The sequence below is a fragment of the Pseudomonas sp. PDNC002 genome, from assembly GCF_016919445.1.
Classification (GTDB): Bacteria; Pseudomonadota; Gammaproteobacteria; order Pseudomonadales; family Pseudomonadaceae; genus Pseudomonas.
In genome coordinates this window covers 120,778-341,945 of record NZ_CP070356.1, presented here as the reverse complement: position 1 = coordinate 341,945, position 221,168 = coordinate 120,778, and the positions used below count along the sequence as shown (strand labels likewise).

The following is a 221,168-nucleotide window of genomic DNA, read 5'->3' as shown; positions in this document are numbered from 1 at the left end:
CTTCGACTGAGCGTGCCGGGGCGCATGCCCTTGTAGGAGCGAGCTTGCTCGCGAACAAACTCCGCTGCGGGGCCGTTCGCGAGCAAGGACTGGGCGTCCCCCTCGGTCCTGCACAACAACACAGCACCGTAGGGCGAATAACCTGGAGCAGGTTATCCGCCGTTCTGTTGCGGCGGATAACGCTGGCGCGTTATGCGCCCTACGAACTACACAAGAACACAGCTGTACAGAGTCATTCACAAAGGTTCGCGTAGAAGGATCGCTGGATGTCGCTTCGCCAAGAATGTCTGTGGGAATACCTGACACCCGATCGCCCGGAAGCTCCGGAGCTACGCGGGGATCGCAAGGTCGACGTGTGTGTCATCGGCGCCGGCTTCACCGGCCTGTCCGCTGCGCTGCATCTGCTGGAACGGGACCAGACGGTCTGCGTGCTGGAAGCCCACACCACCGGGCACGGTGGCTCCGGGCGCAATGTCGGGCTGGTCAACGCCGGCCTGTGGATTCCCCCGGACGAGATCGAAGCAGGCATGGGCGCGGAAGTCGGCCAGCGAGTCAACCGCATGCTCGGCAACGCGCCCTCGCTGGTGTTCTCTTTGATCGACAAGTACGGCATCGATTGCCAGGCGCGCCGCGAAGGCACCCTGCACATGGCGCACAACGCCCGTGGCCTGGCGGACCTGCGCAGCCGCTGCGAGCAATGGGGTCGCCGCGGCGCTCCGGTAGAACTGCTGACCGGCGCCGACTGCGAGCAGGCCTGTGGCACCGACAAGATCGCCGGCGCGCTGCTGGATCGCCGCGCCGGCACGCTCAACCCGATGGCCTACGTCAGCGGCCTCGCCCGTGCGGTGATGGGCCTGGGCGGCGAGCTGTATCACCATTCCCCGGTGGTCGGCCTGGTGCGCGTCGGCAACGCGTGGAATGTGATCACTGCTGGCGGCGTAGTGACCGCCGAACAGGTGGTGATCGCCTCCAGCGCCTACACCGAAGGCGAGTGGACGCAGCTGCGTCGCACCTTCTTCCCCGGCTACTACTACCAGGTCGCCTCGCGTCCGCTGGAGGGCGCCGAAGCCGCGCGTATCCTGCCGGGCGGGCAGGGCTCCTGGGACACCCGCCAGGTGCTCAGCAGCATTCGCCGCGACGCCGATGGGCGCCTGTTGCTCGGCAGCCTCGGCAAGGGTACTGGCAAGCCGGCGTGGTTCCTGAAGAGTTGGGCGGACCGCATCCAGCAGCACTACTTCCCCAGGCTGGGCAAGGTGGACTGGGAGTTCACCTGGACCGGCTGCATCGACTTCACTCCCGACCACCTCATGCGCCTGTTCGAACCGGCGCCGGGGCTGGTCGCCATGAGCGGCTACAACGGCCGTGGCGTCACCACCGGCACCGTCGTGGGCAAGGCCTTTGCCGACTTCCTGCTGGATGGTGACGCCAGTGCGCTACCGATGCCGCTGCGGCCCATGGAGGAGATTTCCGCCGCCGGCCTGCGCAGTTGCCTGTACGAGGCCGGATTCTCCCTTTACCACGCCGGGCAATGCCTGCGGGTGGTGATCTGAGGCGGGTTCGCTGCGGGAGGGCGCCTCCCGTGGGATAACCCGCCTGCAGCCGCTGCACTTTGGTCTAGCCTCTTATGGTGCGTTACCCCGACGGGTCTGCACCGCGGATGTGCACTTCGGTGACAGCGATGGTTACGGTTGGGGTTGCGCCTGTGGTGGCTGGGAGAGCCAGTCCACGGGAAGGATGGTTGCACCCTTTTTGCTGTCTGGTTGCACCTTCTGCTTTCAATGGGTTGCACGTGTCTAGCGCTTGATGCCTGCCAGCCCTGGCTGTTTTTGCTGTAGGTCTTGGTTAATAACAAAAACGAATGGCACGCGGCTTGCTGGCGATAGATCGCTTAATCGCTTAATCGCTTAAACGAGAAATCGCCAACACGTCATATACGCGCCATTACAAAAACCCTCAGGAGCAAAACTCCATGTCGCAGAAGATTTTCAGAAAAGGTTTTCTGGCTCTGGCGGTCACCACCGCGCTGGGCATGTCTTCCGTAGTACAGGCCGATGTCGTTATCGGGGTCGCAGGACCGCACACCGGGGCCAACGCCTCGTTCGGTGAACAATATTGGCGCGGGGCGAGCCAGGCCGCCGAGGACATCAACGCCGCCGGCGGTATCAATGGCGAGAAGATCAAGCTGGTGAAGGCGGACGACGCCTGCGAACCGAAACAGGCCGTGGCCGTGGCCAACCGCCTGGTCGACCAGGACAAGGCGGTCGCCGTGGTCGGCCACTTCTGCTCCTCCTCCACCATCCCCGCCTCGGAGGTCTACGACGAGGCCGGCATCATCGCCATCACCCCCGGCTCCACCAACCCGCAGGTTACCGAGCGCGGCCTGTCCGGCATGTTCCGCATGTGCGGCCGTGACGACCAGCAGGGTATCGTCGCCGGCGACTACATCGTCGACGTGCTGAAGGCGAAGAAAGTCGCGGTGATCCACGACAAGGACACCTATGGCCAAGGCCTGGCGGACGCGACCCGCGCGCAACTGAACAAGCGCGGCGTGAAGGAAGTGCTGTACGAAGGCCTGACCCGTGGCGAGAAGGACTTCAACGCCCTGGTCACCAAGATCCGTGCGTCCGGCGCAGAAGTCGTCTATTTCGGCGGCCTGCACCCGGAAGCCGGCCCGCTGGTACGCCAGATGCGCGAGCAGGGCCTGACCGCCAAGTTCATGTCCGATGACGGCATCGTCACCGACGAGCTGGTCACCACCGCTGGCGGCCCGCAGTACGTCAAGGGCGTGCTGATGACCTTCGGCGCCGACCCGCGCCTGATCCCGGACGGCAAGGCCGTGGTGGAGAAATTCCGCGCCAATGGCTTCGAGCCGGAAGGCTACACCCTCTATGCCTACTCCTCGGTTCAGGCCCTGGCCGCTGCCTTCAACGGCGCGGGCAAGACCGACCCGGCCAAGGCCAGCGAGTGGCTGAAATCGCACCCGGTCGCCACGGTCATGGGGCAGAAGGAATGGGACAAGAAGGGCGACCTGAAAGTCTCCGACTACGTCGTCTACGAGTGGGACGACAAGGGCAAGTACCACCAGCTCGACGCGTTCAAGAAGTAACCGCCTGACCCGGCCGGCGCCGCTACCCGCGGCGCCGGCTTCCCCGCAGGTCGGCGGTACGCGCGCAGCTGGTCACGAGCCGGTGATTGCGCGAGCCGTCAGCCTTTCCTGCCCTGCTTGCGCGAGTACCCAATCGTGGACGGTATCTTCCTTCAGCAAATGATCAACGGGCTGACCCTCGGGTCGGTCTACGGTCTGATCGCCATCGGCTACACGATGGTCTACGGCATCATCGGCATGATCAACTTCGCCCACGGCGAGGTGTACATGATCTCCGCCTATCTCTCGGCGGTGGGCCTGGCCCTGCTGGCCTTCTTCGGCCTGCAGTCGTTCCCGCTGCTGATCCTCGGCACCCTGGTCTTCACCATCTTCGTCACGGGTGTGTACGGCTGGGTGATCGAACGCATCGCCTACAAACCGCTGCGCAACTCCACGCGCCTGGCGCCGCTGATCTCCGCGATCGGCATGTCGCTGATCCTGCAGAACTACGTGCAGCTGGCCCAGGGCCCGCGCCAGCAAGGCGTGCCGACCCTGCTCGACGGCGCCTTCAAGTTCCACATTGGCGAAGGTTTCGTGCAGCTGACCTACACCAAGGTGTTCATCCTCATCGCCGCCTTCGTCGGCATGGGCGTGCTGACCTACGTGATCCAGTACACCAAGCTCGGGCGCATGTGCCGCGCCACGCAGCAGGACCGCAAGATGGCCTCGATCCTGGGGATCAACACCGACCGGGTGATCTCCTACGTGTTCGTCATCGGCGCCGCCATGGCCGCGCTGGCCGGCGTGCTGATCACCATGAACTACGGCACCTTCGACTTCTACGCCGGCTTCATCATCGGCATCAAGGCGTTCACCGCCGCGGTGCTCGGCGGCATCGGCTCGCTGCCCGGCGCCATGCTCGGCGGGCTGATCCTGGGCGTGGCCGAGGCGCAGTTCTCGGGCATGGTGAACACCGACTTCAAGGACGTGTTCGCCTTCGGCCTGCTGGTGACCATCCTGATCTTCCGGCCGCAAGGACTTCTGGGCCGTCCCCTGGTTTCGAAGGTGTAAGCACGATGTCCGCGACCCAGACTTCAGCCGCGCCCAACACGGCGCGCATCGATATCAAGAAGAGCCTCGTCGACACCGTGCTCGCCGGCCTGATCGCCCTGATCGTGTTCGGCCCCATCGTCGGCATCGTGCTCGATGGCTACAGCTTCAAGGTCGAACCGGTCCGCCTGGCCTGGATGATCGGCGCGGTGATGCTCGGCCGCCTGCTGCTCAGCCTGTTCCTGCAGACCCCGGCGGGCCTGCGCATCATGGATCGCTTCGAAAGCTCCGACTCGGGCATCAGCGTGCTGCCGCCGGGCTACAAGACGCGCCTGCGCTGGATCGTCCCGCTGGTGATCCTCGCCGCGGTGATCTTCCCGTTCTTCGCCAGCAAGTACCTGCTCACGGTGATCATCCTCGGGCTGATCTATGTGCTGCTCGGCCTGGGGCTGAACATCGTGGTCGGTCTCGCCGGCCTGCTCGACCTCGGCTACGTGGCCTTCTACGCCATCGGCGCCTACGGCCTCGCGCTGGGCTACCAGTACCTCGGCCTGGGCTTCTGGACGGTACTGCCGTTGGCCGCCATCGTCGCCGCGCTGGCGGGGGCGCTACTGGGCTTCCCGGTCTTGCGAATGCACGGTGATTACCTGGCCATCGTGACCCTGGGCTTCGGCGAGATCATCCGCCTGATCCTCAACAACTGGCTGTCCTTCACCGGCGGCCCGAACGGCATGCCGGTGCCGTCGCCGACCTTCTTCGGCCTCGAGTTCGGCCGCCGGGCGAAGGAGGGCGGCACGCCGATCCACGAATTCCTCGGCATCGATTACAACCAGAACTTCAAGTTCCTGTTCATCTACATCGTGCTGTTCCTCGTCGTGCTGCTGGTGCTCTACATCAAGCACCGGCTGACCCGCATGCCGGTCGGCCGCGCCTGGGAAGCGCTGCGCGAGGACGAAATCGCCTGCCGCGCCATGGGCCTGAACCACGTGCTGGTGAAGCTCTCGGCGTTCATGCTCGGCGCCTCCACCGCAGGCCTGGCCGGCGTGTTCTTCGCCAGCTACCAGGGCTTCGTCAACCCGTCGTCGTTCACCTTCTTCGAGTCGGCGCTGATCCTCGCCATCGTGGTGTTGGGCGGCATGGGGTCGACGGTGGGCGTGGTGATCGCCGCCTTCGTCCTCACCGTGGCGCCGGAACTGCTGCGCAGCTTCGCCGACTACCGCGTGCTGCTGTTCGGCATCCTCATGGTGCTGATGATGATCTGGCGGCCGCGCGGGCTGATCCGCATCAGCCGTAGCGGCTTTGCCGTACGCAAGGGGGTGGCGCCATGAGCGGTGACAAGATCCTCAGCGTCGAGCACCTGATGATGCACTTCGGCGGTATCAAGGCGCTCAACGACGTCAACCTCGATGTGGAACGCGGCTCCATCACCGCGCTGATCGGCCCCAACGGCGCCGGCAAGACCACGGTGTTCAACTGCCTCACCGGCTTCTACAAGGCCACCGGTGGCAACATCCTGCTCAACACCCAGGGCGGCACGACCGACGTCATCAAGGTGCTCGGCCAGCCGTTCCAGGGCGGCGACTTCGTCAACCCGGCGCAGTTCGGCAACCGCCTCTACTACAAGATGTTCGGCGGCACTCACCTGGTGAACCGTGCCGGCTTGGCGCGCACCTTCCAGAACATCCGGCTGTTCCGCGAGATGTCGGTGGTGGAGAACCTGCTGGTGGCGCAGCACATGTTCGTCAACCGCAACCTCATCGCCGGCGTGCTCAACACCCCCGGCTACCGCCGTGCGGAGAGCGAGGCGCTGGATCACGCCTTCTACTGGCTGGAAGTGGTGGACCTGGTGGACTGCGCCAACCGCCTGGCCGGCGAGATGTCCTACGGACAGCAGCGCCGCCTGGAGATCGCCCGCGCCATGTGCACCCGGCCCGAGCTGATCTGCCTGGACGAACCCGCGGCCGGCCTCAACCCCGCCGAGACCCAGGCGCTGGCGCGCATCGTCCGCTACCTGCGCGACCACCACGGCATCACCGTGCTGCTGATCGAGCACGACATGGGCATGGTGATGAACATCTCCGACCACATCATCGTGCTCGATCACGGCGTGGTCATCGCGCGCGGCGGCCCGGAGGAGATTCGCCACAACGACAAGGTCATTGCCGCCTATCTCGGCGCAGACGAAGAGGAGCTGGCATGACGGCGCCGATGTTGGAATTCCGTGAAGTCGATGTGTTCTACGGGCCGATCCAGGCACTGAAGAAAGTCTCGCTGACCGTCAACGAGGGGGAGACCGTGGCGCTGATTGGCGCCAACGGCGCGGGCAAATCCACGCTGCTGATGTCGATCTTCGGCCAGCCGCGCGCGGCGGGCGGCGCGATCCTCTACAAGGGGCAGGACATCAGCCACAGGTCCGCGCACTACGTGGCCTCCAACGGCATCGCGCAGTCGCCGGAAGGGCGCCGGGTGTTCCCCGACATGACCGTGGAGGAGAACCTGCTGATGGGCACCATCCCCATCGGCATGGACCACGCCCAGGAAGACATGCAGCGCATGTTCGACCTCTTCCCGCGCCTGAAGGAGCGGCGCAACCAGCGCGCCATGACCATGTCCGGGGGCGAGCAGCAGATGCTCGCCATCGCCCGCGCGCTGATGAGCCGGCCCAAGCTGCTACTGCTCGACGAGCCTTCGCTGGGGCTGGCGCCCATCGTGGTCAAGCAGATCTTCCAGACCCTGCGCGAGCTGGCGCAGAGCGGGATGACGCTGTTCCTCGTGGAGCAGAACGCCAACCACGCGCTGAAGCTGTCGGACCGTGGCTACGTGATGGTCAACGGCGAAATCCGCCTGAGCGGCACCGGTGCGGAACTGCTGGGTAACCAGGAGGTTCGCAACGCGTATCTGGGTGGGCACTGACGCGGTTGCGTTTCCTCTGCGCTGGCTGCCCTCACCCTAACCCTCTCCCATAGGGAGAGGGGACCGTTCGGTGGAGGATGGATGCCATGGTGTCAGCCGGCACGTACGGCCCCCTCTCCCATAGGGAGAGGGGATCGTTCGGCGGAGGATGGACGCCATGGTGTCAGCCGGCACGTACGGCCCCCTCTCCCATAGGGAGAGGGGATCGTTCGGCGGAGGATGGACGCCATGGTGTCAGCCGGCATGTACGGCTCCCTCCCCCATAGGGAGAGGGGATCGTTCGGCGGAGGATGGATGCCATGGTGTCAGCCGGCAAGTACGGCTCCCTCTCCCTATGGGAGAGGGTTGGGGTGAGGGGGGCATCGGCACGGAGTTGCCACAGGAAGACGGTTGCTCCTATGAGTTATCCACCGCTCCCAGCTGAGGAGAATCCATGCAAGACCTCCGCTTCCTCACCAACGCCGACGTCGCCCAGCGCCTGGGTTATCCCCAACTGATCGAAGCTCTGCGCATCGGCCTTGCCGGTGAGTACCAGGCCCCGGTGCGCGCCTGCCATGAGCTGCCCAGGAACGCCTCCCTGCTGACCATGCCGGTGTGGCGCCCCGGCCAGGACATCGGCGTGAAGCTGGTCACCGTGTTCCCCAATAACGGTGCGAAGAACCTGCCGGCGGTGGCCGCCTTGTTCTGCCTGTTCGACGGCGAAACCGGGCGCCCGCTGGCGATGCTCGAAGCCTCGGAGATGACCGCCCGGCGTACCGCCTGCACCTCCGCGCTGGCCGCCGATTACCTGGTGCGCCGCGATGCGCGGCGGCTGCTGATCGTCGGCAGCGGCACCCTGGCGCCGCACATGGTCCGCGCGCACTGCTCGGTGCGCGAGTACGAGGACATCGCCCTCTGGGGTCGCCACGAAGACAAGGTGCTGGCCCTGGTGAAGCAATTGCAGGACGAAGGCTATCCCGTCCACGCCTGTGTCGATCTGCGCGGTGGCGTCGCGGCGGCGGACTGTATCAGCTGCGTCACCACGTCCCGCGAGCCCATCGTACTCGGCGAATGGTTGCGCTCGGGCTGCCACCTCGATCTGGTCGGCGCGTTCCTGCCGAGCATGCGTGAGACTGACAGCGAAGCCGTGCGCCGCGCGCGCATCGTCGTCGATACCCGCGAAGGCGCGCTGGAAGAGGCGGGCGACCTGCTGATCCCGATGGGCGAGGGTGTGATCGATGAAAGCGCAATCGCTACCCAACTGAGCGACTTGCTGCAGGGACGCGGTGCGCGCCGGGGCGACAGCGAGATCACTCTGTTCAAGTCCGTCGGTTATGCACTGGAAGACCTGATCGCGGCGCGGCTGCTGGTCCCGTGAAGTTGTCCCGAAATTCTGTGGGCGGGGCTGTGGATAACGTCTGGGAAAACGCTGCCATGCCGCGTGGCCGCAGGCGCCGCCAGGGCCGCTCGAATTCTGTTCGATTACCCCGCAACCCCTGTATGGATGGACAGGTACGGCTTCGCGGAAAAGTTCCGGGAAGCTGACAATTGTCCCCGTCAGCCGTTGAAAGATCTGTGGATAACCTTGGGAAGAACTTCTCCAGCGCAGCGGTGGCGCGGACTGCAGGGAAGCGCTCGAAATTCGTCCAGCGGGAAAGCGTACTTCCGCTTGCCCACAGAAACCGTGGAGCAGCCTGTGGACAAGGTGGGCGCAACTCGCGGCAGGCCCGCAGCCATGGGCCTTTCACGCGGCTGTGCGGGTTTTATCCAGCACGGCTGTAACGCAACGCGGCAGATTCGGGCTGTTATGCTCGACGACCGATAAGAACGCGCACCGCACGATTCCCCGGCATGCATCGGCGACGGCAGTGCCCAGCAAGAGGATCTCTGTGATGACCACTCCCACCCTGTTCATTACCGGCGCCACCTCCGGCTTCGGCGAAGCCTGCGCGCGACGTTTCGCCCGTGACGGCTGGTCGCTGGTGATCACCGGCCGCCGCGAGGAGCGCTTGAACGCGCTGGCCCAGGAGCTTTCCGCCGAGACCGACGTGCTGCCGCTGGTGCTCGACGTGCGCGACCGCGCCGCGATGACGGCGGCGGTGGACAGCCTGCCGGAGAAATTCGCCAAGTTGCGCGGCCTGATCAACAACGCCGGCCTCGCCCTGGGCGCCGACCCGGCGCAGCAATGTGAGCTGGATGACTGGGACACCATGGTGGACACCAACATCAAGGGCCTGATGTACGCCACCCGCCTGCTGCTGCCACGCCTGATCGCCCATGGTCCGGGCGCGAGCATCCTCAACCTGGGTTCGGTGGCCGGCCACTGGCCCTATCCGGGCGGCCACGTGTATGGCGCGACCAAGGCCTTCGTCGAGCAGTTCTCGCTGAACCTGCGCTGCGACCTGCAGGGCACCGGCGTGCGTGTCACCAACCTCGAGCCGGGCATGTGCGAGAGCGAGTTCTCCCTGGTGCGCTTCGGTGGCGACCAGGCGAAGTACGACAAGACCTACGCCGGCGCCGAGCCGATCCAGTCCGTGGACATTGCCGAGACCATCCACTGGATCCTCAACCAGCCGCCGCACATCAACATCAACACCCTGGAAATCATGCCGGTGAGCCAGGCATGGGCGGGGTTCTCGGTGCATCGCAAGGGGTGATTTGCGGTTGGGCAACTGAAGTTTCCGGGGGAGAGGTTGTTGGGCGATTCCCCTCACCCCAGCCCTCTCCCAAAGGGAGAGGAAGCCGTCCGTGCCGGCTGATGGTTCGGTTTCATCCTGCACCTTACCGTCCCTCTCCCAAAGGGAGAGGGAGCCGTCCGTACCAGCTGATGGTTCGGTTTCGTCCTGCACCTTACTGTCCTTCTCCCTCTGGTAGAGGGAGCCATCCGTACCGGCTGACGCCATGGTTTCATCCTGCTCCGGACAGTCCCCTCTCCCGCTTGAGGAGCGGGGCGCGCAGCCAGGGGCAGGGTGAGGGGCTCTTGATCTTGTAGGAGCGGACCTTGTCCGCGATAGGTTCCCAGCGCGCTGGAAGACATCGCGGACAAGGTCCGCTCCTACGGCCCCACCGAGGCGCGGATAGTTTTGTAGGAGCGGATCAGCTGGCGAGCAGCCATGCACCCGCGCCTGCCGAAACCAGCCCGGCGACACGCACCAGCGGTGCCGCCGCTTGCGGCAACAGACGAACGATCCCATAACCCGCCGCATGCAGCGCCGCAGTCGCGCCGACGAAGCCGGCGGCATACAGCCACGGGCTGCTCAGTTCCGGCAGTTCCAGGCCGTGCGCCACGCCGTGGGCGAGGGCGAACAGCGCGGTTGCGCCCATCGCCAGGAACAGCGGCGGACGCACCGCCAGCGCGACGCACAGTCCCAACGCGAGCACGGAGGCGGCGATGCCGGTCTCCATGAACGGTATCTGCATTCCTTCGAAACCGAGCAATCCGCCGATCAGCATGGTGCCAACGAAAGTGCAGGGCAGCGCCAGTCGCGCAGCGCCTCGTTGCTGTGCTGCCCAGAGGCCGACGGCGAACATCGCCAGCAGATGGTCGAGGCCGGTGATGGGGTGGGTGATACCGGCGATCAGGCCATTGTCGCCGTGGCCCGGATGGGCGAAGGCCACCGCCGGGGTGAGGAACAGCGCCAGGCTGTAGAGGGCTTTGCGCAGTTGCATGGGTAACTCCCTGGTTCTTGTCGTAGGGCGGCCGTTCTTCTGCGGCCGCGAGAAATGAATCAGGCTGCGGTCAGCAGGCCCTGGCGTTCGATGAAGGTGATGATCTCGGCCAGGCCCTGGCCGGTCTTCTGGTTGCTGAACACGAACGGCTTGTCGCCGCGCATGCGAGAGGCGTCCTGGTCCATCACTTCCAGCGAGGCGCCCACCAGCGGGGCGAGGTCGATCTTGTTGATCACCAGCAGATCGGACTTGCAGATGCCCGGCCCGCCCTTGCGCGGGATCTTGTCGCCCGCGGACACGTCGATCACGTACAGCGTCAGGTCCGACAGCTCGGGGCTGAAGGTGGCCGAGAGGTTGTCGCCGCCGGACTCCACCAGGATCAGGTCGAGGCCGGGGAAGCGGCGGTTGAGCTGGTCCACGGCTTCCAGGTTGATCGAGGCGTCCTCGCGGATCGCCGTGTGCGGGCAGCCGCCGGTTTCCACGCCGATGATCCGCTCCGGCTCCAGCGCCTCGTTGCGCACCAGGAACTGCGCGTCTTCCTGGGTGTAGATGTCGTTGGTGACCACGGCGATGTTGTAGCGCTGGCGCAGGGCGCGGCACAGCGCCAGGGTCAGGGCGGTCTTGCCGGAGCCCACCGGGCCGCCGATGCCGACGCGAAGAGGTTGAGAGTTCATGGCAGTTCTCCTAGGAGCGGAACAGACGGCTGTATTGGGTTTCGTGATTCATGCAGGCCAGTGTGAGCCCGAAGGGCGCGCCGCCGTGGGGATCGTTTTCGAGCGCGGTACGGCAGGCTTGGTCGAGGTCGGGGAGCAGGTGCGAGGTGAGCTTCTGCGCGGCCAACTGGCCCAGCGGCAGCGTTTTCATCAGCACCGCCAACTGGTTCTCCAGCCAGCTCCACAACCAGGCGCCCAGGGCCTGTTCCGGGGATAAGCCCCAGGAGCGTGCGGCCAGCGCCCAGGCCGCGGCGAAGGAGGGTTCGGGTTGCTCGGCGAGCCACTGGCGCGCGGGTTCGTCCAGCTCGGGCAGGGCGTCGAGCAACTGGCCAAGGGAGAAACCCATCTGCCGGTTTTCCAGGCCCAGCTCGCGGGTCTCGCGGCTGGCGCGATGGCGCTCGGCGGCGTCGCGCAGGGTCTCCCAGTCTTCGGCCTGCGCGGCGTGCAGCAGTTCGGCCAGCAGCGGGCCTTCGAAGCGGGCGAGGTTCAGGTGCAACTGATCGGCGAGCCAGGTCCGCGCGCCTTCGGCGTCCTTCACCACGCCGTGGTCGATGGCGCTTTCCAGCCCCTGCGAGTAGCTGTAGCCGCCAATGGGCAACTGAGGACTGGCCAGGCGCAGCAGCGGCCAGAGGCTCGCAGAGTCAGTCATGAACGACGACCTGTCCGCGAACACCGCTCTGCCCCCTCTCCCTGAGGGAGAGGGCTGGGGTGAGGGGGAGGAGCCAGCACGGCGGCTTCACACGCGCACTCCGAACTGATGCAACTTCGGCGCATAGTTGAACTGCTCTTCTCCATGGTGCGAGTGGTGATGCCCGCCGCCGTAAGCGCCATGTTCCGGCTGGAAGGGCGCTTCGATGGCCTCCACCGTGGCACCGAGCTGGTCGAGCATCGCCTTGAGCACGTAGTCATCGAGCAGGCGCAGCCAGCCCTCGCCGACCTGCAGAGCGACATGGCGATTGCCCAGGTGATAGGCCGCGCGGTTCAGCTCACGGGCGTTGGCACAGGTGACGTGCAGCAGCTTCTCCGGCGCTGCGCAGACTCGGACCACCCGGCCATCGTTGGCCAGCAGGCACTCGCCGTCGGCCAGCGGTGACTGGCCGCGCTCGAGGAGCAGGCCGACGTCCTCACCGGTGGTGCTGAAGCAACGCAGGCGGCTCTTGCTGCGCGCCTCGTAATTCAGACGCAGCTCGGCGTCCCAGTGTTCGCGGGGTTCGATTCGTTGATGGATGACCAGCATGGCAGCGTCCGGCAGTAGCAATGGCGGTGCTACAGCAAGGGGCTTGCCAGTACGGGCCGGCGTCAGCGTTGACGCGGCCTGGCGGGACTGTCCGGGCGATCAGGAATGGTGCGCGCGCACGACGATGGTGCGCACGAAAAAGGTGCGCACCGTACCGGGGCGTTGCGGCTTTTGTAGGAGCGAGCCTGCTCGCGATCCGAGTCCGCTGCGGGGTTGGTTCGCGAGCAAGAACTAGGCGTCCCCCTCGCTCCTACAGGTAATAGTCGGACGTGTGCGCAGGCGTCAGGGGCGCGAGCCGATCCCGGTCCAGTGCTTGGCGCCGATCATGATGAAGCGCAGCTGCTGGGTGATCTTAGCCTGGGGCGAGAGGTGCGTCGGCAGGCTGTCGGCCGGCGGGTCGATCAGCTCGGGCAGGGTGGCGAATACCGTCTTCACCACCAGGTCGGCAATCACGTCGATGTCCTGGCCGGTGAGGTGCGGCAGCTTGTTGAGCAGCGCCAGGTCGGCCGCGAGATCATCGGTGATGCGCTGGCGCAGGGAGCCCACGGCCTGGCGGATCGGGTGCGAGCCGCCGTACTGCTCGCGAGCGAGGAAGAGGAACTGGGTGCGGTTGGCGGTGACGGCGTCGAGGAAGATGCGCACCGACGCTTCGATCACGCCTCCCAGTTCGAACTCGTTGCGGCGTACCACGCGCAGGGTCTCGCGGAAGGTCTCGTCGACATCGGCGACCAGCGCGAGTCCGAGCTGATCCATGTCGGCGAAATGCCGGTAGAAGCCCGCTGGGACAATGCCCGCCGTCTTCGCCACTTCGCGCAGGCTCAGGCTGCCGAAACCACGGCCGCTGTCCATCAGACTGCGCGCGGCATCCATCAGGGCCAGGCGGGTCTGTAGTTTCTGTTCGGCGCGGGGAGTGGACATACGGCTATCCATGACGAAGGCGCAGGCACTCTAGCAAAAGCCGGTCGGCGCCGGGGAGTTCCGAGCAAAACAGTGAACGACTGTTGACTGAAAAGTCCTGTGCATGAGATTTTAAGTGAACACATGTTTACTGTTCGGTGCCGCCCATGTCACTTCTTCCCCTGTCCGGCTTGCGCCTGATCGAGCCCGTGCTCGTGCCCCTTCGTGCGCTGGTGCGCCGCCAGTGGCTGCGCGAGTCGGACGTCGATGCCGTGCTGCGCGCCTGCAATCGCGCCTGGTCGCTGCGGCGTGTGTTTGCGCGGGTCGAGGCGCGGCAGTGGGTGGCCGATGACATGCTCGAACTGCGCCTGCGGCCTAACGCCCACTGGCGCGGTGCGCGCCCCGGCCAGCACGTTCAGCTGTATGTGGAGCGCGACGGTGTGCGCTGCAGCCGCAGCTACAGCCTCACGCGTATCGCCGAGGATGGTTGCCTGGAGTTCGCCGTGAAGTTGCAGCCGGGCGGACGGGTTTCCTCGTTCCTGCTGCACCAGTTGTGCGTGGGTGATGTGCTGGAGCTGGGGCGCCCGGATGGCGAGTTGAACTGGCCGGCGGACGGACAGGGCGTACTGTTGCTCGCGGCCGGTAGCGGGTTGACTCCGTTGTTGGGCCTGCTGCGCGAGGCGCTGGCGCGCGGATACACCGGGCCGGTAACGCTGCTGCATTACGTCCGCGAGTGCGGGCAGAAGGCTTTCGTGGCCGGGCTGGAGGCGCTGGCGCGGCAGTATCCCAATCTTGAGCTGCGCTGGGCTCTGAGCGGCGATGTACCGACCGAGGGCGAGTTGCGTGGTCGTTTCCACCCGGACCATGTGGCGGGTCTCGATGACCGCCACGTGCTGGTCTGCGGCCCCGGCGGCTTCGTCGACAGCGTGCGCCAGGCGCTCGGCGCAAGCAGTCGCAGCCTGCAGCTGGAAAGCTTCAGCCCGCCAAGCTGGGACGAAAACGAGCCGGCAAGAACCGTGAGCCTGCAGTTTGCCCGCAGCGCCCTAACGGTGTCCGGCGACAGCCGCCGCAGTCTGCTGGAGCAGGCCGAAGCCAGCGGTCTGCGCCCGGTGCACGGCTGCCGGCAGGGTGTCTGCACCCGTTGCACCTGCACCCTGGTCAGCGGTTGCGTGCGCGACCTGCGCAGCGGCGAGCTGTTCAGCGAGCCGGGCCAGCCCATCCGCATCTGCGTCAGCGCGCCCCAGGGCGATCTGACCGTCGATCTCTGAAACTTCAGGAGCCCATGGCCATGCGCGAAGACCGCGATCTCACCGCCGCCGAGCTGGCAGCCTTCGGTGCCGAACTGGACGCCCTGCGCCAGCGCACCCTGCATGACCTGGGTGAGAAAGACGCCCGCTACATCCGCCGCATCCGCGCGGCGGTGCGCTTCTGCTGCTGGAGCGGCCGCGCGCTGCTGATGCTCGGCTGGTTCCCGCCGACCTGGCTGCTGGGCACTCTGCTGCTTGGGCTGGGCAAGATCCTGGAGAACATGGAGCTGGGCCATAACGTCATGCATGGCCAGTACGACTGGATGAACGACCCGGAGTTTTCCGGGCAGGACTACGAGTGGGACATCGTTGGCCCCGCGGACTTCTGGCGGCACACGCACAACCACATGCACCACACCTACACCAATGTGCTGGGCATGGATGACGACGTGGGATATGGCGTGGTGCGGCTGTTCCCGGAGCAGAAGTGGAAGCCGTTCTACCGATGGCAGCCGCTGTGGGTAACGATCCAGGCGCTGCTGTTCCAGTACGCCGTGGCAGTGCAGCACCTGCGCCTGGACAAGTACGTGAAGGGGCGGATGAGCAAGGAAGAACTGCGCCCGCTGCTGCGCCAGTTCAACGCCAAGGTCGGGCGCCAGTGGGTCAAGGATTACTTGGTGTTCCCGCTGCTCGGCCTGTTCACCGGCGCCTTCGGCGCAGTGCTGCTGGGCAACGTCATCGCCAACTTGATGCGCAACCTGTGGACCTTCACCGTGATCTTCTGCGGCCACTTCACCGAGAAGGCCGCGGTGTTTCCGCCGGAGGTACTACAGGGCGAGACGCGCGGCCACTGGTACCTGCGCCAGCTGCGCGGGTCGAGCAACCTGGAAGGCGGGTCGATCTTCCACATCATGACCGGCAACCTCAGCCACCAGATCGAGCACCACCTCTATCCGGACCTGCCGGCGCGGCGCTATGCACAGCTATCGCGCGAGGTGAAGGAGATTGCGGCGCGCTACGGCCAGACCTACAACAGCGGCCGCCTGTCGGCGCAGTTCGCCACGGTGCTCAAGCGCATCTGGATTCACCGCCTGCCGACGCTGCCAGCCACTGCCTGAACCGGATCAGGCGCGGCGCGATAGCGGCGAGGCGATCTCTTCACGCAGGGCGCGCAGTTCGGCGGCGTCCTGGTTGAGGTGGTGGATGGCCTTGAGCAGTTTTTGCCGGAGCAGGTCGTCCTGGACCTGTTCGACGGCCCGCATGACTTCCAGGGCCGTGGCTTCATTGTTGCTGGCGACGGCATCGAGGGTCTTTCGCAGGCTGCGGGTTGTGTGGTGCACAGTGAGTTCTCCTGAAAACTGCGTGCACCCTACGACCTGCGTATTTCCAATAAATTTCAATAAGTTGCTTTCCGATCGGCGGTCATGATGTCGCACCGGTGGCGCATCGATTCAGAAAAGCATGCACAGCGCCAGCAGTGGCGCCAGGTTGAACAGCAGGACGCCGATCTTGTAGATCGCCATACCGCCGTAATGAATGGCGTCGAACTTCTCCACCGGCAGGGCGAACCAGCGGGTGTGCAAGCGATAGACGAAGTCGTGGGCGCCGGTAAAGGCGGCGAACCAGATCAGCAGGATGAGGTAGTTGATCAGGGTGCAGTAGAGCAGGAAGGGTTTCAGTTCCGCGGTGGGCATAGCGCTGCCTCTTGCATTGGCCTAATACAGTTTTGAGCCGGGCAGAGCCACTCGGTTCGATCTCTTCGTGCGATTTGCTGTTAGAAACATGGAAAGATCATACCCTTCGCACTACCATGCGAAACTTTTCATTCATTCCGTTGGAGTACTGCGCAGTGATCACGGCCATCCCGGCAATTCGGCGAAATTGGGCATTGGCCTTCGTCATTCTAATTGCTGTAGCAGGCGCTATTGCCCATAGCTGGTTCGGCCAATCATGGGTTTCCACCAGCGGGCATGCTGTTGGAAGTGATGATGCATATATCTCATATCGATATGCGAGTAATTTTTTCAATGGTGGTGGGCTTGTCTTTAATTCGGGTGAATATGTAGAGGGGTATTCGAATTTCCTCTATATATTGATGGTGTTGCCGTCTTTCCTGATATCCAGGGATATTGTTTATGTCTACAGTGTTGCGCTGAATACGCTGTTTTTTATTGCCACAATCCTGATTTTCTTCACATTCGTTAAAGCTCGATTAGGTCGCGATCTTGCCTATGCGGGGGCTTTTCTGCTCTCTGCCAATCCGTGGATGTGGGCGAACGTGGCGACTGGCCTGGAGACATCTCTCATACTCCTCGTTACAACAGCGCTCTGGGTGTGCGCAGAGCTCTATTACGAGCGCCATGAGCGACGGCTGCTAGTCGCGATACTATTGTTGTGTGCTGTTTCGATGCTGAGCCGCGTAGACGGATTTTTACTGCCGTTGGCATTGTCGCTATGGTCTTTCATTCGAGGCGAAAGACGCTTGGGTTTCAGGATTGTGTTGCTCGTCCTGAGCGTGGCGGTTTTTTATACCGCTTGTAGGTATTTTTACTATCACGACGTGATTGCCAATACTTTTTACAATAAGGTCTCCGGTAATTTATTTGTTCGCATAAAAGCTGGAGTGTCCTTTGTTGTCGATTACTCAATAAGATCGGGGCTCTGGGTTGCCATATTGGGTGTGCCTCTCGTCTTCGTTCTAACGGCTATCCGAACTGGTCGGCGAGGCGGAGTGGGATTCGCGGAGTTCTTTCTGGTCTTATGGCTGGGCTATCTGGTCTGGATTGGTGGCGATATATATTACGAGAGGTTCCTGGTGGCGATCATGCCTATGGGGCTTTTCGTGGTGCTCAAGCTGATGAGCAGGATCCAGTTTCGCGGAGTGTTGATGATTGGGGTGCTGATACTCGCTATTTCCCAATCTGTTTTTGCCCTCAAGGATGGCCGCTTTGATTACAGAGCCGAGCGCTACGACTGCTGGTTGGCTGTTGGAAAATTGCTTGGCGAGCGTTACCCCGGCGCAACGCTGGCTGTCGATGCCGCAGGCAAGATTCCATATGTCTCCGGGCTTTTCACCATCGACATGCTCGGTTTGAATGATCGGCATATCGGCAAGATGAAGGTTGAAAGCGCAAGCTTTCATCCCGGGCACTCGAAGTTCGATGCTGCTTATGTCATGGGGCGGAAGCCTGATCTGATTGCGGCGTGGATGACTCCCTCGCTGGACCTTGGTTGGGATATCACGCGTAATCGATATGAAGGTTCCTACCATCTCAAGTTTCTGGTGAACTCGTCGCGACAAGATCTGGGGGCTGGGAACATCGTCGACGTGAGCGGCAGGAGCGATGCGGAGCTCAAGGACCTGGTCGCCCGGGAATTTAACTACGCGGTATTGGTTCGGAACTGACTGACGTAAAAAGGTATCTCTAGATACGGGTAGCTCAGGGCGTGATCGTTTTTCGAAATGTCGCCTGCTTCTAACTCTCTGGCCGCGCCTTTGAGCCATTCCCTGTCAGTGCTAGTGTTCTGCTCCCAATTTCTATTCTGCCTGCCGGACTCGCCATGTTCAGCCCGCTCGTCACGTTCCCTGCGCTCTATACCGCCACGCTGCTGATGCTCGCCGGCTCCGGCCTGTTCACCACCTACATGGGCCTGCGCCTGACCCAGGAAGGCGTCAGCGACCTCTGGGTCGGCGGCCTGATGGCGGCCTATTACTTCGGCCTGGTCTGCGGTGGCAAGTTTGGCCACAAGCTGATTGCCGGCTTCGGCCACATTCGTTCGTACGTGGCCTGCGCGGGCATGGCGACGGTGATCGTGCTGATCCATGCGCTGGTCTCCCAGCTGGAGGTGTGGATCTTCCTGCGCTTCGTGATGGGCGCGGTGATGATGAACCAGTACATGGTGATCGAGAGCTGGCTCAACGAGCAGGCCGAAGGGCACCAGCGCGGCAAGGTATTCGCCGGCTACATGGTGGCGGTGGACGCCGGCCTGGTGGTCGGCCAGGGCCTGCTGGCGCTGAGCCCGGCGCTGGATTACAAGCCGCTGTTGCTGGTCGCCATCTGCTTCTCCTCGTGCCTGATCCCGCTGGCGCTGACCCGCCGCGTCCACCCGGCCAAGCTGGTGGCGGCGCCGCTGGAGATCGGTTTCTTCTGGAAGCGCGTGCCGCAGTCGCTGGGCACCATCTTCGTCGCCGGCCTGATGGTCGGTGCCTTCTACGGCCTGGCGCCGGTGTACGCGGCGCGCAACGGCCTGGACACGTCACAGGCGAGCTTCTTCGTCGGCATGTGCATCGTCGCTGGCTTCTGTGCGCAATGGCCGCTGGGCTGGCTCTCCGACCGGGTCAACCGCAGCTGGCTGATCCGCGCCAACGCCTTGCTGCTGTGCCTGGCGGCGGTACCGATGTGGGGGCTGATCGAGCTGCCGTACACGCTGTTGCTGGTGAACGGCTTCGTCACCGGCATGCTGCTGTTCACGCTCTATCCGCTGGCTGTGGCCCTGGGCAACGACCATGTCGAGCAATCGCGCCGCGTGGCGCTCTCGGCGATGCTGCTGACCACCTATGGCGTTGGCGCCTGTATCGGCCCGCTGTTCGCCGGCGCGATGATGCGGCACTTCGGCCCGGGCATGTTCTACATGCTGGTGTCGGCCTATGCGCTGATCCTGATCTTCTGGGTCCAGCCCAAGCGCGTCACCGGTGCGCACCGTGTCGACGAGGCGCCGCTGCACCACGTGGCGATGCCCGATACCGTCAGCCCGATGGCCGCCGCGCTGGACCCGCGCGTCGAGGAAGTGCCGGAGGAGTTGGTGGTGGATGCGCCCGCCAGTATCGGTCGCTCCGATGGCGAGCCGGATGCTGGAGAGGCGAAGAGCTGATCGATCCGCTTTTCCAGATCGCAAACATGAGAAAGCCCGGCAGATGCCGGGCTTTTCTTTCGCCTGTTCGGCGTATTTCGCTGAATCAGGAAATACGCTTCAGGTGGGCATCGAACACGGTGTCACCACCAGACTCGGCGACCATGTTGCTGTGCAGCTTGTCGATGGTGTGCTCGGAGCCGTTCTCGGCTACGCGGACGTCATCCATCTGCTTGTGCAGGCGGTCGATGGTGCGCTCGGAACCGTTGTCAGCCACGCGGACGTCGTCCATTTGCTTGTGCAGGCGGTCGATGGTGCGCTCGGAGCCGTTGTCGGCGACGCGGGCGTCGTCCATCTGCTTGTGCAGGCGGTCGATGGTGCGTTCGGAACCGCTGTCGGCAACGCGGGCGCCATCCATTTGCTTGTGCAGGCGGTCGATGGTGCGCTCGGAGCCGTTGGCGGCTACGCGTGCATCTGCGCTCTTCTGCTGGAGTTGGTTCTCGTGGCCGGTGGAACGGGGACCGTTATTCAGGATGGCCGGGGCGGCAAATGCAGCGCTGGCGGTCATCAGGGAAGTCAGTGCAAGGCTGAGGGCGATCTTGGTTTTCATTTTGAGTGGCTCCGAAAGGGGGGCGGTTTGTTTTGGCTACGGGGTTATTTTCCCTTCGGATAAATCGATTTAAAAACGATGCTGCGTGATAGAGAGCATCAGTGATGTCGATTATTTAGCCGGCTAATTTCAACTATCGCCATCAATGATGGAACGACGAAAACAGCTCTAGGGCGGTGTTTTCAGGCGTGTTTCTGGAGGTTTCAGGCAAGACCTCGTTACAAAGACGGGCTGGCCTGTGGTCGATGACGCGGTCAGGGCGTGCGGGGAAGATAAGAAAGCCCGGCATGGCCGGGCTTTTCTCGCACCTTGCGGTGTACTGCTTTGCGGGTCACGCCTTCAGGTGGGCATCGAAGACGGTGTCACCACCGGACTCGGCGACCATGTTGCTGTGCAGGCGGTCGATGGTGCGCTCGGAGCCGTTTTCGGCAACGCTCATCTCTTCGTGCAGACGGTCGATGGACTTGCTCGAGCCGTTTTCAGCGACGCCCAGTTGTTTGTGCAGGCGGTCAACGGTCTGGCTGGAGCCGTTCTCGGCGACGTTCATTTCCTGATGCAGGCGGTCGACCGATTTGCTGGAGCCGTTCTCGGCAACGCTCATTTCTTCGTGCAGACGGTCGATGGATTTGCTCGAGCCGTTTTCAGCGACGCCCAGTTGCTTGTGCAGGCGGTCAATGGTCTGGCTGGAGCCATTTTCAGCGACGTTCAGTTTCTGAATCAGGCGATCCACCGAATTGCTCGAACCGTTTTCGGCGATACGGGCCTTGGCGGCGTCCAGTTGTTTCTGCTGTTGATCCAGGGTGCGTTCGGCGCCGTCCTGAACCAGCAGTTGGGTCTGGCTGGCGTTGATGACAGGAGACTCTTGCTGGGAGCCGGCGAAAGCGGCATTGGCAGCAAGTACGGAGAGGGCAAAGCCAAGTACGAGGGTGCGTTTCATGATGCGGCTCCAGAAAGAGTGGGGAGTTCGTTGGACACGGACTCAGTATCTGTTCTGGATTATCGATTGGAAAACGATGCTGAAAGATAGTCTGTATCGATGCCGATGATTGTTATTTAACTCTTTTAAAATCAATAAGTTGTTTTGTTGAAATGACTTATATCAATTGCCTCGATGGGCGATATCGGCATGATTGCTAATATCTGATTAATTGATGTGTTTTCCAAGAGGAAGCACGCTGAGGGCTCTGCAATGGGCTTCTTGACCAGGAGGGCTGGGGAAGTGGAACGCCCGGCGAGACACCGGGCGTTGGAGGACTACTGCAGGTCCTGGAGGATATCGGCCATGTCGTCGGCGTGTTCTTCCTCCTGGGCGAGGATCTCCTCGAACAGCCGGCGCGTCGTGGGATCGTCTTCGCCCAGGTAGACGATGATCTCGCGGTAGCTGTCGATGGCGATGCGCTCGGCGATCAGGTTCTCGGTCACCATCTCGCGCAGGTTTGCGCCGGCCACGTATTCGGCGTGGGAGCGCTCAGTGAGATTGGCGGGGTTGAAGTCCGGTTCGCCGCCCAGCTGCATGATGCGCTCGGCCAGCAGGTCGGAGTGCTCCAGCTCTTGCGTGGCGTGCTCGAGAAACTCAGCGGCGGCGACGCTGGCCTTGAGGCCGGTGGCCATGAAGTAGTGGCGCTTGTAGCGCAGGTAGCAGACCAGCTCGGTGGCCAGCGATTCGTTGAGCAGACGCAGCACGGTCTTGCGGTCGGCATGGTAGCCCTCGGTCACTGCGCCTTCTTCGATGTTGCGGCGTGCCCGCTGGCGCAGGGTCTGGACGTCACTCAGTTGTACTTGGCTCATCAGGTTTCTCCTTGTGGCGGACCGGCGCTGCGGTGGCGCTCGGCTCGGTACGGGTCACAAGGGTGTGAGTGGCGGCTCGCCCGGAAAGTTTAAGTTTTCTCGGCCAGAGGCCGGCGCGAAGGTTTGCCGTGCAAATCGCGGGAGACATCGTCCCGCTATGCTGGTCCAAGACCACAGGTCAATGGAGAATGCCCACCCGGCATGCTCAGGCGGCCGATGAATACCGGCAGCGGCGTGGGGACGTCGCTGCTTCCACCGACGCGGCAAGCAGGGAGTTCAGGTATGACGCGCGGGAAAAGAATCTGCCTCTGGAGCTTCACGGGTTTCATCGCGGTGATTGCCGCGCTGGTGGTGTTCATCGCCACCTTCGACTGGAACCGGGTGAAGCCCACGATCAACGAGAAGGTCTCTACCGAGCTGGGGCGACCCTTCGCTATCAATGGCGACCTGCAGGTGTTCTGGCGCACCGAGCCTGCGGAGGGTGGCTGGCGTGCTTATGTGCCCTGGCCGCACTTCAGCGCCCAGGACATTACGCTGGGCAATCCGGATTGGGCGGCCGGCAAGACGCGCTCGGCCAACTTCGCCAGTCTGGAGAAGGTCGAGTTCCGCCTCGCGCCCCTGCCGTTGCTGTGGCAGACCGTGCGCATCCCGCAGATCGTTCTCACGCGACCCAGCGCCGACCTGTTGCGCCTGGCCAACGGTCGCGCCACTTGGACCTTCGACCTGCCGAAGAAGGAAGAGGACCCCAATGCGGTGCCCGAGCAAACCTCGTGGAAGCTGGACATCGGCGAGATCGGTTTCGACAAGGGCAACGTGACGCTGGACGACCAGACGTTGAAGACCCGCCTGGAGTTGCAGGTCGACCCGCTCGGCAAGCCGGTGCCCTTCGGCCAGTTGGCCGGCAAGGCGCTGGCTGGCGGCGACAAGGCCGGGACCCAGGACTACGTGTTCGGCTGGAAGGTCAAGGGCCAGTACAAGGGCTTGCCCCTGAACGGATCGGGCAAGGTCGGCGGCATGCTCGCCCTGCAGGACGCGGCCAAGCCCTTCCCGGTGCAGGCCGATGTCTCCGCGGGTAGCACCCGCGCCAGTGTCGTGGGCACCCTGACCGATCCGCTCAACCTCGGCGCGCTCGACCTGCGCCTGAAGCTGGCCGGCACCAGCATGGCCAACCTGTTCCCGCTCACCGGCGTGACCCTGCCGGACACGCCGGCCTACGAGACCGACGGTCGCCTGAAGGCCGAGCTGCACGATTCGGCCGGCGCGCAGTTCCACTACGAGAACTTCAACGGCAAGGTCGGCGACAGCGATCTGCATGGCGACCTGGTGTTCGTCAATCGCCAGCCGCGCCCCAAGCTGTCCGGCAAGCTGCGCTCGGAGCAACTGCGCATGGCCGACCTCGGCCCGCTGATCGGCGCCGATTCCAATAAAGAGAAACAGGCGCGTGGCCAGAGCACGCGCCAACCGGCCGACAAGGTTCTACCGGTGGAGGAGTTCCGCACCGAGCGCTGGCGCGCAATGGACGCCGACGTGGAATTCACCGGCAAGCGCATCGTGCACAGCGACAAGCTGCCGATCAGCGACCTGTACACCCACCTGGTGCTCAATGACGGCCTGCTGACCCTGGAGCCGCTGCGCTTCGGCGTGGCCGGCGGCACGCTGGAGTCGCATATCCGCCTGGACGGCGGCAAGACGCCGCTGCAGAGCCGCGTCGACATGAAGGCACGCAACTTCAAGCTCAAGGAGCTGGCGCCCACCTTCGCGCCGATGCAGTCCAGCTTCGGTGAGCTGAATGGCGACGCCGCGTTGACCGGCACGGGCAACTCGGTGGCGACCATCCTCGCGGGCGCCAATGGTGAGATGAAGCTGCTGATCAACGATGGCCGGATCAGTCGCAGCCTGATGGAAATCGCAGGGTTGAACGTGGGCAACTACGTGGTGAACAAGCTGTTCGGCGATGACGACGTGAAGATCAACTGCGCCGCCGCCGACGTCGGCATCACCAACGGCCTGGCCAAGCCGCGGGTATTCGTCTTCGACACGGAGAACGCCATCATCACCATCGAGGGAACGACCAACTTCGCCACCGAGCAACTGGACCTGGACATCGTTCCACAGAGCAAGGGCGTGCGGATCTTCTCGCTGCGCTCGCCGCTCTACGTGCAGGGCACCTACAAGAACCCGAAAGCCGGGGTGCATGTGGTGCCGCTGGCCGCGCGCGGTGCCGGCATGGTCGCGCTCGGCGTGGCGGTCGCCCCGGCGGCCGCGTTGCTGGCGCTGATCGCGCCGAGCAAGCAGGACGACAACCAGTGCGCGGCGTTGCTGGAGCAGATGAAGCAGCCGCCGAAAGCGCCCACGAAGGGTAAATGAGCTCCCTGTAGGAGCAACTGTCTTCTTCTGAAATATCTGCGCCAGGGCATCCCCTCACCCCAACCCTGGCTACGCGCCCCTCTCCCTCATGAGCGGGGCGCGTAGCCAGGGTTAGGGTGAGGGTCGATCCGGGCGCAGGAGTATCGGGTGGGAGCGGGCCACGCCCACGATTGCGCGCATGACACATTCCTACAGGTGACGCCAGTGCGTAGGGCGGAAAACCCGGTGCGGGTTATCCATCCTCCCGGCGGTTCAGTAGATCGGCACGTACAGGTCGGTTTCCGAGGCCGGATCTTCCGGCCCGAGGAAGCGCTCGGTGTAGCGCTCCAGGTCGATGCCTTTCTTCGGTTCCAGGCCGTGGCGGGTCAGCAGGCTGGAGTAGATGGCCTGGAAACTGTCGGCGATGGCGGTGACCGGGCCGATGTGGGTGAACACGGCGTACTTCTGCGCCGGCACCTCGACGTTCAGCATGCCTTCGGGAACGGTCGCGCCGGCGTCCACCGGAAGGCCGGCGATGTAGTGGAACTCGCCGCCCGGCAATTGCGTGCAGACGCCATAGGCGGACTTGTCCTGCGTGCTCTGCGTGATTTCCTTCTCGCGGGGCAGGAAGCGTTGCCACAGCTGACCAATGCTGTCGTCGGCGGCATTGCCACGGTAGTCCATGCCAATGACCTGGAACGCGGGTAGTTCGATGATGCGGTATTTCATGATCGGCTCCTCGATGGCTGCAGCCATGATAGACGGCCAGCGCACGGCGGGAATATTCCAGGCACCCGGCTCGGGCGAAGGACCAGGGAATGTGTTCTCCAGCTCGATGAAAAAAAAGCCCCCGCCGGGGAGCGAGGGCTTTTTCATCGAGGGCCATGGGCCGTCACGGCTGGTAGTCGCGCTCGTGGCGATCCAGCTCGGAGCAGGTCATGAAGCCTGAACCATCCACCTTGCCGCTGCCGTCGAAGCTGACGTAGAACGGCTGCTGCTGACCGTCCTTGCTGAGGATGTAGCTATTGCAGCTGCCAGGTTTCATCAGGCGTTTCTGGGTCGCGGAGGGCGTGCCGCCGACGCGCAGGACTTCTTCCTGGCTCATCCCCTTCTCGACGTTACGCACCAGCGGTTCGTCGCGGTAGGTGATGTAGTTGACCGGGTTCTGCACTTTGGTGGACGCACATCCTGCCACCGAGGCCAGGACGAACAGTGCCAGCAGTGATCGCTTGTACATGGCGTTCTCCTTGGTTGAGCCATTCACTCGCTCAGCTTTGAGCCCGGAGCGTGGCGCAGCGTTCAAGAAATCTGCGCACGGCGCGCCTACTCGGAATCCTTCAGCGCTTGGTCGAGGCGCTGCTGGTTCTGCACGTTGGCCTGGTCGACCTGTTCCTTGAGCTGCTGCATCTGCTGCTGGGCCTGTTGCGCCTGCTTGGCTTGCAGGCTGGCCGTGGCGGCGGTTTCGCCCAGGCCGCAGGCAGACAGGGCCAAGGGCAGGGACAGGATGCTCAACAGGCGGTACGGGCGCATGGCTGACTCCGGCGCGGGTAGGTGAACCGTCACACTAGCGCATGGCGGCTCGCGCGTCAGTGAGCAGGTGCTCAGCCGTAGCGCTTCATCGCCTCGATGGCCAGGCCGCTGCCGATGCCGCCGAAGCGGTCGCCGTCGACGTGACGGGCATTGGGCAGCATCGCCGCCACGCTCTCGCGCAGCGCCGGCACGCCGGACGAACCGCCAGTGAAGAACACGGTGTCGACCCGCGCCGGGTCCACGTCGGCCGAATTGAGCAAGTCGGTGATGCTGCCGCGCACGCGCTCCAGCAGCGGGCCAATGGCGCCTTCGAACAGGTCACGGGTTAGCTCGGCGACCAGGCCCGCTTCGATGCGCGTCAGGTCGATGTCGCGGCGGTCGGTGTCGGACAGCTCGATCTTGCTCGCTTCCACCTGCATCGCCAGCCAGTGGCCGGCGCGCTGCTCGATGAGCTTGAACAGGCGGTCGATGCCCGTGGCGTCGACGATGTCGTAGCGCATGTTCTGCAGGGCCAGCTGGGATTTCTGCGCGTACACCGCGTTGATGGTGTGCCAGGTGGCGAGGTTGAGGTGATAGCTGGTCGGCATGAAGGCGTCGCTCTTCATCTTGCTGCCGTAACCGAACAGCGGCATCACGCCCTGGATGCTGAGTTGCTTGTCGAAATCGGTACCGCCGATGTGCACGCCGCCGGTGGCGAGGATGTCGCCCTGGCGGTCGGCCACTTCGCGGCGTTCCGGTGCCAGGCGGACCAGCGAGAAGTCCGAGGTGCCGCCGCCGATGTCGACGATCAGCACCAGCTCTTCGCGCTGGATGCTGCGCTCGTAGTCGAATGCCGCGGCCAGCGGTTCGTACTGGAAGGAGACATCCTTGAAACCGAGCTTCTGCGCCACCGCCACCAGGGTGTCCTGGGCTTCCTGGTCGGCCTTGGGATCGTCATCGACGAAGAACACCGGACGGCCCAGCACCACGGAGTCGAACTCGCGCCCGGCGACCGCTTCGGCGCGCTTCTTCAGCTCACCGATGAACAGCCCCAGCAGGTCCTTGAACGGCATGGCGCTGCCCAGCACGGTGGTCTCGCTTTTCAGTAGCGAGGAACCCAGCAGGCTTTTCAGCGAGCGCATCAGGCGGCCTTCGTAGCCTTCCAGGTATTCGTGCAGGGCCAGGCGGCCGTATACCGGACGGCGTTCCTCGACGTTGAAGAAGATCACCGAGGGCAGGGTGATCTTGTCGTCTTCCAGGGCGATCAGCGGTTCGGTGCCCGGACGCCACCAGCCGACGGTGGAGTTGGAGGTGCCGAAGTCGATGCCCAGGGCGCGGGCCGCAGTGGTCTGGAACATGGTGCGCAGTGTCCGGAGAAAAAACGGCCGCGCAGTGTACGCGAGCGCTGTAGGAAATGCAGGGTCGGGCGAGGTTTCCTGACGAGCCGCGTTGCCGCGCAACCCGGAGGACGGGTCGCTTGTTGCGCAGCGCTTCGTTGCGCATCGCTCATCTGGAATGACCAAGCCACAGGATTCGCGCCTCGCCCCTGTGCAACAGGCGCCGCCGCGGCCTTCTGGAAGCCTCGACCGGCTCTGGTTATCCGTCGGAAGGCTGTGGTGGCAAAGAGGGCTTGGGGAGTAGCTTGTAGTTTTGCTACATTGTGTTCCTGTAGTTTTCCTACAAGAGTTTTTCACTATCGGATTTCCGTTCTCCCACCCCGTATAAGCCGTTGGATCCCACCATGCACAGAGCCTCCTTCCACGAATTGCGCAAGGAATTCCGCGCCCTCCTGACCTCTTCCTCCTGTTACCACACCGCGTCGGTGTTCGATCCGATGTCGGCACGAATCGCCGGGGATCTGGGGTTCGAGGTGGGCATCCTGGGTGGTTCTGTAGCTTCACTACAAGTTCTGGCAGCACCGGACTTCGCCTTGATCACCCTCAGCGAATTCGTCGAGCAGGCCACTCGCATCGGCCGCGTCGCTCGTCTGCCGGTGATCGCCGACGCCGACCACGGCTACGGCAATGCGCTGAACACCATGCGCACCATCGTCGAGCTGGAGCGTGCCGGCGTGGCTGCGCTGACCATCGAGGACACCCTGCTGCCGGCGCAGTTCGGCCGCAAGTCCACTGACCTGATCCCAGTGGAGGAAGGCGTCGGCAAGATCCGCGCGGCGCTGGAAGCGCGCATCGATCCGGAAATGGCGATCATCGCCCGCACCAATGCCGAGGTGCTGGAAGTGGATGACGTGATCCGCCGCACCCTGGCCTACCAGGCCGCTGGCGCCGACGGCATCTGCATGGTCGGCATCCGCGACTTCGATCACCTGGAAGCCATTTCCCGCCACCTCAGCGTGCCGCTGATGCTGGTGTCCTACGGCAACCCCGCGCTGCGTGACGACGAGCGCCTGGCGCACCTGGGCGTGCGCATCGTGGTCGACGGCCACGCCGCCTATTTCGCCGCGATCAAGGCCACCTACGATTGCCTGCGCGAGCAGCGTGGGGTGGATGCCTCGGACCTGACCGCCTCCGAGCTGGCGAAAAAATACACGTTGCCCGAGGAATATCAGATCTGGGCGCGGGAATACATGGAAGTGAAAGAGTAGGACCGCGCTGCCCGCCCCGAGAGCCTCAGCTCTGGGGCAAGTGGGTGGTGAGGTACTCGATCTGCGCGTTGAACGGATAGAGCAGCGTGCCCTTGTCGGTTTCCGTCTTGCGCAGGTAGCTCCAGCGCATCAGCAGGCCGTCGCGGTCGCTGTTGGCCGGCAGCGCCTGGAGTTGCTGTTGCACCGACTCCTGGAGTTCGCCGATGCGCTTGGTGTCTTTCTCCGTCGCGACGCCCAGCAGCTTGCCATTGGCCTTTCGCGCTTCCAGCAGCGCCAGCTCGCGCAGCTCGGCCAGCAGTTTGGGCTGAGGGTCCGAGCCCGCGATGAGGAAGGTATTGAACAGGTCGCCCACTTCCCGCGTCTGCTTCACCGCCTGCTTCAGGTCGACGCCCTTCTTGCCGTAGGCGTCGCGCACCTTGACCAGCGTCTGCTGGTAAAGCTGCCAGATGTCCTTCAGGGACGCCGCCTTGTCCTGGGTGGCCAGCTTCTGCTCCAGCACGACGCCCAGGCTGTTCAGGCGCTCCAGGAAACGCTCGTCGCCGGTGGCGCTGTACAGCAGCAGGTAGCGTTCGATGTCCTGCACCAGCGGGTCGTTGTACTGCGCCGGCGTGGCCGGTTGGGCGGCCTGGGCGGAGCAAAGCAGCACGTTGCTCAGCAGCAGGCTCGCGAGAAGAGGGCGGAAGGATCGCATGGACTGTTCCTCGGGGAGAAAATGTCCGCCATTCTCGATTTTGACGTCCTTCGTGCATGTCAGATGATTCCGAGATTTCTCGGCTTACGACTGATTCATTCGCGAGCTTCCTCTTGCAATTGCCCGCCTGGGCCTGCATATCTGTACAAGGACTGATCAATCAGCGGAGGTTGCCATGGCCAGTGGCTGGGCAAACGACGGAGCGGTTCAGGAACAGATCGACAGCACGATCGAGGATGCCATCGCGCGGGCGCGCAGCCAGATGCCCAAGGGCGAAAGCCTGACGCACTGCGAAGAGTGCGACGCCCCGATTCCCGAGGCACGGCGCAAGGCCATTCCCGGTGTGCACCTGTGCGTGAAGTGCCAGACCGAGCACGACCGGGAGCAGGCCAGCTACGCCGGCTACAACCGTCGCGGCAGCAAGGACAGCCAGTTGCGCTGAGGCGTGGCTCGCCGCTATGGAAACGGCGCCTTCGGGCGCCGTTGTTCGTTGCGCGCCATCACTCAGGTAGCGGGTTGCAGCGGCACCAGGACACTGAAGGTGATGATGCCGTCGGCCTGGTCCACTTCGATCCTGCCGCCGTGGGCGGCAACGATCGCCTGGGATATGTACAGCCCGATACCCAGCCCGCTCTTGTTGCGGCCATGGCCGGCGACGTCCTGCTTGAACGGCAGGAAGAGACTGGCCAGGCGCGCCTCGTCCAGCACTTCGGCTTCGTTGAGGACGCTCAGCCGCGCCAGGTCGCCCTGGCGGCTGAGCTCCACCAGCACCGGACGGCCGGGGCGGCCGTGGTGGCGGGCATTGCTCAGCAGGTTGGCCACTACCTGCAGGTAGCGGTCCGGGTCGACCTGGGCCTGTACGTCGTCCTCGATGGCCGTCTCGATGGCCAGGCCGGGGTAGGCCACGTCGGTCTCCTGGACGATGTCGCGTACCAGCCGCGAGAGATCGGCGTGCGCTGGCGCCACGGTCATTCCACCGCCGCTCTGCAGCCGGCTCATCTCCAGGATCTGGCTGATCAGCCTTTCCATGCGGCTGCTGGAATACGTGATGTGCTGGCGCAGTTCGGCGTTGCGCACATCGCTGGAAGACAGCATCGCCGCCGCCATCGAAATCGATTGCAGCGGGTTGCGCAGGTCGTGGCCGAGCACGGCGATGAGCCGTTGGCGCATGCGGTCGATTTCGCCGGCGCGGTTCAGGCACAGCTCCACCAGTTCCATGCGCAGCTTTTCGGCGATGCTCAGGTCGATGCCGGTCCAGGGCATGGAGCGGCCACGCACCACCTCCTCCCAGGCCTCGAACGAGCCGCGCGGCGTCAGGCGTGGGCCGGACGGACCGGTGCTGATGATCTTCTCTGGCTTGCCGCCCCAGCGGATACGGTGCACCTGCTCCAGGCGTAGCCAGACGATCCAGCCTGACTCCTGGCGATGGAAACGGATGGCCATGACCCCGCAGTAGCGCGGGTCGTGGTCGCCCGGCAGCTCCAGGCGCTGATCGCTGTGGAACAGGTCGATGTCGTCGTCCTGCTGCAACTGGGCGACCATGGCGATGGCCATTTCCTCGAAGTCACCGCCAATGCTGCTGGCGCGGCCACCGAGCATCACCACCGCGCCGTCGCACGGCAGCAGGTCGGCGACATTACCTCCGGGGCGGGTCAGCGCGCTGAGCAGATCGTCGGAATCGCGGGTGCGGCGCAGCAGCGCCTGCTGGCGCTCCGAGGCCTGCCGCAGCAGCTCGCTGATGCGGCTCTGCTCCAGGCGTTCGACCATGGCGCTGCACACCTGGGAGAACACCTGGAAGGACATGCGGATCGGGTAGGGCACCACCTTCGGGCTCATGTGGTGGCAGGAGAACAATCCCCACAGACGCCCTGCCACGACGATGGAAATGCTCATCGAGGCGCGCACCCCCATGTTGGTCAGGTACTCGCAGTGAATCGGCGAGACGCTGCGCAAGGTGCTGAAGCTCAGGTCGAACGGCCGCCGGCTGCGCGGATTCAGCGTGGGCCGCACGGCGACTGGCTGGTACGCCACATCGCCGATCAGGCGCACGGGATTCTGCAGGTACAGGCGGCGCGCCTGGGCGGGAATGTCCGAGGCCGGGTAACGCTGGCCGAGGTAGCTTTCCAGGTCTTCGCGGCGGGCTTCGGCGACCACCTCGCCGGAGTCATCCTCGTTGAAGCGATAGGCCATGACCCGGTCGTAGCCGGTCATGCGGCGGACTTCGTCGGTGACGCTGACCAGCAGGCTCTCGACGTCGTTGCGCAGTTGCAGCTGGCTGACCAGGCGCTGGGCATTCAGGGCGAATGTGGTGAAGGAGGCGGTTCCGCTGGCCCGACGTTCGAACTCCAGGTAGCGCACACCCTCGTGACTATGTCCGATCACGTCGAAGAAGCGCCGGCCGATGCGTGCCTCCACGCTGTTGACCCAGGGGCCGGTTTCGCGAAGGCCCTCGGCGAGCATGGTCAGCACGTTGCCGCCGACGTCTTCTTCGGCCAACGGCAGGCCCAGCTGCGGGGTAATCCCGAGCATGCTGCCGAGATTGTCGCTGAAGCCCAGCACCTGGCCCTGTTCATCCAGGGCGATCAGCGCGCCGTGGGGTTGGATCGCTCCGGGCTCATGGATAGGTTCGTCCTCGCAGTTGGCGAGGGTGACGGGCTGGTCGCTCATGGGCGCTCGGTCCGCCGTGCTTCGGGAGCGTCGAGCACCCAGTCGCGGAATGACGTGAAGGCTTGCACCGCGGCGCGTTGAGCCTGGGCGATGTCCTCCGGGCTGGTGACGTGCTCGGCGAGCAGGCGCTGGAAGGTGCCCCAGCGTTCTCCGGTGTCGTCGCCGTAGCCCTGCAGCCAGCGCAGTGGCAAGGGCTCCAGCGGTTGCCTGAGTCGCTTGTAGAGCACGCGGCCGCCGAGGGTCGCGCCTTCGGCGACGTAGGCGATGCCGAAGGCTTCGGCGCGCGAAGTGGCGACCGGCGCGGCCGCGCAGTCCGGCAGTGCACGCAGGCGCTCGGTGTCGTAGCCGCCGTCCAGCAGGTCGCTTTCCAGCCACTGCGACTTTGCCCCGCGCAGCCCGGCGTCCGCAGCATCCGGCCAGGCCTGCCAAAGCCCTTGTTCGAGCGGACGCATCCAGCCCAGCACGCGGGCGGCATGTTCGAGGTAGTCGGCGCGCGATAGCGAAGCGGTGAGCGGCGAGCGGCTGTCGAGATCGGCGTGCAGGGCATGGGTGGCGGCACGCAGCGCGGCGAGGGCGGGCGAAATGCCGGCGCGTTCGTTCGTCTGGGAATTCATCGCCGTCATTGGTACGTCACCTTCGCCGTTGAGGAGGAGAGAATAGCAGTAGTGTTGTACGACTGTTCCGGCGGAAAAAGGTTGATCGAATTGTCAGGTATTTCCATTGAAATGTGACGGGCATAGAAAAGGCCGCTCCACTGCCGTGGAGCGGCCTTCGTTCGGCTCCGTCAGAAGTTGACCTTGAGTCCCAGCGTCACCGCCTGGTCGCGGTAGCCGTTGTCGCCGTATTGCTTGCCGACCTCACCCCAGACGTTGACCCGGCTGTTCACCTTGCTGGTGGCACCGAGTTTCACCTCGAAGATGTCGCTGGCACCGTCCATCTCGAACTTGCTGCTGCCCATCTTCGCGCCGAAGTCCTTGGAGTTGTGGATCCAGTTGGTCTCCACGTAGGGCTCCACGCCGTAGGTGTTGGCGAAGCCGCCAGCCTGGTTGCTGCGCACGGCGGCACGGGCGCCGAGACGAGTCATGACGTTGCCGTCGCCCTTGCCGGTGACCTTGGTGCCGTTGGCCTCGCGATGGCTGTCGGCCTTGACGCCCATGTACACCACCTGCGCCTGGGGCTGCACGTAGTAGCTGGCGCTTTCGGTCTTCGCCACTTCGAAGGTCTTGCCGGCCTCGATGGAGGCGGTGATGCCCTTGAGGTCATAGTTTTCCTTGGCCAGCTGGTCGCCTTTCACGTCGGCGTCGAACTCGTTCCAGAGTACCCAGCTATCGACATAGGCGCCGTTCTCGTCCTGCTTGTTCTCGTACCAGGTGCCATAGACACCGACGCTGTAGCCATCGATCTCACCACGCGAGCGGTAGCCGGTGATGCGCGACTTGGTGGTCGAGTTGCCGTTGGCATAGCCGGCCATCACGCCGAGTACCCAGTCGCCGTTATCGGTTTCCTTGCGGTACAGGTCGCTGCCGATCTGCAGCACGTAGCGGTTGGCCTCGGTCTTCAGCTGGCCGGTGCTGTCTTCCCAACGGGTCGAGCCATCGACGTTGCGCATCCACAGCATAGAGGTGACTTCCTTGCCGGTATCCGGATCGAGGTAGGTCAGGTTGCCGGTGCGGTCGTGCAGGCGGTGCAGGAACATCGTGTTGGCCGCCGCGATGTTGGCGGTGTAGCTGCCGCCCTCGGGCTGGCGCACGCGGTCCTTGTCGCTCGGCGCGGGTTTCTCCGGGGTCGGGGCGATGGGACCGGGGTCTTCAGGACCCGGATCGACGGGGCCCGGATCCTCGGGGCCTGGATCGACCGGACCTGGATCTTCAGGACCCGGATCGATGGGGTCCGGATCTTCCGGTTCGGTCGGCTTGTACGAGGTCAGGTACCAGTCGCTGTTCGAGCCAGTGGAGCCGACAAAGCTGCCGCCACGACGCAGCACGTACTCGTAGCCGCCCTCGGTCACGCGGTCGGATTTGAACTCGCCCGCCGAGGTGCCGCCCACGGTAATCATCTGGATGCCTTCCAGCGTTTCGTCACCCGGGCCGGTGGTGTTGTTGACCGTCACGCGGGTTTCACCCGAGGTGTTGCCGGTGATGGCCAGCTTGTCGGTTTCCGAGGTGTCGTCACCCAGGTAGGTATTCATCAGCAGATGACCGCCGCCGGTGAAGTCGCCATCCACGGTCAGCGTCTTGTAGGTATAGGCGCCGTGTTCGTCGTGGCGGTCGTAGACCAGTTGCGCGCCATCGGTAAGGCTCAGGTTGGTCAGGTTGGAGTTGCCGGTCATGAACCAGCGGCTGGTTGAGCCGTCCATGGCCAGGTCGATCACGCCGTCGGTGGCGGTGCTGGTGGTGCCGTTGAGGTAGGAGCCGGCGGCCATCTTCAGGTCCAGCTTGCCGAGGTTCTCGGCGTACAGGGCGGCTCCCTTGCGGTTGGCGAGATCGTCCGCCGCGCTGCTGTCGATCACGTAGATCGCGGCGTTCTCCGAGACGATGCTGGAGTCGGCACCGTTGGCCGCCATGGCGCGGGTGCCGTCGATCACGGTGACTTTGGTGTCGCCATACAGGTGCACCTTGCCGCCGCGCATGCCGTTGAAGTCTTCCAGCGTTTGCGCATAGATGCCGTAGGCGTTGTTCTTGCCAGTGGTGATGTCGGTGCTGCCCAGGTGAATCTCGCCGCCGCGGTTGGCGAACACGGCGTGGGCTGCCGAGCCGGAGGTGCTGATGGTGCTGCCGTCGTCGATGCGGACTTCGGCATCGCCTTTGTACAGCAATGCTTCGCTGTCGCGGTTACCGGCGTAGACCGCATAGCCGTTGCCGTCACTGCCGTTGCTGCCACTGCCGCTGGTGCTGATCACCGCACCCTTTCCCAGGAGAATGCGGTTGGTGCCGCCATTCTTGGAGGTATTGGCCCGTACGCCCATGCCGGACGTGGTGATGCTGGCGTTGTCACCGATAGTGACCGTGGAGTTGAACGCGTTCTCGGTGACGTTGATGCCGTCTGCCGATGAGCCCTTGGTGACGATGGTCAGCTTGTCGATGGAGATGTTGTTGGTGCCGATGTTGGCCTGGATGGCATCGGCCTTGTAGCCACTGAGCAGGCCCGAGGTGGTGCCGGTCATCAGCGTCGCTTCCTTGAGGTTCCAGGTCGAGCCGTTGCCGTACATGGCGAAGCCAGCCATGGGGCCCATGCTGCCGCGTGCGTTGCCGGTATCGACATGGACGCTTTCCACGGCGCTGCCGAGGCCCCACCAGAGGGTTTCGTCACAGGTGTACGTCTTGCCATCACCGCTGGTTGTGCAGGTGGCGCTGGCCGTGCCGATCTGCCCCGCCAGGGCAATGGCGAGGGCGACATGGGTCGCCAGCAGAGTTTTCGTGAAGCGCATTGCAGTCCTCCTTGCGCCCGCACACTCGGTGAGCGGATGCGTGTTCCGGCGCAAGGAGCCGTTCACTGGCTGAAGAGCGGAAGCTTGGGCTTCCAAGAGCGGATCCTTCCTGCACCGGGTGATGGCGCCTGATCGCATCAGGCAAGGGGAGGGCAGCACTCCGGACTTCAGAGCCCTGCCCGACCCGCAGCAGCGCGGGTTCAGTGGACTCATTGTTCAGCGCGTGTTCAGCCGGCCGAATAAGACGAATCTCAATCGGCGGGAGTCGGGGTGTGGGATCGGGAAACGCTTGACCTATGGCAAGGGATCAGACCGGACCGGGCATTGCGCGCCGGTCCGGAAAGCGTATGGGCCTTACTTGGTCAGCTTGATCACGTCACCGGAAACGGTGGTGGTATAGCCGTTCAGGACCCAGGCCCAGAACCACTTTTCCTGCACCTGGGTGTTGATCAGCGCATCGCCGCCCTTGGCCTTGATAGCCGCGTTCTGCGCGCGGACGAAGCGGTTATTCTGCTGGATCGGGATGACGCCCAGAAGCATCAGGCCGGTGGCCTTGCCCTCGCTGTGGCCGATCACGGTGTACTGATCGGGGGTGTAGCTCTGGGTTTTCATCGGGGTGCCGGTGCAGCCGGCGATGGCGGCGGTGGCGAGCAGGGCGGCGGCGATACGGGTGATCTTCACGTGACTCTCCTGAGAATTGACCCCGGACTTCTTTTCCGGGGCGCGCAGGGTAGCCATCGTATCGCCGTCAGGAAAGATGCCCGCCTGCTGACGAATTGAAGGATCCCGGAAGATTTGTCGCCGACTTTTCTTCAGGGATCCTTTTTCGCGCCCTCTTTCGTATCAGGCTTCCAGTTCGAGCTGTCAGAACAGGAAATACCGCTGTGCCATCGGCAGCACGTCAGCCGGCTCGCACCACAGCAACTGACCATCCGCACGCACCTGGTAGTTCTGCGCATCCACTTCGATGTGCGGCAGGTAGGCGTTGTGGATCAGGTCGGTCTTCTGCACGTTGCGGCAACCCTTCACCACGCCGATGGCCTTGCGCAGGCCCAGCTCGTGGTGCACGCCGAGGTCGAATGCCGCCTGGCTGATGAAGGTCAGGCAGGTGGCGTGGCGGCTGCCACCGTAGCTGGCGAACATCGGCCGGTAATGCACCGGCTGCGGCGTCGGGATCGAGGCGTTGGCGTCGCCCATCAGGCTCGCGGCGATGGCACCGCCCTTGAGGATCAGGCTCGGCTTCACGCCGAAGAAGGCCGGGCGCCAGAGCACCAGGTCGGCCAGCTTGCCCACTTCGATGGAGCCCACTTCATGGGCCACGCCGTGGGTGATCGCCGGGTTGATGGTGTACTTGGCGATGTAGCGCTTGGCGCGGAAGTTGTCGTTGCGCGCACTGTCGCCCTCCAGCGCGCCGCGCTGCTTCTTCATCTTGTCGGCGGTCTGCCAGGTGCGTGTGATCACTTCGCCGACGCGGCCCATGGCCTGGCTGTCGGAGCTGATCATGCTGAAGGCGCCAAGGTCGTGGAGGATGTCTTCGGCGGCAATGGTCTCGCGGCGAATACGCGACTCGGCGAAGGCCACGTCCTCGGCGATGCTCGGGTCCAGGTGATGGCAGACCATGAGCATGTCCAGGTGCTCGTCGATGGTGTTGCGGGTGAAGGGCCGGGTCGGGTTGGTCGAACTGGGCAGCACGTTGGCGAAGCCGCAGGCCTTGATGATGTCCGGCGCGTGGCCGCCGCCGGCACCTTCGGTGTGATAGGTGTGGATGGTGCGGCCCTTGAAGGCGGCCAGGGTGGTTTCGACGAAGCCGGATTCGTTGAGGGTGTCGGTGTGGATCGCCACCTGCACGTCGAGGCGGTCGGCCACGGAGAGGCAGTTGTCGATGGCCGCCGGGGTGGTGCCCCAGTCCTCGTGCAGCTTCAGGCCGATGGCGCCGGCGTGCACTTGCTCTTCCAGCGGCAGCGGCAGGCTGGCGTTGCCCTTGCCGGTGAAGCCGATGTTCATCGGGAAGGCGTCGGCGGCCTGGAGCATGCGCGCCATGTGCCATGGGCCGGAGGTGCAGGTGGTGGCGTTGGTGCCGGTGGCCGGCCCGGTGCCGCCGCCGATCATGGTGGTCACTCCGCTCATCAGCGCCTCTTCGATCTGCTGCGGGCAGATGAAGTGGATGTGCGTGTCGATGCCACCGGCGGTGAGGATCATGCCCTCGCCGGCGATCACTTCGGTACTGGCGCCCAGGGCGATGCTGACGCCGGGCTGGATGTCCGGGTTGCCGGCCTTGCCGATGGCGGCGATGCGGCCGTGCTTGAGGCCGACGTCGGCCTTGACGATGCCCCAGTGGTCGATGATCAGCGCGTTGGTGATCACCGTGTCGACCACCTCGGCAGCGCAGCCCTGGCCCTGGCCCATGCCGTCGCGAATGACCTTGCCGCCGCCGAACTTCACTTCCTCGCCGTAGACGGTGAAGTCCTGCTCCACCTCGACCCACAGGTTGGTGTCAGCCAGGCGCACGCGGTCGCCGACGGTGGGGCCGAACATGTCGGCGTAGGCTTGTCTGCTGATTTTCATCGGGGCTCCCTGGTCAGTCCCTGCGTTGACTCGGCCCTCACCCCAACCCTCTCCCGGAGGGAGAGGGGGTTGATCGGCGCGCTACTTTTCTCCCTCTCCCCCTGGGAGAGGGTTGGGGTGAGGGGCTTTCAGAGCGCCCCCATCACCCGCCCGGCAAATCCGTACACCTTTCTCTCGCCCGCGAGCTCCACCAACTCCACCTCACGACTCTGCCCCGGCTCGAAGCGCACCGCCGTACCGGCCGGGATGTTCAGGCGCATGCCGCGAGCCGCGTCGCGGTCGAACAGCAGCGCGTCGTTGGTCTCGAAGAAGTGGTAATGCGAGCCGACCTGGATCGGCCGGTCGCCGCTGTTGGCCACCGTCAGGCCCAGCGTGCGGCGGCCGGCGTTGAGTTCGATCTCGCCGGGCTGGATGTCGTATTCGCCTGGGATCATGGAGCGCTCCGTGAGTCGAGGATCAGTTGCATGAAGGTCAGGTCCAGCCAGCGGCCGAACTTCTGGCCGACCTGGGGCATCTGCCCGGTGGTGACGAAGCCCAGGCGCTCGTGCAGGCGGATAGACGCCGCGTTGCCGCTCTCGATGGCCGCGACCATCACGTGCAGGCCCTGGGCACGGGCGCGCTCGATCAGCGCCTGCATCAGGATCGGACCGAGACCTTTGCCGCGCTGGTCGGCGCGCACGTAGACCGAGTGCTCCACGGTTTCGCGGAAGCCCTCGAAGGCGCGCCACGGGCCGTAGCTGGCATAACCCACCACCTCGCCATCGTCCTCGGCCACCAGCACCGGGAAGCCTTGCTGCGCGCGCAATTCCAGCCAGGCGCGGCGGTTCTCCAGGTCGATGGCGATCTCGTTCCAGATGGCGGTGGTGTTGAGCACTGCGTCGTTGTAAATGTCGCGCAGACTGCCGAGGTCGGCTTGGCTGGCGTCGCGGATGAGCATGTCGGTTCCTCTGTACGGTGGGCGAATGAAGCGCAACGCTTCATCCGCCATTGTCGCCGCAGCGCCGATTGGGCGCGCGCGATCAAGCGATGGGCTGGTGAACAGTGACCAACTTGGTCCCGTCCGGGAAGGTGGCTTCCACCTGGATCTCCGGGATCATTTCCGGCACGCCTTCCATCACCTGTTCGCGGGTGAGCAGCGTGGTGCCGTAGTGCATCAGGTCGGCGACCGTCTGGCCATCCCGCGCGCCTTCAAGCAGCGCGGCGGAGATCAGCGCGACGGCCTCCGGGTAGTTGAGTTTCACCCCGCGGGCGAGGCGGCGCTCGGCGACCAGGCCGGCGGTGAAGATCAGCAGTTTGTCCTTCTCGCGAGGGGTCAGGTCCATCTCAGGTGCTCCAGATTCGGGGGGGAACGGCCTCGCGGCCGAGCAGCGCGGGCCGCAGCCGGCGCCAGAGTTCGATGAGCCAGGCGCGGGCGTGCAGCGCTTCGTGGGCGAGGCAGCGGGCGACGACCAGGCCGGGCAGTTGGGTGAGGTTGCCGCGTCCCTGGCAGGGAATGGCACGGCAGGCTTCGATGAGCGCAGCATCGATCTGCCCGCTGGCGATCAGCGTGGCCATCACCGGGTAGCCGGCCAGGCCGATGGGCGAGTCGAGCAGGCGGTCGCCGCCGCTCACGCGCTGGCGTTCGTGCCACAGGCGTTGTCCGTCACGACGGATGTCCAGGGCGGCGGCGAAGTGGCCGTTGTCGAAGCGTTCGCGGCTGGCTGGTCGGCCGAGGGCGACGATGTCCCAGTAGAACAGGCGGGCGTCGGCTTCGAGGTCGATGCAGGTGGTCAGCTCGGCCTGGGCGCCGGAGTAGACGATGGTTTCCTGCGGCAGCCATTCCAGCATGGCGCCTGCCGCCACGCGGATGCCGAGGTGCTGCTTCGCCGGGCATGCGGCGCGGTACCACTTGGCCGCGCCGGGGCTGGTGAGTTGCGCCCAGCTGTCCTGATTGGCGTGGATATCGAGGTTCAGCGTGTCGCCGCCAGCGATGCCGCCAGGCGGGTGCACCACGATGTGCTGGCAGACCTCCGGCCCTTCCGCGTACAGGTGCTTCTGCACCCGCAACGGGCCGAGATGCCTTCGCGTGACCGGCCGCGTGCTGTCGCCGATGCGGGCGTAGGCAAGCTCCAGCTCGGCATGCCAGGCGGGGTGGAAGAGAGTGGCCGGTGCGTTCATGGGTAGCTTCGAAACGAAGGATGCACACGACAGAGCAAGCACCGTGCCGGGATGCGCCAGGATAGTGCGTGGTCACTGCTTGGCTTTATGCGGCTCAGGTATGGCGCGGGATTGACGGTGACGGAGGCGATTGTCCGAACGGTCAGGTATCGGCGCGGTTGCGGTGCGTCTGCAGTCAGGGCGCACTCAAACGGTGCGTAGGAGCGGACTCCGTCCGCGATTGATTCGTCCCCGCGCGGGGCTGGGCCGATCGCGGATGAATCCGCTCCTACGAGATCAAGAACCCCTCACCCCAACCCTGGCTGCGCACCTCGCTCCTTAAGAGGGAGAGGGGACCGTTCGGTGCAGGATGAAACCATGGCATCAGCCGGCACGGACTGCCCCCTCTCCCCCTGGGAGAGGGCTGGGGTGAGGGACATGCACGGGTATGGATTTCCCGGAAGAAGACAGTTGCTCCTACAAGAGCCTTGTCTCAGCCCAGCGGCTTGCGCATGTACACCCGGCGGAAACCGTTCTCGACCTTGCGCGCGTATTCCTGGTAGCCATTCTTCGCGTACAGCTCGATGTTCTCGGTCATGCGCTCATTGGTGTACAGGTACAGCGAATCGAACCCCAGCTGGGCGGCGGTTTCCTCGGCGTGGATCAGCAGCATGCGGCCGATACCCTGGCCCGCGCACTCGGGCAGCACGGCGATGTTGTCGAGCAGGAAGCCTTCGTCGGTCTCGCGCATCACCAGCAGGCCGACGGGCACGCCGTCCTGCTCGGCGATCAGTACGCGGTCCTCGGCGATGATGGCGTGATAGTCGTCCAGCATCGGCCCCGGCTTGCGGCCGAGCTTGGGAATCCACTGGGCGTAGGCGGCTGCCACGCAGACTGCGGCGAATCCGGCGTCGTCATTGACGGCGGGGCGCAGGACGAGGGGCATGACGAACTCCAGAAAAAAACGAATACGGGGCCTGGCAGCTTGCCACTCGCCGCCGTCATGCGCCAGTGACAGGTCGTCTCGGGGGGAGCCGGGGTTCGCGAGGCCGAATTCGTTCCCTACGGATAACGGCATTCCCCACATCCCTGTGCGTCACAAGCTCGCTCCTACGAAGAGCAGGCACAGTGCTCTCTTGTAGGAGCGAGGGGGACGCCTCGTTCTTGCTCGCGAACCGGTATGAAACGCCGCCTCAGATGGTCACCAATCCCCGCACGCCCTCGGCTTCCATGTCCGCCCCGCGCCCCTGCTGGACGATTTCCCCGCGCGACATCACCAGGTACTGGTCGGCCAGTTCGGCGGCGAAGTCGTAGAACTGCTCCACCAGCAGGATGGCCATGTCGCCGCGCTGGGCGAGCTTGCGGATCACCGCGCCGATCTCCTTGATCACTGAGGGCTGGATGCCTTCGGTGGGTTCATCGAGGATCAGCAGGCGCGGCTTGCTGGCCAGCGCGCGGCCGATGGCCAGCTGTTGCTGCTGGCCGCCGGAGAGATCGCCACCGCGACGCTGCTTCATTTCCCGGAGTACCGGGAACAGCTCGTAGATGTGCTCGGGCACCGCCTTGGCCTCGCTGGCGCCGAAGCGCGACAAGCCCATCAGCAGGTTCTCCTCCACGGTCAGGCGCGGAAAGATTTCCCGGCCCTGCGGCACATAGGCGATGCCGGCATGCACGCGCTGGTGGGGCTTGAATCCAGTGATCGGCTTGCCTTCCCAACTGACCTTGCCTTCCTTGGCCGGCACCAGGCCCATCAGGCAGCGCAACAGCGTGGTCTTGCCCACACCGTTGCGGCCGAGCAGGCAGGTTACTTCGCCGATCTTCGCGTCGAACGACAGGCCACGGAGGATGTGGCTGCCGCCGTAGTACTGGTGGAGCTTGTCGACTTGCAGCATGTGCGTATTCCTTGGAGTCGAGCTGCGGCGGATAACGCTGCGCGTTATGCGCCATACGGTTGGCTTAGGCGTAGGGCGAATGAAGCGGAACGCTTCATCCGCCGTCGGTCTAACGCCCCAGGTAAACTTCGATCACCTGCTCGTTCGCCTGCACCTCTTCCAGCGAACCCTCGGCTAGCACATGCCCCTGGTGCAGCACGCTGACGTGGTCGGCGATGCTACCGACGAAGCCCATGTCGTGCTCCACCACCATCAGCGAGTGCTTGCCGGCGAGGGACTTGAACAGCTCGGCGGTGAACTCGGTCTCGGCGTCGGTCATGCCCGCCACCGGTTCGTCCAGCAGCAACAGCTGCGGCTCCTGCACCAGCAGCATGCCGATCTCCAGGAACTGCTTCTGCCCGTGGGAGAGCAGCCCGGCGGGGCGGTTGCGCGACTCGCGCAGGCGGATGGTGGTCAGTACTTCCTCGATGCGGTCCTTCTGCTCGCCGGAAAGCTTCGCCTTGAGGCTGGCCCACACCGATTTGTCGGTCTTCTGCGCCAGTTCCAGGTTCTCGAACACCGAAAGCGCTTCGAACACCGTGGGCTTCTGGAACTTACGGCCGATGCCGGCCTGGGCGATCTCCACCTCGCTCATGCGGGTGAGGTCGAGGGTTTCGCCGAAGAAGGCTTTGCCGTTGTCCGGGCGGGTCTTGCCGGTGATCACGTCCATCAGCGTGGTCTTGCCTGCGCCGTTGGGGCCGATGATGCAGCGCAGTTCGCCGACGCTGATGTACAGCGTCAGATCGCGCAGCGCCTTGAAGCCATCGAAGCTGACGTTGATGTCTTCCAGGGTGAGGATGGTGCCGTGGCGCACGTCCAGCTGGCCGCTGGCGCTCGAACCGAGGCCGATGGCGTCGCGGCTGGCGCCCGGATCGCGGTTGGGGTCGTAGGCCGGTTCCAGCATCAGGTGGGGGACTGCTCTCATTGTTCTTTCTCCCGCTTGATCAGGCCGAGGATGCCGCGCGGCAGATACAGGGTGACGAGGATGAACAGGGCGCCGAGGAAGAACAGCCAGTACTCGGGGAAGGCCACGGTGAACCAGCTCTTCGCGCCGTTCACCACGCCGGCGCCGAGCAGCGGGCCGATCAGCGTGCCGCGCCCGCCGAGAGCGACCCAGACGGCGGCCTCGATGGAGTTGGTCGGCGACATCTCGCTGGGGTTGATGATGCCCACCAGCGGTACGAACAACGCGCCGGCCAGGCCGCAGAGCACGGCGGAGAGTGTCCAGACGAACAGCTTGTAGCCGCGCGGGTCGTAGCCGCAGAACATCAGGCGGTTCTCCGCGTCGCGCAGGGCGGTGAGCACCCGGCCGAACTTGCTGCGCGCCAGGGCGAAGCCGATGGCCAGGCTCGCCGCCAGCAGCACGACGATGGCAATGAACAGCGCCACCCGCGTACCCGGCGCGGTGATCGGAAAGCCGAGGATGCTGCGGAAGTTGGTGAAGCCGTTGTTGCCGCCAAAGCCGGTTTCGTTGCGGAAGAACAGCAACATGCCGGCGAAGGTCAGCGCCTGGGTCATGATCGAGAAGTACACGCCCTTGATCCGCGAACGGAAGGCGAAGAAGCCGAACACCAGGGCCAGCAGTCCGGGTGCCAGCACTACCAGGCACAGCGCCCAGAGGAAGTGCTGGGTGCCGGCCCAGTACCAGGGCAGCTCCGTCCAGGAGAGGAAGGTCATGAACGCGGGCAACTGGTCGCCGGCCGCCTCACGCATCAGGTACATGCCCATGGCGTAGCCGCCCAGGGCGAAGAACAGCCCGTGACCGAGCGACAGCAGGCCGGCGTAGCCCCAGACGAGGTCCAGCGCCAGGGCGACGATGGCGTAGCAGAGGATCTTGCCGGTGAGCGTCAGCCCATAGGCGGAGAGGTGAAGCGCGTGGCTTTCCGGCAACAGGTGCAGCAGCGGCAGGATCAGCAGCGCGACGAGCGCAGCGCCGACGATGCCGGCGGTGAGTTTCGGGCCGGCCTTTTGCGCGGCCGTGACAGTCAGTGGCTGGTTCAATCGATGACCCTCCCTTTCAGAGCGAAGAGCCCCTGCGGACGTTTCTGGATGAACAGGATGATCAGCGCGAGGATCAGGATCTTGCCCAGCACCGCGCCGATCTGCGGTTCGAGGATCTTGTTCGCCACGCCCAGGCCGAAGGCGGCGAGGACGCTGCCGGCGAGCTGGCCGACGCCGCCGAGCACCACCACCAGGAAGGAATCGATGATGTAGCTCTGACCCAGGTCCGGGCCGACGTTGCCGACCTGCGACAGCGCCACGCCACCGAGGCCGGCGATGCCCGAGCCGAGGCCGAAGGCGAGCATGTCCACGCGGCCGGTGGGCACGCCGCAGCAGGCGGCCATGTTGCGGTTCTGGGTGACGGCGCGCACGTTCAGGCCCAGCCGTGTGCGGTTGAGCAGCAGCCAGGTGAGCGCCAGCACGAACAGCGCGAAGCCGATGATGACGATGCGGTTCCACGGCAGCACGAGGTTGGGCAGCACCTGGATGCCGCCGGACAGCCACGCCGGGTTGGCCACCTCGACGTTCTGCGCGCCGAACAGCACGCGCACCAGTTGGATCTGCACCAGGCTGATGCCCCAGGTGGCGAGCAGCGTCTCCAGCGGGCGGCCGTAGAGGTGGCGGATCACCGTGCGCTCCAGGGCCATGCCGATGCATGCGGTGACCAGGAAGGCCACCGGCAAGGCCAACAATGGGTACAGCTCCAGCACGCCGGGTGCGTAACGCTGGCAGAGCAACTGCACCACGTAGGTGGAGTAGGCACCGAGCATCAGCATCTCGCCGTGGGCCATGTTGATCACGCCGAGCAGGCCGTAGGTGATTGCCAGGCCCAGCGCAGCGAGCAGCAGGATCGAGCCCAGCGACAGGCCGCTGAAGGCCTGGCCGAACAGGTCGCCCATCAGTAGCCGGCGCTTCACCTGGCCGAGGCTGGTGGCGGCGGCGGTGCGCACCGATTCGTCAGGCTCCACGGCCGGGTCGAGGAGGTTTTCCAGACGGGTGCGTGCCTGCGGATCGCCGGATTCGCCGAGCAGGCGCACGGCGGACAAACGCACCGCCGGCGCCGGGTCGGCCAGCTGCAGGTTGGCCAGGGCCAGTTGCAGCGCGGCCTTCACGTCCGCGTCGGATTCTTCGTTGAGACGGTATTCGAGCAGCGTGCGCTGGGCCGGGCGCGCGCCTTTCTGCAGTTGGCGGGCGGCCTCAAGGCGCACCTCGGCGCTGTCGGCGACCAGTTGGTGACTGGCCATGGCGGTGTTCACCAGGCCGCGCAGGCGGTTGTTCAGGCGCAGCTTGTCGGGTTCGCCGACCGGCGCGGCGCCACCTTCGGCGGCGTGGTACTGCTGATCGTCGCCAAGGATGAAGGCGCGGTTCTGCGCGTCCAGCGCGAGGCGACCGGACTGGATGGCTTCCAGCAGAGGCAGGCGATCGGCGTCGGGCGCGGCGGCCCATTGTTCGAGCAGTTTTGCGCGGCTGTCGTTGTCGGCGCTGGCAAAGTCCTGCGCGGGGCCGGCGAAGGCGGGCAACGCATAGAACACGGTCAGCGCCAGGGCGCAGACGTGGAGCAGGCGGTGGAGAAAGGCAGTGGGCATCGTCATATCCCGGCACGCAGGAGTCTGGGATTCCCTCACCCCGGCCCTCTCCCGGAGGGAGAGGGGGAAGAGCGGATCGGAGCGCGGCATTCCCGCCTGCGCCGAACGGTCCCCTCTCCCTCTGGGAGAGGGCTAGGGTGAGGGTGCTTTCAAGGGATCAGTTGCTACGCACCGCGTAATCCGGCTTCTTGTCGTTGCCCGGAATGAACGGGCTCCACGGCTGGGCGCGGATCGGCTCGGGGGTCTTCCAGACCACGTTGAACTGCCCGTTGTCCTCGATCTCGCCGATCATCACCGGCTTGTGCAGGTGGTGGTTGGTCTTGTCCATGGTCAGGGTGAAGCCCGATGGCGCCTTGAAGGTCTGCCCGCCCATGGCCTCGCGGACCTTGTCGACGTCGGTGCTGCCGGCCTTCTGCACGGCCTGCGCCCACATGTGGATGCCGACGTAGGTGGCTTCCATTGGGTCGTTGGTCACGGCGGTGCTGTAGTTGGGCAGGTTCTTGGCCTTGGCGTAGGCCTTCCAGTCAGCGACGAACTTGCTGTTCTCCGGGTTCTTCACCGACTCGAAGTAGTTCCACGCGGCGAGGTTGCCCACCAGCGGCTTGGTGTCGATGCCGCGCAGTTCCTCCTCGCCCACGGAGAAGGCCACCACCGGCACTTCGGTGGCTTCCAGGCCCTGGTTGGCCAGCTCCTTGTAGAACGGCACGTTGGAGTCGCCGTTGACGGTGGAGATCACCGCGGTCTTGCCGCCGGCGGAGAACTTCTTGATGTCCGCGACGATGGTCTGGTAGTCGCTGTGGCCGAACGGCGTGTAGACCTCCTGGATGTCCTTGTCGGCCACGCCCTTGCTGTGCAGGAAGGCGCGCAGGATCTTGTTGGTGGTGCGCGGGTAGACGTAGTCGGTGCCCAGCAGGAAGAAGCGCTTGGCGGCGCCGCCATCTTCGCTCATCAGGTATTCCACCGCCGGGATGGCCTGCTGGTTCGGCGCGGCGCCGGTGTAGAAGACGTTGGGCGACATTTCCTCACCCTCGTACTGCACCGGGTAGAACAGCAGGCCATTGAGTTCCTCGAACACCGGCAGCACGGACTTGCGCGACACGCTGGTCCAGCAGCCGAAGACCACCGCGACCTTGTCCTGGGTCAGCAGCTGGCGCGCCTTCTCGGCGAACAGCGGCCAGTTGGAGGCCGGGTCGACCACCACCGCTTCGAGCTTCTTGCCGTTGACGCCGCCCTTGGCGTTGATCTCGTCGATGGTCATCAGCGCCATGTCCTTGAGCGAGGTCTCGGAGATCGCCATGGTGCCGGACAGCGAATGCAGTATGCCGACCTTGATGGTCTCGGCGGCCTGGGTGCTGAACGGGAACAGACCGGTGAGCAGCAGGGCACTCACGGCCAGCGTACTTTTCAACAGCGGACGGCGTTTCATCGCGGCAGCCTCCTTGGCTATCCAGGGGCGGGGAGGTTGCCGCTGCGGGCAGCCTCCCCGAAAAAGGGATGCGACCCGGTGGCGGGTCGAGGCTGCTATCGCAGCATCCGTGCCAAACAGGCAAAAGCCTCGGCGCAGATGGGCTGAACGCGATTTTCTGTCGTATCGGTGAGGTTTTTCAGTGCGCAGCTTTGGTGCGCCGAACGCGCTTTGGCGCGTGGCGCTCCCCAATGGTGCGCATCACTGCGGGAGGAAGTAGCCGCGCACGCCGGTCATGATGATCTGCGCGGCGAGGGCGCAGACGAACAGGCCCATCAGGCGGCTGACGATCATCAGGCCCTGTTCGCCGAGAATCTTCTCGATCTTGTCCGAAAGGTAGAGCGTCACGCCTACCGTCACGCAGGCCAGGACGATGGCCGCGAGGGCGAGCAGCTTGTGCTCCCAGTCCTGGTTCACGCCCATCACCAGCAGCGCACCGATGGTGCCGGGGCCGACGGTAATGGGGATGGTCAACGGGACGATGGTGACATCCTGCTGCACGTTGTCCGCCTGCACCGCCGAGCGCCCTTGCGCCATACCCAGGGCGGAGATGAACAGCACGGAGCCGGCGCCGATGCGGAAGGCGTCGGCGGTGATACCGAACAGGGTGAAGATGTAGCGCCCGAACAGGTACAGCAGCACGCTGGCGATCAGCGCCGCCATGGCCACGCGCCAGGCCATGCGCTTGCGGTCGCGGGGGGCGAAACCGCGATTCAGGCTGATGAAGCACGACAGCACGAAGAAGGGGCTGTAGAGCACCAGCATCTTCAGGTACACGCTGAACATCACTTGCATGGGAACGACTCGTCCGGATTGAGAGGGCGTGGCAGGGCAAAGCATAGCGGGTGGGACGGTGGGCGGCATTGCGGCGGGGCAATTCCCCGCTCGGCCAAGCGGGACGCCATCGTTGTTGCTCGCGAACGGATTTCCCGGCAGCGACGGAGCTGCTCTGGTTCGCGAGCAAGCTCGCTCCTGCAAGGCTTTCTGGCAGCCCGGCGCAGTTCGCGGGAGGTCCGTGCCGGCTGACGCCGAAGAGTCATCCTGCACCAAACGGTCCCCTCTCCCGCCTGAGGAGCGGGGCTCTTGATCTTGTAGGAGCGGACCTTGTCCGCGATAGGTTCCCGGCGCGCTGGAAGACATCGCGGACAAAGTCCGCTCCTACGCCAAGGAATATGACGTGCGGAAGGGCGAGGTCAGGACGGCAGCGCGTCGCTCTGCTGCTGGCGCAGGCGGCGATCCCGTTCGCCGACCCAGTAGGCCACCAGCTCGCGCAGTTGTGACAGCTCCACCGGCTTGGCCATGTGGCCGTCCATGCCGACCAGCCGCGCGCGCTCCTTGTGTTCGCTGAGGATGTGCGCGGTGAGCGCCACCACCGGCGTGTGCGGGCGGTGTTCGCTGGCTTCCCAGGCGCGCAGGCGCTCGGTGGCGGAGAAGCCGTCGAGCACCGGCATCTCGCAGTCCATCAGCACCAGGTCGTACTGCGTGGACTTCATCGCGGCCAGGGCTTCCTCGCCGTTGCTGGCGGTATCCGGTTGCAGGTTGAGCTTGCTCAGCATGCCGCGGATGACCTTGGTGGAGATGCTGTTGTCCTCGGCGACGAGGATGCGGAAGTCGCTCGGCGGCACGTTCGACGACGGCTCGCTGGACGGCGGGAGGTAATTGCTGACGCCACTCGGGCCGCGTCGGGACAGTTCCTCGGCCAGCGTCGCCTTCAGCGTATAGCCGGCCACCGGCTTGGCCAGGATGCGCTTGATCCCGGCGTTGCGGGCGATGATCTTGCTCGGCGCGTTGCTGATGCCGGTGAGCATGATCAGCAGGATGTCGTGGTTGAGGTTCGGGTCTTCCTGGATCTTGGTCGCCAGTTGCATGCCGGTCATGCCGGGCATGTCCTGGTCCAGCAGCACCACGTCGAAGTACTCGCGCAGGTGCGCCTTGGTGCGCAACTGAGCCAGCGCTTCCTTGCCCGAGGACACGGCGCTGACGTTCATGCCCCAGGCGCTGCACTGCTGCACCACGACCTTGCGACAGGTCTGGTTGTCGTCCACTACCAGCAGGCGTGCACCCTGCAGCGGGCCGTCGAGGTCGGCGCCGCCCTGGTCGATCTGCTGCGGGTCCAGCGGCAGGCTGAGCCACAGCAGGTTGCCGGAGTCGCCGCCATTGTCGCCGCTCTCTATACCGAATTCGCCGGACATCAGGCCGATCAACTGGCGCGCGATGATCAGGCCGAGGCGGCTGCTCATGCGCGTGGCGGAGAGGAAGTCGCGGCTGTGCAGTTCGGCGGTGAGCAACGCCTGGCGGTCGGCGGCGTCCAGCGGGCGGCCGCTGTCCTGCACGGCGATGCGCAGGCGCGGGCGGTCGGCCGGTCCGTCGAGGGCGACGACGAGGAGGATTTCACCCTCGACGGTCTGCTTGAAGGCATTGTCCAGCAGGCTCAGCACTGCCTGGCGCAGGCGTGTCGGATCGCCGCTGACGATGCGCGGTACCTGTGGCTGGGTGAAGGCGATCAGCTCGACCTTCTGCTGCTCGGCCTTGGCGCGGAAGATCGCCAGGCAGTCCTCGATCAGCGCGCCGAGGTCGAACTGCACCTCGTCCAGCTCGATCTGCCCGGACTCCAGCTTGGAGATGTCGAGAATCTCGTTGATCAGCGCGAGCAGCTCGTTGCCCGCGCTGTGGATTGTCTGCACGTAGTCGCGCTGCTTGGCCGACAGCGGCGTGCCGAGCAGCAGCTCGGTCATGCCCAGCACGCCGTTCATGGGCGTGCGGATCTCGTGGCTGATCTTCGCCAGGAAGTCGCCCTTGGCCTTGAGCTCGGCAACGCTGGCGGCGCGTTGGCGGCTGGCGGCGAACTGGTCGTTCTGGATTTTGCGCTGGCGCTCGGCCAGGGCCAGGCTGAGCAGGAAACCAACCACCGCGGAGAGGCCCAGCAGGCCGCTGCCCAGCCACTCCGCGCGGGTCGCCACGTAGCCCAGCAGCGACGGCAGGCACAGGCACCAGACCAGCACGAAGACGCCCATGCCGACGGCGAACAGGCGTGCCGGCTGGTAGGCGTGGATCCAGTAGTAGACGGCGACGCCGAGCATGCCCAGGGTCACCAGGGTGATCAGCCCATAGACCAGGCTGCTGGTGGGCACGCCGAGGATAAGGTTCAGCGCGACGCCCAGGACCACCAGCGCGGCAGTGCCGCCCAGCAGCAGGCGCTTGAGTGGCAGGCGCGGGGTGAGGTCTCGGAAGAAGCTGGCCGTGTAGCCCAGGGCGCATACCAGAGTCAGCACCAGGCAGGCGAGGGCGGTGAGCGGCTGTAACGATTGGTGGTTGCCATACCAGGGGCTGAGCAGGCCGAACAGCGTCAGGCACGCCAGCAGCAGCGTGGCGTGCACGCCGGCCAGCCAGAGGCCGCTGGCGACGCGGGTGTAGGCGAAGCGCACGAGGTTGTAGAGGAGCAGCATCGTCAGGCAGCCGATCAGCGCGCCGAAATGCAGCGGGCGCTGATCGCTGCTCGGCTGGCCGGCGGCTTCGATGCTGATGTTCGGTCGCAGCGGCTGGGTCGAGGCGAGCCGCAGGTAGATGTCCAGCGGCTCGGCGCTGGTGAGCAACGGGATGATCAGGTCGCTGCTGAGCATCGGCCGCTGGACCGGCGAGCGGTTACCGGCGCTCTTCTGTTCCAGCACTTTCTGCCCATCGACGATGAACAGCTCGAAACTGTCCAGGCTCGGGGCGAACAGGCGCAGTTGCTGGGGGGTGTCGTTGGCAGGTAGGCGGTAATGCAGCCAGGTCGCGCCGGGGCCGGCGGGGGCGTGCAGGTCGTTGATGTCGAGGGGGCTGAAGAGGGTGCGGTAACGCGGGGAAATCACATCCTGCAATTGCAGGCGGGCGTCGCTGTCGTGGAGTTGGGACCAGCCGGAGTCCTGGCTTGCCGCATAGGTCGGAGCCCAGACCAGAGCGGCCAGCAGCAAGCTGACGAGGAGTCCTGTGGCATTCCAGAGCCGACGCACGGCGAAGTCCCTTCGGTAGTGAGTGGCCGGATTATAGCCAACTGCGCGAAAGCCCGTAATCCATCCGGGCACGCGGGGACTCTAAGGCTGGCGGCGCCCGACGAGGAACGCCTCCAGCCGTCGGATCAGCCCTCGCCGCGCTCGCGGGCGATGGCGCGATAGCCGATGTCGGTGCGATAGAAACTGCCGTTCCAGCGGATCTTCTCGGCCAGGCGATAGGCCTGTTCCTGGGCCGAAGAGACGGTCGGGCCAATGGCGGTGGCGCACAGCACGCGGCCGCCGGCGGTGACGATCTGGCCGTCCTTCAGCGCGGTACCGGCGTGGAACACCTTGCCATCGAGCTTGGCGGCTTCGTCCAGACCTTCGATCACGTCACCCTTGGCATAGTCGCCCGGGTAGCCGCCCGCGGCGATCACCACGCCCACGGTGGGACGCGGGTCCCAGGTGGCTTCGACCTTGTCCAGCGCCTTGGCCAGGGCGGCCTCGACCAGCAGCACCAGGGACGACTCCAGGCGGACCATGATCGGCTGGGTTTCCGGGTCGCCGAAGCGGCAGTTGAACTCGATGACCTTCGGCTTGCCGCTCTTGTCGATCATCAGGCCGGCATACAGGAAACCGGTGTAGACGTTGCCTTCCTCGGCCATGCCGCGCACGGTCGGGTAGATCACTTCGTCCATCACGCGCTGGTGCACGTCGGCGGTCACCACCGGAGCGGGGGAGTAGGCACCCATGCCGCCGGTGTTAGGGCCGCTGTCGCCGTCGCCGACGCGCTTATGGTCCTGGCTGGTGGCCATCGGCAGCACGTTCTGGCCGTCGACCATGACGATGAAGCTGGCTTCCTCGCCGTCGAGGAACTCTTCGATCACCACGCGCGAGCCGGCGTCACCGAAGGCGTTGCCGGCGAGCATGTCGCGCACGGCTTCCTCGGCTTCGGCCAGGGTCATGGCGACGATCACGCCCTTGCCCGCGGCCAGGCCGTCGGCCTTGATCACGATGGGGGCGCCTTTCTCTTTCAGGTAGGCCAGCGCCGGCTCGACTTCGGTGAAGTTCTGGTAGTCGGCGGTGGGGATCTGGTGGCGCGCGAGGAAGTCCTTGGTGAAGGCCTTGGAGCCTTCCAGCTGCGCGGCGCCCGCGGTAGGGCCGAAGATGTCCAGGCCGCGCGAGCGGAACAGGTCGACCACGCCTTTGACCAGCGGCGCCTCGGGGCCAACGATGGTCAGCTGCACGTTCTTCGCGGCGAAGTCGGCCAGCTCTTCCAGGGCCAGCACGTCGATGGCGACGTTCTCGCACTTGGCTTCGGTGGCGGTGCCGGCGTTGCCCGGCGCGACGAAGACCTTCTGTACGCGCGAATCCTGCGCGACCTTCCAGGCCAGCGCGTGCTCGCGACCGCCGCTGCCGATGATGAGTACGTTCATTGGAGTTCTCCTGAACAGTTCCGGACCTGCCGGATTCCCGGGTTTCGCTTCGCTCGCGGAGCGCCGCCCGACCCAGGCTACGAATTCTTTATGACCGGCCCGCTCTTCACAAACCGATCTCAAGGGGCGCGATGAAGCGGGTAGATGCAAGGCGCCCGAGCGTTCACCAAGCGGAGTTGCCTTCTGGCAATGAGCATTGGGGAACGTTCGGGCAACGCAGCAGATGCCTGCTTCAGTGCGTCCCATCCACCTTAATGGCGGAAGTGGCGCATGCCGGTGAATACCATGGCAATGCCGGCTTCGTCGGCAGCGGCGATCACTTCGTTATCACGCATCGAACCGCCCGGCTGAATTACCGCAGTGATACCGGCCTTGGCAGCGTTGTCGATGCCGTCGCGGAACGGGAAGAAGGCGTCGGAAGCCATGACCGCCCCTTTCACTTCCAGACCGGCATGTTCGGCCTTGATGGCGGCGATGCGGGCGGAGTTCACGCGGCTCATCTGGCCAGCGCCAACGCCGACGGTCTGGCGGGCCTTGGCGTAGACGATGGCGTTGGATTTGACGAACTTGGCGACTTTCCAGGCGAAGATCAGGTCATGGATTTCCTGCTCGCTCGGGGCGCGCTGGGTGACGATCTTCAGGTCATCGGCGGTGATCATGCCGATGTCGCGGCTCTGTACCAGCAGGCCGCCGTTGACGCGCTTGAAGTCCCAGCCCGGCGCACGCTCGGCCGGCCATTCGCCGCATTCCAGCAGGCGCACGTTGGCCTTGGCAGCAACCACGGCACGGGCGGCTTCGGAGATTTTCGGCGCGATGATCACTTCGACGAACTGGCGCTCGACGATGGCCTGGGCGGTGTCGCCGTCCAGTTCGCGGTTGAAGGCGATGATGCCGCCGAAGGCCGACTCGGTGTCGGTGGCGTAGGCCAGGTCATAGGCCTTGCGGATGCCGCCTTCGTTCTCCGGAACCACGGCCACGCCGCACGGGTTGGCGTGCTTGACGATGACACAGGCCGGCTTGACGAAGCTCTTCACGCACTCCAGCGCGGCGTCGGTGTCGGCCACGTTGTTGAATGACAGTTCCTTGCCTTGCAGCTGGATGGCGGTGGAGACGCTGGCCTCGCCCTTCTTCGCCTCGACGTAGAACGCCGCGCTCTGGTGCGGGTTCTCGCCGTAGCGCATTTCCTGCGCCTTGATGAACTGGCTGTTGAAGGTACGCGGGAAGGCGCCACGGTCAGCGGTGGACAGGGTGTCGCGCGCCTGGTCGATGGTGCCCAGGTAGTTGGCGATCATGCCGTCGTAGGCCGAGGTGTGCTCGAAGGCCTTCAGGGCCAGGTCGAAACGCTGGGCGTAGGTCAGGCCGCCGGCTTTCAGGGCTTCGACGACGCCGGCGTAGTCGCCGGCGTTGACCACGATGGCGACGTCCTTGTGGTTCTTCGCCGCGGAACGGACCATGGTCGGGCCGCCGATGTCGATGTTCTCGATGGCGGTCGGCAGGTCGCAGTCGGCCTTGGCCACGGTCGCTTCGAACGGGTAGAGGTTGACCGCCACCAGGTCGATCGGCTTGATGCCGTGCTCTTCCATCACCGCGCCGTCGATGTCGCGACGGCCGAGGATGCCGCCGTGCACTTTCGGGTGCAGGGTCTTCACGCGGCCGTCCATCATTTCCGGGAAGCCGGTGTAGTCGGCCACTTCCACGGCGGCGATGCCGTTGTCCGTGAGCAGCTTGTAGGTGCCGCCGGTGGAGAGGATTTCCACGCCAAGGGCAACCAGCTCACGGGCGAAGTCGACGACGCCGGTCTTGTCGGAAACGCTGATCAGCGCACGGCGGATGGGCAGGCGGGTGGTTTGGTCGGTCATAACGGCTTCCACAAAGGCTTCGGGCTTTTCGCGTGTCAGGCGTGGGCCCGGCTGACCTTGCGGTCGCGGGCCTGCGACTGCCACCTGTCAGAGAAGGTCGTACTGCTTGAGTTTCTTGCGCAGGGTTCCGCGGTTCAGCCCCAGCAGTTCGGAGGCTTTGGTCTGGTTACCCTTCACGTGGTTCATGACGGTTTCCAGCAGCGGCGCTTCGACTTCGCAAAGCACCATGTTGTACACGTCCGTGACCGGCTGCCCTTCGAGATGGGCGAAATAGTTGTGCAGTGCCTTTTCCACGCTGTCGCGGAGGGTCTGGCCCTCCTGCGTCGGAGTGGTCAGGTGCTGTTTAAGGTTGGCGTTGTCGCTCACGGGTGTCATTCCACTCACTAATGTCTCGGTCATCGTTGTCATGCGGCCACCCCTTCTCCGTTATTGTGGCGCTCGGCGAAGAACTGCCTGACGCTGGCGCTCTGTGCATCCGTGTCCTGCAAACGATTGAACTGGGAACGGAACTCCGCCGCTCCCGGTAGGGTTGCGAGGTACCAGCCCACATGCTTGCGGGCAATTCGCACACCCATTTCCTCCCCATAAAACGCATGCAATGCAGCGAGGTGTTCGAGCAGGATGCTCTGCACCTCGTGCAGACTCGGCGCCGGCAACACCTCGCCGGTGCTCAGGTAATGATCGATCTCGCGGAAGATCCAGGGATTGCCCTGGGCGGCGCGTCCGATCAGCAGGGCGTCCACGCCCGTCTGCTCGAACACCTGCCGTGCCTTGCGCGGTGAATCGATATCACCATTGGCGAAAACCGGTATCGAAACCGCCTGCTTGATCGCCGCGATGGTTTCGTACTCCGCCTCGCCGGTGTAGAGGTCGGCACGGGTCCTGCCGTGCACCGCCAGCGCCTGGATGCCCGACTGCTCGGCGATCCGCGCCACCGTCACACCGTTCTTGTTCGACCGGTCCCAACCGGTGCGAATCTTCAGGGTGACGGGAACCTCTACCGCCGCGACCACCGCTTCGAGGATGTCGGCCACCAGCCGTTCATCCTTCATCAGCGCGGAACCCGCGGCCTTGTTGCACACCTTCTTTGCCGGGCAGCCCATGTTGATGTCGATGATCTGGGCGCCGAGCTCCACATTGCGCTGGGCAGCTTCCGCGAGCATCTGCGGGTCGCCGCCGGCGATCTGCACCGAACGTGGCTGATCTTCGTTGTCGTGCTGCAGGCGCAGGCGCGACTTGCGGCTGTTCCACAGGCGGACGTCGCTGGTGACCATCTCGGACACCACCATGCCGGCGCCGAGGCGGCGGCACAGCTGGCGGAACGGACGATCGGTGACGCCGGCCATCGGGGCCAGGATCAGTCTGTTGGGCAGTGTGTAGGAGCCGATGCGTACCACCGACTGGTTTTCCATGGTCAATGGGGCGGGAACACCGAGGCGCCGCGCGCTGTACAACTCGCGGATGCGTTTCGGGGCCTGCCACCGGTGCTAGCAAAAAAGGGAGGGCATGATACCCGCTCTCGATGACCGGATAAAGGCGATTTTGGATAAATTCTGAGCAGCTGAAGGCTTATTGCCCAGCGTAGGAAGACGAGCGGAACTGGCGCTCTCAGGCGCTTTGAGCTACCCGCCGGGTCATTCCGGCGAGTGGAAGCTCAGGCTGTAGTTCACCGCCTTGGGACCCGGATCGAGGATGTCCAGGGAGATGTGGATCGGCGTCTGCGGCGGCATCTCGCTCTGCCCGGCAAGTTCGCCGGAGAGGTATTCGCTGGGCTTGAAACGGCGGCTGGCGAGCAGTTGGCCGTTCAGGTCGGCGAAGCGCATTTCCAGCAGCGGGAAGGGCTGGGAGAAGTTGGCGCGGTTGTAGATGATCGCATCCACCACCAGAGCGCCGCTGAAGTCCGGGTGGCTGCGCACCACCAGGTTGCTGCTGCGGATCTGCTCCACATCGACCTTGGAGGGCAGGGTGCAACCCAGCTCCGGGCAGGCCTGGGCGAACCACGGGCGATATTCGTCCTGGCGGGCCAGTTCGTCGAAGTGATAGGCGATGTATTGCCCGGCGAGGCCTGCGAGGGCGAGCAGGACCAGCAGCAGCCAGAACAGGCGGCGACCCCAGCGGCGCTTGGGCTTCTGCCAGTCCAGTTGCAGCGGCTCGTCGCTCAGATCGTGGAGGCTGTCGTTACGCAGCCCCGGTTCGGCGCGCCGATTGTCGCTGCCCTGGCCGGCCAGCGGCTCTTCGTCGTGTTCGTCGTCGGCCTCGTGCTCGTCGTCATCACGACGGGCGCTGAAGGCAGGCAGTTTTTCCTCGTCTTCCACGGCGCTGAAGGGCGCCGGATCGATCCGGGGTTCGTCTGCCGGTTCTGCCTCGGGCTCTTCCGGCTCGGGTTCCTGATCGGCCACCAGGCGAGCATCGGATGCGGGCTCGTCCGGCTCTTCGGTCGGCAACTGGCCGAGACTGGGCTCCTGGCGCGAGGCACGGCTGGCGCCGCTCTGCTCTTCTTCCAGCAGGGCTTCTGCCCAGCGCTCGTCGTGCGGGTCGCGCTTTTCCTCCTCACGGGCGAGCAGCGCTTCGCTGGGCTTCGGTGCGCGTTCGATGCTGAGGAATTCCTGGGACAGCTCGAATTCATCGAGCTTGGCCAGTTCTTCGTCGAGATTGAGGCTGTCCAGGTCGAGATCGTCGTGGATCCACAGCGTCTCGTCCTTTCTCGCGGCAGGCCTGGTCGGTTCGCTGGTGACGGTCGCTGCCGGTGCGATCACCGTGGGCGCTGTGACCGCTGGTGTCGGCTCGGAAACAGTCGAGGGCCCGTTTTCCACCTTGGGCTCGGCCGCGCTGGGCTTTTCCGCCACATCGCTGGAGTGCCGCGCCGCGTGGGGCGCCAGGGGCCAGCCGAGCGTGGCGGTACTGGGCGCGGTGGGCGCCATTGTCTTTTCAGGGGTATAGGCAGTGAAAGCCGGAGTGGGGGCGGGTTCGGGAGCGACCGGCTCCGGGGCTTTCGGCGGTGCCGGCTGGACGACGGATTCCGCTACAGGGGACGGCGTCGGCGATGCGGCGGGGGCCGGCGCCGCCAGCGTCGGCTCGCTCAGCATGTTCTGCGGGGCGTTGAACACCTTCAGGCAGGTTCCGCAGCGCACAGCACCGCTGGCCGCGCCCAGTTGCGCCGCGTTGACGCGGAAACGGGTCTGGCAATGGGGGCACTGTGTGATGAAGCTGTCGCTCATGCGGCGGTCCGACGGAAAAATCAGGCGGTTAGTCTAACTCAAGCCCCGTGTGACGGGCACTCAGCGGCGGCGGCCCGTGATGCGGATCCAGCCATCGCGCTCGGCGGTCGGGTCGAGGTCGAAGGCGCCGGCATAGGCGGCACGCACTTCCTCGGCCTGTTCGGCGAGGATGCCCGAGAGGGCCAACAGCCCGCCGGATTTCACCAGGCCGGTGAGCTGCTCTGCCAATGTGACCAGCGGACCGGCAAGAATGTTCGCCACCAGGACGTCCGTGGGTTCCCTGGGCAGATCAGCGGGCAGGTAGACGGGGAATTTCGCCGGGTCGATGCCGTTGCGCGAGGCGTTGTCGCGCGAGGCTTCCAGCGCCTGCGGGTCGATATCGGTGCCGACAGCCTGTTCGGCGCCCAGCAGCAGCGCGGCGATGGCGAGGATGCCCGAGCCGCAACCGAAATCCAGCACTTGCTTGCCGGCCAGCTCCTGGCCGTCGAGCCATTCCAGGCACAGCGCGGTGGTCGGGTGGGTGCCGGTACCAAAGGCCAGGCCCGGATCGAGCAGCAGGTTCACCGCCTCCGGCTCCGGGGCGTCGTGCCAGCTCGGGACGATCCACAGGCGGCGGCCGAAGCGCATGGGCTGGAAGTTGTCCATCCAGCTGCGCTCCCAGTCCTGGTCCTCGATGCGCTCGATCTGGTGCTGCGGCAGCTCGCCGCCGGTCAGCAGGGTCAGATGGGCAAGGAGCGAGGTTTCGTCGGTGTCCGCCTCGAACAGGGCGAGCAGATGGGTGTGGCTCCACAGCGGGGTGGTGCCCAGGTCAGGTTCGAAGATCGGCTGGTCTTCCGCGTCCATGAAGGTCACGGACACGGCGCCGACTTCCAGCAGCGCATCTTCGTAGGTTTCCGCCTGATCCGGGGTGATGGCGAGTCGGACTTGGAGCCAGGGCATGGGCGGTACCTCGATAGTGCTGGGATGCTGCTGGAAAAGACAACGGACCGCCCAGGCGGCCCGTAGATAAAGGCGGCAAGCTTACTGCACGGCACCGGGCCATGCCAGCGTGCGGGGTACGCAAAGCACAAGGGCCGCCCGGAGGCAGCCCTTGTGGTGGAGCGCAAGGCAGGCTTTCAACAAGCGCTTAGTGCTTGTCCATGCCCAGCTTCTTCTCCAGGTAGTGGATATTCACGCCACCCTTGCAGAACTCTTTGTCGCGGACCAGCTCCTTGTGCAGCTCGGTGTTGGTCTTGATGCCATCGACGATCAGCTCGTCCAGCGCATTACGCATGCGCGCCAGGGCTTCCGCGCGGTCCTTGCCGTAGGTGATGACCTTGCCCACCAGCGAGTCGTAGTTCGGCGGTACGGCATAGCCGCTGTACAGGTGCGAATCCACACGCACGCCGTTGCCGCCCGGTGCATGGAAGTGTTTCACCTTGCCGGGGCTGGGCATGAAGGTCTTCGGGTCTTCGGCGTTGATCCGGCATTCCAGCGCATGGCCACGGATGACCACGTCTTCCTGCTTGATCGACAGCTTGTTGCCCGAGGCGATGCTGAGCATCTCCTTGACGATGTCGATGCCAGTGACCATCTCCGACACCGGATGCTCCACCTGAACGCGGGTGTTCATCTCGATGAAGTAGAAGCGGCCGTTCTCGTAAAGGAACTCGAAGGTGCCGGCGCCACGGTAGCCGATTTCCACGCAGGCCTGGACGCAGCGGGCCAGCACTTCGGCGCGGGCCTTCTCGTCGATGCCCGGGGCTGGGGCTTCTTCCAGCACCTTCTGGTGACGACGCTGCAGGGAGCAGTCGCGGTCGCCCAGGTGGATGGCGTTGCCCTGGCCGTCGGAGAGCACCTGGACTTCCACGTGACGCGGGTTGGTCAGGAACTTCTCCAGGTAGACCATCGAGTTGCCGAAGGCCGCGCCCGCTTCGGTGCGGGTCAGCTTGGCGGACTTGATCAGGTCTTCCTCGTGGTGCACGACGCGCATCCCGCGACCACCACCGCCACCGGCGGCCTTGATGATCACCGGGTAGCCCACCTCGCGGGCGATCGCCAGCGCGGTTTCTTCGTCTTCGGGCAGCGGGCCGTCGGAGCCCGGTACGGTCGGTACGCCGGACTTCTTCATGGCGTCCTTGGCGGACACCTTGTCACCCATCAGGCGGATGACGTCGGCGCTCGGGCCGATGAAGGTGAAGCCGGAGCGTTCGACCTGCTCGGCGAAGTCGGCGTTCTCGGCGAGGAAACCGTAGCCGGGGTGGATACCCACGGCGCCGGTGACCTCGGCCGCGGCGATGATCGCCGGAATGTGCAGGTAGGACTGCGCGGCCGGGGCCGGACCGATGCAGACCGCTTCGTCGGCCAGCGACAGGTGCATCAGCTCACGGTCGGCGGTCGAGTGCACGGCCACTGTCTTGATGCCCAGCTCCTTGCACGCGCGCAGGATGCGCAGCGCAATTTCGCCGCGGTTGGCGATCAGTACTTTTTCCAACATCGCAGGCTCCCCGCGCTTTAAACGATGGTGAACAGGGGCTGGTCGAACTCGACCGGCTGACCGTTCTCCACGAGGATCTGACCGATCACGCCACTGGTCTCGGCCTCGATGTGGTTCATCATCTTCATGGCTTCGACGATGCAGAGGATGTCGCCTTTCTTCACGCTCTGGCCGACTTCGACGAAGTTGGCGGAGGTCGGCGAGGCAGCGCGGTAGAAGGTGCCGACCATCGGCGAGCGCACGGCGCCGGCCAGGTTCTGCGCAGCCGGGGCGGCTTCAGCGGCCGGAGCGGCAGCGGCGACCGGAGCTGCGGCGGGAGCCGGAGCCGGAGCGTAGGCAGGAGCGGCAGCATAGATCGGCTGGGCGGCGGTCTTGCTGTGACGGCTGATGCGTACGGACTCTTCGCCCTCTTTGATCTCCAGTTCGTCGATACCGGATTCTTCGAGCAGTTCGATCAGTTTCTTGACTTTACGGATGTCCATCAGTGTTCGCTCTCCCAGGTGAGGTCACGGGCGTTCAAGTTGTTCAAGGGCGGATTCCAGGGCCAGGCGGTAGCCTGTGGCGCCCAGACCGCAGATCACCCCTACCGCCACGTCGGAGAAGTAGGAGTGATGCCGGAAAGGTTCACGTTTGTGCACGTTGGAGAGGTGCACTTCGATGAATGGGATGCTCACTGCGAGCAATGCGTCACGTAGGGCGACACTTGTATGCGTAAAAGCGGCCGGATTGATCAGGATGAAGTCCACGCCTTCGTTGCGCGCGGCGTGGATCCGGTCGATCAGTTCGTACTCGGCGTTGCTCTGCAGGTGCATCAGGTGGTGGCCGGCTTCGCGGGCGCGGCGCTCCAGGTCCTGGTTGATCTGCTCAAGGGTGACGGAGCCGTACTTGTCGGGCTCGCGGGTGCCCAGCAGGTTGAGGTTGGGCCCGTGCAGTACCAGTAAGGTCGCCATCTGGATGCTGTAGTCCTTGTTCTTGGCGGGATAAAGATAGGGCGGGACTATGCCGGAAAGCCGGCGTGACTGTCCAGTCATGCGGGTTTTGCCGTAGATGTCAGCATGTTGCCAGCCGATTACGGCAGAACCGTTGCAGTCAAACTGTGATCAGAACCTGCTTGCAACCTGCTGCGCGTCGGCATGGCCGCGTTAAAAACGGGGTCGGAAGCCGCTTGCGGCTAACGCACTTCAGTGCGGCCCGAAGGGGCGAGCGCAGCGAGTCATGCTCATTTACTACTCGTAAACTCCGCTTCCTCGCTCGTTTTTGCCTTGCCCTGCTCTAGCTCGCGAGATTGCAAGCAGGTTCTCAGGAGCGCGTTCCCGCCTGTTTGAGGCGGTCGGCGAGGGTGGCGGCATCGGTCTCGCCGATGATGCGCAGGTCGCTCCATTCGTCGCCTTTTGGCGAGAAGAACAGCAGCGCGGGCGGGCCGAACAGGTTGTAGCGGTCGAGCAGGGCGCGCTGCTCCTCGGTGCTGGCGGTCATGTCGAAACGCAGCAGGACGAAACCGGGCAGTTGTGACTGGACTTCCGGCGCCGGCAGTACCTGGCGCTCGATGATCTTGCAACTGATGCACCAATCCGCATACCAGTCCAGCAGTACCGGGCGGCCGCTGGCCGAGGCGCTGCGCAGCGCTGCGTCCAACTGGGCTGGCGTGGTGATGTTCTGCCAGTCGCCGGGTGTGGAGCTCGGCGGTCCGGCGTGGCTGCTCACGCCGCTGCGGCCCAGCGGGTGTAGCGGGTCGGATTCGCCGCGCAGGGCGCCGGTCCAGGCGGCGACGGCATAGACCAGCAACATAAGGCCGAGCAATTGGCCGGCACGTTGCAGCGGCTTCTTCGGCCCCAGTTCGAGGGTGCCGATGGCCACGGCGACGCCGCCGGCCAGCGTGCCCCAGAGGGTCAGCGCCACCGGGCCGGAGACCAGGCGTTCGAGCATCCAGATGGCCACTGCCAGCAGCATCACGCCGAAGACGTTGCGCACGGCGTTCATCCAGGCGCCGCTCTTGGGCAGCATTGCTCCGCCGCCGACGGCGAAGATCACCAGTGGCGTGCCCATGCCCAGGCCCAGGGAGAACAGCAGCAGGCCGCCGCCCACTGCGTCGCCGGTGCTGCTGATATAGAGCAGCAGGCCGGCCAGCGGGGCGGTGACGCAGGGCGACACCAGCAGGCTGGAGAGCACGCCCAGGGTCGCCGCGCCGGCGATGGAGCCGCCGCGGGTGTTGTTGGCCATGTTGTCCAGGCGTTCGCGCAGGAAGCCCGGCAGGCGCATCTCGAACACGCCGAACATGGCCACGGCGAAGACCACGAAGAAGGCCGCGAAGGGGATCAGTACCCAGGGCGATTGCAGCATCGCCTGCAGGTTGAGCTTGGCGCCGAAGAGGCCCATCAGCGTGCCGAGCACCGCGTAGCAGGCCGCCATCGGCAGCACGTAGGCCAGCGACAGCGCCAGGCCGCGCATGCCGCCCGGACGGCCGCGCAGGACCACGCCGGAGAGGATCGGCAGCATCGGCAGCACGCAAGGGGTGAAGGTCAGCGCCAGGCCCAGCAGGAAAAAGATCACCAGGGCACGGCCGAGCTTCTTGATCTTGCCTGGCTCATGGTCGCCCAGCAGGCTGGCCAGCGGATTGCTCGCGCCGGACGCGGGTTGGGCGGCGGCGGAGGGCGCAGCGCCGGTCACGACGCTGGCGGCCTGGCCGTCGGCAATCTGCAGGCGGGTAGTTTCCGGCGCGTAGCACAGGCCCTTGTCGGCGCAGCCCTGGTAGCCGACGACGAGGGTGAAGGGTTTGTGCTGCGGGTTGTTGAGCGGCACGTCGATGTCGGTGATGGCGTAGTAGACGACGGTGTCACCGAAGTAATCGTCGTGGTGTTGCTTGCCCTGCGGCAGCTTCACGTCGCCCACGGTCACGCCGCTGTCGGCGGGTTCGATCTTGAAGCTGAAACGGTGCTGGTAGAGGTAGTAGCCGTCGGCATTGATGAAGCGCAGCTTCACCTGCTGGCTGTCGCTGTCCTCGACGCTGACGCGGAAGGCCTCGGCCACCGGCAGGAAATCGCCCTTGGCCGGTTGCCCGGCGGCGAAGCCGCCCTTGTCGGCGGGTTTGTCGAACAGGCCGGCGGAGGCGGGCAGGGCGACGAGAAGCAGGAGCAGGGTGAGCAGGCGGCGCATGGACATCTCGCGGACTACAGGGTGGCGGGCATGATAGCGGAAAGCTCCCGGCGCGGCCCGCGCCGCTGGCCGAAGAGCTGTCACAAGAAGTGATCGGTCGCTTGGGACTGCGCCAGAGCCTCCGGGTTCCAAAGACGCGCCTGCGTCAATCGGCCGCGTGCTGGCCGAAGGCTGCCAGAAGATCGCTGACGAAGGCCTGCTCGGCATCGCCGGGGTGGCGGCCGCGGTGGCGGGTCAGGCTGAAGGCCACGTCGAAGCCCAGCTCGTCGGGCAGCAGTTCGCGCAGTTGGCCGCGCTCGATCCAGGGCTGGGCGACGTGCTTGGGCAGATAGCCGATGTGCGCGCCGGAAAGGATGAAGGCCAGGCTGCCATCGACTTGTTCGCAGCGCGCGCTGCTGCGGCTCGTCTGCAACGGCTCGTCGGCGGCGATGAAACGGTAGGGGTGCAGCACCTGGTCGGCGTCGGCCAGGGAATCGCGGGTCGGTTTCGTTTCCGTGAACGCAGGATGGCCCGCACCGCAATAAAGGCCCTGGGGTTCGACGAATAGGGTGTGGTGCTCCAGCGCCGCCTGGGTGCCGGCGAAGTAGCCGACCGCCAGGTGCAACCGGTCCTGCAGCAACAGGCGTTCCAGCTCGGCGGGCGTGGCTGTCACCAGTTCCAGGCTGACCGCTTCGTTGCGCTGGCGGAAGCGGCGGATCGCCCCGGACAACTGCGCCAGCACCTCCACATCCAGGCCCTCGGACAGGCCGATGCGCACCTCGCCCAGCAGCTTGTCCGCTACGCCGCGCGCCTCGTCGCGGAAGCCCTCGATGGCGACGAACAGGCGCCGCGTCGATTGCAGCAGGTGCTCGCCCTTGGGTGTCAGGCGGAAGCCGCCCTTGCCGCGTTCGCACAGGCGATAGCCCAGGCGCGTCTCCAGCTTGGCCATCTGGATGCTGATGCTCGGCTGGCTCAGCCCCAGCTCGCCTTGCGCCGCGCTGAAGCCGCCGCACTCCACCACGGTCACGAACAGGCGCAGCAACTGCAGGTCGAGGTCGCGCAATTGGCTGAGCATGGCGGGCTCCAAACATTGTCAGGAAGAAATGCCAAAGTAATTAACTTTGTATTTTTGCAAAGTAAAGCCCGCGCCATGCTCGCCCCACAACTACAACAATCTCGAGGCGATGATCATGCGTGCGTTCTTCCGGGCTTCTCTCGCGGTTCTGGCCGTAGCCCTGGCCGTGCCCCTGCAGGCGCAGGAGCGGGTGCTCAACCTCTATAACTGGGCGGATTACGTCGGCGCCGACGCGCTGCAGCGTTTCCAGAAGGAAACCGGCATCCGCGTCAAATACGACACCTTCGACAGCGCCGAGGTGCTCGACAGCAAGCTGATGACCGGCCGCAGCGGTTACGACGTCGTCTTCCCCGCCAGCAGCGGGCTGGCCCGCGCCATTCAGGCCAAGGCCGTACAGCCGGTGAACGATGCGCAGTTGAAGAACTTCGCCAATCTCGACCCGGAACTGCTGGCCAAGCTGGCTACCATCGATCCGGGCAACCGTTTCGGCGTGCCCTACACCTGGGGCACCGTGGGCCTCGCCCTCAACAAGGACGCCGTGCTCAAGCGCATCCCCGATGCGCCGCTGGACAGCCTCGACCTGCTGTTCAAGCCCGAGTACGCCAGCCGCCTGGCCGACTGCGGCATCTCGCTGATCGATTCGCCCCAGGAAGTCATCAGCGTCGCGCTGAACTACCTCGGCAAGTCGCCCTACAGCACCGACCCGGCCGACCTCGCCCAGGTCCGCGAGCTGCTGGGCAAGCTGCAGCCCAACGTGCGCTACATCGCCAGCGGCAAGCACATCAATGACCTGGCCAATGGTTCGCTGTGCGTCGCCCTGACCTACACCGGCGATGCGCTGATGGGTGCCGCGCAGGCGAAGCAGGCGAACAAGCCGTTCGAGGTGATCTACCGGATTCCCAAGGAAGGCACGCTGATCTGGTTCGACACCATGGCCATCCCGGTGGACGCGCCGCACCCGCAGGAAGCCCGCGCCTTCATCGACTTCATGTTGCGCCCGGACTCCATCGCCGAGCTGACCAACACCCTGTACTTCGCCAACGCCAACCTGAAGGCCACGCCGCTGCTCAACGCCGACGTGGCCGGCGACCCGGACATCTACCCGCCGGCCGCCATGCGCCAGAAATTGTTCGGTGAGCAACTGCTGACGCTGAAGCAGCAGCGCGACCGCACGCGGCTGTGGTCGGCGTTCCGTACGCGCACCTGATATCCAGGTAGGAGCAACTGTCTTTCTGCCGCAAATATCGTGCTGGCGGTTTCCCCTCACCCCAGCCCTCTCCCTCAGGAGAGGGAGCTGACTGTGCCGGCTGATGCTGAGGTATCAGCCGGCACCTAACGGTCCCCTCTCCCTTCAGGGAGAGGGTTAGGGAGAGGGGCTTCCGCCGGCACCGCGCTATCAGGACATAACCCAAAGACACTGATGAGGACACCATGGATCTCGCTAACGACAACGACCAGGCCATCACCCGCGACAGCCTTTATGGCACCAGCGCGGAATCCACCTACGCCGGCATCACCAGCTTCATGCGTCGCCGCTACAGCCGCGACCTGCGCGGCGTCGACCTGGTGGTCAGCGGCGTGCCCTTCGACACCGCCACCACCAACCGCCCCGGCAGCCGCTTCGGGCCGCGCGCGATCCGTGCGGCCTCGGTGCAGATGGCCTGGGCCCGGCACTTCCCCTGGGAATTCGACCCCTTCGACCACCTGGCGGTGATCGACTACGGCGACTGCTCCTTCGATCACGGCGTGCCGCAGGAAACCCCGGACGTCATCGAAGCCCATGCCGCGCGCATCCTCGATGCCGGTTGCGCGCTGCTGACTCTGGGCGGCGACCACTTCATCAGCTACCCGCTGCTCAAGGCCCACGCGAAGAAGCACGGCCCGCTGTCGCTGATCCACTTCGATGCCCACAGCGACACCTGGCCAGACGAGGACTGCCAGCGCATCGACCACGGCACCATGTTCTACCACGCGGCCCGCGAGGGGTTGGTCGACCCGTCGCGCTCGGTGCAGGTCGGCCTGCGCACTACCAATGACGACGTGATGGGCTTCCAGGTGCTGGACGCCCGCGAAGTCCATCGTCACTCGCCGCAAGCCATCGCCGAGCGCATCCGCGCACGGGTCGGCGACAACCCGGTGTACCTGACCTTCGATATCGACTGCCTCGACCCGGCCTTCGCTCCGGGCACCGGCACGCCGGTGTGCGGCGGGCTGAGTTCGCACCAGGCGTTGGAGATCCTCCGCGCGCTGCGCGGTATCAACCTGGTGGGGATGGACGTGGTGGAAGTGGCGCCGCCCTACGACAGCGCCGAGATCACCGCCCTGGCCGGCGCGACCCTGGCGATGGAGATGGTTTGCCTGTACGCGGCACGGCACAAGCTGGGCGAGCGCTGAGTTCGGCCTGAAGAGCGTTCGCGAGCAAGAACTGGGCGTCCCCCTCGTTCCTACAGGGGATTCGAATTGTAGGAGCGAGCTTGCTCGCGAACCGACCCGCGGAAGGCATGGCGGTCGAAGTCTGTTCTCGAGGCGCTCTGAGGCGGTTTGGCAGGAACAACCGCTTTTTCCTGGGAATCTGTGCTTGGGCTGTGCCCTCACCCCAGCCCTCTCCCTAGGGGAGAGGGAGCTGATCGTGCCGGTTGACGCTGGAGTGTCATCCTGCACCGTACGGTCCCCTCTCCCTCCGGGATAGGGCCAGGGTGAGGGGCTTTTGATCCTGTAGGAGCGGACTCTGTCCGCGATTGGCTGACCGGCAGCATTCAGACGCGAAACGCCCGCACGGCGGTGTGCAACGCCCCGCCCAATTCCTGCAATTGCTCGCCCTGGCTACGCCCCTGGCCGATCAGGCGCAGGTTCTGGCTGCCCAGTTCATGGATGCGCTCGCTGTGGGAGCGGATTTCGCTGACCGCGCCACTCTGCTGCGCTGAGCTTTCGGCAATGCGCTCGGCCATGCTGGCGATGGTGCGGATGGCGCCCACCACTTCGTCCAGTGCGCCCTCGGCGGCGCCGGCCTGGTTGGCGGTGACTTCGGCATGCTCGACCTGGCTGCGCATCGCTTCCACCGATTGTCGCGCGGCCTGCTGCAGGCGCGCGGTGAGTTGCTGGATTTCCTCGGTGGCGCCGGCGGTGCGCAGGGCCAGCGAGCGGACTTCCTCGGCCACCACGGCAAAGCCACGGCCTTGCTCGCCTGCTCGTGCGGCCTCGATGGCGGCGTTCAGTGCCAGCAGGTTGGTCTGGTCGGCGATGGAGCGAATCACCCCCAGTACGTTGCCGATCGTGGCCGACTCCTCGGCCAGGTTCTCGATCGCCTGGGCGTTGCTCTGCACTTCGTCCACCAGCGCGCGCATGCCGCTCAGGCTGTTGCCGATTACCTGCTGCCCTTGTTCGACGGCCATGCCGGCGGCGTGGCTGGCCGAGGCCGCCTGGCTGGCGTCGCCGGCGACCTGCTGGATCGCCGCCTCCATGTCGCCCAGCGCGTCGCGGATTTCCCCGGTGTCGCTGGCCTGGCGCTCGGCGCCGGCGTGCAGGCCGCCGCTCAGCTCGGCCAGAGCACGGCTGCTGCCGGCCACTTCCTCGGCGCGCTGGTGAATGGTACCGACCAGGGTGCCGAGGAAGTCGCGCAGGCGATTCAGCGATTCCTGCAGCTCCACCAGGTCGCGGGTGCGGGTGTTCAGCGCGATGGGCTGGTTGAAGTCGCCGCGTGCCCAGGTGGACAGCGCCGGGACCAGTTGGCCGAGCACGCGGGCCAGGCGGCGTTGCAGCGTATCGATGAGCAGCGCGGTGGCGAGAATCAGGGCGATCAGGGCGCCCTGGATGATGCGAACCTGAGCCTGGATCCTCGAACGCTCCTCGCGCACCTGCGGCTCCAGGGTTGCCAGCGCCTGCTGCACGGCGCCCAGGCGCTGGGCAGTGGCGCTGGCCAGGTCCTGGCGCTGGGCGACCAGTTGGCGGGTGCGGTCCAGCTCGTCCGGGTAGCGGCGCAGCACGCTGGCGAGATCACGCTTGAGGGTGACGCCACGGTCTTCGCTCTGCTGTTGCGCGGCGGGCTGGGAATCCAGGCCCATCATCGCGGCGAAGTCGTCGGAGGCGGAGGCCTGCTGTTCCAGCACGCCGAGCAGGGGCAGGGCGTCGATGCGTTCGGCCAGTTGGCGCAGGGTTTCCAGCTCGCGCTGGATGTCCGCGGCCAGCGCCGGATTGCCGCTCTCCACCAGCTTGGCGCGGGCGTGGGCGAGGCGCGTCAGGTGCAGACTGGCTTGCAGCAGCGGCGTGCGGTACTCGGTGGCGGCGGGGTTCTGGCTGGCGTCGGCATAGGCGCCGAGCTGGTCCAGCGCCGCCAGCAGGTCGCGTTCGGCCTGCAGCAGCAGGCCCTGCGGATCACCCGCCAGCTTGCCGGCGGCGAGCAACTGGTTGCCGCTGAACTGGCGCAACTCGTCGAGGCTCTGGCCGAGCAACTGGCTGAGGCTGTCCGGCAATTGCGGCAGTTCCGCGGCCAGTTCGTCCAGCGCCTGCTGGGCGGCTTTCTGTTTCAGCGCGTCACCGCTGGCGAGGTACGCCTGGATGTTCTGCGCGACCTTGCGCTCGAAGCCCTGGGAGAGTTCCAGGTAGCGGTCCATCAACGTGAAAGGGCGCTCGAGCGCGCGTTGCGACCACCACAGGGTGGCGCCCAGCGCGACGCAGACGAGCAGGAGCAGGACGGTGTTGAGGTTGGTGAGCAGCTTGAGGCGCATGGCAGGTCTCGACCGACAGCGGGAAAACGGCGAGCCCTGAACCTATTGCAGTTTCGTTACTGGCTGATGACACGGTGCCAGCATCTGGTCGGAAAGCGGCGCGGCAGAGCGCCGCGCCGGATCAGGAGTAGACCTCTACGCGGTTGCGCCCGCCGTGCTTGGCGCGGTACAGCGCCTCGTCGGCCTGCTTGGCGAGGGTCTTGATGTCCATGTCCTCGCCCAGTTCGGCGATGCCGCAACTGAAGGTGCAGGTCAGGTCGTGCGGTTGGGCGGGGTAATGGATATCGGCGAAGCGCTGGCGGATTTCCTCCAGCACCTTGCGCGCCGAGGCGGCATCGGTGTCCGGCAGCACCACGGCGAATTCCTCGCCGCCGTACCGGCCGATGTGGTCGGTCTTGCGCAGGCGCTGCTTGAGGAACAGCGCCAGGCTCTTGATCACCCGGTCGCCCATGGGATGGCCATAGGTGTCGTTGACCCGCTTGAAGTGGTCGATGTCGAGCATCGCGAAGGTCAGCGGGCGTTCCTCGCGGCGCGCGCGGAAGCGGGCATCGTCGAGCAACTGCAGGGTATGGGTGTGGTTGTACAGGCCGGTCAGGCTGTCGCGCACCATCCGTGCCTTCAGGCTGCGCGCGCGGGCGGCGCGGTTGCGTACGGTGGCGATCAGGTGGCGCGGCTTGATCGGCTTGGTGAGGAAGTCGTCGCCGCCTTCGCTCATGGCGTCCAGCTGCTTGTCCAGGTCGTCCTCGGCGGACAGGTAGATGATCGGCACGCTGACATAGCGCTCGTGCTGGCGGATCACCTTGGCCAGCTCGGTGCCCAGGCACTCGGGCATGTACATGTCGAGGATGATCAGGTCCGGCTGGAACTCGGCCAGCTCGGCCATCACCGACAGCGGCGCGGTGAGCGCGCGGGTGACGATGCCGGCGCTGTTGAGGACCATCTCGGTGTGCGCGGCCTGGGCGCGGGAATCGTCGACGATCAGGACGCGGAACGGCTCGTACTGCGATACGCGGGTCAACGTCTCGATCTTCTCTAGCAGGCCGGAGGCGTCCAGCGCCCCGGTGAAGAAGTCCTGGCCGCCGGTGCGGGCAGCGGCCAGGCGGGTCGGGGTATCGGTTTCCTCATGGCTGAAGAACAGCACCGGCAGCTTGTGCTTGAGGCCGGCCTGGGCCTCGTCGGCGAGCGCCAGGCCCTGGCCGCCGGCGAAGTCGATCTCCATGACGATGGCCGCCGGGTGGCGCTCGGCCATGGCGGCGCGGAAGGCATTGGCGTGTTCGCAGGGCTGCGCCGCCATGCCGAAGAATTCCAGTTGCTGGGCCAGGCGTTCGGCGCGCTCCTGATCCTGCAGGGCCAGGTAGACCGGCTTGCGCAGCGGCGGCAGGCTGGTCTGTTCGAATTGGTCACCGTGGCGCAGGCCGGTGCGCGAGAGTCGCTGCATCAGGCGGTTGAGCTCGGTGATCAGTTCGCTGGAGAGTCGCCCACGATTGTCCTGCACGGCGCGCAGGCACTGATCGATGGCCTTGGCCAGGTCGGCGTGCTCGGCCTGCTCGAAGCGCTCGGCATAGCGCTGCAGGCGCAGGCAGGCTTCGCCCAGCTCCGCGGTGCCACTACTGTTCCATTCCGACCGAGACAGGCGCTGCCAGACTTCCAGCAAGTGGCGGGCCTGGTGGATCACTCGCTGGGCGAAGTGATGCTTGAGGCGGTCGAGGGAGGGATCGTCGAGCTCGTTCATCGCGCTTCTTCGTCGGCCGTACCGGCGGCCTGCGGGGCGAATATGTTTCCGCCGTGATACACAGTGATGGCCCTATGCTACCAATCATTGCTGGCAATAACAGTGCCTTCGGTCAAACATCCTGAGCTTTGTAATTCGCTACGTTACCTAGCACCATGCGCAGGGTAGGCTGCGCTGACCTGCCGCTGTGCGGCATGCTTGCACAGTGCGACCAAATATCCCGGCACCCTGGGGCCGGATGTGGGTCCAAGCTATCTTCGAATTCGGGACATCAAGGAACTTGCCATGTGGAACTGGAAGAAACGCGGCTCCGTGCGTGATCGCGTGGATGACACGGTAGACGATGCACGCGCCTACTTCGGTGGCCCCTGGCTGGGTCGTGTACTGGGCGGCCTGCTGGGCGCCTACCTGGTGGTCTGCGGGGTGATCGGCTGGTACTGGAGCCAGGAGCCGGACCTGTTCCCCGTGCAGCAGAACGCCCAGGCCGCCGCCGAGCGCGCCGGCCGCCAGATGGTGGTGGGCTATACCACCGTGGAAACCCTCAAGGAAGTGGTCGCCACCCTCCTCAACAAGCCGGGCGGCTATCTCTCCAACGACATCTTCCCGCCGGGCGTCTGGCTGGACAACATGCCCAGCTGGGAATACGGCGCCCTGGTCCAGGTGCGCGACCTGTCCCGCGCCCTGCGCAAGGACTTCGCCCGTTCCCAGTCGCAGTCCACCGAGGACGCCGACCTGGCGCGCGCCGAGCCGCGCTTCAACTTCGACAACAAGAGCTGGGCGTTGCCGTCCTCCGAGTCGGAGTACGCCGAGGGCATCAAGTCCCTGGACCGCTACCTCGGCCGTCTCTCTGCTGATCCGGCCGGTGCGCAGTTCTACGCCCGCGCCGACAGCCTGAACAACTGGCTGGGTGACGTTTCCACCCGTCTGGGCTCGCTGTCCCAGCGCCTCTCGGCCAGTGTGGGTCGGGTGAAGCTGAACACCAATATCACGCCGATGCAGCCGGTCACTCCGGGCCAGGCGCCGGAAGTCGAGGAAGTGATCCAGGAAACCCCCTGGATGCAGATCGACAACGTGTTCTACGAAGCCCGCGGCCAGGCCTGGGCGCTGTCGCACATCCTGCGCGCCATCGAGGTGGACTTCGCCGACGTGCTGGCGAAGAAGAACGCCACCGTCAGCGTGCGCCAGATCATCCGTGAGCTGGAGGCCGCCGAGGCGCCGCTGTGGAGCCCGATGGTCCTCAATGGCAGCGGCTTCGGCGTGCTGGCCAACCATTCGCTGGTGATGGCCAACTACATCTCCCGCGCCAACGCCGCGATCATCGACCTGCGCCAACTGCTGGCCCAGGGCTGATCGATGGAAGGCATCAGCGACAAGGAGGCCGCCCACCGGGCGGCTTCGGACGCCGAGAAGATCGCCTGGGTCGACGACGACGACCAGTTGCTGGGCAGCCTGCCGCGCGCCGAATTGCGCGCTCGCGGGCTGATCGGCCGGGGCACCTTCATCCTGCTGTTCAACTCCGCCGGTGAGCTGTGCGTGCACCGGCGCACCCTGAGCAAGGCGGTTTATCCCGGCTACTGGGACCCGGCCGCCGGCGGCATGGTGCAGGCCGAGGAAAGCTACGCCGAGTCGGCTGCCCGCGAGCTGGAAGAGGAGCTGGGCATTGCCGGCGTGGAATTGCGTCCACACGGCACCTTCTTCTTCGACCAGCCGGACAACCGCCTGTGGTGCGCGGTGTTCTCCGCGGTGTCCGATGCGCCGCTGAGGTTGCAGCCCGAGGAAGTGCTGGAAGCGAAGTTCATTGACCCGCACCAGGCGCTGGCCGAAGCCAAGGCGGGTGCGCTGTATTGCCCGGACTCGCTGGCGGCGTTGCGCAAGTACCTGGTGAGTTTCTGAGGGAATTGGAGCGAGCTTCGAGACATCGCGGACAGGGTCCGCTCCTACACAAATGCTGGCCCCGGCGTAGGAGCGGCCTCCGTCCGCGATCGCTCGATCCGACTTCCAGCTGTCTTGATAAAGAGGGCATGTCGCCAAACCACCGATCAATGACGCATTTTCGGTCTTAGCATTTGCTTTCAATGCTGCTAAATTGCGCGACCTTTCCGGCAGGGTCCTCCGCCGGGAATGCGCAGCCCCTGCCTGAGTGGGGCGTCGCGGTCGGCGCCAGCCGGCCATTCGTTGACCTGGCCCGAAGAGGCCAATCCTGGGGAAACGCCCGGTGGTCAAGAAAGCATCCTCCCTGTCCGCCCTCGGCGGGCTCGTCTATTCCACTGATTCCGGCCGGCACTGCCCGGACTGCAATCAGCCCGTTGGCGCGTGCATCTGCAAGCAGGCCGAGATTCCGGCCGGCGATGGCATCGCTCGCGTGCGTCGTGAAACCAAGGGCCGCGGTGGCAAGACCGTGACCACGGTGACCGGCGTGCCGCTGGCGGCCGATGCGCTGAAAGACCTGGCCACCGCGCTAAAGAAGCGTTGCGGCACGGGTGGCGCGCTGAAGGACGGCATCATCGAGATCCAGGGCGACCACGTCGACCTGTTGCTCGAAGAGCTGACCAAGCGCGGCCTCAAGGCGAAGAAATCCGGCGGCTGAGCCGTCTCTCCCGAACGATTCTCCTCTGCAGAGAAGGGGTTCCAGGCGATGTGCGCCAAGCGCATGGCCGGCAAGCCCTTTCCCTAGATGGGAGATTTATCGGCGCGCCCTGGGCGCGTCGTCGGATTTTCCTAAACTTACCGCCAATGCCGGCGGTCAACACGGCAACGTCACGAGGCCCGGCTAGGTTTACACCACCAGGCTTTGACGACCTACCCGCACGCCGGGCGGGCGCCTGCACACATTCGCGCAATTTGAGGAGACCACCACGCATGGCCGCTAGACGGACCCGCAAAGACGACGGCAGCAACTGGACCGTGGCAGACAGCCGCAGCATCTACGGAATTCGCCACTGGGGCGCTGGCTACTACGCCATCAACGACGCCGGTAACGTGGAAGTTCGCCCGCAGGGCGCCGATGCCCAGCCGATCGATCTGCACGGGGTGGTCGAGCAGCTGCGCGAGGCGGGTCTGTCGCTGCCGTTGCTGGTGCGTTTCCCGGATATCCTCCAGGACCGCGTGCGCAAGCTCACCGGCGCCTTCGACGCCAACATCGCGCGCCTGGAATACACCAGCCGCTACACCGCGCTGTACCCGATCAAGGTGAACCAGCAGGAAGCGGTGGTGGAAAGCATCATCGCCACGCAGAACGTTTCCATCGGCCTGGAAGCGGGCTCCAAGCCCGAGCTGATGGCCGTGCTGGCGCTGGCGCCCAAGGGCGGCACCATCGTCTGCAACGGCTACAAGGACCGCGAGTTCATCAAGCTGGCGCTGATGGGGCAGAAGCTCGGTCACAACGTGTTCATCGTGATCGAGAAGGAATCCGAGGTGCAGCTGGTGATCGAGGAAGCCGCCGTGATTGGCGTGCTGCCCCAGGTTGGCCTGCGCGTGCGCCTGTCCTCGCTGGCGTCCTCCAAGTGGGCCGACACCGGTGGCGAGAAGGCCAAGTTCGGCCTGTCCGCCGCGCAACTGCTGTCGGTGGTCGAGCGCTTCCGCGACGCCGGCCTGGACCAGGGCGTGCGCCTGCTGCACTTCCACATGGGCTCGCAGATCGCCAACCTGGCCGACTACCAGCACGGCTTCAAGGAAGCCATCCGCTACTACGGCGAACTGCGCGCCCTCGGCCTGCCGGTGGACCACGTGGACGTCGGCGGCGGCCTGGGCGTGGACTACGACGGCACCCATTCGCGCAACGCCAGCTCGATCAACTACGACATCGACGACTACGCCGGTGTGGTGGTGGGCATGCTGAAAGAGTTCTGCGACGCCCAGGGCCTGCCGCATCCGCACATCTTCTCCGAGAGCGGCCGCGCACTGACCGCGCACCACGCGGTACTGATCACCCAGGTGACCGACGTCGAGCGGCACAACGACGAAGTGCCGAAGATCACCGACCTGGCCGAACAGCCGGAGATCGTCCAGTGGCTGGCCGACCTGCTGGGCCCGACCGACGCCGAGATGGTCACCGAGACCTACTGGCGCGCCACCCACTACATGAGCGACGCCGCCGCGCAGTACGCCGAAGGCAAGATCAGCCTGGCGCAGAAGGCCCTGGCCGAGCAGTGCTACTTCGCCATCTGCCGCCGCCTGCACAACCAGCTCAAGGCGCACCAGCGTTCGCACCGCCAGGTGCTCGACGAGTTGAACGACAAGCTGGCCGACAAGTACATCTGCAACTTCTCGGTGTTCCAGAGCCTGCCCGACACCTGGGCCATCGGCCAGGTGCTGCCGATCCTGCCGATCCACCGCCTGGGCGAGGAGCCGACCCGTCGCGCGGTACTGCAGGACCTGACCTGTGATTCCGACGGCAAGATCACCCAGTACGTCGACGAGCAGAGCATCGAGACCAGCATGCCGGTGCACGACGTAAAGGAAGGCGAGGACTACCTGATCGGCACCTTCCTGGTCGGCGCCTACCAGGAAATCCTCGGCGACATGCACAACCTGTTCGGCGACACCGACTCGGTGAACGTCTACCAGAACGCCGACGGCAGCTACTACCACGCCGGCATCGAGACCCACGACACCATCGAGGACATGCTGCGCTACGTGCACCTGTCGCCCGAGGAGCTGATGACCCACTACCGCGACAAGGTTGCCGGGGCCAAGCTCACCGCGCGCGAGCGCACGCAGTACCTGGACGCGCTGCGCCTGGGGCTGACCCGCTCGGCGTACCTGTCGTCCTGATAGGTCCCGCGTAAGCAAAAGCCCCGCCTCGGCGGGGCTTTTCATTTCAGGCTGCGGATAGCCGAGGCCCAGGACGTTCGACGCCATACGTCGATGGCGCCACTCGCCGTGTCGCCATGGGACCGCGAACGGCGGGCCTGCGCTATCTACCGCTCCATCGCGCCCGCGACTCGCTCTGCCCAGCGTGCGGCCGTCTGCTGATCGACCACGTTGGTGAAGCTCAGCATCAGCGCCGGCTCGCGTCGGTTCTCCACGCACCAGGCATTCAGCGCCTGCAGACCCATGCCGTCGGCGTGGGCGCGGTGGGCGATAGCCAGGTCGTCCCCCTCCACCGCGCCGATCAGGTGCAGCCCGCCCGGCGTCGGCGCGATGCGCAGATGCCCGCCCAGCCGATCCTCCAGCGCTTCGCGCAGCCACTGCCGGCGCTGGGCATAGAGGCTGCGCGTTCGCTTGAGGTGACGGGCAAAGTGGCCCTCCTGCATGAAATCGCAGAGGGTCGCCTGGAGCAGTTCGGCGCAGCCTGAGGGGAACACCTGCTGGCTGCGCACGAAGGCCTCCACCAACTCCGCCGGCACCACCAGGTAGCCCAGGCGCAGCGCAGGAAACAGCACCTTGCTGAAGGTGCCGGTGTAGAGCACGCGGCCGGCGCGGTCGAGGCTTTTCAGCGCCGGCAAGGGGAAGCCGGCGTAGCGGTACTCGCTGTCGTAGTCGTCCTCGACGATCCAGGCGCCGCTGCTGGCGGCCCAGTCCAGCAGGGCCAGGCGGCGCGGCAGGCCGAGGGCGACGCCGGTGGGACTCTGCTGCGAGGGCGTGACCAGGGCGAAACTCGCATCCGGGGCGAGGGCGATGCCGTCCTCCACGCGCAGGCCGTCGCCGTCCACCGCCACCGGCACCGGTACGCCACCGGCGCGACGCAGCAGTTCGCGGCCGCGCGGGTAACCGGGGTCCTCGTGCCAGAAGCGCTGGCCGGGTTCGAGCAGGGTGCGGCTGATCAGGTCCAGCGCGCCCTGGTAGCCCGCGCAGATGAACACCTGTGCCGGGTCGCAGACGATGCCGCGGGATATCCCCAGGTAACCCGCCACCGCCTCGCGCAGCGGGCCGTAACCGCAGGGCTCCGGATAGGCCAGCATCGGCGCGCTCTGCTGGCGCAGGCGGCGGGCGCATAGACGTGACCAGAGAGCGCGCGGAAAGGCGTCGAGCCCCGGCAGGCCGAGTTGGAACGGGCGGATGGTCGGGCCGTGGGCGATCACCCCCGGCACGCTGCGCTCGACGGTTGCCGGATCGATCTCCACCAGCGGCGGCGCCTGCGTGCGCCCGCTGAGCTGCGGCGACACCACGGTGCCGGCAGGCCCGCGCGGCAGCAGATAGCCCTCGCTGACAAGCAGTTGATAGGCCAGTTCCACCGTGCCGCGCGCCACCCCGAGCTCGCCGGCCAGGCCGCGCACCGGCGGCACGCGCTCGCCCGGACGCAGCGCGCCACGGGTGATGGCGTCCTTGAAGCGCTCGTACAGCTGGCGGTAGATCGGCAGTGCGTGGCCGGGGTCCAGCGGTTGGCGGATCGACTCGAAGGGCACGCTCATGGCCTGGATGGTTCGCGTTGAAGTGGGGAAGATGACTATGCCATGACCGGTATCAAATCGTCTTCGCGGGGCGGGCGCAGGATCAGCGTCTAGGCTTGCTGGGAGTGTTGAAAAGCGGGCACGGCGACTCCATCTGATGTGGCAGAACCCGCTTTTTCCACCTGTTCGCCTCGCAGTGCGCGCAGCGGCTTCGGCTGCCCGCGCGATCCCCCCGTGTCCCAGGCGCCGACAGGTCCAACGCATGTGAGGAGTGACCGTTACCGATGGAATTCAAGGATTACTACGCGGCGCTGGGTGTAGAGCCCGACGCCGACGAGAAGGCGATCAAGACCGCCTACCGCAAGCTCGCGCGCAAGTACCACCCGGACGTCAGCAAGGAGCCGGACGCCGAGACGCACTTCAAGGAAGTCTCCGAGGCCTATGAGGTGCTCAAGAGCCCGGAGAAGCGCGCCGAGTACGACGAGCTGCGCAAGTACGGTCCGCAGGGGCCGCAGTTCGAGGCACCACCCGGCTGGCAGCCGCGCGGTGGCTTTGATGGTCCGCCGCCGGGGCATGAGCAGGACTTCAGTGACTTCTTCGAGCAGGTCTTCGGCGCCCGCGCCGGCGGCCCTCAAGGTGGCTTCGGTGGTGCGCGGCAACCGCGCGCGCACCGTGGCCAGGACGTGGAGATGGAAGTCCCGCTGTTCCTTGAGGAAACCCTCTCCGGCGAGAGCCGGCCGATCAGCTTCAGCCTGCCCAGCTACGACGAGTACGGGCGCAAGCTGCCACCGCAGAGCAAGACGCTGAACGTGAAGATTCCGGTGGGCACCGCCGATGGCGAGCGCATCCGCCTCAAGGGGCAGGGCGCGCCGGGCATCAACGGCGGCCCGGCGGGTGATCTGTACCTGGCGATTCGCCTGGTGCCGCACCCGATCTTCGACGTCGATGGCCGCGACCTGATCGTCACGGTGCCGGTCGCGCCGTGGGAAGCGGCGCTCGGCGCCAAGGTGGAAGTGCCCACGCTGGGCGGGCGGATAAACCTCGGCATCCCGGCCAACAGCCAGGCCGGCCAGCGCCTGCGCATCAAGGGCAAGGGCCTGCCGAACAAGGGCGATGCCGCCGCCGGCGATCTCTATGCCGTACTCAAGGTGGTGATGCCGAAGACGGCGGATGAAGCGACACGCACACTCTGGGAAGAACTGGCGGCGAAAGCGGCCTTCGATCCCCGTGCCGATTGGGGTAAACGCGCATGACGACGACAGTGATGGTGGTGGACCTCGACGAGCTCTGCCAGTCGGTGAACCTCCCCCGCGACGTACTCGTCGAGATCGTCGAGGTGGGCATCGTGGAGCCCCGCGAACAACGCGGTGGCCATTGGGTGTTCGATTACCAGGCGGTCAGCGTGGTGCGCCGCGCGGTGCGCCTGCGCCGCGAGTTCGAGCTGGACTGGCCGGGCATCGCCCTGGCGCTGCGTCTGCTCGATGAGGTGGACGAGCTGCGGGCGGAGAATCGCTACCTGCGCCAGCGCCTGGCGCGCCTGCTGGACGAGTGAGTGGTGTGCGCCGGCCCGACGGGCCGGCGCATCGACCTGTCAGCGCGGCTGGTTCTGTTCGATCCAGCCGGCGAAGGCGTCGATGATGCTCTGCAGGAAGGGCTTGGTCTTCTCGGACAGCGTGCCGGATTCGTCGAAGAAGCTACCAGCGCCGCCCAGGTAGGCTTCCGGCTGCTGCAGCACCGGCATGTTGAGGAACACCAGCGACTGGCGCAGATGGTGGTTGGCGCCGAAACCGCCAATGGCGCCGGGGGACGCGCTGACCACGGCGCAGGGCTTGCCGTTCCAGGCGCTCTTGCCATACGGGCGCGAGCCGACGTCGATGGCATTCTTCAGCACACCGGGCACCGAGCGGTTGTACTCCGGGGTGACGAACAGCACCGCGTCGGCGCGAGCGATGCGCTCGCGGAATGCGGCGTAGCTGGCCGGCGGAGCGCCGGCGTCGAGCTCCTCGTTGTACAGCGGCAGGTCGCCGATCTCCACGATTTCCAGCTTCAGGTTGGCCGGCGCCAAGGCGGCGAAGGCCTTGGCGATCTTGCGGTTCAGGGATTCCTTGCGCAGGCTGCCGACGACAACGGCGACATCGAAGACTTGGCTCATGGCGACTCCTCAAGAACGGGGGTAGTGAGCCGTTTGTTATAGACGATGAAGCCGGGTTTGCTCGGACCTGGATCAACAACGGGTAATCATGTCCCAGTCGTTCTGCGCGATCTTGGCACTGTGGGGTAGGGCATGGCGTCGCTAGAGTGAGCCATGCCTTCACCACTCGATTCGAGGTCCCCATGTGCATGAAAGTGTTTTTCGCCGGTGCCAGTGGCGCCATCGGCCAGCGGTTGCTGCCGTTGCTGATCGAGCGTGGCTACGAAGTCCTGGCCATCAGCCGCTCGCCGGAACGCGTCGCCATGTTGCAGGCCATGGGTGCGCGGGCGCAGGTTCTGGATGTCTTCGATGGCGAGGCCCTGCATGCCGCCCTGCGGGACTTCAAGCCACGCTGGGTAATCCATCAGCTCACGGACCTGCCAGCCGGCCTCGATCCTGCGCGGATGCCCGCCGCCCAGCCACGCAATGCCCGTGTCCGCCGCGAGGGCACCGCCAATCTGGTGTCCGCCGCCCGCGCCGTGGGCGTGCAACGGATGGTCGCGCAGAGCATCGCCTGGGCCTATGCCGCCGGCGAGTCGCCGTTGCATGAGGATCAGCCCCTGGACCTGGACGCCGAAGGCCCGCGCGCCATCAGCGTGGGTGGCGTGGCCGCGCTGGAGTCGAGCGTGCTTGGCGCCGCGCCGATGGAAGGCATCGTGCTGCGTTACGGCCGCCTCTACGGACCCGGCACCGGAGCCGATGCGGCCGACCCGCGCCTTTCCGTGCACGTCGACGACGCTGCCCGCGCCGCGCTGCTGGCGCTGGAGTGGGGCGTACCCGGCGCCTACAACATTACGGAACAGGACGTCGAGGTCAGCTCGGCCAAGGCCCGCCACCGCCTCGGTTGGCAGCCGGGATTCCGTCTGGAAGGAGTGCCGTCGTGAACCTCGCCTGGGAGGCGCGCTCCGGCCTCGCTCTCGCCGCCGTCGCCGCCGTCGCCGCCGGAGCATTGGTCTGGCAACCCTGGTCGCGGCCGCTGGCGCATTTGGTCGAAGGGCACGGTGCGCACGCCGCCGCCAGCACCCGGCCGGCGACCGAGGTGACGCGGCTGTCCTGCGAGCCACTGGCGGACATGCCCGGCACGGTCGTCACCACGCTGCGGGTGGGTTTCCCGCCCAATGGCTTCACGCCCGCGCACCGGCATCCCGGCGCCGTCACCGCCGTCGTCATCCGCGGCCAGGTGCGCTCGCAGATGCAGGGTTTGCCGGCGCACACCTACGGTCCCGGCCAGAGCTGGTTCGAACCCTCGCGCGCGTTGCACCTGTTTGCCGAGAACCCCAGCGGTACCGAGCCTGCCCAGTTGCTCGCGGTGATCGTCAGTGACGAGAACTGCGGCCCGCTGGTGATTCCCGAACCTGCCCACTGATCGTTCGCGAAAGGAGATTCGCATGTCCCCGCTCACCCCCTTCAGCGCCGCCCAGCTCGATGCGACCCTGGCGCGCCTTGGCCTACCGGCGGAGCGTCCCGCGCCGACACTGGCGAACCTGGATCGACTGATCGTCGCCTCGCTGCATCGGCTGCCCTTCGAGAACCTCGATGTGGTGCTCGACAAACCGGTGGAAATCGAGCCGGAGGCGGTATTCGCCAAGGTCGTGGAACGCCATCGCGGCGGCTACTGCTTCGAGCTGAACAGCCTGTTCGGCCGCCTGCTCGCCAGCCTGGATTACCGAGTGACGCTGCTGGTGGCGCGGGTGCGCTGGGGATTGCCGAGCGATGCGCCGCTGACGCCGCAGACGCACCTGCTGTTGCGGGTCGATCTCGACGAAGGTCCGCACCTGGTGGATATCGGCTTTGGTGGCCCGGCCTCGCCCCGCGCCTTGCCGCTGCAACTGGACGAGGAACTGCCCGGCGGCTGGCGCATCACCCCTGACGCCGGCGGCGAACTGGAAATGGCCACGCGCTCCGCTTCCGGCTGGCAGACCCTGTACCGCTTCACCCTTGAGCCGCAGCACTGGGCCGACTATGGGATGCGCAACTGGTACACCTCGACCTACCCGCAGAGTGTATTCCGCAACTCCCTGCGCGTGGCGCTCAGCGAGGAGGGCGCGCGGCTATCGCTGCTCAATGGGCAGTTCAGTCGTCGGGGCGCCGACGGGGGTATCCAGCAGCGCAGCATCGAGGACGCTGACGAGTTATTGACGGTGTTACGCGAGCGCTTCCGGCTGCAGGTGGCCGAGTCGGAGACAGCGGCGCTGCGCGCGCGATTGGCGCGTCTGCTGCTGGAGACCCGTTCGCTGGTCTGAACGGCTCAGCGGCCGTCGGCGGTAGCCGGGATCGAGGGCGCCAGGCCGATGGCCAGGCGCACGATGCGGCCGCCCAGGTCACTGCGCTGCAGCACGCCGCCGGGTGGCCCTTCGAGCCAGTCGCCGTGGGCGTCCGAGGCGCGGCAGACCAGTGCCCGTCCAGCCTGGCCGTTCGGGGTTTCCCACCGGCACTGGCCGTCGAAGATGCGGACGCCCTTGGTCGGCATGGGCTGTTCGTTGGTCGCCAGGCTGTCGCGGATCGACAGGCGGGCCAGCGCTATGTCGGCATTGGCGTTATCGGCATTGGAAAAGCTCGGATCGGAACTGCCATCCAGCTGGATGCTGATGTCCTGCAATGCGCGATGGCAACCACCACTGTCGTCGCTCATCGGCACCTGGAAGCTCACCCGTCGTGGTCGCTCGCCGTTGCCGGCGGTTTCGAACACCCGGTGTTCGCTGCGTGCGCGGATATCCGTGGCACAGCCCTGGCTGGCGACGTAGCGGGCATCGCCGGTGAACTTGAAGTCTCCGGGCAGATCGGCTTCCAGGGTGAACGCGTCGCTGGCGCAGCCGCTCAGCAAAAGGATGCCGGCCAGCAGGCCAAGTCGGGCGGAAGGGAGAGAGAGGAGGGGGACTGGCATCGGGATGTCCTGCGACAGGTCGGTGGCCTGTGCAGGAGCATCTACACCTCAGGATTCGATCAGTAGCGGGAATATCCGAACGCCACGTAGGAAATCGGCGAGCCGTCGGCTTCAGCCGATCATGCCGAAGCCCCGCGCCATCAGGCTCGCCAGCAGCGGCAGGATCATCAGTGCCAGCAGCTCGACACGGATGGTCATGATCACCATTTTCGCCTGCCGCTCGCTGGGCACCGGCACGCGCCCGGCCTTGAGCTCGTTGCGCCAGTTGAGGAAGGTCATGGTCGGCAGGATCGACAGCAGCGCCACCAGGACGAACAGGCCGATCTTGGCGTGGAAGATGCTGTTGTGCAGGTAGTAGTCGGTGCCCTTGGCGAACCACACGACCCGCGCCGCGCCAGTCAGCAGGACCACGCCGGCGCAGGCGCCGTAGGCCAGGTCGACGAAGACCAGGCTGCGCGCCCGCGACAGGTCCAGCGGCAGGCGGAACAACTGGTGCTCCAGCACCAGCAGGGCGAACAGGATGAAGATCGACAGGTAGTGCAGGTACGCGGCGATGGCTTGGGCCATGGGTGGGTCCTCTGGTGGGGCCTTTCTTGTGATCAGGCTGAAGCCGGCGGCGCGCTGAAGCACACCCGGTCGCGTCCGGCCTGCTTGGCACTGTAGAGCGCGGTGTCGGCCCGTTCCAGTGCCTGGTCGACAGCTTCGTCCCCCGCCAGCAGAGTGCAGCCGACGCTCAGGCTGACCGTCAGCGGCCCGCTGGCCAATCGCACCGGCTCTCTGCCGATCAACTGGCGCACGCGTTCGGCGACCCGTTGCAGCTCCTCGCCGTCCTTCACCCGCAGCAAGGCGACGAACTCCTCGCCGCCCTGGCGCACCAGCAGGTCATCCGGCCTGAGCGCCGCCCGCAGACGGCGCGCGCATTCGCAGAGCACCTGATCGCCGGCGGCATGGCCGTGCTGGTCATTGATCGCCTTGAAGTAGTCGAGGTCGGCGTAGATCACCCCGAGCTGCACCTGGCTCTCGCGCGCCAGGCGGCACTCGCGGTCCTGGAAGGTGACCAGGGCGCCGCGGTTCCACAGTTGGGTCAGCGGGTCGACCAGGGCTTTGCGCTGCTCGCGGTCCATCTCCACGCGCAGGTCACGGTTGCTCTGGATCAGGCTGCGCAGTTGCAGGTAGCCCTCGGCGAGGGTGGCCAGGTCGCGGAAGTTGGCCTGTTGCGCCGGGGTCATGCTGCTCGGCCTCGGATCGATCATGCACAGGGTGCCGATCGCCTGACCGTTGCCCGCGCGTAGCGGGCGGCCGGCATAGAAACGGATGTAGGGCGGGCCGAGCACCAGCGGGTTGTCGGCGAAGCGCGGGTCGAGTGTGGCGTCGGGCACCAGCAGGGTGTCCTCGCCGAGGATGGCGTAGCCGCAGAAGGACACGTCGCGCGTGGTTTCATTGGCATCCAGCCCGACGCGGGCCTTGAACCACTGGCGGTCCTGATCGATCAGGCTGATCAGCACGGTGTCCACCCGCACCAGGTCCTGGGTCAGCCGGACCAGGGTGTCCAGGTAGTGCTCGGCCGGGGTGTCGAGCAGGTTCATCTCATCCAGGGTCTGCTGGCGCAGGGCTTCGTCAGCGGGAATGGGACAAGCCGGCATGGCGCCTCCTTTCTCGGTCAGGGGCTGGCAGGCACCTGCCAGGCGTCGTCGCGCGTGAGTCTCACGGCATAGAGTGCGAGGATCACGCCGCGCAGCAACATGAAGCATAGGAAGGTTAGCCACAAACCGTGATTTCCCCAGCTCTGCAGCGCGAGGCCCAGCGGCAGGCTGGCGGCGCAGGCGAGGAGCATGGCGTTGCGCATCTCGCGGGCGCGGGTGGCGCCGATGAACAGGCCGTCGAGCAGGTAACTCCACATGCCGATCAGCGGCAGGCAGGCGAGGTACGGCAGGTACTGATCGGCCGTGGCGCGCACTTGCGGGATGTCGCTCTGCAGGGCGATGAAGAGGTGCCCGCCGAAGCTGAAGAAGGCGACGAACAACAGGCTGGCGATCAGCGACCAGCCACAGGCCACCACCAGCGAACGGCGCAGCGCGGTGCGGTCGCGGCCGCCAATGGCATGGCCGCACAAGGCCTCCACCGCGTGGGCGAGGCCATCCAGCGCGTAGGAGGTGACCATCAGGCCATTGAGTAGCAACGCGTTGGCCGCCACGGTCGCGTCACCCAGGCGCGTGCCCTGCACCGTGAGCAGGAAGAACACGCCCTGCAGCGCCAGGCTGCGAATGAAAATGTCGCGGTTGACCATCAGCAGCGGTCGCCAGCTGAGCCAGGCGCGCAGGCGCGACCAGTCCGGCTGGCCGGGATAGCGACGCAGCGCGCCACGGGTCAGCGCGAGGCCGAGCAGCGCGCCGCTCCATTCGGCAATCACCGAGGCGCGCGCGGCGCCGACCACGCCCCATTCCAGACCGACGACGAACCACAGGGCCAGGATGATGTTGGTGATGTTGGTGGTCAGCAGGATCGCCAGCGGCGCGCGGGCGTTCTGCGTGCCGAGGAACCAGCCGACCAGCGCATAGGTGGCCAGCGCCGCCGGCAGGCCGAACAGACGGATATGGAAGAACTCCCGGGCCAGCGCATCCAGCTCGGCGGACGGCCGCATCAACCCCAGCGCCGGGCCGGTCAGCGGCACCGCCAGCAGGCCCAGCAGCAACGCCAGGCCCAGCGCCAGCAGCAGGCCCTGGCCGAGAATCCGCCGCAGCGCACCGCCATCGTCACGCCCGGCTGCCTGGGCGGCGAAGCCGGTGGTGCCCATGCGCAGGAAGCCCAGCACGCCGACCAGCAGCGTATAGAGCCCGCCACCCACCGCCACGGCGGCCAGTTGGTGGGCGTGGGGCAGATGCCCGACGACCGCGCTGTCCACCAGGGTAACCAGGGGCACGGAAACGTTGGACAGGATCATCGGCGCGGCTAGCGCCCAGACGCGGCGGTGGGTCGGCGAGTGGCGCCAGGCTTCGAGCAGGGGATTCATTCGGGGCTCCTGAACTGGCGCGCAGTATAGCGGCACGCCATCAGCACGGCGGACGCCGGCCGTTCGTTCCCCAGTCAGGCGGTTCCGTCGGCGCAGGCAAGTATCTGGGCGAGGACCTTTGATAGAAGAACCACGGCTTCAGCACGAGGCAGTATCCAGTCGGAGTCGCAGTGATGACCGTGAGTGGAAAAGTAGTGAGGCGTGGTGTTGGCGGCGGACGTACCTGCCATGGTGTGGTGGCAGGGTTCGTTCTGGTCGTGCTCGGCGGGTGTGCCGGGCAGCGCGAGGGGGCACCGGTGCAGGGGGCGCCAATCAGCTGGAAGTCCTGCGGCGAACGACAATTCTCAGGCTGGTTCGCTGAGTCCCACACGTCGCCCGAGCTGCAGTGCGCCTACATCGAGGTGCCGCTGGCCTATGACGGATCACTGCGTGGCAAGACCCTGCGGCTGGCGCTGACCCGTCTGCCGGCACTGGGTGAGCGACGCGGCAGTGTGCTGCTGGTCTCGGGCGGGCCCGGCATTCCCGGCATCGGCCTGCCGTTGCAGGTGCCGATTGACGGGCCTTCCCGTGCCCTGCACGAATCCTTCGATATCGTCGGCTACGACCCCCGTGGTGTTGGTCAGTCATCGCCGGCCATCCGCTGCGACGCTGGGCACGGAAGCGGTTTCGAGGGCGACAGGGCCATTGCTCTCGCGCGTATGCGCAAGCCGCTGGATGAGGACGAGGTTCAGGTACGCGATCACGTGCTCGATTGCGTCGAACGGAGCGGATTGGACCTGCTGGCCCATGTCGGTAGCCGCGAGGCCGCCGAGGACCTGGACTCGCTGCGGACGGCGCTGGGCGAGCCGCGCCTGACCGCCGTGGCCTACTCCTATGGCACGAAGGTGGCTGCACTCTATGCCGAACGGCATCCGGACAAGGTGCGGGCGATGGTGCTGGATGGCGTCGTCGATCTCTCGGAAACGTCCCCCATGGTTCAAATGGCGCAGGGACGGGGCTTCCAGCAGGCGTTCGAGGCGTTCGCCACCTACTGCGCGAAGACGGGGGCCTGTCCCCTGGCGGCGGAGCCCGCGCAGGCGGCGCGCGACTACCAGGCGCTCTTGCGCAGAGTCGATGCCGAGGCAATTGCGCTGACGAATGGCAAGACACTGAGCGGCGATGACGTCATTCAAGCAACGAGCTGGGGCTTGTTGTGGCCGGAGCAGTGGCCGCAGCTGGCAAATGCCCTGGCGAATCTTCACCGAGGCGATGCCACGGCTGTCGCCAGCATGCTGGGCGAGCAGACGGGCTACGACGATGCGCTCATGGCCATCAGTTGCGCGGACGATGCGGAGATAGACGCCAATCGTGCGGCAAGGCTGCGCGTCATTCGCAAGATCGGCGAGGCCTCGCCATTCTCCTTCTACGACGCCGCTGCTTTCGGATCACTGGATCAGTGCGATTTCTGGCCGTTCGCCGGCAGTAGCCAGGCCCATGTGCCGCAGGTCGCTTCCGCATTGCCGCCGCTGCTGTTCGTCGCCCAGCGCCGCGATCCGACGACGCCCTATGCCAATGCGCAACGGATGGCGGGTTACTTCAATGCGAATCTGCTTACCCGCGACGGCGATGGTCACACGGTGGCGCTGGCGGGACTCGATGCCTGCGTGGACGCTGCGGTCAGCGATTATCTGCTGCAACCGGATCGGCAACGCGGCGATAGCCAGTGCGTACCGCCGGCGCCCTGACTCGAGCGAGATGCATTCGGTCGTGGGAAGGGGCGGTGGTGCTGCTGCGCTCGGGGCGGGAATCCGATAGGGGAAGGCGCTGACTATCTGGACGGATAGGAGACCGGCATTGAGTTGGGCCAGGCAGGGCGCTGAATAGGTTGGTCAAGGGGGATTTTTCTATTTGGAATTAGGACGGTTCTTCGGTGGTTTGTAAGGGGAGGGCTAGTCGTTTGAATGATGTGTCTTTTGCACTGATATATGCCGGGATATAAATTTTACCGCGTTAGAATTGTTTTTCGATTTTTAAGATTATTCGGTAATTGTTTATGTTGGCGAAAAGTTGCACAAATCCATTTTGGCTTTTTAAGCTTTCCAGGCAGATTTTGGCGGTGACAGTTCTTCCCGGAATTTTGCTTCTGGGTATTTGTGATTTTTCATTTGCGGGGTGTTATAACGCCGGTCCGGTAACTACAACGCTAAACATACTCCAGTCCTTGGTCATTAATCGAAACACACAGCCCGGGACCGTCATATATGACAGTCACTGGAAGAATGGTGGGGATGCGGTCATCGACTGTGATGGTTTGTATCAGTTTGTTGTCAAATATACGGCAGGGTATGCAGCTTATGATGCTGCCAACTATATTTACAAAACCAGCGTGAACGGTATCGGTATACGCGCTTGGTATTCGAATAATTCGGATCCTTCATATGGCTACTGGCCGCTCAGCCCCAGCGGATACTACGAGAATGTAGACGGGGGCTACAGGTTCACGCCGGCCAGCAACTTCCGAGTTCAACTGATTGTGATTGGGCCATTAACGGTGGGGGCCAGCCCTCTGACGCTTCCCAGCCCCACGGCGGTCGTCACCTACGGTGGAGTCACGACGAACCAAGTGAGCTTCAACAACTCGCTGATTACCATCTACGGCCAGACCTGCACAGTGACCAGTCCTTTCAATCAGACGGTCAATCTGGATGCCGTGCAAACCTTTCAGTTTGGTGGCGTGGGTTCCAGCGCGGGGAGCGTCAAACCCTTCAGTGTGAATATCAACTGTCCGGCCGGAATGGCCGTCTCCTATGAACTGCAGGACTCGCAGGGGACTGGTAGCCTGGGGCCGGGTGTGCTGGCGAATCGGGCGGGAGCCGGTATGGCCCAGGGCGTTGGGGTGCAGATCCTGAAGTCCGATGGCATGACCCCCCTGCCGCTGAACACGGAAACTTTCCTGGGCAATAGCACCTACGATAACCAGGCGATGAACGTTTCGTTGAGCGCACGCTATTACAAGACGCAGAGCACCGTCGTTACGGGCGACGTCAACGCGGTCGCAAACGTGGTCATGTATTACCGTTGACCCAACTGCCCCGACCCAGCGTCAAACGCTGGGTCGCTTCGAGTCAGCCGCGGGGAATCGCTTGCGTGCTGCCTGGATGTCCCTTTCTCATGCCGCGGAACGACCGTGGGGCGATCCGCGCGGTCGTTTCAGGGCTGCTTCTTGCGGTATGCACAGTAGCCGGGGCGCGGGCCGACCTGCGGGTGGTTGCGGCAGGTATCCGGGCGCTTGGCGTAGACGGTGCACAGGCGGGTCTTGCGGTCGAGGAAGTAGCAGTCGCCGTTGCTGGTGCGGGTCAGGGTGAAGATGCCGCTCTTCTGGTTGAAGCGCTCGACGATGCCTTCCTTCAGCAGGCGCTTGGCTATGTTCTTCGCCGGCTCGTCGCGCTCGAATTCGTCGACGACGCCGATACGAATGAGGTCGTTGACGTTCACTTCCGCCGGCATGGTGCAGCAGGTTGCGTTGCAGTCCTTGCACAGCCCCGAGGTGTACTTCGCCCAGGTTTCCAGGCGGTCCAGTTCGGCGTTGGCGATCAGCGGTGGTTTTCTCATGGCGGCAGTCGGCGGGTGGTGCGAAGGCGCGCATCATAGTGGCGCCAGGAGAGAATTGCGCGGGCTTTCGACGAACTGAATGCCCGCGCCACGGTAACGGGGCGGCCTTTCCGTGGTACTCGTGCTGTGCGAGCGGGGCGTTCAGCCCTTGCGGATCATCCAGATGCCGACGGCGATGGCGGCCATGCCGGCGATCTTCATGGCGCTGACCGGCGCTTCCCGGAAACCGGCCCAGCCGAAGTGGTCCAGGGTCAGAGCCATGCCCAGTTGCCCGGCGAGCACCAGCACCATGAACATCAGCGCACCGACGCGCGGCGCGGCGAAGGCGGCGATGAAGATGAAGAACATGCCGAGGAAGCCGCCGCACCATTGCCACCAGGGCATCCCGCGCATCGCTGCGAGGCTGGGGAATTCGCGGTTGGCCAGGGTCAGCACGAACAGGCCGAGCATGCCGACGAAGAAGGAGATCAGCGCGGCGGCCAGCACGCTGGACACCTGCTTGGCGAGCTGGCCGTTGATGCCCGCCTGCAACGGCAGGCAGGCGCCGGCGATCAGCGGCAGGACGAACATCCACCAGGGCGGCGTGGGCATGGGAAACTCCGGGAACGGTTTGCGGGCAGGGCAACGAAGGGCTGTCCTGCGGTCGAATGATGAAATGTAGCCGCGTAGTATGCACCAGACCGGAGCATCTCTCCCGTCCCGATGGAGGCCTCGATCATGGCCACCCGCGCTTCCCGTGTCCTCAGTGTCCGCATCGAGCGGTCGCGGGACGCGGCCTATGAGTTCCTCGCCGACCCGAAGAATTTCCCTTACTGGGCGTCGGGCCTGTGCAGTTCCATCGACCCGCTGGAGGGCGACCTCTGGCTGGCGCAGACGCCCCAGGGGCCACTGCGGGTGCGCTTCGCGCCGCGCAATGCGTTTGGCGTGCTTGACCATGACGTGTTGCCCGAGCAGGCACCGGCCGTCCACATTCCGTTGCGACTGATCCCTAATGGCGATGGCTGCGAGCTGCAGCTCACCCTGCTGCGCCAGCCACAAATGGACGACGCCACCTTTGAGCGCGACGCCCAGTGGGTCGAGCGTGACCTGCAGGCGATCAAGGTGTTGCTGGAGTCCTGAAACAGCACCGGCGCCTTCCCTGTCGGAACCGGCCTGCGGCCGAATCGCGGACAAGGTCCGCTCCTACGAAAAGCGTGTGCCTATAGCCGCGCGGCGAGTTCGGCGCCCTCGCGTATCGCCCGCTTGGCGTCCAGCTCCCGCGCCACGCTGGCGCCGCCGATGACGTGGTAGCGCAGGTTCTCCGCCGCCAGCGTCGGTTGCAGCTCCAGAAGGGGCTCCTGGCCGGCGCAGATCACCACGTTGTCCACCGCCAGACACTGCTCCCGGCCGTCGATGCGTACATGCAGCCCGTCATCGTCGATGCGCAGGTATTCCACGCCGCCGATCATCCGCACGCCGTGATGCTTGAGGTGCGCGCGGTGCACCCAGCCGCTGGTCTTGCCCAGGCCGGCGCCCGGTTGCCCGGGCTTGCGTTGCAGCAGCCAGAGCTGCCGACGTGGCGCAGCGGCGACCGGCGGGATCAGCGCACCGCCCGTGGTGTTGTCCAAGTCGATCCCCCACTGGCCGAGCCACTCGCCCAGCGGCTGGGGACCGTCGCGCTCGGTCAGCAGGAAGCTGGCGACGTCGAAGCCGATACCGCCGGCACCGATCAGCGCGACTTTCTCGCCCACCGGAGCACCGCGCAGCACGTCCAGGTAGCTCAGCACCTTGGCGTGGGCGATGCCGGGGATCGACGGCGTGCGCGGGTGGATGCCGGTGGCGACGATCACTTCGTCGTATTCGCCCTGCAGCTCACCGCGCGCGATGCGCCGGCCCAACTGCACCTCCACGCCCAACTCGCGTAGGCGCACGGCGAAGTAGCGCAGCGTCTCGTGGAATTCCTCCTTGCCCGGCACGCGCTTGGCCAGGTTGAACTGACCACCAATCTCTTCGGCGGCCTCGAACAGCGTCACCCGATGCCCGCGCTCGGCGGCAACGCAGGCGGCGGACAGCCCGGCGGGCCCCGCGCCGATCACCGCGATGCGCTTGTGGACGCGCGCCTTGCGATAGCGCAGCTCGGTCTCGAAGGCCGCACGCGGGTTAACCAAGCAACTGGCGCGGCGATTGGCAAAGGCGTGGTCCAGGCAGGCCTGGTTGCAGGCGATGCAGGTATTGATCGAGTCCGCGCGGCCGGCGGCGGCCTTCTCTACGAACTGCGGGTCGGCCAGCAGCGGCCGGGCCATGGAAACCAGGTCGGCCTGGCCTTCGGCGAGCAGCTGCTCGGCGACCTCCGGCGTATTGATGCGATTGCTGGCGATCACCGGCACGCGCAGTTCGCGGCGCAGGCGCGCGCTGACGTCGGCGAAGGCCGCGCGCGGCACCAAGGTGACGATGGTCGGCACCCGCGACTCGTGCCAGCCGACACCGGTGTTGAGCAGGTCGATGCCGGCACCTTCCAGCGCGCGAGCAACGGTGCGTACTTGGTCCCAGGTGTTGCCGCCTTCCACCAGGTCGAGCAGCGACAGGCGATAGCTGATGACGAAGCGCTCGCCCAGTGCGCGACGGGTGCGGCGGACGATCTCCAGTGGCAGGCGCATGCGGTTGCCCAGGTCGCCGCCCCAGCGGTCCTCGCGCTGGTTGGTGCGCGGGCAGAGGAACTGGTTCAGCAGGTAGCCCTCGCTGCCCATGATCTCCACGCCGTCATAGCCGGCGGCGTGGGCGAGTTTCGCGCAGCGGACGAAGGCGGCGATGGTGCGCAGGATGCCGCGCTCGGACAGCTCGCGTGGGGCGAACCAGCTGATTGGCGATTTGATCGGCGAGGCCGAGACCACCAGCGGGTGATAGCCGTAGCGCCCGGCATGGAGAATCTGCAGCAGGATGCGCCCGCCTTCGCGGTGCACCGCCTGGGTCAATCGACGGTGTGCCGGCACCTGCAGGCCGCTGGTCAGGCTGCTGCCCAGCGGCAGCAGCCAGCCCTCGCGGTTGGGCGCAAAGCCGCCGGTGATGATCAGCCCGACGCCGCCGCGCGCCCGCTCGCGGTAGTAGGCGGCGAGCTTGCCGAAGTCCCACAGGCGATCTTCCAGCCCGGTGTGCATCGAGCCCATCACCACGCGGTTGCGCAGCTGGATGGAGCCCAGGTCGAGCGGGGCGAGCAGGTGGGGGTAGGGCGAGGCGGTGGTGGACATGGGGTGAACCGGTGACGAAGAGTGGTCTTCACCCTAAAACGCTTGCCGGGCGTCGGTGAACGGCCCGGTTGCCGTGCCGTTCGGGCATTTCAGCCAAGCCGCGGAGTTGACAGGGCGCAGATCGGTTCCAGACTTTCAGGTATGGCAGGGCCTCGTGCCCCTATCGCAGGCTGAAGTGACGGAGGTCGTCATGAAAGCGATAAGAAGAAGACATGCGCGCCATTACCTGCTCGCCGCCCTTATCGGGTTGGTCCTGCTTGGCCTGCATGAAACCCTCCAGCAGGATCGCCAGCAATCCGCTTGCCGCCCCGACGGTAACAGCATGGCGTGCGCCTACCCGCCGACTGCCCATTTGGGGGTACTCACCAATCCGTTCTGAGTGACGCACTGACGCGCGTCAATGCGCCGCAAAGTCTCCGCGTGCATGGTCAGCGCCCGGCTGAAGACTGGCTTATTGCCTCAGCTTGGCTATCTTTTAAGCAGCAAGGGTCCGGCCATGCACCGGACGTACGCTGCCTGATCAGGAGACGCACGATGGACATGAACCGTCGGCAATTTTTCAAGGTCTGCGCCGTGGGCCTTGGAGGATCGAGCCTGGCGGCACTCGGGGTTGCGCCCCCGGATGCATTCGCCGACCAGGTCCGCCATTTCAAGCTTGCGCGCACCGTCGAGACCCGCAACACCTGCCCGTACTGCTCGGTAGGCTGCGGCATCCTCATGTACAGCCAGGGTGATGCGGCGAAGAACGTTGCGCAGAACATCATCCACATCGAGGGCGACTCGGACCACCCGGTCAACCGTGGCACCCTCTGCCCCAAAGGCGCAGGCCTGCTGGACTTCGTCCACAGCCCGAACCGCCTGAAATACCCACAGATTCGCGAAGCTGGCTCTGCTGAGTGGAAGCGCATCGGCTGGGACGAGGCGCTCGATCGCATCGCCAAGCTGGTGAAGGAAGACCGCGACGCCAACTTCATCGAGAAGAACGCCCAGGGCCAGACGGTGAACCGCTGGCTGACCACCGGCTTCCTAGCCGCGTCGGCGTCTTCCAACGAAGCCGGCTACATCACCCACAAGGTGGTGCGTTCCCTCGGACTACTGGCGTTCGATAACCAAGCGCGTGTCTGACACGGCCCGACGGTGGCAAGTCTTGCCCCGACGTTTGGCCGTGGAGCCATGACCAACCATTGGACCGACATCAAGAATGCCGATCTGATTCTGATCATGGGCGGAAACGCCGCTGAAGCGCACCCGTGCGGCTTCAAGTGGGTGACCGAAGCCAAGGCGCACAACAAGGCGCGCCTGCTGGTGGTCGACCCGCGATTCACCCGTTCCGCTTCGGTGGCCGACTACTACGCGCCCATCCGCACCGGCACGGACATCGCCTTCCTCGGCGGTCTGATCAACTACCTGCTGGAAAACGACAAGTACCAGAAGGAATACGTGCACAACTACACCGACGTCTCCTTCATCGTGAAGGAAGGCTTCGGCTTCGACGACGGCCTGTTCAACGGCTACGACGCGGAGAAGCGCACCTATCCGGACAAGTCTTCCTGGCAGTACGAGCTGGGCGAGGACGGTTTCGCCAAGGTCGACCCGACCCTGACGCACCCGCGTTGCGTGTTCAACCTGATGAAGCAGCACTACAGCCGCTATACGCCGGACGTGGTGAGCAACATCTGTGGCACGCCCAAGGACATGATGCTCAAGGTGTGGGAGGAGATTTCCACCACCGCGGCGCCGACCAAGGTCATGACCATCATGTACGCCCTGGGCTGGACCCAGCACTCGGTGGGCGCGCAGATGATCCGTACCGGCGCGATGGTCCAGCTGCTGCTGGGCAACATCGGTATGCCCGGCGGCGGCATGAACGCCCTGCGCGGCCACTCCAACATCCAGGGGCTGACCGACCTGGGGCTGCTGTCCAATTCGCTGCCCGGCTACATGACCCTGGGCATGGACGCGGAGCAGGACTTCAACGCCTACATCACCAAGCGCACCAGCAAACCGCTGCGTCCGGGGCAGTTGTCGTACTGGCAGAACTATCCCAAGTTCCACGTCAGCCTGATGAAGTCCTGGTTCGGCAAGTCCGCCACCAAGGAAAACAACTGGTGCTACGACTGGTTGCCCAAGCTGGACATGCCCGGCGCCGGCTACGACGTGCTGCGCTACTTCGACATGATGTACCAGGGCAAGGTCAACGGTTACTTCTGCCAGGGCTTCAACCCCATCGCCTCGTTCCCCAACAAGGCCAAGGTCAGCGCCGCGCTGGCCAAGCTGAAGTGGATGGTGGTGATGGACCCGCTGGCCACCGAAACCTCCGAGTTCTGGCGCAATGCCGGCGAGCACAACGACGTCGACACCAAGGCCATCCAGACCACGGTGTTCCGCCTGCCCACCAGTTGCTTCGCCGAGGAAGACGGCTCCATCGTCAACTCCGGCCGCTGGTTGCAATGGCACTGGAAGGGCGCCGAGCCGCCGGGTGAGGCGCGCACCGACATCGCCATCATGAGCGGCCTGCTGCATCGCCTGCGCGAGGCTTATCGCAAGGACGGCGGCAAGTTCCCCGATCCGATCCTCGGTCTCGACTGGCCGTACCTGACGCCGGACGAACCGACCCCGGAAGAGATCGCCAAGGAGTACAACGGCAAGGCGCTGGCCGATGTGGTCGACCCCGCCAACGGCATGGTCCTGGCGAAAGCCGGCGAACAGCTGCCCGGTTTCGCGCTGCTGCGTGACGACGGCAGCACCGCCAGCGGCTGCTGGATCTTCGCCGGCTCCTGGACGCAACTGGGCAACCAGATGGCCCGCCGCGACAACAGTGACCCGTACGCCATGGGCCAGACCCTGGGCTGGGCGTGGGCGTGGCCGGCCAACCGGCGCATCCTCTACAACCGCGCCTCGGCGGACGTCAGCGGCAAGCCGTGGGACCCGGTGAAGAAGCGCCTGGTGTGGTGGAACGGCAAGGCCTGGGGCGGCACCGACATCCCGGACTTCAAGGCCGATTCGGCACCGGAAGCGGGGATGAACCCGTTCATCATGAACCCCGAAGGCGTGGCGCGGTTCTTCGCCGTCGACAAGATGGCCGAAGGCCCTTTCCCCGAGCACTACGAGCCGTTCGAGACGCCGATTGGCGTCAACCCGCTGCACAAGAATCCGCAGGCGATCAGCAGCCCGGCGGCGCGGGTGTTCAAGAACGACATGGAGCTGTTCGGCACGGCGAAGGAATTCCCGTATGCCGCGACCACCTACCGACTCACCGAGCACTTCCACTTCTGGACCAAGCATTGCCGTCTGAATGCCATCGTCCAGCCGGAACAGTTCGTCGAGATCGGCGAGGCGCTGGCGAAGGAAATCGGCATCAAGGCAGGCGACCGCGTGAAGGTGTCCTCCAACCGCGGCTTCATCAAGGCGGTGGCGGTGGTGACCAAGCGCATCCGTCCGCTGCAGGTCAACGGCCAGACCGTGCACCACGTTGGCATTCCCCTGCACTGGGGTTTTTCCGGCGTGGCGCGCAACGGCTACCTGACCAATACCCTGACCCCCTTCGTGGGCGACGGGAACACGCAGACGCCGGAGTTCAAATCCTTCCTCGTCAACGTGGAAAAGGCGTGAGGTGACCCATGAGTAGCCAAGACATCTACGCCCGCTCCGCTACGACCTTGCCGTCACCCTCGGTGCGGCACGAGGAGGAAGTGGCCAAGCTGATCGACGTGTCCAAGTGCATCGGTTGCAAGGCCTGCCAGGTCGCCTGTTCGGAATGGAACGAACTGCGCGATGAGGTGGGACACAACCACGGCACCTACGACAACCCGATCGACCTCACGGACCAGTCCTGGACGGTGATGCGCTTCACCGAATACGAAGCGCCGGCCGGCAATCTGGAATGGCTGATCCGCAAGGACGGTTGCATGCACTGCGCCGAGCCGGGCTGCCTGAAGGCCTGCCCGAGCCCCGGTGCGATCGTGAAGTACGCCAACGGCATCGTCGACTTCAATCAGGACCACTGCATCGGCTGCGGCTACTGCATCACCGGCTGCCCGTTCAACATCCCGCGCATCTCGCAGAAGGACCACAAGGCGTACAAGTGTACCCTGTGTTCCGACCGCGTGGCCGTGGGCATGGAGCCGGCCTGCGTGAAGACCTGCCCGACCGGCGCCATCGTCTTCGGCACCAAGGAGGACATGAAGGAGCACGCCGCCGAGCGCATCGTCGACCTGAAGTCCCGTGGCTTCGAGCACGCGGGGCTGTATGACCCCGAAGGCGTCGGCGGCACGCACGTGATGTATGTGCTGCACCATGCCGACCAGCCGTCGCTGTATGCCGGGTTGCCCGACAAACCGGCGATCAGCCCGATGGTCAGCCTGTGGAAAGGCATCACCAAACCCCTCGGCCTGTTGGCCATGGGCGCGGTGGTGCTGGCCGGGTTCTTCCACTACACCCGCGTTGGCCCCAACCGGGTCGAGGAGGACGAGGAAGACGGGCCCGACCCGCAGGCGCCGGTGCACAAGGTCGACCCTTCGGTGCATGGCTATGACCCGCGTGAGCGCCCATGACATCCCAGGTTGCGGCTTTTGCCCCCTCTCCCTCTGGGAGAGGGCTGGGGTGAGGGCTACGAGGATCGAGACATGAAAAAAGATATCCAGCGTTACAACGCCAACGAACGGAGCAACCACTGGATGGTGGCCATTCTGTTCTTTCTCGCCGGCCTCTCGGGGCTGGCGCTGTTCCACCCGGCCATGTTCTGGCTGACCAACCTGTTCGGCGGCGGGCCGTGGACGCGCATTCTCCATCCGTTCCTCGGGGTGGCGATGTTTCTGTTCTTCCTCGGCCTGGTGATCCGCTTCGCCCACCACAACCTGGTGGAAAAACGCGACGTGCAGTGGCTCAAGCAATGGCGCGATGTGGTCACCAACCGCGAGGAAAACCTCCCGGAAGTCGGCCGCTACAACGCCGGGCAGAAGCTGCTGTTCTGGACCCTGCTGCTGTGCATGCTGGTGCTGCTGGTGACCGGCCTCGTGATGTGGCGTGCGTACTTCAGCCACTTCTTCGGTATCGACCTCATCCGCATTGCCTCGCTGCTGCATGCCTTCGCCGCCTTCGTGCTCATCTGCAGCATCCTGGTGCACATCTACGCTGGCATCTGGGTGAAGGGTTCGATGGGCGCCATGCTCTACGGCTGGGTCAGCCGCGGCTGGGCGCGCAAGCACCACAACGGCTGGCTGAAGGACGTGGACAAGGGTAAGGAGCATTGATGTCGCTCGCCCAGCATCGCGCCGCGATCGCTGGGTAGGCGACATGAGAACGGCTGCCGGCGAACACCCCGCTGCCAGCCGGCACGGACAGTCCCCTCTCCCTTTGGGAGAGGGCTAGGGTGAGGGGCTCTTGCCAGCCCCGAACCAAACCCAATAAGGAGTCCTGCGTGTCAGGCCGAATTCTCGAACCCGGGCAGATCGAAGCTGCTGCCAACATCCCCCCGCTGTTCAACCTGCCGTCCCCCGATCTGTTCTCCCGCCGCGCCGCGCGCCTGCGTGAACTGGCACCGGGCAATCCGTTGCAGGGCTACCTGGAGCTGATCGCCGGCGTCTGCGCGGTCCAGCAATCGCTGCTGAACCGCAAGCTGTTCCTGCCCACGCCGGACGCCGCCGCGCTGGCCCGCAGCCAGGAGCACCGCATGCCGCCACTGGCCTATGAAGTCCTGGTGCGCGAAGGTGCGTGGCTGCCGCTGCTGGATGCCTTCCTCGACGCCTACGAACTCACCGCCAACCCGGCGGTGGTCGAAGCGTTGAAGACCCTGCGCAACGCCGATTCCGGCCAGCGCAAGGCCTGGGCGCTGGGCCTGCTCAACGGCCAGTTCGACCTGCTGCCGCCGGCGCTGGTGCCGTTCCTTGGCGCCGTCCTGCAGGTCGCCTTCAGCCAATGGCTGCTGCAACTGCCCGACGACACCCTGGCGGAAACCGACAGCCAGACCCTTTGCCCGGCCTGCGGCGCACCGCCGGTGGCGGGCATGATCCGCAGCCAGGGCAAACACGCCGGGCTGCGTTACCTGTCGTGCTCGCTGTGCTCCTGCGAATGGCACTACGTGCGCGTGAAGTGCAGCCACTGCGCCGAGAGCAAGGGCCTGGCCTACTACTCGCTGCAGCGCGAAGGCGTCGCCAGCGATCAGGCGCCGCTCAAGGCCGAGACATGCCCCGGCTGCCAGTCCTATCTCAAGCAGTTCTACCTGGAGCACGACAAGCACGCCGAAGCCCAGGCGGACGACCTGGCCAGCCTCGCCCTGGACATCCGTCTCGCCGAGGACGGTTACCTGCGTTCCGCGCCGAACCTGCTGCTGGCACCGGGCGGCTCTTCGTAGGGCGTACAAGGCTCCACCTTGTACGCCGCTTGGCATCAATGCGCTCCGGGTTCAACTTCGGCGCGGATAGGGGCCGAGGTGCGTCGGCGTATAACCGCGAACGGTTATACGCCCTACACTCCAGCCCACCGACTTCAGCACAAGGTTCGTCCATGACCTCGGTACGTTTGCCCTCCATCGACCGCCTGCTGCGCAGCCCGGCCTGCCAGCCGCTGCAGCAACGCTATGGCCGCGAGGCCCTGCTCAAGACCCTGCGCGACCTGCTCGACGAACTGCGCGAGCCCGCTCGCCACGGCCAGCTTGCCGCCGTCGAACTGGAAGAGTCCGTACTCGCCGGCCGCGCCGGCGAACGCCTCGCAGCGCACCACGCCAGCCGCGTGCGCCGGGTGTTCAACCTCACCGGCACGGTGCTGCACACCAACCTCGGCCGTGCCTTGCTGCCGGAGGAAGCCATCGAAGCCATCACGATGGCTGCGCGCTACCCGCTGAACCTCGAGTTCGACCTCGCCACTGGCAAGCGTGGCGACCGCGACGACCTCATCACCGGGCTGATCCGCGAGCTGACCGGTGCTGAGGCCGTCACCGTGGTCAACAACAATGCCGCCGCCGTGCTGCTGGCGCTCAACAGCCTGGGTGCGCGCAAGGAAGGGATCATTTCCCGTGGCGAGCTGATCGAGATCGGCGGCGCCTTCCGCATTCCCGACATCATGTCCCGCGCCGGCGTGAAACTGGTCGAGGTCGGCACCACCAACCGCACCCACGCCAAGGACTACGAAGCCGTCATCGGCCCGCGCTCCGGCTTGCTGATGCGCGTGCACACCAGCAACTACAGCGTGCAGGGCTTCACCGCCAGCGTACCGACGCCGCAGCTGGCGCAGATCGCCCACGCCCATGGCTTGCCGCTGCTGGAAGACCTCGGCAGTGGCACCCTGGTCGACCTCACCCGCTGGGGCCTGCCCAAGGAACCCACCGTGCAGGAAGCCCTGCGCGACGGCGCCGACATCGTCACCTTCAGCGGCGACAAACTGCTCGGCGGCCCGCAGGCCGGGTTGATCCTCGGCAGCAAGGAGCTGATCGGCAAGATCAAGAAGAACCCGCTCAAACGTGCCCTGCGCGTGGACAAGCTCACCCTCGCCGCGCTGGAGGCCGTGCTCAACCTCTATCGCGATCCGGATCGCCTCGCCGAACGCCTCACCAGCCTGCGCCTGCTCAGCCGGCCGCAGGCTGATATCCGCACCCAGGCGCAGCGCCTCGCACCTGCGTTTGCCACGCTGCTGGGTGAAGGCTGGAATGTCAGCGCCGAGGATGCCCTGGGCATGATCGGCAGCGGCGCGCAGCCGGTGGCGCGACTGCCCAGCGCCGCGCTGTGCCTGCGTCCGAACCAGCCCAAGCGACAGCGCGGCCGTGCCTTGCTGGACCTCGAAGAACGCCTACGCTGCCTGCCGATCCCGGTGCTCGGACGCATCGATGATGACGCACTCTGGCTCGACCTGCGCCAACTCGACGACGAGCCCGGCTTCGTCGCGCAGCTGCCGCTGGTGGCCGAGGGCGAGGCGTGATAGTCGGCACCGCCGGGCACATCGACCACGGCAAGACGTCCCTGCTGCGCGCCCTCACCGGCGTCGAAGGCGACCGCCGCCCGGCCGAACGCGAGCGCGGCATCACCATCGATCTCGGCTACGTCTATGCCGATCTGGGCGACGGCGCATTGACCGGTTTCATCGACGTGCCGGGCCACGAGCGTTTTGTCCACAACATGCTCGCCGGCGCCAGCGGCATCGACCTGATGTTGCTGGTGGTGGCCGCCGACGACGGCGTGATGCCGCAGACGCGTGAACACCTCGCCATCGTCCAGTTGCTCGGCATTCGCCGCGCCATCGTCGCCCTGACCAAGGCCGACCGCGTTTCAGGCGAACGAGTAGAACAGGCCTCTGCGGAAGTGCGCGCACTGCTGGCGGAAGGACCACTCGCCGGTGCACCGATATTCCCGGTTTCCAGCGTCAGCGGTGAAGGTATCGATGCGTTGCGTGAAGCACTGGCAGATGCTGCCCGGGAGACTCGCCAGCGTGCCGCAAGCGGCGGCTTCCGCCTGGCGGTGGACCGCGCCTTCAGTGTCAGCGGTGCTGGTGTCGTGGTCACCGGAACGGCCTTTACCGGCACTGTGAAGGTCGGCGATGAACTGCTGCTGGGCAATGCCGGGCGCCGCGTCCGCGTGCGCGGCCTGCACGCGCAGAACCGCGAAGCGCAGCAGGCTCACGCCGGCCAGCGCGTGGCGGTGAACATAGCGGGCGAGCGCCTGAGCCTGGAACAGATTCACCGGGGTGACTGGCTGATCGCGCCCGAACTCCATGCGCCCACCACGCGCCTCGATATCGACCTGCACCTGTTGCCCAGTGAAGCCCGCGCCTTCGCCCACTGGACGCCGGTGCATGTTCACCTCGGCGCGCAGGATGTCACTGGCCGCGTCGCGCTGCTCGAAGGCGAGCGCCTGCAACCCGGCGAGCGTGCCTTTGCGCAACTGGTGCTGAATGCGCCCAGTCATGCCGTGCACGGTGACTACCTCGTGCTGCGCGATCAGTCCGCGCAACGAACCCTGGGTGGCGGCCGCGTGCTCGATCCGTTCGCCCCCGCGCGCAACCGGCGCAGTCCGGAGCGCCTGGAGCAACTGCGTGCCCTGCAGGGCGACAGTCTCGAAAGCGCCTTGTCGACCCTGCTGGCTCACGCCACCAATGGCGTCGATCCCGCGCTGTTGGCGCGCCAGTTCAATCGCCCGCGTGACGGCTGGCAACTGCCCGCTGAGCTGGTCGAAATCAACACCCGGCTCGGCGCTCGGCTGTTCGCCGCCGAGCGCTGGTCCGCGCTGCAGCAACAGCTGCTCGATGCCCTGCAACGCTTTCACGCCGAAGCTCCCGACGAGCTAGGCCCCGACCGCGATCGTCTGCGCCGCTACGCTTTCTCTTCGCTGGAGCGGCCGGTCTTCATCGCCCTGCTGGAAAGCCTGCTGGCGACCGGGCAGGTCGCCAGCAGCGGTCCCTGGCTGCACTTGCCGGATCACCGGGTGCAACTGGTCGAGGCCGACGAGAAGCTGCGCGAACGCCTCTGGCCTTTGTTGCTGGCGGGCACCTTCGACCCGCCCTGGGTGCGCGACCTCGCTCGGGAGCTGGGAGAGGAGGAGGCCGATGTGCGCCTGCTGTTGCGCAAGCTCGCCCGCCTGGGCCAACTGCACCAGGTGGTGAGAGACCTGTTCTACCCCGAACAGACCCTGCGCCAACTCGCCGGCCACGCCCTGCAACTGCGCGACGAAGCCGGCATCATCCGCGCCGCCGCCTTCCGCGACCGCATCGGCATCGGCCGCAAGCGCTGCATCCAGTTGCTGGAGTACTTCGACCGCATCGGCTTCACCCGCCGCTTCGGCAACGAGCGGCGGGTGCGGGAGGATTCGGCGCTGGCGCAGGGCACTGCCTGACAGCGCTCAACTGGTAACTCCGAGGCTGGTGTGCCGAGTCAGGGCCTTGGCAACACCTGGTCGACCCGTTGCACGAGATAGTCGTAGAAGGGATTGGACGTCACGCGCTGGAACAGGTCCAGGCCGACGATCAGCACGCCGCGCTCGCCACGGGGCGTCAGAGTGCCCAGGTGGATGCCGAAGTCCTCCGAGCTGTCCGGGAACTGGCCGTAGAGCGCGTCGTCAGGCGGGAAGGGCAGCGCCACGTGGGAAAGCGAGAACAGATCCGCCGGGTAGCCCGCCGCCAACGGCAGGCCCTCCTGCTGCCGGCTATGGGCTGGCGTGCGCAGTGCCTTGGTCTGGCTGCTCTGCGGGCTGTTGGAGATCACCGTCAGGTCATAGTTGCGCTCGCGCTCCGGCAGCAGGCGGTCGCCGAGCGTGGCCATTTCCGGACGCAGCAGCGGGCCATAGTTCAGCGAGCGGTTGAGGTCGAACAGCACCAACTGGCTGCCGTTGTCCGGTAGGCGGTCGTAGAGATTGCTGATTACTGCTGGAGTGCTGACGGTGCTGTCGGCAAGTGACTGGAAAGTGAGGATCGGCGGCAGTCGCCCGAGATTGCCGCTGCGGCTGGCGCTCTCCAGGCTGGCCTGCACGGCGTCGGTCAGCTCCACCGTCTGGCGCGCCGCGGCAATGGGAAAGGAGTTGTACTTGAATGGGTTGAACTCCGGCAGCACGTTCAGCCAGGCCGCCTTGGCGAAGGCCGGCAGCAGCGCCGGCAATCCCGCCAAGCCGGCGAACTGGGCATAGCGGGTGACGCCGATCATCGGCGAGATCAGCACCAGTTGTTCAGGCATAGCAAGGCTCGGATCCTCCAGCGCATCCAGGCTGTACTTCATCGCCAGCGCGCCGCCGTTGGAGAAGCCCACCATCAGCAGCGGTGCGCCCTTGGGCAATTGCGCGGAGGCCTCGCGCACGGCCAGCCGGGTGGCGGCCATCCAGTCTTCCCAGTCCGCGTCGGTGAGCCCGGCCGGCACCGTACCGTGGCCTGGCATGCGGATCGCGATCACCACGAAACCCTGTTGCCGCAGGTGTTCGCCCAGGTGGCGCAGGCTGTAGGGCGAGTCGGTCAGCCCGTGCAGCAGCACCGCCGCGCCGCGCACCTCACCGTTGGGGCGCATCTCGTAGGAGCGGTTCCAGTCCGTGGCGAAACGGCCGGGGTAAACCGCGCTCTGGTCGAAGTAGCGGTTGTAGGCCACGCGCTCGAAGGGCTGCAGGCTGGCCGCCATTTCCTTGCGCATGGCCTGCATCAGCTTGGCTTCGGCGGCCAGGTAGCCGGCCCAGTCGGTGCGGTCGATCGCCTCGCTGTGCAGGTCTTCCGGCACCCAGGTGTGCCAGGGCTCCAGTGGCGGGATGTTCCGTAGCGCCGCGACGCGCAGGCCCAGCAGCATCACGGCGACAGCGAGAATGACGATCGCTGCCCAGAGCAGTCCCTTGGTGAGTTTCGCGGTCAGCATGGAGTTTCCTTGTCAGCGCATGCCGGGCAAGCATAGAGACGTTGGCTGCGGCGTGCTGCTTTCCAGATCAAACCGACGCCACTGCGGCGTCGCCGCGCTGGCATCGGCCACGACAAAGATGGCAACATCCAGGCTCCCGCATTCGCCGTTGCGCTTCCGCCGCCGGCTTCTGACCAGGGAAGGCAATCACGCCCGGTGGCGTGGCCGGGCTTCAAACCCGGTGGGGGACGGCAGCCGTTCCTGGGTGAGTTCGACTCTCACTGCCTTCCGCCAATTCTCCCGTCTACAGCCCTCGTGGCTCTGAGCTTCCGGCTTAGCCCGGAAAGACGCTCCGACGTCGCTGTCGAAGAAGTGTCGAAGGACTTTCAGCGCGGTTCGCCCTCGCCAGCCTGCATCCAGGACGGGATGTCGTTCATGCCGTGCAGCACGCGCCACACATCGATGTGGTCGTCGCGCTCGACGTAGAACACCAGGTAGGGATAGCGCTTGAGTGGCCAGCTATGTAGCCCCGGCAAATCCAGCTCATGGGCGTAGCGGGATGAACCGCTGGCAGGGTGGCGGGCTATATGGGCGTATGCCTTTTCCAGGGCATCGACAAACCCCAGAGCAGCTTGTTCGGCGTCTTCACTCAGGTAGTAATCGACAGCCGCTTCAACATCCTGATTGGCGAGTACGCGTGGAATGATGGGCTTCGCCTTCATCCACGAGCCTTACGCACCCGCGTGCGAAGCGATTCGAAGTAGTCGCTGTCGGCAGGTGCCGCAGGTATCGACTCCGCGCCGGCGATCAGCAGGCCCCGCAGACGCTGACGGTCCTGATCCTTGCGAATCAGCTCGCGCACGTATTCGCTGCTGGTGCCGTAACCACGCTGGCTGACCTGCTCATCGACAAAGCTCTTGAGCGTATCCGGCAGGGAAATGTTCATCGTGCTCATGGGACCAGTCTCTATGGAATGGCAAAATTTGCCAAAGCATCCTAGCACTCGTGATCCTCCCCGGCATCGAGCAGGTGACGAAAGTCCCTGATCGGCCCCAGAGGGCACTGCTCTAATCCTCTGGTCTAATGTCGTAGGGACGCCAAGTTCTGGGTCTCGAAAACGTGTCGAAATCAATTGCAGCTACTTGCTACCAGTGCCCCAGATGTTCCTGCTGAACGCCTCAATTTCACAAAGATGACCATCAACGGCGACGCCCCAAAACGAGTTCGACTCTCACTGCCTTCCGCCACTTCCTCGACTTGAACTTTCCCTAACCTGGCTTGCGCCCGCTGCATGAAGCTGACGAGCGAGCTATCGTCCTCATTGCGCCGCAGGAGGAGATGGCCATGGTCAGGCTGGAGCTGTTTACCGAGGAACATCTGGAACTGAGCGATCTATGGCAGTTGCAAGATGGGCGGCGGGAAGAATGTTTTCTCGTCCCGCTGGTGATGGGACCGGGTGCCCAGCCGGCGCATTTGCTCGTGCGCGCGCTATTGCGGTTGCCGTCCGGCCTTCAGTTGCAGGGCCTGCTGGCGTATGACGCCGATGGCGATGACGTCTATGCGTTGCAGGTGCTGATCGGCGGCGAGAGTTTTTCCCTCAACAAGTACCTGCCGGAAGCGTCCTTCGAAGAAGTGCTGGCGCTGGCCGATCATCTGGGCGTCGCCACGGGGACGGTGCTGCCGGTTCGCTACAGCGTCGTGCGGGAGGCGCTGCCGATTCGGGATGGGCAGTTCACCTTGTGGGTGGGCGGCTAGCCAGCGGCAGGTCCGCCGTGTCGGCAGCGCCATTCATCCACGACTTCGCCCATGTCCGATGGGCTTGCGCTGCGTATCCAGGCCATGAACGGCCGGTCGAAACGGAAGGCTTCGCCACAGTGTTGCGTCATGAAGCGGCGGACGTTCTGGGTGTTGCGGTAGGCGGGGTCAAGCGGTGTTTGCCGAGTGATCGGATCGCTGTGCCAGTCGAAGGCCATGGTATCCATTCCTGAGGTTTCGAGAGAGCGACCGTTATAGCGCAGTCGGCAGTCGCTTGCGCGGCCTGCCGAGGTCGTGCGCTGTTACTGCCCCCACATCATGCGCTGTTGCTGTGCGGAGTAATCGTCGCTCTGCAGGCGGACGCGGGTGGGCTGGCGTTCGAGGTTGTCTTCGCCGAAGGATTCGCGCACGGGCGATTCGATGGCGCCGAAATGATTGTAGTGCGGGGCGTCGGCGCAGCCGACAAGGGTGACGCAGGCGAAGGTAACCACGGAGAGCTTGAGCATGGGACGACCTCCTGAAGGTGAGTCCCGAGCTTCGGCCGGTTGGATTAACGCGTGATTAACGTTTCGCCGCGTGGCTGTCCGGCCCCTGGATCTCGCCGCCGTGGGGCGCATCGCCTCCGTGGTCGCGTTGGTGCCCTGACGGGTTGAGCGCGCGGCCGAGTATCTGCGCGACTATGTCGTCCTTGCCGTCGGTATACGCGTCGCGATCGGTGGGGAAGCGCCGGGCCAGTTCGTGCTTCACCTGCGCGTAGCGTTGGGCGTCTTCGGGGTGGTTGCGCAGCCAGTCGCGCAGCAGCAGGCGGCGCGAGGCTTCGCCCAGGTCCATGACGTGGACGTGGTGAGTGCGTCCATTGCCCAGTGGTGGCATGCCTTTGACGAAGAACAGCCGCGTGGTATCCGGGTTTTCCGCCCAGTACTGGTAGCCCAGGCGCTGCAGGGGGTCGATCAGCCGGTGCGGGTCGCTGCCGGGTGGCGGCAGCAGGAGGATGTCGATGATCGGCTTGGCGTCCAGCCCCGGCACAGCGGTGCTGCCGATGTGCTCAATGCCCAGGCCGGGCAGGTCCGCCTCGCGGGCGATGGCCTGGGCTTCCTCGGCAAAGCGCTGCGGCCAGGCGGGATCGGCAGGGACGACTTCGATGCGGTCCTCTTCGGCATTGCTCCAGCGTTGGCCATCGAATGCGGGGGCTTGCGGGGGCATGGATTCTCCGGCGTTAGGCGGTAGGGGCGAACGTTGGAGGCTGGGTTGGTGAGGGAGGTTCCGCAAGAAGCACCGGCCTGTTGCCATTTGTAGCCATCGTAGCGAGGCAAGCGTCCGACCAGCCTGCCGTCGAGTCTCTAGGCGACACCGAGAGCGGCGGCCAGCAGGGTGGTGAGTCTGGACATGTCCGTATTGTCTCCGTGGTGGGCGCCAGTGCCCTTGAGCCTAGCCGCTGGCCTCATTGCACCGGGAAGTCGAAGTAGGTGTCCGGATAAGGTTCTGTCTTGAGCGTGTAATGCCACCACTCGGCGCTGTAGGGCTCGAAGCCGTGGCGCAGCATGGCCTGGCGCAGGGTTTCGCGATTGCGCGTCTGCTGCACGCTGATCAGCGCCGTGCCGTGGTGGGAGATGGGGCCGAAGAAGTCGAAGGTGCTACCCATGTCGAGTTCGGCGCCGCTGCCGATGTCCACCAGCGTGAGGTCGACGGTGCTGCCGCGGGAGTGCCCGGAGCGCTTGGCGATGTAGCCGTCGCGGAACAGCGTGCTCTTGTCGATACCGGGGTAGTAGCGGGATTTCTGCCGGGTGTCCTGCGGGTCGCTGGCCCAGCGGCGGAATTCATCCACGGCGCGCTGTGGGCGATAGCCGTCGAAGATTTTCAGGGCCAGGCCGCTCAGCGCCAGGTCCTGCTCGACGGCGACCAATGCGGCGGCGGCTTCGCGTGTGAGGATGAGCCGTGCCGTGGCATAGCCGTCGATGGGCTCCCCGACGAAGTTGTCCGAGCCTGCATAGCGCACGTCGTAGCGCGCCGATTTCAGCACCTGGTCGAGGTAGACGAAACCGCCCTGCGCGGGCTGGTCGGCGCGCAGCGGCTGGCTGAGGAGCAGAAGCAGCAGGAGTGGAAGGAAGCGAGCGATCCAGCTCACGGGCGCAGGGCCTGCACGCCGTCGTCGTCGGGGTCGAAGTTGTCCAGGTACATGCGCTGGGCGAACGCGTCGAGGGCGGCCTGGCCCTGGAGGAATCGGCCGCGGGCTGCGGCCCAGTCGTCGGGCTTCAGGCGCACCATCCAGCCTTCGCCGTAGCAGTCCTGGTTGATCAGGCCAGGGCGGCGCACCACGGCGTCGTTGCTGGCGAGGATGCTGCCGTCCAGCGGGCTGCGTGCGGAGGATGCGGCCTTGGCGAACTCGACCACGCCGAAGCTGCGGTCGCAGTCGATGTGCCAGCCGTCGCGCTTGGGAGTGAAGGCGAATATCTGTCCGTAGATCGCGCAGCCATAGGCGGTGAGGCCGAGGGTCACCGCGCTGCCGTTTTCCTCGCGCAACCAGAGGTTGTACTCGGGGGCGTAGAGCCGGTCGTCCGGGAACTCCAGGCCGTGCAGTTTCACAGGGTCAGCACTCGGTCGTACTCGAGAATCATGCGTGCCAGCTCACCACCGCTGGCGATCTCGTCGACTTCCTCGATCAGCCGGCTTTCGTCGATGGCGATGCCAGGCGCACGGCACATCAACAGGCGCGCGCCGGCTTCCTTGGCCTGCTGGATGAAATGGCTGATGGGCTCGCCACCCTCGGCGGCGTAGAGGTGGTCGGCGATGTCCTGGAAGGCCAGGCGGGTGCCTTCGCCGCTGAGGAACAGGGTGACCTGCGCATCCATGCAGGCCAGCAGGGTGGCGGTGTAGAACGGCGCGGCGCAGCGCGCCGGGGTGCTCGGGCCGCTGCTGACGACGATCAGCACGCGCTGGGGCTCAGGCGTGGACAAGGGCTTTCTCCAGTTGGACCAGGGCCACGCGCCGGCCCTGGGGGTCGGCGCGCTCGACGATGCCCTGCGGCTGGTAGCCCAGGCGCGCATAGAGCAGCAACCCGGCGGCATTGGCATTGAAGCAGGACACTTTCATCAGCCGTGCCTTGTACTGGTCGCGGGCGAGCTGCTCCATGACCTCGATCAGATATTGCGCCACTCCATGCCGGCGCGCGGCGGGTGCGACCATCATGTTGCCCAGGGCGCAGAACTCGTTCGGCTGCCACTGGTAGAAGTTGGCGAAGCCCGCCACCCGGCCATCGAGCAGGGCGACGGTACTGCCGCGCCGCTCGGCCATGGCGGCGGCGAGTTGGCCCACGGTCAGCGGCCAGCTCGCCTTGGGATAGCAGTAGAAAAGCTCGTCGGCGTCCTGGGGGAAACGCACGATCTCGTCGAGGTCGGCGGCGACGGCGGGGCGGTGCTGCAGGGTGGAATGATTCACGCGGTCTCCAGGGCAGGGCTCAGTGCGGAGGGTACTGGGCGATGACTTTCTGCACTGTCTCGCGGATCGCCGCTTCGCGCTCGGCCGGTGTCGGCGGGCTGCTGCGCATCACCTGCTCGCCGCTGCCGCGCCAGACCAGCTTGCCATCCTTGCCGTCGAACATGTCGACCTGGATGGTGGCGACCTTGTAGGTCACGCTGCGGGTCTCGGCCATCGGCGGCGGGCCCCAGTAGCCACCCCAATAACCGCCCCAGTAGCCGCCGGTGTAGGTGGTGACCTGATCCTGGCGCTGGTCGACGATCAGGTAGGCGCGGATCTTCACGTCGCCCGGGTTGCCGTCCTGGGCCTTGCGCAGGCCGCGCTGGTCGAACTCGTCGGCCACGGCGTCGCTGATGCGTTGCTCGGTGAGGTCGCTCTTGATGCGCGGATCATCCGGCCGGTATTCGAAGGCGGGTTGTGCCCAGCTCCAGGTCTGGTAGCGGGCGAAGTCGCGGGTGGTGTCGTAGTCGCGGCTGACGCTGGTGGTTTCACAGGCAGCGAGGCCGAGCATCAGGCTCAGGAACAATGAACGGCACAACAGACGGCGGATCATGATCGCAATACTCCTGTCAGAGAACTCCATCCAAGCGCAAGGCCGTGGGATTGGCAAGCTGGTAATGTTCGACGGCATTGGAACCACCTCTGTTGCTAATTTGGCGGTCTATCTCGAGGAAGGCGGATGTGATGCGCAGTTTCATGACCGGATCGCTGCTGGTGCTGCTGGCGTTACAGGGTTGTGCATGGCAACAGGCCGAGGCCCGTCGAGCGCCGCTGGTGGTGGCGCATCGAGCGGGCACCGGCGATGCGCCAGAAAATACCCTCCTGGCAATCCGGCGCGCGCTGTGGAATGGCAGCGACGCGCTGTGGCTCTCGGTGCAGGTGACCGCCAACTGCGTGCCGGTGCTGTATCGGCCGACGGACCTGTCCGCGCTGACCGATACCACGGGTAGCGTCGCGTCGCGCACGCTGACGCAGCTGAGTCGCGTGAATGCCGGCTATGGCTTCAAGGATGCCGACGGCCATTACCCCTATCGCGCCAGCGCGCTGGAGGTTCCCACCCTGGCGCAGGCGCTGCGGGTGATACCGACGAACATTCCGATCTTCCTCGACATCAAGGCGCAACCGGTGGCCGCGGTCATCGATGCGGTCGCTGTCGAACTGGACCGCAGCGATGCCTGGTCGCGAGTACGCTTCTACTCCACCGAGCCCGAGGCCAGTGACTTCCTGGCCCGACACTACCCGCATGCGCAGGTGTTCGAGAGCCGTGATGTCACACGCAATCGTCTGGTGGAGCTGGCGCTTGGCGGGCGTTGTACGCCTCCGGCCGCAGGTGCCTGGATGGGCATCGAGTTGGACCGCGAGCTGACGGTGACGGAGCAATTCACCCTGGGCTCGTCGTCCTATCAGGTGAAGCCGGCGCGGTTGTGGACGCCACAGGCCATGGCGTGTGTGCGGCAGGCTGTGGGTACGAACGTGGTGATGTTCGGCATCAACTCGGCGGCAGCCTATCGGACGGCCCAGGAGTTGGGCGCCGATGCGGTGATGGTCGATTCGCCGGCCAGCGTTCCCGCCTACCGGCGCGCCGAGGCTCAGCCCGGCGGATAACCGTCCATGGCCTTGCGGGCGGCTTCGCGCAGGGCGCGGGCCTGGTCGCTCTGGTTGCTGCCGTCCTCGTACTCGGCGCTGCCGCTCCACACCTGTTGGTGGCTGCGGGCATCGAACAGCGCGATGCGTACCACGCTGACGGTGACGACGTAGGTGCGGGTGACAGGGTAGGAGGCACCGTAGCCGCCGTACCACGGATCGTTCCAGCGGCCGTAGCCGCCGTAGTAGCCGCCGTTGTAATAGTCGGTGGTCTGCCGCGTGCGCTGCTCGCTGGAAAGCTGCGCGCTGACCCGCAGGTCCGCTGGCGCGTTGCTGCGCGCCGGGCGCAGGCCGCGCTGGTCGAGGGCTTCGCTGACGGCATCCTGCAGCGGGCCATCGAAGCCGGCGCCGTCGCTCCAGCCCCAGGAGCGGTAGCGACCGTAATCCAGGGGCGGCGCCGGATAGCTGCCGGGGTCGAGGCCTGGATTGGCGGCTTGTGCGGGTGCCGGCGGGATGGGCAACGAGGTGGCGGAGTAGGGATTCTGGCTCTGGCAGGCGGCCAGGGTGGCGAACAGTGGCAGGATCAGCAGGTAACGCGGCATGACGGACTCCCGCACGCCGGGTGTGGTGGGCGTGCGCACTGGCAACTATGCACCTAATCCTGCGGCCGGCACAGCCAGTGCAGGTAGCGCCCCAGCCCGGCGAAGGCGGGATGTCGACGGTATTGCAGTTCCATCTCCACCAGGTCGATGGGTTCGGCCTTGTGCTGGAATTCCACCGGCATGTAGTCGTGGAACACTCGCACGCCGCTGCGCGCCTCGATGCGCCAATGGCCGACCATGGCTTCTTCGAGCACGCGCGGGTCGAGCGGTTCCTGCGGGGTCAGGCTCTGGCCTTCACCGGCGAAGCGGTTCTTGCGCAGCTTGCGGAAATGCCCCTTGAGCAGGTTGCGGTAGATCAGCGCGTCGCGGTTGTAGAACGCCAGGGACAGCCAGCCATCGGCGCGGGTCAGCTGGTGCAGCACCGGCAGGATCGCCAGCGGCTCGGCCAGCCATTCCAGCACGGCGTGGCAGATCACCAGGTCGTAGGGTTCGTTGAGCTGGCCGAGCAGGTCCTGCCAGGGCGCCTCGATGAAAGTGGCTGCAAGGCCCGCTTCCTCGAAGCGCTGGCGCGCGGCCTCGAGCATCGGCGCGGCGGGTTCGGCGAGGGTGACGTCATGGCCGCGCCCGGCCAGCCACAGCGACATGTGGCCCAGGCCCGCGCCGATGTCCAGTACCCGCAGCGGGCGGTCGGGTAGCGCTTCGGCCAGGTCGGCCTGCAGCACCGCGAGACGGATCGCGCCTTTCGCGCCGCCGTAGATCTTCTCGGCGAAGCGCGTGGCGAGTTCGTCGAAGTGGCGGTCGCCGGATTTTGGAGGCTGGCTCACTTGGCACCGCCTTCGATGAAGCGTCGCTCGCTGTCGGCCAGCTTGGCGCGCACCACCTGGTCCATGTCGATACCCAGCTCGGCGCACAGCAGCAAGAGATAGAGCACGATGTCACCGACTTCCTGGCCGGCGTGGGCCAGTGTTTCCGGCGGCAGCTGGCGCGACTCGTCCTCGCGCAGCCACTGGAAGATTTCCACCAGCTCGGCCATTTCCACGCTGGCGGCCATGGCCAGGTTCTTCGGACTGTGGAAGCGGCTCCAGTCGTTGTGGTCGCGGATGGCGTGCAGGCGCGCGGTGATGGCTTCTAGGTTCATATGGCTTCGAGGTTCATGCAGATGGGGCTCCAACGTGAGCCCCATAGCTTCAAGCCTCAGGCGACGCGCTTCAAGTCTCGCGCATCAGGAATCGAGCGGGCTCCAACTGCCGGCCATGTGCGGCAGGTCGTCCTTGCCGCGCAGGCTGAACTGCCCGATGGCTGCGGGTTCGCTGGCCAGCAGGTTGACGGAGGAGGGCAGCAGCACCGGCTTCTGGAAGCGCACCTCGACCCGATAAGCGGCGGCTGGCAGGCGTTCGCCCAGCGCCGCCAGGCTACGCGCCTTGTTCCACAGGCCGTGGGCGATGGCGCGGGGGAAGCCGAATAGCTTCGCGCTGGCAGCCGACAGGTGGATCGGGTTGTAGTCGCCGGCCACACGGGCATAGCGACGGCCGATATCCGCCGGGCAGTTCCAGGCGTCGATCTGCTCCAGCGGCAGTTCGGCGACGTCGTCGCGGGCCGGCGGCGTGCCGTCCAGGCGCATGCCGCGGAACAGGATGCGGCTGTCGCCCTCCCAGAGCAGGCCGAGCTGGTCGTGCAGCTGGGTGATGATGCTGAAGGTCACACCCTTCTCGTGGGGCTGCAGGTCGGCTACCCGCACGCTGACGTTGAACGGCCCCAGCCCGCCCAGCGGCCGCAACACGCTGATACGGTTTTCCAGGTGCACCAGGCCCAGTAGCGGGAAGGGGAAACTCGCGTCGGTGAGCAGGCCCATCTGCAGGCCGAAGGCGAGGATATGCGGATAAGTCGGCGGCAGCAGGTGGTTGTCGGGGAAGCCGCAGACCTTGCGATAGCGTTCCAGGTGCTTCGGATCCACCGTGACCGGGCAGCGCACGCCGCGTGTCGGCAGGCTGCGGCCGCGGACGCCACGGCGCAGCGCCGCACGTACGAACAGGCCGGTGAGGGCGGGTGGGGCGGACAGGTCAAGCCAATCGCGGGGCATCGGGTATCTCCTGAGGGGCATTCATTCAGCTTAGCCAGCACTGGAGCGTGGGCATTGGCCGTGGCAACGCTGTGCGCGGCAGGCAAGTCAATGTGACCGCCGGATTGCTCGGATATTTCCCTCAGCCTGCTTCCTGATTCTCTTGAGGGGCGATGGGAAAGCTGCCTAAGATGGGCTCGCCTCATGGATAACTAGAAAAAACACCATGCGTGATCTGACCGACGATGTGGCGCTGATGCGCCCGGTGATCGACGCCCTGCGCGCCAGCGGTACCGACCCCGACCGCGTGCTGGCCCGCGTCGGCCTGCCAGCCGGCAGCCTGCCTGCCGGACGATTCCCCCATAGCGCACAGAACCTGTTCTGGAAGGCCGCCGCCGACGAGTGTGGCGAAGAGCACGTCGGCCTCTACCTGGCCGGCCACCTGCCGGCATTCCACGGCCTGCTGCTGGAGTACCTGTTCCTCTCCAGCGCCACCTTCGGCGAAGGCCTGCGCCATGCCCTGCGCTATGTGCGCCTGCTGTCCGACACGCTGAATGCTCGCCTGGAAGTGGAAGGCGAGAAGGCCGTCCTGCTGCTCGGTCATACCGCCGGGACCAACCGGCACTTCCCGGAGATGCTGGCTGGCGCGGTGGTCCGCCTGTTCCACGCGCTCACCGAGGGTGACTTCAAACCCCACGAAGTGCAGTTGATGCACGAAGAGGGCGCCCCGGCGGCACGTTATCGCGAAGTCTATGGCTGCCCGGTGGTGCTGGGTGCCGACCGCTATGCCCTGGTGTTCGACGCCACCGTGCTGGACAAGCCTTCGCGCCACGCCGCCCCTGAACTGCTGCGCATGCACGAGTCCCTGGCGCGCCGGCAACTGGCCGAGGTGGAGCGGCTGGACCTGGTGCGCAAGGTGCGCGAACTGATCGGCGTGCTGCTGGTGGATGGCGGCGCGACGCTGGAGCAGGTTGCCGCCCGTCTGGACATGCCGGCCCGTCGCCTGCGCGAACGCCTGGCCATGGCCGGGGTGCGCTTCAACGATCTGGTCACCGATTACCGCTGTCGCCTGGCCAAGGAGCTGTTGCTCAAGACCGACGAACGCATCGAGGTGATCGTCGAGCGCACCGGTTTCTCCGAGCCGAGCACCTTCTACCGCGCCTTCAAGCGCTGGGTCGGCGAGACGCCGGTGGAGTTCCGTCGCCGAGGCCGCCCGCAACCACCGGCGGAGTGATCGAACCTGTTCGAGCCGCCCTGTGGCTAGGCTTTGCCGGTCAGTCCCACCTTGGAATCACCGATGCAAAGCCGAATCCGCCAAGCCTTCCTGCTGTCTGCCGCTCTGTTGTCCGCACCCTGCGTATTCGCGGGGGAGATGGGCGAAACGGCATTCTCCCGCCTGGATGCCAACGGCGACGGTTACATCGAGGCCAGTGACATGGCGCCGATGCGCGTGCGCATGTTCCACCGGCTGGACCGTAATCAGGACGGCTTGCTGACCCGCGAGGAAGTGACGCCGCCGAATCCCAGCGTGCAGGTCTCGCCCAATGCCATCGCCTGGCCGGACCATGACGGTGACGGCAAGGTCAGCCAGGCGGAGTTCATGACCCAGGAGCCGGCGTTGATCGTGCGTGCGGACCGCGATGGCGACCACCGGGTGAGCGCGGAGGAGTTTCGCGAGCTGATCGCCGCTCGCAGTTGACCTGTAGGAGCGCCCATGGGCGCGATCGCGGGCATGGCCCGCTCCTACGTAATTTGGGGTTCATCTGCGCAGGTTTGCCCTCTCCCTAACCCTGGCTGCGCGCCCCGCTCCGAAGGGAGAGGGAGAGGGAAAAGAGTAGGCACGAACTCGCAGAAGAAGACAGTTACTCCCACAGGTAACGCATGCTGATCGGCGAATCCGTCCGTAGGGCGAATAACGCGCCAGCGTTATCCGCCATGAAGGGAGTGGCGAATAACCTGTTCCAGGTTATGCGTCCTGCGATCCCGAAGGTTAAGCGCCCAGCAGGCTCTGTCCGCAAACCCGCAGCACCTGCCCGCTCACTGCGCCGGAGCCCGGCTGGGCGAACCAGGCCACGGCTTCGGCGACGTCCTGCGGCAGGCCGCCCTGGCCCATGGAGTTCATGCGCCTGCCGGCCTCCCGGATGGTCAGCGGGATGGCGGCGGTCATCTGGGTTTCGATGAAGCCCGGCGCCACCGCGTTGATGCTGATGCCCTTCTTGCCCAGCGCCGGCGCCCAGGCCTGCGCCAGGCCGATCAGGCCGGCCTTGCTCACCGCATAGTTGGTCTGGCCCATGTTGCCGGCGATGCCGCTGATGGATGCGAGCAGCACCACGCGGCCATCGTCATGCAGCTTGTTCGCGTCCAGCAGCGCCTGGGTCAGCACCTGCGGGGCCTTCAGGTTCACGTCGATCACCGAGTTCCAGAATGCTTCGCTCATCTTGGCGACGGTCTTGTCGCGGGTAATGCCGGCGTTGTGCACCACGATATCGACGCCATCGGGCAGCGCCGCTACCAGCTGTGCGCCGGCGTCCGCCGCACAGATATCCAGCGCCACGCCATGGCCGCCGAGGCGCGCGGCGAGGGCGTCGAGTGCGTCCTTGGCCGGCGGCACGTCCAGCAGCACCACCTCGGCGCCGTCACGGGCCAGGGTCTCGGCAATGGCCGCGCCGATGCCGCGAGCGGCGCCGGTCACCAGTGCGCGTTTGCCCACCAGCGGGCGGCTCCAGTCCTGCACCTGCTTGTCATAGGCAGAGAGGCGCACCACTTGCCCTGAGACATAGGCGCTCTTGGGCGAAAGGAAGAAGCGCAGCGCGCCTTCAAGCTGGTCCTCGGCGCCCTTGCCGACATACACCAGCTGCACGTTGCCGCCACGGCGGATTTCCTTGCCGAGCGAGCGGCTGAAACCTTCGAGACTGCGCTGCACGCTGGCGGCGATGGGGTCTTTGATCGATTCTGGCGCGCGGCCGAGGATCACCACGTGCGGGCACTTGTCCAGGCCCTTGATCGCGCCTTGGAAGAAGGTGCGCAGTTCGATCGTCTGCTCGAAACGGGTCAAGCCGCTGGCATCGAAGACGATGGCCTTGAGTTTGGGGCCGTGCTCGGCGGTCCAGCGCGGCAGGCCGTACTGGCCGTCGGCAAAGGCGAAGATCGAATCAGTCAGGCGCTCGGCGAAGGGCAGCACGGCCTCGTTCAGGTTGCCCTCGCCACCGAGCAGCAGCGCTCCGTCCACCGGCCGCGTGCGCCCGGTGCTCCAGCGCTCCAGGCGAACCGGCGCGGGTAGGCCGAGGGCGCCGACCAGGCGGCGGCCGACGTTGGAGTTGGCGAAGGCAATGTAGCGATCGGTCATGGAACGGGCTCCTGAACGGATTCTCTAAAGTGCTGACCACTCTACGCAGGCAGGGGTTCGACGCAATTGACCGCGCTGACCTGCGCAACGGCGGGGCGGCCAATGCGACACAAGCGGCTAAGGTTAGCCTTGACCGCACTTTAACGCTCATCCACCCAGGAGCTCTGCATGACCCAATTGCGCCGGGTCGCCATCGTCGGCGGCAACCGTATTCCCTTCGCCCGCTCCAACACCGTGTACTCCACGGCGAGCAACCAGGAGATGCTGACCTCCGCGCTGGACGGCCTGATCGAGCGCTACAAGCTGCACGGCGAGCGCCTGGGCGAGGTGGTCGCCGGCGCGGTGCTCAAGCATTCGCGCGACTTCAACCTGACACGCGAGTGCGTGCTGGGCACGCGCCTGGCGCCGGAAACCCCGGCCTATGACATCCAGCAGGCCTGCGGTACCGGCCTGGAAGCGGCCATCCTCGTCGCCAACAAGATCGCCCTCGGGCAGATCGACTGCGGCATCGCCGGCGGCGTGGACACCACCTCCGATGCGCCCATCGGCGTCAACGAAGGGCTGCGCAAGATTCTGCTGGAGGCCAACCGTGGCAAGTCCAACGCCGAGAAGATCAAAAGCCTGCTGAAGATCCGCCCGCGCCACCTGATGCCGCACATTCCGAAGAACGGCGAGCCGCGCACCGGGCTGTCCATGGGCGAACACTGCGAGTTGATGGCGCAGACCTGGGCCATCCCCCGCGACGAGCAGGACAAGCTGGCCTACGAGAGCCACCACAAGCTGGCCGCCGCCTATGACGAGGGCTGGCAGAACGACCTGATGACGCCGTTCCGCGGCCTGGTGCGCGACCAGAACCTGCGCCCGGACATCAACCTGGAAAAGATCGGCACCCTCAAGCCGGTGTTCGAGAAGGGCCCGCGCGGCACCCTGACGGCCGCCAACTCCACGCCGCTGACCGATGGCGCCTCGGTGGTGCTGCTGGCCAGCGAGGAGTGGGCGAAGGCGCGCGGCCTGCCGATCCTGGCGTACTTCAAGGACGGCGAAGCAGCGGCGGTGGATTTCGTCGGCGGCCACGAAGGGCTGCTGATGGCGCCGGTCTATGCCGTACCGCGCCTGCTGGCGCGCAACGGCCTGACCCTGCAGGACTTCGACTTCTACGAAATCCACGAAGCCTTCGCCGCCCAGGTGCTGTGCACGCTCAAGGCCTGGGAGGACGCGGACTACTGCAAGGAACGCCTGGGGCTGGATGCGCCGCTGGGTTCCATCGACCGCAGCAAGCTCAACGTGAAGGGCAGTTCGCTGGCGGCCGGCCACCCGTTTGCCGCCACTGGCGGGCGCATTGTCGCCAACCTGGCGAAGCTGCTGGATGCCGCCGGCAAGGGGCGCGGGCTGATCTCGATCTGCGCCGCGGGCGGCCAGGGTGTGACCGCGATCATCGAACGGTAATCCAATACAACGGGGCGGCCCTCTTCGCCGGCCCCGCGATGTAGCAACTCCGTGACTTCAGGCGGCCCCGCGCGAGCGGCGCCGCCTTTTTTTGTCCGTAATTCGAGGAGCTGACCTGACGCTTTCGTAGGAGCGGATCTTATCCGCGATCCGACCGCGAGGTCGGCCTGAGGAGCTTCGCGGACAAGGTCCGCTCCTACAAGGAACCTGACGTTTCCGTGGGGACGGATCTTTTCTGCAATCCGACCACCGGGTCGGCCTGTGGGCCTTCGCGGACAAGGAGTTTGATGCTTTCGTAGGAGCGGATCTTATCCGCGATCCGACCGCGAGGTCGGCCTGTGGGAGCTTCGCGGACAAGGTCCGCTCCTACGAGAGCCGGTAGCGCGCTGGTCTGCAATTACCTTCTAGAAACGAGCCTCAGCCGCCCTGCAACATCGCTGGATGGATTCGCCGGGAGAACGGTGTGGAGAGCACCAGCGACGTCTTGCTGGTGCCGAACTGGGCGAGGCGGTCGATCAGCTCTTCCAGTTCCTGGGTGCAGCTCACTGCAACCTTGAGCATCACGCAGGCCTCGCCAGTAATGCGGTAGCAATCGATGATCTGCGGAATCTCCAGCAGCGGGTCGAGCATGGTCTTGCTGCGGTGATCGTTCAGGCGCATCTCGATCAGGCACTGGATCGAACGACCCATCTTCGTCAGGTCTACGCTGGCGTGGTACCCGGTGATCACGCCTTCGGCCTCCAGGCGCGCCACGCGATCAGCCACCGCCGGCGGGGAGAGATTGATGCGTCGGGCCAGTTCGGCGAAGGACAGGCGGCCGTCTTCCAGCAGGGCGGCGAGCAATGCGCGGTCGTATTTGTCCATCGGTTCCACCTTGGCTTTCGAGTCAAAACAGATTCAACGGAGAAAAACCGGAAAATCCATCGATTGAAAAGTGTTACGCCTGTATTGGCGTTGTCTGTGCCTTATCGGCGCGGGGTTGCCTGCATAAAATGAATCGCCCCGCCTGCCTTGTCGAGCCCCTCCCATGACCACGATGCCCATGCCCAGAGCCCGCGTCTCCCTGACCCTGATCGCCGCCTTTTTCGCCCTCTACTTCATCTGGGGCTCGACCTACCTGGTAATCCGCATTGGCGTCGAATCCTGGCCGCCGATGCTGATGGCCGGCTGCCGCTTCGTCATCGCCGGGGCGATCCTGTTCGCCTGGATGCTTTGGCGCGGTGCGCCGTTGCCGAGCCTCAAGCAGTGCCTGTCGGCGGGCGCCATTGGCATCCTGCTGCTCAGCTGCGGCAATGGCGGGGTGACGGTGGCCGAGCACTGGGGCGTGGCTTCGGGTGTGGCGGCGTTGGCCGTGGCAACCGTGCCGCTGTTCACCCTGGTGTTCGGGCGCTTCTTCGGCAACAGGACCAACGCGCTGGAGTGGGCTGGCATCGCCCTGGGCCTGTTCGGCATCGTGCTGCTCAACCTTGGCTCGAACCTGCAGGGCAGCCCGGCGGGGGCGGCGCTGATTATCTTTGCGGCGGCCACCTGGGCCTTCGGCTCGGTGTGGAGCCGGCGCCTGGACCTGCCCGCCGGCGCGATGGCCAGCGCAGTGGAGATGCTGGTAGGCGGCGGCGTGCTGCTGCTGGGCAGCCTGCTCAGCGGCGAGCGCCTGGAGCAGATGCCCACCGCCGCCGGCTGGGGCGCGCTGGCCTACCTGGTGGTGTTCGGCTCGATCATCGCCTTCAGCGCCTACATGTACCTGTTGGCCAACGTGCGCCCGGCGGCGGCGACCAGCTACGCCTACGTCAACCCGGCGGTGGCGGTGATGCTCGGCGTGGTGTTCGCCGGCGAGCACATCGGCCTGGCGGAATCCCTGGCGATGGCGGTGATCATCAGCGCGGTGGTCCTGATCGGCCTGCCGCAGTGGCGCCGCGGCCCCTCTAACTGATCCCGGAACGCAAAGCGCCCGCCCACAGGAGACTGTCGGCGGGCGCTGTGTTTTTCGGCGCGGATCAGATCACGAAGAAGCCGTGGGTGCCGTCGCGGCCCAGTTGCTCGACCAGGCCGAACTCCCAGTCCAGATAGCCCTGCATGGCTTCACGCGGGTTGTCGGTGCCTTCGTACGGACGGCGGTAGCGATCGATGCGCGGTGCCGCCAGGCGGCTTTCGCCTTCCTCGGTGGGCAGGCCGGCGGCGACCCAGGCGCCGGTGCCGCCCTCGAGCAGGAACACCGGCTTGTTGCTCAGGGCTTCCACCTCCGCCACGGCGAAGCGCGCCAGCAGGCTGCTGCCGCAGGTGAGCACATAGCGCTCGGCATTACCCAGCTGCGCCACTGCCTGCTTCAGCTGGCTGCGCAGGGCCCAGGCGGCACCGGGGATGTGGCGCTTCACGTAGTTGGCGCTGGCGGTGAAGTCGAGCACGGCGGTGCCCGGCTCGCGCAGCCAGTCGGCCAGGGTCTGCGGGCTGATCGTCTCGGCCTGAGGCTTGGGTGGCAGCGGCGCATTCCACGCGCCCTGTTCGCTGAAATCGGCAGCGGACAGCCCGTCCAGCACGGCCACCTGCCAGCCCATCTGGGCCAGCCAGGAGGCGCTCATGTTGGCGCGTACGCCGTCGTCGTCCACCAGCACCAGGCGCGCACCGCGCACGCTGGCGACGTGGTCGGTTTCCTGCACCAACTGGCCGCCGGGAGTCGAGCGCGAACCCGGCAGGTGGCCGGCCTCGTACTCTTCCGGCGTGCGCACGTCGAACAGGTAGGTGGTGCGCTCGGTTTCGGCCTGCCATTGGCGCAGGCCGGCCAGGTCGATACGCGCGACGTTCGCGCGGTCGGCCACGGCGCGGGCACGCTGGGCGGCGGATTCGCGGGTAGTGGCGGAAACCTCGGCGAAGCGCCGGGCCTGCCCGTGCTCCAGCTGCTGGCCGGCCAGGGTCCAGCCGATGGTGCCGTTGCGCAGCGCCGACACCGGGTTGGGGATGCCGGCGTTCACCAGCGACTGGGTGCCGATGATGCTGCGGGTGCGCCCGGCGCAGTTGACGATGACGCGGGTGGCCGGGTTCGGCGCCAGCTCGGCGACACGCAGCACCAGTTCGGCGCCCGGCACGCTGACGCCGCTGGGGATGCTCATGGTCTGGTATTCGTCGAAGCGGCGGGCGTCGAGCACCACCACGTCGGCCTGGGCATCGAGCAGCGCCTTCACTTCCTCGGCGGCCAGCGACGGAGTGTGACGCTCGGCCTCCACCAGTTCGCCGAACGACTTGCTCGGCACGTTCACGTCCTTGAACAGCTCGCCACCGGCCTCGCGCCAGCCGGCGAGCCCGCCGTCGAGCAGGGCCACGTCGCTGTAGCCCAGTTCCAGCAGGCGCTGCGCGGCAATCTGCGTCAGGCCTTCGCCGTCGTCATAGACGGTGATCGGCGTATCGCGGCGCGGTACGCGGGCGTAGATTTCCAGCTCCAGCTTGGACAGTGGCACGTTAGCGGCGAACAGCGGGTGTTCCTGGGCGAACGGGTCTTCCTCGCGCACGTCCAGCAATGCCAGCTCCTGGCGGGCGAGGAGGGCGGCGCGGATATCGTGGAAGGAGCGGCGGGTGATCTGGCTCATGCAGGGTTCTCTTTCGACAGGTCCCAGATATTGGGCAACTGGCTGTTGGAATAGCCGGAGATGAAGGGTTTCTCTTCACCTTCGGCGCTGAAGACGGCACGCCGCACCGCGCCGATGTTGGCGCCGTAGACGTGGATGCTGATGGAGGGCTGGTCGGCGAAGGCATTGCTGACCTGGTGGATGTCGCCGATACGGGGCGACACCGCCTCCACTTCGCCCGGCTCCAGGCGATGCGGCTCGCCCACGGGCTGCAGGCTGCCATCGGCCGCGAAGGCGAACGGTTGCGAATACTCGGCGCCGCGCAACATGCCGATCAGGCCCCAGACGCGGTGGTCGTGCACCGGCGTGCGCTGGCCCGGGCCCCAGACGAAGCTGACCACCGAGAAGCGCTGCCGCGAATCAGCGTGCAGCAGGTACTGCTGGTAACGCTGCGGGTCGGGGCCGGCGTAGTCCTCGGGCAGCCAGTCGTCATGGCGCACCAGTTCGGCGAGCAGCGGACGGGCTTCGGCGAGCAGCGCGGCTTCGTCGGGAGCGGTGTCGATCAGGGCTGCCAGATCGCCGATGAACTGGCGCAGGCGGTCGAGGCGAAGGGGAGCTGACATGCGGGGGATTCACTCCGGAAGGTTCTGGCGCTACGGTAGCAAACGCGTTTTTATTCCTGAAATGCATTTTGAATCTAAGCTAATATGCGAGAAATGCAATTGGTGCCAGCCCCATGAAGATCGACGACATCGATGCCTTCGTCGCGGTGATCCGCAACGCCTCCCTCAGCCAGGCCGCCGAGAGCCTTGGTCTGACCCAGTCCGCCATCACCCGGCGGGTGCAGAGCCTGGAGGAATCCCTCAGGGTGGAGCTGCTGGACCGCAACACCAAGCCGCTCAAGCCCACCGCCGCCGGGCGCCGTGTGTTCGAGCAGTGCTTGCGGGTGATGCGCGAGGTGGACGGCCTGCGTGAGCTGGTGGCCAGCGACAGCGCGCCCAGCGGCGTGTTGCGCCTGGGTGTGCCGCAGAGCATCGGCGAAGTGGTGTTGCTGGAGGCCCTACGCCAGTTGGCCGACGAGTACCCCGAGCTCCGTGCGCAGGTCAGCAGCGGCTGGGGCAGCCATCTGCTGGCGCGGCTGGAGAACGCCGATCTGGACGCGGCGGTGGTGCTGTTTCCGCCCAGCAAGGTATTCCCCGACGATCTCGGCGCCACGCCGCTGGGCCGGGTCGAACTCTGCGTGGTGGCAGCGAAAGACGGTGACGTGCAGGCCCGCCGGCTGCTCGATTGCTACCAGCACGGCTGGGTGCTGAACCCGGACGGCTGCGGCTTCCGTGCAGGCCTGCAGCGGGCTCTGGCCGATCAGGGACTGGGGCTGCAGTTGAACCTGGAAACCTTCGGCAGCGAGCTGCAGCTTGGCCTTGTGGCCGAAGGGCGCGGGCTTGGCCTCGTGCCGGCGCCGGCCCTCGCGCGCAGTCGCTACCGCGACCAATTGCGGGTATTGGCGCTGGAGGACTTCCAGCCGTTGATCCAGCTTTGGCTGGTGCGTCCGCGCCTGCTGGGCAACCTGGAAACGCCGGCACGGCTGTTCGGCCATGCTGTGGCTGAGGGTCTCGACATCGCAGCGGGTTGACTGCGGGCGGCTTCTCCATGCTCGCTCCGGCACGAACGAGCTGGCTCGCAATATCTACGCACTTGGCGCCCGCACTCCGCACTCCGCCCACGCTCCGCAATCGCGCGCGCTCTTGTAGGAGCGGAGCTTCTCCGCGAAAAAAACGGCCGTGCGGGTCCAAGGCTTCGCGGACAAGGTCCGCTCCTACGGTTCGGCAGTGATGTGGCGGTAAAAGCGCGCGCCGCGCAGCTTGGTTATGCCTGAATATGCGTAATTAGCATATTAGGATATGACAAAAATGAATTTCCATCATGAAGCGCTTGCCTATAGCTTCTAAGAACAACTTCTTAACCGACGTTTTTCTTATAACGAAAGCCGCCGACCTTATGCAGCGGCCCAGGCGAGGGCAACACAGTGAGCGTGGAAATTCTCGGCATGATCACCGCCACCCCGAGTTCCGAGGTGGACCAGCCGCTGGGGGAAGCGGTGGATGCCGGATTCGTCCGGCGCTTTGCCCAGGCCCATGAGGACGCCGGTTTCGACCGCGTGCTGGTGGGGTATTTCAGCAATGCCGCTGAAGGAGCGGTGGTCAGCTCCTTCGTCGCCGCCGCTACCCGTCGGCTGGGCATCTTGCTGGCCTATCGGCCGGGTGTGATCGCGCCGCCATTGGCTGCCCGCCAACTCGCCACCCTCGACCAGTTCAGCGATGGCCGCCTGGCCCTCAACGTGGTCAGCGGCGGCAACGACGAAGACCTCGCCCGCGACGGCGACTACCTCCAACACGACCGCCGCTACGCCCGCACCGACGAATACCTGCAAGCGCTGCGCGACATCTGGACTGCTGAAGGCCCGGTGGACTTCGATGGCGAGTTCTATCGCTTCCAGGGCGCTTCGCCCGCCGTGCGCCCGCAGCAGAAACCGCACATCCCAATCTACTTCAGCGGCTCCTCGGATGCCGCCATCGACGTCGCGGCGAAGCACGCCGACACCTACATGCTCTGGGGCGAGCCGCTGGCCGCTGTCGACGGCCACATTCGCCGCGTGCGGGCTGCCGCGCATGCTCAGGGGCGTGATCCGCGCTTCTCGGTGTCCTTCCGCCCCATCGTCGCCGACACCGAGGAGGCCGCCTGGAAGCGCGCTGCCGAAGTGCTCGAACAGGTGCGGGAGAACCGCACCCGCCTGGGCTTGCCGCTCAATGATCACCAGCCGGAGAACGTCGGCTCCCAGCGCCTGCTGGCCGCGGCGCAGCAGGGCGAGGTGCTCGACACGCGCCTGTGGACCGGCGTGGCCCGGCTTACCGGTGCGCGCTGGAACTCCACCGCGCTGGTCGGCACGCCCGAGCAAGTCGCCGCCGCGCTGGGCGAGTACTACCGCCTGGGCGTTTCCACCTTCCTGATCCGTGGCTTCGACCCGCTCGGCGATGCCGTGCGCTACGGCCAGGGCCTGATTCCCGCCATCCACGACCATATCGCCCGTCTGCCGCAACTGCGGCGCGCCGGCTGAGGAGCTTTTCGATGAACCTGAAGCAACGCCTGCGCGCCACCTTCGCCGCGCTCATCCTGGGCGCGCCGTTGGCCCACGCCGCCGACCTGCCGACCCTGCGGGTGGGGGACCAGAACTACTACAACGTGCGCGCATCGATGGAAGCGTCCGGCGTGCTTGAAGGCGCGCCCTACACCGTCGACTGGAAGCACTTCCAGTCCGCCGCGCCGGTGGCCGAAGGGTTGCAGGCCGGCGCGCTGGACCTGGGCTTCCTTGGCGACTCGGGCTTCATCTTCCTTGCCGCCAAGGGAGCGCCGGTGAAGCTGATCGGTATCTCCCAGCAGAACCCGGACACCATTGCCCTGCTGGTGCCCAAGGATTCGCCGGTGAAGACCATCGCCGACCTCAAGGGCAAGAAGGTCGCCTACTGGCCCGGCGCCTGGAGCCAGCAATTGACCCTGCGCGCGCTGGAAAAGGCCGGCCTGCCCAGCGATTACGTGGAGTTCGTCAAGCTGATGCCCATCGACGCCGCCGCCGCATTGCCGCGCGGCAGCATCGATGCATTCCCGGTATGGGAGCCCTATATCTCGCAGCAGATCGTATTCTCCGGCGCGCGCCCGATCCTCACCGCCCGCGACCTGATGCCGGGGCTGTCGAGCATCGCTGCCAACGCCAATTCCATCGATCCCAAGCGCGAGCAGATCGCCGATTTCCTTGGCCGCCTGCAGAAGGCCCGCGCCTGGGTCGAGGCGCACAAGGAGCAGTACGCCGACGTCTGGGCGAAAAAGGCCAACCTCGACCAGTCCGTGTCGCGCCACTGGATCGGCCAGGCCGCCATGAGCGTCGGCCCGGTGGATAAACAGGCCGCCGCCGATTACCAGGGCACCGCCGACTTCCTCCTGCAGACCGGCGCGCTGCCCAAGGCTTTCGATACCTCCAGCGTGATCGATACCTCCTTCGCCACCTCATTCCACTGAGTGGCGGGTTCTCAGCTAAGGCAAAAAGGTTATTTAACCTTGCGGCGATGCTTGGATATGGTTCTAAGTACCGCCCTGGCGGCCGGTTCTTCCCGGCGGCCCAACGGGGTTGTTCCAAGCTCTGTTTCCGCTTCAGTCCACCCGCGCGCCCAACGCCCAGGCCACTGATCCTCGCGTCTTTCCAGAGGTGTCCATGAGCGTTGTTCCATTCCGGCTGGCTGCGACCCGGCCGGTCGCACCGCCTGTTCCCAGCGCAGCCGGAACCTGGGCCCGCGCCCTGCGCGAGTCCGGCCTGTTGCGGCTGTCCCTGCCGGCTCAACTGGGCGGTAGCGCCAGTCCTTGGCAGGACATCCTGCAAACCCTGCGTGATCTCTGCGAACGGGACGGCGGCCTGGCCCGGCTGTTCGCCGTCCACCACCTGCAGCTGGCGCGGGTCAGCCTGCTGGGCAGCCGCGAGCAGGTGCAGCGCCTGCTCAACCTGACGCTGTTGCGCGAGCCGCTGTGGGGCGCGCTGGGGGACGGGCAGTCGCTGCAGGCCGCCGAACATGTGCGCGGTGGTTTCCGCGTCAATGGCGCGGAGTGGGACGCCTTCACCGTCGAAGCCGCCGACTGGCTGGTGCTGCGCGCCTGGTACGAACCCGGTCGCGATTTCCTCCTCGCCGCGCTGCCCAGCGCCCGTGCGGGCCTGGTACTGCGCGGTGGCGCGCAGTGCAACGAACTGCGCGTGCATCCGGAAGACATCCTCCTGCCGCCGGGGCTGGCGATCACGCCCCGGCGTTCGCTGTGCGATGGCCTGGCCCTGCTGCTGGAAGCCAACGTCGCCCTCGGTCTCGCGCTGCATGCGGCGAACCGGCTGGAGCTGGCGCAGGGCTCGGAGTTGTCGCGTCTCCTGGGGCTGGGACTGGTGCTCAGCGAACAGGCCGCCGCGCAACTGGACGACGACATCGCCGTCGGCGCCGGGCTGAGCTTCAGCCGCAGCAGCCATTTTTCCAACCTGGCCATCCAGGTGCTGGCGGTGGCTCGCGAGGCTGCGCAGTCGAGTCTCCGCGCGGAAGGCTTGAGGGCCCGGCTGCTGGGGGCTGCGCACTGATTGGCGGGTAAATCCGTCCGGCATTAGTTAAGAACTAAAAATTATTTATTTTGGATTTTTTATACCTGTAATCTTCGCTCTACCGGACCACCGGACTCATCCAGCATCACCTGACCTGTCCAGTGGTCCGCCTCGCTCTGCGGGCGGCCAACCCGTACCCGAGGAGCCGTATCCATGTCCCGCAGTCATTTCCTGCGCCGTTTCGCCGTTGGCCTCAGCGCGTCGGTCGCCCTGTTCGGCGCCCTGTCCGCCCAGGCCGAGCAGACCCTGCGCATCGGCTTCCAGAAGTCCTCCACGCTGCTGACCGTGGTGAAAGCCCAGGGCAACCTGGAGCGCGAACTGGGCAAGCAGGGCATCAAGGTCACCTGGCATGAGTTCCCCAGCGGCCTGCCGCTGCTCGAATCCCTGAATGTGGGCAACGTCGACCTGTCCGCCGACGTCGCCGATACCGTACCCGTCTTTGCCCAGGCCGCCGGCGCGCAGCTGACCTATTTCGCCCGCGAAACCCCGTCGCCCACCGCGCAGTCGATCCTGGTGCCGCACGATTCGCCGCTCAACTCCCTGGCCGATCTCAAAGGCAAGCGCGTGGCCGTGACCAAGGCCGCCGGCAGCCACTACCTGCTGATCGCCGCCCTGCAGAAGGCCGGGCTGAAGTTCTCCGACATCCAGCCGGCGTACCTCACTCCCGCCGATGGCCGCGCCGCCTTCGAGAACCACAAGGTCGATGCGTGGGTGACCTGGGACCCATACGTGGCCAGCGCCCAGCGTCAGCAGAACGCCCGCGTGCTGGTCGACGGCAAGGGCCTGGCCAGCTACCAGCGCTACTACCTCGCGTCCACCGAGTACGCCAAGGCCCACCCGGAAGTGCTCAAGCAGGTCTTCGCCGAACTGCAGAAGACTGGCCGCTGGGTGAAAGAGCACCCCGCCGACGCCGCCAAGGTGCTCGGCCCGCTGTGGGGCAACCTCGATGTCGCCACCGTCGAACAGGCCAATGCCCGCCGCAGCTATGACGTGCAGCCGGTGCGCAAGGACGGCCTCGACGAGCAGCAACGCATTGCCGACGCCTTCTACGCCGAAGGCCTGCTGCCCAAGCCTGTCGATGCCCGCGCGGTGCCGGTCTGGCAGCCGGACGTGGCGAGCAACTGATCCGCAATTTCCCGCCGCTCTCCCGAGCGGCCCGTCACGGCCCGGCCGGCCGCCTTTGTACGCATTTCCAGGAGCTCCACATGAAACACATCAGTGCCCCGCGCCGCCTGCTGGCCGCGCTTGCCCTGGTCGGCGTCGCTGGCGCCGCCCAGGCCGACATCACCCTCGGCTACCAGACCGGCATCGACCCGACCAAGGTGCCCCAGGCCGACGGTACTTACGAGAAAGTTATCGGCGAGAAGCTCGACTGGCGCCGCTTCAACAGCGGCCCGGAAGTGGTCGCCGCCATCGCCTCGGGTGATGTGCAACTGGGCAACCTCGGCTCCAGCCCGCTGGCCGCCGCCACTTCCCGTGGCCTGCCGATCGTCGCCTTCATCGTCTCCGCGCAGATCAACGCCGCCGAGGCGCTGGTGGTGCGCAACGGCAGCAAGATCGAGAAGCCCGAGGACCTGGTCGGCAAGACCATCGCCACGCCCTTCGTGTCGACCTCGCACTACAGCCTGCTGGGCGCGCTCAAGCACTGGAACATCGACCCCAGCAAAGTGAAGATCGTCAACCTCAACCCCACCGAGATCGCCGCCGCCTGGCGCCGTGGCGACATCGATGGCGCCTTCGTCTGGTCGCCCGCCCTGGGCGAGATCAAGAAGTCCGGCAAGGTACTGACCGACGCCGCCGAAGTTGGCCAGTGGGGCGCACCGACCTTCGAGGTCTGGGTGGCTCGCAAGGACTTCGCCGAGAAGCACCCGGAAATCATCGCCAAGTTCGCCAAGGTCAGCCTGGACTCCTTCGCCGACTACAACGCCCACAAGGCCGAGTGGACCGCCGATTCCGAGCAGGTGAAGAAGATCGCCAAGCTGACCGGCGCCGATCCGAAGGACGTACCTGAGCTGCTGGCCGGTTCGGCCTTCCCCGAGTCCCAGGCGCAGCTGTCTTCCGCGCTGCTGGGCGGTGGCACCGCCAAGGATATCGCGGGTACCGCTGCCTTCCTGAAAGAACAGAAGCGCGTGCCTTCGGTACTCAAGGACTACTCGCCCTACGTCAGCGCGGAATACGTGCGCCAGGCGGAGAGCGTGCAGGTTGGGCAGCGCTGATCGGCCTGCAATTTTTTCGCGGGACGCCCTCTCCCTAACCCTCTCCCTGAAGGGAGAGGGGACTCGTTCGGCGCAGGTTGATGCCATGGCGTCAGCCGGCACGGACAGCTCCCTCTCCCTTCAGGGAGAGGGCGGGGGAGAGGGCCAGCATTGTACCGAAACACCCCTTTCTCACCCTACGGAGGGCAGAACATGAGCCGTCTGACGGCCGAGGCGGTCAGCCTCACTTTCCAGCAGCGCGGACGCGAGCGCGTCGTGTTGCAGGACCTCACTCTCAGCCTGGCCAAGGGCGAATCCCTGGTGGTGCTGGGCCCGTCCGGCTGCGGCAAGTCCAGCCTGCTCAACGTGCTGGCAGGCTTTCAGGCGCCGGACAGCGGTCGCGTGCAGATCGATGGCCGGACCCTCGAAGGCCCTGGCGGCGAACGCGGCGTGGTGTTCCAGGATGACGCCCTGATGCCCTGGCTCAACGCCCTGGACAACGTGGCCCTGGGCTTGCGCATTCGCGGCGTCGGCGCTGCCGAGCGCAATGCCCGTGCCCACGAAGTACTGAAGCTGGTGGGCCTGGGCGAGCACGCGGACTACCGCATCTCGCAACTTTCCGGCGGCCAGCGGCAGCGCCTGGGCCTCGCCCGCGCACTGGCGGTGGAACCGGATTTCCTGCTGCTCGACGAACCCTTCGGCGCGCTCGATGCGCTGACCCGCGAACGCATGCAAGTGCTGACCCTCGACCTGTGGCGCAAGACCGGCAAGGGCCTGTTCCTGATTACCCACAGCGTCGACGAAGCGTTGTTCCTGGCAACCGACCTGGTAGTGATGGACGGCCCGCCGGCGCGCATCGTCAAGCGCCTGTCGCTGGACTTCGCCCGCCGCTACGCCGCCGGTGAGCCGGTGCGCAGCATCAAGTCCGACCCGGAATTCGCGCGTCTGCGCCAACTGCTTCTCGATGAGTTCCTCGAAGAACCGGAGGCCGAGCATGCCCACTGAAACCCTCGCCGCCAAACTCCCCGCCGCCGCGCCGAAAGCCCGCAGCGTGCCGGGCGATTATCGCCGCTGGGCCGCCGCCGGCAGCATCGTCGGCGTCTTCGTGCTCTGGTGGCTGGCCACCCACCTGGGCTGGGTCGACACCCTGTTCCTGCCGGCCCCGGAGCAACTGGTGGAGGCCTTCCAGCGCGTGCTGGCCGAAGGTTACGTCGACGCCTCGCTGTGGCAACACGTCGGCACCAGCCTGATGCGTGTGCTGCTGGCGCTGGGCGCTGCGGTGCTGACGGCGATTCCGCTGGGCATCCTGATGGGCCTCAATCCGCTGGTCAGCGCGGCGTTCGATCCGCTGGTGGAGTTCTATCGCCCGGTACCGCCGCTGGCGTACCTGCCGTTGATCGTCATCTGGTTCGGTATCGGCGAACTGTCCAAGGTGCTGCTGATCTACCTCGCGCTGTTCGCGCCGCTGCTGATCGCTACCGCCGCCGGTGTGCGCCGCGTGGACAAGTCGCGTATCCAGGCGGTGCGCTGCCTGGGCGCGAGCCGTCTGCAAGTTGTGCGTCACGTCATCCTGCCCAGCGCGCTGCCGGAAGTCCTGACCGGCCTGCGCATCGCCCTGGGCGTGGGCTGGTCGACCCTGGTCGCCGCCGAGCTGATCGCCGCCAACCGCGGCCTGGGTTTCATGGTGCAGTCCGCCGCGCAGTTCCTCGCCACCGACGTGGTGGTGCTGGGCATCCTGCTGATCGCCGCCATCGCGCTGAGCTTCGAGCTTGGGCTGCGCTGGTTGCAGAAGCGGTTTGCATCCTGGGAGTGACTTGCTTGTCGAGACAGAGCAAAGGCAAGGGCCTCTCCCTAGCCCTGGCTGCGCGCCCCGCTCCGAAGGGAGAGGGGACTGGCCTGAGTGGCGTCGAAACCTCTGCCTCATCGATGAAGCTGCGTGGCTGCAGGACTGCACCGTTTTTCCCGAACACACCGAATTAGCCCCCTCTCCCTTCAGGGAGAGGGCAGCCAAGCCGCCTTTCCCCGTGAACCTCACGAGAGAACACGAACATGACCACCCTGACCATCGAACCCATCAGCCCGGCCCTGGGCGCTGTCGTTTCTGGCGTGCGCCTGTCCGATCCGCTGGACGACGCGGCGCAACGCCAGATCGAGCAGGCCCTGCTCGATCACCACGTGCTGTTCTTCCGCGACCAGCCGCTGACGCCGACCCAGCAGGCAACCTTCGCCGCGCGCTTCGGCGACCTGCACATCCATCCGATCTACCCCAGCTCGCCGGAGCAGCGCGAAGTCATCGTCCTCGACACCGCCGTCACCGACGTGCGCGACAACGCCATCTGGCACACCGACGTGACCTTCCTGGAGACCCCGGCCCTGGGCGCAGTGCTCGCCGCCAAACAGCTGCCGCCCTACGGTGGCGATACCCTGTGGGCCAGCGGCATCGCCGCCTTCGAGGCGCTGTCGAAACCACTGCAGCAACTGCTCGACGGCCTCACCGCGACCCACGACATCAGCAAGTCCTTCCCCCAAGAGCGCTTCGGCGCCACTGATGCGGACCTGGCGCGGCTGGAGGAAGCGCGCAGGAAGAACCCGCCGCGCAGCCATCCGGTGATCCGTACGCACCCGGTCACCGGGCGCAAGGCGTTGTTCGTCAGCGATGGCTTCACTACCCGTATCAACGAGCTGGAACCGGCGGAAAGCCGCGCCATCCTCGACCTGCTGTTCGCGCACTTCAGCCGTCCGGAATTCACCGTGCGCTGGCGCTGGAAGGAAAACGACGTGGCTTTCTGGGACAACCGCGTGACCCAGCATTACGCGGTGGACGACTACCGTCCGCAGCGCCGGGTGATGCACCGGGCGACGATACTGGGGGACAAGCCGTTCTGAATTCTCCTGCGCGCAGTCCCTGAGCACCGCCGTGGCGCATAACGGCCCAGGCGTTATGCGCGATAGGGTGGGCAATGGCAGGATTTCGCGGAGAAGCTCCGCTCCTACAAAAAGCGGCCTGGCTATGGACGCCCCGTAGGAGCGGACCTTGTCCGCGAAGTTCGTCGCGGCGGAATTCCAGGTCCACGGTCATGCTCCAGCGAATGTCGCCAGCTGTAGGAGCTTGCTCGCCCCTACAGAGAGTGCGTTGACTCGGAATTTCCCCTCATCCCCCTGACATAAGGCAACAAAGCCGCACAGCAGACCGCATTCGTCGCCATTCTGGGTCGCGGCGGCTGGCGCACTGTCCTACGCTTTGGCGGTCGTACTTCTGTAAGAGACTGCCTCCATGCAAGAACGGATTCCCGACGAGTCCAACCTCGCCGAGCTGACGGTTCGCGGCCTGATCCTCGGCGCGCTGATCACCGTGGTGTTCACCGCCTCCAACGTCTACCTCGGCCTCAAGGTCGGCCTGACCTTCGCCTCGTCGATTCCCGCGGCAGTCATTTCCATGGCGGTGCTGCGCTACTTCTCCGGCTCCAACATCCTCGAGAACAACATGGTGCAGACCCAGGCCTCGGCGGCCGGCACCCTGTCCTCGATCATCTTCATCCTTCCCGGCCTCTTGATGATCGGCTACTGGAGCGGCTTCCCGTTCTGGCAGACGGCGGCCATCTGTTCCATCGGCGGCATCCTCGGCGTGCTCTACACCATTCCGCTGCGCCGGGTCATGGTGGTGCAGAGCAGCCTGCCTTACCCCGAAGGTGTGGCGGCGGCGGAGATTCTCCGTGTCGGCAGCCAGGACGAGGAAGAGGAGAAGGCCGGCAAGCCTGCGAAAGCCGGCGGCCCGGGCCTGCGCGACATCCTTGCCGGGGGCGTGGTCGCCGCGGCCTTCAGCCTGTTCAGCAGCGGCTTCAAGGTGCTCGCCGAAGGCTTCAGCTTCTGGATCACGGCCGGGCAGGCGGCCTTCCGCCTGTCCACCGGCTTCTCGCTGGCACTGGTCGGCGCCGGTTACCTGATGGGCATCACCGCCGGCATCGCCATCCTGATCGGCGTGGTCATCGCCTGGGGCGTGGCCGTGCCATTGCTCTCGGTGAACAGCGTGCTCGCTGCCGGTCAGAGCCTGCCGGAACTGGCCACCAAACTGTGGAGCAGCCAGGTGCGCTTCCTCGGTGCCGGCACCATCGGCATCGCCGCGCTGTGGACCCTGGCGACGCTGTTCAAACCCATGGTGCAGGGCGTCTGGTCGTCGCTTAGCGCCGTGCGCGGCCGTGGTGAAGTCAGCGACCTGCGCACCGAGCAGGACCTCTCCGCCAAATGGATAGTCGCCATCGCCGGCTTCCTGCTGGTGGCGCTGTTCGTGGTCTTCTCCTACTTCCTCAGCGACGCGGCGCCGGACTTGAAGGGCGTCGGCTTCTGGGGACTGGTGGCGGTCTGCGTGATCTTCGCCTTCTTCTTCGGCTTCCTGATCGCCGCCGCCTGCGGCTACATGGCCGGCCTGGTCGGTTCGTCGAGCAGCCCGATCTCCGGTATCGGCATCATCGCGGTGATCCTGGTGTCGCTGCTGATCCTGGGCGTTGGTTCGCTGGAAACCGGCTTCCTCGACCAGCAGGGCGGCAAGCTCGCCATTGCCCTGGCGCTGTTCACCACCTCGGTGGTGATCGCCATCGCGGCGATTTCCAACGACAACCTGCAGGACCTGAAGACCGGTTATCTGGTCGGCGCCACGCCGTGGCGCCAGCAGGTAGCGCTGATCGTCGGCTGCCTGGTCGGCGCGCTGGTGATCCCGCCGGTACTGGAGCTGCTGTTCAACGCCTATGGCTTCACCGGCGCACTGCCGCGCGAGGGCATGGACCCGAACGCCGCCCTGGCTGCACCGCAGGCAACGCTGATGACCGCCATCGCCAGCGGGATTTTCCACAACGCGCTGAACTGGAACATGATCCTCATCGGCGTGGCGCTGGGCATCGCGCTGATCCTGGTGGACGTGCTGCTGCGCCGCACCGGCAAAGCGAGCCTGCCGGTGCTCGCTGTCGGCCTGGGCATCTACCTGCCGCCCACCATCGGGATGACTTTGGTGGTCGGTGCGGTGATCGGCTGGCTGCTGGAAACCGCGCTGGCCAAGCGCGCGGCAGCCGCTGGCAAGGACGTGGAGAAGTACTCCGACGAGCCCAAGCGCCGTGGCGTGCTGCTGGCTTCGGGCCTGATCGTCGGCGAGAGCCTGATGGGTATCCTGCTGGCCGGCATCATCGGCGCCACCGGTTCTGCCGCGCCCCTGGCCCTGGTCGGAGGTAGTTTCGAGGACACCGCGCAGTGGCTGGGCCTGGTGGTCTTCGTGGCGATCTGCGTGCTGTTCTACCGCAAGGTACTGAGCGGCACCCGCGGCTGATCCTTTGCCGTGATGTGAAAAAGGCGCCTGCGGGCGCCTTTTTCATTTGGGTTTTTCGTAGGAGCAAGTGTCTTTTCCTGAAAAAATCCGTGCCTGTGTTCCCCCCCTCACCCCAACCCTCTCCCTCAGGGAGAGGGGGCAGATCGTGCCGGCTGACGGCATAGCTTCATCCTGCACCGAACGGTCCCCTCTCCCGCGTGCGGGAGAGGGCTAGGGTGAGGGGCTCTTGATCTTTGCAGGGGGGCTCGCTCCTGCATCTGGTGCGCAAGTCCGAACCTAGCGCACCAGATGCAGGAACTGCAGGTGCCGCTCGTACTGGTCGAGCATGTCGTTGATGATCTGCTCCTTGCTGTAGCCCATCAGGTCGTAGTCTTGGCTGCCTTCGGAGAGGTGCACCTCGGCGCGGAAGTAACGGCGGTTCTTCAGGTGCAGGCCGCCCATGCCGGCGCGTGCGAAGGACGGGGTGAAGTAGCCGCGCATCGATACCTGATAGAGGAACGCATGCTGCTCGCCGTGGCCGATCTCCAGGATCAGCTCCAGGTTGCCCAGGTCGAGGTCGGACTCGACCTGCAGTCCCTTCTCGCGGAACACCTGGGAGACCTCGGCGATGGCCGGGCTGACCACGTCGACCATGAAGCGGTACACCTCATCCCGCGTGGGGAAGTGCACAGCCTGGGAGATACGCCGCTTCCAACCGCCCGGTTTGGCCGATGGCGGCGCCAGGGAGTGGGTGCGCGCGCGCTGGCGCTGGGATTCGAGGTAGAACGCCTTGTGCAGGCCCCACATCATCAGCAGCAGGATCAGCGAGAAGGGCAGCGAGGTCAGGACCACCGCTGACTTCAGCGCATCGATGCTGCCGGCGAACAGCAGGCCGCCGGTGACCAGTGCCGTGGCCACACCCCAGAACACCCGCAGCCACTTCGGCCCATCGTCGTCGGCGCTGCCGCCGTGGGCGGAGAGCGTGGACAGCACCACGGTGCCGGAGTCCGCCGAGGTAACGAAGAACACGAAGCTGACCAGCACCGTCACCGCGATCACTACACGGCTAGCGGGGTAGTTCTGCAGCATCTGGTACAGCGCCATGGACGGATCGGAAATGGCGACTCGGCCAAGCTCGCTGAAGCCATGGTTGAGTACCTGATCCAGCGCGCTGTTGCCGAAGATCGACATCCACGCCAGGGTGAAGCCCAGCGGGATGAACAGCACGCCGAAGACGAACTCGCGGATCGTTCGCCCGCGCGAGATGCGCGCGATGAACAGCCCGACGAAGGGCGCCCAGGCGATCCACCAGGCCCAGTAGAACACCGTCCAGCCACCCAGCCAGTCGCTGCCGTCCTTGCCGTAGGCGTAGAGGTCGAAGCTCTTGGTCGGCAGGCTACCGAGGTAGTCACCGATGTTCTGCACCAGGGTGTTGAGCAGGTGCTGGGTGGGGCCAGCGAACAGCACGAAGAGCAGCAGCGCGCAGGCCAGCAGCATGTTGATGTCCGACAGCAGGCGGATGCCCTTGTCCACGCCGGAGACGGCGACCAGGATCGCCGCGCCCATCATCAGCGCGATCAGCGTCATCTGCACCGGGTGGCTGTGGGCGATGCCGAACAGGAAGTCCAGCCCGGCGTTGAGTTGCAGCACGCCGAAGCCCATGTCCGCGCCGAGGCCGAACACCGTGGCGATGATGCCGAAGCAGTCCACGGTGTAGCCGATGGGGCCGTTGATGCGCTTGCCGATCAGCGGGTAGAGCGCTGAGCGCAGCGCCAGCGGCAGGTTGTGCCGGTAGGCGAAGTAGGCCAACGCCATCGCCACCAGGGCGAACACGCCCCAGCCGTGCAGGCCCCAGTGCAGGAACAGCAACTGCATGGCCTGCCGCGCCGCTTCCGGCGTGCCGGCTTCGCCTTGCGGCGGCTGGGCGAAGTGGGTCAGCGGCTCGGACACGCAGAAGAAGAACAGGGTGATGCTGATGCCGGCGGCGAAGAGCATGCCGGCCCAGGACAGGTAGCTGAATTCCGGCTCGTCGTGGTCGGCACCGAGCTTGATCTTTCCGTAGCCGGAAAGCGCGGTGACCACCACGAAGATCAGGTACAGCGTCATCGCCAGCAGGTAGTACCAGCCGACGGTATCGGCGGCCCAGGACTGTGCGGCGAGCAGCCATTCACCGGCCCGTTGGGGCTGGCTGATGACGATCAGGGCGAAGAGAAGGATCAGCGCAGCCGCACCGTAGAAGACCGGTGGGTTCATGCGCATGGCGGGAGAGGGCGTTACGGACGGGGAGGTTTGGGCAACGGACAAAACGGGCGGGGTCCCTCGGATTTTTCCTTGAACAAGCATTCAATGAAAACACGGGACGGCCCTGGAAAGCCAATCGGCGGGACCGATGGTCCCGCCGCCGGCCCTGTCAAAAGGGCCGAGCGGAGCGGGTACTGCTTACTTGCGGCGGTTCTTTTTCGCCTCACGGATCTCACGGCGTTCCGGGTCGGCCTTCGCGGGCGCGGTCAGGAAAGCGGTGGCGGCGAAGAAGTTAGCAAGAGCGGCAAAGCTGGTCACGATGATCTCCAATGGCGTCGGGGAAAATGGGTCCCGACTGCCTGATAGCCATTTTCCCTGAAGATTGTGACGAAAAGAAGTGAATGGTCTTGATGACAGGTATTGAGGTGGTCGATGAGGCTGGATGAACGGTAATTTCCAGTTGATTCTCCTGAAATTGATCTTCCGATCAGGATTCCCTGCTGCCGCTTCGCAAGTCGGCAATGCCTTTCACTGCGACCGTTCGTCGCTTCAAGTGAATCGGTTCAGCGTGGCATCTGGGTTTGCGCTGACCAACGGAGAGGAGCGGTGAGCTGCGGTAGCACAGATACTGAATCAGAGCGGATTCAGGTCACAAAACTTGAACGAGTGTGCAAATTTTCGTCAAAAACTTGTTATACAACTCTGGCGATTCACTTATTTATTCCGTTAGTCTGCGACCGCAGGACAAAAAACCACCAACAGGGAGCATCTCGAGATGGACTTCAAACGTATCGCCATTGCCACTGCGCTCTTCGCTTCGCTGGCCGGTTGCCAGACCATGACCACCAACCAGGCCATCGTTCCGCTGCAAGCCGCTACCGCCCAGATGATCGGCCTGGCTTCCTCCGACGAGCTGGTCGTCAGCGACGTCAAAGCCGGCCAGCCGGACGCCCTGGGTGGCCAGGAACTCTCCTACGTCGCCACCACCACCAAAGGCCGCGTGTTCAACTGCACCTCGCGCATGATGCCGGGCCTGCTGACCGATCCGGCCAAGCTGACCAACCCGTCGTGCATCCCGGTGGTCGCTCACTCCAACACCGCCACCAAGTAAGACTGCTCTGTCGCCCGTGCGCGGCCCATCGGGTCGCGCTGGCGACTACAGCGCGGCATCAGCCGCGCTCGTGCTCCAGGCGTTGCAGCAGCGCACGCAGCTGCGCCTCGACGCCGGGCTGGCGCACCAGTCGCTCCAACGCCTCTTCGCTCACTTCCGTTTCACTGCCTGACTCCGCGACGCCCCCTGAAAAATTCAGGTGCTCCGGGCGAATCTCTTCGTCCGGGCTCACCAGCAGGGCGAAGTGGATGATGTTCTCCAGTTCCCGAATATTCCCCGGCCACGAATAGCTCTCCAGCGCGCGCTGGGTGTCGTTGGCGATCTGCGGCACCGGCAGTTCCAGGCGTTGCGCGTGCACGCCGAGGAAGTACTCGGCCAGCGGCTGGATATCGCCGATGCGCTCGCGCAGCGGCGGCAAGGTCAGGTTGCCGTCGTGCAGGTATTGCTGCAGTCCTTCGAGGAATTTCCCCGCCTTCACCGCCTGCCCCAGATCGATGCTGGTGGCGGCGACCAGACGCACGTCCACCGGCACCGGCTCGCGCGCGCCGACGCGCAGCACTTCACGTTCCTGCAGCACGCGCAGCAGCTTCTGTTGCAGCGACAGCGGCAGGTCGGCGATCTCGTCCAGGTACAGGGTGCCGCCATTGGCCGAACCGAACCAGCCGGCGCGGCTGCCCACCGGGCCGTTGTGCGCGCCCGGCGCATAGCCGAACAGCTCGGCGTCGGCATAGTTGCGGCTCAGCGCGCTGCAGCTCACCGCGACGAACAGGCCGGGGCGCTCGCTGGCGCGGTGGATGTGGCGGGCCAGCAGTTCCTTGCCGGTGCCGGTTTCGCCGTGGATCAGCACCGGCTGCGGCAACGGCGCCAGGCGCTCCACCTCGTCACGCACTTCATGGGAGCGCGGGTCGAAGAACACCAGCGCCTTGGCGCGGATGCTCAGCGGGCTCTTGTCGGCGTCGGGGAAGGTCAGCAGCGGTAGCGGCGCGTGGGGTGCGTTCATGGGAAATCTCCTTCTGCTCTTACAGCGCGTCCAGCGCCTGCAGGAAGTCGTGGACGATGTCCTCGCTGTCCTCGATGCCCACCGAGACACGGATGGTGCCATCGTGGATATCCAGCGCGGTCAGGGCCTCGGCGGACAGCGCACGGTGCGAGGTCTTGCCGGGGTGGGTAATGCTGCTGGCGACACCGGCCAGCGACGGTGCGAAGGCGGCCAGTTGCAGCGCGCCGATCAGCGTGTCGACCTGGTCCAGGCCGCCCTTCAGGGTGAAGCTCAGCATGCCCGAATGGCCCTTGCGGAACAGGCGCTGCGCCAGTTCGTGGTCCGGGTGAGAGGGCAGGCCGGGGTAGTAGACGCGCTCCACCTGAGGGTGCGCCTCGAGGGTTTCGGCCAACGCCTGGGCGTTCTGCGAGTGGGCGCGCATGCGCAGCGCGAGAGTCTTCGCGCCACGGAAATTCAGCCAGCTCTCGAAGGGGCTGGCACTGCCGCCGGCGTTGATCTGGAAGCGCCGCGCGGCGGCGATCCACTGCGCGTCGCCCACCAGCGCGCCGCCCATGGCATCGCTGTGGCCGTTGAGGTACTTGGTCGTGCTGTGGATCACCAGATCGGCGCCATCGCGCAGCGGCTGGTAGAGCACCGGCGAGAGGAAGGTGTTGTCCACCAGGAGCTTGAGGCCCTGGCGGTGGGCGAGATCGGCCAGCGCCGGGATATTGCTCACGCGCACCAGCGGGTTGGAGGCGGTCTCGGTGTAGATCAGTTTGGTGGTCGGGGTGATCGCCGCTTTCACCGCGGCCAGGTCGTTGAGGTCGAGCAGGGTGGAAGCGATGCCGAAGCGTGTCAGCTCCTTCTCGATCAGGCTCTGGGTGGTGCCGTACAGCTCGCGGCTGGCGATCAGGTGGTCGCCGGCGCCGAGCACGCCCAGCAGCGCGGCGGAAATGGCCGCCATGCCGGAGGCGGAGAACAGCGCGTCCTCGCCGCCTTCCAGGTCGCGCAGCAGTTCTTCCACGGCGCTGTGGTTGGGGTTGCCGATGCGCGTGTACATGTAGTTGTCAGGATTGCCGGCAAGGAAGTCGTCGACCTGCTCCAGCGAGTCATAGACGAACACCGAGCTCTGGTAGATCGGCTGGCTCTTGGCGCGGGTGACCATGCGCCGGTCGGCATCGTGGCCTGCGTGTACGGCGCGAGTAGATGGGCCTTTGGCGTGGTCGCTCATGGCAATACCTTTGGAAAGAAAAACGCCGGTGGAACCTGCCCACCGGCGTCGAAGCGGGTGCGCCCAGGGCGCGCCCAGCGTGGGAGTCGTTGCGCCCGGCAGTCTGCCGGGCGACGGATCAGAAGGCCGGCACCACGGCGCCGTTGTACTTCTTCTCGATGAAGGCTTTGACTTCCGGGCTGGTCAGGGCGGCGGAAAGCTTCTTCAGCGCGTCGCTGTCCTTGTTGTCCGGACGCGCCACCAGGTAGTTCACGTAGGGCGAGTTGCGGTCTTCGAGGATCAGCGCGTCCTTCACCGGGTTGAGCTTGGCTTCCAGCGCGTAGTTGGTGTTGATCAGGTCCAGGTCGACCTGATCCAGCACGCGCGGCAGCAGGGCCGATTCCAGTTCCTTGAACTTCAGGTGCTTGGGGTTCTCGGCGATGTCTTTCGGGGTGGCCAGGGCGTTGCTCGGGTCTTTCAGCTTGATCACGCCGGCCTTCTGCAGCAGGAGCAGGGCGCGGCCGCTGTTGCTGCCTTCGTTGGGGATGGCGACGGTGGCGCCGTCCGGCAGTTCGCTGATGGACTTGTACTTCTTCGAGTAGCCGCCGAAGGGCTCGACGTGCACGCCGGTCACGGTGACCAGGTTGGTGCCCTTGCCCTTGTTGAAGTTGTCCAGGTACGGCTTGGTCTGGAAGTAGTTGGCGTCCAGGCGCTTCTCGGCAACCTGCACGTTGGGCTGCACGTAGTCGGTGAAGACCTTGATCTCCAGGTCCACGCCTTCCTTGGCCAGGGTCGGCTTGATCAGCTCGAGGATCTCGGCGTGGGGGATCGGGGTGGCGGCGACGATCAGCTTTTCATTGGCGAAGGCCGAGGTGGAGAAGGCAGCGGCGAGGGCGGTCAGAAGCAGCAGCTTTTTCATTGCAATGTCCTTGTGGGGCAGATGACCGCTGGCGTCCGGGCCGGCCGGGATGGGGCCTTCGTACGGGCGGTGGATTCTTTTTCCGCGGCTCACTCGGCAGCGGTTGCAGCGAAAGTTACCCGCTCTTGTTATTCCAATAAAATATTAATTTTTCATTTTCATATTCGATTTTGTTCATAAGGAAAATCGAGGAAGTGAACTGAGACAACCTGTCGCGCGACACCCCGTCGCGCGGCAACCCACCACTCCAGCCCGCGCACCCTGGGCGCGTAAGATCGAGGCGTTTTCTTGAGCGGCGTCAATGCGGATGGTGGTCCATTCTGATTGAGCAGCGAAAAGAACCCGAACCGACATGAGATCGGTGGCTCGAAACAGAGTCATTGCAAGAGACAGACATCACGCAAGAACGCCCTGCGCATGCGCAAGGTACGGTGCCGACCCTTCCGTGGGGTGGGCGTCAGCCTGAAGAGGAATAGTCATGTTCGGATTAGAGGCGCTCGACCTGGCCCGGATCCAGTTCGCCTTTACCGTGTCCTTCCACATCATCTTCCCTGCCATCACCATCGGCCTGGCCAGTTACCTGGCGGTGCTCGAAGGGCTGTGGCTGAAGACCCACGAGGAGGTCTACCGCGACCTCTATCACTTTTGGTCGAAGATCTTCGCCGTCAACTTCGGCATGGGCGTGGTCTCCGGCCTCGTCATGGCCTATCAGTTCGGCACCAACTGGAGCGCCTTCTCGGCCTTCGCCGGGAGTATCACCGGCCCGTTGCTGACCTATGAGGTGCTCACCGCCTTCTTCCTCGAAGCCGGCTTCCTCGGCGTCATGCTGTTCGGCTGGCACCGCGTCGGCCCCGGCCTGCACTTCTTCGCCACGGTCATGGTGGCCATCGGTACGCTGATCTCCACCTTCTGGATCCTCGCCTCCAACAGTTGGATGCAGACCCCGCAGGGCCATGAGATCGTCAATGGCGTGGTCGTGCCGGTGGATTGGGTGGCAGTGATCTTCAACCCATCGTTCCCCTACCGCCTGCTGCACATGGCGATTGCCTCGTTCGTCGCCACCGCCTTCTTCGTTGGTGCCTCGGCGGCCTGGCACCTGCTGCGTGGCCGCGACAATCCGGCGATCCGCAAGATGCTTTCGATGGCGATGTGGATGGCGCTGATCGTAGCTCCCATCCAGGCCATGGTGGGCGACGCCCACGGCCTCAATACGCTCAAGCACCAGCCGGCGAAGATCGCTGCGATGGAAGGCCACTGGGACAACAGCAGCGGCGAACCGACCCCGCTGATCCTGTTCGGCTGGCCGGACATGGAGCGCGAGGAAACCCGCTTCAAGATCGAGATTCCGGTGCTTGGCAGCCTGATTCTGAACCACAGCCTGACCGAGCCGATCCCCGCGCTGAAGGATTTCCCGAAAGCCGACCGGCCCAATTCCACCGTGGTGTTCTGGTCGTTCCGCATAATGGCCGGCCTGGGCATGCTGATGATTCTGGTTGGCCTGTGGAGCGCCTGGCTGCGCTGGCGCAAGCGTCTCTTCGAGAGCCGCGCGTTCCTCAAGCTGGTGCTGTGGATGGGGCCGTCCGGCTTGATCGCGATCCTGGCCGGCTGGTTCACCACCGAGATCGGCCGCCAGCCGTGGGTGGTCTACGGCCTGATGCGTACCAGCGACGCGGTGTCCAATCACAGCGTGACGCAGATGAGCATCACCCTGGTGATGTTCGTGGTGGTGTACTTCTCGCTGTTCGGCGTGGGCATCGGCTACATGATGCGGCTCGTGCGCAAGGGCCCGATCACCCATGAAGGGCGCGAAACCAGTCATGGTGGTGCAGGTCAGCAGCGCACCGCGGCGCGGCCACTGTCGGCTACCGCCGAGGGCCTCGATGACGATGAAACCGACAGTCCGGAAGGGAGGAACTGAGCATGGGAATCGACCTTCCGCTGATCTGGGCGATCATCATCATCTTCGGCGTGATGATGTATGTGGTGATGGACGGCTTCGACCTGGGGATCGGCATGCTCTATCCGTTCTGCCAGGACGAGGGCGACCGTGACGTCATGATGAACACCGTCGCGCCGGTCTGGGACGGCAACGAGACCTGGCTGGTACTGGGCGGCGCGGCGCTGTTTGGCGCCTTCCCGGTGGCTTATTCCGCCGTGCTCTCGGCGCTTTACCTGCCGCTGATGCTGATGCTCGTCGGGCTGATCTTCCGCGGCGTGGCCTTTGAGTTCCGCTTCAAGGCGCGGGCCAATAAACGTCACCTGTGGGACAAGTCGTTCATCATCGGCTCGCTGGTGGCGACGTTCTTCCAGGGCGTTGCCCTGGGCGCCTTCATCGAAGGCATCCCGGTGGAGAACCGCGCCTTCGCCGGCGGCCCGCTGGACTGGCTGGCACCGTTCCCGCTGTTCTGCGGCCTGGGCTTGGTCGTCGCCTACACCCTGTTGGGCTGCACCTGGTTGATCATGAAGACCGAAGGCCACCTGCAACAGCGCATGCATGACCTGGCCAAGCCGTTGGCGTTGGTGTTGCTGGCGGTGATCGGCATCGTCAGCCTCTGGACCCCGCTGGCCCACGAGGAAATCGCCCAGCGCTGGTTCAGCCTGCCGAACCTCTTCTGGTTCCTGCCGGTGCCGCTGCTGGTGCTGCTGACCTTCTACGGCCTGCTGCGCTCGGTGGCGCGCAACGACCACGTGAAGCCGTTCCTGCTCACCCTGGCGCTGATCTTCCTGGGTTACAGCGGACTGGGCATCAGCCTGTGGCCGAACATCATCCCGCCGTCCATGTCCATCTGGGACGCCGCGGCACCGCCACAGAGCCTGGGCTTCATGCTGGTGGGCGCGCTGTTCATCATCCCGTTCATCCTCGTCTACACCGCGTGGAGCTACTACGTGTTCCGCGGCAAGGTGAAGCACGGCGATGGCTACCATTAGAGGTGCGGACCATGACCCATGAGGAGCAGGAGAAGGCACCGCTGCGCAAGCGGCTCGGCTGGCTGGTGCTGATCTGGGCGCTGAGCGTCGCCGGCCTGGGTGTTGCCGCCTGGCTGATGCGCCTGTTCATGAGCGCGGCGGGGCTGGGTACGCCGCACTAGCCTCGCAGTAATCGATCCCATCCGGGCGCCGTCCCCCGGCGTCCGTTCCCACATCCCTCGTCGGTGCTTCCAGCGGGGGATTTTTTTCGCCGGTTATCCTGGGCTGCTTGTAGGGGCGAGCTTGCTCGCGAACCTGCCCCGGCGTGGACTGTTCCCCTCACCCCAGCCCTCTCCCGTAGGGAGAGGGGGCCGTCCTTGCCAACTGACGCAGTGATTTCATCCTGCACCGACCAGTCCCCTCTCCCTACGGGAGAGGGTTAGGGTGAGGGCGTGCCTCGCGTCGATGTTCGCGAGCAAGCTCGCTCCTACAGAAACAGCAAACTCAGTGCAACTTGTCGCGCTTGGCCAGGGTGGGGAACAGCTTCATCCACGCGCCGGTGACAACCAGCGTACCGACACCGCCGAGCACCACCGCCGGCACCGTGCCGAGCCAGTGTGCAGTGACGCCGGACTCGAACTCGCCCAGCTGGTTCGAGGCGCCGATGAACAGGCCGTTCACCGCGCTGACCCGGCCGCGCATCTCGTCCGGGGTTTCCAACTGCACGAAGGCGCCGCGGATGACCATGCTGATCATGTCCGCCGCGCCCAGCACCACCAGCACGGCGAGCGAGAACCAGAAGGACGTCGACAGGCCGAAGGCGATGGTGGTGACGCCGAACACGCCCACGGCGGCGAACATGATCCGCCCGACGTTGCGCTCGATGGGGAAGCGCGCCAGCCAGAACGACATCAGCAGCGCGCCCACCGCCGGGGCCGAACGCAGCAGGCCCAGGCCCCAGGGGCCGGTGAGCAGGATGTCCTTGGCGAACACCGGCAGCAGCGCGGTGGCGCCGCCCAGCAGCACGGCGAACAGGTCCAGCGAGATGGCGCCGAAGATGTCCGGGCGGCTGCGGATGAAGCGGATGCCGGCCAGCAGCGATTCCAGCGTCGCCTTGCCCTGTGCCGCCGGCGCCTGGCGCTTGGGCAGGGTCAGCACCAGGGTGCAGGCGATGAAGTAAAGGATTGCGGTCGGCGTGTAGACCCAGAAGGCACCAAAGGCATAGAGGAAGCCGCCGAAGGCTGGCGCGGCGATGGTCGCCGCCTGCATGGCCGAGGCGGATGCGGCGACGGCGCGGGGGAACAGCGCGGTGGGGACGATGTTCGGCAGCAGCGCCTGGGTGGTCGGCATCTCGAAAGCCCGCGCGGTGCCGAGCAGGAAGGCCATCACGAAGATCATCTCGCGGGTCACGTTGTCGGTGCTGGCGCCCACCACCAGCGCTACGGCGATCAACCCCTGGGCGACCTGGCAGAGCGAGGCGATACGGCGGCGGTCGTAACGATCGGCGACGTGGCCTGTGTGCAGCATGAACAGCACGCGCGGAGTGAACTCCACCAGCCCGACCAGACCCAGGTCGAGCACGTTGTGGGTCAGCTCATAGATATGCCAGCCGATGGCCACGGTGATCATCTGGAAGGCGCTGGCGGTGCAGACGCGGGCCAGCCAGAAGGCGAGAAAAGGGCGGTGACGCAGCAGGGACGTGGCTTCGGCGGTCATCTTGGCGGCTATTCTGGAGGGTTCGTTAGGAGGCTAAGCAAGGGCTGCGCAGCGTAGCACGACGTAACACTTTTCCGCTTGTCGTCGGCGGATTCCGCAATTGGCGAATAGTCGCTAGCCGTCGACTAAAATTTGCGCTGGCGCGACAAGCTGCCCGATTGACTTTGCTTCGCCCCCTTTAGGTGCGTTAAAGTTGACAGAAGAGTCAGGTTTTCCTGCAGGATCTTTCCTCCGGCGCCACCCCCGAGACGCCCGCGATTCCGCGGCCTCCGAACTCTCTCCAGCACCGAAAAAAACCACATGGGCGGGCCTCCACCGTCCAGAGGATGAACCATGTCCAACCGTGATATTTCCCGGCGCGCCTTCCTGCAAGGCGGGCTGATTGCCGGTGTCAGCGTGACCATGGCGCCGCTCGGCAGCCGGGCCTTCGCTGCCCTGATGGAAAACTCCGTCACCGTCTCGCCCCAGCAGTGGATGGGCCACGACGGCAAGGCGCGCTTCCGTAACGACGCGCTGTCCAAGGTCTGCGGCAACAAGGTGTTCGCCCGCGACATCCGCTCGAAAGACATGCCCGGCTGGCCGCAGCAGCAGGGCCACGCCATGCTGCTAAAGACCATCAAGGCCGACCGCATCTTCGACGGCATCGACCTCGCCTGGCTGGGCGCCGAGCTGCAGCCGGACCGCATCGTCACCGCCGACGACCTGGACAAGGACGGCATCGTCTTCCCCGAAGCCCACGCCCCGGACCCGCTGCTGCCGCGCGGCAAGGTGCCGATGTTCATCGGCCACCCGGTGGCGATCCTGATCTGGAACGACTTCGAGCGCTTCCGTCAGGCCAAGCTGAAGATGAAGTTCAACGACAAGGCGATCCGCTACGGCGCGCAGGCGCCGCTGTACCAGGGCGATCCCTACGGCAGCTTCCGCTACGTGCGCGTCGGCGGGGCGACTTCGGCCGATCCGGACGAGTTCTCCAGCCTCAAGGACTCGATCCTCTTCCCGATGATCCGCGAGCGCAAACCGGTTTGGAACCAGCAGCCCAACCAGCACGGTGACCTTACCGAGCAGGGCCTGTTCTACGCGCAGAAGATCAAGGACCAGATCGAAAACCCGCCGGAGAACTGGCTGGTCTTCGACGAACGCTACAAGACCCCGTCCATCGAGCCGGCCGCCATGGAGCCGGACAACGGCAACGGCTGGTACGACCCGGCGAGCAAGACCCTGCACTTCGTGGTCGCCACCCAGTGCCCGTTCGAAGCGGCCTACGAGACGGCGCACATGATCGCCCCGTCGCGCTTCGGCCTGGCCAAGCTGAACATGCACCCCGGCTACACCGTGGGTTACGGCTCCAAGGACCACAACATCTTCGTCTACTACGCGGCCCTGGCTGCGCTGTACGGCAACGGTGTGCCGGTGCGCCTGGCCAACGACCGCTACGAACAGTTCCAGAGCGGCATCAAGCGCCACCCGTTCGACATCCGCTACCAGCTCGCGGTGGACAAGAAGGACATGACCTTCAAGATCTTCCGCACCGAGATGAGCGTGGACGGCGGCGGCCGCATCAACTACAGCCCGTCCGTGGCCGCCGTGGGCGCCACCGCTGCGCAGTCGATCTACTACATGCCGCAGAACGACCTGCAGGTGACTGCCTACCATTCCCGCGCCGTCGAGGCCGGGTCCATGCGTGGCTACGGCACCCTGCAGAGCATGGCCGCCACCGAGATGATGGTGGATGAGATCGCCGGTCGCCTGGGCGTCGACGCCATCGAACTGCGCCGCGTCAACGCGCTGAAGTCGGGCATGAAGAACACCCAGGGCGCGATCCCTGCCGGTGCCCTGCGCCTGCACGAAATCCTCGACAAGGCCGCCGCCCACGAGTGGTGGAAGACCCGCGACGCACGCAAGCAGTCGATGGACGCCAAGGACGCGGACCACTGGTACGGCGTCGGCTTCGCCATCTGCCAGAAGGACTTCGGCACCGGTTCGGAAGCGCCCATGGCGAGCATCGAGTTCGATGCCACCGGCAAGGTGCACATGCGCCACATCGGCATCGAGATCGGCACCGGGATGTCCACCTCCCAGGCGCTGGTGGTGGCCGACTTCCTCGGCAAGCCGGCGGACGAGATGAAGACCGCCGAAACCGAGTGGCCGGAACTGCAGCTGATCAGCGGTGAAGACCCCTACACCATGAGCCAGCCGACCCAGGACGAGAAGTTGCGCAACCCGCGCTGGGTCGGCAAGTACGCCTCGGCGTCGTCGGCGACCAACTCGGCCTACTACTTCAGCCACGCCACCCGCGAAGCGGCGCGCGTGCTGTTCAACCACGGCCTGTGGCCGGCGGCCCTGGAAATCTGGCGCCGCGGTCCGTTCAACGGCGCCGCCAACCCGCTGGTGGTGCGCCGCGAGGACGCCCACTGGGTCGACGGCAAGCTCACCGCCAACGGCCTGGAGCCGCTGTCGTTCGCCGAGCTGGCTCAGGTCGCTCACGAGAAGGGCCTGGTCACCGGCGCCACCGTCCACGGCTTCAACCGCTGGAGCTGGGCGGAGTGCGACTACGTCATCGACGGCGTGCGCGACCGCCTGCCGCTGGACGCCCTGGCCGTGAAATACGGCGACGGCGCGCCGGGCGTGAAGAAGGCGCAGATGAACAGCGCCGGCTTCCACCTGCTGGATCGCCAGAACGTGGCCTATCCGCCGGTGCAGCTGAATAACGCCGCCGTGACCTACTACAGCCCGGTGGCGACCATCGTCGAGCTGAAGGTGAACAAGGGCAACGGCGAAGTCAGCGTGCTCAACCACCACAGCTGGATCGAGTGTGGCCGCGTGCTGGTGCCGGAACTGGTGAAAGGCCAGATCGAAGGCGGCACCGCCATGGGCATCGGCCATGCGCTGCTGGAAGACATGCCGCTGTACGAGGGGGGCCCGGGCGAGGGCGACTGGAACTTCAACCGCTACCGTCTCCCGAAGGCGAAAGACGTGGCCGTCTGGCAGCAGAGCTCGGAAATCCTTCCGCCGCTTTCGCCCAGCGACCCGTCCAAGGGCATCGCCGAAGTGGTGATGATCCCGGTGGTCGGCGCCATCAGCAACGCCGTGGCCCACGCCATCGGCAAGCGCGTCCGCGACCTGCCCATCACCCCCGCTCGCATCAAGGAGGCCCTCAATGGCTAACCGTCCGCTCAACCTGACCTTGAATGGTCAAACCGTCGGTCCGGTCGAGGTTCCCGAGGACCTGCCGATGATCGACTACCTGCACGAGTACCAGAACCTCACCGGTTCGCGCCTGGGCTGCGGCCAGGGCATCTGCCACGCCTGCGTGGTGATCGTCGACAACCCCGACGGCACCAGCGAGGAAGTGCGCACCTGCATCACCGGCGCGCACTATTTCGAAGGCAAGAAGGTGCGCACCATCGAGGGCCACGCCAAGCGCGAGGAAGACGGTTCGGTGAAGGAGCTGAACCCGATCCAGCAGAAATTCGTCGACCGCTTCGCCTTCCAGTGCAGCTACTGCGCACCGGGCTTCGTCAACGCCGCCACCGTGCTGGTGGAGAAGGCCCAGCGCCAGCCGTTGAAGAAGAGCGAACTGGAATCGACCATCGAGGCGAGCCTCGGCCATCACATCTGTCGCTGCACCGGGTACGTGCGTTACTACGACGCCACCCGTGAAGTGCTGACCGATCTCGGCCTGGTCAAGGAGGGTTGAGCATGCAGCGCATTCTTTCCGGCCTCGCGCTGGCTGTCGGCCTCGGCCTGGCAGTGAGCGCACAAGCTGCTGACCAGGAGCTGATCAAGCGCGGCGAGTACGTCTCCCGCGCCGCCGACTGCATGGCCTGCCACACCGCCGAGGGCGGCGCGCCGTTCGCCGGCGGCCTGCCGATCCACTCGCCGTTCGGCACCATCTATGGCAGCAACATCACCCCGGACAAGGACTTCGGCATCGGCAACTACAGCGCCGACGAGTTCTTCGCCGCCCTCACCGAGGGCAAGCGCAAGGATGGCGCCAACCTCTATCCGGCCATGCCCTACACCTCGTACCACCTCATCAAGCGCGAGGACAGCGATGCCCTCTACGCCTACCTGATGAGCCAGACCCCGGTGCACCGCGCCGCGCCGGAAACCAGCCTGAGCTTCCCGTTCAACGTGCGCCTGGGCCTGAGCGGCTGGAACATGCTCTACGGCAAGAGCGTCCAGCTGCAGAACACCGAGGGCAAGAGCGAGCCCTACAAGCGCGGCCAGTACCTGGTGGAAGTGCTCGGCCACTGCGGCGAGTGCCACACCCCGCGCAACCAGATCGGCGCCCTGGAGCAGGACAAGCGCCTGACCGGCGGCCTGCTCAACGGCTACAGCGCCCCGAGTCTGCTGGCCCAGGACCTGGCCGAGCGTGGTTGGACCAGCGCCGACCTCACCGGCTTCCTCAAGCACGGCATGAGCCCGCAGGGCAGCATGTTCAACGAGATGTTCCCGGTGATGCACCTGAGCACCCAGCACCTGGGTGACGAGGACCTGGCCGCCATGTCCACCTACCTGCTCGGCGAACAGCCGCCGCAGGCCAAGGTGGTCAAGGCAGTGGCCGAGGACCAGCTCAGCGACAGCGCCAAGCGTGGCCGCCAGCAGTACCTCAACGTCTGCGCCGGCTGTCACGGCAACGATGGCGAGGGCAAGCCGCACATCGCCGTGGCCATGCAGGGCAACACCACCCTGCGCCTGGCCGATTCGCGCAACCTGGCCAAGGTCATCGTCGAAGGCATCCGCGAGCAGCAGTTCACCGGTTTCGAGCGCATGCAGCCGATGCCGGGCTTTGCCGACAAGCTCAGTGACGAGCAACTCGCGGACCTCATCAACTACCTGCGCCAGGCCTGGGGTGGCCTGCCGGGCGATCTGGGCGTACAACAGGTTGCTCAGCTGAAGTCGGAGTAATTCGTGCAGCATCTCGATCTGCAAGTGGTCCGCCAGGCGCTCCAGTGGTCCTCCGCTGGCCAGCGCGTGTGGCTGTGCAGCGTGCTCTTCACCTACGGCTCGGCGCCCCGCGCGCCGGGCTCGTTGCTGGCGGTCAACGCCAGCGGCCAGTGGGTGGGTTCGCTGTCCGGCGGCTGCGTCGAGGATGACTTCCTCGAACGCGTCGCCGCAGGCGAGTTCAGCGAGCCGGTAGTCGTCGTGCGCTACGGCGACGGCACCGATACCCGCACGAACATCCGCTTGCCCTGCGGCGGCATCCTCGACGTCCTGGTGGAAAACCTCGCGCCCGATTGCGACGTGCAGGCCCACCTGCGTGAGCTGGAGTCGGCACTGCTCGGCCAGCGTCGCCTGCTGCGTGAAGTGAATCTGCAGAACGGCAGCCGCCGTCTGAGTGACGACCATGAGTACGGCCCGCGCGTGGAACGTGACGAAGCCAGCGTTCGCCTGCGCGTCGGCGCGGCACAGCGTCTGCTGTTGGCCGGCTACTCCAGCGTCGCGCATTTCTGCGCGGAGTTCGGCAAGGGACTGGGCTTCGAGGTGATCCTCTGTGATCCCCGCGAAGAGGCACTGGACGGCGTGGTGCTCGATGGCATCGAAATCCGCCGCGAGCTGCCTTCGGTGTTCATCGCCAACGGCGGCTGCCATGCGGATACCGCGGTGGTGGCGCTGACCCACGACCCGAAGATCGACGACCTGGCGATGCTCGAAGCCGTGCGCACCGAGGCCTTCTACATCGGCGTCATGGGTTCGCGCACGACTTCCGACAAGCGCCGCGAGCGCCTGCACCGCATCGGTGGCCTGAACGAGACGGAGCTGGCGCGCGTGCACGCGCCCATTGGCCTCAACCTGGGTAGCAAGACCCCGGCGGAAATCGCCCTGGCGGTGCTCGCCGACATCCTGCGCACGCGCAGCGGTGTCGCCCGCGAGGCGCTGTGACAGTCGTCGCGCTGATCCTGGCCGCCGGCCAGGGCTCGCGCTTCGGCGCGGACAAGCGCCGTGCAGTTCTTCCGGATGGGCGCAGCCTGCTCGCGCATAGCGTCGAGCGGGCGCAGGCCGTATTCGATGACGTGCGGGTGGTGCTGCGCGATGGAGAGAGAGCGGATGACTTCGGCCTGCCAGCCGGCTGCCGTGTTATCCACAGCCCGGACGCAGCGCTTGGCATGGGGCACAGCCTCGCTGCGGGTGCAGCCTCATTGCAGGATTCCGACGCTCAGGCCGTGGCCATCCTGCTTGGCGACATGCCTTGGATCGCTCCGGAAACCCTGCGTGCGCTGGCCGATGCGGCCGGTGCCTCGACCATTCTCTTCCCGCTTCACGATGGCCAGCGTGGCCACCCCGTGCTGTTCGGTCGTGACTTCTGGCCGGAGCTGACGCAGCTCACTGGCGATGAAGGCGCCCGCGCGGTGGTGCAGGCGCATCGTGAAAGTTGTGTCGTCGTCGAGGTGAAAGACGCGGGTGTTTTGCGAGACGTGGACACCCCGGACGTCCTGCGCTCCTGACAGGTTCGCGAGCACCGAATCTCGCGGATTCAGCGCTGTTCCAGCCAATGTGCGATACGCGGCCAGATTTCCTGGCTGGCATTGCGCGACAGTGTCGTAGGGCGAATAACGCGCCAGCGTTATCCGCCGAGCAGATGTCGGCGGATAACCTGTTCCAGGTTATGCGCCCTACGGTGCTACAGGTATGCACGGGCGCGCTCTGTGTAGGAGCGAGCTTGCTCGCGAACCCCGGCAGCATCGAATCTCGCGGTTTCAGCGCTGCTCCAGCCACTGCGCGATACGCGGCCAGATTTCCTGGCTGGCATTGCGCGACAGCAGCAAGCGGTTATGGCTGTAATCTTCCCGCGCGCCGGTTGCCAGGCCGAACAGCTCCAGCTTCGTGTCGTTGCCGCCAAACGCTTTCACCAAGGCCTCGCACCCGGCAACCGGAGCGATGAAGGTATCGCCGCTACCTGCCACGCCTAGCACCGGTAAATCGACGTTCGCCATTCCAGCCAGATAGTCGAACCCCGCCAGCGAATCGAAGCGCCGTCGCAGGTTCCACTGGCACCACTGACGCATCAGCCGTGCACTCTCCGCCTCCGGCCCGACGCTCTTCGCCCGGCTGGGCGCGACGCGCCGCCAGCGCAGCAGCCAGTCGTAGCCGAGCACGGCGAGCCGATGAGAAAGACTGGCCCCGGCCGCCGTGGCCTGGGAGCCGATCAGCACCATCGAGCGCAGCCGCCGCTGCGCCAATTCCGGATTGCGCGCCGCCCACATCGAGACGATCAGTCCGCCGCCGGAATGGCCGATCCAGTGCAGCGCCGTTTGTCCGCTGCGCTGGCTGACCGCTTCGAGAATCGCCGGTACGTCCTGCTCGGCCACGTCATCGAAGCTGTGGATAAAACCGTTGCGCTCACTGTCGCCATGGCCGCGCCAGTCGAACAGCCAGCAGGCGAACCCTTGCCCGGCAAGGTAGTTGGCCAGCCCAAGGCAGCTTCGATGGTTGGAGAAGGTGCCGTGGGTCAGCACGATGGGCACGCCATCCGCCGGCCCCACGAGGCGCAGTGCGAGGTTGACGCCGTCGGCGGTGCGGATCAGTTCCGGTGTAGACGGGGAGGGCTCTTGTGCGGTCATGGCGTGCGTCCTGGCGAAGGCGATCCATGCTGCTCCGGCGCGCGGGCCGGAGCAATCCCGCCTGCTTATTTGGTCGCTTTCAGCACCACGAATTTCGGATTTGCCGCCACCTGCTCCACGCCGCGGAACAGGCGCTTGAGCTTGGCGTGGTAGCCCAGGTGGCGGTTGCCGACGATCCACAACTCGCCGCCCGTAACAAGCGCTGCGCGGGCCTGCTGGAACATGCGCCAGGCGAGGAAGTCGCCGACCACCTGCTGCTGGTGGAAGGGCGGGTTGCACAGCACCAGATCGAGCGAATCGGCAGGCTGGCTGGCCAGTCCGTCGTCGGGATGGATATCCACAGGTCGGTCGCCCAGCGCTGCCTGCCAGTTCTCGCGAGCCGATTGCACGGCCATGTACGACTCATCCACCAGGGTTAGCTCGGCCTGTGGATTCAGCAGGGCAAAGGCGATGCCCAGCACGCCGTTGCCGCAGCCCAGGTCGGCGGCGCGTACAGCGTGGTGGATTTGCGGCAGGTGCGGGAGGAAGGCGCGGGTACCGATGTCCAGGCCGTCGCGGCAGAACACGTTGGCGTGGTTGACCAGGGTGAGCGCCGGTTTGTCCAGGCGGTAGCGCGTGGGGTAGGGCGAGGAGGGCGCGGGGCGTTGTTCGGCGGTGGCGACCAGCAGGCGGGCCTTCTTCACCGCCAGCGACGCTTGCATCGGGCCGATGTACTTTTCCAGCAGGTCACCGGCGGCGCGCGGCAGGTGCTTGATCATGCCGGCGGCGACCACCTTGGCGCCCGGCGCGAGCTGGCCGTACAGGCGGATCAATTGTTCCTCCAGCAGCGCCAGGGTCTTGGGCACGCGCACCAGCACGTGGTCGAACGGGCCCTGCGGCGTTTCGCTGGAGGGCACGAAAGCCAGCGGCGCGTCGCTCAGGCCGTTGCGTTCCAGGTTGCGCTGCAGGGCGATGAAACCCAGGTGCGAATCACCGCTGCTGGTCAGCTTCACGTGGGGCGCGAGGCTGGCGGCGAGTGCGCCGAAGCTGTCGTTGAGCACCAGCACCCGGCTGTCCGCACCAACGCCTTGTTCGTGCAGGTGCGCGAGCAGGTATTCGTCCGACGCATCGAAGGCCTGCAGCGGGTCTTCGCGCTGTTCGGGGTGACGGACCAGATCGAGCTGGGCGAAGGGGCTGGCGAGGACGGGCATGGGACTCTCGAACGAAGAAGGGCTGAGAACGGATGGAGCTGGAAGTCGCAATGAGACGAGGCTGATTGCAACGAGATTGTCATCAAACTGAGAAGCAGTTGGCCATCATCTGCTTGTGCAGGGCGGCGTTATACCGAAAAATTATGACCTATCCGCCCGCTGCCGTCTTTCCATCGCTGCGTGGCGGCCTCCCAATAATAACCGGGCGCTCCAGGCGACCCGGTAGGGCCCGATCCCGGAGCACGCCTCCGCCGACCGACGGCCACCACTCCAAGTCTTCACGAATCCTCGACACGCGACATTCGTTCGCGCGCCGGGCTATTGCCATTGCATAAGGATGTCGATGTACAAGTCGTTGCTCGGGGTGGCCCTGTCCGCCCTTTTCCTAGTGGCTCAACCGGCCGTTGCCGATGCGCCCATCGTGATCAAGTTCTCCCACGTCGTTGCCGACGACACGCCGAAGGGCCGCGGCGCGCTGCTGTTCAAGAAGCTGGTGGAAGAGCGCCTGGCCGGCCAGGTGAAGATCGAAGTATTCCCCAACTCCACGCTGTTCGGCGATGCCGACGAACTGCAGGCCCTGCAGGACGGCAAGGTGCAGATGCTGGCGCCGTCGCTGTCGAAGTTCGAGGGCTACACCAAGCAGCTCGAAGTCTTCGACTTGCCCTTCCTGTTCGATGATCTGGAGGCGGTGAAGCGCTTCCAGAAGCGCGACAAGAGCCGCGAGTTGCTGCACTCCATGGCGCGCTCGGGCATCTACGGCCTGGCCTACTGGAACAACGGCATGAAGCAGCTTTCCGCCAACCGCGAGCTGCGCGCGCCGGCCGATGCCAAGGGCCTGGCCTTCCGTATCCAGCCGTCCTCGGTGATCAACGCCCAGTTCGGTCTGCTCAACGCCACGGCGGTGAAGATGCCCTTCGCCGAGACCCTCAAGGCGCTGCAGGACGGCAAGGTGCAGGGCACCGAGAACACCTGGTCGAACATCGGCAGCCAGAAGCTCGATACGGCCCAGCCGTTCATCACCGAGACCAACCATGGCGTGCTCAGCTACATGGTGATCAGCAACCAGAAGTTCTGGAACAGCATGCCGTACCCGGTGCGCACCCAGCTGGAGAGCATCATCGAAGAGGTCACCGTCGAGGTGAACAAGGACGCCGAGGCGCTGAACCAGAAGGAGCGTGACCATGTGGTGGCCAACGGCAAGGCGCGCATCATCGCCCTGACGCCGGCCGAGCGTGACGTCTGGCGCACCGCCATGCAGCCGCTGTGGAAACAGTTCGAAGGCGAGATCGGCACCGACGTGCTGCGCGCCGCCCAGGTGGTGAACCGCAAGCACTGATCTGCTGATCTGGCGCAGGCTTGTAGCGATCTCCCCGGATAGCCACAAGCCTTGCGGGTGTTTCTATCGCCCTGAATACGGGAAAATGAGCCGTTGCCTGCAAAGGAGCGGACGATGACCGCCAGCGAAGAGAAGTTCACCCGCCAGACCCTGCTGGAGGTGCAGACGCTCACCCCGAGCCTGTTCACCCTGCGCACCACCCGCGACAGCGGTTACCGCTTCCGCGCCGGGCAGTTCGCCCGCCTGGGCGTGTACAAGCCCAGCGGCAGCATCGTCTGGCGCGCCTACTCGATGGTTTCGGCGCCCCACGACGACTTCCTCGAGTTCTTCTCCATCGTCGTCCCTGGTGGTGAATTCACCAGCGAGCTCAGCCGCCTGCGCGTTGGCGACCAGCTGCTGGTGGATCGCCAGGCCTTCGGCTTCCTCACCCTCGACCGCTTCCCCGATGGCCGCGACCTGTGGCTACTGTCCACCGGCACCGGGCTTGCGCCTTTCCTGTCGATCTTGCAGGACTTCGAGGTATGGGAGCGCTTCGAGACCATCAAGCTGGTCTACAGTGCCCGCGAGGAAAAGGAGTTGGCCTACCGCGACCTGATCGCCAGCTTCGGCGCGATGGAACACCTGGCTGAACATATCCACAAGCTGCAGTTCATCCCGGTGGTCACCCGCGAGCAGGTGCCCGGCTGCCTGAATGCACGGATCACCACGCTGATCGAGAACGGCGAGCTGGAACGCGCCGCCGGGCTGGAACTCACCCCGGAACATTCGCGGGTGATGCTCTGCGGCAACCCGCAGATGATCGAGGACACTCGCGCGGTGCTGAAGGCACGTGGCATGAGCCTGGCGCTGACGCGCAAGCCGGGGCAGATCGCCGTGGAGAACTACTGGTAGAGCTGTCGATAGATTTTGAAAAGATTGTCCGCTTAAACGCAGTAGCGTTTTGCCCATAGGATGGGCGTCCGTTTTTCCTCAATGGACCCTGATGGACAGTCAAAGTACCACCCCGACCCCGGCAGCCCCGGCGGTCGGCAAACCTCCCCCGGCATCCGCGTTCGCGGATGAGATTTTCCAGCCTGCCATGGTGCGCACCCTGCGAGGTGTAACGACATGGAATGGTTGATGGACCCCACGGCCTGGGTCGGACTGCTCACGCTGATCCTGCTCGAGCTGGTCCTCGGTATCGATAACCTGGTCTTCATCGCGATCCTTGCGGACAAGCTGCCGCCGCACCTGCGCGACCGCGCGCGGCTGATCGGCCTGTCGCTGGCGCTGCTGATGCGCCTGGGCCTGCTGGCGAGTATTTCCTGGCTGGTGACGCTGACCGAGCCGCTGATCGACGTATTCGGCAAGACCTTCTCCGGTCGCGACTTGATCATGCTGTTCGGTGGTCTGTTCCTGCTGTTCAAGGCGACCCTGGAGCTGCACGAGCGCCTCGAAGGTCGCGTACACACGGCAAACGGCAAGCGCATGTACGCCGCCTTCTGGCCGATCGTCGCGCAGATCGTGGTGCTCGACGCGGTGTTCTCCCTCGATGCGGTGATCACCGCCGTGGGCATGGTCGAGCAGCTGGAAGTGATGATGATCGCGGTCATCTTCTCCATCGGCCTGATGATGGTCGCCAGCAAGCCGCTGACGCGCTTCGTCAATGAACACCCGACGGTGATCATATTGTGCCTGGGGTTCCTTCTGATGATCGGCTTCAACCTCACCGCCGAGGGCCTGGGCTTCCACATCCCGAAGGGCTACCTGTACGCCGCCATCGGCTTCAGCCTGCTGATCGAGGCGGTCAACCAACTGATGCGCTGGAAGCGCCAGAAGAGCCAACGCGGGCAACGTGGTTTGCGCCAGCGTACCGCCCATGCGGTGCTGCGCCTGATGGGCGGCAAGGTCGATGCCGATGAGGTCGGCGAGGAAATCGCCGACCTGGTGGGGGCGGACGATGGCGCCGAGGCGCCGTTCGACCGCCGTGAGCGGGTGATGATCAGCGGCGTGCTGGGTTTGGCCGAGCGTCCGGTGAAAGCCGTGATGATCGACCGCCAGCGCGTGCACCGCGTGGACGTCGCCGACAGCCCGGAGAACATCCGCCGCGCACTGCTGGAGTCGCCGTACTCGCGCCTGCTGGTGATCCGCGAGGGCAACATCGACGAGCCACTGGGCTATGTGCACAAGAAAGAGCTGTTCTCGGCGCTGCTGCAGGGCCGCGAGCTGGACATCCTGCCGCTGCTGCGCGAACCGCTGAGCCTGCCCGACAGCAGTAGCGTGCTGGGCGCGCTGGAGCTGATGCGCGAGGCCTCGACCCACCTGGCCTTCGTGGTCAACGAATTCGGTGGCTTCGAGGGCATGCTGAGCATGACCGACGTGCTGGAGGCCATCGCCGGTGAACTGCCGGACGCCAGCGAGGTGTCGGGTACCGACATCGAGGCGGAGGCGGGTGCCTACCGGGTGGACGGCGCGGTAACGCTGAGCGCGTTGGCCGAGCGGGTCGGCTTCCACGCCCGCCCAACGGCTGAGTACCAGACCCTCGGCGGGCTGGCACTCAAGCACCTTGGCCGCTTGCCGGCCAAGGGAGACACGCTGGAACTGGGCGGCTGGCGCCTGGAGGTGACGGACGTCAGCGAGCGGCGCATCGGCCGCGTGCTGCTGACGCCGCCAGCCTGATCCGGCTGAGGATCAGAGATCTGCTCAAGGAGCGCGGTTGTTCTGCTGCTTGAGCAGGTCGCGGATCTCGGTCAGCAGGGTTTCCTCGGGCGTAGGCACCGGCGGAGCGCTGGGCTCGACGGCTTCTTCACGCTTGAGGCGGTTGATCGCCTTGATACCCATGAAAATGGCGAAGGCGACGATGATGAAGTCCAGGCAGGTCTGAATGAACTTGCCGTAGGCCAGGACCACCGCGGGCACATCGCCTTCGGCAGCCTTGAGCGTGATCGCCAGGTCCGAGAAGTCCACACCGCCGATCAACAGGCCGATGGGCGGCATGATCACGTCGCCGACGAAGGAAGACACGATCTTGCCGAACGCGGCGCCGATGATGATACCGACGGCCATGTCGACGACATTGCCCTTGACGGCGAAGGCCTTGAACTCGCTAAGCAGACTCATGCACAGACTCCTTGTTACTTAAGAGGGGACAGCTGGCAGTTTAGCGGCCCGATCCGGCATGAACACCCCGAACGGCGGTAAAAGTGCCGCTGGACCGGCGGCGCTGGGCGGTTACGCGCGGTGGTCTAGGCTTACGGGGCAACCCATCCACACAAGGAGGCCCGTCATGCCGCTCGAGCATCATCCCCTGTCCCGCGAATTTCCCGACCAGAAGGCACTCATGACCCGGTTGCACGGGAAAGACGCGAACTTCACCCGCATGGCCGCCAGCTATGAAGAGCTGGACAAGAAAATCTACGACATCGAGGACGGCCGCGAGGCGATGGACGACCTCTCTCTCAACTCCCTGAAACTGCAGCGCGTGACGCTGAAGGACGAGATCGCCGACCTGCTCAGGCGATCTTCCTGAGCTTGACCGGAGTCAAGGGTGTGGGTCGGAGCGAGGCGTAGGCTCCTGTCATCTATTTCCAACCGGTGCCACCGCCATGCGTAAAGCCATTTCGTCCTCTGGCAAGTCCGTCACCAAGCTCCCCAAACGCAACGTCGAAACCCTCCGCGCGCAGGAGCGTCTGGTCCGCCTGAAGCTGCAGTACGAGCTGCTGGACCAGCGCATTGGCCGCGTGGAAGAGGGCATCGAGCGCCCCGACTGCACCCTCGCCTCACTGCTGATGCGCCGCGAGAGCCTCAAGCACGATATGGAAAGCCAGTACCGCCGTCTGGCGAGCTGAGAATCGGCATACGATCTGCTGCGCCTCGGCATGACTGCGTCAAGGACCGGGACCAACGCGGGATCGTAAATGGGGCCTGAAGCGCCTGGCCCGATTGGCTATGATGCGGGCTTTGTCTTCGACGGAGTCCGCCCATGGCCAAGGCCAAGCGCATGTACGGCTGCACCGAGTGCGGCGCCACCTACCCGAAATGGGCCGGCCAATGCCCTGACTGCGGCGCCTGGAACACCCTGGTCGAGACCGTCATCGACACCACCCCGACCGGCGGCTCGGGCAACAGCTCCTCCGGCCGCGGCGGCTGGGCTGGCCAGCAGGCCAACATCAAGACCCTCGCCGAAGTCAGCGTCGAGGAAATGCCGCGCTTCTCCACCGCCTCGGCTGAACTGGACCGCGCCCTCGGCGGCGGCCTGGTCGATGGCTCGGTGGTGCTGATCGGCGGCGATCCCGGCATCGGCAAGTCCACCATCCTCCTGCAAACCCTCTGCAACATCGCCACGCGCCTGCCGGCGCTCTACGTCACCGGTGAGGAGTCCCAGCAGCAGGTCGCCATGCGCGCCCGCCGCCTGGGCCTGCCGGAAGACAAGCTCAAGGTCATGACCGAGACCTGCATCGAGACCATCATCGCCACGGCGCGCCAGGAGCAGCCGAAGGTCATGGTGATCGACTCGATCCAGACCATCTTTACCGAACAACTGCAGTCCGCGCCCGGTGGTGTCGCCCAGGTGCGCGAGAGCGCGGCGTTGCTGGTGCGCTTCGCCAAGCAGAGCGGCACGGCGATCTTCCTGGTTGGCCATGTCACCAAGGAAGGTTCGCTGGCGGGCCCGCGCGTGCTGGAGCACATGGTCGACACCGTGCTGTATTTCGAGGGTGAGTCCGATGGCCGCCTGCGCCTGTTGCGGGCGGTGAAGAACCGCTTCGGCGCGGTCAACGAGCTGGGCGTGTTCGCCATGACCGACCGCGGCCTGAAGGAAGTCTCCAACCCTTCGGCGATCTTCCTGACCCGCGCCCAGGAATCGGTGCCGGGCAGCGTCGTCATGGCCACCTGGGAAGGCTCGCGGCCGATGCTGGTGGAGGTTCAGGCGCTGGTGGACACCAGCCATCTGGCCAACCCGCGACGCGTGACCCTCGGCCTGGACCAGAACCGCCTGGCCATGCTGCTGGCCGTGCTGCACCGTCACGGCGGTATTCCCACGTACGACCAGGACGTGTTCTTGAACGTAGTGGGTGGTGTGAAAGTTCTTGAAACGGCGTCGGACTTGGCACTGATGGCGGCGGTCATGTCCAGCTTGCGCAATCGGCCGCTGGATCACCAGTTGCTGGTGTTCGGCGAAGTCGGTCTGTCAGGCGAGGTGCGCCCGGTGCCCAGTGGGCAGGAGCGTCTGAAGGAAGCCGCCAAACACGGCTTCAAGCGCGCCATCGTGCCCAAGGGCAACGCGCCGAAGGAATCCCCGCCCGGCCTGCAGGTCATCGCGGTGACTCGCCTGGAGCAGGCGCTGGATGCGCTGTTCGAATAGAGTCGCTTCAGCGTTGGTGATAGCCGATCGCGGACAAGGTCCGCTCCTACGAGAATGCCAACCTTTGTGTAGGAGCGGACGTTGGCACGGTCCTTCAATGCTCGCTGAGCAGCGTCAACTCCCGCTCCAGCAGCGATTCGTCGCCCAGGTTCAGCTCCACGAGACGGCGCAGGTGACTGATGGAGTCCAGGTCAATGTGCCGGCAGGTGAAGCCCAGCAGCCCCTCGCGCTCCCAGGCCAGGTCGGCCTCCATATAGACGTTGACGTCGAAGCCCAGGTAGATGCGCACCTGTACGGGCTCGCCAGCGGTGACCTGCCAGTGCTCCGGCCGTTGCACCAGCAGGCCCTGCAGCGACAGATCCAGCAGCGTTACCTTCCAGCGCTGGTCGCCCTGGCTGATCTCGGTGCCGGCGTCGAAGGCGATGCGCCGGAAGCGCCGGCGCTCGTCGTGATCGTCAGTCATGTCATGGCTCTCCGGCCGTTTCTGCTTCGCCTCACTATAGACAGAAGCCACAGGTAACGCGTCGCACGCCAGTTTCCGATGTTTCGTCCGTCAGACATATCCCGTGTCGGTTTGACAGGGTGCCGGCCCTCGCCAAAGCTCCATGAGCGTTAATCCAATACCAACTGCGGAGTGCAGAACATGGATAAGAAGCTCGTGAGCAAGGGTTTGATCATTGGGGTGCTGAGCGCCGCCAGCCTGTTGGCGCACGCCGACGAGGCCGGTCAGAGCGGCAAGGGATGTGGTTGGGGCAACATGGTCTTCGACGGGCAGCGTGGCCTGTTCCCGCACCTGCTGGCCACTACCACCAACGGTACGTCGGGTAACGCCACCTTCGGCCTGACCTCCGGCACCAACGGTTGCGATGCCAGCCAGCGCATCAGCTACGGCGGTCGTTCGATCTTCGCCATGAACGGCATGCTCGACAATATTGCCGAGAACATGGCCCAAGGGCACGGGGAGGCGCTGGACGCCTATGCGGTCCTGTTGGGCATCCCCGCGCAGGATCGTGCGCATTTCGCTCAAGTCACCCAGCAGCACTTCGGTGAGATCTTTGCCTCCAAGGACGCCACCGGCGAGCAGGTGCTGAACAACACCCTGACGGTGATGAGCCGCGATCAGGTGCTGGCTCAATACGCCAAGCAGCCGGCCTGATCCACCGTTGCACCATGAAGAGCCCGCCTTATGGCGGGCTTTTTCGTTTCCTGACTGCGCGGTCGGAATTCGATTGACCTCCGGCAATAAGCGCGTAATCGCCCTAGACTAAGGTCGTATGAATGGGTCGCGGGAAAGGACTAGAATTTTTCTGCGAATTCTCGCCTTTAATCTGTCGGAAGCCTCGCTATGACTAATAACAACAACCTGCTACGTCACCTTGCATGGCTGGTGGTGGCGATAGTCGGTGCCTTTGCCTTGGGAGTCGTGGCATTGCGCCGCGGCGAAGCCATCAACGCACTGTGGATCGTCGTCGCGGCCGTAGCCATCTACCTGGTCGCCTACCGCTACTACAGCCTGTTCATCGCCACCAAGGTGATGCAACTGGACCCCAACCGAGCGACCCCTGCGGTCCTCAACAACGATGGTCTGGACTACGTCCCGACCAACAAGCACATCCTCTTCGGTCACCACTTCGCCGCCATTGCCGGCGCCGGCCCGCTGGTCGGCCCTGTGCTCGCGGCGCAGATGGGCTACCTGCCCGGCACGCTCTGGCTGATCGCCGGCGTGGTGCTGGCCGGGGCCGTGCAGGATTTCATGGTGCTGTTCATCTCCAGCCGCCGCAATGGGCGCTCGCTGGGTGAGCTGGTACGCGAGGAAATGGGGCAGGTGGCGGGGACCGTCGCCCTGTTCGGCGCGTTCCTGATCATGATCATCATCCTCGCGGTGCTCGCGCTGATCGTGGTGAAGGCCCTGGCCGAAAGTCCGTGGGGCATGTTCACCGTGATGGCGACCATCCCGATCGCGATCCTCATGGGCGTGTACATGCGCTACATCCGCCCGGGCCGCATTGGTGAGATTTCCGTGGTCGGCGTTGCGCTGCTGCTGGGTTCCATCTGGCTCGGCGGCCAGGTTGCCGCCAGCCCCGAGTGGGCGCCGGTGTTCACCTTCCATGGCGTGCAGATCGTCTGGATGCTGATCGCCTACGGCGCGATTGCCTCGGTACTGCCGGTATGGCTGCTGCTGGCGCCGCGCGACTATCTGTCGACCTTCCTCAAGATCGGCACCATCATTGCCCTGGCCATCGGCATCCTGATTGTCATGCCGGAACTGAAGATGCCGGCCCTGACCCAGTTCACCGACGGCACCGGCCCGGTGTGGAAGGGCGGCCTGTTCCCGTTCCTGTTCATCACCATCGCCTGTGGCGCCGTCTCCGGCTTCCACGCGCTGATCTCCTCGGGCACCACGCCCAAGCTGCTCAACCGCGAGCCCGACGCCCGCTACATCGGCTACGGCGGCATGCTGATGGAGTCCTTCGTGGCCATCATGGCGATGGTCGCCGCCTCGGTCATCGAGCCGGGCATCTACTTCGCCATGAATAGCCCGCCGGCCGTGGTCGGCACCGACGTTGCCGCAGTCGCCGCGACCGTCAGCAGCTGGGGCTTCACCATCACTCCGGAGATCCTGACCCAGACCGCCAAGGACATCGGCGAGACCACTATCCTGGCCCGCGCCGGTGGCGCACCCACCCTCGCCGTAGGTATCGCGCACATCCTTCACCAGGTGCTGCCGGGTGAGAACACCATGGCCTTCTGGTACCACTTCGCGATCCTCTTCGAGGCGCTGTTCATCCTCACCGCGGTGGACGCCGGTACCCGTGCCGGGCGCTTCATGCTGCAGGATCTGCTGGGCAACTTCGTTCCGGCGCTGAAGAAAACCGACTCCTGGACCGCCAACATCGTCGGCACTGGCGGCTGCGTCGCGCTGTGGGGCTGGCTGCTGTACCAGGGCGTGGTCGACCCACTGGGTGGCATCAACACCCTGTGGCCGCTGTTCGGCATTTCCAACCAAATGCTGGCCGGGATCGCACTGATGCTCGCCACCGTCGTGCTGATCAAGATGAAGCGTCAGCAGTACGTCTGGGTGACCGCGCTGCCGGCCGCCTGGCTGCTGATCTGCACCACCACCGCCGGCCTGATCAAGCTGTTCGACAGCAACCCGGCCGTCGGCTTCATCGCCCTGGGCAAGAAGTACTCGGCCGGCCTGGACGCCGGGCAGATCATTGCCCCGGCCAAGGACATCTCGCAGATGCAGCACGTGATGATGAACGCCTACATCAACGCCGGCCTCACCGTGCTGTTCCTGCTGGTGGTGCTCTGCGTGCTGGTGTATGCCATCAAGGTTGGCGCGGCCGCCTGGACCAAGAAGGAGCGCACCGACAACGAGTCGCCATTCCAGCCGATCCCGGACGCCTGATGGAGGTTCACCATGTTCAATGACCTCAGCCGTATGGGTAAGTACCTCGGGCAGGCCGCGCGCATGCTGGTCGGCATGCCCGATTACGACACCTACGTTCAGCACATGCAGAACAAGCACCCGGACAAGACTCCGATGACCTACGAGGAGTTCTTCCGCGAGCGCCAGGAAGCGCGCTACGGTGGCGGCAAGGGACGCCCCATCCGCTGCTGCTGATGCGATGAAACTGGCGGCGTGGCCGAAGCCGCGTTGCCAGGGGCCGGAAAAATGCTCATCTACTGCAGTAGACTCCGCTTTTTCCGGCCCCTGGCGCCTTGCCTTGGCTGCCTCGCCGACGTTTCATTGATTATTGGACGGGCCGCGAGCGATCGCGGCCCGTTTTCATTTCCGATTGCCTGGATGTTCCCATGACCGATTCCGCAAGCGTGCCGCAGATTCCGGTGACTGTTCTCACCGGCTTCCTCGGGGCCGGCAAGACCACTCTGCTCAAGCACATCCTCAAGGCCGAACACGGCCTGAAGATCGCCGTGATCGAGAACGAGTTCAGCGAGACGCCCATCGACGCTCAGTTGCTCGGCGACGATGCGGTGCAGGTGACGACGCTGTCCAACGGCTGCGTCTGCTGCACCATCAATAGCGACCTCGAGCGTGCGCTCTACGTCCTGCTGGAGCGCCGCGACAACGGCGAGCTGGACTTCGACCGCCTGGTAATCGAGTGCACCGGCCTGGCCGACCCGGCGCCGGTGGCGCAGACCTTCTTCGTCGACGAAACCCTGCGCGAGCGTTACCTGCTCGACGGCATCATCACCCTGGTGGACGCCGCCAACGCCGACCGCCATCTGCAGGAAGCCATCGCTCAGGCCCAGGTTGGCTTCGGCGACCGCATCCTGGTGAGCAAGCGCGACCTGGTGTCGCCGGAGCAATACGACGCCCTGGTCGAGCGCCTGCAACGCATCAACCGCCGCGCGGAAATCCACGCGGTGGAGCACGGCGCCATCGAGCTGGAGCGCCTGCTCGACGTGCGCGGCTTCAACCTCAATGCCGATGTCGGCCTGCGCCCGCTGTTACGCCCAGTGCGCCCGGCGGCGGACACCACTGACCGCATCACCACCCTGGTGCTGCGCAGCGACAACCCGCTGGATATCGAGAGTCTCAGCGAATTCATGGACGACCTGCTGCAATGGCACGGCAACTCGCTGCTGCGCTACAAGGGCGTGCTGAACATCGCCGGCGAGGAGCGCCGCCTGGTGTTCCAGGGCGTGCTGCGGCTCTATGGGTTCGACTGGGATACCGAGTGGAAGGGCAATGAGCAACGCGAGAGCGTGATCGTCTTCATCGGTGACAACCTGCCCGAAGAGGAAATCCGCCGGGGCTTCGATCGCATCACGGGTGGCCCGACCGCCTGAATGAAAACGCCCGGCCAATGCCGGGCGTTTTGTTTGGCTCCTCGTAGGAGCGAGCTTGCTCGCGAACCAGCGCTCCCGGCTGACTCCAATTTCCAACGCTCGCGCCGTACAGTCCCCTCTCCCTTCAGGGGGAGGGCTAGGGAGGGGGAATGGAGCCAGGCCCCTCGCCGGAGTTCAGGCATGCCCTGTTGCCCTCTCCCCAACCCTCTCCCTGAAGGGAGAGGGGGCCGCCCGGTGCGGTGGCGGGCTTTGGCGTCAGCTGGGAGCTGCGGTTCGCGAGCAAGCTCGCTCCTACACAAAAGCGGCATGGCGTTACTCAGCCACCAATCAGATGCTTGAGCGGGTGATAGTCCGCCTTCAGGTTCCCCGCCGCCTTGATAATCGCCTGCTCGATGGCGTTCAGGTGCATGCAGGTCAACTCGATGGCCGCCGCCTGGTTGCCCGATTCGATGTACTCGATCAACTTCTGGTGCTCGTTGCCTCGGCAGGTCTCGTGCTGATCGTCGTCCAGGGTGGTGGCGTAGAGCGAGGCGCGCTCGATCAGCTTGCGGAAGAAATCCAGCAGCACCGGGTTGTTCAGCGCCGCCGCGAGCTTGAGGTGGAACTCGCCGAGCAGGTGGACGAACCGTGCGTGGTCATGGTCATGGGTCGCCTCTTCCAGTGCCACGTGGTCACGCAGGTCCTGGATGATCGCGCTGTCCGCGCGGCGGCAGAGTTCGCTGACGATGCCGATCTCGATCAGCCGCCGCGTTTCGAACAGCGAGCGGATCTCCTCGTCGCTGGGTAACGACACCCACGCACCTTTGTTGAGCGCGCTGGACACCAGCCCATCCGCTTCCAGATGTTTCAGCGCCGCGCGCACCGAAGTGCGGCTGACCTTGAACAAATCCGCCAATGCCGCCTCGCCGAGCTTCATGCCCGGGCGCAGGCTGCGCTTGCTGATCGCCTCGTAAACCCCTTGGTAGACGCGTTCCACCGTGGATTCGGGGTGCTTCTCCGTCATGAGCGACTCCGCCTCTTGCTTGACCCTTCAAAGGATGCCGCAAAACCGTCCGTGCAAAACCAGTTGCAGAAGAAAAATACATCAGCTATTTCTAGATTGCATTCAAATATTGCATACAAAAACAAGAGGAATGCACCAAAATGAATCACTCGTCGTCAGTCGAGGTGCGTCGGGTCAGCAAGCGCTACACCGATGATCCCAACGTCGCTCCCGCCCTCAACGAAGTGTCGGTCGACATCGCCCACAACGAATTCTTCACCCTGCTGGGGCCGTCCGGCTGCGGCAAGACCACGCTGCTGCGCAGCATCGCCGGGTTCGAGAACGTCACCTCCGGCGACATCCTCGTCGGCGGCGAGCGGGTCAACGACCTGCCGCCGTACCGCCGCCGCATCAACACCGTGTTCCAGAGCTACGCCCTGTTCCCGCACATGTCGGTGAGCGAGAACATCGCCTTCGGCCTGGAGATGCAGGGCCTGCAGCGCTCGGAGATTCCGAAGCGGGTGAAGGAAATGCTCGCGCTGGTGCAGATGGAACATCTCGCCCGGCGCAAGCCAGCCGAACTCTCCGGCGGCCAGCAGCAACGTGTGGCCCTGGCCCGTGCGCTGGCGCCCAAGCCATCAGTCCTGCTGCTCGACGAACCGTTGTCCGCCCTGGACCTGAAGCTGCGCAAGGAAATGCAGGTCGAGCTCAAGCGTGTGCAGGAAGAGGCGGGCATCACCTTCATCTTCGTCACCCACGACCAGGAAGAAGCGCTGACGCTGTCCGACCGCATCGCCGTGATGTCCCACGGCAACATCATGCAGATCGGCACGCCCAACGAGATCTACGAACGCCCGACCCACCGCTTCGTCGCGCAGTTCATCGGCGACATCAACTTCCTCCCCGGCCAGATGCGCCAGGGCGGCTTCCACCCCAACGCCATGGCCGCAGAGATTCCCTGTGAGATGCCGGCCGGCCTGAGCAGCGCCAGCGTGCAACTGGCCTTCCGCCCGGAGCGCTCGAAGCTGGTCGACCCGTCGCAGCCGCACCACCTGCGCGCGGTGATCGAGACGGTGATGTACGTCGGCACCGCCACGCTGTATCGCTGCCGCCTGCCCGATTCCTCGCAGATCACTCTGCGTGAGAGCAATGAAGGCGGCCGCGCCCGTGACGTCGGCGAGGCCGTGGCGGTGCACCTGCCGCCGCAGGCCTGCCTGCTGATGGAGGCCTGAGCATGAAGGAGTCGCCCACTACCCGACGCCTGTTGCTGCTCAGCCCGGTGGCGCTGACGCTGCTCGGGCTGATCGCCATTCCGCTGGCGATCATGGGCTACATCAGCCTGCTGCCGCGCAACCTCTACGGCGGCGTCGACTGGCACGCCGACTGGCAGATCCAGAGCTACGTGCAGCTGTTCTTCCAGGAGGATTTCGACGGCAACCTGGAGCTCAACTGGGTCTACGCCCAGGCGTTGTTGCGTTCGCTGTTCCAGGCCGGTGGCACCACGCTGCTGTGCTTCCTCTTCGGCTTCCCGGTGGCGCTGTGGATGACCAGCCTGAGCGAGCGCTCGCGCAACCTCATGGTGCTGCTGATCACCATCCCGTTCTGGACCAACCTGCTGATCCGCAACTACGCCTGGCTGATCATCCTGCGCGAGCACGGCTGGATCGCGCAGACGGTCAATGCGCTGTTCCCCCAGGCCGGTGGCATCACCCTGCTGTACAACGACTTCGCGGTCTGCGTCGGCCTGGTCTACAGCTTCCTGCCGTTCATGATCCTGCCGATCTACTCGACCCTGGAGAAGCTCGACTGGCGCCTCGTCGAAGCCGCCTACGACCTCGGCGCGAATCGCTGGAAGGCGCTGCGCCGGGTGATCCTGCCGCTGTCCATGCCCGGTGTGATCGCCGGCTCGCTGCTGGTGTTCGTGCCAAGCCTGGGCGCCTTCATCACCCCCGCCATCCTCGGCGGCGGCAAGACGCTGATGATTGGTAACCTGATCCAGCAGCAGTTCGGCACCGCGCGCAACTGGCCGCTGGGCGGTTCGCTGTCGTTTCTGCTGCTGGCGATCATGCTGCTCGCGCTGATCGCGTTCGCCCTCTATAGCCGCCGCGCCGCCAAGGCCGTCCACCTGGGAGCTTCCGCATGATCGCCCAGCACCTGAAGAAACTCCCCGGCACCCGTGAGACCAGCCTGCTGGTGCTGGCGTACCTGTACCTGCCGATCTTCGTGTTGATCGCCTACAGCTTCAACGCCAACCGCTCGGCCACGGTGTGGACCGAATTCTCCTTCGCCTGGTACGGCAAGATCGTCGCCAACCCCTCGATCCAGGCCGCCGCGTTCAACTCGCTGGTGGTCGCCGGTTTCGCCACCGTGCTGTCCACGGCGATCGCCCTGGCGGCGGCGCTGGCGACCTCGCGGCCGTTCTACGGGCGGCGGATGGTGGAGGGCGGTATCAACCTGCCGCTGATCCTGCCGGAGATCGTCATTGCGGTGGCCACGCTGCTGCTGTTCATGTCGCTGGGCATCAAGCTCGGCCTGATGACGGTGATCGTCGCCCACGTCGGCTTCTGCATTCCGTTCGCCTACCTGCCGATCCGCGCACGCCTGAACGACCTGGACAAGAGCCTGCTGGAAGCCGCCGGCGACCTCTACGCCAGCCCCTACCAAGTGTTCCGCCGCGTGACGCTGCCGCTGCTGTGGCCGGCGGTGCTGTCCGGCGCAGTGCTGGCGTTCGTGGTCAGCCTCGACGATTTCATCATGACCTTCTTCGTCGCCGGCCCTGGTTCGACGACGCTGCCGGTCTACATCTTCTCGGCCATCAAGGCCGGGGTGACACCCGAGATCAATGCCATCTCGACGCTCATGCTGGTGATTTCCATCGTCCTCGTGGTGCTGTCGTACTGGCTCGGCCAGCGCGGCAAACCGGACGCTTGATAACGACTGCCGACCCTGACCTTTAGCTTTTCGGAGAGCCCTATGAAGTTGAATGCCCTGCGTCACGGCCTTGCCGGTTTGTCCCTCGCCCTGCTGGCCGCGGGCGTTGCCCAGGCCGAGGAACCCAAGCAGCTGTTCTTCTACAACTGGACCGACTACTACCCGGTGGAACTGCTGGCCAAGTTCGAGAAGGAGACCGGCATCAAGGTCACCATGGACGGCTACGACAGCAACGAAACCCTGCTGGCGAAACTGCAGGCCGGCGGTGCCGCGTACGACGTGATCGTGCCGTCGCATTCGATCATGCAAACGCTGATCAAGCAGGACCTGTTGCGGGAGATCGACACGCCGACCCTGGCCAACTTCCAGTACGTGAAGCCGGCCTTCCGCGATCCGGGCTTTGACCCCGGCCGCAAGTATTCGGCGCCTTACCTGTGGGGCACCACCGGCTTCTCCTACGACAGCGCGCGGGTGCCGGGCGGCAAGCTGGATGACTCGTGGAAGGAATTCTTCGAGCCGCGTCCGGAGCTGCAAGGCCAGGTCGCTGCGCTCGACACGCCGAGCAGCCTGATCAACGCCGCCGCGCATTACCTGAACGTCGACGAGTGCACCGAGAACCCGCAAGACGCGAAGAAGATCCTCGAACTGCTGCAGAAGCAGAAGCCCTTCCTGAAGATGTACAGCTCGGACAACACCGTGGACCGCATGGCCTCCGGCGAAGTGGTGCTGATGCAGAACTGGAACGGCTCCACTGCGCGCGCCACGCTGCAGAAGAGCACCATCAAGTACGTCTACCCGCGCGAGGGCGTGGCCTCCTTCCAGGACAACTTCGCCGTGCCGAAAAGCGCGCCGCACCCGGAGAACGCCAAGGTCTTCATCAACTGGATGATGAAGCCGGAGAACGCCGCCGCGGTGACCAACGCCATCGCCTATTCCAACGGCATCCAGACCGACCAGTTGCTCGACGCAAAGTGGAAGGTCATGGACGCGATCAACATGCCTGAGGAATACACACAGCGGCTGCGCCTGGAAAAGGAATGCAGCAACAAGTCCCGCGAGCTGCAGGACCGTATCTGGTCCAAGCTCAAGGGCTGACACATCTGATCCTCGCAAGAGCGCCCCCTCCCGCAGGGAGGGGACCGCTCGGTGCAGGATGAAACCTCAGCGTCAGCCGGCACTTGCTGCCCCCTCTCCCTCCGGGAGAGGGCTGGGGTGAGGGGCGGACGCTGGCGCCATCAAGCGCATCGGCGGATAACCGCAATGGGTTATGCGCCCCACGTTTTCAACAAGATCGAGGTCCCCATGACCGACAGCTACTGGCTGCGCAACATCCGTCCGCAGGGTAACGCAGCGGAAGACTTTTTCATCCGTGATGGACGCATCGCCGAACGTCGTCCAGCTAGCGGCGCCGCGATTGCACCCGGCGACATCGACGGCGCCGGCCAGCTCCTGCTGCCGCCACTGGTGGAAAGCCACTGCCACCTGGACAAGACCCTCTGGGGCCAACCCTGGCGCCCCAACAGCGCCGGCCCCACGCTCAAGGATTACATCGCCAACGAACGCCGCGTACTGCGCGAGATCGAAGCACCGATCTCCGAGCGTGCCGGCGCGCTCCTGGAGCAGTGCATCGCCCGTGGCTCGCTTACCTTCCGCTGCCACGTCGACATCGATCCCGAGCTGGGGTTGCGCCATGTAGTCGCCATGCAGGCGCTGCGCGAACGCTACGCCGACCTGATCGACATGGAGTTCGTGGTCTTCCCGCAGACCGGTCTGGTCAGTCGCCCTGGTACCGCCGAGCTGATGCGCGAGGCCATGCAGCTGGGTGTGGAAAATGTCGGCGGGCTCGATCCCTGCGGCATCGACGACGATCCCATCGCCCAGCTGGATATCGTCTTCGGCCTAGCCGTGGAATTCGGCCGGGGCGTGGACATCCACCTGCACGACAAGGGCGAACTCGGCCTCTGGCAGATCGCCCGCATCGCCGATTACACCGAGCGTCACGGCCTGCAAGGCAAGGTCATGATCAGCCACGCCTACTGCCTGGGCATGGCGCCCTGGGAGCAGGTCGAGCCGCTGGCCGAGCGACTCTCCGAGCTGGGCATTTCCCTCATGAGCTCAGCCCCGGCCGATACGCCGGTGCCGCCGTTCCTCGCGCTGCGAGACGCCGGCGTGAACCTGTGCCTGGGCAGCGACGGCATCCGCGATGCCTGGTCGCCCATGGGCAACGGCGACATGCTCGAACGCGCCATGCTGCTGGCCTTCCGCTTCGACCTGTGCAAGGACGAAGACCTTGCCGCCGCGTTTGGCGCCGCCACCGCCAACGGTGCGCGCGCGCTGGGCCGTGAGCCGGCACGAATCGACGTCGGTGCCGCAGCGGACTTCATCCTGCTGCCGGTACAGACTCTCGGTGAAGCCGTGGTCGCGCGCCCGGCGCAGCGCCAGGTATTCAAGGCTGGCAGGCTGATTGCCGAGCATGGTCGCCTGTTGGCCTCTCGTCTGCAGGAGCGGGGTTTGTGAGTGCTCCACGCATCGGCCTGAAAGCCAGCTTCGTGGTTGGCTTCGATGGCCGCCAGCATGTGCTCTGGCGCCACGGCGAAGTGGTGTTCGAAGGCGGGAAAATCCTCTTCGTCGGGCGTGGCTTTCCGGGCGAAGTCAGTCAGTGGATCGACTATGGTCATGCGCTGATCGGCCCCGGCTTCATCGATCTGGATGCGCTCGGCGACCTCGACTCCACCGTGCTCACCCTGGACAACGGCGCCGAGTGGAGCATGGGCCGAGTCTGGTCCGAGGACTACCTGCGCGCCGGGCCGAGCGAGTGCTACAGCCCGGAGGAGGAGTTGTTCAAATACCGCTACGCCTTCACCCAGCTGATCCGCAACGGCATCACCACCGCCATGCCGATCACCTCGATGTACTACCGGCGCTGGGCCGAGCACTACGACGAATTCGCCGGGGTTGCTGCGCTCTCCGGCGAGCTCGGCCTGCGCACCTACCTCGGTCCCTGCTACATGAGTGGCATGACCTACGCTCGCATTGATGGCAGCCCCGCGCAGCATTGGGATGAAGCTGCCGGCCTTGCCGGGCTGCAGGAAGCCGAACGCTTCTTCCGCGACTTCGACGGCGCGCACAACGGCCTGGTGCGCGGTGCGCTGCTTCCGGACCGCATCGAAACCTGCACGCCCGCACTGCTGGAGCGCACCGCCGCCGTGCAGCGCGAACTGGGTGCGCCGTTGCGCCTGCATTGCTGTCAGTCGCGCTACGAAGTCGAACTGGTGCGCCGCCTGCGCGACACCTCGTCGCTACAGTGGCTCGATAGCTACGGCGTGCTCAACCCGCGCAGTGTGTTGCCCCACGGCATCCTGCACAGTGGTAAGCACGAACTGCAGCGCCTCGCCGATACGGGCGCGAGCCTCGTGCATTGCCCCGTCGTGTTCGCCCGCGAAGGCGATGCGCTGGACTCGTTCGGCGCATACCGCGCGCGCGGTATCAACCTCGCCATGGGCACCGACACCTTCCCGGCGGACATGCTCGACAACCTGCGCCAGGGCCTGAATATCGCGAGGGTGAAGGAAGGCGATACCGAGCACACGCGCATGCTCGACCTCTACAACGCCGCGACACTCGGCGGCGCCCAGGCGCTGGGCCGCGATGATCTTGGCCGCCTCGCTCCAGGCGCCCGCGCGGACATCACGGTGTTCCGCCTCGGCGACTTCCATCAGGGACCGTTCTTCGACCCGCTGAAGAACCTGTTCACCGCCGGGCGCGGCGACGACTGCATCGCCAGTTTCATCGACGGCCGCAGCGTCATGCAGGATGGCCAAGTGATCGGCGCCGACTACGCCGACCTGCAACGCCGCGCCGATGCGCTGTTCCAGAAGCAGATGCAGCACCACGCCGAGCGCGCCTTCGGCAATCCGCCTTGGCGCACGCTGTTTCATTCCGCGATTCCCTTCGCCGACTCGTACAGTGCCGATGCACCGCTGCTCGACGCGCACGCACCGTGTGCCTACTGAAGGACCACCCCATGCTCAGCTTCGACTTCCAGCAGCTGTCTGCCCGCGAGAAATACAAGATCCTCATCGGCAGTGTGGTGCCTCGGCCCATCGCCCTGGTCACCACCATCGACGCCGAAGGGCGCGCCAACGCCGCGCCCTTCAGCTTCTTCAACGCGTTGTCGGCCGACCCGCCGATCCTCGCCCTGGGCGTGGAGAACTACAGCGACCTGAGCCCCAAGGACACCACGCTGAACATCCGGCAGAACCAGGAGTTTACCGTGAACATCGTCTCCGACGCGTTGGTGGAAGCCATGAACGTCTGCGCCGTGCCCTTCGAGCCGGGCTTCGACGAACTGGTGGCCGCCGGCCTCACCGCCATCCCCGGCACGCGCGTCAGCTGCCCGCGCATCGGCGAGGCGCCGGTGGCGCTGGAGTGCCGACGAATGATGGCGCTGTCCATCGGTCAGTCGCGGGAAATCATCCTCGGCGAAGTGCTGATGGCCCATGTGCGTGACGACCTGATCGATCCCGCCACGCTGTACATCGACCAACTCGGCCTCGACGCCATCGGCCGCATGGGAGGGCACGGCTATGCCCGCACGCGGGAATATTTCGACCTGCCGACGCGCTCCTTGAAGCAATGGGCGGAAGCGCCGGGAGGGGGAGAGCGGAGATGGAGTGGGGCGGAAATTCAGCTGTAGTTGTGTCTGCGGGCCCGCAGGGAAGAGGGGGCAAGTAGGTCCACCGGCTTTGGACAAAGCAGGCACGAACGTACTATTTACCTTCGAGCATGTCGGTAAATGCTACGTAAGTGCGCCATTTGGTAGAGAAAATCCTTGCTCAAAACTTCTGGGCTGGCGGTGGTTTGCGATTCTCCCGAAGAGATGGCCAGCTGATATCGTTGTATCGAGAAATAAATTCCGACGAATCTACAGTTCTTTTCCCTACCGTACGTGCTTTTCGGAGGGTATCATTGTGCTACTTTTCGGAAATTTCTTACATTTCTGGGGATATTTTGCGGTTAATGATTCTGTCACATTGATGTGGCGCGCCTTCTGTTTTCGGGAAGTAAGGGACTGCATTGCTGAAAACCTCCCTTCGTCTTTCTTGCCTAGCCGGTAATGCCGGGGCGAGAAATCTCTCACTGAGACCTTCCGTTCAGCTGCTTGAGTCGTCTGCGATTCAAGGGGGGTGGATGGTATTTACTCAGGCTGCCGGTTCGTTGGTCGTTTTAGGGGCACGAGCTACTTTCCTGACGGAAAATCTCGGGCCTCAAGCAGAGAAACATCTGCGGCTAGAAGTTAAGTAGGCAATTTCGGCGTTTGCTGCGTCGATTATTTGGGGGTTTCGCCGACGGGCACTTTTTGTCCGGTGGTGATGTTTTTTCGCCTTGATGCTTAGGAGTCCGGACGGGAGCGATCAAAAGCTCTCTCTTTCGGTGCGGCGTCATTTGGCCTTTGAAAAGTGTGAGGTTGTGTTGTGCGTTTCCTGCTAGGGGGAGGGGGTGGTATCTGGTCGGCGGTCCGGATATCTATCGAGCGTGCTCGTCTTGGGCTCAAGTCCGAAACCACCAGAACACGCCTGGGCCTTGCCTGGTGGCTGCTCGAGCCGTTGATGCTGTTGGGCATCTACTACACCGTGTTCGGCCATCTGCTGCGTATTCAGGTGGAAAACTTCGCTGTCTTCCTGATCATCGGCGTCACGTTCTGGACCTGGTTCAACAAGAGCGTGATGAATTGCACCGATGCGATCTACGAGAAGAAGCACATTCTCGAGCATTGCAGAGTCAATCCACTCATTTTCCCTCTGACCTCGATCTTCAAGGACGTGGTCAAGGAGTCGCTGGTGGTGGTGCTGTTGCTGGCTCTGTTGTGCGCAGTCGGATTTACACCCAGCGTGCTGTGGCTGTACTTGCCGCTGATTGCCTTCCTGCAGCTGATCATCACAGCTGGTGTGGGCATCTTTGTCGCTGGGTTGATTCCCTTCCTGCCCGATCTGCGCATCCTGATCTCGTCGGCGCTGCAGTTCCTGATGTTCGCCTCGGGCGTGTTCTACGCCAAGGCGAATGTGCCGGAGCAGTTCCACATGCTGCTCGACCTCAACCCACTGGCCACTCTGATTTCCTTGTACCGCGATGTCCTGATGTACGGCCATGCGCCTTCGATCGACAGTCTCCTGGCGCTGTTCGCTGGGGCCGCGGTGCTCTTCGTGCTGGCGGTGCTGTTCATCGCCGGAAACAAGAATTCCTATGCGATGGCGTTGAGCAAATGACAGACGCAATTGCCCTGACAGCTGATCGCCTGTCCCTGTCTTTCCGTCGTGGTCTGCGGTTGTTCAGTTCTCGCGCCACCACGGTATTGCACGACATCTCGTTCACCGTCGCCCGTGGTGAGACCTTTGGTGTTGTTGGCAGCAACGGCGCTGGCAAGAGCACCCTGCTCCGGGTGCTGGCAGGCATCTACCAGCCGACCCGCGGTCGCCTGGACACTGCCGTTGCCAGCGTCTCGCTGCTCAATCTGCAGCTGGGCTTCGACGACAACCTCGATGCGCGCGACAACATCGTTCTCAGCGGCATGCTCATGGGGATGACCCGCAGGCGCATGCGCGAACTGACCGCCGAGATTCTCGATTACGCCGAACTCGGCAACTCCGCCGACCTACCGGTACGCAGCTATTCGACAGGTATGCGCGCCCGCCTCGGCTTTGCCATTTCCAAGTACTCGCGCCCGGACGTGATCCTGCTGGACGAGGTTCTGAGCGTCGGCGATGGCCATTTCCGCGAGAAGGCGGAGGCGACGATGCGGGAGATGCTGACGGGAAATCAGACAGTGGTGTTCGTCTCCCACGACTCTGCTCGCATTAGAGAACTGTGCAGCCGTGTGTGCTGGCTAAAGGACGGGCGCGTACAGATGCTCGGCCCCGTCAGCGAAGTCATGGACGCGTACGACGAATTCATTCTGCGCAAGTGAAGGAAAAGCAGATGCTCAACATAGTAGTTCCCATGGCCGGCGCCGGAAGCCGTTTCGCGGTCGCTGGATACAAGGATCCCAAGCCGCTGATCCCGGTGCACTCGGTACCGATGATCAAGGTAGTGATCGACAACCTGACGCCGGCCTGCGAGCACCGCTTCATCTTCATTTGCCAGGCCGCTCATATCGAAGCGTACGGCCTTAAAAGCAAGCTGCAGGAGTGGGCACCGGGTTGTGCCATCGTCGAGCTGAATGGCCTGACCGAAGGCGCAGCCTGCACCGTGTACGCTGCGAAGGGGCTGATCGACTCCGATGATCCTGTGATGATCGCCAACAGCGACCAGTATGTGGACATCGATATCAACGACTACCTGCGTGCGATGGATGAGCAGCAGGCAGACGGGCTGATCATGACCATGAAGGCCGATGATCCGAAATGGTCCTTCGTCGGTTTCGCCGATAACGGCCGCATCGACCGCGTCATCGAGAAGGAAGTGATCTCTGATGAAGCCACGGTCGGCATCTACAACTTCCGCAGCGGTCGCCAACTGATTTCTGCCATCGAGTCGATGTTCGACAAGAACCTGCGCGTCAACGGCGAGTTCTATGTCGCGCCGGCTTACAACGAGATGATCGAACAGGACGCCCGCATCGTTCACTACAGCATTGGTTCCGAAGGGGCGGGGATGTACGGCCTCGGCATCCCGGCGGACCTAGACCTGTTCCTCAGCCTGCCGGTCAGCCAGTCCGCCACTGCGGAGCGCTGATCATGCAGATCATCAGTCATCGCGGCTACTGGCTGGAAAAGCCCGAGCGCAATCTGAAGATTGCCTTCGAACGCTCCTTCGACCTGGGCTTCGGCACCGAGACCGATGTGCGTGATGTCGCTGGCCGCCTGGTCATTTCCCATGACATGCCCAACGGCAACGAGATGTCCCTCGACGATCTGCTGGAGATCATGTCAGGGCGGAATCTGCCGTTGGCCATGAACATCAAGGCAGACGGCTTGTGCGAGCCGCTCCAGGCCGCATTTGCAGCGCATGGACACAGCAACTGGTTTGTCTTCGACATGGCCGTTCCTGACATGCGCAGCTACCTCGCCAGCGGTGTCAGCACCTACAGCCGACTCAGTGAAATCGAGCCGGTGCCCGCCTGGCTGTGCGAGGCCGATGGTATCTGGCTGGATAGCTTCGGAAGCGAATGGTACTCCCGTGAGCAACTCGCCGATCTGTTGGCCAGCGGTAAACAGATATGCGTCGTCTCCTCCGAATTGCACGGGCGCGAACATCTGCCGTTGTGGCAGCTGCTGGCCGAGTTCCAGGGCGCGGTGAATCTGACGCTATGTACGGATGTACCGGAATCCGCCCGCACTTTCTTCAAGGAATGATCTCATGATCAAAGCAGTGATTTTCGACATGGACGGCGTGCTGATCGAAGCGAAAGATTGGCATTACGAGGCACTGAACAAGGCTCTGAATCTGTTCGGTCACACCATCAGCCGCCACGACCACCTGACCACCTATGACGGTCTGCCGACTTCGCGCAAACTCAATATGCTCAGCGTCGAACACGACCTGCCGGTCGAGTTGCACGACTTCATCAACGAGATGAAGCAGGCGTACACGATGGAGATCGTCTACTCCCAGTGCAAGCCGACCTTCAACCACCAGTATGCCTTGTCCTCGCTGAAGAACCGCGGCTACAAGCTCGCAGTGGCCTCCAACTCCATTCGTAACACCGTCGAGGTGATGATGGAGAAGGCGCGTCTGGACCAGTACCTGGACCTGAAACTGTCCAACGAAGACGTGAAGAGCCCCAAGCCCGCCCCGGACATCTATACCAAGGCCATCCAGTCCTTCGGCCTGTCCCCCGATGAGTGCCTGATCGTGGAAGACAACGAGAACGGCATTCGTGCCGCCCGTGCGTCCGGTGCGCATGTCCTCGTGGTCGAGGACGTGGAAGACGTCACCCTGGAGAACATTACCCGCCGCATCGCGCAGATCGAAGGCGAGCGGAAAGAACGGCTGGAGGCCTGATCATGCGCAAGTTGAACATCGTATTGCTGGCCAGTGGCGAAGGCGCTTCGGTGAAGGCCGAGAGCAGCTACCCCGATTACCTGTCCGAGCGCGACGGCATTCCGCTGATCCAGCATCTGGTGGAGAGCTGCCTGGCACTGGAGCCTGCTCGCATCATCTGCATGCTGCCGAAGGCGGATGTCTCCAGGTTCCACTTGCGCAACATGCTGCAGCAGATGAGCCAGGTGGCCAGCGTTCACGCTGTCCAGGCCCTCACCATGGGGGCGGCCTGCACCGCCCTGCTGGCAGCGGAGAGCATCGACAATGAGGACGAACTACTGATCCTTAACTGTAATGAACTGCTCGATGGCTCGCTGCGCGACATCGTCGGTGGTTTCCGCAATGACCAGTGCGATGCCGGCGTGGTGACCTTCAAGTCGCTGCATCCTCGCTACTCCTTCGCGCGCCTGAACGCCGAAGGCTACGTCGTCGAGGCAGCGGAGAAGAACCCGATCAGTAATCACGCAGTGGCCGGCTTGTACTGGTTTGACCGCGGTGCAGTGTTCATCGAGGCGGTGAAGGAAATGATCCGCAAGGACGCCAAGGTGAATGATGCCTTCTACATTGCGCCGGCACTGAATGAGCTGGTTCTGCTGCACAAGAAGATCGGTACTTTCCGTATCGAGGCCAGTCAGTACCACCCGCTGAAGGACACTCATCAGTTGCACGCTTTCGAAACGGCAGGCGCCCGATGAACTCCGCGAACCTGAAAGACATGGTGAAGGGCTGGTTCGTCGGCGGCTTCACCCCTACAGCCTTCAGCACCCAGGCCTGCGAAGTGGCAGTGAAGCCCTATCAGGCCGGTGATTCCGAGGCTGCGCATTACCACAAGATCGCCACTGAGGTGACCCTGATCCTTTCCGGTGAAGTCGAGATGTGCGGCAAGACCTGGGGCGCAGGAGAAATCATTGTGCTCGAGCCAGGGGACGTCACCGCCTTCAAGGCGCTGTCCGATGCAGTGACCGTAGTGGTCAAGGTCCCGGGAGCGCTGAACGACAAATATCTCGTAGAAGTATGAAAACGATACAGCTTCAACACCATTCGAAGTTGGGTTATCTCACGCCCAAGCTACTCCGTGCACTGCCGGATACTGTGACGTTGCCGCCGAATTGCCAACGGTTGATTTCATTTCGTCGTACTGCGGACCGACGACCGGACTTCACAGTCAGTAAGCTGCACGCGGCCAAGCGACCCTTGGATATCTATGGGGATGGCTCGTACTGCTTCTACTGTGTGCAGAGCGACTCTCCGCTCGCCCCGCTTCTACTGTGGGACGCGGTGCATTTCCTCGAAAAGGGCAGCACGCTGACGCTCATCGAAGATGCGCCGATGGAGAGCTACCTGGACCGTGACTATTTCAAGGATGCGCTGACCTGCATCGAGCGCAGCCCCACGCGCGTCACCTACCAGAAGACGGCAAGCCTTCCTGCGGAAAGCGACGACGACCTGGACAGCTGGACCTTCGGCCTACCCGTGGGGCCGGAAGATGCCACCGTGCTCAACGCGGTAGTGCAGCGAATCCTCGAGCTGGATATCCCCAACAAGGAGATCCTGCTCTGTGGTGTCCCCGGAAAGAATTTCCGCTACTTCGACCAGGTGCGCATCGTGGGTGAAGACATCACCGCGCCGCCGGTACAGATCTGCAAGAAGAAGAATCGCCTGGCTCAGGAGGCTCGGTACAACAACCTGGTGATCCTGCACGATCGTGTGTTCCTGCCCAGCCATTTTGGCGAGATGGTTCGACGTTTCGGTCCGCGCTATCCGTTGATGACGCTGCAAAGCCTGTTCTTCGATAACGTTCGTAATCTCGGCCCCCGACGCTATTCCGATTACGGCATGGCGATGGGAAGTATCGGTCAAGGGATGAAGGGCTTGCACCGAACGGCCGACGAGGCGGTCAGTATCGCACCGGCGCTGTTCGCGGAAATCGAACGTACCGGGTTCTGCTTCGCCAGCCCCATGCGCTACTCCAAGGACCTGAGCTATCCCACCGGCAGCCTTTATATCTGCCGCAAAGAGGTGTGGAATGCCTATCCGTTGGACGAGTCCTTGCTGTGGACTGAGTTCGAGGACATCGAGCATGGTATCCGCGCTTCCCATGGTGGCGTCCCGACCAGGGTGAATCCCTACGGCATCACTCAATCGGTCACGTCACGTGCGCTGCTTGGCGTAGAGTCGCCGGTCGAATCGGCCAATGGTCGCTATGTGACGACCGGGCCGGCGTTGTTCTCCTTCCTGCACAAAAAGCCACTGCTGCGATTCTCTGCCGAAGAGGCGCTGATACGTTTGCAACGCTTCGCCCACAAGTATGTGGCTGCAGATGCGGCGGTACACATTCCAACCGGCCTGAAGAAGATCAGTTCGCGGACTTGGCTGAAGCTGGTGGATCAGGTGGTACAGAGCTGCAGCTTCGGCAACGATCTCGACTCGGTATTGGCTTTCATCAAGGATTATGAAAAGTGGGTTCTGCTGGACCAACTGCCGAATACCATGGTCGAGGCAATTGCCTTCGGTTTTCTGGAGAACCCCCAGGCCGCTAAACGCAACCTGGTCTATGGCAGCAGCGAATTCCGCAACATGCTGCGCCAGCGTCCGATGCAGAGCTGGTTCTTCCGCACCCTGGAAGACTATTTCCACCCGCAAGCTCTTGCCTGGCCCGGCACGCTGATATCGGCAGTTCGCCTCTATCGTCGCAATGGTGGCGTTTTCTATTTCCCCGGCTTCGCTGATTGCATACGGTCGATCCACAACTCCACTCCCTTCCGTTCGTATGTGGAGCGTGTCGGATGAGAATATTCCTGATTTCTCAGGAGGCTGCCCAGGGACAGTTGCCTTCTGTTGTCGATTACTTGTCGCGGATCGAGTTGGAGAGCTCGATGCTCACACCAGTCGTTGTCATCGATGAACGCCAGTGGCGAGTCGACGAGAAGGGCCCCTCGGCATCGCTGCGAAGTTTCGAACTCGACGATTTCCTGCACGCCAGAGGTAGTGTTGCCAACGGCGAGTTCATCGCTGATGCGACAGTGATCGCCGACAAGCTTCGGGCTGCTGGAGAGTCCTACCTGGTCATCGATCTGGGGCTGCACCAAAGGGCCGTGATCAAGGACTTCATCCGCAAGCTGGCTACTTTCACGTTCCTGTTCCGAGGTCTGCAGGGCAAGAGTCTGGTATTGCTGGCTCCCCGTCTTTATCTCGGCTTCATTGGGCGCCAGGTGAACGATATGTTCAACAACACCCCTGGAACCTTCAACGCCAAGGAAGATGCCAGTCGGTTCAGCCTGTTCCTGATCTCCACCGTGGTGGAGAAGATGTACATGAGCTCACCGCTGATTGCGTGGCCGATATCCAAGCTTCGCCAACTGATCCGCTTCTTCTACGAAAGACTGATCCAGGTGAAGGCATGACTCTGTGCCTTGGCAAGTCGGGGGCGATGGCATGAAGCGCAGAAACCTTGTTCTCGGTGTTGGCGTTGGCGTCCTATTGGGGGCGGGTGGAGGCCTGACCGGGTTGATGTTCGGTCAGCGCTCCGAAGCGCAGAAACTCGATTTCCAGGCCTTCCTTGCACGCAATAGCTCGGTGAAGTTCCATCATCTGCCCACCGAGCTGCTGCTCAAGCTGTATTCGCGCCAATTGACGGATGACGACCGTATGGCCCTGGTGAATGGGCTTGTCCATCACAACCGAGCGTTGTTTGTGGTCGATCCCTACGAGCGATCCCTTGGGACGCCGGGCTTCTACAGGGTGGCCGGTTGATGTTCGTCGAGACACTTATCATCGGCAATGGCTTCGCCGGGCGCACCGTGGCACGAGACCTGAAAGGGCCGTGCCTGCTCGTCGAGCGTGGCGAGAAGTTCAACATCTTCGAGCGCCGCCAGCGCTTCATGCAGATGCAGGCGGATGATCGGCACGACGCGCTGATTCGTCGCTCCTATGTCTCCAAGCATGCGTTCAATACACCAGAGGAGCTACCAGCCGACTGCGCCTCGGACTACATTCTGGTCGATGGTGGCTGTTCCAACCATTGGGGAGGGTTGAGTTTCCGGCTGAGCGCCAACGTATTTTCACGTGATGCGGGTTCCTTCCGTTGGCCCTTTGACTACCAGGTAATCGAGCCCTACTACCGGGAGGCCGAACAACTCCTGCGCATCAGTGCTGATCCGCGCGATCCGGATGGGCGCAATCCGCTCAGCGCCATCAAAGGCGTCAGTCACTGGCACCAGGCGCTGGAGGGCTATTTCCCTCAGGCGTATATCGGGGCGCAAGCGCATAACCTGTCCGTAGAGAATACGCAGGGACAAGGCGTATGCATGGGCGCCGGAGATTGCGAGCTCTGCCCCATGGATGCCAAGACCCGCTCGCTGCACATACGCAATGACGTCGAGGTGCTCAACGAGGTGCTGGTCGAGCGCCTGCATTTCGAGGGCGAGAAGGCGGTAGCAGCTGTCTGCCACACGCCCAAAGGACCGTTGACCATTCGCTTTGATCGAGTGGTGGTGGCGGCACATGGCGTTGAGTCGCTCAAGTTGCTCTGGCGGAGCAACCTGCCGCCAGGCGTGCCTCAGGAGTTCATGGGGCACTACTATCAGGACCATGCCGTGGCCGAGCTCGCTTGCCACCTACCAGGCGCGAAGATTCCGTTCTACCAGGTCAACACGGCCGCACAGGTCGTCATTCCGGAACTCTCCGGCGAACAGGATGGCATCGAGTACACCACGCTAGGTCTGATGACTCCGCCTGGAGATGCAGCATTGGCCGGTTCGTTGAATCTGACCAAACTCAATGATTGGTCCGTGGGAGAGGCGGTCGCAGATCTGTCCGGGACTCTGAGTCTCTACGTGCTACTGGAAATTCCACCCGAGTGGGACGTTTCGTTGTTCTACGAAGCCGATGGTGTGCACATGGATACCGATGGCTATCACGGCAACAAGCACCTCTATGACAAGGTGATCGAGACGCTCTATTCGAAGATGGAAACCTTGGGTGTCATACCCGTGCGCGCAGCCGAGCGGCGGCATTATCACAATGCCTTTGGCACTCACCATCTGGTGGGCATGCTGAACATGGCGGATGGCGACAACGGCGTTGTCGATCCCGACTTCCGTCTTAAGGGCAGTGCCAATGTCTACGTGGCCGGCTCGTCGCTGTTTCCGCGGTGTGGCTCGCGCAACCCTACGGTGACGGTAGTGGCTCTGGGGCTGATGCTGGCGGAAAAACTCAACGGCAAGCCATGACGATCGACTCCAGCCAATTGACTGTCCTGCTTCAGGGACCGTTGCGAGAAGGGGGCGTGGATATTGCCGGCCGCGCCATCGCCTCTGTCCGCAAGCATTTGCCGCGCGCTCAGATCATCCTCTCCACCACTGACGCGGGGGAACCCCCCGACTACGCAGGCGTCCAGTTTATGGTGGATGACTCAGTGGTCCATTTCGATGACGTCAATGGCAACCCCAACAACGTCAACAAGCTAATCGCGACCATGGTTAATGGGCTCGCCCTTGCCGAGCGTGAGTACTGCATGAAGTTGCGTACCGACCACCTCGTGCAAGGAGATCGTGTCCTCGCACTGATGGGGGATGGAGCTGAGGCAGTTCTGTTCGGCGAGCGCATTGGTGTTTCCAGCCTGTTTCTGCGTAATCCAATGCGCTTGTCCTATCTGTTCCATCTCACCGACACCCTGCAGTTCGGGCGGACCAGCGACCTGCGCAAACTCTGGAACATCGGGACTCTTCCGGCCGAGTTTCTCTACCTGAAGGGCGGTCCACGCATCAATCCCATTGGTACTTTCCAGGGCTACACCTCGTTCCGTCTGTTGCCGGAGCAGGCGATATTCCTGCGCTTCGCGCAGAAGAATGGCCTCGACCTCGATCTGCCACATATCTCCTATACCAGCTTCGCATTGTTCAGCGCTTGGGAGGATCTCCTGGTGGAGAACTTCGAGATCCATGACTGGCACTGCCTGGCCATTACGCCTCCGAAAAGATTCCTCAGTCGGCCGTACGCACCCGAGTCGGTCATGACGGCGGCCGAGCAGAGGGCACTGCGCGACAGGAGAGCGCCACGGCAAAAGGCACTGCGCTACGCACAACTACTGGCGAATAAATACCTGTTCTGCTGGTTCCGCCGTCGTTGGCTCGTCTCGATTGCCTCGCTGCTGCTCTTCTCTCTTTCCTCGGACCTCGCGCTGCATGCGCGCCAGCTCTATCGCCGGTTGACCGGCGCGTGGCGCGCCTGAAACTTCGCACTGCTTTCTCAACGCAAATGTAACCTCCTCAGGAGTATTTCTTAATGAACAAACTGTTCGTCGCGGGTATTGCCTTGCTGGTACTGGCTGGATGTGACAAACCGGCCGACGCGCCGGTGCAAACCCCAGCCCAGCCGAAGGTGGCCAGCGTTCCCACGCAGAATGGCCAGTACTTGCGCTTCAATCAGCTGGAGAACGGTGAAACCCGCCTCGAGCTTCACCGTGTCGTTGGCAAAGTGAGCAAAGTCATCAGCGGCTATCCGGGCTTCACCGTTGAGCCGGGCAAGTTCCCGGATGTAAACCCGCTGAGCGTGCGTATCCAGAACTGCGGCCTGATCACCTTCAGGAAGTCGACCGATGGCGCTGTGGGAATGACTGCGGAGCGTACGGACGCCAGTGATTTCAATGATCAGTGCCCGATCCAGAACCTCGATGGCCTGTGGGTTCCACTGACGGCAGGCGCCTGATGCTGACCGGCTCCCTCCCGTCATGAAGGTCCTGCACTTCTACAAGACCTTCGGCCCGGAGCAGTACGGCGGGGTCGAGATGTTCATTCGGCATCTGACTCGCGCAACGGCTCTCCAGGGATGCGAGAACACGGTGCTTTCGTTGGCCAGGGAGCCGATGAAGCCGGTGACGACCTCCAGTTTCCGACTGGTGCAGGCCAAGCAGGACCTGCAGATCGCGTCCACCGGCTTCTCCTGGTCTGCTCTGGGAGCGTTCGCGCAGCTCGCCGAGCAGGCGGACGTCATTCACTACCATTTTCCCTGGCCATTCATGGACCTCGTCCATCTGCTCGAAGGTCGAGGAAAGCCCAGCGTGGTGACGTATCACTCGGACATCGTGCGACAGAAGGTCCTGCTGCAGCTCTATCGGCCGCTGATGCATGCGTTTCTCGGGCGGGTGGATGCAATCGTCGCCACCAGCCCGAACTATCTGCAAAGCTCCGCCGTGCTCCGTCGTCATGCAGACAGGGCCTGCTCGATTCCGATCGGACTGGAACAGGACCTCTACCCGCGTCCTGATCCCACCCATGTCGCGGAGTTACGCCAGCGATACGGCGAGCGCTTCTACCTGTTCGTCGGTGTGCTGCGTTACTACAAGGGGCTGCACTATCTGCTCGACGCGATGAGGGACGCTCCCTGGCCCCTGCTCATTGTCGGCGCCGGGCCGATGGAGCGCCAACTGATGCAGCTGGCCGCGGAAAGCGGTCTGCGTAACGTGCATTTCCTGGGGCAGGTCGATGAGCAGGAGAAGATCAACCTGATGTCCGCCTGCTACGGAGTCATCTTCCCTTCGCACTTGCGCTCGGAGGCGTTCGGTATCGGCTTGCTGGAAGGGGCCATGATGGGCAAGCCGCTGATCTGCAGCGAGATTGGTACTGGCACCAGCTTTATCAACCGGCATGCCGAAACTGGCATCGTGGTGCCGCCAGCCAATGCGTTGGCATTGCGCCAGGCGATGCAAACCCTGTGGGATGACCCCGAGTTGGCTGAGCGCTACGGGCAGGCAGCACGGTCGCGTTTTCTCAACACATTTACCGCTCGCGGAATGGGTGAGGCCTATACCGAGATGTACGCAAAGGTGGTACGGCTCTGACCCCCAGAGACGAATGCACGCTCATGGAAAAACGCCCGGCATCCTGCCGGGCGTTTTCGTTTCGCTTCAACGCTTATTGCTGATGCAGCTTCCACGCATCCCCATGGGGAGCGGTGCCCTTGTCGAAGGGGCGGAACAAGGCCATGTAGGCCAGGCCCAGTACGATCACGATGCCGCCCACCAGGATGATCCCGTAGTTCAGGTACCAGGGCGCATCCGGCGTGCGCGGCCAGGACATGTTGATGATCGCCAGCACGCCATAGGTCAGCGCCAGGATGTTCACGATCCAGCCCCAGTTGCCCAGGGTGAAGGCGCCGCTCGGCTTCCAGCCGCGCAGGCGGGCGAACAGGGCGCCGCCGACGATCATCTGGAACGACAGGTAGATGCCGATGGCAGCGAAGCTGACCACCATGGCGATGGCGTTCTGCAGGTAGAAGCCGGCGCAGACGATGACGCTGGGGATCACGCCGCAAGCGATCAGCGCGGCGACCGGTACGTGGGTGTTGGGCGACAGGCGCTTGAGCAGGCCGCTGCCCATCACCATCTCGTCGCGGGCGTAGGAGTACAGCAGGCGGCTGGCGGCGGCCTGCAGGCTGAGTACGCAGGAGACGAAGGAGACGATGATCACGGCCATCACCAGGCGCGCGCCGGTCACGCCGAAGGCGTTGTCGAGGATGGTGGTCATCGGGTCCTTGTCGGCGCCGGAGATCACCGCCGCCATGTCCGGTACCGCGAGGATCAGCGCCAGGGCGGCGAAGATGGCTGCGCCACCGCCGATCCAGATGGTCATGCGCATGGCCTTGGGAATGCGCCGGCTGGGGTTCGGGGTTTCCTCGGCGACGTCACCGCAGGCCTCGAAGCCGTAGTAGAGGAACATCCCCGCCAGCGAGGCGGTGAGGAAGGCCGGCCAGTAGCTGCCGTCGATGCGGATGTCGAAGGTGTTGAACAGCACCGAGAACGGCTGGTGACGTTCGAAGATCAGCAGGTAGGTGCCGATCACCAGCGCGCCGAGCAGCTCGCAGATGAAGCCGAACATCGCCACGCGGGCCAGCAATTTGGTGCCGGAAAGATTCAGCAGGGTGGCGATCACCGTCAGCGCCAGGGCAACGAAGGTGTTGGTCACCGGCGTCGACTCGAAGCCGAGCAGTGTGGCGATGTACGGGCCCGCGCCCAGGGCCACGGCGGCGATGGTCACGCACAGCGACACGGAGTAAATCCAGCCGACCATCCACGCCCAGCGTTTGCCCACCAGGCGTCGTGCCCAGGGATAGACGCCACCGGAGATGGGGAACTGCGAGACGACTTCGCAGAAGATCAGGCACACCAGCATCTGCCCGATGCCCACCAGCAGGTAGGACCAGAACATCGGCGGGCCGCCGGCGGCCAGGCACAGGCCGAACAGGGTGTACACGCCGACCACCGGCGAAAGGTAGGTGAAGCCCAGGGCGAAGTTCTGCCACAGGGTCATGCTGCGTTCGAAATTGGAGGTGTAGCCCAGCGCGCGGAGTTGCTCCGCGTCGCGGTCCAGGGCGGCGCCTGGCTGGATCGAGCTGTTCATCGTGGGTGTCCTGTCTGAGGTTTTCGCGTTGGCAGCCAATGGGGGCAACGGAAAGCGTTGTTGTTATTGTTCGGCGCGCGGCATCGGCCGCGCGCCGTCTTGCTCCAAACCTCTCGTGCTGTGGATCGCGTTACAGCTTGATCCAGGTCGCCTTCAGCTCGGTGTACTTGTCGAAGGCGTGCAGCGACTTGTCGCGACCGTTGCCCGACTGCTTGAAGCCACCGAAGGGCGCGGTCATGTCGCCGCCGTCGTACATGTTCACCCACACGCTGCCGGCGCGCAGGGCACGAGCGGTGAGGTGGGCCTTGGAGATGTCGCGCGTCCACACCGCTGCGGCCAGCCCGTACGGGGTGTCGTTGGCGATGCGGATGGCTTCCTCGGCGTCCTCGAACTCGATGACCGAGAGCACCGGGCCGAAGATTTCCTCGCGGGCGATCTTCATCGCGTTGCTCACGCCGTCGAACAGGGTCGGTTCGACGTAGGTGCCACCGGTTTCCTCCAGCACGCGTTTGCCGCCGGTGAGAATCTTCGCGCCTTCGTCCTGGCCGGCCTGGATGTAGCCCAGCACCTGCTCCAACTGACGACCATCGACCAGGGCGCCGACGTTGGTTTCCGGGTCCAGCGGATGGCCGGCTTTCCAGCCTTTGAGCGCCTCGACCACCAGCGGCAGGAATTTCGCCTTGATCGACTTCTGCACCAGCAGGCGCGAGCCGGCGGTGCAGACTTCGCCCTGGTTGAAGGCGATGGCGGCGGCAGCGGCTTCGGCGGCGGCCTGCAGGTCCGGGGCGTCTTCGAAGACGATGTTCGGGCTCTTGCCGCCAGCTTCCAGCCAGACGCGCTTCATGTTCGATTCGCCGGCATAGACCATCAGTTGCTTGGCGATCTTGGTGGAGCCGGTGAACACCGCGGTATCGACGTCCATGTGCAGCGCCAGGGCCTTGCCGACGGTATGGCCGTAGCCGGGCAGCACGTTCAGGACGCCAGCCGGCAGGCCCGCGTCGATGGCCAGCTGGGCGATGCGGATGGCGGTGAGCGGTGAGCGCTCCGACGGCTTGAGGATCACCGAGTTGCCGGTGGCCAGTGCCGGGCCGAGTTTCCAGGCGGCCATCATCAGCGGGAAGTTCCATGGCACGATGGCGGCAACCACGCCCACCGGCTCGCGGGTGACCAGGCCAAGTTGGTCATGGGAGGTGGCGGCCACTTCGTCGTAGACCTTGTCGATAGCCTCGCCGCTCCAGCGCAGGGACTCAGCGGCGCCCGGCAGGTCGACGTTCAGCGAGTCGCCGATGGGCTTGCCCATGTCCAGGGTTTCCAGCAGCGCCAGTTCCTCTGCGTGTTCTTCCAGCAGGGCGGCGAAGCGGATCATCACCGCCTTGCGGGTGGCCGGTGCTTCCCGCGACCAGACGCCAGAATCGAAGGTGGCGCGGGCGCTCTGCACGGCGCGCTCGGCATCGGCGGCGTCACAGCTGGCGACCTTGGCCAACAGGCGGCCATCCACCGGGCTGATGCAATCGAAGGTGTCGCCGGAGGCGGCGGCGAGGTACTCGCCCTGGATAAAAGCGCGGCCCTCGATCTTCAGAGACTTGGCGCGGGCTTCCCATTCGGCGCGGGTTGGCTGGCTCATGCGTATCGCTCCTCGTTCTTGCTGTTGTTGGCGGAGACGGCCTGCGGACCGTCGCTGGCAAATACATTTGAAACCATATCTTATGTTTTTGCGGTTGCCAATACAGGTCGAAAAATGAGCGTTCGAAAGGGCTTTTCGCGCCGAAAGACCTTGCTGAAAGTCCGGAAAGCGATTTAAAAATATGGAGACATAGTTTTGAGCGAGGCCGCTGCCATCACGCGGTTAGACTTCGCCATCACCGCCAGAACAGGAACATTTCGCGCAGGAAGCGTCCGCCCCGAGCGCCCCTCGCACTGCCGCCTATGAATGAATTCAGGAAAGTCCGCCCCGCCAGCTTCATGCGCCTGCGCCAGGAAGGGCGCACCGAGGAAGTCGCACGCCGGCTGGTGGAGATGGTCGACCTCGGCCTCTACGCCGAAGGCGAGCAACTGCCCAGCGAAAGCGAGTTGGCCATGCAGTTCGGCGTCGCTACCGTTACCTTGCGCGATGCGCTGGCGGAGCTGCGCGAACGCGGCGTGATCGAGACTCGGCGTGGGCGCAACGGCGGCAGTTTCGTCTGCTCGCCACAACACACCTCCGAGGAAGCATTGCTGGGCCAGCTGCGCCAGATGAGTGCACTGGAGTTGCGTGACCTGGGCGACGAACACGTCGCCATCGCCGGCGCGGCCGCGCGTCTGGCCGCCCAGCGTTCCACGTCCGATGAGCAGGCACGCATCGCCCAGTATCTTGACGCCCTGGCCAGCGCTACTACGCGCCAGGAACAACGCCGCGCCGATGCGCGTTTCCATATCGAGATCGCCGTCGCCGCCCAGTCCGTGCGCCTTACCCATGCCGAGACGCGCCTGCAGGCGGAAATCGGCGAATGGCTGTGGTTGCCGGTGGAGGGTTTCCCCGGCGCGGCGACCATCGAACAGGAACACCGCGCCATTCTGGAAGCCATCAGCGCCGGCGATTCGAACCTCGCTGGCGCGCTGGCGGAAGCCCACGTCACCCGTGGCATCAAGCGGCTGATCAACCTGCGCCTGAGCCTGCTCGCAGACGACGGCTGAGTGGCACAGCGCTTGCTGCCATCCCGGCGGGCGCATTCGAGCGTGCGAAGTGATTCACCAGGCAGATACCGCGGGCCGCTCTGGCCCGAGTGATAACAAGAACAGCGAGGCCACCGGTCATGTCCAGCGAACAACACACGGATGAACTCCAGTGCTGCGCCCAGCGCATCGACGCTTCCATCCGTAACGTTTTCCAGCGTCTCGACGAGCTGGCGGGCGAAGTCGTGGGGATCTGGCGCGAGCTGGCGAAGGAGGGCAAGCGTCCTTCCTCGAAGGATCTCGGCGCCCTGCGCCCACGCATCCAGCACGATCTCACCGATGACGGCACACGCCTGCACGGCACCGGCGTAGTGATCGAGCCAGGCGAGCTGGCCGACCAGGACATGTACCTGGAGTGGTGGTACCACGGCCGCGGCGACAAGGTCGTGCCCATGAGCCTGAACTTCAACCGCCGCAGCGAGAGCTTCTACAACTACCTCAACATGCCCTGGTTCTCGCGCCCGCGCGCCAGCGGCCAGCCGTCAGTGGTCGGGCCCTTCGTCGACCTCTACGGCACCGACCTGTACATCCTCGCTTTCTCCGTGCCGATCCAGGTCGACGGTCGCTTCATTGGCGTCGCCGCCGCCGATATCGCCCTGCACGAGTTCGAGGGCGTGCTGCTGGGCAGCCTGATGCAGATGGGCCACGAGGCCCTGGTGGTCAACGGCGAAGGCCGCGTGGTGGCCGCCAACACCGCCAATTGGTTCACCGGCGATCTCGCCCGGCGCACCCTGGGTCGCGATGCGCAGGGGCGTGAGCAGGAGCTGGCGGAGTCCTTCTCTCACTGGGCGGTCATTGAACGACCGCTGAACCGCCGCCTGGCCGGTGCGGCCTGAGGCTGCCAAACGCTGCGCAATTGGCTAGGCTAGGGCGGTTCCCAACTTGACGGAAACCACCATGAGCCAGTCGCTCGACACAATGCCCGACTTCGAACCGCTGAGCGCCGTGGATGCTCGCGTACTCGGATGCCTGATCGAAAAGCAGCTCACCACGCCCGAAGCCTACCCGCTGACCTTGAATTCCCTGGTCACCGCCTGCAACCAGAAGACCAGCCGCGACCCGGTCATGAACGTCACCCCGGGCCAGGTGGGGCAGTCCCTGCGTCATCTGGAAGGGCGCGAGATGACCCGCCTGGTCATGGGCAGCCGCGCCGACCGCTGGGAGCAGCGGCTGGACAAGGCCCTGGAGTTGGTCAAACCGCAGGTCATCCTGCTCGGCCTGCTATTCCTGCGCGGCCCGCAGACCCTCAACGAACTGCTCACCCGCAGCCAGCGCATGCATGACTTCGACGACACCGAGGAAGTCCGCCACCAACTCGAACGCCTCGCCGGCCGCGGCATGGCCGTGCAGCTGGAGCGCCAGAGTGGCCAGCGCGAAGACCGCTACATGCACCTGCTGGGCACTGAGGAAGACCGCCAGGCCGCCATCGCCGCCAGCGGAAGCCGTTCCTCCGGTGAGCGTGGTGATGGCGGTGGGCACGATGAAGGCCGTCTGGTCGAACTGGAAGCCCGCATCGCTGCCCTGGAAGAGCGTCTCGCGCTGCTGGAGCTGGGCGTTTCGCGGGACTGAATCGGAAGATTCCGCTGACAGGCTGATCCAGATCAGTCTGTCAGACTGCTAATCCAGCGTTAACATTTGCCGCCGATAGTCATGCTTGACCCTGCTGCACCCCGGAGTACCCCATGCATCACAAACCCTCCCAGGCCCAGCTCACCGCCGTGCTAAGCCAGCTCACGGAGACCGATTTCAAATCCATCGACGACCTCGCCGGGCCGCGCGAAGCCAACCTGTTCGCCATCCGCGAGCTGTTCCGCCAGGGGTTGATCAAGGGGGTGCTGATCGATGATCCCCTCAGCGCGGAAGACGACGACGGTCCGCTGCTGTGCAACGCAGAGCGGCTGCGCTTGCGCAAGCCCTGCGCGGAAGTAGTGGCCGAGCAGGAGGAGTTGCGATTGATGCCGCGACTGGGGTTCCTGACGCTCTAGGTAAATCGCGGGCAAGAAAAAAGGCGCTGGGCTTGAGGCTCAGCGCCTTTTTCTTTGCGTTTGGTGGAGCCGGGGGGATTTGAAACCGCGTCTACCCCTGTAGTGGTGCGGCTCTCAGGCTCAATGCTGGCATAAGGCTGTCATTTCGAGGCTCCCCCTTGAATGCGCGCTCGCCATCGTAGACATTGGCAGAAAAGCAGATGGGGCTGCCATGGCCAGATACAGCGAAACGGAACGTATTGGGGTTAGCGCGATTGAGTCGATTGCTGCTCGAGAACTTAAGTGGATTTTTCGGGAGCAAATGATCGCTGACATGGGGATCGATGCGCAGCTTGAGCTGGTAGAGGACGGTCATCCGACGGGCAAGCTTATAGGCCTTCAAATCAAAACCGGGCCTGGTAACTTTACCGTGAAAGATGATGTTCTGGTTTATTATGGGAGTTTGGAACATAGAGAGTACTGGCTAAACCATTCGCTTCCCGTAATCATTATTGCGCATCTGCCTGATACCGGGGAAACGTGCTGGGCACATGTTTCTGAAGAAAACATAGAAATGACGCCAAAGGCATGGAAGATTGAGATTCAGCGAGAAAATGTTTTCGGTGAAGCAAAACGAAGAAGCCTTTCTCAAGTATTTGAGGGGACGGAAGCAGAGCAGCGGTTGCGCAGGTTGGCGATTGATGAGCCTTTGATGAGGCATATTAAGAAAGGTGGCAGTGTGTCTGTTGAACTCGAGGATTGGATAAATAAGTCACTCGGTAGAACTCCCATCACTGTTTATATCTCAGGGAAAGGTGCGACAGAGACGGTAGAGCAAAAAGGTTTTGTTTTCCATGCGAGGTTTAATGTTGAGAGATTAGCACTTGAGCTTTTTCCTTGGTGCACTGCTCGCCTGGATAAAGACTTCTATGAAGAATATCAAGACCAAAACTGGTTCGATGAAGATACCTGGCGTAACGATGATGCCATGATTTCTCATAGGGAGTTTTATCCTTATACAAATTTTTCAAACGAAGTTGATGTTTATCGGATAAAGCTCGGGTTAAACAAAATCGGAAAGGCCTACCTTGTTCTTTCCGATTATCTGAGTAAGCCTAAATCAAAGCGGTTGTTTAACGACTGACTGCTTTTCTGAACTTCTATCTGGGATCCATAGAGCCTCAGCTTTGGTCCCCGCGGTTATATCAGCTGTCGGCATCCAACGCCCATACACCCTGGCAATCATCGTCCAATCGCTATGCCCCATCTGCTGAGCGACCCACATCGGGTGTTCGCCGGCAGAAAGCATCATCGAGGCGTAGGTATGGCGGGTCTGGTATGGGCGCCGGTAGCGGACCCCGGCGCGCTTCAGCGCGCACTGCCACAGGGTTTTCCGGATCGGGCCGTCGCCGGCCCAGCGCTCTCCGGTGCGCGGGTTCTGGAATACCTCCTGGTGCGCCAGGTAGGTGAAGGCTTTCTGCGCCTTCAGCGCCTCCAGGGCAGGGCCGAGCAGCTTGACGCTCCGCCTGCTCGAAGCGGTCTTGGTTACCTCCGCTTTCCCTTTCGCCGCCTGCGTTATGGCGCGCATCACATGCACTTCACCACGCAGCCAGTCGATATCCCCCCACTCCAGGCCCACCAGCTCGCTGGTGCGCATCCCAGACCACAGGGCGAACTGCACCAGGTTCCTACCCTGCCCCTCCATCGCGGCCAGAATCGCCTGCTGCTCCTCCGGCGAGAACGGGTCGACGTCGTCGTCTTTCACCTCCTCTTTTCTGCTATACGTCCAGCCCGCCAGCGGGTTGCTGTCGATCAGTTCCTCCTCCACGGCATCGCTGAGCGCCGAGCGTAGGCAGCTCTGGATATTCGACAGCGTCTTGTTGCCGACCTCGAGGCCGTCCAGCCAGTCCCGCACTGTTTTCCGCTTCACGTCGACCACCAGCAGAACGCCCAGGCCCGGAATCAGGCGGTGCTCGATGATCTTCCGATAACCGTCGAAGGTGCTGCTGGAGACGTGCTTGCGCTTCGCTTCAAGCCAGCGAGTCAGGTAGCCGGTCAGTGTCTCCTGCGAAACTTCGGGGGCGAACTTGGCGGCTCGCGGAGAGCTCGGAAAGGTCACGGCATAGTCGAATGTGCCGGCGGCGATCGCATGCTCGACCGCCGCTTTGTGCTGCTCGGCGCGCTTTAGATTAGTGGCCGTGGGCTTGAGCGCGATCCTTTCCCGGCAGCGGACACCCCGATACATGAAGGTGATTTCAATACTCGAATCCGAGACTGCTCGGACTCCCCGCCCATCTCTACCCATGTTTCATATCCCTCCACATCGATCAGCGTTCGGCCGTCCGGCGCTCTGATCCAGATGTCATCCTTGCGCCAGACGCCGTCGCGGATCTTCGATCTGATGGCGTCCTCGGTGTAGCCAGATTCCGCCGCGAACTTGCGAACCGTTACATATCGCATCCTCCGGCCCCCTTCGTGGCGCGCCACGTTTTAGCGTCGTTCGATTTCGTGGCGCGACCATCTCGATTTCTATCGATGAGCCCGACTACCTTCGGCCAGTTGCCCCCTGCATCGCACTCGTCGCAGCGATAGATGTCATGAGGCACAAGCGGGCCAAACAGCCGAAAGCGCTTCACCAGCGTCGTCATCTTCCAAAGTGCTCCCCAGCCTTTGCAGCCAGGGCAAGTTCCGAATGCGGGTGGCATCACTCACCTCCCTGCGCCGGCGCGGCGGCTTGCCTGTACTTTATGCACTGGGCGCCAAGGTATTCCGACAGCTCTTTACTGCGCCTCCCGTGCCTTACCAGGCCTGCGGCATCCATCACCGCGGACAGGAACTGCGAGAACTCCGCCGAGACGATCGACTCCACCTGCCCAGCTTGGGCGACCGGGGCAACTTCCATCATCGCGCGCCATCCATCCAGGCAGAGCCAACTCGGTGAAACCTCGCGGTAAGCCTTCAGCATTGCCTCTGTCGGCGTTGCCAGGAACGCCAAAACCTCCAGCTCCGGCGCCGGGGAGGGTTGCTGCATCCCGCGCAGGCGGTTGATATACCCGTTGTGATGCGAGACGAACTGATGCTCGCAGGATGGGCAAATCTCCTTCATCACCACTTGCCGTGCCGGGGAGGGTTGCGCCAGGGCGGCGCGGGCTCGCCAGCCTTCCCATGCGCACTGAAGCGTGTCGTCGCAATACTCGCCATAGCGCGGGTCATCGACCGGCAGGGCATCACGGACGTAGCGCAGCGGAGAGCCGGGTCTTTCACGGAGCACCCAGGCTTCGAACTGCTCACGCTCGCTCTTTCCCCAATTGCGCTGGGCGGCAGTGTGCCCTCCCGCACCGCAGAGGGTGCAGGCTTGTTGTTCGGTCATGGCTCAGCCCTCTACAGGGTATTGGATGGTGCCGCGCTCGCCCTGACGGGAGTTGATTGCGGCCTGGATCAGTTGGCGGCCCAGTGCCTGGGCCTGATCGGGATCGAGTTCGGCGCCGAGTCGCGGCAGGCCATCGATCAACAGATAGGGCTTCCCGTCGACGCCGTGCCGGTGCTCGACGGTCAGTTGGATGGCTTGCATGGGCTCAGGCTCCATAGGCGATCTTGGTGGCCTCATCGGCGAAGGACTTCGCCAGCTGGGTCCGTTGCGTCACGTTGGTGATCGGCTCCTCGCCAGACTTCCAGCCCAGGGCGGTGATGCAGGAGGGGAGTGCTGCGAGGAAGGCGCGCTGCCAGAACGCTTGGCGCTCTCGATGCCGTCGTTCGGCGGTGGCCTCGGCGCGCCGGCGCCGCTTCCCGGCCTGGTAGCCCTTGGAGTAGCCGCGGGCCTCGGCCTTCTTGATTTCGTCAGGCAGGTTTTCCACTTGGATTCTCCTGGAGGGCAGGCCTGCAGCGCAGGCAGTCGCATTTCTCGGAGGGTTGGCCGGTGCCGCGGCAGAAGGTGGGGCGGGTCACGAAGCACCTCCGCTCGACAGGGCGTGCGCAAGGTGGCGCGCGTAGGTCGATACCGCGCGCCAGTAGGCAGCCATAGGTCCCTTACGGCGCTTCCACGCGCATTCAGCTTCGGCGTTCGCCTGGTCACGAAGCTCGCGCATCACGGCCTCGATTCGTGCCCTGTCCTCCGCCGGCAGTTCCAGCAGCGCCTTGCCTGCTGGTAGGCGTAGGAGTGGGTTGATGTAGCCCATCAGGCTGCGCTCCTTGCTGGTTCGGTGATCTGGCTTGCTGTGAACACCTGCATGCCCAGTTCACTGGCGACGTGGTACTCGAAGCGTGCGCCCTTGGACTTGTCCCAGCCCGGTAGCAGGGCGATCGCCTCGCAGGTGATCAGCTTCTGCATGTCCAGGCGCAGGTAGTCGGCCCACTCGAAGCCATTGATCACGCCGTGGTCGGCCGGGTTCTCGACGTGGTAGCCGAGAGCGCGGAGGCGCGCGGCCTCTGCGTGGAAGGCCGGGTAGTTGAACTCTGGCAGGCCGGTCATGGGGCCGGCGAGGTAGATGCGCTGCATGGTCACTCCCACCCCGTCATGTATTCCGGCCCCGTTAGCTCGGCCAGTTCCTGGCGCAGCGACTTGTCCAAGGTGATGAACTTGCCTTCGTCCTGGTCGAAGCAGATCGTCTCGTCGAGAATCTCATCGCTGACCAGCTGCACGTCCTCTACGGTCCAGTCGCCTCCGTCTTCCGGGTAGCCGCACTGCAGGCAAAGAATTTTGATGGCGCCGGCTTCGTTGTAGGCGGCCACGATGTCGTTGTCGCCTACCTGGTAGGCCTTGAGGGTTTGTTCGGGCATGACTACTCCTCGCGCCTGCTGGCGCTGAACTTGTCAGGGGAATGGGGTCTACAGAGGCGGCTTGCCCGCCTCGCCGGCATCGGGCGATGCGTCAGCGGTGGGGCGGGTGAGCCTATGGAACGCGGCAGTGCCAGGACTGGGCGTAGGCAACGCCGTCGACTATCTCCGTTCCAGTGATGACCAGGATGCTGCCCATCAGGCTGTGCACCTGGACGTCATACATGGGCGGGATTTCGGGGATGAACTGTCCGTCGCATTGAAACGAGGCCGCCAAGGCGGGGCGCCCCATTGGGGTGTTGTTGGCGAGTCCGATGCGGACGTCACCCTGGAGGAGGTCGGGATTGAGCTCCCTTCTACCTTCCATGGCACGCCCGCGGTGGCGCATACGGCGAAGGATGAATTGCATGGCTGATACTGGATAAATAAACAGTATTCTGCCGGCGCCATGCGTTACCCGTCGAGCCCAGGGCGCCGAGCGGTCACCGCCCCGATCCTGTAGTGGCGCAATGGCATGAAGTGGGGTAGGTTTATGCAACTAAAAGCCTTCCCACTATGTGGCGAGTTTTTGGAGCTGGTTTATTTAAAGGATTATGGGTGCCTAATGATTAAAAGAAAAGAAGACGGCATGGGTGAAGAAAGCTCGGCTGTCGATGCTAAAATAAAAAATTGCTTTGTGGTTACTCCAATTGGAGGGAACGAAACTCCTACTCGACGAGCTGCTGATGGCTTGATTGGCACTGTCATAAAGCCCGTATTGGAGGAGCTTGGGTTTGTAGTTCATGTTGCTCATGAAATTTCTTTGACAGGGTCGATTACAAAGCAGGTGATTGATCACCTTTTGAATTCGGATCTTGTAATCGCGAATTTGTCAGAAGTTAATCCGAATGTTATGTATGAGTTGGCGGTCAGGCATTGTACCGGAAAGCCAATAGTAACCTTGGCTGAGCATGGCACATCTCTTCCTTTTGATATCTCAGATGAGAGGACGATATTCTATAGAAATGACATGAAAGGGGCAGCAGAGCTTTTGCCAGCTCTTGCATCAGCGGTTGATTCGGTTCTGAGTGTCGGTGGCCGGGTCGACAATCCCGTCACGCGAGCGCAGAAGAATGTCATGCTACTTGATGCTCTGACTGAAAAAGATGCTCAGGAGATACTAATTGGACGGCTCGATGCAATCGAGTCTTCTCTTGGGCAACTGATTTCTGTAAGAAATAACCCTCCCGGGTATTCGGATTTGGATAGTCCGGAAAGTTCCGGGTTAAGAGTAGTGCTTCGCGGAGATATCTCTGTGGAGTTGCTTAGAAAGTTTTCGGAGTTGGTTTTTAAAAGAGTGGGGGCAAATCTTGTTCGTCAACTTCGTCGGACAGGTTTGGATGGGAAGCCCACCTTGATTGTCATTTTTAATGATTTTCCTAGGGGCAAAGTGTTAGAGGTTAGAGAGATTGCCACTTCTCTTGGTCTGGAATGTTCGAGCATTAGAAAGATTGCAGGCTGAAGAAAGCTTAAGCCTCTTCCCGAAATTCTTGGCTTGTATTGGAGTGACGAGCCAATTCAACTAACCAACGTGCTAGGGCCGGCGGCGTGTGCTCCCGCTCAGCCTTCGTGATCGAAGGGAGCCTCGGGTAGCTCCGCGTCGGCCTGACGCAGTGCGTTGGCTTTCCTGTTCGCCGGGGAATGGCTGGTATCTCGGTAGGCGAACAGCCGACAATGTACAGCCAAGTTGCCTTTTCGGCGCGGTGGCCCCAGTGGAACTGCTCAATCTCAAGGGTCCAACCGCCGAACTCGTCAGGGAATTCGCCAGGGTGTGGCATCCGGCAGTGGTTGAACAGTGTGCTCTCCGCTGGGTGCTCCAGCACGCCACCCCATGTTCTGACCTGGTCGACTGCCCAGATGCCCAACGCCTTCTCGTCAGGGCGTCCCTTCGCAAACTGGCGAAGGCGGCCCCACATCCTGCACGGAGGGTGAGCCACCACCGGCATGCCACCGGCAAAGGTACGGGCGTCTCGGTCGATGTCAAACACATCGGTCCCGGCCATGGCCTTGTAGTTGCTGTCCTGGCGCGCGAACAGAACCGCCACATCGTTCATGCTGCGGGCTCGTTGGTGTCGTTGAAGATGTCGAGCTGGGCTGCGCCTTCGATCCAGGCAATGGACAGGCGCGTATCAGCGATGGCGGCATACGCGGGGTTCAGTTCGAGGAGCACCGACCGGCGACCTTCCTGCATGGCGACGAGGCCGGTGGTGCCGGCGCCGCCGAAAGGATCAAGGATTAGGCCGCCCCGCGGAGCTCCAGCAAGCACGCAAGGGCGGATCAGGTCGAGTGGAAAGGTGGCGAAGTGCGCCCCCTTGAAGCCCGCGGTGGGCACTGACCAGACGCTGCGCTTGTTCCGAGTGGCGCTGTAATCGATGTCGGGCCGATCCGGCCGGTGCTGCGCCTTCTGCCCATGGGTGCCGGGGGTGTTCTTGGTTTCCCGGGCGAAGCTGTAGCGCTTGCTCCGCCTGCCGCCCACGGCCTTCATTGCGCCGTTGTCCTTGCCTGGCGTGGCAGATCCGCGCTGCTGGTCCCAGTTGGTCTGGGCCAGGCGGGCGGCAGAAGCTGGTGCCAGAGGCTCGGCGATCGCTGCGCGGTCGAAGTAGTAGCGCGGCGACTTGCTGAGCAAGAACAGGTATTCGTGCGCCTTGGTGCAGCGGTCACGCACGCTTTCCGGCATGGGGTTTGGCTTGTGCCAGATGATGTCCTGGCGCAGATACCAGCCGTCGTCCTGAAGCGCGAAGGCAAGCCGCCAGGGGATGCCGATCAGGTCTTTTTGCTTCAGGCCAGTGGGAGGGCTGCGACGTTGTCCGCGTCGGACGGCCCCGCGAGTCGCCCGCGACACCACGTCGTGTTTTCCGGCAGAGCCTTCCGGCGCGTAACCTCCGGCGATGGAGGCGTAACTGTCGCCCATGTTCACCCAGAGGGTGCCGTCGTCTCGGAGCACCCGGCGTACTTCGCGGAACACCTCAACCAGGCGGGTCACGAATTCGGCGGGCGTTTGCTCGAGGCCGATCTGCCCGGCCATGCCGTAGTCGCGAAGGCCAAAGTAGGGTGGGCTGGTAATGCAGGTGTGCGCGGACTCATCAGGCATTGCCCGGAGCAGCTCCAGGCAGTCGCCGACCAGTATCTGGTGAGCGGGTGTCATGGTTTCTCCAGGTAGAGCGCCGTCGCGCCGCGAGTGCAGCGGATGGCTTGATGCTTAATGGAAATGCGGGATCGAATGGGCTATTGGTGTTACTTGGGGTTTAGGCAACCGAGGGCGCTGACATGCACCTAATTACGGATAGGCCAGGCCCGATCAGCTACGTCCATCCGAATGGGGCGAAGACGCTCATCGAGTTTGAGTGGGGAGCCCCAGGTGATCTGGTGCCACGCGAAGTGCTGGTGAGGGTTTCTGGCCAAATCGTTTGTTCAGCTACAGGGCCATGGAATTGCTTTGCCGATGCACGACGTCAGGGCATCGACATGGCGACTCACTGGTGTGAGCACCACCACTCATAGGGACCTGACATGGCACTTAACTACGCAACCCAGCAACTGCGGGTGACGCTCGCCGAGCTGGCATTCCATAGCGAGTCAATCGCTGTCGTACTGGAGCAGGTCCGGCATGAGTTGCCGGCCAGATACGCCGCGAACATCACTGACGTGATCGCGCTGTTGAAGGACGACGGAGAGAAGCTCCGGACGCTGGCTGAGCGAACACAGGGCGGCCGCATACAGGTGATGGATTGAACGCTGTCGAGTTGCAGATGCTAAGGGCACTCAGGACAACCTCGTTCAACAATGCCGCCGTAGCGGATCAGCTAAAGACATACGCCACTAGGGTGCCTGCCCTTGCGCGGGAATTACGAGCAATGGCGAGTCAGTTGGAATTGGACGCTGACACCCTTGAAGTCTTCGTGACGGAGATCCACGAGGGTCGGATTGTCAGGTCGCCTTAAGCATCGTGCTTCTCCATCCGGGCTGCTTCTTGTCTGCCCAGCCTTTCGAGTTCCCGCGCCACGAATTCGGATGGGGTGAAATCGTGGCGCGGGATGGCGAGGAGCGGAGCGGAACCATCCGGACCCAGGTCGTGGGCATGCATGATCAGGAGCTGAATCGCCTCGGCCTGCTCCTCGATGCCATGCCAGCGCATCAGCTCGGCGAAATCCTGCCTCGGCCCAGGGCGCAGCCTGTGGCGCAACAATTCGTCGCGCGCATCTCCGGCAGGGCTTCGGTCGGTGAAGAACTTCGCGGAGGCCTCTTCGCCGAGAGCGTGTGTGTTCAGGATGAGCAACTGCACTGCTTCACTCAGCTCGAACAGGCCATGCCAGAGCATCAGGTTTTCCAACATCGCCCGAGTACCATGGCGCACCTGGTGGCGCAGCTCCGTCTCGTCCAGGCGCTGGCGCTTCTCTGCGGCGGCCTTGCTGCGTTCCTTCTGAGACCTGGCCATCACCCTTCCGCCCCGATGTCATCGCGCTTGCGGATGGTCAGGCGCTCGGCGTAGGCCTTGGCCTCACCGTAGGAGCGGCGGAAGCCAGCCGGTTTGTCGGTGGCGGTGTCCACGATGTGCCAGAAGCCGCGCCCGCTCGGGCGGATCTGATAGGCCGGCTTCTCCACCACGATGGTGCGACGCTCTTCGAAGGCGGCGCGCGCGGCGGCGGACAGGGTCAGCAGCTGGGCCAGCTGCGGGCGAATGTTCAGCTGTTGCATGGCGATCACCTCGTCTGGGTGGTGGCTTCCTTTGGGCAGCACTCCAGCGCGCGGCTATGCGCCGGTGGGCGCCGCGGAGGAGTGCTCTCGAAAGGGATCAGGTAAGGGAAGGAGGAAAGCCCAGTTAGGGCCTGGGCTTTCCGTGCTCACGTCCGCCTTATGTCGGTGAGCGTTTCGCGGCTCGCCCGGCTGGTTGCCGAACTACCAGGGCTGTCGGTTACATGGCTGCATCCTCCTGCTATCCACCCGTGGCAACGGCGCGGGCACCATTGGTCCATTCCTCGCCGGCGCGCTGCGCGGCATCGAGGCTTTCGAAGTTGTCGGTGTCAGGGGTGAGGCCGCTACCTGGCTGCCAGCGGCTCAGCACGTGCAGGGTCTTGGCGTAGCTGCTGACCGTCGCCCAGCGCTTTGCGCCTGGAGTGCCTAGCCGGCTGACGTGAGGGAAGGGCTGTGTCCAGGCCTGGGCGCTGGCTCCTTGCATGGTCATCTCCTGGTAGTCATCCCAAAGCGCCCTCTGGGGAAGGCGCTTCAGTGATGCTTTCCGCCGGCGCCACTATGGCGGCGCCAACCTTCACACCTGCTTGCCGGGTCATTCACACGGTTTGGCGTTTCGCCGCGCTCCACCCTTCAGCCCCTCAGTTGGCCTCTGGATGGGTGCGCCGGTCGCCGGTAGCGGCAGGTGCTGTATTCGTCATTGGGTGCGTTGTTAAAGAGCGGTGCCGTGCAAGCCGGCTTGTATTTATAAAAGCATGCTTGTTTTTAATATGCAAGCAAACTTGCTTAATTTGGATTTACTGTATGTCCATACAGTGATAGCAAGGAGCAATGGCAATGACGAAGCAGGCAGTCTCAGCACCCGAGGAAAGCGGATTCCATGCGCTGGATCGCCTGCGCCTGCGGGTGGCCTCGATGGTGGGAAGCCCGAAGGCTCAGGCGGATCGGCGCGCGGTGGTCTGGCGCCTGGACAGCGACACGGACGAGGCGTGGACTCAGGTGATGGAGGAGTTGGCGGAGACGGACGGCCTGACCGTGACCAGGCTCGAGGATGGGACGGCTGTCTTGGAGTGGCAGCCGAGCGAGGAGGAGGGCGAGGGCGCCCAGGGAGAAGAGGAGGAGCTACCGGCCGACTTCAGGGTGCAGTACCTGCACGATCAGCCAGCCCCGTTCTAGGCCATTGCATCTGGCGAGTGCTTGGGGGAATCTACCGAAAAATGCGGGAGGGACCCCATGCAGTTCGAAGATCATCTGATCGGACAGGAAAGCTTCTCCGAGTTTGAGGCACTTGATGATGAGGTCGCGGCGAAGTACGGGCGGTTGGTGAGGGCTCATCCTATGACCAACAGAGCATACGGTCGCAGGCACCTAGAGTTGGCTGAGCAGAACAACATGAAGCCGCCGCCGAGCAGTGGCCGTATCTTCATGGGCTACGTTGTGATCAGGAGCCTGGGGCGCAAGGGGCAGTACGAAACCTGGATACCGGATCATGCCTTCGAAGAGATCTACAAGGCCAAGAGCTGATCGGGTCAAGCGTCGCTGCGCAGCTTGCCCGCCGCCCACTGCTCTTCAAAATCTCGCTTCGCTCTGAGCTTGTGGTTCTGGCACTCCACCATCTGCTGATCAGTCTTCCAGTTATCGCAGCCGCGGGGCGCTTGATAGAACCTTTCCCATGCCGCGTCATGCTGGCGCTGCGACTCAGCTGCAGCCTTCATTACCTGTGCGTCGTACTAGCCGGCAAAGGGGCAGGGCGGAGCTGCTGTTGCTGGTTAGCTGCCTGCTCCTGGAGCTTCGCCATCGCTGCCTGAGCGCGCTCGATCTGACGCTCAGCCATGTACTCGATCGCCGCTACCCGCGCGTTGTACATCACCACGCAGGTGATGAGCACACAAGAGCCCAGGACTGGAAGGGTTGCGGGTGGCGTTTTGCCATGAGGAAACTCCGTGCTGTAGTTGCAGCACCCGATGCCTTTTTAGGCTAGAAGCTTGAGACGTCTTTCGAGAGCGCATTGGCTGCGCAAATTGGCAATACATCTTGGCGTTAACATAAAAGAAATTGCCGCACCATGTGTTGCGCGGCATTTGCAAATTGAGCAGCGGTTTTAGCTCATGAGCGAGTACTTCGAGCCCATCGTAGATGGTTCAGATTTCCATCACAGCGAAATTAGGGAGGTACCGATACATTTTTGAGAAGCGCTCCGCATCAGATTGTGGAATAGACCCAAGATCTAGCGTCCCGCCAGGTGGCATAGGTAGTTGCTGCTCAATCCTTCGCAACTCACGAATTGTTAGCTTAGGCATCTCGATTCTTATAGGTCGATTGTCTGGTGGCATGAAGTCGAGTCGGTCAAATGTGCAGGCATTAAAGTGTGCAGTATCGGCCGCATCCACAAAAGCTCCAACGAGAGTGCACATTCGAGCATCATCCTGATATTCGATGTCACAAATTGGGCGGAACTGTAAGCTAGATCTGTTTGCTAAATTTCGCTCAGCCAATGCGGATTCAACCTCGCTAAGCAGCATTTTTCTACTCAGCGTTCCATATGGCCAGCCAGCCAGATCGTCATCTCTAGCATCATCTGGGACGCGTTCTCGTCCAAAAATCTGTTTGAATCGTTCAATTGCGGACATTTTTTCCGCGTCCGTATCCCTCTGGAAGTCTATAAGAGACGGAGCTTTGACGCATTGTACTGATACAACAAGGATGGATCCGGATCGCGCTCGACTTGAGATTGATCTCACGTCCTGAAGCATACTTGGCTCTAGTGGGTCGTCGTAATCTAACCAGGCAATCACCCTGTCCGACCAGTTGAGTCGAGGGAGTACCGTTGAAGAGCTTCCAAATTCAATTGTTATGTTGAATGGTCGGTTTTCTTCAAAGCGCACCCGTGCCCCTTCCGATTGCTCAATGGAAATCATTTTGTTAATTCCGAGCATTCGGTGGAAGAGGATAAAGTCCGAAAACCACACCGAGCCGAATCCAATATAGCAATAATCTTCAACGGCTTGGAAAGGGGTGAGCCGTCGGAGTATATTGACTAGCATCTTACGCTCGGCGTATTTGGCTGGACGCAGCGAGTAGTCTATTTTTCGGAAGCTGCCGGCCATTAGTCGCGCTGCCTCGCTAGGATCATATCGAAGCAAGTCTCCCCGACCGCTTTTGCGGAGGTTACTCCTAACGCATCTTGAAGGAACTCGACATTTTCAAGCGTTCTCGAGAACTGGATCTTAACCATTTTGGGGCCTCGAACCACGGACTCGCGATTGGGGGCTGTGAAGGTTCGCTTCTCGTGAAACGTTTCAGGCCCCTGTGGAACTGCTTTCGTAACAAACTCCAAGAGCGGACTTTTTTCTTTGGTGTTCTCGTCGATGTCCGCGTCGAGTTCATTCAAAAAATCGATTACGGGGCGCATCATTTCAAGCATTCGTTGGAATGTCGCCCTCCAAACATTACTGTCGGCGTCAACGTCGGTTTTGGTGGTGTTCCAAGGGACGCGCGAAGAGTCGTCTGATTCAAAGGAAACTATTCCGCGAAACCTTGCGAATTGGTTGTGGAAACTTGGGATTATCATCTTCTGGGCGTTTTCTTCGAAAAGCCCCCAGCCGGCTGTATGGGTTCTGCGGTCAGCCTCTAGGACTACGCGTCCGTTACATATGACATTCCAACCAGCTTCCTTCGGTGAAGATTTTCCAAGGCCCACGATAATTTTCGCAGTTACTGGGGATTGTCCTTCTTCCGTGAACTCTAATATGTCCGTTCCGGGTGTGAAGCCCTCTCCGACTAAAAGATAAATGTTGGTTGCGTCTACCCGGGAGCCATTAACTTTAATTTCTAGTCCATCAGCAATGAATTGCCGATGCTTGGATTTTATCAAGCCTGTGATGGAGTTAATGAAATGGGTGGTGGAGAACTTTGCAGAGACCTCACGACGAAGGTTCGTGACAGTAATCTCCGTTCCCGGATTGTCCCTGGAAACTTTTGTCGATTGTGGCTCGGCCCATGGGAAACTCCATCCCTCAGCGTGTTCCCACTCGTCCACATCAACATCGACCGCCCACGCCTCCGTAGTAGTTGCTGATTCTACTGTGAAGTGACGCCCGAACTTAAAAAGGGCTCGCTTCATACCGACGCCGAATTGGCCGATGGAGTGGCTCGTTCGTGCTGCACCCGCAGGCCGGCCAAAGCGAAACGCATATTCCCGCGCGGTAAGCACATCGAAACCGCCACAGTTGTCGGAAATGCTGAATCGATCAGAGCTAATATCCACTTGAACCCTACATCCATCATAAGGATGGTTCGGGTCAACAGTTCTGCTAGCAGCAATTCGCTTTGCTCCGTCGACACAATTATCAACCAAGTCAAGCACTGCCTGTTCAAGGGGAATATCACGGGTAAGCATGTCCACAAAGAAGGTTTTTGTGGGCTCAGCATTAATTTCCTTGCGCGATTGGGCATCCGTTTCCGACATCTGGTCCTCCTAGCTTCAGTCAGATGATGACCGTGTTGATGGCTTTTCGCTAGCCTCTCCGATCGACAAATTTGCCTGCGTAGCGTAGACTAGCGCAACGTCAGTGGATTCAGTGATATGCCTACCCTACTTGATCTCTTCTCCGGCTGCGGCGGTCTTGCGCTCGGCTCCAAAAACGCGGGCTACACCACAAGCTTGGCCGTAGACATCGACCCGATTCTATCGAGCTCATTTCCTGTCAATTTCCCATCGACGCCATTTCTTCAAGCCGATGTCGCGACTCTGTCGGCTGAAGACCTGCGCCGAAGCATCCCTGATGGCGTAGATGGCATCGTTGGGGGGCCTCCATGCCAAGCTTTTAGCGGTATCGGTAAGCGCCTTCCTGACGACCCCCGCCGCTCCCTTGTTGGCGAGTTCTTCCGCATCGTCGACGAAGTGCAGCCAAAGTTCTTCCTGATGGAGAACGTGCCAGGGTTGGCGTTTCCGGAAAACAAGCCGGTACTAGAGCAAGCGCTAGCGAGGCTGGGGGCGAACTGGGATGTGCTTGGTCCGGTGGTTCTCGATGCATCGCTGTTTGGAGCTGCGACGAAACGGAAGCGCGTTTTTGTTTTCGGGTTTAACCGAGACGAGGTCGAAACTCCCGAGCTAGATTGGTTGGTTCAGCCCGAGGCAGAGCGAGTAACTGTACGCGACGCAATTTTTGATCTGCTGGATGCGACACCGTGCAAGAAACATCAGGACAAATGGGTGTATAGCCGAAGAGCAAACCTTTCCGCGTACGCAAAAAGCATGCGGAGCGATTCAGGGCGGTTTTCTGGCCATCAGCGTACTGCCCATAAACCGGAAACAGTCCGTCGATACGCAGCAGTGCCCCAAGGTGGCGTTGACTTGGTTGGTAAACATAAGCGTTTGGAGTGGAATGGACTTTGCCCCACGCTTCGCGCTGGCACCGGAAGTGATCGTGGGTCTTACCAATCAGTGAGACCCTTGCATCCAGATGAAAATCGAGTCATCACGCCCCGCGAGGGGGCGCGACTTCAAGGCTTCCCCGATTCGTTCGAATTTCATGCCACTACCTGGCATAGCTTCCGAATGATCGGAAATAGTGTGTCGCCAATCATCGCGAGAGTTTTGCTGAGGCGTATTCGCCAAGCACTCGACCTCTAGCGTGAGGGCCATTCAGGTGGGATAAACTAGGCGTGCATTCCAGACTGGAAGCACGTGAGCATGGATGCACTTCTCATCCATGCGTGCCCCCACCAAAAATACCGTGCAGCAATGCGAGTTCAATCACCGCAACGATGATGCAGCAGGCTATGAACCCAGGGCTAAACACCCGATTTGACCTGCGGTCTGGAGATGGCCAGTTGAAGAGCGCGGAACAGAGGTCACCGAGAATTTCGGGCAGACTCATTGCGGACTCCATTGCCTCGTCCTGAGGCATCTGGCGATTTGCTTACACCAGGTGTGCGTTCCAGACCAATAGCACCCGCGCATGGATGTAGGTCTCTTCCATCCGGATGACCCTATCCTTGTGCTGCTTGTTGTCCGAGATCATTTCGAAGTGCTCGGCATCCTGGACCTGCAGGCGCTTGATATAGAGGTGGCCCTGCCAGGTGAATATGAAGATCCCGTCACCGTCAAACTCACGGATGTTGATGTTCACGATCATCGGATCGGCGTGCTTGATGGTTGGCGCCATCGAGTGGCCCCAGCCATATACCATCTTCAGGTGGTTCGGGTCGTCGTAGGTGACGCCGAGCTTGCGCAGCTGCTCCTGACTGACCTTCACGTCGCGCAGCATCTCGGGGTAGTCGGCCGGCACCTGGCCGTTACCCATGGCGCCGCGGATGTCGTAGTGCGCGATGCTGATCTCGTCGCCCGCCGGGCCAGGCCGGGAGAAGTCGGCGACGATCACATTGCTGGCGTCCTGCGCTGGAGTCTCTGCTTCGACAGCATCGACGATGCTTCGTCTAGCGTCGTCGCTCAGGCCCCTGCCGTGCTTCTCAAGCATGCGTCGCACAATGTCGGCTGAACTGCTGGGTGTCTTGGAGGGCGTTGGCTCCGGCGATGGGGCTGATTTCCTCCGCGGTGGTTCGCCCTTTCCCGATAGAAGCCAGTCGACAGTTGTGTCGTACCCCTCAGCGAGAGCCACCAGGTTTTCGTTCCTGATGTTCTCCGTGTCTCCTGCAAACCACTGGCGCACTGCCTCGTAGCTGATCCCACAAGTGGTAGCTATGTCCCTTTTCACGCCTCGGACCCCGATGGCGGGCTTCCTTGCGAGCACGAGCTTGGTGATGCGTTCAGTGGTTTTCATTGGCTGCAATCTACAAGAGCGCCTGCCAAGCATGCTTGCCTTATATGTACAAGCATGCTTGAATTTGCGCACAGCAAAGGAGGTCTGCATGACCAAAAAGCAAGCCATCCAGCACTTCGGATCGATATCGAAGTTGGCCAAAGCCTTGAAGGTTTCCTACGAGGCAGTCCGCCAGTGGGAAGAAGTCCCGGAGCTGCGCCAGTACCAGCTTGAGCTGATCACGAAGGGTGTCCTCCGGGCTAGCGCGCCAAAGAGCGCCGCCTGACCCGTAACTACAGATTGCCAGCAGCCCTGTCCGGGCTCCACGGAAAGAATCCAGAGGATTTACGAATGCAAGAGTTCCTGAGGGCGTGCCACGACGCAGTAGAAGACGCCGGGGCCAAGGAGCTGGCAGCCAAGATGGGCTTGCCCCATGTGAGCCTGCTGCAGCGCGCAAACCCGGACAACGACTCGCACAAGCTGACCATCAACCACCTCTACCAGATCCTGCTGCACACCGGCGACCTCCGCCCACTCCAGGAGCTGGCGCACAACTTTGGTTTCCACCTGGTTCGCCGCGATGTTCAGCCGGCCGACTGCCTGGCGAACGCCACGCTGGCGATGGCTAGTGAAGCGGCGGACGTGACGAAAGCTGCCATCGAGGCGCTGGCCGACGGCAAGGTCACCCGGATGGAGTTCAAGCGGATCGAGCGGGAAGGGGAGGAGGCAAAGAACAAGATCGACGTCGTGATCGAGACCGCCCGCGCGAAGGTCGGCGTTCGATGATTACACGCTACGGAGATTGCGGGGGGAGTGCGGGACGCATACCCATGAAGACCAGATTCAACAACAGCGCGCCACGAAATCCCACGATGGCGAATTGTGGCGCGCCGTCCTGGGAGCTCTGCCAATGAGCACCATCATCATGTCGGCCTGTTGGCCGCTACAGGGGCTGACACCCGCTCAGAAGGCAGTGCTGATCAGTCTGGCGGACAACGCGAATGACGAGGGCGTGTGCTGGCCTTCGGTGGCGAAGATTGCCGAGCGCACCTGCCTGTCCGAGCGCGCAGTGCAGCAGGCAATCAAGGTCCTGAAAGAGCGGAAGGCGCTGACCATTGAGGCGCGCCAGGGGCGGTCGACGATGTTCACAGTGACCCCCGCAGCATTTGCACCCCCGCAGCAGGTTCACCCCCGAAAGAAATGCACCCCCGCAGGAGCAGCACCCACCCCCGCACCTGCTGCACCCCAACCCCCGCAGGAGCTGCACCCCACCCCCGCAGATGCTGCACCCAGAACCGTAATAGAACCTTCAGTAGAACCAACAAAGAACCTTTCGCCGGCCGGTTCCGGCCAGCCCGACGAAGAATTGATTCGTCAGGAGGGCTGCCGGGCCATCTGGGCGGCATACGCCGCGGCGTATCGGAATCGCTACAGCACCGACCCAGTTCGCAACTCCAAGGTCAACGCCCAGGTCCGCGAATTGCTGAAGCGCTTGGGTGCCGCTGAGGCTCCGGCGGTGGCCGCGTTCTTCGTCACCATCAGCGACGCCTACCTGACACGGAACTGCCATGACCTGGGCTCGTTGTTGGCCAAGGCAGAGTCGTACCGGACCCAGTGGGCCACTCAGCCACCGCCGCCGCCGCCAAAAGCAAACAAGCCGTCGTTCGAAGAGGCTCAGGCGGAGTACTCCAGGCAGCAGGCCACTCTCATGTTCCAGCAACAGCGGGCGGCCAAGGCAGGGCAGCAAGGTACAACCGGAGGTGTGCAGTGACCGTGGTCAACAAACCCTTGAAGTGGCGCGCCAAGCGTAACGCCGACGGTAGTCAGGTTCCTGACTGCTGGATGACAGATGCCGGCTACACCGTCGCTGTATGCCGGCTGCCGGAGACCCGTTACACGGTGACACGCCCTGGCGGACGTGAGCCCTCTTTCTACCTGGCCACCCGCGACGAGGTGGTGGCGATCATCAAGGCCGACATGGAAGAAAGCGAGGTGGCCCGTGCTGACGCCTGAGCAGATCGTCTGCATGACCTCTGAGCAGCTCCAAGCCGCGAGAGCCGACGGTGCTGCACGCGCCAAGCTCAATGGTGAGTGTCAGCGCTTCGCGGTAGGTGTCTCGACCAAGCGCACTCGCGGCGGCTCGAAGATCCGTGCTCGGAAAGTAGCGAAGACCGACTGGACCAGGCTCCGCGATTTGGAAGCGAAGGGCCGAGATATTCGCGCTGAACTCAGCCTCCTGGACGACGAGATCAAGCGGAGGGCGCATGTCGAATAAGAGCGGGCCTGACTTCAAGAAGGAGCTTGTGCCGGTCCAGCGCTGCCGCTCCTGCATGTCGAAGGGAGTGGTCGAGGGCATCTTCTACCAACTCCCGTGCGAGGACTGTAAGGGGATTGGTTGGGTGGCGGCGAAGGGGCATGACGCGACGGTGGAGGAGCTGGCGCGATCCTTGGGGGCGAAGGTGAACAAGGTAGAGAACGACCTAGCCGAGCGCATCCGCATCTCGGTCATCGCCGGCAACAGCGATAGCGAATGGAACAACAAGAAGGGCCCAGGCGGCTCGCACTATCGGGGGGACTGACCGGTGCGACAGCCCCTACAGAAGAAGCCGAAGGCGAAGAAGTGCAAGCAATGCCGAGCGCCCTTCAGTCCAGACCGCCAGTTGCAGGCCGTATGCAGCCCGCTTTGTGGTTTGAAGTTGGTGGCCGCGCAGCGCGAGAAAGATCGGGTGGCGTTCCAGCGCCGGGAGCGGCGCGAGATCAAGGAGCGTAAGGAGAAGCTGAAGAGCAGGGCAGATCACCTGAAGGAGGCGCAGCAGGCCTTCAACGAGTACATCCGCCTGCGCGACGCAGACAAGCCCTGCATCTCCTGTGACCGCCACCATCAGGGCAAGTACGACGCCGGCCACTACCGATCGGTTGGCGCGTGCCCGGAGCTGCGCTTCGACGAGGACAACGTCCACAAGCAGTGCTCGCCCTGCAACACGCAGCTGTCCGGCAACGTCCTGGAGTACCGCATCCGCCTCATCCAGCGCATCGGCGCGGATCGAGTGGCACGCCTGGAAGGCAAGCACGAACCGCTGAAGCTTAGCGTTGAACAGATCAAGGCCCTGAAGGCCCACTTCCGCGCCAAGGTGCGCGAGCTGAAAAGGGGAGCAGCATGAAGATCAAAGCGACCGAGTTCCTGATGGAGCAGTACGGCCTCTGGGTATGGCGAGACAACGGCGTGCCGCGCTGTGCGTCACCGCTGCTGGCGATCATGCTGCGCAACCCGGCGAACGAGAAGCGGTTCAAGTCGCCCGAACTGCTGATCAGCGATGACCGAGCCCTGCAGGTGGATCGGTACCTGGCCAGCCTGGTCACGGATGATCCGGAGGTCGTGGAGAGCATGACCTATTACTTTGTCCACGGCCTCACCTATCGCGAGGTAGGCGACCGCATGGACCGCAGCTATGCGGACGCTCGGATGCTGGTTCGCGCTGGGCTGTCGGCGATCACAGCGTGCTTCTTGATGGAGGAGCGCAAGGCGGCCTGAGTGGATATACAGGCTGGACGTATTGACAGTGATAATCAGGGCATATAAAGTTTGTGTCACATTGCGGTTTTGCCGCTTCGGCGAACCCTCGCACTATATCCAGCCCGGCCATTTGAGCCGGGCTTTTTGTTTCTCTGTATTCGATGCTCGTGCCGTTCCGCCATATTGCAGTTCATTCCTGGTGCATTGAAGTTTTTGCATTGTTAGTGGTGAGGCTATATAGGAAAATAGCTGCACTGATTAGCTAATGGATGCGGAAGAGATGCTGCAAGATCTACGATGTGGTGAATGCAATAAACTTCTGGCCCGCATCGATGGAGTTTTCGAACTTCAAATAAAGTGCTCCCGTTGTGGAGCAGTTAACCACCTGAGGGCCACGAGCCTCAATCAGCGTGCCTCTGAGCACCAAAAATAAGTTATTCCTAAATCAGAGGTGTTCAAATGATTCGTAAATCCGTATTGACTGCGTTGCTTGTTCTCGCTGGTGTGAGTGCTGCGAATGCCGGTAATATTGTTCCGAAAGGAAATAACGGTGTTGGTCGTTTGGCTGACTCTCCTAATGGTGCATATCACCTGGACCTCAAAACTAACGGCGATCTAGCGATTACGGACAACGCCGGAGGCCTGGTTTGGCGGGCCGATAGCTCAACCGGGATTGAGGGGAAGATGGCTGGTGATGGTTGTAAATTCAACGGCTGGGTCATGAAAGCTGCCGCTGCCTTGACAATTGATGATCGGGCAGGTTGCTTTAAATGGCAATCCAAAGTAGATAGCAATCTTCCACCTGGTGCAGATAATTACACTTCCTACGTGCTTCAAGATGACGGTAACTTCGTTGCTTATTTGACGAACATTCGTTGGAGGTCTAATGCGTATGGCGCGGCGGCAGCTGGTGCCACTCAGTCCGTGATTATTCCTCCTGGCACTGTAATGCCTCTTGGTACGATTTATACCAATGGTAACTACAAGCTGGCATTCCAGACTGATGGTAACTTTGTTGTCTATAATGGCAACACCCCGATCTATAACGCAGAGATTAATGGAAAGGGGGGCGTTAAGGCACAGATGCAGTACGACGGAAACTTTGTCGTCTACGATGCCAACAATCAGCCGCTTTGGAACACCGGCACCGCTGGTAACCAGAATGCCTATATGGCATTCCAACCCGACGGCCATCTCCTGATCGTCAAGCAAGATGTGATTTGGGCCCGTTTCGGACACCAGTCCACGTATTGGGCACCTGGTAAGGTCGGCAGCCCGTTTTATGTTGGCCTTGGGTGGTTGATTCCTAACGCCGTAACCGTCTGGAACTGAGTAGTTGGGCCAGGCTTTGCCTGGCCCCCTTTGTTCCGGCGGCGAATCGTATATGCAGTTCCTCCTGCCTCTTACCCGTGCCAATCGGGTTTTTCTGCGACTACCCCGAAGTGGGGATAAAGAGATGACCAACATGCCCGACAAACCGGAGACGTGGGCGCTTGTGCTTGCTTGGCTGAGCCAACACTCGCCCGTGCTGTATGCCGGCGCTCTGTCATTCCTGGTTGCACTGATTCGGGTTATCTACGGTGGTGGCACTCGGCGCCAGGCGCTGCTCGAAGCGGCGCTCTGCACGCTGATCACCCTCGGGCTGATCCCAGTGCTGGAGTGGGCCGGATTGCCATCGAACATGGCCACAGCCGCTGGGGTGTTCACTGGCTTCCTGGGAGTTAAGAAGCTGGCCGACATCGCTGACCGATTCGCCGATTGGAAGCTGCCGCGCCGGGAGGGTTGAGGTGATCATTATCAGCCCTGGGCTTCTGCATGACTTCGATGACGAACTGTCCAGCCTGGAGCAGGACCAGATCCCGTTCGCGGCAGCGCTCGCCCTAACTCGCACTGCGCAGGCTGTGGAGAAGGTGTTGGTCACCTCGATGCGCACTGTGTTCGACCGCCCGACGCCCTACACCCTGAACAGTCTTCGCGTGTTCCCTGCCACCAAGGAGAAGCTGGTGGCTCGGGTATGGATGAAGGACGAATCGGTGAAGGCCGAGCCCGCCACGCGCTGGCTTACCCCTGAGATCTACGGCGGTGACCGCCGGACGAAGCGGGTAGAGCGGCAGCTACGAGAGCGCGGCATCTTGCCTGAGGGCAAGTACGTTGTGCCCGGTGCAGGGGCGAAGCTGGATAAGTACGGCAACATGAACCGAGGCCAGGTCACCAAGGCGCTGTCAGGTATCGGCGGGTACACCCAGCAGGGGTATGACGCCAACGCCACCGATAGCGCGCGCAGTGTGAAGAAGGGCAACTACCGGCACTACTTCGTGATGCATGGCCCTGACCGCCAGCCCATCGGCATTGCCGAGCGCACTGCCAAGGGCAAGGACGGGCTGGCCATGATCCTGGCCTTCGTGTCAAAGCCCACCTATCGCAAGACGTTCGACTTCCATCAGATCGCACAGCGTGAAGCTGAGGCGAGGCTGCGCGCCGAGGCCGAAAAGGCAGTCGCTGAGGCCCGGCGCACCCGTCGATAGGCCCTTCCTATGGGCTTTGGGTCCTCCCCGGGGTACCCCCCTATGAGGGTAATTCGAGCCCCGCGCGCCAACTATGTATGACCGAATTTCAGGGGTTGGTTGTTGTTTAGTCATGGCCAAAAACGAAACAACCAGGCAGCCGGGATGGTTGAACAAATCCGAGATGGCGAAGAGCCTCGGTATTTCCCCGCAAGCCTTTGATAAGTGGGGCGTGGAGCCGGTTTCCCGGATTGGCCGAGAGGCGTTCTACCGGGTGCAAGATGTGGTGCAAAACCGCGTCGACCACGCCGCCCGGAAACAACAACCTGAGGGTGGCGGCGAGACGGTTATCGATCCGCTGCTCGAGTACAAACTGGTCCAGGGAAAGCTCCGGCTCACTTCCGCTCAGGCAGATGCCCAGGAGAAGAAGAACCAGGTAGCTGAGAAGCAACTGGTGCCGGTCCCATTTGCCACCTTCGCGCTGGCCAAGATCGCCGCTCAAATCGGCTCGAAGCTGGAAACCGTCGGCAAGACGGTGAGCAGGCGACACCCCGACATCGACCCACGCATTCTGGAAACCGTCGAGCGGGAGATCGCCCTGGCGCGAAACGTCGCCTCGCAGTTTGGCGACGATCTTCCGGAAACCCTCGATGAGTATCTCGCAACCCTGGATCAGTGACCTCAGCAAGGCTGTTGGTCTGGGGTTGCTCGCCCTTCATAAGGAGCCGCCGCTGACGGCGGTGGAGTGGGCGGATAAACACTTCTACATGTCGTCCGAGTCCTCCTACAACGAAGGTAAATGGAAGACCGACCCGTTCCAGGTAGCGATCCTGAACGCAATGGGAAACGACCTGATTTCGGTCGTGAACTTCGTGAAATCGGCGCGCATCGGCTACACGAAGCTGCTGATGGCGAACATCGGCTACAAGATTCAGCACAAGCGCCGCAACGTGATGATGTGGAGCCCGACCGATCCGGACTCCGAGGACATCAGCAAGAGTCACGTCCGCGGCCTGATCCGCGATGTGCCGGTGCTCTACAAGCTCTTTCCCTACCTGGACCGGAAGCACAGCGACAACACGCTGGACCAGAAAGTCTTCACCAATCGGAAGACGCTCTGGATTCGGGGCGGCAAGGCCTCGCGGAACTACCGCGAGAAATCGGCGGACGAGGTGATCTACGACGAGCTGTCGAACTTCGACGCCGACGTGGAGGGCGAGGGCGACCCGGTCACCCTTGGCGACAAGCGTCTGGACGGTGCGGTCTACCCGAAGTCCATTCGTGGTTCGACCCCGAAGAAGGTCGGAACCTGCCAGGTGAGCAAGGCGGCGGCCGAGTCACCCATTCGGCTGCGCTTCTTCGTTAAGTGCCCGCACTGCCATCAGGAGCAGACCCTGAAGTGGGGTGGCAAGGACTGCGAGTACGGCCTGAAGTGGGACAAGGACGCGCTCGGTGAAGCGACCAAGGCCTGGTATGTCTGCGAACACTGCACCTGCTGCTTCTTCCATCAGGACATGGTCGAGGCCTCGAAGGATGGCCGTTGGATCTGCGAAGAGACCGGCATCTGGACGCGTGATGCCATGGACTGGTTTGGCGCTGATGGGGAGCCGATCCGTACCCCTCGGTCGATCGCCTTCTACTGCTGGGCCGTTTACAGCACTTGGAGCACCTGGCTCAAGATCGCCACCGACTGGCTGAAGGTGAAGGGTGATTTGCAGAAGCTGATCACCTTCGTAAACACCACGCTCGGTGAAACCTGGGACGACGACCAAGGCGAGAAGGTTGACTGGGAGGTGCTCTACGGGCGTCGTGAGGTATTCCCGGAGGTGCCGCAGCAGGCCGTCGCGTTGATGGGCGGCATCGATACCCAGGACGACCGCCTGGAGGGTCGGGTATGGGCCTTTGGACCTGGCGAGGAAGCCTGGCTCATTCATCGCTTCATCCTTACTGGCGACCCTGCCAGCGAGGAGCTGAGGCGCAAAGTCGGGCTTGAGGTGCACCGGCAGTTCACCCGCGACGACGGCCTGATTATGCGCGTGGAGCGGTGGTGCTGGGATGCCGGCGGCCACTACTCGGACGAGGTGGCCGCGGAGAGCCGCAAGCATGGCGCGATGTGGGTCATCCCGGTGTTCGGCGCGAGCACCTATGGCAAGCCGGTTGCCAACTTCCCTCGGAAGAAGAAGGACCACGTCTACAAGACCGAGGTCGGTACCGACAACGCGAAGGAGCTGATCTACAGCCGGCTGCGGCTGCAGGTTGATACAGCCAAGTCGCGCGCCGGCCACCCGCAGCCTGGGGTCGTTCACTTCCCGGCCAACGACGACGTCTGCGATGAGGCGGAACTGAAGCAGATCACCGCGGAAAAGAAAAAGGCCGCGATGGTGAAGGGCAAGCGCGTGTTGCGCTGGGACTCCGGCGGGCGCCGCAACGAGGCTCTCGACTGTTTCGTTTATGCCCTTGCCGCCTTACGCATCAGCCAATCGCGGTTCGGGCTTGACCTGGACGCCTTGGCAGCACAACCAGAGCCTGGCGGTTCGACGGCTGTGGATAACGCAGAAGAACGCCCACGGGCGAAATCCTCTTACTGGAAGAGATAGTGATGTCCTACACCCTGGAGCAATACCAAGCCCTGAAGGCCGCCTTGGCCGGCGGTGAGCTGCAGGTGCGTTACGCGGATCGTTCCGTCACCTACCGCAGCGTCGACGAGATGATGCGCATCCTCCGCCAGATGGAGGGTGAACTGGGCCTGAACGCCAACAGCAACGGCGGACGGCGCTACGCCTCCTTCTCGAAAGGCTACTGACATGGGATTCATCGACACCCTGTTTCCCGGCCGAGCCGCGAGACGTGCAGAGTCTCGCCTACAAAAAATGAAGGCTGACCTGCAGATCAAGGTCTTGGAGCGCCGTTTCGAAGGTGCCGCAGGCGGCCGCCGAAATGACGGCTGGCGCAGCACCGGCGCGGACGCCAATGCCGAGAATGGTCCCGCACTGGCGCGGCTGCGCAATCGAGCGCGCGACCTTCGCCGCAACAACCCGTACGCCGAGCGTGCAGTCACTGGCATAGCGGACAACGTAGTGGGTGCCGGCATCGTGCCGCGACCGCTGGGGAAGACGCGCGCCAACAAGAAGCTGGCGGACCTGTGGCGGGCCTGGGCCGAAGAAACGCTCTGCGATGCCGACGGCCTCGAGAACTTCTACGGCTTGCAGCACAAGGTCATGGAGGCGGTTCCCGAGGGAGGGGAGGTGTTGATCCGGCGCCGCTGGCGGAAGTCCTCGGACAACTTGCCAGTGCCCATGCAGTTGCAGGTGCTGGAGGCTGATTTCCTCGATGAGGAAAAAAGCGGGGCGTACGGCGCCAACCAGATCATCCAAGGGATCGAGTTCAGTCCAATCGGAAAGCGGGAGGCCTATTGGCTGTTCGACACGCACCCCGGCGCGAACAACACCTGGCGCGCGCTGGAGTCCCGTCGCATCCCGGCGGAGGACGTGATCCACGTCTTCCTCCCGAAGCGGCCCGGGCAGGCCAGGGGTTACACCTGGTTCGCGCCGGTGATGCAGCGCCTGCGCAACTTCGACGAGATGGAGGACGCGGTGATGGAGCAGGCGAAGATCGCCGCCTGCTTCGCCGCCTTCGTGACCAAGGATGACCAGTCCCAGGGCGGCCGAAAGGCCACCCCTCTAGTCGAGCGTGTCGAGCCTGGGATTATCCAGGAGCTGGCGCAAGGCGAGGACGTCACCTTCGGCACTCCGCCAACCTTCAACGGATATGACTCCTACGCATGGCAGGGGCTGCACGCCATTTCTGTTGGGCTGGGCGTGCCTTACGAACTGGTAACTGGCGACCTGAAGGGCGTGAATTTTTCCAGCGGCCGCATGGGGTGGCTGCACTTCGCGCGCCGCGTCGACGTGTGGCAGTGGCGAATGTTGATTCCCCAGCTCTGTGGTGGGGTGTGGACCTGGTTCATGGAGGCGCAGGCGCTGCTTCCCGATGGTGTTCGCGAGGATGTGAAGGCGGACTGGGTTCCCCCTCGCCGGGACATGGTTGATCCGAAGTCCGAACTGGAGACCGTCAAAGAGCGGATTCGCCAAGGGCTGGTTACCTGGCCCAACGCCTTGCGCGAGGTGGGGATCACTGATCCGGAAGCGCATGCCGCTGAAATCGCAAAGGCCAACGCCTTGTTCGACAAGCTCGGCCTGGTCCTGGACTGCGACCCGCGCAAAGTCTCCAACGCTGGCCTGACCCAGGCCAGGCCTGTCGGCACGCAGCTGCCGTCAACCGATATCAACCCTGCTTCCGAGCAGCCGACTGGCGAGGACATCAGCGATGCCGGCGACCAATAAGACGCATGAAACCCCCATGCTGCAGTTGCGGGCGGCCGTTCGCCCTGACTCGGTGAACATCGAAGAACGGACCGTCGAAATCACCTGGACTACCGGCGCGAAGGGCCGCCGCTGGTCCTGGGACATCGGCAGTTACATGGAAGAGCTGGAGGTCAGCGAATCGGCTGTCCGTCTGGAACGTCTGAACAACGGCGCTCCCTTCCTCAACACCCACAGCACCTGGGAACTCGGCGACGTCATCGGCGTGGTCGAGCGTGCCTGGCTGGAGGGCGGGGAGGGGCGGGCGCTGGTGCGTTTCAGCCAGCGCGAAGACGTCGAGCCGATCTTTCGTGATGTGCGCGACGGCATTCTCCGAAACATCAGCGTCGGCTACTCGGTGCATCGCTACGAAATGATCGAAGCGCCCGACGACAAGCTGACCACCTACCGCGCGGTGGACTGGGAGCCCATGGAGCTCTCACTGGTGCCTATCGGCTTCGACGACGGGGCAAAGACCCGAGGCGCGAAGCAGGAGACCGACTACCAGGGCCCGCGCTTCAACACCCTTTTCGAGACCCGGGAGGCCGATGCGCCTACCGACCAACCGGCCGCCGTGGCCAACCCCAACGAGGAAAACGAGATGACCGAAGAAGAGAAACGCGCGGCCGATGAGCTGATCCGCCGTGAGGGCGCGGAGGCTGAGCGCAAGCGCGGAACCACTATCCGCTCCATGGCCAAGAAGGTCGGCCTGGACGATGCCTTCGCCGACGAACTGGTGGAGCGCGGTATCACCGTTGCCGAAGCCAGCGCCGCGGTGATCGACAAGGTGGCCGAGCGCCAAGCTGGCAACCAGCCGGAATCCCGTAATACCCAGCCCACCGTCAGCTCCACCGTGGATGTCGGCCTCCTGACTGCAAAGCGTGAAGCGATGCAGAACGCGCTGCTCCACCGCTGCAACTCCTCGATCAAGCTGGAAGACGCCGCCCGCGAGTTTCGTGGCATGCGCCTGATCGACATGGCGCGCGAGTCGATCGAGCTGGCCGGCGGCAACGTACGCGGCATGACCCAGCAGGAAATCGCCCGTGCCGCCCTGGGCTGTGACCGCCAGGCCGTCCGCGCTGCCGGCATGCACACCACCAGCGACTTCCCGCTGCTGCTCGGCGGCGCCGTGAATCGCACTCTGCGCGCGGCCTACGATCTCGCGCCGCAAACCTGGCGCCCGCTGGGTCGCCAGACCACCGTGCCGGACTTCCGCGCTGTCACTCGCGCCGCCCTGGGCGATATCTCTGCGCTGGAGCAGGTGAAAGAGCATGGCGAGTACAAGTACGGCGCCCTGAGCGAAGACGGCGCCCCGCTGAAGGTTGCCAAGTTCGGCAAGATCATTGCGATCACCTGGGAAGCGATCGTCAACGACGACTTGGGCGCGCTGTCTCGCATCCCGCAGGCTCTGGGCACGGCCGCTGCGCAGACCGAGTCGGATGTGATCTGGGCTCTGCTGCTGGGTAACCCGAACTTCACCGATGGAAACCCGCTCTTCGACGCCAGCCACGGCAACGTCGCGGCCGGCGGTGGCGCGATCAACACCGCTACCCTGGCAGCGGCCCGCGCGGCCATGCGCAAGCAGAAGTCCAAGGCTGGCCACTTCCTCAACCTCGGCCCGGAATACCTGGTCGTTGGCCCGGACAAGGAGCTGGAAGCCTTCCAGTTCACCAGCTCGCAGTACGTGCCGGCCAAGAACGCCGACATCAACGACAGCCGCAACACCGCGCTGACCGTGATCGTCGATGCCCGTATCACCGGCAACCAGTGGTACCTGTACGCCTCGCCCGGCGTCGTTGACACCTTCGAGTACGCGTACCTCGAGGGCGAGCAGGGTGTCTTCACCGAAACCCGCGAGGGCTTCGAGGTTGATGGCATGGAGATCAAGGCCCGTCTGGTCTTCGGCGCCGCCTGGATCGACTACCGCGGCGCCTACAAGAACCCCGGCGCCTGATCGTCCGGCACCAGACCCAATAGGGCGCCTGCGGGCGCCCTTTCTGTTTCTGCTTCTCTCTCGCGAGGTGACACATGAAATCCTTCATCCAGCACGGCGATTGCATCACCGTACCGGCCCCGGCCGGCGGCACCGTCTCTGGCCAGTTGTACAAGGTCGGCGCGTTCGTTGGCGTTGCGGCCACCACCGAAGCGGCCGGAGACCCGGTCGTTCTCAAACTCAACGGCGTGTTCGAACTCAGCAAGATCAGCGCCCAGGCCTGGGCTGTCGGTGATCTGCTGTACATGAACACCAGCAGCCGCGCTCTGACCAACGTCTCGGCAACCGGCCTGGTACTGGTCGGCGCGGCCACCGAGGTTGCTGCCAACCCGTCCGCTGTCGGCCGCGTGCGCCTCAACGGCGTCTCCGCTCCGGCTGCCGTGGCCTGACCGTGACCTGGGCCGCAATGCGCGACCGCCTGCATGAGCGGGTGGTTGCGCGGCTGAACGATGGCACTGCGGAGTACCAGGCCAAGGACGGCCGGCTGTTGGCGAGCGGACTGACGGTGATTGTCGACCACAACCTGATGCAGAACGGCCCGGATTGCCTGATGCGCTCGGATGCAG

222 protein-coding genes, 1 tRNA gene and 1 pseudogene (2 of these 224 only partly in view) are annotated in these 221,168 nt (G+C 64.3%); 123 read left to right on the top strand and 101 right to left on the bottom strand.

All coding sequences use genetic code 11. From position 1 onward, the window contains the following. The 9 genes from JVX91_RS01685 to JVX91_RS01645 all read left to right on the top strand — a co-directional run. Nucleotides 1–10, top strand: the 3' end of a protein-coding gene (locus tag JVX91_RS01685; protein ID WP_205337729.1) for an aldehyde dehydrogenase family protein. It extends 1,481 nt beyond the left edge of the window; only the last 10 of its 1,491 coding nucleotides appear in the window; the start codon falls outside the window, past its left edge; it ends in the stop codon at nucleotides 8–10. A gap of 256 nt (nucleotides 11–266) precedes the next feature. Next, nucleotides 267–1,550 carry an FAD-binding oxidoreductase gene (locus JVX91_RS01680; protein ID WP_205337728.1) on the top strand — a complete coding sequence of 428 codons (1,284 nt, stop codon included), beginning with the start codon at nucleotides 267–269 and terminating at the stop codon, nucleotides 1,548–1,550. A 419-nt stretch (nucleotides 1,551–1,969) separates the two neighbouring features. Beyond that, nucleotides 1,970–3,106: a branched-chain amino acid ABC transporter substrate-binding protein gene (locus JVX91_RS01675; protein ID WP_205337727.1), complete on the top strand. Its 1,137-nt coding sequence runs from the start codon at nucleotides 1,970–1,972 to the stop codon at nucleotides 3,104–3,106. Between the two features lie 135 nt (nucleotides 3,107–3,241). Then, complete coding sequence (locus tag JVX91_RS01670) at nucleotides 3,242–4,156, top strand: branched-chain amino acid ABC transporter permease LivH (RefSeq protein WP_205337726.1); 915 nt, start codon at nucleotides 3,242–3,244, stop codon at nucleotides 4,154–4,156. Between the two features lie 5 nt (nucleotides 4,157–4,161). Beyond that, a complete protein-coding gene (gene livM / locus JVX91_RS01665) occupies nucleotides 4,162–5,463 on the top strand; it encodes a high-affinity branched-chain amino acid ABC transporter permease LivM (RefSeq protein ID WP_205337725.1) in 1,302 nt (433 codons plus the stop codon). Further along, nucleotides 5,460–6,335, top strand: coding sequence for an ATP-binding cassette domain-containing protein (locus JVX91_RS01660; RefSeq protein ID WP_024765989.1), 876 nt, complete (start codon nucleotides 5,460–5,462; stop codon nucleotides 6,333–6,335). The genes livM and JVX91_RS01660 overlap by 4 nt, the downstream gene beginning before the upstream one ends. After that, nucleotides 6,332–7,048 (top strand): ABC transporter ATP-binding protein, encoded by a 717-nt coding sequence (locus JVX91_RS01655; RefSeq protein ID WP_205337724.1) that lies wholly within the window; start codon nucleotides 6,332–6,334, stop codon nucleotides 7,046–7,048. The genes JVX91_RS01660 and JVX91_RS01655 overlap by 4 nt, the downstream gene beginning before the upstream one ends. A 433-nt stretch (nucleotides 7,049–7,481) precedes the next feature. Beyond that, nucleotides 7,482–8,405 (top strand): ornithine cyclodeaminase family protein, encoded by a 924-nt coding sequence (locus JVX91_RS01650; RefSeq protein WP_205337723.1) that lies wholly within the window; start codon nucleotides 7,482–7,484, stop codon nucleotides 8,403–8,405. Between the two features lie 514 nt (nucleotides 8,406–8,919). Next, nucleotides 8,920–9,684, top strand: a complete 765-nt coding sequence (locus JVX91_RS01645; protein WP_205337722.1) for an SDR family oxidoreductase — start codon at nucleotides 8,920–8,922, stop codon at nucleotides 9,682–9,684. Nucleotides 9,685–10,123: 439 nt separating this feature from the next. Here the strand turns inward: JVX91_RS01645 and JVX91_RS01640 are convergent, their stop codons facing one another. The 5 genes from JVX91_RS01640 to JVX91_RS01620 form a co-directional block, all read right to left on the bottom strand. Then, on the bottom strand, nucleotides 10,124–10,696 hold the full coding sequence (locus tag JVX91_RS01640) for a HupE/UreJ family protein (RefSeq protein WP_205337721.1): 573 nt from the start codon (nucleotides 10,694–10,696) through the stop codon (nucleotides 10,124–10,126). 59 nt (nucleotides 10,697–10,755) lie between these two features. Next, complete coding sequence (gene ureG / locus JVX91_RS01635) at nucleotides 10,756–11,370, bottom strand: urease accessory protein UreG (RefSeq protein ID WP_037012004.1); 615 nt, start codon at nucleotides 11,368–11,370, stop codon at nucleotides 10,756–10,758. Between the two features lie 10 nt (nucleotides 11,371–11,380). Beyond that, entirely contained in the window at nucleotides 11,381–12,058 is a 678-nt protein-coding gene (locus JVX91_RS01630) for an urease accessory protein UreF (RefSeq protein WP_205337720.1), read from the bottom strand. A gap of 87 nt (nucleotides 12,059–12,145) precedes the next feature. After that, nucleotides 12,146–12,646: an urease accessory protein UreE gene (gene ureE, locus JVX91_RS01625; RefSeq protein WP_205337719.1), complete on the bottom strand. Its 501-nt coding sequence runs from the start codon at nucleotides 12,644–12,646 to the stop codon at nucleotides 12,146–12,148. A gap of 282 nt (nucleotides 12,647–12,928) precedes the next feature. Then, a complete protein-coding gene (locus JVX91_RS01620; protein ID WP_205337718.1) occupies nucleotides 12,929–13,564 on the bottom strand; it encodes a TetR family transcriptional regulator in 636 nt (211 codons plus the stop codon). Nucleotides 13,565–13,710: 146 nt separating this feature from the next. Between JVX91_RS01620 and JVX91_RS01615 the strand changes: the two genes are divergently transcribed. Both JVX91_RS01615 and JVX91_RS01610 read left to right on the top strand, forming a co-directional pair. After that, nucleotides 13,711–14,811, top strand: a complete 1,101-nt coding sequence (locus JVX91_RS01615) for a ferredoxin reductase (protein WP_205337717.1) — start codon at nucleotides 13,711–13,713, stop codon at nucleotides 14,809–14,811. Nucleotides 14,812–14,825: 14 nt separating this feature from the next. Beyond that, a complete protein-coding gene (locus JVX91_RS01610) occupies nucleotides 14,826–15,908 on the top strand; it encodes a fatty acid desaturase (protein ID WP_205337716.1) in 1,083 nt (360 codons plus the stop codon). Nucleotides 15,909–15,914: 6 nt separating this feature from the next. On the opposite strand, the gene JVX91_RS01605 is transcribed toward JVX91_RS01610, so the two are convergent. Together JVX91_RS01605 and JVX91_RS01600 are read right to left on the bottom strand one after the other, a co-directional pair. After that, a complete protein-coding gene (locus JVX91_RS01605; protein WP_205337715.1) occupies nucleotides 15,915–16,130 on the bottom strand; it encodes a hypothetical protein in 216 nt (71 codons plus the stop codon). A gap of 111 nt (nucleotides 16,131–16,241) precedes the next feature. After that, a complete protein-coding gene (locus JVX91_RS01600; protein WP_205337714.1) occupies nucleotides 16,242–16,484 on the bottom strand; it encodes a DUF6868 family protein in 243 nt (80 codons plus the stop codon). Between the two features lie 155 nt (nucleotides 16,485–16,639). Here JVX91_RS01600 and JVX91_RS01595 point away from each other — a divergent pair, with 155 nt between their 5' ends. Beyond that, on the top strand, nucleotides 16,640–18,196 hold the full coding sequence (locus JVX91_RS01595; protein ID WP_205337713.1) for a hypothetical protein: 1,557 nt from the start codon (nucleotides 16,640–16,642) through the stop codon (nucleotides 18,194–18,196). A 155-nt stretch (nucleotides 18,197–18,351) separates the two neighbouring features. Beyond that, on the top strand, nucleotides 18,352–19,662 hold the full coding sequence (locus JVX91_RS01590) for an MFS transporter (RefSeq protein ID WP_205337712.1): 1,311 nt from the start codon (nucleotides 18,352–18,354) through the stop codon (nucleotides 19,660–19,662). Between the two features lie 205 nt (nucleotides 19,663–19,867). Here the strand turns inward: JVX91_RS01590 and JVX91_RS01585 are convergent. From JVX91_RS01585 to JVX91_RS01575, 3 genes and pseudogenes are all read right to left on the bottom strand, one after another. Next, nucleotides 19,868–20,251, bottom strand: a pseudogene (locus tag JVX91_RS01585) (phage infection protein); the annotation flags it as partial. 331 nt (nucleotides 20,252–20,582) lie between these two features. Then, a complete protein-coding gene (locus JVX91_RS01580) occupies nucleotides 20,583–21,188 on the bottom strand; it encodes a hypothetical protein (protein WP_205337710.1) in 606 nt (201 codons plus the stop codon). Nucleotides 21,189–21,505: 317 nt separating this feature from the next. Further along, complete coding sequence (locus JVX91_RS01575; protein WP_205337709.1) at nucleotides 21,506–22,039, bottom strand: ferritin-like domain-containing protein; 534 nt, start codon at nucleotides 22,037–22,039, stop codon at nucleotides 21,506–21,508. A 282-nt stretch (nucleotides 22,040–22,321) separates the two neighbouring features. On the opposite strand from JVX91_RS01575, the gene JVX91_RS01570 reads away from it, so the two are divergent. After that, a complete protein-coding gene (locus JVX91_RS01570) occupies nucleotides 22,322–24,406 on the top strand; it encodes an AsmA family protein (protein ID WP_205337708.1) in 2,085 nt (694 codons plus the stop codon). 252 nt (nucleotides 24,407–24,658) lie between these two features. Here JVX91_RS01570 and JVX91_RS01565 read toward each other — a convergent pair whose 3' ends face one another. From JVX91_RS01565 to JVX91_RS01550, 4 genes are all read right to left on the bottom strand, one after another. After that, on the bottom strand, nucleotides 24,659–25,114 hold the full coding sequence (locus tag JVX91_RS01565) for a GyrI-like domain-containing protein (protein WP_205337707.1): 456 nt from the start codon (nucleotides 25,112–25,114) through the stop codon (nucleotides 24,659–24,661). Between the two features lie 163 nt (nucleotides 25,115–25,277). Next, on the bottom strand, nucleotides 25,278–25,622 hold the full coding sequence (osmE, locus tag JVX91_RS01560) for an osmotically-inducible lipoprotein OsmE (RefSeq protein ID WP_205337706.1): 345 nt from the start codon (nucleotides 25,620–25,622) through the stop codon (nucleotides 25,278–25,280). Between the two features lie 86 nt (nucleotides 25,623–25,708). Continuing rightward, nucleotides 25,709–25,915, bottom strand: a complete 207-nt coding sequence (locus tag JVX91_RS01555; protein WP_205337705.1) for a hypothetical protein — start codon at nucleotides 25,913–25,915, stop codon at nucleotides 25,709–25,711. Nucleotides 25,916–25,986: 71 nt separating this feature from the next. Next, complete coding sequence (locus JVX91_RS01550) at nucleotides 25,987–27,252, bottom strand: Hsp70 family protein (RefSeq protein WP_205337704.1); 1,266 nt, start codon at nucleotides 27,250–27,252, stop codon at nucleotides 25,987–25,989. 383 nt (nucleotides 27,253–27,635) lie between these two features. On the opposite strand from JVX91_RS01550, the gene JVX91_RS01545 reads away from it, so the two are divergent. Then, nucleotides 27,636–28,499, top strand: a complete 864-nt coding sequence (locus JVX91_RS01545; RefSeq protein WP_205337703.1) for an oxaloacetate decarboxylase — start codon at nucleotides 27,636–27,638, stop codon at nucleotides 28,497–28,499. 25 nt (nucleotides 28,500–28,524) lie between these two features. Here JVX91_RS01545 and JVX91_RS01540 read toward each other — a convergent pair whose 3' ends face one another. Then, nucleotides 28,525–29,190, bottom strand: coding sequence for a hypothetical protein (locus tag JVX91_RS01540; protein ID WP_205337702.1), 666 nt, complete (start codon nucleotides 29,188–29,190; stop codon nucleotides 28,525–28,527). A gap of 175 nt (nucleotides 29,191–29,365) precedes the next feature. Between JVX91_RS01540 and JVX91_RS01535 the strand changes: the two genes are divergently transcribed. After that, nucleotides 29,366–29,632: a DksA/TraR family C4-type zinc finger protein gene (locus tag JVX91_RS01535; protein WP_205337701.1), complete on the top strand. Its 267-nt coding sequence runs from the start codon at nucleotides 29,366–29,368 to the stop codon at nucleotides 29,630–29,632. 62 nt (nucleotides 29,633–29,694) lie between these two features. Here JVX91_RS01535 and JVX91_RS01530 read toward each other — a convergent pair whose 3' ends face one another. The 28 genes from JVX91_RS01530 to JVX91_RS01395 form a co-directional block, all read right to left on the bottom strand. Continuing rightward, a complete protein-coding gene (locus JVX91_RS01530) occupies nucleotides 29,695–31,857 on the bottom strand; it encodes a GAF domain-containing protein (protein WP_205337700.1) in 2,163 nt (720 codons plus the stop codon). Next, nucleotides 31,854–32,471, bottom strand: coding sequence for a biliverdin-producing heme oxygenase (locus JVX91_RS01525; RefSeq protein ID WP_205337699.1), 618 nt, complete (start codon nucleotides 32,469–32,471; stop codon nucleotides 31,854–31,856). The genes JVX91_RS01530 and JVX91_RS01525 overlap by 4 nt, the downstream gene beginning before the upstream one ends. A gap of 170 nt (nucleotides 32,472–32,641) precedes the next feature. Next, complete coding sequence (locus JVX91_RS01520; RefSeq protein WP_205337698.1) at nucleotides 32,642–35,284, bottom strand: autotransporter outer membrane beta-barrel domain-containing protein; 2,643 nt, start codon at nucleotides 35,282–35,284, stop codon at nucleotides 32,642–32,644. Nucleotides 35,285–35,638: 354 nt separating this feature from the next. Next, on the bottom strand, nucleotides 35,639–36,022 hold the full coding sequence (locus tag JVX91_RS01515) for a hypothetical protein (RefSeq protein ID WP_240201689.1): 384 nt from the start codon (nucleotides 36,020–36,022) through the stop codon (nucleotides 35,639–35,641). 126 nt (nucleotides 36,023–36,148) lie between these two features. Next, nucleotides 36,149–37,849 carry an urease subunit alpha gene (gene ureC / locus JVX91_RS01510; protein ID WP_205337696.1) on the bottom strand — a complete coding sequence of 567 codons (1,701 nt, stop codon included), beginning with the start codon at nucleotides 37,847–37,849 and terminating at the stop codon, nucleotides 36,149–36,151. Between the two features lie 128 nt (nucleotides 37,850–37,977). Further along, nucleotides 37,978–38,283 carry an urease subunit beta gene (locus tag JVX91_RS01505; RefSeq protein WP_045216366.1) on the bottom strand — a complete coding sequence of 102 codons (306 nt, stop codon included), beginning with the start codon at nucleotides 38,281–38,283 and terminating at the stop codon, nucleotides 37,978–37,980. Then, nucleotides 38,280–38,786 (bottom strand): GNAT family N-acetyltransferase, encoded by a 507-nt coding sequence (locus JVX91_RS01500; protein ID WP_205337695.1) that lies wholly within the window; start codon nucleotides 38,784–38,786, stop codon nucleotides 38,280–38,282. Before JVX91_RS01500 ends, JVX91_RS01505 begins: the two co-directional genes overlap by 4 nt. 82 nt (nucleotides 38,787–38,868) lie before the next feature. Next, nucleotides 38,869–39,171 (bottom strand): urease subunit gamma, encoded by a 303-nt coding sequence (locus JVX91_RS01495; RefSeq protein ID WP_192292874.1) that lies wholly within the window; start codon nucleotides 39,169–39,171, stop codon nucleotides 38,869–38,871. A gap of 1 nt (nucleotide 39,172) precedes the next feature. After that, on the bottom strand, nucleotides 39,173–40,006 hold the full coding sequence (locus JVX91_RS01490; protein WP_205337694.1) for an urease accessory protein UreD: 834 nt from the start codon (nucleotides 40,004–40,006) through the stop codon (nucleotides 39,173–39,175). 472 nt (nucleotides 40,007–40,478) lie between these two features. Next, entirely contained in the window at nucleotides 40,479–40,931 is a 453-nt protein-coding gene (locus JVX91_RS01485; protein WP_205337693.1) for a GNAT family N-acetyltransferase, read from the bottom strand. Nucleotides 40,932–41,178: 247 nt separating this feature from the next. Continuing rightward, complete coding sequence (gene urtE, locus JVX91_RS01480) at nucleotides 41,179–41,877, bottom strand: urea ABC transporter ATP-binding subunit UrtE (RefSeq protein ID WP_205337692.1); 699 nt, start codon at nucleotides 41,875–41,877, stop codon at nucleotides 41,179–41,181. 109 nt (nucleotides 41,878–41,986) lie between these two features. Next, on the bottom strand, nucleotides 41,987–42,841 hold the full coding sequence (gene urtD / locus JVX91_RS01475; protein ID WP_205337691.1) for an urea ABC transporter ATP-binding protein UrtD: 855 nt from the start codon (nucleotides 42,839–42,841) through the stop codon (nucleotides 41,987–41,989). Further along, nucleotides 42,838–43,917, bottom strand: a complete 1,080-nt coding sequence (gene urtC, locus JVX91_RS01470; protein WP_205337690.1) for an urea ABC transporter permease subunit UrtC — start codon at nucleotides 43,915–43,917, stop codon at nucleotides 42,838–42,840. The genes urtD and urtC overlap by 4 nt, the downstream gene beginning before the upstream one ends. Next, nucleotides 43,914–45,503 (bottom strand): urea ABC transporter permease subunit UrtB, encoded by a 1,590-nt coding sequence (urtB, locus tag JVX91_RS01465; protein WP_205337689.1) that lies wholly within the window; start codon nucleotides 45,501–45,503, stop codon nucleotides 43,914–43,916. The genes urtC and urtB overlap by 4 nt, the downstream gene beginning before the upstream one ends. A 157-nt stretch (nucleotides 45,504–45,660) precedes the next feature. Next, the gene (gene urtA / locus JVX91_RS01460; RefSeq protein ID WP_205337688.1) at nucleotides 45,661–46,929 is read right to left on the bottom strand and encodes an urea ABC transporter substrate-binding protein; all 1,269 of its coding nucleotides are present in this window, start codon (nucleotides 46,927–46,929) and stop codon (nucleotides 45,661–45,663) included. Between the two features lie 240 nt (nucleotides 46,930–47,169). Beyond that, complete coding sequence (locus JVX91_RS01455; protein ID WP_205337687.1) at nucleotides 47,170–47,763, bottom strand: MarC family protein; 594 nt, start codon at nucleotides 47,761–47,763, stop codon at nucleotides 47,170–47,172. A 398-nt stretch (nucleotides 47,764–48,161) separates the two neighbouring features. After that, entirely contained in the window at nucleotides 48,162–50,921 is a 2,760-nt protein-coding gene (locus JVX91_RS01450; RefSeq protein ID WP_275892388.1) for a hybrid sensor histidine kinase/response regulator, read from the bottom strand. A 164-nt stretch (nucleotides 50,922–51,085) separates the two neighbouring features. Beyond that, nucleotides 51,086–52,375, bottom strand: coding sequence for a phosphoribosylamine--glycine ligase (gene purD, locus JVX91_RS01445; RefSeq protein ID WP_205337685.1), 1,290 nt, complete (start codon nucleotides 52,373–52,375; stop codon nucleotides 51,086–51,088). A 251-nt stretch (nucleotides 52,376–52,626) separates the two neighbouring features. Next, nucleotides 52,627–54,234, bottom strand: coding sequence for a bifunctional phosphoribosylaminoimidazolecarboxamide formyltransferase/IMP cyclohydrolase (gene purH, locus JVX91_RS01440; protein WP_205337684.1), 1,608 nt, complete (start codon nucleotides 54,232–54,234; stop codon nucleotides 52,627–52,629). An 87-nt stretch (nucleotides 54,235–54,321) separates the two neighbouring features. After that, a complete protein-coding gene (fis, locus tag JVX91_RS01435) occupies nucleotides 54,322–54,642 on the bottom strand; it encodes a DNA-binding transcriptional regulator Fis (RefSeq protein ID WP_024766365.1) in 321 nt (106 codons plus the stop codon). After that, nucleotides 54,639–55,646 (bottom strand): tRNA dihydrouridine synthase DusB, encoded by a 1,008-nt coding sequence (dusB, locus tag JVX91_RS01430; protein ID WP_205337683.1) that lies wholly within the window; start codon nucleotides 55,644–55,646, stop codon nucleotides 54,639–54,641. Before dusB ends, fis begins: the two co-directional genes overlap by 4 nt. Nucleotides 55,647–55,868: 222 nt before the next feature. Next, on the bottom strand, nucleotides 55,869–57,452 hold the full coding sequence (locus JVX91_RS01425; RefSeq protein WP_205337682.1) for a DUF3426 domain-containing protein: 1,584 nt from the start codon (nucleotides 57,450–57,452) through the stop codon (nucleotides 55,869–55,871). A 60-nt stretch (nucleotides 57,453–57,512) separates the two neighbouring features. Next, on the bottom strand, nucleotides 57,513–58,391 hold the full coding sequence (prmA, locus tag JVX91_RS01420) for a 50S ribosomal protein L11 methyltransferase (RefSeq protein WP_205337681.1): 879 nt from the start codon (nucleotides 58,389–58,391) through the stop codon (nucleotides 57,513–57,515). A gap of 187 nt (nucleotides 58,392–58,578) precedes the next feature. Next, nucleotides 58,579–59,928: an acetyl-CoA carboxylase biotin carboxylase subunit gene (gene accC, locus JVX91_RS01415; RefSeq protein ID WP_205337680.1), complete on the bottom strand. Its 1,350-nt coding sequence runs from the start codon at nucleotides 59,926–59,928 to the stop codon at nucleotides 58,579–58,581. 17 nt (nucleotides 59,929–59,945) lie between these two features. Next, nucleotides 59,946–60,410, bottom strand: coding sequence for an acetyl-CoA carboxylase biotin carboxyl carrier protein (accB, locus tag JVX91_RS01410; protein WP_054906435.1), 465 nt, complete (start codon nucleotides 60,408–60,410; stop codon nucleotides 59,946–59,948). 24 nt (nucleotides 60,411–60,434) lie between these two features. Next, entirely contained in the window at nucleotides 60,435–60,878 is a 444-nt protein-coding gene (gene aroQ / locus JVX91_RS01405) for a type II 3-dehydroquinate dehydratase (protein ID WP_015479055.1), read from the bottom strand. Nucleotides 60,879–61,227: 349 nt separating this feature from the next. Then, complete coding sequence (locus JVX91_RS01400; protein ID WP_205337679.1) at nucleotides 61,228–63,081, bottom strand: protein-disulfide reductase DsbD; 1,854 nt, start codon at nucleotides 63,079–63,081, stop codon at nucleotides 61,228–61,230. Between the two features lie 145 nt (nucleotides 63,082–63,226). Beyond that, on the bottom strand, nucleotides 63,227–64,135 hold the full coding sequence (locus JVX91_RS01395; RefSeq protein WP_169936254.1) for a LysR family transcriptional regulator: 909 nt from the start codon (nucleotides 64,133–64,135) through the stop codon (nucleotides 63,227–63,229). 109 nt (nucleotides 64,136–64,244) lie between these two features. On the opposite strand from JVX91_RS01395, the gene JVX91_RS01390 reads away from it, so the two are divergent. After that, on the top strand, nucleotides 64,245–65,342 hold the full coding sequence (locus JVX91_RS01390; protein WP_205337678.1) for a polyamine ABC transporter substrate-binding protein: 1,098 nt from the start codon (nucleotides 64,245–64,247) through the stop codon (nucleotides 65,340–65,342). A 224-nt stretch (nucleotides 65,343–65,566) separates the two neighbouring features. Beyond that, a complete protein-coding gene (gene speB / locus JVX91_RS01385; protein ID WP_205337677.1) occupies nucleotides 65,567–66,529 on the top strand; it encodes an agmatinase in 963 nt (320 codons plus the stop codon). Between the two features lie 362 nt (nucleotides 66,530–66,891). On the opposite strand, the gene JVX91_RS01380 is transcribed toward speB, so the two are convergent. Next, on the bottom strand, nucleotides 66,892–68,859 hold the full coding sequence (locus tag JVX91_RS01380) for a methyl-accepting chemotaxis protein (protein ID WP_205337676.1): 1,968 nt from the start codon (nucleotides 68,857–68,859) through the stop codon (nucleotides 66,892–66,894). 121 nt (nucleotides 68,860–68,980) lie between these two features. Next, nucleotides 68,981–70,591: a PleD family two-component system response regulator gene (locus JVX91_RS01375; RefSeq protein ID WP_205337675.1), complete on the bottom strand. Its 1,611-nt coding sequence runs from the start codon at nucleotides 70,589–70,591 to the stop codon at nucleotides 68,981–68,983. 285 nt (nucleotides 70,592–70,876) lie between these two features. Here JVX91_RS01375 and JVX91_RS01370 point away from each other — a divergent pair, with 285 nt between their 5' ends. From JVX91_RS01370 to speA, 4 genes are all read left to right on the top strand, one after another. Continuing rightward, on the top strand, nucleotides 70,877–71,941 hold the full coding sequence (locus tag JVX91_RS01370; protein WP_205337674.1) for a DUF2333 family protein: 1,065 nt from the start codon (nucleotides 70,877–70,879) through the stop codon (nucleotides 71,939–71,941). Between the two features lie 3 nt (nucleotides 71,942–71,944). Beyond that, entirely contained in the window at nucleotides 71,945–72,484 is a 540-nt protein-coding gene (locus JVX91_RS01365; RefSeq protein ID WP_205337673.1) for an NUDIX hydrolase, read from the top strand. Nucleotides 72,485–72,806: 322 nt separating this feature from the next. Next, nucleotides 72,807–73,178 carry a translation initiation factor Sui1 gene (locus tag JVX91_RS01360; RefSeq protein ID WP_024766966.1) on the top strand — a complete coding sequence of 124 codons (372 nt, stop codon included), beginning with the start codon at nucleotides 72,807–72,809 and terminating at the stop codon, nucleotides 73,176–73,178. Nucleotides 73,179–73,450: 272 nt separating this feature from the next. After that, the gene (gene speA / locus JVX91_RS01355; protein ID WP_205337672.1) at nucleotides 73,451–75,364 is read left to right on the top strand and encodes an arginine decarboxylase; all 1,914 of its coding nucleotides are present in this window, start codon (nucleotides 73,451–73,453) and stop codon (nucleotides 75,362–75,364) included. 146 nt (nucleotides 75,365–75,510) lie between these two features. On the opposite strand, the gene JVX91_RS01350 is transcribed toward speA, so the two are convergent. After that, nucleotides 75,511–76,944 carry a PLP-dependent aminotransferase family protein gene (locus JVX91_RS01350; RefSeq protein ID WP_205337671.1) on the bottom strand — a complete coding sequence of 478 codons (1,434 nt, stop codon included), beginning with the start codon at nucleotides 76,942–76,944 and terminating at the stop codon, nucleotides 75,511–75,513. 263 nt (nucleotides 76,945–77,207) lie between these two features. Between JVX91_RS01350 and cbpA the strand changes: the two genes are divergently transcribed. Together cbpA and JVX91_RS01340 are read left to right on the top strand one after the other, a co-directional pair. Beyond that, nucleotides 77,208–78,176: a curved DNA-binding protein gene (cbpA, locus tag JVX91_RS01345; RefSeq protein WP_205337670.1), complete on the top strand. Its 969-nt coding sequence runs from the start codon at nucleotides 77,208–77,210 to the stop codon at nucleotides 78,174–78,176. Next, the gene (locus JVX91_RS01340; protein ID WP_240201688.1) at nucleotides 78,173–78,475 is read left to right on the top strand and encodes a chaperone modulator CbpM; all 303 of its coding nucleotides are present in this window, start codon (nucleotides 78,173–78,175) and stop codon (nucleotides 78,473–78,475) included. Before cbpA ends, JVX91_RS01340 begins: the two co-directional genes overlap by 4 nt. A 39-nt stretch (nucleotides 78,476–78,514) precedes the next feature. Here the strand turns inward: JVX91_RS01340 and JVX91_RS01335 are convergent, their stop codons facing one another. Then, nucleotides 78,515–79,075 carry an NAD(P)H-dependent oxidoreductase gene (locus JVX91_RS01335; protein WP_205337669.1) on the bottom strand — a complete coding sequence of 187 codons (561 nt, stop codon included), beginning with the start codon at nucleotides 79,073–79,075 and terminating at the stop codon, nucleotides 78,515–78,517. A gap of 182 nt (nucleotides 79,076–79,257) precedes the next feature. Here JVX91_RS01335 and JVX91_RS01330 point away from each other — a divergent pair, with 182 nt between their 5' ends. From JVX91_RS01330 to JVX91_RS01320, 3 genes are read left to right on the top strand one after another with little or no spacing between them, the layout of a single operon-like run. Next, nucleotides 79,258–79,998 (top strand): NAD(P)-dependent oxidoreductase, encoded by a 741-nt coding sequence (locus JVX91_RS01330; protein ID WP_205337668.1) that lies wholly within the window; start codon nucleotides 79,258–79,260, stop codon nucleotides 79,996–79,998. Then, nucleotides 79,995–80,480, top strand: a complete 486-nt coding sequence (locus JVX91_RS01325; protein WP_205337667.1) for a cupin domain-containing protein — start codon at nucleotides 79,995–79,997, stop codon at nucleotides 80,478–80,480. Before JVX91_RS01330 ends, JVX91_RS01325 begins: the two co-directional genes overlap by 4 nt. 22 nt (nucleotides 80,481–80,502) lie before the next feature. Next, nucleotides 80,503–81,357, top strand: coding sequence for an arylamine N-acetyltransferase (locus JVX91_RS01320; RefSeq protein WP_205337666.1), 855 nt, complete (start codon nucleotides 80,503–80,505; stop codon nucleotides 81,355–81,357). Between the two features lie 5 nt (nucleotides 81,358–81,362). Here the strand turns inward: JVX91_RS01320 and JVX91_RS01315 are convergent, their stop codons facing one another. From JVX91_RS01315 to JVX91_RS01300, 4 genes are all read right to left on the bottom strand, one after another. Beyond that, a complete protein-coding gene (locus tag JVX91_RS01315; RefSeq protein ID WP_205337665.1) occupies nucleotides 81,363–81,998 on the bottom strand; it encodes a hypothetical protein in 636 nt (211 codons plus the stop codon). Nucleotides 81,999–82,109: 111 nt separating this feature from the next. Next, nucleotides 82,110–82,565: a DUF2214 family protein gene (locus tag JVX91_RS01310; RefSeq protein ID WP_205337664.1), complete on the bottom strand. Its 456-nt coding sequence runs from the start codon at nucleotides 82,563–82,565 to the stop codon at nucleotides 82,110–82,112. A 32-nt stretch (nucleotides 82,566–82,597) separates the two neighbouring features. Continuing rightward, the gene (locus tag JVX91_RS01305) at nucleotides 82,598–83,641 is read right to left on the bottom strand and encodes a sensor domain-containing diguanylate cyclase (protein WP_205337663.1); all 1,044 of its coding nucleotides are present in this window, start codon (nucleotides 83,639–83,641) and stop codon (nucleotides 82,598–82,600) included. Between the two features lie 17 nt (nucleotides 83,642–83,658). Further along, nucleotides 83,659–85,008 (bottom strand): MATE family efflux transporter, encoded by a 1,350-nt coding sequence (locus JVX91_RS01300; RefSeq protein ID WP_205337662.1) that lies wholly within the window; start codon nucleotides 85,006–85,008, stop codon nucleotides 83,659–83,661. A gap of 173 nt (nucleotides 85,009–85,181) precedes the next feature. Here JVX91_RS01300 and JVX91_RS01295 point away from each other — a divergent pair, with 173 nt between their 5' ends. Then, on the top strand, nucleotides 85,182–86,732 hold the full coding sequence (locus JVX91_RS01295; RefSeq protein ID WP_205337661.1) for an alpha/beta hydrolase: 1,551 nt from the start codon (nucleotides 85,182–85,184) through the stop codon (nucleotides 86,730–86,732). A 308-nt stretch (nucleotides 86,733–87,040) separates the two neighbouring features. Continuing rightward, complete coding sequence (locus tag JVX91_RS01290; protein ID WP_205337660.1) at nucleotides 87,041–88,069, top strand: fimbrial protein; 1,029 nt, start codon at nucleotides 87,041–87,043, stop codon at nucleotides 88,067–88,069. A gap of 128 nt (nucleotides 88,070–88,197) precedes the next feature. Here the strand turns inward: JVX91_RS01290 and JVX91_RS01285 are convergent, their stop codons facing one another. Together JVX91_RS01285 and JVX91_RS01280 are read right to left on the bottom strand one after the other, a co-directional pair. After that, nucleotides 88,198–88,599 carry a YkgJ family cysteine cluster protein gene (locus JVX91_RS01285; RefSeq protein ID WP_205337659.1) on the bottom strand — a complete coding sequence of 134 codons (402 nt, stop codon included), beginning with the start codon at nucleotides 88,597–88,599 and terminating at the stop codon, nucleotides 88,198–88,200. A gap of 141 nt (nucleotides 88,600–88,740) precedes the next feature. Continuing rightward, a complete protein-coding gene (locus JVX91_RS01280; protein WP_205337658.1) occupies nucleotides 88,741–89,190 on the bottom strand; it encodes a DMT family transporter in 450 nt (149 codons plus the stop codon). 126 nt (nucleotides 89,191–89,316) lie between these two features. On the opposite strand from JVX91_RS01280, the gene JVX91_RS01275 reads away from it, so the two are divergent. Continuing rightward, entirely contained in the window at nucleotides 89,317–89,718 is a 402-nt protein-coding gene (locus JVX91_RS01275) for an SRPBCC family protein (protein WP_205337657.1), read from the top strand. 80 nt (nucleotides 89,719–89,798) lie between these two features. Here JVX91_RS01275 and JVX91_RS01270 read toward each other — a convergent pair whose 3' ends face one another. Further along, nucleotides 89,799–91,823 carry an NADPH-dependent 2,4-dienoyl-CoA reductase gene (locus JVX91_RS01270; protein WP_205337656.1) on the bottom strand — a complete coding sequence of 675 codons (2,025 nt, stop codon included), beginning with the start codon at nucleotides 91,821–91,823 and terminating at the stop codon, nucleotides 89,799–89,801. Nucleotides 91,824–92,013: 190 nt separating this feature from the next. On the opposite strand from JVX91_RS01270, the gene JVX91_RS01265 reads away from it, so the two are divergent. From JVX91_RS01265 to selB, 7 genes are all read left to right on the top strand, one after another. Further along, a complete protein-coding gene (locus JVX91_RS01265; protein WP_205337655.1) occupies nucleotides 92,014–92,202 on the top strand; it encodes a hypothetical protein in 189 nt (62 codons plus the stop codon). Nucleotides 92,203–92,357: 155 nt separating this feature from the next. Then, nucleotides 92,358–95,435: a formate dehydrogenase-N subunit alpha gene (gene fdnG, locus JVX91_RS01260; RefSeq protein ID WP_205337654.1), complete on the top strand. Its 3,078-nt coding sequence runs from the start codon at nucleotides 92,358–92,360 to the stop codon at nucleotides 95,433–95,435. Between the two features lie 8 nt (nucleotides 95,436–95,443). Beyond that, nucleotides 95,444–96,376 carry a formate dehydrogenase subunit beta gene (gene fdxH / locus JVX91_RS01255; RefSeq protein ID WP_205337653.1) on the top strand — a complete coding sequence of 311 codons (933 nt, stop codon included), beginning with the start codon at nucleotides 95,444–95,446 and terminating at the stop codon, nucleotides 96,374–96,376. Nucleotides 96,377–96,448: 72 nt separating this feature from the next. Beyond that, on the top strand, nucleotides 96,449–97,075 hold the full coding sequence (locus tag JVX91_RS01250) for a formate dehydrogenase subunit gamma (RefSeq protein WP_205337652.1): 627 nt from the start codon (nucleotides 96,449–96,451) through the stop codon (nucleotides 97,073–97,075). Between the two features lie 167 nt (nucleotides 97,076–97,242). After that, complete coding sequence (fdhE, locus tag JVX91_RS01245) at nucleotides 97,243–98,175, top strand: formate dehydrogenase accessory protein FdhE (RefSeq protein ID WP_205337651.1); 933 nt, start codon at nucleotides 97,243–97,245, stop codon at nucleotides 98,173–98,175. A gap of 152 nt (nucleotides 98,176–98,327) precedes the next feature. After that, nucleotides 98,328–99,734, top strand: coding sequence for an L-seryl-tRNA(Sec) selenium transferase (gene selA / locus JVX91_RS01240; protein WP_205337650.1), 1,407 nt, complete (start codon nucleotides 98,328–98,330; stop codon nucleotides 99,732–99,734). Further along, nucleotides 99,731–101,641 (top strand): selenocysteine-specific translation elongation factor, encoded by a 1,911-nt coding sequence (gene selB, locus JVX91_RS01235; protein WP_205337649.1) that lies wholly within the window; start codon nucleotides 99,731–99,733, stop codon nucleotides 101,639–101,641. The genes selA and selB overlap by 4 nt, the downstream gene beginning before the upstream one ends. Nucleotides 101,642–101,679: 38 nt before the next feature. Here the strand turns inward: selB and JVX91_RS01230 are convergent, their stop codons facing one another. Next, entirely contained in the window at nucleotides 101,680–103,134 is a 1,455-nt protein-coding gene (locus JVX91_RS01230) for an alpha/beta fold hydrolase (protein WP_205337648.1), read from the bottom strand. A gap of 177 nt (nucleotides 103,135–103,311) precedes the next feature. Here JVX91_RS01230 and JVX91_RS01225 point away from each other — a divergent pair. Further along, nucleotides 103,312–103,407 (top strand) — tRNA-Sec (locus JVX91_RS01225). Between the two features lie 92 nt (nucleotides 103,408–103,499). Here the strand turns inward: JVX91_RS01225 and JVX91_RS01220 are convergent. Beyond that, nucleotides 103,500–103,835, bottom strand: coding sequence for a type II toxin-antitoxin system RelE/ParE family toxin (locus JVX91_RS01220; RefSeq protein WP_205337647.1), 336 nt, complete (start codon nucleotides 103,833–103,835; stop codon nucleotides 103,500–103,502). Beyond that, the gene (locus JVX91_RS01215; RefSeq protein WP_205337646.1) at nucleotides 103,832–104,068 is read right to left on the bottom strand and encodes a type II toxin-antitoxin system ParD family antitoxin; all 237 of its coding nucleotides are present in this window, start codon (nucleotides 104,066–104,068) and stop codon (nucleotides 103,832–103,834) included. Before JVX91_RS01215 ends, JVX91_RS01220 begins: the two co-directional genes overlap by 4 nt. Nucleotides 104,069–104,457: 389 nt before the next feature. Here JVX91_RS01215 and JVX91_RS01210 point away from each other — a divergent pair, with 389 nt between their 5' ends. Then, nucleotides 104,458–104,868: a hypothetical protein gene (locus tag JVX91_RS01210; RefSeq protein WP_205337645.1), complete on the top strand. Its 411-nt coding sequence runs from the start codon at nucleotides 104,458–104,460 to the stop codon at nucleotides 104,866–104,868. Here the strand turns inward: JVX91_RS01210 and JVX91_RS01205 are convergent. The 8 genes from JVX91_RS01205 to JVX91_RS01170 all read right to left on the bottom strand — a co-directional run bounded on the left by JVX91_RS01205 (nucleotide 104,865) and on the right by JVX91_RS01170 (nucleotide 108,895). Continuing rightward, a complete protein-coding gene (locus JVX91_RS01205; RefSeq protein ID WP_205337644.1) occupies nucleotides 104,865–105,086 on the bottom strand; it encodes a DUF6434 domain-containing protein in 222 nt (73 codons plus the stop codon). The genes JVX91_RS01210 and JVX91_RS01205 overlap by 4 nt on opposite strands. A gap of 84 nt (nucleotides 105,087–105,170) precedes the next feature. After that, the gene (locus JVX91_RS01200) at nucleotides 105,171–105,374 is read right to left on the bottom strand and encodes a hypothetical protein (protein ID WP_017520627.1); all 204 of its coding nucleotides are present in this window, start codon (nucleotides 105,372–105,374) and stop codon (nucleotides 105,171–105,173) included. 55 nt (nucleotides 105,375–105,429) lie between these two features. Further along, nucleotides 105,430–106,071 carry a GrpB family protein gene (locus tag JVX91_RS01195; protein WP_205337643.1) on the bottom strand — a complete coding sequence of 214 codons (642 nt, stop codon included), beginning with the start codon at nucleotides 106,069–106,071 and terminating at the stop codon, nucleotides 105,430–105,432. A gap of 238 nt (nucleotides 106,072–106,309) precedes the next feature. Next, the gene (locus tag JVX91_RS01190; protein ID WP_240201687.1) at nucleotides 106,310–106,993 is read right to left on the bottom strand and encodes a M15 family metallopeptidase; all 684 of its coding nucleotides are present in this window, start codon (nucleotides 106,991–106,993) and stop codon (nucleotides 106,310–106,312) included. Beyond that, on the bottom strand, nucleotides 106,990–107,451 hold the full coding sequence (locus tag JVX91_RS01185; protein ID WP_205337642.1) for a glycine cleavage system protein H: 462 nt from the start codon (nucleotides 107,449–107,451) through the stop codon (nucleotides 106,990–106,992). The genes JVX91_RS01190 and JVX91_RS01185 overlap by 4 nt, the downstream gene beginning before the upstream one ends. Further along, nucleotides 107,448–107,822, bottom strand: a complete 375-nt coding sequence (locus JVX91_RS01180; protein ID WP_205337641.1) for a DsrE family protein — start codon at nucleotides 107,820–107,822, stop codon at nucleotides 107,448–107,450. The genes JVX91_RS01185 and JVX91_RS01180 overlap by 4 nt, the downstream gene beginning before the upstream one ends. Beyond that, nucleotides 107,809–108,303 (bottom strand): GNAT family N-acetyltransferase, encoded by a 495-nt coding sequence (locus JVX91_RS01175; protein ID WP_205337640.1) that lies wholly within the window; start codon nucleotides 108,301–108,303, stop codon nucleotides 107,809–107,811. The genes JVX91_RS01180 and JVX91_RS01175 overlap by 14 nt, the downstream gene beginning before the upstream one ends. Nucleotides 108,304–108,322: 19 nt before the next feature. Next, a complete protein-coding gene (locus JVX91_RS01170; protein WP_205337639.1) occupies nucleotides 108,323–108,895 on the bottom strand; it encodes a DUF4136 domain-containing protein in 573 nt (190 codons plus the stop codon). A 131-nt stretch (nucleotides 108,896–109,026) separates the two neighbouring features. Between JVX91_RS01170 and JVX91_RS01165 the strand changes: the two genes are divergently transcribed. Then, on the top strand, nucleotides 109,027–109,947 hold the full coding sequence (locus JVX91_RS01165) for a glycerophosphodiester phosphodiesterase family protein (protein WP_240201686.1): 921 nt from the start codon (nucleotides 109,027–109,029) through the stop codon (nucleotides 109,945–109,947). Here the strand turns inward: JVX91_RS01165 and JVX91_RS01160 are convergent. The 4 genes from JVX91_RS01160 to JVX91_RS01145 all read right to left on the bottom strand — a co-directional run bounded on the left by JVX91_RS01160 (nucleotide 109,932) and on the right by JVX91_RS01145 (nucleotide 112,608). Next, complete coding sequence (locus tag JVX91_RS01160; RefSeq protein WP_205337638.1) at nucleotides 109,932–110,528, bottom strand: DUF4136 domain-containing protein; 597 nt, start codon at nucleotides 110,526–110,528, stop codon at nucleotides 109,932–109,934. The two genes, JVX91_RS01165 and JVX91_RS01160, sit on opposite strands and share 16 nt — an antisense overlap. Nucleotides 110,529–110,581: 53 nt before the next feature. Then, nucleotides 110,582–111,352, bottom strand: coding sequence for a methyltransferase domain-containing protein (locus JVX91_RS01155; protein ID WP_205337637.1), 771 nt, complete (start codon nucleotides 111,350–111,352; stop codon nucleotides 110,582–110,584). Further along, nucleotides 111,349–111,666 (bottom strand): nucleotide pyrophosphohydrolase, encoded by a 318-nt coding sequence (locus tag JVX91_RS01150; RefSeq protein ID WP_205337636.1) that lies wholly within the window; start codon nucleotides 111,664–111,666, stop codon nucleotides 111,349–111,351. Before JVX91_RS01150 ends, JVX91_RS01155 begins: the two co-directional genes overlap by 4 nt. Before the next feature lie 84 nt (nucleotides 111,667–111,750). Next, nucleotides 111,751–112,608, bottom strand: coding sequence for a MaoC/PaaZ C-terminal domain-containing protein (locus JVX91_RS01145; RefSeq protein ID WP_205337635.1), 858 nt, complete (start codon nucleotides 112,606–112,608; stop codon nucleotides 111,751–111,753). 205 nt (nucleotides 112,609–112,813) lie between these two features. On the opposite strand from JVX91_RS01145, the gene JVX91_RS01140 reads away from it, so the two are divergent. Continuing rightward, nucleotides 112,814–113,821: an AraC family transcriptional regulator gene (locus JVX91_RS01140; RefSeq protein ID WP_205337634.1), complete on the top strand. Its 1,008-nt coding sequence runs from the start codon at nucleotides 112,814–112,816 to the stop codon at nucleotides 113,819–113,821. A 63-nt stretch (nucleotides 113,822–113,884) separates the two neighbouring features. Further along, complete coding sequence (locus tag JVX91_RS01135) at nucleotides 113,885–114,286, top strand: EF-hand domain-containing protein (protein ID WP_205337633.1); 402 nt, start codon at nucleotides 113,885–113,887, stop codon at nucleotides 114,284–114,286. Between the two features lie 291 nt (nucleotides 114,287–114,577). Here JVX91_RS01135 and JVX91_RS01130 read toward each other — a convergent pair whose 3' ends face one another. After that, on the bottom strand, nucleotides 114,578–115,933 hold the full coding sequence (locus JVX91_RS01130) for a 3-oxoacyl-ACP reductase (protein WP_205337632.1): 1,356 nt from the start codon (nucleotides 115,931–115,933) through the stop codon (nucleotides 114,578–114,580). 168 nt (nucleotides 115,934–116,101) lie between these two features. Between JVX91_RS01130 and JVX91_RS01125 the strand changes: the two genes are divergently transcribed. Further along, on the top strand, nucleotides 116,102–117,379 hold the full coding sequence (locus JVX91_RS01125) for an acetyl-CoA C-acetyltransferase (protein ID WP_205337631.1): 1,278 nt from the start codon (nucleotides 116,102–116,104) through the stop codon (nucleotides 117,377–117,379). Between the two features lie 417 nt (nucleotides 117,380–117,796). On the opposite strand, the gene JVX91_RS01120 is transcribed toward JVX91_RS01125, so the two are convergent. Beyond that, complete coding sequence (locus JVX91_RS01120; RefSeq protein WP_205337630.1) at nucleotides 117,797–118,243, bottom strand: Lrp/AsnC family transcriptional regulator; 447 nt, start codon at nucleotides 118,241–118,243, stop codon at nucleotides 117,797–117,799. A gap of 178 nt (nucleotides 118,244–118,421) precedes the next feature. On the opposite strand from JVX91_RS01120, the gene yedA reads away from it, so the two are divergent. Next, nucleotides 118,422–119,309: a drug/metabolite exporter YedA gene (gene yedA / locus JVX91_RS01115; RefSeq protein WP_205339904.1), complete on the top strand. Its 888-nt coding sequence runs from the start codon at nucleotides 118,422–118,424 to the stop codon at nucleotides 119,307–119,309. Between the two features lie 64 nt (nucleotides 119,310–119,373). Here the strand turns inward: yedA and JVX91_RS01110 are convergent, their stop codons facing one another. Further along, on the bottom strand, nucleotides 119,374–120,957 hold the full coding sequence (locus tag JVX91_RS01110) for a rhodanese-related sulfurtransferase (protein ID WP_205337629.1): 1,584 nt from the start codon (nucleotides 120,955–120,957) through the stop codon (nucleotides 119,374–119,376). Beyond that, a complete protein-coding gene (locus JVX91_RS01105) occupies nucleotides 120,954–121,559 on the bottom strand; it encodes a 3-mercaptopropionate dioxygenase (RefSeq protein ID WP_205337628.1) in 606 nt (201 codons plus the stop codon). Before JVX91_RS01105 ends, JVX91_RS01110 begins: the two co-directional genes overlap by 4 nt. A 113-nt stretch (nucleotides 121,560–121,672) precedes the next feature. Here JVX91_RS01105 and JVX91_RS01100 point away from each other — a divergent pair, with 113 nt between their 5' ends. From JVX91_RS01100 to JVX91_RS01055, 10 genes are all read left to right on the top strand, one after another. Further along, nucleotides 121,673–122,569, top strand: a complete 897-nt coding sequence (locus JVX91_RS01100) for a LysR family transcriptional regulator (protein WP_205337627.1) — start codon at nucleotides 121,673–121,675, stop codon at nucleotides 122,567–122,569. Nucleotides 122,570–122,983: 414 nt separating this feature from the next. Then, on the top strand, nucleotides 122,984–124,051 hold the full coding sequence (locus tag JVX91_RS01095; protein ID WP_205337626.1) for an LLM class flavin-dependent oxidoreductase: 1,068 nt from the start codon (nucleotides 122,984–122,986) through the stop codon (nucleotides 124,049–124,051). An 11-nt stretch (nucleotides 124,052–124,062) separates the two neighbouring features. Continuing rightward, nucleotides 124,063–125,007, top strand: coding sequence for an ABC transporter substrate-binding protein (locus JVX91_RS01090; protein WP_205337625.1), 945 nt, complete (start codon nucleotides 124,063–124,065; stop codon nucleotides 125,005–125,007). Nucleotides 125,008–125,200: 193 nt separating this feature from the next. After that, a complete protein-coding gene (locus JVX91_RS01085; protein WP_205337624.1) occupies nucleotides 125,201–126,097 on the top strand; it encodes an acyl-CoA dehydrogenase in 897 nt (298 codons plus the stop codon). 174 nt (nucleotides 126,098–126,271) lie between these two features. Beyond that, nucleotides 126,272–127,243, top strand: a complete 972-nt coding sequence (locus tag JVX91_RS01080; RefSeq protein ID WP_169936380.1) for an aliphatic sulfonate ABC transporter substrate-binding protein — start codon at nucleotides 126,272–126,274, stop codon at nucleotides 127,241–127,243. A gap of 80 nt (nucleotides 127,244–127,323) precedes the next feature. Then, the gene (tauA, locus tag JVX91_RS01075; RefSeq protein WP_205337623.1) at nucleotides 127,324–128,334 is read left to right on the top strand and encodes a taurine ABC transporter substrate-binding protein; all 1,011 of its coding nucleotides are present in this window, start codon (nucleotides 127,324–127,326) and stop codon (nucleotides 128,332–128,334) included. 192 nt (nucleotides 128,335–128,526) lie between these two features. Further along, nucleotides 128,527–129,318, top strand: a complete 792-nt coding sequence (locus tag JVX91_RS01070; RefSeq protein WP_037015270.1) for a taurine ABC transporter ATP-binding protein — start codon at nucleotides 128,527–128,529, stop codon at nucleotides 129,316–129,318. Then, nucleotides 129,308–130,126 carry an ABC transporter permease subunit gene (locus JVX91_RS01065; RefSeq protein ID WP_054906495.1) on the top strand — a complete coding sequence of 273 codons (819 nt, stop codon included), beginning with the start codon at nucleotides 129,308–129,310 and terminating at the stop codon, nucleotides 130,124–130,126. The genes JVX91_RS01070 and JVX91_RS01065 overlap by 11 nt, the downstream gene beginning before the upstream one ends. Before the next feature lie 236 nt (nucleotides 130,127–130,362). Beyond that, nucleotides 130,363–131,199, top strand: coding sequence for a taurine dioxygenase (tauD, locus tag JVX91_RS01060; protein WP_205337622.1), 837 nt, complete (start codon nucleotides 130,363–130,365; stop codon nucleotides 131,197–131,199). A 388-nt stretch (nucleotides 131,200–131,587) separates the two neighbouring features. Continuing rightward, a complete protein-coding gene (locus tag JVX91_RS01055; RefSeq protein ID WP_205337621.1) occupies nucleotides 131,588–133,627 on the top strand; it encodes an oligopeptide transporter, OPT family in 2,040 nt (679 codons plus the stop codon). Nucleotides 133,628–133,903: 276 nt separating this feature from the next. On the opposite strand, the gene betT is transcribed toward JVX91_RS01055, so the two are convergent. Continuing rightward, entirely contained in the window at nucleotides 133,904–135,859 is a 1,956-nt protein-coding gene (gene betT / locus JVX91_RS01050) for a choline BCCT transporter BetT (RefSeq protein WP_205337620.1), read from the bottom strand. Between the two features lie 763 nt (nucleotides 135,860–136,622). On the opposite strand from betT, the gene JVX91_RS01045 reads away from it, so the two are divergent. Beyond that, entirely contained in the window at nucleotides 136,623–136,958 is a 336-nt protein-coding gene (locus JVX91_RS01045; protein ID WP_205337619.1) for a hypothetical protein, read from the top strand. Between the two features lie 58 nt (nucleotides 136,959–137,016). Here JVX91_RS01045 and JVX91_RS01040 read toward each other — a convergent pair whose 3' ends face one another. The 3 genes from JVX91_RS01040 to JVX91_RS01030 all read right to left on the bottom strand — a co-directional run bounded on the left by JVX91_RS01040 (nucleotide 137,017) and on the right by JVX91_RS01030 (nucleotide 140,066). Beyond that, entirely contained in the window at nucleotides 137,017–137,958 is a 942-nt protein-coding gene (locus JVX91_RS01040) for a sigma-54-dependent transcriptional regulator (RefSeq protein WP_205337618.1), read from the bottom strand. A gap of 19 nt (nucleotides 137,959–137,977) precedes the next feature. Next, nucleotides 137,978–139,168, bottom strand: a complete 1,191-nt coding sequence (locus JVX91_RS01035) for a PLP-dependent aspartate aminotransferase family protein (protein WP_205337617.1) — start codon at nucleotides 139,166–139,168, stop codon at nucleotides 137,978–137,980. Between the two features lie 118 nt (nucleotides 139,169–139,286). After that, on the bottom strand, nucleotides 139,287–140,066 hold the full coding sequence (locus JVX91_RS01030) for a MetQ/NlpA family ABC transporter substrate-binding protein (RefSeq protein ID WP_205337616.1): 780 nt from the start codon (nucleotides 140,064–140,066) through the stop codon (nucleotides 139,287–139,289). A 478-nt stretch (nucleotides 140,067–140,544) separates the two neighbouring features. Between JVX91_RS01030 and JVX91_RS01025 the strand changes: the two genes are divergently transcribed. The 3 genes from JVX91_RS01025 to JVX91_RS01015 are packed head-to-tail and all read left to right on the top strand — an operon-like array spanning nucleotide 140,545 to nucleotide 143,155. After that, nucleotides 140,545–141,984, top strand: coding sequence for a cytochrome ubiquinol oxidase subunit I (locus JVX91_RS01025; protein ID WP_205337615.1), 1,440 nt, complete (start codon nucleotides 140,545–140,547; stop codon nucleotides 141,982–141,984). Nucleotides 141,985–141,986: 2 nt separating this feature from the next. Next, a complete protein-coding gene (cydB, locus tag JVX91_RS01020) occupies nucleotides 141,987–142,994 on the top strand; it encodes a cytochrome d ubiquinol oxidase subunit II (RefSeq protein WP_205337614.1) in 1,008 nt (335 codons plus the stop codon). An 11-nt stretch (nucleotides 142,995–143,005) separates the two neighbouring features. Further along, nucleotides 143,006–143,155, top strand: a complete 150-nt coding sequence (locus JVX91_RS01015) for a DUF2474 domain-containing protein (RefSeq protein WP_037007166.1) — start codon at nucleotides 143,006–143,008, stop codon at nucleotides 143,153–143,155. A 322-nt stretch (nucleotides 143,156–143,477) separates the two neighbouring features. Here the strand turns inward: JVX91_RS01015 and JVX91_RS01010 are convergent, their stop codons facing one another. Next, nucleotides 143,478–144,689, bottom strand: a complete 1,212-nt coding sequence (locus JVX91_RS01010; RefSeq protein WP_205337613.1) for an MFS transporter — start codon at nucleotides 144,687–144,689, stop codon at nucleotides 143,478–143,480. 333 nt (nucleotides 144,690–145,022) lie between these two features. Here JVX91_RS01010 and JVX91_RS01005 point away from each other — a divergent pair, with 333 nt between their 5' ends. Genes JVX91_RS01005 through JVX91_RS00985 form a run of 5 tightly spaced genes read left to right on the top strand, consistent with a single transcriptional unit; the run spans nucleotide 145,023 to nucleotide 151,138 of the window. Next, the gene (locus JVX91_RS01005) at nucleotides 145,023–147,854 is read left to right on the top strand and encodes a xanthine dehydrogenase family protein molybdopterin-binding subunit (RefSeq protein WP_205337612.1); all 2,832 of its coding nucleotides are present in this window, start codon (nucleotides 145,023–145,025) and stop codon (nucleotides 147,852–147,854) included. Beyond that, nucleotides 147,847–148,386, top strand: a complete 540-nt coding sequence (locus JVX91_RS01000) for a (2Fe-2S)-binding protein (protein WP_024764769.1) — start codon at nucleotides 147,847–147,849, stop codon at nucleotides 148,384–148,386. Before JVX91_RS01005 ends, JVX91_RS01000 begins: the two co-directional genes overlap by 8 nt. 2 nt (nucleotides 148,387–148,388) lie before the next feature. After that, the gene (locus JVX91_RS00995) at nucleotides 148,389–149,600 is read left to right on the top strand and encodes a cytochrome c (RefSeq protein WP_205337611.1); all 1,212 of its coding nucleotides are present in this window, start codon (nucleotides 148,389–148,391) and stop codon (nucleotides 149,598–149,600) included. A gap of 3 nt (nucleotides 149,601–149,603) precedes the next feature. Continuing rightward, a complete protein-coding gene (locus JVX91_RS00990; RefSeq protein WP_205337610.1) occupies nucleotides 149,604–150,575 on the top strand; it encodes an XdhC family protein in 972 nt (323 codons plus the stop codon). After that, nucleotides 150,572–151,138 (top strand): nucleotidyltransferase family protein, encoded by a 567-nt coding sequence (locus tag JVX91_RS00985; protein WP_205337609.1) that lies wholly within the window; start codon nucleotides 150,572–150,574, stop codon nucleotides 151,136–151,138. Before JVX91_RS00990 ends, JVX91_RS00985 begins: the two co-directional genes overlap by 4 nt. A gap of 252 nt (nucleotides 151,139–151,390) precedes the next feature. On the opposite strand, the gene JVX91_RS00980 is transcribed toward JVX91_RS00985, so the two are convergent. Continuing rightward, nucleotides 151,391–152,254 (bottom strand): alpha/beta fold hydrolase, encoded by an 864-nt coding sequence (locus tag JVX91_RS00980; protein ID WP_205337608.1) that lies wholly within the window; start codon nucleotides 152,252–152,254, stop codon nucleotides 151,391–151,393. Nucleotides 152,255–152,319: 65 nt separating this feature from the next. Beyond that, on the bottom strand, nucleotides 152,320–153,444 hold the full coding sequence (locus JVX91_RS00975) for a class I SAM-dependent methyltransferase (protein ID WP_205337607.1): 1,125 nt from the start codon (nucleotides 153,442–153,444) through the stop codon (nucleotides 152,320–152,322). A gap of 343 nt (nucleotides 153,445–153,787) precedes the next feature. On the opposite strand from JVX91_RS00975, the gene JVX91_RS00970 reads away from it, so the two are divergent. The 3 genes from JVX91_RS00970 (at nucleotide 153,788) to JVX91_RS00960 (ending at nucleotide 157,438) form a co-directional block, all read left to right on the top strand. After that, nucleotides 153,788–154,780 carry a TRAP transporter substrate-binding protein gene (locus JVX91_RS00970; protein ID WP_205337606.1) on the top strand — a complete coding sequence of 331 codons (993 nt, stop codon included), beginning with the start codon at nucleotides 153,788–153,790 and terminating at the stop codon, nucleotides 154,778–154,780. Nucleotides 154,781–154,894: 114 nt separating this feature from the next. Continuing rightward, the gene (locus JVX91_RS00965) at nucleotides 154,895–155,671 is read left to right on the top strand and encodes a ferredoxin--NADP reductase (protein ID WP_184592127.1); all 777 of its coding nucleotides are present in this window, start codon (nucleotides 154,895–154,897) and stop codon (nucleotides 155,669–155,671) included. A gap of 216 nt (nucleotides 155,672–155,887) precedes the next feature. Further along, nucleotides 155,888–157,438 (top strand): TerC family protein, encoded by a 1,551-nt coding sequence (locus JVX91_RS00960; RefSeq protein ID WP_205337605.1) that lies wholly within the window; start codon nucleotides 155,888–155,890, stop codon nucleotides 157,436–157,438. 24 nt (nucleotides 157,439–157,462) lie between these two features. Here the strand turns inward: JVX91_RS00960 and mscL are convergent, their stop codons facing one another. Beyond that, nucleotides 157,463–157,879 carry a large-conductance mechanosensitive channel protein MscL gene (mscL, locus tag JVX91_RS00955; RefSeq protein ID WP_205337604.1) on the bottom strand — a complete coding sequence of 139 codons (417 nt, stop codon included), beginning with the start codon at nucleotides 157,877–157,879 and terminating at the stop codon, nucleotides 157,463–157,465. Nucleotides 157,880–158,045: 166 nt separating this feature from the next. Between mscL and JVX91_RS00950 the strand changes: the two genes are divergently transcribed. From JVX91_RS00950 to radA, 3 genes are all read left to right on the top strand, one after another. Continuing rightward, the gene (locus JVX91_RS00950; protein WP_205337603.1) at nucleotides 158,046–158,288 is read left to right on the top strand and encodes a DUF465 domain-containing protein; all 243 of its coding nucleotides are present in this window, start codon (nucleotides 158,046–158,048) and stop codon (nucleotides 158,286–158,288) included. 76 nt (nucleotides 158,289–158,364) lie between these two features. Then, nucleotides 158,365–158,607, top strand: coding sequence for a hypothetical protein (locus tag JVX91_RS00945; protein ID WP_205337602.1), 243 nt, complete (start codon nucleotides 158,365–158,367; stop codon nucleotides 158,605–158,607). Between the two features lie 134 nt (nucleotides 158,608–158,741). Beyond that, the gene (radA, locus tag JVX91_RS00940; protein ID WP_205337601.1) at nucleotides 158,742–160,121 is read left to right on the top strand and encodes a DNA repair protein RadA; all 1,380 of its coding nucleotides are present in this window, start codon (nucleotides 158,742–158,744) and stop codon (nucleotides 160,119–160,121) included. 94 nt (nucleotides 160,122–160,215) lie between these two features. On the opposite strand, the gene JVX91_RS00935 is transcribed toward radA, so the two are convergent. Continuing rightward, on the bottom strand, nucleotides 160,216–160,584 hold the full coding sequence (locus JVX91_RS00935) for a PilZ domain-containing protein (RefSeq protein ID WP_205337600.1): 369 nt from the start codon (nucleotides 160,582–160,584) through the stop codon (nucleotides 160,216–160,218). Nucleotides 160,585–160,764: 180 nt separating this feature from the next. On the opposite strand from JVX91_RS00935, the gene JVX91_RS00930 reads away from it, so the two are divergent. From JVX91_RS00930 to yjiA, 4 genes are all read left to right on the top strand, one after another. Beyond that, the gene (locus tag JVX91_RS00930; protein ID WP_205337599.1) at nucleotides 160,765–161,277 is read left to right on the top strand and encodes a DUF3015 domain-containing protein; all 513 of its coding nucleotides are present in this window, start codon (nucleotides 160,765–160,767) and stop codon (nucleotides 161,275–161,277) included. 189 nt (nucleotides 161,278–161,466) lie between these two features. Continuing rightward, nucleotides 161,467–163,533 carry a carbon starvation CstA family protein gene (locus tag JVX91_RS00925; RefSeq protein ID WP_205337598.1) on the top strand — a complete coding sequence of 689 codons (2,067 nt, stop codon included), beginning with the start codon at nucleotides 161,467–161,469 and terminating at the stop codon, nucleotides 163,531–163,533. A 12-nt stretch (nucleotides 163,534–163,545) separates the two neighbouring features. Beyond that, nucleotides 163,546–163,749, top strand: a complete 204-nt coding sequence (locus JVX91_RS00920) for a YbdD/YjiX family protein (RefSeq protein ID WP_015478970.1) — start codon at nucleotides 163,546–163,548, stop codon at nucleotides 163,747–163,749. A gap of 191 nt (nucleotides 163,750–163,940) precedes the next feature. After that, nucleotides 163,941–164,939 (top strand): GTPase, encoded by a 999-nt coding sequence (yjiA, locus tag JVX91_RS00915; protein ID WP_205337597.1) that lies wholly within the window; start codon nucleotides 163,941–163,943, stop codon nucleotides 164,937–164,939. A gap of 316 nt (nucleotides 164,940–165,255) precedes the next feature. On the opposite strand, the gene JVX91_RS00910 is transcribed toward yjiA, so the two are convergent. Next, on the bottom strand, nucleotides 165,256–165,942 hold the full coding sequence (locus JVX91_RS00910) for a GntR family transcriptional regulator (protein WP_205337596.1): 687 nt from the start codon (nucleotides 165,940–165,942) through the stop codon (nucleotides 165,256–165,258). A gap of 140 nt (nucleotides 165,943–166,082) precedes the next feature. Here JVX91_RS00910 and JVX91_RS00905 point away from each other — a divergent pair, with 140 nt between their 5' ends. The 21 genes from JVX91_RS00905 (at nucleotide 166,083) to JVX91_RS00805 (ending at nucleotide 185,731) form a co-directional block, all read left to right on the top strand. Further along, entirely contained in the window at nucleotides 166,083–167,153 is a 1,071-nt protein-coding gene (locus tag JVX91_RS00905) for an ABC transporter ATP-binding protein (protein WP_205337595.1), read from the top strand. A gap of 2 nt (nucleotides 167,154–167,155) precedes the next feature. Continuing rightward, nucleotides 167,156–168,064, top strand: a complete 909-nt coding sequence (locus tag JVX91_RS00900; RefSeq protein ID WP_054906520.1) for an ABC transporter permease — start codon at nucleotides 167,156–167,158, stop codon at nucleotides 168,062–168,064. Further along, complete coding sequence (locus tag JVX91_RS00895) at nucleotides 168,061–168,852, top strand: ABC transporter permease (protein ID WP_045216633.1); 792 nt, start codon at nucleotides 168,061–168,063, stop codon at nucleotides 168,850–168,852. Before JVX91_RS00900 ends, JVX91_RS00895 begins: the two co-directional genes overlap by 4 nt. Before the next feature lie 42 nt (nucleotides 168,853–168,894). Beyond that, complete coding sequence (locus tag JVX91_RS00890; protein ID WP_205337594.1) at nucleotides 168,895–169,947, top strand: extracellular solute-binding protein; 1,053 nt, start codon at nucleotides 168,895–168,897, stop codon at nucleotides 169,945–169,947. Between the two features lie 207 nt (nucleotides 169,948–170,154). Further along, nucleotides 170,155–171,369, top strand: coding sequence for an amidohydrolase family protein (locus tag JVX91_RS00885; RefSeq protein ID WP_205337593.1), 1,215 nt, complete (start codon nucleotides 170,155–170,157; stop codon nucleotides 171,367–171,369). Next, the gene (locus tag JVX91_RS00880; protein ID WP_205337592.1) at nucleotides 171,366–172,865 is read left to right on the top strand and encodes an amidohydrolase family protein; all 1,500 of its coding nucleotides are present in this window, start codon (nucleotides 171,366–171,368) and stop codon (nucleotides 172,863–172,865) included. Before JVX91_RS00885 ends, JVX91_RS00880 begins: the two co-directional genes overlap by 4 nt. A gap of 11 nt (nucleotides 172,866–172,876) precedes the next feature. Beyond that, nucleotides 172,877–173,548, top strand: coding sequence for a flavin reductase family protein (locus tag JVX91_RS00875; RefSeq protein ID WP_205337591.1), 672 nt, complete (start codon nucleotides 172,877–172,879; stop codon nucleotides 173,546–173,548). Between the two features lie 778 nt (nucleotides 173,549–174,326). After that, nucleotides 174,327–175,118, top strand: a complete 792-nt coding sequence (locus tag JVX91_RS00870; protein WP_205337590.1) for an ABC transporter permease — start codon at nucleotides 174,327–174,329, stop codon at nucleotides 175,116–175,118. Beyond that, nucleotides 175,115–175,816 carry an ATP-binding cassette domain-containing protein gene (locus JVX91_RS00865; protein WP_205337589.1) on the top strand — a complete coding sequence of 234 codons (702 nt, stop codon included), beginning with the start codon at nucleotides 175,115–175,117 and terminating at the stop codon, nucleotides 175,814–175,816. The genes JVX91_RS00870 and JVX91_RS00865 overlap by 4 nt, the downstream gene beginning before the upstream one ends. A gap of 11 nt (nucleotides 175,817–175,827) precedes the next feature. Further along, nucleotides 175,828–176,583: a glycosyltransferase family 2 protein gene (locus JVX91_RS00860; protein WP_205337588.1), complete on the top strand. Its 756-nt coding sequence runs from the start codon at nucleotides 175,828–175,830 to the stop codon at nucleotides 176,581–176,583. A 2-nt stretch (nucleotides 176,584–176,585) separates the two neighbouring features. After that, entirely contained in the window at nucleotides 176,586–177,203 is a 618-nt protein-coding gene (locus JVX91_RS00855; RefSeq protein ID WP_205337587.1) for a phosphodiesterase, read from the top strand. A gap of 4 nt (nucleotides 177,204–177,207) precedes the next feature. Beyond that, nucleotides 177,208–177,852, top strand: coding sequence for an HAD family phosphatase (locus JVX91_RS00850; protein ID WP_205337586.1), 645 nt, complete (start codon nucleotides 177,208–177,210; stop codon nucleotides 177,850–177,852). 2 nt (nucleotides 177,853–177,854) lie between these two features. After that, nucleotides 177,855–178,586: a glycosyltransferase family 2 protein gene (locus JVX91_RS00845; RefSeq protein ID WP_205337585.1), complete on the top strand. Its 732-nt coding sequence runs from the start codon at nucleotides 177,855–177,857 to the stop codon at nucleotides 178,584–178,586. Then, a complete protein-coding gene (locus tag JVX91_RS00840; protein WP_205337584.1) occupies nucleotides 178,583–178,909 on the top strand; it encodes a hypothetical protein in 327 nt (108 codons plus the stop codon). Before JVX91_RS00845 ends, JVX91_RS00840 begins: the two co-directional genes overlap by 4 nt. Beyond that, nucleotides 178,906–180,681: a hypothetical protein gene (locus JVX91_RS00835; protein ID WP_205337583.1), complete on the top strand. Its 1,776-nt coding sequence runs from the start codon at nucleotides 178,906–178,908 to the stop codon at nucleotides 180,679–180,681. Before JVX91_RS00840 ends, JVX91_RS00835 begins: the two co-directional genes overlap by 4 nt. Continuing rightward, nucleotides 180,678–181,295, top strand: coding sequence for a hypothetical protein (locus JVX91_RS00830; RefSeq protein WP_205337582.1), 618 nt, complete (start codon nucleotides 180,678–180,680; stop codon nucleotides 181,293–181,295). Before JVX91_RS00835 ends, JVX91_RS00830 begins: the two co-directional genes overlap by 4 nt. Nucleotides 181,296–181,326: 31 nt before the next feature. Then, complete coding sequence (locus tag JVX91_RS00825) at nucleotides 181,327–181,644, top strand: hypothetical protein (protein ID WP_205337581.1); 318 nt, start codon at nucleotides 181,327–181,329, stop codon at nucleotides 181,642–181,644. Beyond that, on the top strand, nucleotides 181,644–183,122 hold the full coding sequence (locus JVX91_RS00820) for a GMC oxidoreductase (RefSeq protein ID WP_205337580.1): 1,479 nt from the start codon (nucleotides 181,644–181,646) through the stop codon (nucleotides 183,120–183,122). Before JVX91_RS00825 ends, JVX91_RS00820 begins: the two co-directional genes overlap by 1 nt. Further along, entirely contained in the window at nucleotides 183,119–184,123 is a 1,005-nt protein-coding gene (locus JVX91_RS00815; protein WP_205337579.1) for a WavE lipopolysaccharide synthesis family protein, read from the top strand. The genes JVX91_RS00820 and JVX91_RS00815 overlap by 4 nt, the downstream gene beginning before the upstream one ends. 53 nt (nucleotides 184,124–184,176) lie before the next feature. Continuing rightward, nucleotides 184,177–184,599: a hypothetical protein gene (locus tag JVX91_RS00810; RefSeq protein ID WP_205337578.1), complete on the top strand. Its 423-nt coding sequence runs from the start codon at nucleotides 184,177–184,179 to the stop codon at nucleotides 184,597–184,599. 22 nt (nucleotides 184,600–184,621) lie between these two features. Next, on the top strand, nucleotides 184,622–185,731 hold the full coding sequence (locus JVX91_RS00805; RefSeq protein WP_205337577.1) for a glycosyltransferase: 1,110 nt from the start codon (nucleotides 184,622–184,624) through the stop codon (nucleotides 185,729–185,731). A 73-nt stretch (nucleotides 185,732–185,804) separates the two neighbouring features. Here the strand turns inward: JVX91_RS00805 and JVX91_RS00800 are convergent, their stop codons facing one another. After that, nucleotides 185,805–187,289 (bottom strand): amino acid permease, encoded by a 1,485-nt coding sequence (locus JVX91_RS00800; protein ID WP_205337576.1) that lies wholly within the window; start codon nucleotides 187,287–187,289, stop codon nucleotides 185,805–185,807. 130 nt (nucleotides 187,290–187,419) lie between these two features. Beyond that, entirely contained in the window at nucleotides 187,420–188,913 is a 1,494-nt protein-coding gene (locus JVX91_RS00795) for an aldehyde dehydrogenase (protein ID WP_205337575.1), read from the bottom strand. A gap of 302 nt (nucleotides 188,914–189,215) precedes the next feature. On the opposite strand from JVX91_RS00795, the gene JVX91_RS00790 reads away from it, so the two are divergent. The 5 genes from JVX91_RS00790 to JVX91_RS00770 all read left to right on the top strand — a co-directional run bounded on the left by JVX91_RS00790 (nucleotide 189,216) and on the right by JVX91_RS00770 (nucleotide 193,109). Further along, nucleotides 189,216–189,962: an FCD domain-containing protein gene (locus JVX91_RS00790; RefSeq protein ID WP_054909068.1), complete on the top strand. Its 747-nt coding sequence runs from the start codon at nucleotides 189,216–189,218 to the stop codon at nucleotides 189,960–189,962. A gap of 119 nt (nucleotides 189,963–190,081) precedes the next feature. Beyond that, nucleotides 190,082–190,837: a cache domain-containing protein gene (locus tag JVX91_RS00785; protein ID WP_205337574.1), complete on the top strand. Its 756-nt coding sequence runs from the start codon at nucleotides 190,082–190,084 to the stop codon at nucleotides 190,835–190,837. Between the two features lie 61 nt (nucleotides 190,838–190,898). Continuing rightward, nucleotides 190,899–191,570: a DUF480 domain-containing protein gene (locus JVX91_RS00780; protein ID WP_205337573.1), complete on the top strand. Its 672-nt coding sequence runs from the start codon at nucleotides 190,899–190,901 to the stop codon at nucleotides 191,568–191,570. Between the two features lie 113 nt (nucleotides 191,571–191,683). Beyond that, nucleotides 191,684–191,986 carry a hypothetical protein gene (locus tag JVX91_RS00775; RefSeq protein ID WP_205337572.1) on the top strand — a complete coding sequence of 101 codons (303 nt, stop codon included), beginning with the start codon at nucleotides 191,684–191,686 and terminating at the stop codon, nucleotides 191,984–191,986. Nucleotides 191,987–192,197: 211 nt separating this feature from the next. After that, entirely contained in the window at nucleotides 192,198–193,109 is a 912-nt protein-coding gene (locus JVX91_RS00770) for a DUF4365 domain-containing protein (protein ID WP_205337571.1), read from the top strand. On the opposite strand, the gene JVX91_RS00765 is transcribed toward JVX91_RS00770, so the two are convergent. The 7 genes from JVX91_RS00765 to JVX91_RS00735 all read right to left on the bottom strand — a co-directional run bounded on the left by JVX91_RS00765 (nucleotide 193,086) and on the right by JVX91_RS00735 (nucleotide 196,741). Then, nucleotides 193,086–194,270 carry a DUF3596 domain-containing protein gene (locus JVX91_RS00765; protein ID WP_205337570.1) on the bottom strand — a complete coding sequence of 395 codons (1,185 nt, stop codon included), beginning with the start codon at nucleotides 194,268–194,270 and terminating at the stop codon, nucleotides 193,086–193,088. The two genes, JVX91_RS00770 and JVX91_RS00765, sit on opposite strands and share 24 nt — an antisense overlap. Before the next feature lie 399 nt (nucleotides 194,271–194,669). Beyond that, the gene (locus JVX91_RS00760) at nucleotides 194,670–195,335 is read right to left on the bottom strand and encodes a hypothetical protein (protein ID WP_205337569.1); all 666 of its coding nucleotides are present in this window, start codon (nucleotides 195,333–195,335) and stop codon (nucleotides 194,670–194,672) included. A 3-nt stretch (nucleotides 195,336–195,338) separates the two neighbouring features. After that, nucleotides 195,339–195,536 (bottom strand): hypothetical protein, encoded by a 198-nt coding sequence (locus JVX91_RS00755; RefSeq protein WP_205337568.1) that lies wholly within the window; start codon nucleotides 195,534–195,536, stop codon nucleotides 195,339–195,341. Nucleotides 195,537–195,540: 4 nt separating this feature from the next. After that, a complete protein-coding gene (locus JVX91_RS00750) occupies nucleotides 195,541–195,819 on the bottom strand; it encodes a hypothetical protein (RefSeq protein ID WP_205337567.1) in 279 nt (92 codons plus the stop codon). 87 nt (nucleotides 195,820–195,906) lie between these two features. Continuing rightward, nucleotides 195,907–196,140: a hypothetical protein gene (locus JVX91_RS00745; protein WP_205337566.1), complete on the bottom strand. Its 234-nt coding sequence runs from the start codon at nucleotides 196,138–196,140 to the stop codon at nucleotides 195,907–195,909. Then, nucleotides 196,140–196,460, bottom strand: coding sequence for a DUF4406 domain-containing protein (locus JVX91_RS00740; RefSeq protein WP_205337565.1), 321 nt, complete (start codon nucleotides 196,458–196,460; stop codon nucleotides 196,140–196,142). Before JVX91_RS00740 ends, JVX91_RS00745 begins: the two co-directional genes overlap by 1 nt. A 2-nt stretch (nucleotides 196,461–196,462) precedes the next feature. Then, nucleotides 196,463–196,741: a hypothetical protein gene (locus tag JVX91_RS00735; RefSeq protein WP_205337564.1), complete on the bottom strand. Its 279-nt coding sequence runs from the start codon at nucleotides 196,739–196,741 to the stop codon at nucleotides 196,463–196,465. Nucleotides 196,742–197,270: 529 nt separating this feature from the next. Between JVX91_RS00735 and JVX91_RS00730 the strand changes: the two genes are divergently transcribed. Next, entirely contained in the window at nucleotides 197,271–198,239 is a 969-nt protein-coding gene (locus JVX91_RS00730) for a hypothetical protein (RefSeq protein ID WP_205337563.1), read from the top strand. 7 nt (nucleotides 198,240–198,246) lie between these two features. Here JVX91_RS00730 and JVX91_RS00725 read toward each other — a convergent pair whose 3' ends face one another. Together JVX91_RS00725 and JVX91_RS00720 are read right to left on the bottom strand one after the other, a co-directional pair. After that, the gene (locus JVX91_RS00725; protein WP_205337562.1) at nucleotides 198,247–198,831 is read right to left on the bottom strand and encodes a hypothetical protein; all 585 of its coding nucleotides are present in this window, start codon (nucleotides 198,829–198,831) and stop codon (nucleotides 198,247–198,249) included. After that, entirely contained in the window at nucleotides 198,828–199,922 is a 1,095-nt protein-coding gene (locus JVX91_RS00720) for a site-specific DNA-methyltransferase (RefSeq protein WP_205337561.1), read from the bottom strand. The genes JVX91_RS00725 and JVX91_RS00720 overlap by 4 nt, the downstream gene beginning before the upstream one ends. A gap of 365 nt (nucleotides 199,923–200,287) precedes the next feature. On the opposite strand from JVX91_RS00720, the gene JVX91_RS00715 reads away from it, so the two are divergent. Next, the gene (locus JVX91_RS00715) at nucleotides 200,288–200,509 is read left to right on the top strand and encodes a hypothetical protein (RefSeq protein ID WP_205337560.1); all 222 of its coding nucleotides are present in this window, start codon (nucleotides 200,288–200,290) and stop codon (nucleotides 200,507–200,509) included. Between the two features lie 205 nt (nucleotides 200,510–200,714). Here JVX91_RS00715 and JVX91_RS00710 read toward each other — a convergent pair whose 3' ends face one another. The 3 genes from JVX91_RS00710 to JVX91_RS00700 form a co-directional block, all read right to left on the bottom strand. Then, complete coding sequence (locus tag JVX91_RS00710; protein ID WP_205337559.1) at nucleotides 200,715–201,212, bottom strand: hypothetical protein; 498 nt, start codon at nucleotides 201,210–201,212, stop codon at nucleotides 200,715–200,717. Then, on the bottom strand, nucleotides 201,212–201,472 hold the full coding sequence (locus JVX91_RS00705) for a hypothetical protein (protein ID WP_205337558.1): 261 nt from the start codon (nucleotides 201,470–201,472) through the stop codon (nucleotides 201,212–201,214). The genes JVX91_RS00710 and JVX91_RS00705 overlap by 1 nt, the downstream gene beginning before the upstream one ends. A 238-nt stretch (nucleotides 201,473–201,710) precedes the next feature. After that, nucleotides 201,711–201,953: a hypothetical protein gene (locus JVX91_RS00700; RefSeq protein ID WP_205337557.1), complete on the bottom strand. Its 243-nt coding sequence runs from the start codon at nucleotides 201,951–201,953 to the stop codon at nucleotides 201,711–201,713. Nucleotides 201,954–202,303: 350 nt separating this feature from the next. Here JVX91_RS00700 and JVX91_RS00695 point away from each other — a divergent pair, with 350 nt between their 5' ends. Continuing rightward, a complete protein-coding gene (locus tag JVX91_RS00695) occupies nucleotides 202,304–202,642 on the top strand; it encodes a DUF1654 domain-containing protein (RefSeq protein WP_205337556.1) in 339 nt (112 codons plus the stop codon). A gap of 57 nt (nucleotides 202,643–202,699) precedes the next feature. Next, nucleotides 202,700–202,990 carry a hypothetical protein gene (locus JVX91_RS00690; protein ID WP_205337555.1) on the top strand — a complete coding sequence of 97 codons (291 nt, stop codon included), beginning with the start codon at nucleotides 202,700–202,702 and terminating at the stop codon, nucleotides 202,988–202,990. Between the two features lie 617 nt (nucleotides 202,991–203,607). On the opposite strand, the gene JVX91_RS00685 is transcribed toward JVX91_RS00690, so the two are convergent. Both JVX91_RS00685 and JVX91_RS00680 read right to left on the bottom strand, forming a co-directional pair. Next, on the bottom strand, nucleotides 203,608–204,573 hold the full coding sequence (locus tag JVX91_RS00685; RefSeq protein ID WP_205337554.1) for an O-methyltransferase: 966 nt from the start codon (nucleotides 204,571–204,573) through the stop codon (nucleotides 203,608–203,610). Further along, a complete protein-coding gene (locus JVX91_RS00680; protein ID WP_205337553.1) occupies nucleotides 204,573–205,934 on the bottom strand; it encodes an ATP-binding protein in 1,362 nt (453 codons plus the stop codon). Before JVX91_RS00680 ends, JVX91_RS00685 begins: the two co-directional genes overlap by 1 nt. A gap of 117 nt (nucleotides 205,935–206,051) precedes the next feature. Here JVX91_RS00680 and JVX91_RS00675 point away from each other — a divergent pair, with 117 nt between their 5' ends. After that, nucleotides 206,052–207,101: a DNA cytosine methyltransferase gene (locus tag JVX91_RS00675; RefSeq protein WP_205337552.1), complete on the top strand. Its 1,050-nt coding sequence runs from the start codon at nucleotides 206,052–206,054 to the stop codon at nucleotides 207,099–207,101. A 73-nt stretch (nucleotides 207,102–207,174) separates the two neighbouring features. Here JVX91_RS00675 and JVX91_RS00670 read toward each other — a convergent pair whose 3' ends face one another. Next, nucleotides 207,175–207,348 (bottom strand): hypothetical protein, encoded by a 174-nt coding sequence (locus JVX91_RS00670; RefSeq protein WP_205337551.1) that lies wholly within the window; start codon nucleotides 207,346–207,348, stop codon nucleotides 207,175–207,177. A gap of 42 nt (nucleotides 207,349–207,390) precedes the next feature. Beyond that, nucleotides 207,391–208,251: a S24 family peptidase gene (locus tag JVX91_RS00665; RefSeq protein ID WP_205337550.1), complete on the bottom strand. Its 861-nt coding sequence runs from the start codon at nucleotides 208,249–208,251 to the stop codon at nucleotides 207,391–207,393. Nucleotides 208,252–208,339: 88 nt separating this feature from the next. Between JVX91_RS00665 and JVX91_RS00660 the strand changes: the two genes are divergently transcribed. From JVX91_RS00660 to JVX91_RS00570, 19 genes are all read left to right on the top strand, one after another. Then, nucleotides 208,340–208,516 carry a Cro/CI family transcriptional regulator gene (locus JVX91_RS00660; RefSeq protein WP_205337549.1) on the top strand — a complete coding sequence of 59 codons (177 nt, stop codon included), beginning with the start codon at nucleotides 208,340–208,342 and terminating at the stop codon, nucleotides 208,514–208,516. 65 nt (nucleotides 208,517–208,581) lie between these two features. After that, entirely contained in the window at nucleotides 208,582–209,016 is a 435-nt protein-coding gene (locus tag JVX91_RS00655) for a phage regulatory CII family protein (protein ID WP_205337548.1), read from the top strand. A 124-nt stretch (nucleotides 209,017–209,140) separates the two neighbouring features. After that, nucleotides 209,141–210,001 (top strand): helix-turn-helix domain-containing protein, encoded by an 861-nt coding sequence (locus tag JVX91_RS00650; RefSeq protein ID WP_205337547.1) that lies wholly within the window; start codon nucleotides 209,141–209,143, stop codon nucleotides 209,999–210,001. Beyond that, nucleotides 209,998–210,243 (top strand): hypothetical protein, encoded by a 246-nt coding sequence (locus JVX91_RS00645; protein ID WP_240201684.1) that lies wholly within the window; start codon nucleotides 209,998–210,000, stop codon nucleotides 210,241–210,243. The genes JVX91_RS00650 and JVX91_RS00645 overlap by 4 nt, the downstream gene beginning before the upstream one ends. Continuing rightward, the gene (locus JVX91_RS00640) at nucleotides 210,230–210,505 is read left to right on the top strand and encodes a hypothetical protein (protein WP_205337546.1); all 276 of its coding nucleotides are present in this window, start codon (nucleotides 210,230–210,232) and stop codon (nucleotides 210,503–210,505) included. The genes JVX91_RS00645 and JVX91_RS00640 overlap by 14 nt, the downstream gene beginning before the upstream one ends. Continuing rightward, entirely contained in the window at nucleotides 210,495–210,809 is a 315-nt protein-coding gene (locus JVX91_RS00635) for a hypothetical protein (protein ID WP_205337545.1), read from the top strand. The genes JVX91_RS00640 and JVX91_RS00635 overlap by 11 nt, the downstream gene beginning before the upstream one ends. 3 nt (nucleotides 210,810–210,812) lie before the next feature. After that, nucleotides 210,813–211,391, top strand: a complete 579-nt coding sequence (locus tag JVX91_RS00630; RefSeq protein WP_205337544.1) for a recombination protein NinG — start codon at nucleotides 210,813–210,815, stop codon at nucleotides 211,389–211,391. Next, nucleotides 211,388–211,762 carry an antiterminator Q family protein gene (locus JVX91_RS00625; protein WP_205337543.1) on the top strand — a complete coding sequence of 125 codons (375 nt, stop codon included), beginning with the start codon at nucleotides 211,388–211,390 and terminating at the stop codon, nucleotides 211,760–211,762. Before JVX91_RS00630 ends, JVX91_RS00625 begins: the two co-directional genes overlap by 4 nt. 262 nt (nucleotides 211,763–212,024) lie before the next feature. Next, nucleotides 212,025–212,177, top strand: a complete 153-nt coding sequence (locus JVX91_RS00620; protein WP_205339902.1) for a Com family DNA-binding transcriptional regulator — start codon at nucleotides 212,025–212,027, stop codon at nucleotides 212,175–212,177. Between the two features lie 26 nt (nucleotides 212,178–212,203). Then, on the top strand, nucleotides 212,204–213,076 hold the full coding sequence (locus tag JVX91_RS00615) for a hypothetical protein (RefSeq protein ID WP_205337542.1): 873 nt from the start codon (nucleotides 212,204–212,206) through the stop codon (nucleotides 213,074–213,076). Between the two features lie 124 nt (nucleotides 213,077–213,200). Further along, nucleotides 213,201–213,530 carry a phage holin, lambda family gene (locus JVX91_RS00610; protein ID WP_205337541.1) on the top strand — a complete coding sequence of 110 codons (330 nt, stop codon included), beginning with the start codon at nucleotides 213,201–213,203 and terminating at the stop codon, nucleotides 213,528–213,530. 1 nt (nucleotide 213,531) lies between these two features. Next, nucleotides 213,532–214,269 carry a hypothetical protein gene (locus JVX91_RS00605; protein WP_205337540.1) on the top strand — a complete coding sequence of 246 codons (738 nt, stop codon included), beginning with the start codon at nucleotides 213,532–213,534 and terminating at the stop codon, nucleotides 214,267–214,269. 112 nt (nucleotides 214,270–214,381) lie between these two features. Beyond that, complete coding sequence (locus JVX91_RS00600) at nucleotides 214,382–214,927, top strand: terminase small subunit (protein WP_205337539.1); 546 nt, start codon at nucleotides 214,382–214,384, stop codon at nucleotides 214,925–214,927. Continuing rightward, nucleotides 214,899–216,845, top strand: a complete 1,947-nt coding sequence (locus JVX91_RS00595) for a terminase gpA endonuclease subunit (RefSeq protein WP_205337538.1) — start codon at nucleotides 214,899–214,901, stop codon at nucleotides 216,843–216,845. The genes JVX91_RS00600 and JVX91_RS00595 overlap by 29 nt, the downstream gene beginning before the upstream one ends. A gap of 2 nt (nucleotides 216,846–216,847) precedes the next feature. Then, nucleotides 216,848–217,051 carry a hypothetical protein gene (locus JVX91_RS00590; protein WP_205337537.1) on the top strand — a complete coding sequence of 68 codons (204 nt, stop codon included), beginning with the start codon at nucleotides 216,848–216,850 and terminating at the stop codon, nucleotides 217,049–217,051. A gap of 1 nt (nucleotide 217,052) precedes the next feature. Continuing rightward, the gene (locus JVX91_RS00585; RefSeq protein WP_205337536.1) at nucleotides 217,053–218,591 is read left to right on the top strand and encodes a phage portal protein; all 1,539 of its coding nucleotides are present in this window, start codon (nucleotides 217,053–217,055) and stop codon (nucleotides 218,589–218,591) included. 16 nt (nucleotides 218,592–218,607) lie between these two features. Continuing rightward, nucleotides 218,608–220,563 (top strand): prohead protease/major capsid protein fusion protein, encoded by a 1,956-nt coding sequence (locus JVX91_RS00580; protein ID WP_205337535.1) that lies wholly within the window; start codon nucleotides 218,608–218,610, stop codon nucleotides 220,561–220,563. Between the two features lie 74 nt (nucleotides 220,564–220,637). Continuing rightward, on the top strand, nucleotides 220,638–220,991 hold the full coding sequence (locus JVX91_RS00575) for a DUF2190 family protein (protein ID WP_054910971.1): 354 nt from the start codon (nucleotides 220,638–220,640) through the stop codon (nucleotides 220,989–220,991). 17 nt (nucleotides 220,992–221,008) lie between these two features. After that, on the top strand, nucleotides 221,009–221,168 hold the 5' portion of the coding sequence (locus tag JVX91_RS00570) for a hypothetical protein (protein WP_205337534.1). 146 nt of this gene lie beyond the right edge of the window; only the first 160 of its 306 coding nucleotides appear in the window; the start codon lies at nucleotides 221,009–221,011; its stop codon lies off the right edge, out of view.

Bases quoted from the DNA above. Each gene is read 5' to 3' on its own strand.
- JVX91_RS01340 (WP_240201688.1), top strand. From the start codon at position 78,173: ATGACGACGACAGTGATGGTGGTGGACCTCGACGAGCTCTGCCAGTCG.
- accC (WP_205337680.1), bottom strand. From the start codon at position 59,928: ATGTTGGAAAAAGTACTGATCGCCAACCGCGGCGAAATTGCGCTGCGC.
- JVX91_RS00690 (WP_205337555.1), top strand. From the start codon at position 202,700: ATGCAGTTCGAAGATCATCTGATCGGACAGGAAAGCTTCTCCGAGTTT.
- JVX91_RS00825 (WP_205337581.1), top strand. From the start codon at position 181,327: ATGAAGCGCAGAAACCTTGTTCTCGGTGTTGGCGTTGGCGTCCTATTG.
- JVX91_RS00950 (WP_205337603.1), top strand. From the start codon at position 158,046: ATGCCGCTCGAGCATCATCCCCTGTCCCGCGAATTTCCCGACCAGAAG.
- JVX91_RS01370 (WP_205337674.1), top strand. From the start codon at position 70,877: ATGTGGAACTGGAAGAAACGCGGCTCCGTGCGTGATCGCGTGGATGAC.
- JVX91_RS01170 (WP_205337639.1), bottom strand. From the start codon at position 108,895: ATGATCCGCCGTCTGTTGTGCCGTTCATTGTTCCTGAGCCTGATGCTC.
- JVX91_RS00805 (WP_205337577.1), top strand. From the start codon at position 184,622: ATGAAGGTCCTGCACTTCTACAAGACCTTCGGCCCGGAGCAGTACGGC.
- JVX91_RS00980 (WP_205337608.1), bottom strand. From the start codon at position 152,254: ATGACCGCACAAGAGCCCTCCCCGTCTACACCGGAACTGATCCGCACC.
- JVX91_RS01640 (WP_205337721.1), bottom strand. From the start codon at position 10,696: ATGCAACTGCGCAAAGCCCTCTACAGCCTGGCGCTGTTCCTCACCCCG.
- urtE (WP_205337692.1), bottom strand. From the start codon at position 41,877: ATGCTGCAAGTCGACAAGCTCCACCAGTACTACGGCGGCAGCCACATC.
- betT (WP_205337620.1), bottom strand. From the start codon at position 135,859: ATGAACCCACCGGTCTTCTACGGTGCGGCTGCGCTGATCCTTCTCTTC.
- JVX91_RS01125 (WP_205337631.1), top strand. From the start codon at position 116,102: ATGACCCAATTGCGCCGGGTCGCCATCGTCGGCGGCAACCGTATTCCC.
- mscL (WP_205337604.1), bottom strand. From the start codon at position 157,879: ATGAGTCTGCTTAGCGAGTTCAAGGCCTTCGCCGTCAAGGGCAATGTC.
- JVX91_RS00575 (WP_054910971.1), top strand. From the start codon at position 220,638: ATGAAATCCTTCATCCAGCACGGCGATTGCATCACCGTACCGGCCCCG.
- JVX91_RS01490 (WP_205337694.1), bottom strand. From the start codon at position 40,006: ATGAACGCACCGGCCACTCTCTTCCACCCCGCCTGGCATGCCGAGCTG.
- ureE (WP_205337719.1), bottom strand. From the start codon at position 12,646: ATGCTGGTCATCCATCAACGAATCGAACCCCGCGAACACTGGGACGCC.
- JVX91_RS01265 (WP_205337655.1), top strand. From the start codon at position 92,014: ATGAAAGCGATAAGAAGAAGACATGCGCGCCATTACCTGCTCGCCGCC.
- JVX91_RS01040 (WP_205337618.1), bottom strand. From the start codon at position 137,958: ATGAACGCACCCCACGCGCCGCTACCGCTGCTGACCTTCCCCGACGCC.
- JVX91_RS00855 (WP_205337587.1), top strand. From the start codon at position 176,586: ATGCAGATCATCAGTCATCGCGGCTACTGGCTGGAAAAGCCCGAGCGC.
- JVX91_RS01505 (WP_045216366.1), bottom strand. From the start codon at position 38,283: ATGATCCCAGGCGAATACGACATCCAGCCCGGCGAGATCGAACTCAAC.
- JVX91_RS01035 (WP_205337617.1), bottom strand. From the start codon at position 139,168: ATGAGCGACCACGCCAAAGGCCCATCTACTCGCGCCGTACACGCAGGC.
- JVX91_RS00685 (WP_205337554.1), bottom strand. From the start codon at position 204,573: ATGGCCGGCAGCTTCCGAAAAATAGACTACTCGCTGCGTCCAGCCAAA.
- JVX91_RS00705 (WP_205337558.1), bottom strand. From the start codon at position 201,472: ATGCAACAGCTGAACATTCGCCCGCAGCTGGCCCAGCTGCTGACCCTG.
- tauD (WP_205337622.1), top strand. From the start codon at position 130,363: ATGACCACCCTGACCATCGAACCCATCAGCCCGGCCCTGGGCGCTGTC.
- JVX91_RS01300 (WP_205337662.1), bottom strand. From the start codon at position 85,008: ATGAATCCCCTGCTCGAAGCCTGGCGCCACTCGCCGACCCACCGCCGC.
- yedA (WP_205339904.1), top strand. From the start codon at position 118,422: ATGCCCAGAGCCCGCGTCTCCCTGACCCTGATCGCCGCCTTTTTCGCC.
- urtA (WP_205337688.1), bottom strand. From the start codon at position 46,929: ATGAAACGCCGTCCGCTGTTGAAAAGTACGCTGGCCGTGAGTGCCCTG.
- JVX91_RS01120 (WP_205337630.1), bottom strand. From the start codon at position 118,243: ATGGACAAATACGACCGCGCATTGCTCGCCGCCCTGCTGGAAGACGGC.
- JVX91_RS01140 (WP_205337634.1), top strand. From the start codon at position 112,814: ATGCGTGATCTGACCGACGATGTGGCGCTGATGCGCCCGGTGATCGAC.
- JVX91_RS00745 (WP_205337566.1), bottom strand. From the start codon at position 196,140: ATGGGCTACATCAACCCACTCCTACGCCTACCAGCAGGCAAGGCGCTG.
- JVX91_RS01520 (WP_205337698.1), bottom strand. From the start codon at position 35,284: ATGCGCTTCACGAAAACTCTGCTGGCGACCCATGTCGCCCTCGCCATT.
- JVX91_RS00865 (WP_205337589.1), top strand. From the start codon at position 175,115: ATGACAGACGCAATTGCCCTGACAGCTGATCGCCTGTCCCTGTCTTTC.
- JVX91_RS00835 (WP_205337583.1), top strand. From the start codon at position 178,906: ATGAAAACGATACAGCTTCAACACCATTCGAAGTTGGGTTATCTCACG.
- JVX91_RS00785 (WP_205337574.1), top strand. From the start codon at position 190,082: ATGTCCAGCGAACAACACACGGATGAACTCCAGTGCTGCGCCCAGCGC.
- JVX91_RS01515 (WP_240201689.1), bottom strand. From the start codon at position 36,022: ATGGCTACCCTGCGCGCCCCGGAAAAGAAGTCCGGGGTCAATTCTCAG.
- JVX91_RS01390 (WP_205337678.1), top strand. From the start codon at position 64,245: ATGATCATGCGTGCGTTCTTCCGGGCTTCTCTCGCGGTTCTGGCCGTA.
- JVX91_RS01030 (WP_205337616.1), bottom strand. From the start codon at position 140,066: ATGAAAAAGCTGCTGCTTCTGACCGCCCTCGCCGCTGCCTTCTCCACC.
- JVX91_RS00735 (WP_205337564.1), bottom strand. From the start codon at position 196,741: ATGCCCGAACAAACCCTCAAGGCCTACCAGGTAGGCGACAACGACATC.
- JVX91_RS01085 (WP_205337624.1), top strand. From the start codon at position 125,201: ATGAGCGTTGTTCCATTCCGGCTGGCTGCGACCCGGCCGGTCGCACCG.
- JVX91_RS01365 (WP_205337673.1), top strand. From the start codon at position 71,945: ATGGAAGGCATCAGCGACAAGGAGGCCGCCCACCGGGCGGCTTCGGAC.
- osmE (WP_205337706.1), bottom strand. From the start codon at position 25,622: ATGTACAAGCGATCACTGCTGGCACTGTTCGTCCTGGCCTCGGTGGCA.
- JVX91_RS00860 (WP_205337588.1), top strand. From the start codon at position 175,828: ATGCTCAACATAGTAGTTCCCATGGCCGGCGCCGGAAGCCGTTTCGCG.
- JVX91_RS01350 (WP_205337671.1), bottom strand. From the start codon at position 76,944: ATGAGCGTGCCCTTCGAGTCGATCCGCCAACCGCTGGACCCCGGCCAC.
- JVX91_RS00675 (WP_205337552.1), top strand. From the start codon at position 206,052: ATGCCTACCCTACTTGATCTCTTCTCCGGCTGCGGCGGTCTTGCGCTC.
- selA (WP_205337650.1), top strand. From the start codon at position 98,328: ATGACCTCGGTACGTTTGCCCTCCATCGACCGCCTGCTGCGCAGCCCG.
- JVX91_RS00660 (WP_205337549.1), top strand. From the start codon at position 208,340: ATGACCAAAAAGCAAGCCATCCAGCACTTCGGATCGATATCGAAGTTG.
- ureG (WP_037012004.1), bottom strand. From the start codon at position 11,370: ATGAACTCTCAACCTCTTCGCGTCGGCATCGGCGGCCCGGTGGGCTCC.
- JVX91_RS00900 (WP_054906520.1), top strand. From the start codon at position 167,156: ATGAAGGAGTCGCCCACTACCCGACGCCTGTTGCTGCTCAGCCCGGTG.
- JVX91_RS01675 (WP_205337727.1), top strand. From the start codon at position 1,970: ATGTCGCAGAAGATTTTCAGAAAAGGTTTTCTGGCTCTGGCGGTCACC.
- JVX91_RS00800 (WP_205337576.1), bottom strand. From the start codon at position 187,289: ATGAACAGCTCGATCCAGCCAGGCGCCGCCCTGGACCGCGACGCGGAG.
- JVX91_RS01650 (WP_205337723.1), top strand. From the start codon at position 7,482: ATGCAAGACCTCCGCTTCCTCACCAACGCCGACGTCGCCCAGCGCCTG.
- JVX91_RS01275 (WP_205337657.1), top strand. From the start codon at position 89,317: ATGGCCACCCGCGCTTCCCGTGTCCTCAGTGTCCGCATCGAGCGGTCG.
- JVX91_RS00740 (WP_205337565.1), bottom strand. From the start codon at position 196,460: ATGCAGCGCATCTACCTCGCCGGCCCCATGACCGGCCTGCCAGAGTTC.
- JVX91_RS00725 (WP_205337562.1), bottom strand. From the start codon at position 198,831: ATGAACGATGTGGCGGTTCTGTTCGCGCGCCAGGACAGCAACTACAAG.
- purH (WP_205337684.1), bottom strand. From the start codon at position 54,234: ATGACCGACCAAACCACCCGCCTGCCCATCCGCCGTGCGCTGATCAGC.
- JVX91_RS01090 (WP_205337625.1), top strand. From the start codon at position 124,063: ATGAACCTGAAGCAACGCCTGCGCGCCACCTTCGCCGCGCTCATCCTG.
- JVX91_RS01525 (WP_205337699.1), bottom strand. From the start codon at position 32,471: ATGAATTCCCAGACGAACGAACGCGCCGGCATTTCGCCCGCCCTCGCC.
- JVX91_RS00820 (WP_205337580.1), top strand. From the start codon at position 181,644: ATGTTCGTCGAGACACTTATCATCGGCAATGGCTTCGCCGGGCGCACC.
- JVX91_RS01315 (WP_205337665.1), bottom strand. From the start codon at position 81,998: ATGCCAGTCCCCCTCCTCTCTCTCCCTTCCGCCCGACTTGGCCTGCTG.
- JVX91_RS01615 (WP_205337717.1), top strand. From the start codon at position 13,711: ATGTCACTTCTTCCCCTGTCCGGCTTGCGCCTGATCGAGCCCGTGCTC.
- JVX91_RS01485 (WP_205337693.1), bottom strand. From the start codon at position 40,931: ATGCCCCTCGTCCTGCGCCCCGCCGTCAATGACGACGCCGGATTCGCC.
- JVX91_RS01000 (WP_024764769.1), top strand. From the start codon at position 147,847: ATGGCTAACCGTCCGCTCAACCTGACCTTGAATGGTCAAACCGTCGGT.
- JVX91_RS01145 (WP_205337635.1), bottom strand. From the start codon at position 112,608: ATGCCCCGCGATTGGCTTGACCTGTCCGCCCCACCCGCCCTCACCGGC.
- JVX91_RS00770 (WP_205337571.1), top strand. From the start codon at position 192,198: ATGGCCAGATACAGCGAAACGGAACGTATTGGGGTTAGCGCGATTGAG.
- JVX91_RS00580 (WP_205337535.1), top strand. From the start codon at position 218,608: ATGCTGCAGTTGCGGGCGGCCGTTCGCCCTGACTCGGTGAACATCGAA.
- JVX91_RS01290 (WP_205337660.1), top strand. From the start codon at position 87,041: ATGTTGGCGAAAAGTTGCACAAATCCATTTTGGCTTTTTAAGCTTTCC.
- yjiA (WP_205337597.1), top strand. From the start codon at position 163,941: ATGACCGATTCCGCAAGCGTGCCGCAGATTCCGGTGACTGTTCTCACC.
- urtB (WP_205337689.1), bottom strand. From the start codon at position 45,503: ATGCCCACTGCCTTTCTCCACCGCCTGCTCCACGTCTGCGCCCTGGCG.
- JVX91_RS01285 (WP_205337659.1), bottom strand. From the start codon at position 88,599: ATGAGAAAACCACCGCTGATCGCCAACGCCGAACTGGACCGCCTGGAA.
- JVX91_RS01230 (WP_205337648.1), bottom strand. From the start codon at position 103,134: ATGCTGACCGCGAAACTCACCAAGGGACTGCTCTGGGCAGCGATCGTC.
- JVX91_RS00775 (WP_205337572.1), top strand. From the start codon at position 191,684: ATGCATCACAAACCCTCCCAGGCCCAGCTCACCGCCGTGCTAAGCCAG.
- JVX91_RS01610 (WP_205337716.1), top strand. From the start codon at position 14,826: ATGGCCATGCGCGAAGACCGCGATCTCACCGCCGCCGAGCTGGCAGCC.
- JVX91_RS00810 (WP_205337578.1), top strand. From the start codon at position 184,177: ATGAACAAACTGTTCGTCGCGGGTATTGCCTTGCTGGTACTGGCTGGA.
- JVX91_RS01165 (WP_240201686.1), top strand. From the start codon at position 109,027: ATGCGCAGTTTCATGACCGGATCGCTGCTGGTGCTGCTGGCGTTACAG.
- JVX91_RS00960 (WP_205337605.1), top strand. From the start codon at position 155,888: ATGGAATGGTTGATGGACCCCACGGCCTGGGTCGGACTGCTCACGCTG.
- JVX91_RS00765 (WP_205337570.1), bottom strand. From the start codon at position 194,270: ATGGGTAGAGATGGGCGGGGAGTCCGAGCAGTCTCGGATTCGAGTATT.
- JVX91_RS01495 (WP_192292874.1), bottom strand. From the start codon at position 39,171: ATGGACCTGACCCCTCGCGAGAAGGACAAACTGCTGATCTTCACCGCC.
- JVX91_RS01310 (WP_205337664.1), bottom strand. From the start codon at position 82,565: ATGGCCCAAGCCATCGCCGCGTACCTGCACTACCTGTCGATCTTCATC.
- livM (WP_205337725.1), top strand. From the start codon at position 4,162: ATGTCCGCGACCCAGACTTCAGCCGCGCCCAACACGGCGCGCATCGAT.
- fdxH (WP_205337653.1), top strand. From the start codon at position 95,444: ATGAGTAGCCAAGACATCTACGCCCGCTCCGCTACGACCTTGCCGTCA.
- JVX91_RS00975 (WP_205337607.1), bottom strand. From the start codon at position 153,444: ATGCCCGTCCTCGCCAGCCCCTTCGCCCAGCTCGATCTGGTCCGTCAC.
- JVX91_RS01210 (WP_205337645.1), top strand. From the start codon at position 104,458: ATGGTCAGGCTGGAGCTGTTTACCGAGGAACATCTGGAACTGAGCGAT.
- JVX91_RS01660 (WP_024765989.1), top strand. From the start codon at position 5,460: ATGAGCGGTGACAAGATCCTCAGCGTCGAGCACCTGATGATGCACTTC.
- JVX91_RS01220 (WP_205337647.1), bottom strand. From the start codon at position 103,835: ATGAAGGCGAAGCCCATCATTCCACGCGTACTCGCCAATCAGGATGTT.
- JVX91_RS00995 (WP_205337611.1), top strand. From the start codon at position 148,389: ATGCAGCGCATTCTTTCCGGCCTCGCGCTGGCTGTCGGCCTCGGCCTG.
- JVX91_RS00935 (WP_205337600.1), bottom strand. From the start codon at position 160,584: ATGACTGACGATCACGACGAGCGCCGGCGCTTCCGGCGCATCGCCTTC.
- JVX91_RS01005 (WP_205337612.1), top strand. From the start codon at position 145,023: ATGTCCAACCGTGATATTTCCCGGCGCGCCTTCCTGCAAGGCGGGCTG.
- JVX91_RS01065 (WP_054906495.1), top strand. From the start codon at position 129,308: ATGCCCACTGAAACCCTCGCCGCCAAACTCCCCGCCGCCGCGCCGAAA.
- JVX91_RS00655 (WP_205337548.1), top strand. From the start codon at position 208,582: ATGCAAGAGTTCCTGAGGGCGTGCCACGACGCAGTAGAAGACGCCGGG.
- JVX91_RS01250 (WP_205337652.1), top strand. From the start codon at position 96,449: ATGAAAAAAGATATCCAGCGTTACAACGCCAACGAACGGAGCAACCAC.
- JVX91_RS00845 (WP_205337585.1), top strand. From the start codon at position 177,855: ATGCGCAAGTTGAACATCGTATTGCTGGCCAGTGGCGAAGGCGCTTCG.
- JVX91_RS01630 (WP_205337720.1), bottom strand. From the start codon at position 12,058: ATGACTGACTCTGCGAGCCTCTGGCCGCTGCTGCGCCTGGCCAGTCCT.
- JVX91_RS01455 (WP_205337687.1), bottom strand. From the start codon at position 47,763: ATGCAAGTGATGTTCAGCGTGTACCTGAAGATGCTGGTGCTCTACAGC.
- JVX91_RS00720 (WP_205337561.1), bottom strand. From the start codon at position 199,922: ATGACACCCGCTCACCAGATACTGGTCGGCGACTGCCTGGAGCTGCTC.
- JVX91_RS01295 (WP_205337661.1), top strand. From the start codon at position 85,182: ATGACCGTGAGTGGAAAAGTAGTGAGGCGTGGTGTTGGCGGCGGACGT.
- JVX91_RS01570 (WP_205337708.1), top strand. From the start codon at position 22,322: ATGACGCGCGGGAAAAGAATCTGCCTCTGGAGCTTCACGGGTTTCATC.
- JVX91_RS00755 (WP_205337568.1), bottom strand. From the start codon at position 195,536: ATGCAAGCCATCCAACTGACCGTCGAGCACCGGCACGGCGTCGACGGG.
- JVX91_RS00615 (WP_205337542.1), top strand. From the start codon at position 212,204: ATGATTCGTAAATCCGTATTGACTGCGTTGCTTGTTCTCGCTGGTGTG.
- JVX91_RS01550 (WP_205337704.1), bottom strand. From the start codon at position 27,252: ATGTTCCAGACCACTGCGGCCCGCGCCCTGGGCATCGACTTCGGCACC.
- JVX91_RS00910 (WP_205337596.1), bottom strand. From the start codon at position 165,942: ATGACGGAGAAGCACCCCGAATCCACGGTGGAACGCGTCTACCAAGGG.
- JVX91_RS00620 (WP_205339902.1), top strand. From the start codon at position 212,025: ATGCTGCAAGATCTACGATGTGGTGAATGCAATAAACTTCTGGCCCGC.
- JVX91_RS01395 (WP_169936254.1), bottom strand. From the start codon at position 64,135: ATGCTCAGCCAATTGCGCGACCTCGACCTGCAGTTGCTGCGCCTGTTC.
- JVX91_RS00815 (WP_205337579.1), top strand. From the start codon at position 183,119: ATGACGATCGACTCCAGCCAATTGACTGTCCTGCTTCAGGGACCGTTG.
- JVX91_RS01080 (WP_169936380.1), top strand. From the start codon at position 126,272: ATGTCCCGCAGTCATTTCCTGCGCCGTTTCGCCGTTGGCCTCAGCGCG.
- JVX91_RS01425 (WP_205337682.1), bottom strand. From the start codon at position 57,452: ATGAGCGACAGCTTCATCACACAGTGCCCCCATTGCCAGACCCGTTTC.
- JVX91_RS00590 (WP_205337537.1), top strand. From the start codon at position 216,848: ATGTCCTACACCCTGGAGCAATACCAAGCCCTGAAGGCCGCCTTGGCC.
- JVX91_RS01400 (WP_205337679.1), bottom strand. From the start codon at position 63,081: ATGCGCCGCCTGCTCACCCTGCTCCTGCTTCTCGTCGCCCTGCCCGCC.
- JVX91_RS00600 (WP_205337539.1), top strand. From the start codon at position 214,382: ATGGCCAAAAACGAAACAACCAGGCAGCCGGGATGGTTGAACAAATCC.
- JVX91_RS00650 (WP_205337547.1), top strand. From the start codon at position 209,141: ATGAGCACCATCATCATGTCGGCCTGTTGGCCGCTACAGGGGCTGACA.
- JVX91_RS01055 (WP_205337621.1), top strand. From the start codon at position 131,588: ATGCAAGAACGGATTCCCGACGAGTCCAACCTCGCCGAGCTGACGGTT.
- JVX91_RS00610 (WP_205337541.1), top strand. From the start codon at position 213,201: ATGACCAACATGCCCGACAAACCGGAGACGTGGGCGCTTGTGCTTGCT.
- JVX91_RS01070 (WP_037015270.1), top strand. From the start codon at position 128,527: ATGAGCCGTCTGACGGCCGAGGCGGTCAGCCTCACTTTCCAGCAGCGC.
- JVX91_RS01160 (WP_205337638.1), bottom strand. From the start codon at position 110,528: ATGCCGCGTTACCTGCTGATCCTGCCACTGTTCGCCACCCTGGCCGCC.
- JVX91_RS00700 (WP_205337557.1), bottom strand. From the start codon at position 201,953: ATGCAAGGAGCCAGCGCCCAGGCCTGGACACAGCCCTTCCCTCACGTC.
- JVX91_RS00875 (WP_205337591.1), top strand. From the start codon at position 172,877: ATGCTCAGCTTCGACTTCCAGCAGCTGTCTGCCCGCGAGAAATACAAG.
- ureC (WP_205337696.1), bottom strand. From the start codon at position 37,849: ATGAAAATCAGCAGACAAGCCTACGCCGACATGTTCGGCCCCACCGTC.
- JVX91_RS01195 (WP_205337643.1), bottom strand. From the start codon at position 106,071: ATGCCCCCGCAAGCCCCCGCATTCGATGGCCAACGCTGGAGCAATGCC.
- JVX91_RS00790 (WP_054909068.1), top strand. From the start codon at position 189,216: ATGAATGAATTCAGGAAAGTCCGCCCCGCCAGCTTCATGCGCCTGCGC.
- JVX91_RS01380 (WP_205337676.1), bottom strand. From the start codon at position 68,859: ATGCGCCTCAAGCTGCTCACCAACCTCAACACCGTCCTGCTCCTGCTC.
- JVX91_RS00595 (WP_205337538.1), top strand. From the start codon at position 214,899: ATGAGTATCTCGCAACCCTGGATCAGTGACCTCAGCAAGGCTGTTGGT.
- JVX91_RS01025 (WP_205337615.1), top strand. From the start codon at position 140,545: ATGTTCGGATTAGAGGCGCTCGACCTGGCCCGGATCCAGTTCGCCTTT.
- JVX91_RS00625 (WP_205337543.1), top strand. From the start codon at position 211,388: ATGAAGATCAAAGCGACCGAGTTCCTGATGGAGCAGTACGGCCTCTGG.
- JVX91_RS00945 (WP_205337602.1), top strand. From the start codon at position 158,365: ATGCGTAAAGCCATTTCGTCCTCTGGCAAGTCCGTCACCAAGCTCCCC.
- JVX91_RS01015 (WP_037007166.1), top strand. From the start codon at position 143,006: ATGACCCATGAGGAGCAGGAGAAGGCACCGCTGCGCAAGCGGCTCGGC.
- JVX91_RS00730 (WP_205337563.1), top strand. From the start codon at position 197,271: ATGCAACTAAAAGCCTTCCCACTATGTGGCGAGTTTTTGGAGCTGGTT.
- JVX91_RS01130 (WP_205337632.1), bottom strand. From the start codon at position 115,933: ATGACCGATCGCTACATTGCCTTCGCCAACTCCAACGTCGGCCGCCGC.
- JVX91_RS00780 (WP_205337573.1), top strand. From the start codon at position 190,899: ATGAGCCAGTCGCTCGACACAATGCCCGACTTCGAACCGCTGAGCGCC.
- JVX91_RS00670 (WP_205337551.1), bottom strand. From the start codon at position 207,348: ATGAGTCTGCCCGAAATTCTCGGTGACCTCTGTTCCGCGCTCTTCAAC.
- JVX91_RS01215 (WP_205337646.1), bottom strand. From the start codon at position 104,068: ATGAGCACGATGAACATTTCCCTGCCGGATACGCTCAAGAGCTTTGTC.
- JVX91_RS01095 (WP_205337626.1), top strand. From the start codon at position 122,984: ATGATCACCGCCACCCCGAGTTCCGAGGTGGACCAGCCGCTGGGGGAA.
- JVX91_RS01535 (WP_205337701.1), top strand. From the start codon at position 29,366: ATGGCCAGTGGCTGGGCAAACGACGGAGCGGTTCAGGAACAGATCGAC.
- JVX91_RS01010 (WP_205337613.1), bottom strand. From the start codon at position 144,689: ATGACCGCCGAAGCCACGTCCCTGCTGCGTCACCGCCCTTTTCTCGCC.
- JVX91_RS00840 (WP_205337584.1), top strand. From the start codon at position 178,583: ATGAACTCCGCGAACCTGAAAGACATGGTGAAGGGCTGGTTCGTCGGC.
- fis (WP_024766365.1), bottom strand. From the start codon at position 54,642: ATGACAACGATGACCGAGACATTAGTGAGTGGAATGACACCCGTGAGC.
- JVX91_RS01600 (WP_205337714.1), bottom strand. From the start codon at position 16,484: ATGCCCACCGCGGAACTGAAACCCTTCCTGCTCTACTGCACCCTGATC.
- JVX91_RS00715 (WP_205337560.1), top strand. From the start codon at position 200,288: ATGGCACTTAACTACGCAACCCAGCAACTGCGGGTGACGCTCGCCGAG.
- JVX91_RS01500 (WP_205337695.1), bottom strand. From the start codon at position 38,786: ATGCTCATCCGCGACGCCAGCCAAGCCGACCTCGGCAGTCTGCGCGAC.
- JVX91_RS00830 (WP_205337582.1), top strand. From the start codon at position 180,678: ATGAGAATATTCCTGATTTCTCAGGAGGCTGCCCAGGGACAGTTGCCT.
- JVX91_RS01375 (WP_205337675.1), bottom strand. From the start codon at position 70,591: ATGAACGAGCTCGACGATCCCTCCCTCGACCGCCTCAAGCATCACTTC.
- JVX91_RS01200 (WP_017520627.1), bottom strand. From the start codon at position 105,374: ATGCTCAAGCTCTCCGTGGTTACCTTCGCCTGCGTCACCCTTGTCGGC.
- JVX91_RS01330 (WP_205337668.1), top strand. From the start codon at position 79,258: ATGTGCATGAAAGTGTTTTTCGCCGGTGCCAGTGGCGCCATCGGCCAG.
- JVX91_RS00680 (WP_205337553.1), bottom strand. From the start codon at position 205,934: ATGTCGGAAACGGATGCCCAATCGCGCAAGGAAATTAATGCTGAGCCC.
- JVX91_RS01645 (WP_205337722.1), top strand. From the start codon at position 8,920: ATGACCACTCCCACCCTGTTCATTACCGGCGCCACCTCCGGCTTCGGC.
- JVX91_RS00665 (WP_205337550.1), bottom strand. From the start codon at position 208,251: ATGAAAACCACTGAACGCATCACCAAGCTCGTGCTCGCAAGGAAGCCC.
- JVX91_RS00885 (WP_205337593.1), top strand. From the start codon at position 170,155: ATGACCGACAGCTACTGGCTGCGCAACATCCGTCCGCAGGGTAACGCA.
- JVX91_RS01320 (WP_205337666.1), top strand. From the start codon at position 80,503: ATGTCCCCGCTCACCCCCTTCAGCGCCGCCCAGCTCGATGCGACCCTG.
- JVX91_RS01620 (WP_205337718.1), bottom strand. From the start codon at position 13,564: ATGTCCACTCCCCGCGCCGAACAGAAACTACAGACCCGCCTGGCCCTG.
- JVX91_RS01100 (WP_205337627.1), top strand. From the start codon at position 121,673: ATGAAGATCGACGACATCGATGCCTTCGTCGCGGTGATCCGCAACGCC.
- purD (WP_205337685.1), bottom strand. From the start codon at position 52,375: ATGAACGTACTCATCATCGGCAGCGGCGGTCGCGAGCACGCGCTGGCC.
- JVX91_RS01045 (WP_205337619.1), top strand. From the start codon at position 136,623: ATGGACTTCAAACGTATCGCCATTGCCACTGCGCTCTTCGCTTCGCTG.
- JVX91_RS01270 (WP_205337656.1), bottom strand. From the start codon at position 91,823: ATGTCCACCACCGCCTCGCCCTACCCCCACCTGCTCGCCCCGCTCGAC.
- JVX91_RS01305 (WP_205337663.1), bottom strand. From the start codon at position 83,641: ATGCCGGCTTGTCCCATTCCCGCTGACGAAGCCCTGCGCCAGCAGACC.
- cydB (WP_205337614.1), top strand. From the start codon at position 141,987: ATGGGAATCGACCTTCCGCTGATCTGGGCGATCATCATCATCTTCGGC.
- JVX91_RS01530 (WP_205337700.1), bottom strand. From the start codon at position 31,857: ATGAGCGACCAGCCCGTCACCCTCGCCAACTGCGAGGACGAACCTATC.
- JVX91_RS00920 (WP_015478970.1), top strand. From the start codon at position 163,546: ATGTTCAATGACCTCAGCCGTATGGGTAAGTACCTCGGGCAGGCCGCG.
- JVX91_RS00970 (WP_205337606.1), top strand. From the start codon at position 153,788: ATGTACAAGTCGTTGCTCGGGGTGGCCCTGTCCGCCCTTTTCCTAGTG.
- speA (WP_205337672.1), top strand. From the start codon at position 73,451: ATGGCCGCTAGACGGACCCGCAAAGACGACGGCAGCAACTGGACCGTG.
- speB (WP_205337677.1), top strand. From the start codon at position 65,567: ATGGATCTCGCTAACGACAACGACCAGGCCATCACCCGCGACAGCCTT.
- JVX91_RS01575 (WP_205337709.1), bottom strand. From the start codon at position 22,039: ATGAGCCAAGTACAACTGAGTGACGTCCAGACCCTGCGCCAGCGGGCA.
- JVX91_RS00695 (WP_205337556.1), top strand. From the start codon at position 202,304: ATGACGAAGCAGGCAGTCTCAGCACCCGAGGAAAGCGGATTCCATGCG.
- JVX91_RS01335 (WP_205337669.1), bottom strand. From the start codon at position 79,075: ATGAGCCAAGTCTTCGATGTCGCCGTTGTCGTCGGCAGCCTGCGCAAG.
- JVX91_RS01150 (WP_205337636.1), bottom strand. From the start codon at position 111,666: ATGAACCTAGAAGCCATCACCGCGCGCCTGCACGCCATCCGCGACCAC.
- JVX91_RS00905 (WP_205337595.1), top strand. From the start codon at position 166,083: ATGAATCACTCGTCGTCAGTCGAGGTGCGTCGGGTCAGCAAGCGCTAC.
- JVX91_RS01545 (WP_205337703.1), top strand. From the start codon at position 27,636: ATGCACAGAGCCTCCTTCCACGAATTGCGCAAGGAATTCCGCGCCCTC.
- JVX91_RS00930 (WP_205337599.1), top strand. From the start codon at position 160,765: ATGGATAAGAAGCTCGTGAGCAAGGGTTTGATCATTGGGGTGCTGAGC.
- JVX91_RS01105 (WP_205337628.1), bottom strand. From the start codon at position 121,559: ATGTCAGCTCCCCTTCGCCTCGACCGCCTGCGCCAGTTCATCGGCGAT.
- JVX91_RS01280 (WP_205337658.1), bottom strand. From the start codon at position 89,190: ATGCCCACGCCGCCCTGGTGGATGTTCGTCCTGCCGCTGATCGCCGGC.
- prmA (WP_205337681.1), bottom strand. From the start codon at position 58,391: ATGCCCTGGCTCCAAGTCCGACTCGCCATCACCCCGGATCAGGCGGAA.
- JVX91_RS01555 (WP_205337705.1), bottom strand. From the start codon at position 25,915: ATGCGCCCGTACCGCCTGTTGAGCATCCTGTCCCTGCCCTTGGCCCTG.
- tauA (WP_205337623.1), top strand. From the start codon at position 127,324: ATGAAACACATCAGTGCCCCGCGCCGCCTGCTGGCCGCGCTTGCCCTG.
- radA (WP_205337601.1), top strand. From the start codon at position 158,742: ATGGCCAAGGCCAAGCGCATGTACGGCTGCACCGAGTGCGGCGCCACC.
- accB (WP_054906435.1), bottom strand. From the start codon at position 60,410: ATGGACATCCGTAAAGTCAAGAAACTGATCGAACTGCTCGAAGAATCC.
- JVX91_RS00850 (WP_205337586.1), top strand. From the start codon at position 177,208: ATGATCAAAGCAGTGATTTTCGACATGGACGGCGTGCTGATCGAAGCG.
- JVX91_RS01590 (WP_205337712.1), top strand. From the start codon at position 18,352: ATGTTCAGCCCGCTCGTCACGTTCCCTGCGCTCTATACCGCCACGCTG.
- JVX91_RS01565 (WP_205337707.1), bottom strand. From the start codon at position 25,114: ATGAAATACCGCATCATCGAACTACCCGCGTTCCAGGTCATTGGCATG.
- JVX91_RS00635 (WP_205337545.1), top strand. From the start codon at position 210,495: ATGTCGAATAAGAGCGGGCCTGACTTCAAGAAGGAGCTTGTGCCGGTC.
- JVX91_RS01110 (WP_205337629.1), bottom strand. From the start codon at position 120,957: ATGAGCCAGATCACCCGCCGCTCCTTCCACGATATCCGCGCCGCCCTC.
- aroQ (WP_015479055.1), bottom strand. From the start codon at position 60,878: ATGGCGACCTTACTGGTACTGCACGGGCCCAACCTCAACCTGCTGGGC.
- JVX91_RS01205 (WP_205337644.1), bottom strand. From the start codon at position 105,086: ATGGCCTTCGACTGGCACAGCGATCCGATCACTCGGCAAACACCGCTT.
- JVX91_RS00585 (WP_205337536.1), top strand. From the start codon at position 217,053: ATGGGATTCATCGACACCCTGTTTCCCGGCCGAGCCGCGAGACGTGCA.
- JVX91_RS00710 (WP_205337559.1), bottom strand. From the start codon at position 201,212: ATGGCCAGGTCTCAGAAGGAACGCAGCAAGGCCGCCGCAGAGAAGCGC.
- JVX91_RS00760 (WP_205337569.1), bottom strand. From the start codon at position 195,335: ATGACCGAACAACAAGCCTGCACCCTCTGCGGTGCGGGAGGGCACACT.
- urtD (WP_205337691.1), bottom strand. From the start codon at position 42,841: ATGAGAGCAGTCCCCCACCTGATGCTGGAACCGGCCTACGACCCCAAC.
- JVX91_RS01680 (WP_205337728.1), top strand. From the start codon at position 267: ATGTCGCTTCGCCAAGAATGTCTGTGGGAATACCTGACACCCGATCGC.
- JVX91_RS01580 (WP_205337710.1), bottom strand. From the start codon at position 21,188: ATGAAACGCACCCTCGTACTTGGCTTTGCCCTCTCCGTACTTGCTGCC.
- JVX91_RS00925 (WP_205337598.1), top strand. From the start codon at position 161,467: ATGACTAATAACAACAACCTGCTACGTCACCTTGCATGGCTGGTGGTG.
- JVX91_RS00890 (WP_205337594.1), top strand. From the start codon at position 168,895: ATGAAGTTGAATGCCCTGCGTCACGGCCTTGCCGGTTTGTCCCTCGCC.
- dusB (WP_205337683.1), bottom strand. From the start codon at position 55,646: ATGGAAAACCAGTCGGTGGTACGCATCGGCTCCTACACACTGCCCAAC.
- JVX91_RS00965 (WP_184592127.1), top strand. From the start codon at position 154,895: ATGACCGCCAGCGAAGAGAAGTTCACCCGCCAGACCCTGCTGGAGGTG.
- JVX91_RS01540 (WP_205337702.1), bottom strand. From the start codon at position 29,190: ATGCGATCCTTCCGCCCTCTTCTCGCGAGCCTGCTGCTGAGCAACGTG.
- JVX91_RS01655 (WP_205337724.1), top strand. From the start codon at position 6,332: ATGACGGCGCCGATGTTGGAATTCCGTGAAGTCGATGTGTTCTACGGG.
- JVX91_RS00795 (WP_205337575.1), bottom strand. From the start codon at position 188,913: ATGAGCCAGCCAACCCGCGCCGAATGGGAAGCCCGCGCCAAGTCTCTG.
- JVX91_RS01135 (WP_205337633.1), top strand. From the start codon at position 113,885: ATGCAAAGCCGAATCCGCCAAGCCTTCCTGCTGTCTGCCGCTCTGTTG.
- JVX91_RS00895 (WP_045216633.1), top strand. From the start codon at position 168,061: ATGATCGCCCAGCACCTGAAGAAACTCCCCGGCACCCGTGAGACCAGC.
- cbpA (WP_205337670.1), top strand. From the start codon at position 77,208: ATGGAATTCAAGGATTACTACGCGGCGCTGGGTGTAGAGCCCGACGCC.